Source organism: Acinetobacter septicus, from assembly GCF_019355975.1.
Taxonomy (GTDB): domain Bacteria; phylum Pseudomonadota; class Gammaproteobacteria; order Pseudomonadales; family Moraxellaceae; genus Acinetobacter; species Acinetobacter ursingii.
Genome location: NZ_CP079898.1, coordinates 112,730 through 343,415, shown reverse-complemented (window position 1 = coordinate 343,415; position 230,686 = coordinate 112,730). Strand labels below are relative to the sequence as shown.

Below are 230,686 nucleotides of genomic sequence, written 5' to 3'. Positions count from 1 at the left end.
AGGTAGTTCTGCTTTTTATGCCTGTCGAGTTGGAAATGACGAACTCGGTCAAATTTACCTTGATGGTTTAAATGACGCCGATATTTACACTTCCACAAAATCAAAAACGGATGGCGTAACGGGTACTTGTATGGTACTGATTAGCCCAGATACAGAACGTACCATGCATACTTATTTAGGGATCACCACCGAGCTTTCTGCGGAACAGGTCGATTACGAACCGTTAAAAAAAGCAAAATGGCTTTACATCGAAGGATATCTTTCGACTAGTCCTTCAGCTCGACTAGCTGTCAAACAAGCACGCCAGATTGCACGTGAACATGGAGTCAAAATTGCTTTATCGCTTTCGGATCCTGCGATGGTTCAATATGCCCGCGAAGGTCTCAATGAACTGATTGATGAAGGCGTTGATGTGTTGTTCTGTAATGAACAAGAAGCGCTCATGTATACAGAAACGCATACATTGGATGAAGCTTTTGCCAAATTGAAATTAAAAAATCATACCATTGTCATTACACAAGGCGCCAAAGGTGCTTCGGTATATTCAGCTAACACACATTTTCATTTAGGTGGTCGTCGTGTTACTGCTGTTGATGCCAATGGTGCGGGTGATGCCTTTGCAGGTGCATTCTTATATGCCCTTAATCAACACATGTCTCTTGAAGATGCAACTCAGCTTGCTATTTTGATTTCAAGTGAAGTGGTTGCCCAATATGGCCCGCGTTTAGATATTGAAAACTATGCTAAACTGCTTAAAAATTTCCAGACTGAATGTGCATAAATATGGAAAAAATTTGCATGACCGAGGATATCCCTGAACGTGAAGCGCGTTCTTATGAAACGCCTCAGGGAGAGACTATTTTTATTACGCAACGTGATGGCGGTTTTTTTGCTTATCAAAATATCTGCCCACACCTACAAGTTGAACTTGAATTTCTGGAAAATCAATTTCTAGATCAAGATCAGGAATTTATCGAGTGTTCAACACATGGTGCGCTGTTTAATGTAGAAACGGGTGAATGTATTTCTGGCCCTTGTTTGGGTGAGTTTTTGACGAAAGTTGAAATTCAGATACATTCAGATGGTGGAATTTACTTAACAGAATAATTTCTCAGGTTTTTGCCATGTCAGAATTTTTCTTCAACTACGACTTGCTTCCTTTTCATTTAAGTGTGGTTGCTTTAATTATTCTCAGCATGGCAGAAACTATTGGGATTTATATTGGGATACGTCCCAGTACAATTATTCAGAAAGTTTCTCCAAATTGGCTTGTGTATTCGCCACTGCTTAATGTCAAGTTTTCAAAAGTTCTCATTCTTGTTTTTCTTTTAATCAATTTCAGTTTTGCTGGCTATTTTTTACAACTTGCTTTTTTTGCCAAACAGCACAGCTTTGTTTCGCCCTTCTATCTGATTTTGCCTGCACTGATTATTGCCATCTTCTTTACGGTATTTATGATCCACTGTCTTGATCAAGTCATCAAGCCACAGATCGAACATCACAACACCAGTCTACTTGGGCGACTTGCAACCATCTCAAGCGGCAATGCTCGTCCAGGATTTTCAGCACAAGCCCGAATTCGGGACGAATTTGGTCAGATTCATTATGTACAAGTTGAACCAGAATTTGGAGAATTAGAATTTCGCTCACAAGTGATTTTAATTCGTTTTAAACAGACTCATTACATCGCCAAAAAAATTGCAGTATCAAATCACTTATTTACACCACAACAATAATCATGTATATCTTTTAATCAATAAGAAAAATTGACTTAGGATCATTCAAATATAATGAGTAAATTAAAAATTTAATCTCGATATTTAACTATACCCACATAACTACAATCCGACCATTTTAGTTGGGTATTTAATTTCGCCTGAAATTTAATTATTACTATTTTAGTCGGATTTAAAATATTAAATACAACCGTTTTAGTCTGATTTATTTCAGCCTAAACTAGACTGCTTTAATATGTTTTTTATTATTTTTTAAATCAAAAAATATATTTATAAGTAATTGATATAAAACAAATTAATAATATATTTTTATTTTAATTGTTTTAATTGTTTATTTTTTTGTTTATGTCATTAATAATATGGTTAAACCATCCAGATAGGCTTGTATATATGAGCTTAATGAAAAAAGATTTTAATCAACGTTTAGTCAAAGAAATTACAATCATATTAATAATTAAGATTGTTCTTTTACTGACAATTAAACATATCTGGTTTGACGCCCCTACTATCCCTAAAAATTTTGACAATCAAGTTGCCGAGCGTATCGCTGGCACAAATTCCCAAATCAAGGAGACACGTTGATGATTTCTGAAAGCGTGGTCGATCTTTCGCGGTTCCAGTTCGCTATGACCGCAATGTATCACTTCATTTTTGTCCCTCTGACTTTAGGCCTTGCTTTTCTTCTTGCCATTATGGAAACGACATATGTCATTTCTGGTAAAGAAATTTATAAAGATATGACTAAGTTCTGGGGAAAACTTTTCGGTATCAACTTTGCTTTAGGTGTAACGACTGGTCTGACTATGGAATTCCAGTTTGGTACTAACTGGGCTTACTATTCACACTATGTAGGTGACATTTTTGGTGCGCCACTGGCGATTGAAGGTCTAATGGCTTTCTTTTTAGAATCGACTTTTATTGGTTTGTTCTTCTTCGGCTGGAATCGTTTATCAAAAGTACAGCATCTTGGTGTGACATGGTTAGTTGCTATTGGTTCAAATATGTCCGCATTATGGATTTTGGTCGCAAATGGCTGGATGCAAAACCCTGTCGGTGCTGCATTTAACTATGAAACCATGCGTATGGAACTGACCGATTTCGCAGCACTTATTTTTAACCCTGTCGCTCAGGTTAAATTTGTACATACTGTTTCGGCAGGCTATGTCACTGGTGCGATCTTTGTATTAGCGATTTCTAGTTATTACCTGTTGAAAAAACGTGACTTGCCATTTGCCCGTCGCTCTTTCGCCATTGCTGCTATTTTTGGTTTAGCTTCTACATTATCGGTTATTTTACTAGGTGATGAATCTGGCTATGAATTAGGCGATGTCCAAAAAGCAAAACTTGCCGCTATTGAATCCGAATGGGAAACTCAACCAGCACCAGCCAGTTTTACTCTATTTGGTATCCCAAATCAGCAAGAAATGCGCACTGATTATGCGATTAAAATTCCTTACGCATTAGGTCTAATTGCAACACGTTCAACCGATCAGCAAGTCACTGGTATTACCGACTTGATGAAAGAACATGAACTACGCATTCGTAATGGTATGGTGGCGTATAGCGAGCTTGAGAAACTTCGTGCAGGCGATAAATCTCCAGATTTGCTTAACTCATTTAAAGAAAACCAGAAAGATTTAGGCTACGGTTTATTATTGAAAAAATATACCGAAAATGTCACTGATGCGACTGAAGCCAACATTCAATCTGCTGTAAAAGACAGTATTCCGAACGTTCCTGCTTTATTCTTTACGTTCCGTATCATGGTTGCTTGTGGCTTCCTCATGCTCTTGCTCTTCATCTTGGCGGCATGGTCTGTGGCTAAACGCAATGCTGAAGATAAACCATGGTTACTTAAGTTTGCTTTGTTTGCTTTGCCATTACCGTGGATTGCGGCTCAAACTGGCTGGTATGTAGCAGAAGGTGGTCGTCAACCTTGGACGATCGGTGAAGTATTACCTACTCACCTCTCCGCATCTAGTTTAAGTACTGGAGATGTATGGGGCTCAATCATAGCACTTGCAGCGTTCTACACAGTACTGCTCATTATTGAAATGTATCTAATGATCAAGTTTGCACGCTTAGGTCCAAGCTCACTTCATACTGGTAAATACCATTTTGAAAAACAAGAGAACTCGAATTTGGTCGCTGAGGAGGCTCAATCATGATCGAATATGAACTCCTAAAAATAATTTGGTGGGTCTTGGTCGGGGTACTCCTGATCGGGCTTGCCCTAACTGACGGTTTCGATATGGGTGCCATGATTTTGATGCCTTTCGTCGGTAAAACTGATAATGAACGTCGCGTAGCAATCAATACGATTGCTCCGCACTGGGATGGTAATCAGGTCTGGTTAATTACTGCGGGTGGTGCAATTTTTGCAGCATGGCCAATGGTTTATGCGGTCGCTTTCTCGGGGATGTATTGGGCCTTATTGCTCGTTCTGTTTGGACTTTTTCTAAGACCTGTTGGTTTTGATTATCGATCTAAACTTGAAAATACCAAATGGCGTAACTCTTGGGATTGGGGACTTTGTATTGGTAGTTTTGTTCCAGCACTTGTATTTGGTGTAGCATTCGGCAACATGCTGGTTGGTGTACCTTTTAGTCTGGATGAAACTGTCCGTTCTCACTATGACGGTAATTTCTTTGGCTTACTTAACCCATTCTCTGTGGTATGTGGTCTAGTGAGTGTTGCTATGTTGTGTGCCCACGGTGGAGCTTGGCTCATGCTGCGTACAGATGCTGCGCTACATCGCCGTGCGGCTAAAGCAACTCAAATTATGTCTGTTGTATACCTTATTTGCTTTATTGCTGCTGGTGCTTGGCTTTATTTTGGTAACATTGAAGGTTATACCTTGGTACAACCTTTTGATACCAACGGTGTTGCAAATCCTTTAGCAAAAGAAGTAGTGACCAATGCGAATCACGGTTGGCTAAACAACTATAGCCAATATCCAATCACTATGGTTGCACCTATTGTGGGTATTCTTGGTGGTCTGATTGCTTTATTTGCTTCGAGTAAAAATAAAGCAGGATTAAGCTTTCTTGGGTCTGCTTTAGCGATTGTTGGAACTATTTTAACTGCTGGTTTTGCATTATTTCCGTTCCTTATGCCATCTAGTATCAGCCCTGTTTCAAGTCTTACTATGTGGGATGCTGTTTCAAGTCATAAAACACTAGGTGTCATGACCGTTGCTGCATGTATTTTTGTACCAATCGTATTAAGTTATACCTTCTGGTGCTACTATAAAATGTGGGGTGTCATTACCAATAAAGACATTCAAGCTAATTCACATAGTTTGTACTAAGGTCACGAGGAGAAATATATGTGGTATTTCGCATGGATTCTTGGAATATTGATGGCTTGTTTTGCAGGTGTTCTAAGCGCTCTTTATATTGAGCATCATCAAAATTTAGATGAGGAATAACATTATGGCTGAAGCAGTGACAACAGTAAAAAGAAGTAAAGCGCAGACCATTGCGATGGTAATTTCATTTTTGTTGGCATTGCCACTTGCAGCTGTATTGTTGGTCCATCCTGGCATGATGCTAGATGCAAACGGACACTACAATCACAGTGTTCTTATGCTGGTTATGCTAGGAATTTCAGGCGGCTTTATTCATGGTGTAGGCTACATTCCCCAATTTTGGTTGTGGAAATGGTTATTTAGTCCTTACATCTCATGGCCACTGATGTTGATTGGTTATTATCTATGGTTTGTTAAATAATAGTCACTCAATAAAAAACCTCCGAAATTTCGGAGGTTTTTTTATGCTTAAGATTTATCTTAATTTGACTGCCCTGCTAGCCACGCCATAAATTTTTGGCGTTCTGTTTTTGAAGATTTTTGCCATAACTCAACCAATTGTTGATCGTTGCTTTTAACTGCATTCGAAGCTTGAGGGTTGATCACTGTGGTTGGAACAGCAACGCTTTCTTTAGCCACTACAGTTTGAGTTGCATATACGGGTGCAGGTTGATTTGCTGGTGCAGATTTAGTTTGAGTTAAATCATAAGCTTTGCCAAAAAGCCCTCTGTTAAACCAAGGCTTAGCTTCTGTATTGGCACCTGTTTGCTGAACAAGTAATTGGTGATTTGCATTATAAAGACCAATTGTTGGTTGTTCAGCGTATTTTTTTGCATCTTCAAAATTTGACGGCGCATTAACCAAATCTAGTTGATAAGTTGCTCCATCTTTTAGGGGTGGCGTTTTTAACGTTACTATTCCAGATTTAACAATATCGTGCTCACCATCTAAATGCTGAAAAAATTCCTGATAACGAACACTAATACTGATTTCGCCAGCATCAACTTTGTAATCATTTTCTTTTTTACGCAATAACCCTGAATTCACCTCTTGGTCATTGACCGCCAATATTACGATTTCCTCTGGAGCCGTAATCGTCGCAGCTGCAAAAACAGAGCTACTTAAACATAAACTTAATGCGGCGAGTGTGAATTTTGAAGTCATTGTCGGATTTCTCTACATTTTTTTAAACCATGAGCACTATGCAGCGCAGTTGTGACAATTTTATGACAAATATTTCAAATATATGACTAAGCTATTAAATTTTATAATAATATTTAAATACTTAGTCATCAGGTGTATGCATCAATGCTAAACATAACTTCCAATACATCCTCATAAAAAAGAGCGCGTAAACGCGCTCTTGATGTTTAAAAGAATATTAAAGCTTAGTTAAAGGTTTTAAAACGCTCATCATCGCTCATAAAATCTTTATCGCCCGCTTCTGCTTCAATTGAACCAAAGACCAATTGCGCGCGAAGTTTCCAGTTATGTGGAATACCAAAAGTTGTTGCAACTTCATCATCCACAATTGGATTGTAGTGTTGAAGTGACGCACCGACATTATGTTCTGCCAATGCTGTCCACGCTGCAAATTGTGCAATCGCAGTTGAGTGTTCAGACCAAACTGGGAAGTTATCAGCATACAATGCAAATTGTTCTTGTAAACCTTTAATCACAGCTTGGTCTTCATAGAATAGCGCTGTGCCAAAACCCGCAGAGAAACTATCAAGCTTGCCACTTGTCGCGGCAAAAGCAGCTTCAGGAACAATTTTTCTTAAAGTTTCACGTACAATTTCCCAAAATTTATGATGCGAATCACCAAATAGAATCACTACACGTGAAGATTGTGAGTTGAATGAAGATGGACTGTGTTTTACAGCATCTTTAATGATTTGCTCAATCTCAGCTTGTTCTAATGCAACATTTTTTCCGATTGCATAGATACTGCGACGATTTTTAATTTTATCTAAGAACGATGTCATTTGTTATGTCCTGTGTACATTTGACCTAATCGGTCGTGATCTGGAATGATGATTAGTTTATGCAACTCTTATGGCGTCTTCATTACTAATTTTATTACATACTGTTTTATTTTTAGAACAGTTTCATGCTTTAGCGCGTCATCAAAACAAAAAACTCCACACGAAGTGGAGTTTCAAAGTTTAGATCAGATTATTTATCGGTTTCAAATAATGCTGCCACAAAAGATTTGGCTGAAAATGGACGTAAATCATCAATTTTTTCACCCACACCAATGAAACGAATAGGTACATGAGTACGACTGGCGATATTAAAAAGCACTCCACCTTTCGCTGTACCATCCAGTTTAGTAATGGTAATTCCTGTTAAACCAACTGCCTGATCAAATTCCTGAACCTGATTGATGGCATTTTGTCCTGTGCCCGCATCTACCACCAGCATAATTTCATGCGGTGCAGTCGCATCAATTTTCTGCATTACGCGCTTAACTTTCTTAAGCTCTTCCATCAGGTTACTTTTATTATGCAAACGACCTGCTGTATCGGCAATTAATACATCAATTCCTTTCGCGCGTGCACTTTCAAAAGCATCAAAAATCACCGATGCACTATCTGCACCATGCCCTTGTGCCACTACTGGAATATTATTGCGCTCACCCCAGATTTGTAACTGTTCAGTCGCCGCAGCACGGAAGGTATCTCCTGCTGCTAGCATGACTTTTTTACCTTCGCCTTGTAAACGCTTGGCTAATTTACCAATGGTTGTGGTTTTACCTACACCATTTACGCCCACCATTAAAATCACATAAGGTGTTTTATTTGGGTCGATATGTAAAGGTTTAACTCTTGGTGCAAGCAAAGCCACCAGTTCTTCCTGCAACGCTTTATAAAGTGAATGTGAATAGATCAAATCACCACGCGCAGTACGCTCAGTCAAATTGGTAATAATGGTTTTGGTGGCGTCTACGCCAATGTCAGAAACCAATAATTGCTCTTCAACTTCCTCTAAAAGCTCATCATCGATCTCTTTACCGCCAATCAGGATGTTGACCATACCATCAGCCAAATTACGGCGAGTTTTGGTCAATCCATCTTTCATACGGCTAAAGAAGCCACCTTTAGATTGGGTCTCAGCCGAACTTTGCTCAGTATCTTCAAGATCATAGGTTTCAGATTTAACAGCAGCAGGTAAAGCGGATTCTTGTGTTTTTACAGCATCATCAATAATTGGAACATTGACAGCAGGTAAGTTTGGTAATGTGACATCGTCATCGCCAATGTCAGCATCAATCAAGAATTTATTTTGCATATTCGATTGCTGTTGCATACCGATTCCCTTGAAAAGCAGCGGGTTAAAAAACAAAGAGTTTAGCACAGATTCTCTGTATTGCCTGAGCTTATTCAAACTGCTTTTAAAGTGCAATTAGCCCTGAAAATGATTGGTATTGCAAGGTGTTTTGCGATCATCCAGATAAAGAAACTTCACTAAAACACAACAGGATATTCTTGAGTTTAAACGTTATTTTTTTAAAAATAGATTGAAATATGAGAAATACCTATGGACGGCTTGTGTTCAAATCGTTACGACAATGTCTTAAACTCCCTGTACTTCATTTTTCTTTAATTTTCTTAACGCTGACTACAAGTCATGCAGAAACACAAAGCCAACTTGGACGCACTACTTTTGAAACCACACTCACCAATGGTTTGAAAGTGATTATTCGGGAAGATCATCGTGCCCCGATTGCAATTAGTCAAATTTGGTATGCAGTCGGTAGCAGTGACGAATCAGGCAATATTTTAGGGGTATCTCATGCGCTTGAACATATGATGTTTAAAGGAACAACTAAAGTTCCTGATAATGAGTTTACCCGTTTAAGCCGCATTTATGGTGGTCGAGTCAATGCGGCCACTTCGAGCAATTATACCAATTATTATCAACTTTATCCCAAAGCTTATCTACCTATGGCTTTGGAACTTGAAGCAGATCGGATGACCCATCTGGTATTACGTCAAAGCGATTTTTCAACTGAAATGAATGTGGTCATGGAAGAACGTCGTCAACGTACCGACGATAATCCTCGCGCGCTCGCATTTGAACGTTTTAAATGGCTGGCTTTCCCCACCAGTCATGCACGGCAACCTGTAATTGGTTATATGAAAAATCTGCAAAACATTCAGTTAGAAGACCTTAAACAATGGTACAAAACTTGGTATAGCCCTAATCATGCCACCTTAGTGATTATTGGTGATGTGGATGCAGAGGCAACGCTCAAACAGGTTCAAAAGTATTTCGGACAGATTCCCAAACAGGTTTCAGGCGAGCGTAATGACGTGTTGGAATTTGATCGTGTGGGCTATCGACACATGGAAGTTGAATTGCCTGTCCATGTAGCGAATTTGTATATGGCCTGGAATGTTCGTTCTATCAAGACCGCCAAAAATCCGCAAGATGCCTATGCACTAACAATTATTCAGGCACTTTTGGATGGCAATATTTCTTCACGTTTGCAACAAAAACTGGTACGTGACAAAAAAATTCTTAGCTCGATAAGTATCAATTATGATCCTTATAATCGTGGTGACAGTTTATTTACAATTACCGCCTTGCCTGCGGATGGGATCAGTCTCTCATCTGCTCAAGAAGCCATTCAAAAAGAAATAGATTCCCTTAAAACTGAACTGATTGAACCCGTTGAACTAGAGCGTGTCACCAATAACTTTGTTTCCAATCTGATCTATAGCCAAGACGATATTATTGGTCAGGCACATATGATTGGATTACTTGAAGTTAATGGTTTGAGTTATCGGCTGGTGGATAATTTGCCTGAACATTATCAGACGGTAACACCACAAGATATTCAACGAGTAGCTAATGCTTATTTTGTTAAAAGCAATCTCACCACTTTATACCTAGAACCAGAACAAGAAAAATAAAGGATTAATAATGAACAATACCCTACTCGTGCTCATATTGACATCCCTGCTCTCTAGTCCAGCCTTTGCAGATATTGTGGATCAAAGTGTTGCTGAACAAGATGATCCGTCTCAACTAAAATCCATTTCACAACTGAGTAGTCTCAAAAATATTTCAAAAAGTACTGCTGAACAAGCACCTTATGTGCATGATCTAAAAAATGCCAATCAAGTGCGAACACTATTTGTTGAATCACAAGCATTGCCGATTGTGGATATACAACTCACCTTTAATGCGGGTTCGGCACAAGATGAGCGTATAGGCAAAGGTTTATTTGGTATTGCCAATATGGCTGCCAATCTGATGACTGAAGGAACCGAAAACTATACTGCTGCCCAAATCGCCAATACCTTTGAACAACTCGGTGCACAATTTAGTGTCAAAGCATATCGAGATATGTTTGTCGTGCGTTTACGAGTGATGTCAGATCCCCAAAAAATGCAGTCCGCTATCAACCTCATGCTAGAAGTACTTAATCACGCAACATTTAATCCATCCAGCTTAAATCTTATATATAGCAATACGCAAGTTGGTCAACGCCAGCTGCAAGAAAATCCAAATCGTTTAATTGATATTAAACTTTATCGTACTTTATATGGAACACACCCCTATGCAGAACCAATCACGGGAACTCATGCCAGCATTCGTAAGATTACTCCTGCATTGCTCAAACAGTTTCGCCAAGAGTTACTGGTCGCACAAAATATGAATATCGCAATGACAGGACAACTCACCACACAACAAGCCAGTGATCTCAGCATTAAAATCATTCAATCCTTACCCCAAGGGCATGCTGCTCCACCGCTTGTTCAACCCAAGCTACAGCAGGGCTTTAACATTCAGCACATTCCTTATCAGTCCACACAAAGCTATGTCACGATGGGACATTTGGGTGTAAGTCGAAATGATCCAGATCAGCTAGCTCTAGAACTTGCCAATCAAATGCTAGGTGGTTCAGGATTTAACTCATTGCTCATGAAAGAGCTTCGGGTAAAACGTGGTTATACTTATGGCGCATATAGTACATTTAGCTTTACGCAGACAAGCGGCATTTTTAGTTTAAACTATTCAACTCAACAAGATCAGCTGATGGATAGTATTCGGGTTGCACATCAAACTTTGCTTGATTTTGTCAAACAACCTATCGATAAAAAACAGCTTGAAGAAACACGAAGTGGAATGTTACTGGCTTTTCCAATGACCTATAGCAGCAATGCCAATATTAATGCACAACTTGGCTCCATTGGTTTTTATGGATTACCCTCAGATTATTTATCGAAGTATCCAGAACAGCTCCGTAAATTGACAGCACAAGATGTACAACGGGCAATTAGAACACACATTCACCCTGATAACCTTACAGTCATTATTGCCAGTGAAAAGCTAGATAAAGAACAATTATTAAAAGATCTTCAAAATCATTTAGAACCGATTAAGCCTGTACAGATTGACCCACAGATTATTCATCCTCTAAAGCCATCGCAGGATAGTGCCGAGCCTTTGCATTCTCAAACTGATACGCCCGCATCAATTTAAAATATTTCGCGCGGTTAATCGTCTGTTCATGCAATAACCGACGTGCCATTTTTTGGGTTTCTGGGTTATTGGCCATGTCGGATAAATTTACGACAATTTGATATTGTGGATGAGAAATAGGACGTTGTAATGCAATAAAAGCCAACAGTAACATCGCAATAATCATGATGGCGACGATACTGTTGTAAATGCGATCTAATTTGATTTCATTTACAAATTTTAAAAAATTATATTTTGATATGAGCATACCTTACCTCGAATGAATGTAGTGTATGGCTCATTTCAGTTACACACAAGTCAAAGTGCCTCATTCTCCTAACAAAATAGAAGATTAGGTACTTTGACATCCGAACAAATAATAAAAGTTAGCTGATTAACGCACGAATAACGGCAAAATATAAAATAAAGGCAATAATCGCCAAAACAATCAAAATAGCGAAATAACTCAAACCTGTTTCTGCATCTGCTGGATGCAAATCTTCTTCATCCGCCAAACGCAATAATTCACCATCATAGACGCGATAAAACCATGCCTTGGTTTGCGGATCAAGCTGTTGGGTAAAATCATGCACACGCTTACGCTGTGCCAGACAGTAATCACCTAAATGAATCTCTTGATGAAATATGGCCTCATCAAGTTGTTTGCGATGATATTGTGCCAAAGCCACAATTTGAGACTCATCTGGAGGAACTTCAAAATTAAAACCATCGACCGTTGTTAGCATGTTGTTCTCCTTGTCATGTCATATTTAATTGTTATATTGATTTTACTAAAAAATATTTTTGTTGAATGTTTAATCATGTAAGCTTGTAATTCGGGCAACACGCCCCATTTATTACTTGACTTATCACGCTTATTGTAATATTAGTTTAACAATCAACTGCTAAATTAGTTTTGCGAGGCAAGTAAGCCGAGTTGATGTGATCATAATTACAACTATAAGGAGTTTTTAATATGATTCAACAAATTTCTCATCATGACTTAGAACATGTGTACGCATCTGCGGTCAATACAATTCAATCACAGATGAACTTTCAAGACGCTGTGAAGCAGCTTGAAGATGCAGCACGTGCAGGACACGGTAAAGCAGCGATGTTTCTGGCTGAACTTTACTACCAAGGCTTTCGTGTAGAACGAGATTCATTGAAAGCACAATACTGGCAACGAATGGCCACCATGCAAGCATAATCAAACGTCACCTAGGTGGCGTTTTTTAATGCCGCTGTAAAACTTTATTACGATTTAAAGCAAACGAGTAACTGAAATTAAGTATTTATTTTTTATAATAAACACGAATTTAAATCGCAGCAAAACCATGAAAACCTACACACAGTTAAATCCTGTATCTAAAGACTTGATAATTAAAATTTCTATTTTAAAAACCATGATGTATTGCGGCGCACTTTGGGGTTTATACCATCAAGGCTGGGCAATTAAATCAGATCAAGATGATTTTGTTTTTCCTTTTTGGCTCAATGGTGTGCAAGCACATCGTTACGCTAAAAAACACTGGCCAAATTATGTTCCCAAAAAAATTACGCCCCAAGATTTTCAGGAGTCTTTATTACCTACATTGACCCGTTTAAATGTTACGCCTGCTTTGTTTAATTCGAATCAACGCAAATTTAAATTATCGACACAACAAATGCGACATTTTTTCTTTGCACCCGCATCGAATTTAAAAATTGCATAAAATAATGTGTATTGAGTTTTAATCGGTAAAACTCAATACAAAACGCCAACGCCATTTGGCAAAATATTATTCATTTATACTTTCAAAGGCTTTGCATTTTCTTCAAATCGCGCTAAGTTAATTTAAAATGATAACACTCGCCAGAGGGACATAAAAGATGACAAACGTTGCTCAAGTTATACAAGATAAAGCTGAACAAGCCATTTATACTGTTTCGCCAGACGCAACCGTACTTGAAGCAATTTCGATCATGGCAGAAAAAGGGATTGGAGCTTTAGTTGTCACTCAAGATAATGAAGTCGTTGGAATCTTGTCTGAACGTGATTACACCCGCAAAGTTGCCCTGATGGAACGCTCCTCTTATGATACGACGGTGAGTGAAATTATGACCGCAAAGGTTTTAACTATTTCACGTTCAAATACAGTTGAAGAATGTTTACAACTGATGACAGACCGACATTTACGTCATTTACCTGTGGTTGAAGAGAATAAGTTGGTTGGACTCATCTCCATTGGTGATTTAGTTAAAGCAGCGATGCAAGATCAAAAAAACTTGATTGATCAATTACAGCAGTATATTTCGGGTTAAATAGCCTTAAATAAAGCAGGCATCTTTATCAGATGCCTTTTTTTGAATGCTTAACTGCCCTATTTCCAAACTGACCTGTACTTCGATTTCACCCATTTGCAAATACCGCTTCGCTAAATACGTGCTGTCTGTAATACCTTTGATGAGACATGATTCGATACTCAAATGAAATGCATCACATCAGCTCTCACGCGACCACTACAATTTTTCGCCACTTATACAATTTTCACCGAATTAAATTGTCCCGATGACCTTTATTTGGATTAAGATAGCCCATCGGTATCGTTTCATCTTTTGATTAGGTCTTGTTATGTCACAGGCGAATGCCAATTTTACAAAAAATTCTCCCAATACAGAGAATAAAGTGAATGACTCAGGTCAACTAAAAGAATTTCGCACTCCTCCGCATAACCTTGCCATTGAACAAGCAGTACTAGCAGCGCTGATGACCGTTGCTGAATCATTTGAACAAGTGGGTGATTTACTCAAAGAAAGTGATTTTTATGCAACTCGTCATAAATATATTTTCCGTGCTATTGAGAAACTGGCACAAGAAAACTCACCTTATGATGCAGTATTGGTCAATGACTGGTTGGTGAAGCAAAATTTACTCGATGCCATTGGCGGTGAAGAATACCTGATGCAGCTTATGGCGGACTCCCCGTCGAGTTTTTACAATCTGGAAACTTATGCAGGCAAAATTAAAGAGTTTTCTACACTGCGTAGTATGATTAAAGTCAGTACTGATATTTTGCAAAATGCTTATGACACTAAGGGTCGTGCAGTCAGTGAAATTTTGGATTTGGCTGAAACCAACATTTTTTCATTGGCAGAACAACACAATAACAATAAGAAAGACGCGGGACCAAAATCGATTAGCTCAGTGACTGCTGATGTTATTAGTAAACTCGATGAGCTTTCTAAACTTGATGGCAATATCACAGGTCTAACGACTGGATTCTTAGAACTTGATAATAAAACCTATGGGATGCAGGCAGGAGATCTCATCATTGTTGCCGCACGTCCTTCAATGGGTAAAACCACTTTTGCCATGAACTTAGTCGAAAGTGTTTTATTCAATAGTAATTTGCCTGCACTGGTTTATTCGATGGAAATGCCTGCTGATTCCATCGCAATGCGTTTGATTTCCTCCTATGGCAAAGTGCACCAAGGGCATTTACGTTCAGGCAAACTGGATGGCGATGAATGGTCGAAAGTCACAGGTACGATCTTGCAGCTTCAGGAAAAACATCTCTATATTGATGATTCCTCTGCACTCCCGCCGACGGAAGTACGCTCCCGCGCACGACGTATTGCTAAAATGCATGATGGTAAAATTGGCTGCATCATGGTCGACTATTTGCAATTGATGAAAGTTCCAGGTATGGGTGATAACCGTGTAGGCGAGATTTCAGAAATTTCGCGAAGTTTAAAAGCACTGGCTAAGGAAATGAATTGTCCTGTTATAGCACTGTCTCAGTTAAACCGTAGTCTGGAAAATCGTCCCAACAAACGTCCTGTCATGTCTGACTTACGTGAATCGGGTGCGATCGAGCAGGATGCCGATTTGATCATGTTTATCTATCGGGATGAAGTCTACAATAAAGAATCTAAAGAAGCTGGTACTGCCGAAATTATTATTGGTAAACAGCGTAACGGCCCGATTGGAACAGTCCGTTTGGCTTTTGAAGGTCAATATACCCGCTTTAGTAACCTCTCACCTGAGTATTACAGTCAGTATGATGATGAGGAATAAGGTCTTAATTATTTATCCTCTTTAAAATTTTTCCATGTCGTCCCAAAGGAGAAATCAGGGTGCGCCAAGCAACAGTTTATATTGATAGCGCTGCGCTGCAATATAATTTAAACCGTGTCAAACAACTTGCACCAAACTCAAAAATCGTGAGTATGGTCAAAGCCAATGCTTATGGACATGGAGTCAAAGACTGTTTAGCAGCCTTAAATAACACCGATGCTTTCGGTGTTGCCACTCTGGAAGAAGCACTCGAGCTTCGTGCTCAAGGCTCAAAGCATCCGATTACCCTCATTGAAGGTATTTTCAATGCCAATGAAATGCATGCTGTTTTACAACATCAACTTGAATGTGTCGTACATCAGCAGCAGCAAGTAGAATGGTTATTACAATATAAAGCTGAATATATTCAACAAGGCTTAAAAGTCTGGATCAAACTCAATAGTGGAATGAACCGTTTAGGTTTTAAAATAGATGAAATTATTGATGTCATCACACATTTGAAAACTGAAGGTTTCCATTGTGTACTTGCAATGCATTTTGCCAATGCCGATGTTCCAGAACATCCAATGAATCAGCAACAAATTCAACAACTACTCACCATTAAAGAAAGCTGTGCGCCAATTGAGGTTTCATGCTGCAATTCAGCTGCAATTTTTAACTGGCCAGAACTTCATTTTGATTATGTACGTCCCGGCATCATGCTGTATGGCGCTAGTCCTTTTGCAGACAAAACTGTACATGAGCTGGATTTAAAACCAGTCATGACCTTTACTGCCCGAATCATTGCGCTTAACCATATTCAAGCAGGTGATTCAGTCGGTTATGGCTCATGGTTTACCGCCGACGAAGCAATGGATATTGCCATTGTTTCAATTGGCTATGGGGATGGCTATCCACGCGCTTATATTAAACAAAACTACGTTGCAGTGAATGGACGTCTTACACGAGTAATCGGACGTGTTAGCATGGATATGATCGCGATTGATGTGACGGGATTAAATGTATCGTTAGATCATGAAGTTGAGCTGTGGGGGCAACATCGTTTGGTTGACGACGTTGCCGAAGCGAATGGAACGATTGGTTACGAGTTACTTTGCCGTTTAAGCAACCGACCGATTCGCCGAAAAATTGAAAATTAAATCAGATCAACCCATGTTTAACCATGGGTTTCTGCTTGTACATCTTTTAAAATTTCGAGCAAACGTTCTAGCGAAGTTGGATTAAGTAGATATGGATTAAAAGTGTTGCTCCCGAGCTCAGCAAAAAAACTTTTTACTTCACTACGTTTACGCACATATTTCATCGACCAGTCTTTAAAGTTGGCGTGTTCAGCACTTCTTTCATCAAGAACATGAAAATGTGAATGACGCGGATCTTTCTTTATAGAATCCAGTAACTTCAAAACTTGTTGCTGTTCGCCCTCAAGACATTGAAAAAAATAGTTATCCGCAAAATATAAAACACCTTGTATTTTGTGAATATAATTGAAATGCATCGCAGTTGAAAGAATTTCTCTCAGATCAACCATAAGTTGCTCATGCGATGAGGTGGTTTGACTTGCATAACAAATTTGATAATTCATAATTATATTTCTTTATCTGTTAATAAATTAATTATGCCTGCCGTTTTCAATTATTCCAAATAATCCTCTGAAGGTTTTGGAATTTCATGCAAACCTGCACGCAGTATTTCCGACCATTGTTTACTGATTTTTTGAAAATACTCATCATCTTGAGTAACACGTTTACCTTTTGGCATTTCCAGACTATCAATATGATACACCAATACATCAAGCGGCAATCCCACTGACACATTCGAACGTAAGGTAGAATCGAATGAAAGTAGGCTACAACGCAGTGCTTCATCCAAAGGCATATCATAAGTTAAAGCACGATCTAGTATTGGTTTACCGTACTTGCTTTCACCAATCTGAAAAAAAGGTGTGTCTTTAGTTGCACAAATAAAATTCCCTTGTGGATAGATATTATAAAGTTGATGCTCTCCTTCCCCAATTTGACCACCCACAGTCAAACTACAGTAGTAATTACTTTGTTCAAGCGTATCTTCGGTCACATCTTCAATGACTTTGCGCAAAGTTCGCCCGACCAATTGGGCAACTTCAAACATGGTATTTACAGTGTATAGATTGGGTTGTTCCTGTAATTCAAGCTGATTTCGCAAATGACCGATCACAGCCTGTGTTGTTGCCAGATTACCCGCTGTTTGAATCGCAATAAAGCGCTCTTTTAATTTCCCAAAAGTGTAAAGTTTTCGAAAAACTGAAATCTGATCTACACCCGCATTGGTCCTCGTATCACTAATGAAGACCAAGCCATCTTTAAGCCGTAAAGCACAACAATAAGTCATTTTTTTCATTCCATTCAACAAGCAAGTACCTGCACTGTTGATCGCATTTTTTCCACACCACCTTTTTCACGAATACCCCTTACTGGCGCAACATCAAAATAATCACGACCAATTGCGACGTAAATATGTGAAGAAGGTTCAAACAATTGATTACTCACATCGAAACAATACCATTGTTTATTCAAAAATACTTCAGCCCATGCATGACTTGCTAGATGAGGCGTATTTTTATCATACAAATAGCCTGAAACGTATCGCGCTGGTAAATTTAAAGCCCGACACATGGCAATCATTAAATGTGCATGATCCTGACACACCCCTAGACCTGCGTAAAATGCTTCTTTTGCTGTGGACTGAACTGTGGTTGCATGCGGACAGTAAGGAACTTTCAACAAAATTTGTTCTGCTAAAACAATAAGTTCTTTCAACGAACCCATCGTCACAAATTGGGTGGCAAATTCCAACATATTCGCGTCCCACAACGTAGCATGTGTCGGCTGCAAAAATAGTGACAACGGTAAACTTGCTTGGTGTCCCTCATTTCCACCACAATGTAATTCAACGATCCCTTGCGCCATGATGGTTAAATGTTGATAGTCAAAACGCTGTGAACAAGTCAGCCATAGATTATTAAAAACATCCTTTTTAAGTACCCGTTCACCCGGAACACTAATGTCCCAGTAATGAACGTATTGGTGCTGTGAACTTTGAGGAATCATCTTAATATATTGGATACTGTTGCACGCATTTTCACTATAAGTGTAATGTGTTTGATGATTCACCATAAGTTTCATACAGGCGCCTCAAACATGAGATGAAGTTGATCATGAAAATGATAAAAAGACATCAAATCAGGTTGTTGCTTCAAATCAAGCCATGCTGTTTCAAGAGCCAACCAGCCATAATTTTTTAAAGCTGCAACGGTTTTGTCGAGTTCATCAATTAAATTTTCAGGATTTTGTTTAAAGCGCAAAGTCGCATCTAATTGCTCAATTTTTTGACCCAAACCAAAAAACAGTAAAATATCGGTATCTGTTTCTGCTTCCAAAATCTCATTACACTCTTGGACTACATTACAAATATAACCCGATTGTTCACCTGCATTTCGAATAAGAGCATTAAGTTCAGCATAGGCTTTTGCAGGTAAAACAGCGCGTAATTCATGAATATTGTCACTTGCATAGCTAAATTGTTTCATCAATGAATACGGTTGCTCAGGATCTAGTGCCAATTCATTCAGTGATGCTGCATCATAAGCAGGTAAACAAAAAGCATGACAAAATTCAATTGCAGCCTGATCCTGTGTAAATGGAATCCGATTGCAAAAAAAGTTGATGCGCATCAAATAACGGCCTAACCAGTAAATATGTTGTGCATTTGAACTCAGTAAAATCATAATTTCTTCCTTGTTAAATGAACATTGATCAAGAATGTAGTGCTTCAACAACCCAAGTATCTTTGATGCCACCACCTTGTGATGAGTTCACAACAAGTGAGCCAGCTTTCATGGCCACACGTGTCAAGCCTCCCGGTACAATCTCGGTTCGATAAGGCGATGACAATACAAAAGGACGTAAGTCGATATGCCGCTCTGCGATGCCATCCTGAGTCAAAGTTGGCGCCACAGATAATTCGAGTGTCGGCTGTGCAATATATAAATGCGGATGTTGCAAAACTTTTTTTCTGAACTCCGCGATTTCACTTTTGGTTGCTTGTGGCCCAATCAGCATTCCATATCCACCAGAACCCTGTGCCTCTTTGACGACCAGTTGTTCCAGATTGGCAACTACATAATCCAGTTCATCTTCACGTCGACATTGAAAGGTTGGCACATTTTTCAAAATTGGTGCTTCATTCAGATAAAAATTAATCATATCATCCACATAAGGATAGATTGATTTATCATCCGCAACCCCTGTACCCGGAGCATTTGCAATCACGACATTGTGCTGCAAATAAGCAGACATCAAACCTGCGACACCTAAAGTACTATCAGGTCTAAAAGCAAGTGGATCGAGAAATGCATCATCAACACGGCGATAAATCACATCGACACGTTGACGACCTCGAATAGTTTTGACATAGACGTGATCATTTTCAACAAAAAGATCGCGACTACTGACTAGCGGCACATCCATTTCACGGGCTAAAAAAGCATGCTCGTAATAGGCGCTATTAAAGCGTCCTGGGGTTAACACCACTATAAAAGGCTGATCAACATAAGCATTTTCCTCCAAAATTGCGCGGAGTAATGTTGGATATTGTTCGATTTCTTGTAACGGGTTTGCCGCACATAGCTCTGGCATGAGTTTTTTACTGATTTTTCGACTTTCAATCATATAAGAGACACCTGACGGTGTTCTTAAATTATCTTCGAGAACAAAAAAATCACCTTTTCCATCACGAATGATATCGATCCCGCTGATTTGAGAATAAATTTTTCCTTTTAAATCATGATTTAACATGTGAGGCTGAAAAGCTTCATGTGTCATCACCTGCATTTGAGGAACAATCTGTTCTTTCAAAATATGCTGATCATGATAAATATCATCTAAAAATAAATTTAAAGCTTTGACGCGCTGCTCGCAGCCTTTGGATATTTTCTCCCATTGCTTTTTTTCGATCACTCGCGGAATGAGATCATATGGAATCGTTCGTTGCGTGCCTTCTTCTTCACCATAAACCGTAAAGGTAATCCCTTCATATAAAAAATGTTGCTTTGCCTCAGCATTCAGTTGCTTCAATTGTTCGAGACTATGCACTGACAGCCATTGCTCTATCTTTTTAGAAACTTCACCACTTGAGCTGACATCATCTAGCATTTCGTTAAAAAATTTTGATTTTAACTGCTCAAACAAATTGGTATTTACACTTAACTGGTCAATGAATAAAGACTGGCTGTTGATTACTCCGCTCAATTTATCTTTCATATATTGCTCACCTAGGGCATGCATCTCTTTATCTTCTTCTAACATAATTACCTGCCTTTTTTCTTGTTGACTCATTATCCTATAAAGCAAATACAGTGCCATTTATGCAGATGCTTTCCTTATTTTTGGAAAAAAAGTGAACTGGCTTCAATGAGGTTCTTGTAGAAAGTTGTATCGGGATATAAGCAATATTTCTGTTACATTCTTGCCAAAACGATCAAGTTTTTCTATTGTGTTGCTATTCAAAACATTATTGACCTACTTACGATCGACTATGTCTTTACAAGAAAAAGAAACCTCCAATAGTTTGCACCGACAATGGCAAATTCTATCGCGCCTTTCGACAGGTAAATGGATGGGAACGCGTGAACTACAGGAAATGCTGGAACGTGAAGGGGTTGATATTAGCCTGCGCACTATTCAGCGTGACTTAAACCAGATTGCACAACGCTTTCCCATTGAAAGCAATAAGACCGTACCGCAAGGCTGGCGCTGGCGTTCTGATGCTCCTATTCAAAGTCTGCCGCATATGACCAGTTCTCAAGCGGTGACATTTATGATGGTCGAAGAACATTTAAAACACCTGTTACCCCCCAGTCTGATCGAAGAAATGAATCCATGGTTTGATCTGGCACGTCGCAGCCTGTCGACTCAAAATAATGTTCGCCAATGGATTAATCGTGTTCGAATTGTGCCTGCAAGCCAACCATTAATTCCGCCTTTGGTCGATAAACATGCACAACAAGCCGTTTATGAAGGTTTACTCCAAGATAAACAGATCGAATGTATTTATCGACCACGTAATATTCATGCTGAAGAAAAAACCTATATTTTAAATCCGCTGGCTTTGGTACAAAAAGGTGCGATTATTTATTTAATTTGTACACGGCACGATAAATCCGATGTCCAAACTTTTGCTTTGCACCGTTTTAAATCAGCTTCTGTACTAAATTCGCGCGCTTTACACCCAGTAAATTTTGATATTGATCAATATATTGACTCTGGCGCTTTAGGTTTTCGTGTTGACTACAACAAACCGACTGAAATTGTTGAGTTAAAGCTGACCATGACTGAAAATACGGCACAGAGCTTTTATGAAAGTCAGCTTAGTAAAGACCAAAGCATTACTCCCATCGATGAAAATATTGTAGAAATTCGAGCAACGCTCCCTTTTACCTCTCAATTGGTTTGGTGGCTACGCAGTTTTGGTAAAAAAATTCTGCATATAGAACCAATTGAAGTTCATCATGCGGTCAGAGAAATTGAAAATGAATAAAAAAAAGAGAGCATTGCTCTCTTAGAGTTTTTATAATTTTTGATATTCAAACAATATTACTTTTTCTTGGTGATTAAAATACTGGCACCCACTTTCCCAAGCCCCGACACCAAAGAAAATGGATACCAATTCGTGCTGAGAACCATGATTTAACATAAGCATGCTAAATCATAACCATTATAACGAATCGACTTCATGGTCATGTTGATTACCTCTTTGTTTTGAACGTAAAGCCACTATAAGAAATTTCAGGTCGTATAAGAAATAACAAAATTGACAGAATAAATGCATTTAAATTCTTAAGATTTTTTCATATATCATTTTACACAATATAAAAAGCCCAGTTTTAACTGAGCTTTTTATATTTCAATTATTTTTATTTAACACATGATTTAAGCAATTTTTTTGGTCTGATTATTTTTACGGATGGTAATCATCACCAATTGCACCGCAGCAGGTGTTACACCTGGAATACGATTGGCTTGTGCCAAGGTTTCAGGACGCACGGTTTTCAGCTTTTGCGTGATTTCACGAGACAGGCCAGAAACCACATCATAATCAAAATCTGCTGGAATTTTAGTTTCTTCCAAACGCTTCATTTGAGCCACATCTTCATGTTGACGATTGATATAGCCTTCGTACTTGACAGCTATTTCAATCTGTTCACCCACATGCGGAGATACTTGAGAATCTGTTAATTGAGCAATCTGGGTGAAATTCACATTTGGACGTTTAAGTAAATCAATGGCACTGGATTCTTTACTTAAATCCGCACCCGTCATTTCCACAAACTTTTTACCCATTGGATTGTTTGGTGCAGCCCATAAATGTGCCAAACGTGCTGTTTCAGTTTCAACAGCTTCCATTTTTTCACAGTAAGCTGCCCAACGAGTATCATCGACCAAACCAAGCTCACGACCAACTGGCGTTAAACGCTGATCTGCATTGTCTTCGCGCAGCATTAAACGATATTCTGCACGAGAAGTAAACATTCGGTACGGTTCTTTGGTTCCCAAGGTAATTAAATCGTCAACCAATACGCCCATATAGGCTTGGTCACGTTTTGGTGTCCATTGCTCTTGATCCCATGCACGACGCGCAGCGTTCAGACCTGCAAGCAAGCCTTGTGCGCCCGCCTCTTCGTATCCTGTTGTTCCATTGATCTGACCAGCAAAATACAAATTATTGATGGCTTTCGTTTCAAGGGTAAATTTCAGAGCTTGCGGATTGAAATAATCGTATTCAATCGCATAACCCGGACGCAAAATATGCGCATTTTCCATACCACGAATCGAACGCACCAATTCAAACTGCACATCGAATGGTAAAGAGGTTGAAATGCCGTTTGGATAAAGTTCATGCGTATCCAAACCTTCTGGCTCTAAAAACACCTGATGAGATTCTTTATCAGCAAAACGGTGAATTTTATCTTCGATGGATGGACAATAGCGCGGCCCTACACCCTCAATCACACCTGTATACATTGGAGAACGATCAAGACCGCCACGAATAATCTCGTGCGTTTTTTCATTGGTGTGTGTGATGTAGCAATTCACTTGCTCTGGATGCATTGAAACGTCACCCATAAAAGACATCACGGGTGATGGAAAATCACCCGGTTGCGGAGTCATTACAGAAAAATCAACTGAACGCGCATCGATACGTGGTGGCGTACCTGTCTTTAAACGACCCACTGGTAAATTTAATTCGCGCAAACGATGTGCCAACGCAATAGAGGGTGGATCACCTGCACGACCGCCACTCGACTTTTCGAGTCCAATATGAATGACACCACCCAAGAACGTACCCGTGGTCAATACCACCGTTTTAGTTTCAAAGTGTACGCCCATTTGGGTAATCACACCCTTCACCGTATCGCCTTCAACGACTAAATCATCGGCTGCTTGCTGAAAAATATCCAGATTTGGTTGATTTTCAAGGGTATAACGAATGGCGGCTTTATAACGCACACGGTCGGCTTGAGCACGCGTTGCGCGAACTGCTGCGCCTTTACGCGAATTTAAAATACGAAACTGGATACCACCTTTATCGGCAGCCAATGCCATGGCACCGCCTAAAGCATCGATCTCACGAACCAGATGCGATTTACCAATACCACCAATCGCAGGGTTACAGCTCATTTGCCCCAATGTTTCAATGTTATGCGTCAAAAGCAAGGTCTGTCGTCCCATACGCGCAGCAGCAAGCGCCGCTTCCGTACCTGCGTGACCGCCACCAATAACAATAACATCATAAACTTTAGGGTAATGCATGGCTGAAAAACACCAAGAAAAAAGGACGAAAAATTATATCAAAAAACCCTGTAGCAATATGGTTTTTTTACAAAAATAAAGACACAAAATTTACAGCAATATACAAGATGTGACATTTTATATAAGTATTTCAGCATAAAACGAATTAACTTTTTAAAAACCGACTCTTAGAATAAGACTGTGTCAGTGCTTTATAGTTAAAAACCTAAAATCAACTTTAAAAAAGGTATTGAAATGAAAAACATCATGTTAAAAACAATCGCTGTATCTGCTTTACTTCTTGGTGGTATGACGCTAGCAAATGCTGAAGAAGCAACAGTGAGCAAAGCAGAAACTAATGCACAAGTCAAAGCATGTGCCAAGAAAAAGCAAGGTGACTGGGCAACTTACGGCTACAAAGGCGTTACTTTTAATGGTACTTGTCAGCCGAATGAAAATGGTAAATTGCAATTTAAAGCGCCTGCACCATAATTGTAAAACTGCTTTAATTTAATCTGTAAAACACAGGCTTACTATGCCTGTGTTTTTTTATGGAAAAAATAATAATTCCACTTATAAATGTAATTTATCTGATTGAAATATATTCAATTTTAGTTAGAATCATTATGACATCGGGATATAAAACAACAAAAGGAAATAACATATGGATTCTGGAATAATTACGATTTTTCTACCTATAGCACTTGCAATCATTATGGCTGGACTAGGCTTGGAGTTACGGCCTCAGGATTTTAAGCGTGTTGCAAAACATCCTAAAGCAGTTTTCTTGGCCTTATTTTGTCAATTGGTGATTCTGGTCAGTATCGCATTTGTAATTTGTAAGCTATTAGCCCTTCCTCCCCTTTTGGCCGTTGGTGTGATGCTACTGGCAGCGTCACCGGGCGGGCCTACAGCAAACTTATTTAGCTATCTTTATAAAGGTGATATTGCACTCAATATTACTTTAACAGCGATCAATTCTGTAATTGCAGCATTTACCTTGCCTGTTATTGTCAATCTGTCTATTCAACATTTTATTAATGATGGTCAACAGCTTGGACTTCAGTTTAGCAAAGTCATTCAGGTTTTTCTTATTATCATCGTACCTGTTTGTTTAGGCATGCTTGTTCGCTATTTTTCACCTAATGTTGCGGACAAATTACATAAACCAGTGCGTACCTTTGCAGTGGTATTTTTAATACTGATTATTATTGGTGCTGTGGCAAAAGAACGAAATAGTATATTGGAATACATTATGCAGGTTGGACTGGCAACATCTCTATTTTGTATCGCAAGCTTATTGATCGGCTACTTTATCCCACGAATATTTGGGATCAGTAGTACGCAAGCACGTGCTTGTGCTTTTGAAATTGGTATCCATAATAGTACGCTGGCCATGACCATTGCTCTCACCATACTTGCAAGCACTACTATCGCAATGCCTGCGGCAGTTTATTCAATATTTATGTACATATTTGCTGCTATTTTTGGGACGTTGTTAAATCGTTATGAGCCTCAAAGAGCCGAAACTCACTTAGTTGCAAAAAATGAATAACCTTCTCATCAGATCAATGGGTCGCTCGTTGAAATTATTTCTCGAGTGATCCATTTATCCGTTACAATAGATGTTTCAAATCGAATTTAGGTCTTATTCCCGTGAAGTGGTTACAAATACACATTACTGTTGATCAAGCGCAAGTGGATTTTACAGAAACATTACTTATGTCATTAGGTGCAGTAAGTGTAACGCTAGATGATGCCGAAGATCAGGCATTGCTTGAACCGCTTCCTGGAGAAACTCCGCTTTGGAATAAAGTGATTGTAACTGGGATTTATCAGGAAGATGATCAAGACCCTATCGATGTAGAAAAACTGGAAGCTTTTCTAAAAGAACAACTTCCTGATGCACCTATACGCCATGAACAACTCGAAGATCAAGTCTGGGAACGCGCATGGATGGATTATTATGAACCCATTCAAATCGCAGAAAAGTTCTGGATCGTACCTGAATGGTTAGAAGCTCCAGACAGCAATGCGGTTAACATTAAACTTGATCCGGGTCTGGCTTTTGGTACAGGCAATCACGCTAGTACTTTTCTTTGCCTGCAATGGTTAGGACAAACTGATCTTAAAGATAAAATTGTGATCGATTATGGTTGTGGCTCAGGTATTTTGGGTGTCGCAGCATTGTTGCTTGGGGCAAAAAAAGTCTATGCCACTGACATCGACCCGCAAGCTGTATTAGCTACCAAACAAAATGCTGAACTCAATCATGTATTAGATCGTTTATTTGTCGGTTTACCTGAAGAGTTTAATGCAGAATTTAAATCGCAAAAAGCGGATGTTTTAGTGGCCAATATTTTAGCTGCGCCACTCATGGCACTTGCGCCAGAGTTTGCAACTTTGCTCAAATCTGAGGGAGAGTTCGCACTTGCAGGCGTAATCGAAGAGCAAGTTGCTGATGTTACTGGTGTTTATTCTGAGTTTTTTGATATAGTACATATCGAGAAGCGCGAAGAAAACTGGTGTCGCATATCAGGGAAGCGCCAATAACAAATAAAAGTAGATGACGGTTCCATGAGTGAAAAACAAACCCGCTGCCCCAAATGTTTGACAGTATATAAAGTCTCACTAACTCAGCTCACAGTTGCTCAGGGTATGGTTTGTTGCCCCAAATGTGATTTAAACTTCAATGCACTAACTAATCTCATTCTGGCAGAAGATCATTCTGCCAGCTCGATTCAGTATTCAGCTTTAAATCAATGTGCGATTTCACCCTCTGCTTTGCAATACAATAACTTTAATGTTCTGGATATTTTTGATCGTAGAATTGAAAATTCAAATATTGATCTGCTGACCTATCTCAATAATTTAAACTATTTTCAAAATGAGGAAATCAGCAGTTTCCCCCAACTCAATCTTGCCGAGAGCGAAGGTCTAAGTTTAGACAATAGTCCCAAAAAACGTAAAAAGCATAGCCTGCTATATTATGTAATGTGGAGTTCTATTAACATCGTCTTATTGGGAATCCTGTTCTTCCAAATTTTATGGTTTAACCCAAGAGTGATGCATAATAGCCCTGTACTAGGCGCGGTATTCAATCAATTATGCAGTGTATTTAGTTGTAAGAAACTTGAAGAGAACTACGCACTTTTGACTATTAATAAAGTTAAAGTCGTGAGCATTGAGCAGCATAAAACTCGTTTTTCAGGTGTTTTGGTCAATTATCATGATAAAAGCTTACAGCTTCCTCTACTCAAGCTGACTTTAAAAAATAAACATGAGAATAAGAGTATTATTTTAAAGCCTCAAGATTATTTAGCCGCCAGCCTAAACGGTATTCAGCGTATTCCTAAAAACCTGCCTTATAAGTTCGAATTTAACATTAATCAGCCCAGAAAAAGCTTTGATGATTATACTTTAGAAATAGTCCACCCCTAATCACTAAAAAAAACATAAAAAAAATGAAAAAAAATGCAGTTAATTTGCTCACTTTTTCTTAGACAATGGTATCATACGCGCCACGAAAGCTTGACCCTACAACATCTTCGGATTTATCCACAACAATTACTGTCGTCATCTGTGCTTTATCAAGTGATAGCGCATTGCGTGGCTTTTTTGTTTTTGAATCTGGGCTGTAACAAATATTAAACTATTGTTACGCTTATTTTTCGCACAATATACAGAGTTGTGGCAAGCTGTTGTTTCCATGTTTTAGAGCCTCTGTTTTAGTATCTAAAACAGGGTTCATTATTTAGACCACATTTACATACTGCTTTACCCAAGCGGTAATATGATTTCGGATTAACTCGCATGAATAGCAAATCTCCTATTTTTACTGCACAATCTGATGTTGCTCTTCGCATCCACGTGGATCGCGCAGTTCGCCATTATTTTGCACAATTGCAAGGTGAGCAACCATCACAAGTTTATGACATGGTGCTAGCAGAAATGGAGAAACCTCTTTTATCTGTCGTCTTAGAATATACCCGTGGCAATCAAACTCGTGCTGCGGAGATTCTAGGCCTAAACCGTGGAACTTTACGCAAAAAGTTAAAAGCTCACGGCTTAATGAGTGAATAAATGATAAAATGCTCACGTCCTGTGGGCATTTTTTATGCCTATTTGTTTTAATCTGTAAACTTAAACCGTTGATTTAATCATGACTATTAAACGTGCTTTGATTTCTGTTTCTGACAAAACAGGAATTGTGGAATTTGCTCAAAATCTTGCAGCTTTAGGGGTAGAAATCTTATCTACTGGCGGTACATATAAGTTGCTTAAAGACAACAATATCGCTGTTGTAGAAGTTTCTGAACATACTGGTTTTCCAGAAATGATGGATGGTCGTGTAAAAACCCTACATCCTAAAATTCATGGGGGTATTTTGGCTCGTCGTGGTCTGGACGAAGCGGTCATGCAAGAGCATGATATTGCGCCTATCGATTTGGTTGTAGTTAACCTGTATCCATTTGCAGCAACCGTTGCTAAACCAGACTGCTCTTTGGCAGATGCGATTGAAAATATCGATATCGGTGGCCCAACCATGGTTCGCGCAGCAGCGAAAAACCATGCTTCAGTGGGTATTGTGGTCAATGCATCTGACTACGCTACTGTGATTGCAGAGCTTAAAGATTCTGGTGCATTGTCTTATGCTACGCGTTTTGATCTTGCGGTAAAAGCCTTTGAACACACTGCACAATATGATGGCATGATTGCTTCTTATTTAGGTGCACGTGTAGGTAAAGAAGAGGGCGAAGCCGATTTATTCCCGCGTACCTTTAATACTCAATTGGTTAAAGCTCAAGACTTACGTTATGGCGAAAACCCTCATCAATCTGCTGCATTCTATGTTGATCCTGCTGCTAAAGAAGCATCCGTTTCCACAGCAAAACAGTTACAAGGCAAAGAATTGTCTTATAACAACATTGCTGATACCGATGCAGCACTTGAATGTGTAAAATCATTTGCAAAACCAGCGTGTGTCATCGTCAAACATGCTAACCCGTGTGGGGTTGCTGTGTCATTAGATGGCATCAAAGCAGCTTATGATCTTGCTTATGCAACCGATACCGAATCTGCTTTTGGTGGCATCATTGCCTTTAACCGCGAGTTAGATGTTGAAACTGCACAAGCGATTGTGGATCGTCAATTTGTTGAAGTAATCATTGCACCAAGCATTGCAGATGGCGTACTTGAAGTGACTGGCGCGAAAAAGAATGTTCGCGTGATGGTGTGTGGTGAGCTTCCTGCCATAGATGAACGTGCTCCACAGTTAGACTATAAACGTGTTAATGGTGGTTTATTGGTTCAGGATCAAGATTTGGGTATGATCAAAGCATCTGACCTGAAAGTCGTGACTGAACGTGCACCAACAGAACAAGAAATTGATGACCTGATTTTTGCATGGAAAGTTGCAAAATATGTGAAATCAAATGCGATTGTCTATGCAAAAAATCGTCAAACCATCGGGGTTGGTGCAGGTCAAATGAGCCGTGTAAACTCAGCTCGTATTGCCGCGATTAAAGCAGAACACGCAGGACTTGTGGTTGAAGGTGCAGTAATGGCCTCTGATGCATTCTTCCCTTTCCGTGATGGGATCGATAATGCAGCCAAAGCAGGCATTAAATGTATCATCCAACCAGGTGGTTCGATGCGTGATGAAGAAGTGATTGCAGCAGCCAATGAACATGGTATTGCGATGGTCTTTACTGGTATGCGTCATTTCCGTCATTAATTTGACTGAATTTTAAAGTATAAGAAATTTTTTTGACTTTAAGCTGATCGCCCTCTTCTTATGAAGAGGGTCTTCTACATCAAGAATCGTGTAAAAGTCCAGATCAGTTTATGGATTCATGGAGTATGAACCCAATGAATATTCTTGTTTTAGGTAGTGGTGGTCGCGAACATGCACTTGCTTGGAAAATCGCGCAAGATGCTAAAGTCACCAAAGTTTTTGTTGCACCTGGTAATGCAGGAACTGCAACCGAAAACAAATGTGAAAATGTTCAAATTGATATTTTAAACAATCCAGAAATTATCAACTTTGCAAAAAATAACCATGTTGATCTGATTATTGTTGGCCCTGAAGCACCTTTAGTCAACGGGATCGTCGACGCAGCACGCTTGGCTGACTTAAAAATTTGGGGACCGACTCAATATGCAGCACAACTTGAAGGTTCTAAAGCATTTGCCAAAGACTTTCTGAAAAAGCACAACATTCCAACGGCTTTCTACGAGGTATTTACTGAAGTAGAGCCTGCTAAAGACTATATCAAAAAGCATGGCGCTCCAATTGTCATTAAAGCTGATGGTCTTGCGGCTGGCAAAGGTGTGATTGTTGCGATGAGCAATGAAGAAGCTTTTGCAGCTATTGACGATATGCTGGCTGGCAATAAGTTTGGTGATGCAGGCTCGCGTGTGGTGATCGAACAATTCCTTGCAGGTGAAGAAGCATCATTTATTTGTATGATTGATGGTCAAAACATTTTACCGATGGCGACTTCTCAAGATCACAAACGAATTTTTGAAGGCGATCAAGGCCCAAATACAGGTGGTATGGGAGCTTACTCTCCTGCCCCTGTGGTGACTTCTGAAGTTTTTGATCGTGTCATGACTGAAATCATGCGCCCAACCGTTGAAGGTATGGCACGTGACGGTCACATCTATACTGGTTTCCTTTATGCGGGTTTAATGATTGACGATCAGGGTCAACCTCGTGTGATTGAATTTAACTGCCGTTTTGGCGATCCAGAAACACAACCTATTATGATGCGTTTAAAATCATCTTTGGTTGATCTGGTTGAAGCTGGTATCGCAGGTAAACTCCCTGCTCAAGCCGAATGGGATGAACGCAAATCGATAGGTGTGGTACTTGCTGCTGAAGGTTATCCTGAAACTGTACGTAAAGGCGATGTTATTTCTGGTTTAGGTCAATCTCCTGAAGGTACTAAAATTTTCCATGCAGGGACTAGCGTGAAAGATGATGGTCATGTCGTTACCGCAGGTGGTCGTGTACTTTGCGTAACAGCCTTAGGCGACAGTGTCCTTGAAGCTCAAGTGAATGCTTTAGAAGTGTGTGGTCAAGTGACTTTTGCAGGTATGCAATATCGTAGTGATATTGGTTATCGCGCTATCGCACGTGAAAAAGCAGATAACTAAATAATTCAAACCTCTATTTATTCTTTTTTAGATTAAATAGAGGTTTTTTATTTTTCAAAAATTGATCAAATTGCTAAAAAATCTGAAGTGATAAAGTTATTTTCTACTTTATACTGTAACTTAATAACCATAGCAGAAATTATTAATGATTTACCCTTTTTCTTTTTGACATATAACAAGATATCTTTATACTCACTTTTTTTGATTTAAAAGCAATTTTTGTGCTTAAATTTCAAGCATAGTAGGGTCTGTTGACAATTTACAGATAGTTGCATAGCTAAAATCAACAGCTCCTTATTTTCTACTTAGCTTTCACTCTTACATTGATTTAGCCTGACTAAATCCAGGAACTCAAGCAATGAAAAAACTGTTTAGTGTTTTTTTAAGTATTGCAGTCATTGTTCTCGCAGCTTGTTCAAAACAACCTGAAGACAATAAAGCTTCTGCACCTGCAAATGCTTTGCATAAAATTACGCTTGCCTCTAGTGGTTCAGATACAGATATCTGGCGTTTTATCGCACAACTTCCAGAAACCAAACAAGCAGGTATCGAACTTGATGTAAAAAACTTTACTGATTATGTTTCGATGAATACTGCTGTTGCAAATAAAGAAATTGATGTCAATGCCTTCCAGTCTTATGCTTATCTGGTTGCATTTAATGCGGGAAACAAATCTAAAATTGCTCCATTGGCAACAACTTATTTAGAACCAATGGGAATTTATTCAGATAAAATCAAGAAGATTGAAGACTTCACAAATGGCGAAACTATTGCCGTTCCAAACGATCCTGCCAATGAAGCTCGTGCCTTGTTATTGCTTCAAACTGCGGGCTTGATTAAGTTAAAACCTGAGTTTGATGTCGCTAAAGGCTCTCCTGCTGACATTATTGAAAATCCTAAGAAACTCGTGATTAAAGAAATTCCAATGGCAACTTCTGTTCGCGTAAAAAGCGAAGTCGATGCCATTGTATTGGGTAATGTCTTGGCCATGGAAGGTGGTTTGAATGTGCTTAAAGATTCAATTTTCCATGAACCTGTAGATCAATCTACCAAAATGAATGTCAATGTTCTTGCCGTGGCAGAAGGTCGTCAAAACGATCCTGAGTTATTAAAGCTGAAAGACCTTTATCATTCTGCACCTGTAAAACAATTCATTCAGGAAAAATTTCAGGGCACAAAAGTTGATGTAAATGAACCAATCAGCTACCTGACTGGCGGAAAACAGTAATATAATACCCTCTTCACAAACAGGCACACTGTGTTGCCTGTTTTTCTTTTTTTAGCACTCTAGATCATATGATTGAATTTAAGAATATCTCCAAGTTCTACACTCAAAATGGGCAAACCATTCCAGCACTGGATCAAATTAACCTGACCATTCCTGCTGGTAGTATTTTTGGCATCATTGGCTATAGTGGTGCAGGTAAAAGTACCCTCGTAAGATTGATCAATTTACTTGAACGCCCAAGCGAAGGTCAGGTCATCGTCAATCAAAAAGATATGACCGCTTTGAGTGCTAAAGATTTGCGTACAGAACGCACCCATATTGGTATGATTTTTCAGCATTTCAATTTATTACAAACCAAAACCGTAGCAGAAAATATTGAAATGCCGCTGCTGCTTTTAGGTGTAGATAAAGCCAAACGTCAGGCACGTCTGGAAGAATTGCTGGATTTCATCGACCTAAAACATAAACGTAATGCTTTTCCTGATGAATTATCTGGCGGTCAGAAACAACGCGTTGGTATTGCACGTGCTTTGGCAAATCACCCTAAAATTCTATTATGTGATGAGGCGACCTCAGCACTTGATCCGCAAACCACCAAATCTGTACTCGATTTACTTAAAAAAATTAATGAAGAACAAGGAATTACCATTGTTATCGTCACCCATGAAATGGATGTGATTGAACGTATTTGCGATCAGGTTGCGGTAATGGAAGCAGGTAAAGTGATTGAGCATGGCCCAACCGTGCAAATTTTTAGCCACCCCCAACACCCAACGACCAAAACCTTTATTCAAACCGTGTTTCAGCAACAATTACCACGTAAGATTCTGGATAATTTGCAACATAAAGGAATTGATACCATCTACCGTTTACAGTTTTTAGGCAAATCAGCACATCAACCTGTGATTCAAACGGTCATCCGTGAATTTGATATCGATTTTAATATTTTATTTTCCAATATGACTGAAATTAATGGCACGGTTATTGGCCAGATGTTTGTCCAAATATTAGGCAGTGTCGATGTTGTTGCACAAGCAGTTGACTATATGAAAAAGCATGATGTTCTGATCAGTCAAGCGGAGAATGAATAATGAAAGAATTCATTGTGCATTGGCTCACTGTAATTACACAACCACTCTGGACCAGTCCGCTCGGCATGGATCAATTTGTTGATGCCATGCAAGAAACCATACAAATGGTGCTGTTGTCTTTCCTATTTGGCGGAATTTGGGGCTTAATTCAAGGTGTAGCGTTGGTTGTCACCCGTGACAAAGGCATCTTACCCAATAAAGCCATTTATCATGGTTTGAATCCGATTATTAATGCTTTGCGCTCTCTACCCTTTTTCATTTTAGCGATTGCTGTGATTCCATTGACGAAATGGATTGTCGGATCATCCATTGGTACTTGGGCTGCGATTGTTCCTTTAACGATTTTTATCGGCCCCTACATGGGACGATTGATTGAAAATTCTCTGCTTGAAGTTAATGATGGCATTATCGAATCCGCACAGGCAATGGGCGCAACGCCATGGCAAATCGTATTTAAGTTTATTTTGCCAGAAGCACGTAGCTCACTCATTTTAAATATGACCACTGCAACGATCAGTCTGATTGGTGCAACCGCAATGGCAGGTGCTGTCGGTGCAGGTGGTATTGGTGATCTGGCTTATTCTTATGGTTATCAACGTTTTGATAGTAGCGTGATGCTCTTGACCGTGATTGTCTTGTTGATCTTGGTACAATTGGTACAGTCACTAGGGAATTGGCTTTCCAAACTTCGCTAGTTGAGCCCAAAGCCGCATTAGAGGGAGCTTTATCAGCTCCCTCTTTTATAGCTCAATGATTTTAATGATCTGAGAAATAGGTAACATCCGCTGCAATAAAGGTATTGACGTGTAATGGGACAAGCTCTTCAAGTGGCTGATAACCACCAGCAAGTACAAATAAAATTGGAATGCCTTTTTGTTTTGCCATTCTAAATACAGCTTGATCACGTTGATATAACAATTCAGTCGTGAACCATTTTGAGCCATATTTGTCTTTTTGATGGCAATCCATTCCAGCCTGATACACAATTAAATCGGCCTGAAAGCGTTCAATCATTTCAAAACTTTCATGTAAAGCCTCTAAATATTGTTCAAAATTCCCCTGTTTAGGATGAATATATCGAGTAAAGTTACGACTGTTGGCACGGCACCCAAAACGAATCCCAAAAACTCCAAAGTTAATGAGATTTGGTAATTTTGTTGTAAATTGTGCTGTTCCATCTCCACCATGTTGATCACAGTCCAATATAAAGATCGTCTTCTTTGGATAATATTTAGCGATAAGTGCCAGCCCATTAAAAGTACAATATGCGGCGCCAGCTTCATAACTAGCGTGATGAAAACCCTGTGCAATATTGGCAGCAATTCCCTCTTTCATAGCAAGTTCAGCACCCAATAATTGACCTGCGTTAATTGATAATACTGCATCACGAAGCTGTGGATTCCAGTCACGAAATCCTTGTATCGAAGCTTCTGGTTGTTTACCCGTGATAAATGCTTCGACATAATCAGGACGATGCAACTGTTTAAGTAATTCCACCTCAATCATGCCCGGATCAATGCATTGCGCTAATTGTTTTTGTTCGACTATTTTCGCAACCTCAGTTAATTTTTCCATACTGTTGGTATGAGTATTTGCATAATAACGTGGTGAATAACAGGCTTTGAGCATAGTATCCCTTTTTATGATTAGATTTGCTCAAGAGCAACTTCCATTAATTGGCTCAGTTCAGTACTTTCAGGACGAAATAAACCATTTTGAACCTGTTGTTTAAAATGGTGACTAAATGCTCTCGCCCGATGAGCTGGAGAAATTGCAAGCGTCGTCAATCTTAAAAACCAGAAACCCTCGACTTCATCGATTGGAATAATATTGCCCTTATAATTTTTATTTTTTCGTTTGCTAATACTTGCATGATCATAGCTGACTGAAAAAAGACAACCCACGGGTAAACGCACACCATTCATGATTAACGGCTGCAAACTAATACAGGAGTGATTATCCCCCATATTTAGTTTTTCAATCATGACGGGTTGTTGATGTGCATCGACAAAAATATTAATTTCACCCTGTCGCAATAAACGTCGATGCGCCACTTTTAAAAAATATTTTTCTGCTAAAGGACATGAGCCCACTTTGGGTTTTTCTTGGAGGGTTTTTAGTTCAATAAAAGGATTCATTTCAGCCAGTTTAGGAAGAATAATATCTTCAATCAACCTACAAATCAGAATACTTTCTTCAAGTTGCATCTCTAGATAAAGGCTTCTAAGTTTTGCCTGAAAACTTGCTTCCTGCAATACCGCCTGATGAAAATGTACTGAAACATCATGGGCTTTGAGATCATTTTGCAAATTATGATGTTGATCCAGATCGCGCCATGAATCCAGATCAATGTGATAGCAGGAACTTTGATTTAAAATATATTTCAAAAGTTTCAGATCATAATCTGCAAACAAACGTAAATCCTGAAAGTTTTGATGATCTCTGGGCTGATTCACTATTTCTGCAATCACACGGGTTGCTTGCGTATAACCACAGCCGCGTCGTTCGGTCTGATGGCTATAATGTTCATTTAACATTTCTGTCAGTTTTTCTGAAAGTGGATGCAAATATGTTTTAAATACTTCGACGATTTCATGATCTTGTCTTCCTGACATATCTCCTCTCCATACATGAAACTACTGATTAATCGTTTATTTAAATGCCGTTATTTTGATTGAACAAAAGTGTTGCTTGATTACATATTTGCTCTTTTAAAGGCATCATAAAATGGCTGATCGATAAAATCCACTGTAAAATCATAAGATTAGCTTATTATGTTTAACTACATTATATTATTAGGAAAGAATGATAAATTCATCACTTTCTAAAAGTTAAACATTTATTCTATGCCAAGCTTACTCAAAATATCTGTTATGATGATATTGAACAAGTATAGACTCGCCTTTCAATTTAAACAGTTTAATTGATTTTTAGGATAAAAAAATGCGTTATCAGGTTCACTTTATTGATGTCCAAAATGATTTAAAAAATTACATATGGATGCTTGAAGATACAGAAACGCAAGAAGTTGTTGCTATTGATCCGACTGAATCAAAATTGGTAGAGAATTTTTGTGAACAACATCATTTGAAGTTAACTCAAATCTGGCTCACTCACTGGCATAAAGATCATATCGGTGGCGTACCCGTTCTAATTGCCCAACATTCAATCCCTGTTTTTGGCCCTCGTGAAGAGTTGAGTAAAATTCCATTTATCACTCATGCTTTACAACATGCAGATCAATTTAGATTTAATCAATTAAATGTTGATATTATTGCAACTCCGGGTCATACGCTTGGTCATATCGTCTATTTTATCGATCAAATTGATAGTCTATTTTGCGGTGATACACTTTTTTCACTTGGCTGCGGTCGAGTTTTTGAAGGTACATTTGAACAAATGTATCACTCCTTAAATCGCTTGGCTGCACTACCACCACGAACCCAAGTCTACTGCACCCATGAATATACGCTTGCCAATGCACAATTTGTATTAACAATTGAACCTCATAATCTTGCACTGCAAGAACGTGCTCAACAGGTTCAACAACTCAGAGAAAATGGCCAAATCACCTTACCCAGCAGCATTCAACTAGAATTAGAAACCAATCCTTTCTTACGCACCGACTGTGTTGAAGAGTTCGCTAGAATACGAACGTTAAAAGATCAATTCTAAAGATGAAGGATCAATCGGTCATTGGTTGATGCAACTCTCTCTTTTGTCTTATGACCGATCTTTTTGAAATATGAAATATATTTTTACATCTATTTTTTTTGAATGCTGTACTCATTTAGCTAATTCCTCATCTTTAGCATAAAAAATTAAATGATTAAAAATCAATATATTAATCAAAATAGTTCTAATTTTTTAAGCGTTGTGCTTTGCAAAAAACATAAAAATTGATCTTTTATTTATACAATCTGATGGCAATTTCATGAATTGAAAAATTCTTAAACAGTTTTCCCCTTTAAAAAATTCACAGTTACCCTTATTAATAAAAATAACGATTGTGGTGGTAATGGAGAATATTCAAATGAGAAAAGTGGTCAAAGCTAAAAATTTAATTGCGTTTCGTATCTGGCTAGAAAAACTGGGATATTCCGTAAAAAACTTAGCGGATGACAAAGGTTTTACGTTTAGTTTCAAAAAAGAATATGGTCTTGTTACCTGCGATTTATCTGGTAATAATTTAGCCATTCAACTTGGTGAAGAATTTGAGGATCATTTAAAAGCATAAACTTGATAAGCTATTTTCTCTATGTACTTAATACATATAGGATTGTATAAGAATAGAAATTTAAAAAATGATGAATGACTTTAAATAGCATCATATCTGATGCTATTTTTTATTGTAATTTTTATGATTCAATATTCCTTAAGCTTAAATTTTGCTATACATTTCTTATATTGAGAATTATTCTCATTGCATTAAGTTGTTTTTTACTGTATAAAAAAGACTCAACAATTATAAAAAGGTGGGGTTATGAAAACAGTAGAAGTCGTTTTAGTTTCCTCGACCATTTTCACACTCATGATTATGGTCTACTTATTTGGACAATTAGCTTACAGATAAAATAAGTGATTGATAATAATATAATAATCACTCAAAGGCTTAAACATTATGTTTAAGCCTTTTTAATGTCTACAATTCATGAATATAGGTTTTATAAATAAAAAAAGCTTAATATTCTATGATATTAAGCTTTTATCGAAGCTAAGTTCTTAACTCAAGAGCAAATCAACTCTTGATAATATATGGTGGGGGCGAAGAGACTCGAACTCTTACACCTTGCGGCGCTGGAACCTAAATCCAGTGCGTCTACCAATTTCGCCACGCCCCCAAAACTTGGGATTTTACAACTAAATTCTGGCAGAGGATCAAGGACTCGAACCTTGACGAACGGTTTTGGAGACCGTCATGCTACCATTACACCAATCCTCTAGATCTTATAATGTGAAGATTTTTACTTCTCACTATAATTAAGCAAAGCTTTATCTTGCTTAAAATGGTGGGGGCGAAGAGACTCGAACTCTTACACCTTGCGGCGCTGGAACCTAAATCCAGTGCGTCTACCAATTTCGCCACGCCCCCGATGGCTGTGTATATTATAGAGAAGGTTGGATTGTGACAAGTATTTTTTATAAAAAAACCAATTGGTTGATTAAATAAAAAACAAATCAAAAACTTATGTTTATTATATCGACATTTTTGTTAAGTTAAGTACTTTTAAAGCTTGATTTACATCATGAAATCGTAAGTTTTGCTGCTTGTTTAATAAGCCATTGAGTAAGGGAAAAAAACATTGTTTATTTTCAGGTAGCTCTATGTTGAGTTGTTGGCAATGTAAAATTGCCCAATCTTGATAACTACGTGCAGTGAATCGTTGTGTTGTGAGCCACTCATATAAAATAACGCCTATAGCGTATAAATCACTTTGAATAGTTTTGGGACTACCATGAAATAACTCTGGCGCCATATAATGAGGTGTTGCTGTCATGGTTAAAGCATTTTTAGCATTTATTTGCTGAGACTGCTCAAAATCGATGAGATAGACATGTTCTTGATATTTTGCAAAATGTTCAGTTTTTAAATCACCGTGTATCCAGCCAGAAGCATGCATGTTCGCTAAACTCTTTAGCGCCTTATCAATATATTGCTTAGTTTGCGACAAAGTCATTAAAGAGATCTGATGATCCGTAAAATAAGGATCGGCATGCGGTAGTACCATTCCCCACTTATATAATTCTTCTTGAAAAAAATCATCGATTTCGAGAAATTGTACAGGCAGTACAAAATCATAAGAACCTTGCTTTTGATAAAAGCTGAGCTCATGTTCAAATCCTGCTTTGCTGGTTGCATGAGAATCTTGTAACTGTAGCTTAAGCCAATAGGTTTTTCCTTGAGATTTAAAAGTATAAAGACGACGCCCAAGCGCCATACTTTTAGCTTTGGTCTTTAAACACAATTGATCAAACTGTTCCAGCATTTATTTTTTAACACTTTCTTTAGTCAAATGCTGCGTTTCTTGAAAATACAACATTTCTAAACAATGCTGAATGGTCTTTCCAATACGGGCATGAATTTCTATTGAGGAAATTTTGGGCCATGTGGCTCTCTCACCTTCTTGCTGCAACAGTTTAAATAATTCGGGACGAGGATTTTGCAGCATATAACTATAATTACGCAGGTTAAAGCGACCAATAATATTGACATCGCCATAATAGCGCTGCCCAACGATACCATAACCATGATCCAATAAACGGCGTACTGGTTGTACACGACCTAAGCGTTCACGAGTAAAGTCCATGAAGCCCATTGCCACCACTTTCGCCTGACGACGTAAAATTCTTTGCGGCCAACTGAGTAAATCCTTACGATAACGCGATTGATCACTTTGCATAAATGGCACGACATGGGGATTGACCTGACTGGCAATGGTATAGTTCAGATTATATAAACGCGCCATTTTTTCTTGAGGAAAATCACTACGAACACTTCCATCCACCCATTTTGCATTGGCCATATAAGGAGTATGAACACCATCGTAGCGTTTACTGGTTAAACGGATTGGCGGGAATAAAACAGGAACCGCACAAGATGCCAAGACAGCACTCCAAACCAGTAAATTAGGCGCGGTATATCCATTCATAATCCGTGGATTCTGTGAAGCATCATAAGGTGCCACTGCCACATTGGTATGTAAGCCTGATTTCTTATAGGCTTCTGCAAAAGTTAAATCACCCAGATTTTCAATTAAAAAGTTTTTTAAATACTTAACATCTGCCAATCCCCCATTCCCTTTTGCAATGTCACTTAATTTTCTAAAATGAAAGGCTTCAGTGAAGAACTTCTGCCCTTTCAGAATTTCAGGAATATCGCCAATCGAAGAAGTGCCAAGCATCCCCGCCATAATTGCGCCTGCACTTGATCCTGATAACACTTTTGGCAATAGGTCTTGTTCAACTAACGCTTTACAAACTCCAGAATGAAACAAACCCAGTGTTGCACCGCCAGAAAACATTAAAGCGGGCTGACCATAGGCTTTTTGACAGTTTTCAAAAAAATTAATCTTTTGTTTAAGGGTAAGTGTCTGACAGGTACTAATCGCAATGAATCTCAGACAATGACTGACCTCTTCCACATAATCGACAATTAATTGTTTAGTCCCCAGATAAGTTGCTGTAAAGAGCATCGGATGCCCAATATTTGCAATGTCGTGGGTCAAGCCTTCTTGCAATAAATAAAGTGCATCCAGTACTCTTTGCTGAGTACGATATTTGCATAATAAGTTAAGCCGATAGGAAATAACTTCAGCATTGAAATAGGGCGAACTGTTATCATATTTCCATTCTTGCGCCCCTGTTTCTTCATCCAATTTTAAGGCGACAGTTTTCCACTCATCATAAGATTCGGCATTTTTTAATTGATATTTCAATTTTTTTACACGATGTCGCTGATGTAAATTCATATCCTGTTGAAGTGTTTCAAACATATCAAGTCAAATCCTAATTCTGGATTATTTTATGCACTATGCAAGCTGAACAGCTTAGGGTCAATTGCTAAAATGTTCGACTCTAGGTTATAGAGGTTTACTTTGAAACATCACACAAGAGTCTGTATCATCTTGTGGCAATGACTACAAAGGAATCATAATGGCAAACTTTGAACTCCCAGATCATCTGATTGAAACCCTTTCTTTGGTGTTAAAACAACTTCATCAAACTTTGCCAGAGGTTCATCAAGAGCCTGATTTTAATGCCCCAGCCTTTAAATGGCATCATCATCAGCTCAAACCCATTTATCAACCCAAGCAAATGTATCTGGAAGATTTGCTCGGAATTGATAAACAAAAACAAAAGATTATCCAAAATACATTGCAATTTCTTGAAGGTTTACCTGCCAATGATATTTTACTGACAGGCTCGAGAGGGACAGGGAAATCCTCGATTGTTAGAGCGTTATTAACACAGTATGCAGATCGTGGACTTCGTTTGATTGAAATTGAACGTGATGATCTCTCTGATTTACCACTCATTCAAAAAATCATTCAAGATCGTCCTGAAAAATTTATCGTTTACTGTGACGACTTGGCATTTAATGCAGAAGATGAAAACTATCGTAGCCTAAAGAGTGTTCTGGATGGTTCACTCCAATCAGGTTCAACTAATTTTATTATCTATGCGACCAGTAACCGTCGCCACCTTCTGCCAGAATTTATGCATGAGAATACACCAGTTACCAAAGTAGATGTTCCGCAGTACACCGAATTGCATCCACAAGAAGCCATTGAAGAGAAAATTTCATTATCAGATCGCTTTGGTTTATGGCTTTCATTTTATCCAATGAATCAGGTCTTATATCTTGAAATTGTTGAACATTACATCAAAAAATCAGGGCTAGAGTATAACGATGAAGTTCGTGCCGAAAGCCTAAGATGGTGTCAATTACGTGGACAACGTTCAGGACGTGCTGCTTATCAATTTTCTAAACACTGGATTGGTGCTGAGCAATTACAGCAAAAATTGTCAGACAATTCATAGTAAATTGTGTCCTTAACTGACTTAAAAGTGACTCAATAAGGTCTGTAGCCTGTCGTTTAAAGATTTATACACTGAACAGTATAACTTATAACTAGACAGGCTATTTTTATGAATCTTTTCTCTCTTCCCAAATTATCTCCCCGTGCCGAACTATTGGCAAAAACTCTACATCACCTCACTCCATTAGTAGATCATTCCACAACTTTTTCACGTCAATTTTTCCAACAAGATGCCATGATCCAACCGTATTTTGATCATCCTTTTTATTCATGTACCCGTTATGGATTTAACTTTCCTCATCTTCCTTCGCCATTACAGTATCTAAATATCTCGGCGATTTTAGGTACAACAGGTTTACTTTGCTATGATCAGGATGAGTTACAGCATACTCCTCCGAGGAAAAATGCCACGGTTTTTATGAGTACCGCTTTTGAATCTTCAGCATTGTTGCAACACTATGCTTTAGATGGTGATGAGGTAGTACATACTTCAAATAAAATGTTATTTGGTCGTGAGCTTTTAATTGAAGGTCATTATCCAGAATTTCAGTTAAAAGCACATTTTCAAGGTATCGAACTTCAATTCAAGATTGATGTGAGTCGTCAAAGCTCATGGATGATGAAAACTCCTTTATATGATGATCTAAGTTTAGTGATGCACTATGAAGGATTTTTTCATATTCAAGGTGAACGCTATCCTGTTTCTGGTACAGGAACATTTGAATTTGCAAGAGCAGCGACGCCACATAGTTTGCTCCCTCACCCACTATCTCTAGCAGATAAAGTTCCAGTAAATTTTGTGACTTATCAAATTATCAACTTGGATGACCAGAGCCAACTGATTCTATCTAAAATTGACGTGGCTGCAAAATCGATGAGCTATAAAGCCTATATCAGGCATAAAAGTGGTCTATGCGAAGTCTATGATAATGTTGAGTTTAGTATTGCTGAGTATCAAGACAAACCGACCTTGTCACCTTTTGGGCAATATACTCTTTTACCCAAAAGCTTTGAATGGAAAATATTCAATCAAAACCAAGAACCCTATTTAATGATTAAAGCCAAAATCAGTAGTACGTTTCAGTATGGCGTTGGACTAGGCTATGCCGCGGCTTTTGAGTTTGAAGCCATTGATCATTTATATTCATGTCATCGATATGGTCAGGGTTATTTAGAATATATCGATGTAGTTGAACAAACCGAGATCTGCCCTTATCCCGATGATATTTCAGGATTAACACAACCTCAGCAAAGCATCCCGATCATATAAATAAAGGCTTTCAGGCAAATAGCTTGAAAGCCTTGTGTTTTATCTCTTTAAAAATCCTGAAACGATATTCAGTACATTTTGAATATCTTGATTGGCTTCTTGCGGATTGGTTTGATCGCCCTGTGGGGTCAATGAATTAATAATCTGAGGCAATACAGATGAAATAGCTCCATAAATATCTTGCTTAGGAACTTGTGTTTGTTCAGCAACTTGCTCGACCTGCTGATCATCAAATAATTCCTGCACATTTTGAGGAGCTACATGATTATTACTTTGTTCAGGGTCAACCCAACTTTGCACTTGAGAACCCAAACCTATATTTCTAAGTTTATCCAAAGCGCCCTGTAAACCACCCTGTTGCTGAATCCAAGCCAAAATCAAAGGTACGACTGCAATCAATAATGCCTGTGTTGAACCACCAGAGCTATTACTTGAACTTTGATTGATTGAACCTTGGTTGCTTGAAGCCGGATTATTCGCTCCAACACCAAATTGATTCAGTACCGAACCCAAAATGCCACCGAGTCCAGCGTCCGTATTTTGAGTTTGAGTATTGCCCTGATTTTGAGTCTGTTGGTTTGCACCTAATTGACCCAAAACCGAACCTAAAATACCACCCAGACCGCCTTGAGAAGATTGTTGACCGCCCATTGCCTGTTTGGCTAGCATCTCAACAATATTAGTTAAATCCGTCATCTTATGTTTATCCTGAAAAACATTCCATCTTCAGCATAGACTAGTTTTTAGATAGTTTCCAAAAGACAAATTGTTTATTTTTGCAAGATCAACGACCCTTCTAAATTACCAGCGAAACTTATCCCAGTTGTCAGGATTTGCCCAAAATTTTGAGTTAAACCAGTCAGGTACGTGCTTATAGGTTAAAATATTAAACTGCCACAACGCAAAATCCGCCTCATGTGAAGTCTTATCAATCAATTGCGTGAAACCTAGAGCACGAAGTAATTTTTCATCCTGACGTTGACTCACCACCACGATTCTTTTTGCCATCAAATCACGTAATTTGACTAGCATTTGAGACTTTTGAATTTCTGAAATATCACGCATCAATGCTGTATCAAAAACCACAAAACCCAGATCATAACGCTGACTAAAAGGCAGATTTAAAAACTCATTTACGTTAAAATAGTGCCACTGGATTGCGCTATTCTGGTCAATATTTTGACCTATACAGAGTGCAGTGTGTATGGGCTGTTCACTTGATAAATCGTCTAGCATAGAAGTGATGACATTTAATTCAGCCATAACTGCAACCTTTTTTGATGTGAGTTTAAATCGATGGAACTACAAGGCATTTGTCATAAAATGCACGCAGCGCTTAAAGACTGTAGTGTAACTGATCAGCAAGCAAGCAAGGCAAATGTTGAATACAAATTTATATTAGACCGTTCAGAAATTGACCTCCCTTTCGTTCCGGGTCAAGAAGTTGAGATTGAATGGACAGGAAATATTTATTGTACCTCTTGCGGTGCTAAAACTCCGAAATCCTATTCACAAGGTCATTGCTTTAAATGTTTTAAAACCAAAGCTGAATGTGATCTTTGCATTATGAAGCCAGAAACCTGTCATTATCATCTTGGGACTTGCCGTGAAGATGATTTTGCACATAAGGTTTGCTTTCAGCCACATATTGTTTATCTGGCAAACTCTAGCGCACTTAAAGTTGGGATTACCCGAGTCAGCCATATGCCCACACGTTGGCTAGATCAGGGAGCAACCCAAGCACTGCCGATTTTAAAAGTTGGCTCACGACGCTTATCAGGCCAACTCGAAATTTTATTTGGTACGCAAATCGCAGACAAAACTGACTGGCGCAAACTATTAAAAGGTGAAGCTGAACCCTTAAACCTGCTTGAACAGCGTGATCAAATTATTGAAGAATTTGCGCCAAAAATTCAAAGCATTCGTGAAGAATTTGGGCAAAATCTTGAGTTTAATGAATCTGTTGAATTGCTAGAGAATGAACAGCCACGTGAGTTTGTCTATCCTGTGGAACAATATCCAGAAAAAATTAAATCATTAAACCTAGATAAAACGCCTAAAATTCGTGGTGTTCTGCACGGAATCAAAGGGCAATATTTAATTTTTGATATGGGCGTAATCAATGTACGTAAATACACAGGTTACGAGTTGATTCTACGCGCTTAAAACCTGCCCTTCTCAAGAAAAATGGAGCAATCATTGCTCCATTTTTTATGTTTAATGATCTACTAAGCTTAAAATTGCTTGAACGGGATCTTCAGTATCACCAGAAATGAGTCTTTTATGCATCGAAAGATGTTGCATCACCTGAATCTGAGATTTTTCTATATTCATGAGTGATTCAATTTCCTGTGCCAAGCGTTCAGGCGTGGCTTGTTTTTGAATCAACTCTTCAATGACTTTTTTACCTGCAATGATATTGGGTAAAGAGTAATATGGAATTTTGACCAAAAGCTTGGCAATAAAATAAGTCAACGTATTGAGCTTATAGAAAGTCACCATTGGTCGATGTAACAGCATCGCCTCTAAGGTTGCTGTACCCGAAGCCAAAGCCACAATATCACTGGCACTCATCACCATCCGACCAACGTTTGATTCAGTATCGCTATTTTCAAGAATATGTAATTTTGCAATCAAAGCTGGATCACATTGCGCAACGCTACTTTCTATTTGAGTCTTGCGGGCATCATTAATTGCAGGGATCAAGTATTCAACATTTGGATATTTTGTAGATAAGATCTGGGCTGAACCTAATACTAAAGGTAACAGCCGTTCCACTTCGCCCCGACGACTACCCGGTAGCAAGGCAATATAGGTTTTCTCAGGATCAAGTCCCAAATTTCGCTTTGCATCTTGAACTGAATTATTTAAAGGAAGTTGCTTTGCCAATGGATGCCCCACAAAAGCTGCTGGCACACCGTATTGTTGATAAAAATTCTTTTCAAATGGAAATAGGCATAAAACCAAATCAATGGTTTTCTTGATGCCATGTACTCGTCCTTGTCGCCATGCCCATACCGATGGACTGACATACTGTACCGTTTTGATTGGTAAGTTTTTTTCTTTCATTGTTTTAGAAAGTCTTAAATTAAAATCTGGTGCGTCGATCCCAATAAATACATCTACGGGTTGCGCTGTCCAGAGTTCGACCAATCCATCGCGTACTGCAAATAACTTTTTCAGGTCTTTTAAAACTTCAACGATCCCCATCACCGATAATATTTCCATCGGATAATAGCTTTTAAATCCTTCCGCAATCATTTGCGGGCCACCTATACCTTCAAATTCAGCATCAATGCCCTGCTCACGAAAACTTTGCATCAGTTTTACGCCTAAGGTATCACCTGAAACTTCCCCAACCACAATGCCAATTTTTAGTTTTCGTGTAGACAATTGCAAACGTCCTGCATCAAGTTTATAGCGGGTTCTATACTAACATATAGGTTTTATAATCAAGAAATTCCGCATTTTTTTCTATTTGTGTTCGTGTATTTGTTACATAAGTTTATCTAAAATTACATTTAGAAATATGATGATTATCACAATTAACGATGACAAGAAGATTGTAGAGCATTTAGCTAAATAATAAAATAAATGAGAATTATTCACATTACTTTATCTCATGACCACATCCAACCCACTTTTATTTAAGTTATCATTGATCACTCTAGCGATCTTCCAAGTGCATCTTGCGCATGCAGAAGATACAACTCTACCTGTGATCGAACTTCAGGCGGATGCTTCTGGTAATCAAAGTTCAGAACAGACTAAATCCTACATCATCAAAAAAAGTAGCAGTGCAACCAAGCTTAATATTGATGCTCAGGAAACACCTCAGACCATCAATGTTGTCACTCGTCAGCAAATGAATGACTTTAATTTAAACTCAACGCGTAAAGTTCTTGAAAATACTCCTGGCGTCACAGTTTCGAATCAAGAAACTGAACGTACCACCTACATGTCTCGCGGTTTTGAAATATCAAACATTTTGACTGATGGCGTAGGTTTCCCACTTTCGAATTACAATTATAACAACACCAATCCAGATACTTATTTTTATGATCGAGTCGAAGTAATTAAAGGTGCTGATGCACTTACCAATGCTTTCGGTGATCCAAGTGCCACGATTGATAATATTCGAAAACGCCCGACTAAAGAATTTCAAGCCAATGCTGGAATCAGTTATGGTTCTTGGGATACACAGCGTTATGAAGCAGACGTATCTGGATCTTTAACTAAAGATGGTCGTGTACGCGGTCGAATCATGGGTTTTGAGCAGACTGGCGACTCTTATTTAGATCGGTATTCGTCTGAAAAAAATGGTTTTGCAGGAATCTTAGATGCTGATTTAACTGACACTACTACACTAACAGTAGGTTATAGCGAACAGCAGAATAATCCAAATGCCAACAACTGGGGAGCTTTACCACTTTTAGATAATAATGGTCAGCAAATTTCCTATAGCCGTTCATATAATCCAAATCCAAATTGGACGCATTGGGATCATAAAACCCAAGAAGCATTTGCAGAGCTTAAGCAAAAACTTGGAGAAAAATGGACAGCTAAGCTCACTTATAACTATACGAAAACTGAACATGACAGTAGATTACTTTACTATTACGGAAGCCCAACGGTACAAGGCAGCGATGTATCTTTAACAGCTTGGGGCGGCAAAGAGAGAAACGAGCAGAATTTATTCAATTTTGACTTACAAGGGAGTTATGCACTTTTTGGTCAGGAACATGAAGCTGCTCTAGGTTACAATCACGTAGAAAATAAACAACATGATCAACAATCCAGTGGTTTTATTAACGACTCTAATATCAATAATGATAATTCACTAGGATATTTGCGCCAACTTACAACAAACTGGGCAAGTTGGACTCCTCAATCTGTGACGTGGTCAGATTTTTCAGATGCTGCAAATTACAAACAGAAAATTGATTCATTCTACGCTGCTACACGTTTGCATCTTACAGATGATTTAAAATTATTATTAGGCGGTAATTATGTACAAGCTGAAAGTAATGGTAATAGCTATGGCTCAGACATGTCATATGATAAAGATAAGTTTTCTCCATATGCAGGGATTACTTATAACTTCACTCCTGAATATACGGGCTATGCAAGTTATACCTCTATTTTTAGGCCTCAAACAGGGGTTGATGAAACCACGAACCAAGCATTGAAAGCCGTTGAAGGGAAAAGTTACGAAGTTGGTATGAAGAGCTCTTGGTTGGATAATAAACTAACTGGAACACTCGCTGTCTTTAAAACCGAACAAAATAATTATCCATTAAGAAGTTCCGATGGCAATCCACTCAATCGGAAAGTCTTAACCAGTGATTTAGATTCGCAAGGTGTCGAAGTTGGTTTAGCAGGACAAATTACAGATAACGTGAATTTATCTTTTGGTTATGCGCAGTTCAGCATTAAAGACAAAAAGAATGGTGGAGAAGCTCGTACCTATAATCCATCTCAAACGTTAAATTTACTCGCAACTTATACTGTTCCAGTTTTACCAAAATTAAAAATTGGAGCGGGTTTACGTTGGCAAGATTCAATCAAACTCTATGATGTAAGTTTAGGTGATTCAAATCTGATCAAACAAAATGCCTATGCTTTGGTAGACCTAATGGCTAGTTATGATGTGAATGAGCATATTAGTTTGCAAGCCAATGGAAATAATATTACAGATAAAAAATATCTAAATAGTTTTCCAGATGGGCAAGCTTTTTATGGTGAACCTGCCAACTATACCGTTGCTGTAAAATTTAAATACTAAGTCTATTAAGCCAAGTCTTTAGTACAAGGCTTGGCTTAAGCATTTTAAAAGAAGCAAGCCATTATGAGTAAAACACAGTCACTTTCCATTACTTACCGATTTACAGTGTTCTATCGCTTTGTAATTGCCTTTATTATCGGTTTTGTATGCACTGCTTTTTTTAGTATGGCTTTGGCTTATATTTTTAATATGATGATGCCAAAAGCTGACTCTGTTTATTTAGCTGCTTTTTGCGCTATTTTATTTTATGCCGTTTTTGTCATCATCGCATTTTGCGTTCAATCTTTATTAAAACTGACCATTTATAGTGTTGTGGTGAGTGGCATCTGTATTTTTCTGACATTAGGATTAGGCTAAATCATGCATAAGAGTATTCGACAGTCGATGGCATGGTTACACTCTTGGACAGGATTACTATTAGGGTGGTTACTATTTGCTATTTTTGTAATGGGGACAGCCTCCTATTATCGTCATGAAATTAATTTATGGATGCAACCTAAGCTTGCTCAATATGATGTCAACCAAGAAACTGCGATTAAAACAGCCTATCAATATTTGCAAGAACATGCCGTCGGGGCTAAAACTTGGTATATCGGTGTTGCATCTGAACAGTCTCCTGTCACGAATATTTATTGGCAAAAAGCAGATGGTGGCTATGAAAGTAAAACACTCGATGCCACTACAGGCAAAGAGCTCAGTCTTTCTGCCACGCAAGGTGGCGATTTCTTTTATACCTTTCATTATCAACTTTTTGGTTTTCCCGTCATTATTGGTCGGATCATCGTCTGTATAGCAGCATTTATTATGTTGATTGCGCTGATTTCAGGGATCATTACCCATAAAAAAATCATTACCGATTTCTTTACGCTCAGGACTTTTAAGTCGCAGCGTTCATGGCTAGATTTTCATAATGTTTCATCCGTCATTGCTCTACCATTTTTCTTGATGATTACCTTTACTGGTTTAGCAATTTTCTTTTATATCTATTTACCATTTGGAATGAAAAAACTTTATCCAGAGAACTCTTTTCAATTCTTTAAAGAAATTCGCACCAATGTCATAGAAAATAAACAACCCCCAACAGACATGCAAAATTTACCTCTCGAAGTTCTGCTTGCCAAAGCACAAACTCAATGGGGAAATAAAGAAATCGATTCCATTACGGCGGATAAACCCAATACTAATCAAGCCCAAATTACGATTAGTCAAACTGAAGATCATTCCATTACAGGCAATAAACCACAAATTACCTTTGACGCAACGACAGGAAAACAATTGGCTGCCACACGAAATGATAGTTCGATTGCTACATTAAGTTTTGGGGTATATGGTTTACACATGGCGACTTTTGCCCAACCATTATTACGCCTTGCCTTCTTCTTTTCAGGTATTTTAGGCTGCTTTATGATTGCTTCTGGGTTGTTACTCTGGAGCCTGAAACGTCAAATTCAAAATAAAACACATGCATTTCATTTTGGACATTACTTGGTCGATCGGCTAAATGTTGCTACTTTTGTAGGTTTACCAATTTCTATGCTGGCTTATCTCTATAGTAATCGTTTTATCGAATTACAGCCTGCAATGCCTAACTATGAAATCTATACCTTTTTTATTGTCTGGCTGGCTAGTTTTATCTTGGCAATCTTTACAAAAAAACACTGGCTATGGCGTTCACAACTCAGCATTTTTATCCTTTTGGCTATCGCCCTGCCTTTTTTCAATGTGATTTATTTAATCCAAAACCATCTGATTACAGACTTAAGAAGTTACTGGCTATTTTTAAGAGTCGATATTGTCTTTGTTCTATTTGCTGGTTTGGGATTATTTATTGTGCGAAATATTCATCCGATACAAACCAAATCCCGAGAAAAGCTTGAAAAGAAGTTAGCGCTTGCTAATCCTGAGGTAAATGCCTCATGAGTATTGTATTAGGTGTCTTTTTGATCGTGTTCGGCATGTATATTTTATATGTGCTGAGCAGTAAACAGATTGAAAAAACCAAAAAATCTAAATTACATTTTATGACCCAGCATATCAATATCCTTCGTCTCTTCGCATGCCTTTTATTTTTGATTGCAGGAAGTTTGTTTATTGCGGCTTATGGCACTTCTATTGGCTTTGTCAGTTGGTGGCTGTTTGCTACTCCTTTAGTTTTTGCACTTATATTGTATCTCAATGACTTAAAACCCAAAGCCGATAAGCGCAACCAGTCATCCAGAGTACATAAAATTTAATTTGCCAATCTTAACTTGCTGATTTGTGAAACGCTAAACATGTCTTTAGCGTTTTTTTGCATAAGCAAAGCATTATTATTCACAATCCTTTATCTTAAAAAGTCATAAGATATGCAGGTTTTTTATATTTGGCTGATTTATTCATGTTTGGTCCTCTTGAGTTTATATTAGCAGGCGTACTGGTTGGTTTCTGTGTGGGTATCACTGGCGTAGGTGGCGGTTCGTTAATGACCCCTATCTTAATCAGTCTTTTTAGAATTGAACCTCATATCGCAATTGGTACAGACTTACTCTATGCCGCAATTTCCAAATTTTGCGGTTCTCTGGTACATGCCAAAAAACTCAATATTGTCTGGCCGATTGTCATCTGGCTGGCAGTAGGTAGTATTCCTGCTTCTTTTGCTACCGCATGGGTGCTCGAACATTATTTAAGTCAGTCCTCGCACTATAAAATGGTTTTAACTATGGTGTTGGGCTTCATGCTCACCCTGACTGGTATTTCAATTATTTTTCGCGCCACGATTGAAAAGTTTTTTATGGGTTTGCGTAAGAAAAAAGAACTTCCAGAACAAATCGCACATGACACTATTTCTGAAACTAAACGCATTTATATTATAATCATGGGCATTATTTTGGGTGTGTTTGTCACGTTATCATCGGTCGGTGCTGGTGCTTTTGGTATCATGGCACTGATTATTATGTTTCCTAATCTGCCGATGATTCGAATTATTGGTTCAGATGTGGTACATGCCGTACTGTTAACTTTGGTGGCTGGTTTGAGTCATATGAGTGCGGGTAATGTCGATTTTCACTTACTCATGTGGTTATTAGTAGGTTCAATTCCTGCGATCATAATCGGAACTTTAATTAGCTCACGTTTACCTGAAAAAATTATCCGTAAGGTCTTGGGGGTTACGCTATTTGCACTGGGTGTGAACTTTATTGTTCATCCTGTTAAAGCCAAACCTGTTGAAAAGCCTGCCATCACTCAACCTGTTTCTGCCGAAAAAACCACCACAAAATAAGCTATCTAACGGATTAATCGTTTTTTTTAAATGATTAATCCGTTGTAAATATAGTCAGATACCGCTTATTTCATGGTATATTCGTTAAACAGATAACCCTAAGCAATGATCGAATCAGTGACAGCAATGAATACTCTACAGTCTAATCCAGTCTCTCAGCCAGATATCGACGACGTTAATATTAAAAGCATCCACCCTCTTGTAACACCAGCAGAATTAAAGTCTGAACTGCCATTGACTGAAGATGCGTATCAAACCGTTCTCAAAGGCCGCGAAACCATCCGTAATATTTTAGATGGTACCGACAACCGTGTTTTTGTTGTGATTGGCCCTTGTTCTATTCATGACCCAAAAGCTGCACATGAATATGCTGATCGTTTAAAAGCTTTGAGTGAAAAAGTAAAAGATACACTTTACATCGTGATGCGTGTTTATTTTGAAAAACCACGTACCACAGTAGGATGGAAAGGACTAATTAACGATCCAGATATGAATGACTCTTTTAATATTGAGAAAGGTCTACGTATTGGTCGTCAATTATTACTTGAGTTAAACCAAAAAGGTTTGCCATGCGCAACCGAAGCACTTGATCCTAACTCACCACAGTATTATCAAGATCTTATTTCCTGGTCTGCAATTGGCGCACGTACTACCGAAAGCCAGACGCATCGTGAAATGTCATCGGGCTTATCTTCTCCAGTCGGTTTTAAAAATGGGACAGACGGTGGTTTAACAGTTGCGACCAATGCAATGCAATCGGTTAAGCATGGTCATAGCTTTCTTGGTCTCAATGAAAATGGACAGGTTTCTGTGATTCGTACCAGTGGCAATCCATATGCGCATGTGGTGTTGCGCGGTGGAAATGGTAAACCAAATTATGATGCGGGTTCTGTAGCGGAAGCTGAAACGGCTTTGGCTAAAGCCAAAGTTAGTAACAAAATTATGATTGATGCCAGTCATGCCAACTCAAATAAAGACCCTTACCTGCAACCATTGGTATTACGTAATGTGGTTGAACAAATCAATGACGGAAACAAGTCCATTGTGGGTGTGATGGTAGAGAGCCATTTAAAAGGTGGTCGCCAAGATATTCCTGAAAACTTATGTGATCTTGAATACGGTAAATCTGTAACCGATGGCTGTATTGATTGGGATACTACGGAACAAGTTTTACTCGAAATGCATGAGAAACTTAAAGAGTTGCTTCCAAAACGCTAATTTGAGCAACCATTGAATAAAAAACCCTTAATTATTAAGGGTTTTTTTATATTCATCTGATTCAAGAATGTTTACTGATCAATGATCATATTTTCTGATCAACAATCCAGTAGATTTTATAGGGAATTTAAAGCTAATATGATGATGCGGTTAACATTCAGTTTTGGCTGAAACGAACACCTTATTATATTCTAACGATATATCAGTATTTCTATGACCACTTTAGAACAATCTTTATCCCAAATTCCGAACTTTTCTCCAGTCCATGAACATCTACTGAGTTCAGGACAACCGACAGCCGAGCAGTTACATCATATTAAAGAATATGGCTGTAGCACGGTCATCAATCTTGCATTGAATGATGCCGAACCACACCTTGATCAGGAAGACCGAATCTGTCTGGAACTAGGATTAAACTATATTCATTTACCTATTTTATGGGAAATGCCAGCAGCAGATCAGTGCCTATTGGTTCTGGATTTAATCGACCATTTGGTTACAAACGAGATCGTCTGGATACATTGCGCAAAAAATTATCGTGTCAGTTGCTTAATGGCACTGTACCGCCAATATTTCATGGGAATGGATATCGGCTCTGCACAAGAGCTATTGCATCAAATTTGGGAACCGAATGAAACGTGGACGGGACTGATGCATAGTGTTGCCCTACAACTTCAAGGTCGTATGGCAACTCAAGATTTACAACAATCTTTGATCGATCCAAATCAATTTACTTGATGGGTGATTAAAACGGTGGCCGTTGAGAGGATTCCCTCTTGGCGGCCTGTAAAGCCAAGCTTTTCTGTCGTGGTTGCTTTGATGCTGATTTGAGTAATATCTAGCTCCAACACATCTGCAATACTCTGACGCATTTCCAGATTATACTTTGCAAGTTTTGGACGCTCACACGCTACGGTAATATCTGCATTATTTAAAACATAGCCACGATCTAAAATGAGCTGATAGACATGTTTTAACAAGACACGACTATCTGCACCTTTAAAATCTGGATCAGTATCGGGAAAATGCTGGCCAATATCGCCAAGTGCTAAAGCCCCTAATAATGCATCCGATAAAGCATGTAATACCACATCACCATCGGAATGTGCCTTTAAACCATGGGTATGTGGAATTTTCACGCCTGCTAAAGTCACATGGTCTCCATCTTCAAAAGCATGCACATCCAGACCCTGACCGATGCGAATTGGTAATATCATTTATTTTCCTTTATAAAACAAATCACACAACTTGTATTCTGGCTTTTGGTTTCGCTATAGTACGTCTAGCCACTGAAATGGAAGTATAAGCGATCATGACGTCTCGTACAGATAGATTTCCTTTAAAAAACGTAGTTTGTGCACTCACGATCAGTTTTTGCTTTTCCTCAGCCTATGCAACAGATCAATTTGATTGTGACAATCATAAAGCGTCATTTGTGAGCAAGAAAATCTGCGCTGAAAATTTTCATGAGACACGACATGAGCTCAATAATAAATTTCTAATCGCTTATCTAGTTTCAGATGCGCCTATTAAACTGTTGTACGACACGCATTCACTTTGGTTCAATCGTTTACAACAATGTAAATCTCAACACTGTATTGATCAACAATTTGCACTACGCGATGATGATCTCAACTTTTATACCTCTTTAAATCAAAGTTTAACCCAGCATTTTTTAAAGTTTGAACATGGCAAAATTGCCCAACCAGCAATTCATTTACAAGTTCATCAACTAGGCAAAGACAAAATTAAAATTGAAGGCATGGCGTATCGCAATCCCAATAACAGTAATGATAGCCAGACAATTTCTTTTTTGGCGTATACGACACCAGATAAAAAAGAGCAAATTTTTGATAATGAGCATGATTGTAAATACAATTTTAATTTTCAGAAAAGTATTTTAGTGGTAAAAACTGACCAGAAAGGTTGCGAACGGTTCAGCGGTATCTATCGTCTTTATGATTAAAAATGAGGGTTGATCTCCCCTCATTTTATTTTTAAGCTTTAATTTTATAGCGTCAGGCAGATAATTTCATCGCGATTTCCTGACTAATAATAGCCGCTGTTGCTGCTGAAAGTGTCCAACCCAAATGCCCATGTCCTGTATTATAAAATACTCGTGGATGCTTTCCTTGTTTAATGACAGGCATCATATTCGGCATCATCGGGCGTAAACCTGCCCAAGGAACAGCATGTTCTGTAGATATGTCAAAGTTGGCATTGACCCAATTAATCAAGGGCTGAATACGATCTGCACGAATATCACGGTTATAACCATTAAATTCTGCCGTTCCTGCGACACGGAAACGATCCTCACCTAAGCGTGAAGTCACAATTTTGGCACTTTCATCAAGCAGACTAACCCAAGGCGCATTTTGAATACTTTTTTGATCATTTAAATGTATCGTAATGGAATAGCCTTTCACAGGATAAACATTCACTCGATCACCCAGCATATCTGCCAGTTGATAACTCCCCACGCCTCCACAAATCAAAATTGCATCAGCTTCTAGGCGAATAGGTTGATCTTTAGGTTCAAGCATGTTTTCTGTGCTTGGCTGGCAAGACACAATCACTTTTTGATCCGAAAGTTGCACTTGCTGTACATCTAGCCCAAAGCGATATTTCACGCCGTATTTTTTGGTTTTTTCAGCCAATCCTACAGTAAATTTATGGATATCACCTGTCGCATCGTCTGGCGTGTAATAACCGCCATAGTAATCACCTGAGAGTGTAGGCTCAATTTGCTTAATTTCCTCTGGACTCACCGCATGTCGTGCCAATGTTCCCTTACAAAGCATATCATTGACATTTTTGGCAATGTTGTAATCTGCTTCGCTATGGTAAATATGTAAAATTCCACGCTTTTCCAGATTGAAATCGACTTGTTCCTTTTCAGCAATTTCAAACAGACGTTTACGAGCCAGCAAAGCTAGTCTTACCGTTTCGAGTGTATTGGTTTCATAGTGTTTAATACTGGCTAAAAATTCAAATAACCAGCTATATTTATGAACATCAAAAGACGGATTGAGCAATAATGGTGCATCTTTTTTTGACATCCATTTCATACCCTTCAGCACGGTAGATTTTTGATTCCAAACTTCAGCATTACATGCGGATAATTGACCACCATTGGCAAAAGACGTTTCCATGGCAGGAAATAAATGCCGATCGATCACGGTGACATCATAGCCCAATAAAGCCAACTCATAAGCAGACGTGACACCCGTGATTCCAGAACCAACCACAATTACATGAGACATATACAACTCCTTGAAATGAAACTCATCTCAAAAAATGCCCCATCTGTCTATGTACCTGAGAGCTTCGGTTTTCAATAATTCCTATTAATTATTTTAACCATCCCCTTCGGTGAGTATTTTTAAATACTTCTCTCCAGATTGATGTCGATTATTACAGTCCTTTTGCCTGAGAGTTTCCGGGGTCGTTGCTCCTTCGGCGTGTTCACAGGAACATCTCTCCTGCAATAATTCATATTGTTATAAAAGCAATGTACATGCCAGTTTTTAAAAGTCCAACTTTATTTTGTAGCTCGAATAAAAAAACCTCATCAGCCTAAAACTAATGAGGTTTCTGGGAATCAAATAGGTTGAAAAAGCTTAATCGTCGACCGGATAGGTAATCTTGATCGTCTTGATTCTATTTTCATCCATTTCCAATACTTCAAAACGAATGCCTTCATGATCAATCGTGGTACCAATCTGAATCGGTGAAGCTGCTTTATCCATGATTAAGCCCGAAACGCTGATATATTCACCATCTTCTGGCATGAGTTCGATCATCCCCAGTTCAAGTTCAAGCTGATACAAATCCAAAAGCCCAGTTGCTTGCCATGTACGATCATCGATTTTCACCAATTCTGGCTGTTCATCGGCATCTGGAAATTCACCCGCGATTGCTTCAAATACATCTAGTGGCGAGATCAGGCCTTGTACTGTACCAAACTCATCACTCACTAAAACCAGTGATCCTTTGGAAGCACGTAAGGTATTAATCGCATCAATCACTTTCATACGTTCAAAGATAAAGATTGGACGCTGTCGCTTTAATAAAACTTTGACATGATCTGGATGATCCAGCGCATCAATTAAATCCTTAGCACGAGCAACCGTAATCACTTTATCCAAACTGCCGCGACATACGGGAAACAAACTATGCGGAACAGACAAAATCTGCTGACGGATAAGTTCAGGATCATCATCAATATTGACCCAAGAGATCTGAGAACGAGGAGTCATGATCGATGCCACAGTTCGTTCGGCAAGGGTCAGTACACCGCCAATCATATATCGTTCATCATTTACAAATAATGTTTGCGATTCCGAGTTTTCATCCACAGCCGCAATTCGATCTTTTTCACCCATCATTTTGAAAATGGCATTGGCAGTTCGATAACGTAATGGAATCTTGGACTGATTTTTTTCGACATTGCGCTGTGAAAACTGATTAAAGGCTTCGATCAGAATGGCAACGCCAATACCTGAGTAGATGTAACCTTTTGGAATATGGAAACCCATTCCCTCAGCGATCAAGCTGACACCAATTAAAAGCAAGAAACTCAGACATAAAATGACAACGGTTGGATGTCGATTTACAAAGGCTGTTAAAGGTTTAGATGCGATGAGCATCACAATCACCGCAACAGTCACAGCAGTCATCATGACATAAATATTATCCACCATCCCAATGGCAGTAATAACTGAGTCTAGCGAGAATACAGCATCGAGTACAATAATCTGTGCAACCACTGCCCAGAAACTTGCATAGGCAACTGAAGAATTCGTTTTGATTTCAGGTTTGCCCTCCATCTTTTCATGAAGTTCAGTCACCGCTTTATAAACAAGAAATAAACCACCCAATAGCAGAATTAAATCTCGACCAGAGAATGTCATTCCCGCAACGTCAATCAAAGGTTTTGTGAGTGTAACCAACCATGAAATAACAGAAAGAAGCGCCAAACGCATAATAAGCGCCAACGATAAACCAATAACACGTGCTTTATCACGCTGTTCAGGAGGAAGTTTATCGGCCAAAATAGCGATAAAAACCAGATTATCAATTCCTAGAACAATTTCTAATGCAATCAGGGTCAGCAACCCTACCCAAATACCAGGATCTAATAAAAATTCCATCATTAGATCACCTCAAATACTTGAGAACAAATCAATACAAACAACCTACACGGCGATGGATCCATTCACGGATACCCTTTTCAATTAAGATGGTTTTATTATGCATAACTTTTTCTACTTGTAATTATTTTTTTGTATATTGAGTAAATTTTTTAAGCTTAAATTAAGTTTTATAAAAATATCTCACAAACTTTAATCAAAAAAGTTAATTTATCGAATAATTTTAACAATTGCCGCACACAATCAAATAAAAAAGTGAAACACTCAAATTTATCCAAAATATTGATACTTTACAACTGGATAATGACTGCTATAAATTATCATATTGTGCTTTTGAGCACTGCATTTCCACCGGAATAAATATACAAATTCAAAAAATATTGCCAAACACATCACAAAATATTATGATTATTCTGCTAACACAACGACTTTAGAACAATACGGTATAGCAACAATAATTACACATTCACCAACTTGGGAATTATGAAATGAGTAAAAAATACACGAGGTTTTTACCAACCGCAGAGTCTTATGACTTTAACGAATTTCCATATTACTGGATTACACAAGTCCATGCACGTTATGTCCTAAACATTGATAATGTCCTAAAAAAATACGGTTTGGATAATTCTCGTCGGCGTATTTTATTAGCATTGAATTCAAAACCCAAAGCCAGTGTTTCAGATTTATCTGAGATGATCATTTCAAAAATGTCTACGACCACGAAAATCGTTTACCGCCTAAAAGATGAAGGGCTAGTCAATACCTTTTGTTGCCCTGAAGATGCGCGAATTACTCGCGTTGAACTCACTGAAAAAGGCAAGGAAATGATTTATAAAATTAACGATATTACCAGTGTCGTGCTAGAACAGTCTTTTGATGGCTTGACTCCTCTTCAACTGGAAAAAACCATTGAAAACTTAAAACAGATTTATAAAAATCTGTCACATTAATCAAAAAAGTTTAATTGTGGTGATATTTTCGTAGCAGTTTGACGTGGCACATGCATACATTCAAACTCATCAACAGGAAAACCCTCTATAAAACTTTGTATGTCAGGTGTTTTTAAATCAAGCCATTCATGCAAACGTTCATGAGGAATGACGATTACCGATCGTTTGACATCTCCTGGTTCATGAAATTCTTTCATCATCGGGTGATCTATGGCGTCCATTGTAATCATGGCAGCCGAACGAATAATATCACCATCTAATCGACAAATTTCATAAATTGCTGCAATAAAGAAAGCTTCACCATCTTTACGACGCACACACCAACGTTGTGGTTTCCCATCAATGTATTTAGCTTCATAGAACTCAGTGACAGGGATAACACCAAAGTTACACTTAGCCGCGGCTTCAAAGAAGCTTGAACGCTGTAATAAGGTTTCACTACGCGCATTGTAGGTTTTTTTTGCAGAAGATAAATCAGTCGCCCATTTAGGTACTAAACCAAACATCACATCTCGCCATTCCAAACCCAATTCAGATTTAAATAATAACGGTGTCGTATAAGCAGGATAAACTTCATCCAAATATTCAAAAGGAATTGGAGGTAAATTCAATGCTTGAAGTTGACTATAAGTTAAAGGCTTAAAATTTGCGCACATTTTAATAAATCTTGATTACCCTCTATTTAAATGATGCTGATTTTCTATTTTTCAATAAAAAAGTCCCCGAAGGGACTTTTTTATCAACAAGTGATTAAATTAATCACCTGTATAACCTTTCAATTTTAAACGAGCTGCATGTAGTAAAGGCTCTGTATAACCTGAAGGTTGCTCAGCACCTTTGAAAATCAAGTCAGAAGCTGCTTTAAAGGCAATATCATTAACAAATTTAGGCGCCATTGGCGTGTATTCTGGATCATTAGCATTTTGACCATCCACCACTTTCGCCATACGCTCTAGAACTTCTTCAACTTGCTCTTTGGTCACAATACCGTGACGTAACCAGTTCGCAACGTGTTGTGAAGAAATACGTAATGTCGCGCGGTCTTCCATCAAGCCCACATCATTGATGTCTGGAACTTTAGAACAACCAACACCTAAATCAACCCAACGAACCACATAACCTAAGATACCTTGACAGTTGTTTTCAAGTTCTTTGGTAATTTCATCAGCTGTCCAGTTGGTATTTTCAGCCAACGGTGGAGTAAGCAAATCATCAAGTGGTAAAGCTTGAGTATTGAGTAACTCTTTTTGGCGTTCAGATACATTACATTGATGATAATGAATCGCATGAATCACCGCGCCAGATGGAGACGGAACCCAAGCACAGCTTGCGCCTGCTTCTGGATGCTCAATTTTGGTTTTATACATGTCTAACAGCATATCTGGTTTTGGCCACATACCTTTACCAATTTGCGCTTTTCCACGTAAACCTGTTTGCAACCCAATCATAACATTACGGTTCTCGTAAGCAGGGAACCATTTTTGTCCTTTGATTTCGCCTTTACGAACAAATGCACCCGCTTCCATAAAGGTATGGATTTCGTCACCTGTACGATCCATAAAACCAGTATTAATGAAGATGGTACGATCTTTCGCCTGAGCAATACAGTTTTTCAAGTTTACAGAAGTACGGCGCTCTTCATCCATAATACCGACTTTAAGTGATTTAGCAGGCAAGCCTAATGCTTGTTCTACGCGCTCAAACAATTCAACCGTAAATGCAACTTCTTCTGGACCATGCATTTTTGGCTTAACGATATACATAGAACTTTTACGCGAGTTCTTCAATGTATTGTTGCCACGAATATCTGGAATCGTAAGCAAAGGCGTTACTAAAGCATCCATGATGCCTTCATAGATTTCTTTGCCATCGACTAAAATCGCTGGATTCGTCATCAAATGCCCAACATTACGAAGAAGCATCAATGAACGACCATGCAACGTCGTTGTACCGCCAATCAGATTCTTAATAACACGATCTTCGCTGAGTTTACGTGTAACGGTTTTACCGTTTTTCTCGATAGACTCTGTTAGATCACCTTTCATCAGACCTAACCAGTTACGGTAACCTTCAACTTTTTCTTCTGCATCTACAGCTGCAACTGAATCTTCCAAATCCTGAATAGTGGTAACTGCAGCTTCAAGAACTAAATCTTTGACCCCAGCAGCATCTGTTTTACCAATTGGGCTGTTGGCATCGATTTCAATAATGACATGCAAACCATTGTTGAGTAAGACCACTTCGGTCGGTGCTGCTTCTTCGCCGTTATAACCAACAAATGCTGATTCTTGCTTAAGCTTGGTTTGTGAGCCATCTTTTAAGGTCACTACGAGTGCTTTATTTTCAATCGCATAGTGAGTTGCATCGGCATGTGAGCCTTGTGCTAAAGCGAATGTTTGATCAAGGAAATTTTTAGCAAAAGCAATTACCTTTTCGCCACGCACTGGGTTATAGCCCTTGCCTTTTTCAGCACCATCCGTTTCTGGAATCACATCGAAACCATAAAGTGCATCGTATAAAGAACCCCAGCGTGCATTAGCAGCATTAAGGCTATAACGTGCATTACGTACAGGTACGACCAATTGTGCGCCTGCAAGTAAAGCAATTTCTTCATCTACATTTTCAGTGGTGATCTGGAAATCTTCTACTTCTGGTAATAAGTAGCCAATTTCTGTAAGGAAAGCTTTGTAAGCTTCTAATTCAAATTTGTTATTACGGTGCCACTCGTCAATTTTAGCCTGTAACTCATCACGCTTTGCCAAAAGCGCCGTGTTTTTTGGACTAAGATCAACAACGACTTGCTCAAAGTTCTTCCAGTAAGTTTCACTGTCCAAACCTGAAACTGGTAGAGCTTCATTTTCGATAAAGTCGTAAAGTTCTTTAGCAATCGCTAACTTGCCTTTTTGAATACGTGCCGTCATTGTCTTTCCTGATGTTGCTACTTTTTATAACAAGAGTTTCAAGTATACCGATTTATACTTTGCTGAATAGTAATATCACGCTGCTAAATAACAAGCATTTCAAAAACAAACCATCTTGTTGGTTCTTATTTAGCGAGGTAAAACTTTCATTTCAGCAATTCGCATACCCAATTACAGTGTATAAAATTTTTAAAATGCCGAAATTAGACTTAAGTTCAGATCAGTCTAATCGACTCCTTTTTCATAATGAACCATAGTTATAACAAAAAAATATGGCATTGAAAGCATTGGCTCAAAGAAATTTGTACATTCTTTTATAACGATTTAGATGCAAAGAAAAAGGCGTTCAATTTGAACGCCTTGAGTATCCATTATTTTAAAGCTTAGCTGTTTTCAGCGGCTTGATGAATCTGTCTGTGTTCAGAATGCAAATACTCATCAGATTGCATTTCTAGCAAGCGAGAACGAGTACGTTCAATTTCAAAAGCCAATTTCTCACCTTGATATAAATCAATGATGGAATCCTGAGAAGTCAGAAGCAATTTGACGCCACGATCATAAAACTCATCTACCAGATAAATAAAACGACGCACACCTTCAGATAAACTATCGGTTAAATGCGGTACATTACTCACCAAAACCGTATTATATAAGTTTGCAATTTCAATAAAATCTGCTGGACTGCGCGGTTTGAAGCAAAGCTCCGAAAACTCACACCAAAGTACATCTTCCGTATGACCTAACGTTTCTACAACACGGTGATTAATGGTGATCGGTTCATCCGAATAACCCTGTGTTTGGGTAATAGCTTTAAAACGCTGTGCCATCCAGATTTTAGCATCATCAGAAAGAGGATACTTAAACAGTTGTGCTTGCTTAAGTACACGTAAACGATAATCGACACCTGCATCTACATTTAAAACCACACAATTCTTTTTCACCTGTTCAATTGCAGGTAAGAAACGATCTCGATGAATGCCGTTTTTGTATAAGCCATCTGGGGCAATATTTGAAGTTGCAATGAGGGTAATACCACGTGCAAACAATTTTTGGAACAAATCGCTTAAAATCATGGCATCCGTGACATTGGATACAAAAAATTCATCAAAGCAAATCACCACAGCATCTTTATAGATTTGATCCGCGACCAAATCTAATGGATTACGCTGACCAGACAAACGATTTAGCTCACGATGTACATGCTGCATAAAATGATGAAAATGCATGCGTGTCTTACGGCGAAATGGAACAGAATCATAAAATTGATCCATCAACCATGTTTTACCACGCCCTACACCCCCCCACATATATACGCCTCGTGGCGCAGTTTGGCGACGGAAACGGCGGAATGCTTTTTTTGAAGCTTTATAACGACTAATGAGATCCTGCCAAACTCGTTCTAATTCATGTACAGCCTGTGCCTGAGCTTCATCAGGCATAAATTGTCCTGAAGATAATGCTTGTGCATAACGCTCTGCAGGAGATAAAGGAGTAAACGCTGTACCATGAGGAGAATGAATGTTTGCCATGTCTTTTATTTGCTTTCAGTATTTGTAGAAAAAGTATATCGAAGATTCGATGCGTGAAAATAGAACTTTGGACTATAGCTTTGATGCTATTTTCCATACTGTCTTGGACTTTGTCCAAACCAGCGTTTAAATGCATGATTAAATGCAGCGGGTTCCGAATAACCCAGTAATTCTGCAATGACTTCGATTGAATATTCCTTATATTCCATAAGCTTTAATGCCTTAGTTTTAATTAACTGCTCACGAATTTGCTTATAACTCGTATTCAGTTGTTGCAATTGATGCCGCAGAGTTCGCTCAGGAATCTGAAGAGCAATCGCCGTTTCCGCCATTGTGGGAATTACACCCTGTTGTAATTCGAGATAGTTATGCACACGCTGCACCAGATCGGATTGCTGTGTTGCTTCATCATCTAAACGTTTGATCTCATCCAGACATTTAGCTTCATAGACGCGATGGGTTATGATATCCGCAGATGGGATTTTTACATCTAATACCGCTTGATTCAAACTAAAAACCGCATGATCTGCATTAAAATGCAAATTATTGCCATAATAATGCTGATACTGCGCTAGCATATTTAAATTTTGCGGCTGCGGGAATGGCAAATCCACTCGAATTTCAGGTGCCTCCAATCCCATCATTTTATAAATATCTAAAATAAATTTGTAAGTACCCGATATTTCACACTGGGCTCTTAAGCGCCCCATTTCTGTATTTAAATCGATGGGTACGTAAACTAATGACGCATATCCATCTCGTTCACTCAGACTGAGTTGTCCAAACAAATGCGTGAGACTTTGATATTCAATACCTTTATAAATGGCATGACGAATGCTATCGGCAGTGACCAATAACATTAGTAAAGGTCCATAACCTGCCAGCGCGTAATGTTGTCCAATATATAAGCCTTGTTCAGAAGGAACATCCTGACTGATAATATGCTGGATATCCCATTCCAAACTATCATGAATAATAGAATGTGGATTGAGGGCATCTATCCGAATCCCAATATTTGCCAGACGCGAATCGACATCAATACCAGAATTACGCATTCCTTGTATTAAATACATGAGTCCGAGTATTGATCGCTTCATTCACAGTTCTATTTTTCGATTACTGTAGTGTTGTACTATAAAGCAGCAATAAAATTAATTGCCGAATCTATCAATTTTGATGTCGATCTAATCATGTTTCTGGCTCTGATAATTCATTAAACTGATTATAAATAGATCATTATTTCATTATCGGATCAATATCATGCAAGATTCCTCAATCAATGCAATTCAAAAAACAAAAGTTGCGATTATCGGTGCGGGTTTTGGGGGACTTGCAATGGCAATTCGTCTTCTACAAAACAATATTCATGATTTTGTAATTTTAGAAAAAGCCAAAGATGTCGGTGGAACTTGGCGAGAAAATCAATATCCCGGTGCGGCTTGCGATGTCCAATCACACATGTATTCACTTTCGTTTGCACCCAAAACCAACTGGTCTAAACGTTATGCCGAAGCGGGCGAAATTTTTTCATATATTCAGGATATTACGGAGCAATTTCAACTTAGGGAATATTGTCAATTTGAGTATGAAGTTACCCGTGCAGAATATGATGAAGGGCGTTGTATCTGGACCATCTCATTTAAAGAGCATGACCCATTGGAAGCACAATTTGTGATTTTTGCTTCAGGCCCTTTACATGTTCCACAAATCCCACATATTAAAGGCATTGAAAACTTTCAAGGCAAAGTATTTCACTCATCAGAATGGGATCACCATTACGACCTAACAGGTAAAAATGTTGCTTCTATCGGAACAGGCGGCAGCGCAATTCAATACATTCCTGAAATAGCCAAACAAGTTAAACAACTATATGTATTTCAACGTACAGCAGCGTGGGTGATTCCCAGAGACGAGCGTCAATATTCACATTTAAGCAAATTATTATTTAAAAAATCAAATATTTATCGGCAAGTGCATCGTGCGAGATTATACTGGAGTAATGAATCGAGAGTTATACCTATTGTCCAACCACAAATTATGAAATATGGACAAAAACTTGCAGAAGCTTTTATTCGATTTCAGGTAAAAGATAAAGCACTTGCGAGGAAACTGACCCCAGATTTTGTAATGGGTTGTAAACGTATTTTGATTTCAAATAAATATTTTCCAACTTTCAATCGTAAAAATGTCGAGTTAATAACCGACGGAATTCAAGAAATTACAGAAAATGCCATTGTGACCAAAGATGGTAAGCAAAGACAGATCGACTGCCTAATTTATGGAACAGGTTTTATTACAGATCCACGTATCTATCTGAAACATTTTGAATGTTTCGGGAAAAATCACCAAGAACTCAAACAAGCTTGGAAAAATGGACCAGAAAGTTATTATGGAATAGCGACAGCAGGTTTCCCGAATTTATTTCAGCTTCTCGGTCCAAATACAGTGCTTGGACATAATTCCGTTATTTTTATGATCGAATCTCAAGTGAACTATATTCTTCAACTGATCGAGATGGTGGATAAAACTCAAACACTTGCGGTTGAGGTGAAAGCCGATGTTCAAACTCAATTTAACCTTAAAATTCAAAAGCAATTAAAAGATACCGTCTGGCAGTCTGGCGGATGTGTCAGTTGGTATCAGGCTGCGGATGGTAAAAACTTTGCTTTATGGCCAACCTATACATGGAAATATTGGTTAGAAACCCGAACTGCGAATGCCTCTGACTATGTCTTTCTTGGACAAAATAGAACAAATGATAAAAAACAGGTTGCTGCATAATTTTTTATCATCATAATAAGTAGGTTAAATATAACCTACTTATTTTATGCAATCCCTTATTTTAATTGTGCAAATTTTTATCGCAATTGGCTTAGGCTATTTTATTGCACCTCATTTAAAGCAAAAACTTCGCCAGTTTATATTTAAAACGCTCCCCTACTTTTCTTACTTACTGTTAATCAGTGTTGCTTTTGAATTTGCTCAAGCTTTAACTCATTTAGAGCATCCTGAGCGGATTTTACCGACTGCTCTTTTAATTGCAGCATCGACTTCCATTGCTTCATTTTTTGTGTGTTTGATTGCTTATAAATTATTAGATAAAGACAGTGTACAGGGAACAATTTCTTTGCATTTGTTTTTGAATGCATTGACAAACATCAGTTATGCCTTTATTGCACTTGGTTTTGGAGCCACTTTAGGCTTTGTAGTTCATCATTTTCAGATCAATGTGCTGTTCAATAGTTGGTATTTGCTTTTAGTTTTTATAGGTTTTATCGGTGTTGAACTTGCTTACACCCATTTTGACCGTACTTGGCTCAGCTGGAAAATACTGGTTGTACCTTTGGCTGCGATATTTGGTTCACTGATTGCTGCTTTCTTCTGTTTTATGCTTTTAACTGGCTATAGCTTAAATGAAGTGATCGCTTTATCTCAGGGTTATGGTTGGTATTCGATGTCAGGAATCTTATTTACTAAATTGCACTCAACCGAATTAGGCGGCATTGCTTTACTTACTGATTTATTTAGAGAAATTTTTGCAATTCTATTGATGTATTGCTTAGGTTGGCGCTTTCCTCGCTCTGCAATTTCAAGCGCTGGCGCAACATCAATGGATGTCACGTTAGCAATGGTCAAACAGTCATGCGGCACACATTATGTACCACATGCCATGATGAGCGGGATCATATTAAGTTTACTTGCACCCTTACTCATTAGTTTCTTTTTAATGCTTTAGTTGAGTGACGCCCAAATACTTTTGAGCATCTCATTTGGATTTTCAGCTTTGGTAATCGGACGACCAATCACCAAATGCGTTGCGCCATCCAGCATCGCTTGCTTTGGTGTCACAATCCGTTTCTGATCATCGGCACTTGAACCTTCTGGGCGAATCCCAGGCGTCACCAAAGAAAATTCTGAACCAATTTGCTCTCGTAACATCTTAGCTTCTTGCGCAGAACATACTACGCCATCCAAACCACTGTCTTTGGTCAATTGAGCTAAACGTTTGACTTGTTCAAATGGCTCGATATCTAAACCAATATCACGTAAATCTTCTCTTCCCATTGAAGTGAGAACCGTAACAGCGATCAATTGAGTATGATAGTTCCCTGCTTTTAAACGCTCAACGCAAGTTTCCATCATTTTACGCCCGCCTGAAGCGTGAACATTGACCATCCATACGCCTAAATTAGCCGCGGCACAAACTGCCTGTGCCGTCGTATTCGGAATATCATGAAATTTAAGATCAAGAAACAACTCAAAGCCACGATCCTGTAAAATTCTGACCGTTTGTGGACCATCATGAGTAAATAGCTCTTTACCCACTTTCACCCGACAAAGTGATGGATCGAGCTGATCAGCAATGCTCAAAGCGTCATATTGGCTCTTTGCGTCCAAAGCAACAATAATACTCACAAATTTATTTCCACAGCTTTAAATTCGGCTAATTATAGATGGATTCACGCATTCAACAAAGCAGGAATATGGCTTTTATGAAAAAAGCCAAATCACAAAATTCATCTGATCTATCTTTGTTCAGAGATCAGGATGGCATGTGTATCATCATCAAGTGCTTCAAGTATATGTTCTTGATCGGCAGCCTAACAAATATAATCCTCGTCATTTAAAATCATGGGTTCAGCATTCAACCCAACTTTTGCGTGTCCTTTCATAATAATATGTTCAATACTTCCGATCGGGTACCGATGACTCAAACGTGATTCACTTGGCTGAGTAGTCAGGATATAAATCACATCTTAATTTTGTAGGACAATTCGCTAGTAAACTACCTGATAATGCGAATCTCATATCTAACTGAGGACCCGTAATCCTGATCACAGTTAGAGTGACTGCCACCTTGAGAGCTATAGGTTTCCCATAAAAAAACCCTTTAAGTCATAAAGGGTTTTTCTATTTCAATATCTCATACTTTTATCTATAAATAAGACAATTTATAAAGGAGTTCGATTCTGAGTCTCAGGTTGAACTTCTACCACTGTCTTTTCATGCTTGGTATTCGCCGCAACTTGGGCAGCAGCAACCTGTGCCATTTGAATCTGCTCTTTACGCAGATGTTCAATATCCTTTCTCAGTCGTTTAATTTCCCAACCTTTTTGAATGACTTTAAAGACTAAAACACCCAGTAAAAGTCCAATGACAATTCCAAGTGCCAAAGTAATCAAAAGTAATAAGCCCAAACGCATTGCTGGTATTTGTGTGAACAACAAATCCACAGATAACTCCGTACTATTTTGGAGTACCAGAGCAAGCGAATAACCAAATAAAACAACGAGTAATGCGATCAAGATAATACGCATAAGCACCTCATTTTTATTAATTCTTAATTGTTATTTTGCCACAACTTCGTTTACCGCATCACGAAGTGCTTTTCCAGGTTTAAAGTGCGGAACGGCCTTCGCTGCGACTTCAACTGATTTTCCCGTTTTAGGATTACGCCCTACACGTGGATCACGATGATGCAATGCAAAACTACCAAAACCACGAATTTCAATGCGATTATCTGTTGATAAAGCCTCGATCATTTGATCGATCATGATCTTTACCGCTTCTTCTACTAAAGGTTCTGCCAAGTGAGGATTCTTTAAAGCAATACGCTCAATTAAGTCAGATTTGTTAAGTGCTTCAGTCGTCATTGATGACCTCTTTATTTCTTACTGATTTTCAATGACTTTAATAATAACCTGTTTAAATACAAAACGGTAGCGCAGTACACTAATACTACGCTACCGTTTACAGTAAATCGTATAAAAAGTACGAATTAGTTACACTAACCGTACTTTTATATAAGTTTTACTTCATTTGTGCCTTGATCAAGTCACCAATGGTCTTAGGACCATTTTCTTGAGAAGTCGTTGCAGTACGAAGATTTGCAACAGCTTCTTTCTCTTCAGCTTCGTCTTTCGCTTTGATAGACAAGTTGATAGAGCGAGACTTGCGGTCAACGTTGATGATTTTCGCTTCAACTTCTTGACCAACTTCTAGGAACTTAGTTGCATCTTCAACGCGATCACGGTTGATTTCTGATGCTTTCAAAGTTGCTTCAACTTCGTCAGCCAACTTAACAGTTGCGCCTTTCGCGTCAACCGCAGTTACAGTACCTTTAACCAATGCACCACGTTCATTCGCTGCCAAGAAGTCATTGAATGGATCGCTGTTCAATTGTTTGATACCAAGGCTGATACGGTTGCCTTCAGCGTCTACAGACAAGATAACCGCTTCAACAGTGTCACCTTTCTTGTAACGACGGATTGCATCTTCACCTTGTTCGTTCCAAGAGATATCAGACAAGTGAACTAGACCGTCGATACCGCCAGGTAAACCGATGAAAATACCGAAATCAGTGATTGATTTGATCGTACCAGAAACTTTTTCACCTTTGTCGTGAGCCTTAGCAAACTCTTCCCATGGGTTAGCACGAGTTTGTTTGATACCAAGAGAGATACGACGACGTTCTTCATCAACTTCAAGCACCATAACATCAACTTCATCACCAATCTGAACAACTTTAGATGGGTGGATGTTTTTGTTGGTGTGATCCATTTCAGAAACGTGAACAAGACCTTCAACGCCTTCAGCGATTTCAGCGAAACAACCGTAGTCAGTTAAGTTCGTAACACGAGCTTTAACGATAGAACCTTTAGGATAACGGTTCATGATCGCTAACCATGGATCTTCACCAAGTTGTTTAAGACCTAGAGAAACACGGTTACGCTCACGATCAAATTTAAGGACTTTAACAGTCACTTCTTGACCTACTTCAACCACTTCAGATGGGTGCTTGATACGTTTCCAAGCCATATCTGTAATGTGAAGAAGACCATCGATACCGCCAAGATCAACGAATGCGCCGTAATCAGTAAGGTTCTTAATTGTACCTGTAACAGTTTGACCTTCTTCAAGCTGAGCAAGAAGTGCTTCACGGTCAGCAGAAGATTCAGCTTCCATAACTGCACGACGAGATACCACAACGTTGTTACGTTTAGCATCAAGTTTGATCACTTTGAACTCTAACTCTTTACCTTCAAGGTGAGTTGTGTCACGGATTGGACGAGTATCTACAAGTGAACCTGGTAGGAACGCACGAACTGGACCGATGTCAACAGTGAAACCGCCTTTAACTTTACCAGAAATAACACCAGTAACGATTTCGCCATCTTCAAAGATTTTTTCAAGTTTAGTCCAAGTTTCAGCACGTTTTGCTTTTTCACGTGATAAAACAGTTTGACCCATACCGTTGTCAAGCGCTTCTACAACGACGTCAACAGTATCACCAACTTGAACTTCAAGTTCACGTTGTTCATTTAAAAATTCAGCACGATCAACAACGCCTTCAGATTTAAGGCCAGTGTCAACAGTTACCCAGTCACTATCGATGCTAACAACAACACCTTGGATGACTGCACCCTTTTCAACGTTGAGGTTTAATTCACTTTCTTCAAAGAGGGCTGCAAAAGATTCGGTCATGATATACCTGATAAAGTCAGCGGTCTTGGATCAGACAAGGCCGGTTTAGTTAAGTCTCTACATAGTCCGTAATAAACTGATCAAGCTATGCTTTAACTGATTTAAAAAATCGGTTAGGCTTTTATACGTTGGTCGACGTAATCGGTCATTAACTGAAAAACTTGATCAATAGTCAAATTTGAGCTATCAATCTGATAAGCGTCTTCAGCTGGGCGCAAGGGTGCAACTGCTCGTTGCATATCACGCTGATCACGCGACTGTATATTAGCCAAAATGTCGTTCATTTTAACATCTAGCCCCATCCCCTGCAACTGCTTTACGCGACGCTCTGCGCGCGACTCAGCAGATGCGGTCAGATAAATTTTGGCTTCGGCTTCTGGGAAAATGGAAGTCGCCATATCACGACCATCTGCAACCAGACCTGGGGCCAGAATAAAAGCGCGTTGTCGATCAAATAAGGCTTTGCGAAGTTCGGGAACTGCCGCAACCTGAGATGCAAACTCCCCCACGCGTTCTGTACGAATCGTTTGGGTCACATCCTCACCATCTAAAATAATGGCAGTTCCTTCATCTTTTGTTTCAAATTTAATATTAAGATGGGTCGCAACTTCTACACATTCATCTAAACGTATATCTAACGCATCGAGTAAGTTTTTTTGATGTAATGACAGCCCCAGCAATCGATATAAAGCACCTGAGTCAAGTAAATGAAAACCATAATGTTGAGCAAGTTTTGCAGCAAGTGTGCCTTTACCAGAACCACTTGGTCCATCGATTGTAATAATATGAACTGTCATTAAAATCCCACTAAGCGATCGATTTTGCTAATTTTGAAAAGCCTAGTGTAATCGCTGCTTTAAGTTGTGCAAGAATTAATTTGCTGACAAATGGAATTTTTGCGGTTAATTCAATGGTATAGGTCACTAAAGTTTTGTTGGGCGAAATTTCCTGAAAATCGATTCGACCAATATGATGTTTGATCAATGGATTATCGATTAATTTGTATTCGATACGCTTATTTTCTTCCAACAAAGTGATTTGTTCTTTTAACGGCTTAAATGGCCCAAACCCCATACGACGTACTGACCCTAAACCATCTGGGCGATCAGGATCTGCGGAGTCCTTAACTCTCAACACTTGGATTGGCGCAAAAGCTTGGTTATAGGTTGCATGTTTTGAGAGTAGATCAAATACTTGATCTATCGGCGCATTAAATTCTTTTTTTATGGTGATGGCATTCATCACATCCCTCCAGATAGCAATGACAATTTATATTGTCAAAATACACTATCGAAACATGCAAAAGGAATCAAGAGATGCTGCGTGAATGTTTTTTGTCAGTTCAGCGAATATGAGGTTATTCTGCATCACTTTTTAAAGCGTTAAAATTAAGCAGACGCTCGGAACGCTTTTGCTCTCTTCGCTGCTTAAAAAAAAGGCTCAATTGCTCTGAGCATTGTTGTTGCATACAACCATGCTCAACGATAAATTTATGATTATAATAACCTGAGCCGAGTAATTGGCGCGCACTGACCAACGATCCTGCCTTTGGCTCTGTGGTTGCAAATACTACGCGATGAATACGAGAATGTATTAATGCACCCACACACATCGTGCAAGGCTCTAAAGTCACATACAAGGTTGCATCAGCGGGTAAGCGATAATTTTGAATCGATTCACAAGCCATGCGAATCGCACGAATCTCAGCATGTGCTGTAGGATCATTTAAACAAATCGGTGAATTATAACCTGTACCAATTACCTTATTTTGGCTCACAATCACCGCACCAACAGGTATTTCTCCTTTTGATGCAGCCAATGCAGCCTGCTCAAAAGCAAGCTGCATCCAATACTCATCAGAATAAATTGGCTCAGACATAAGCTAGTTGATAACACCATAATGTTTGAGCAATTGATTCCAGCTTTCAATATTGGTGACAGGTGGATGATCACCCAAAATACCTTTTAAGCTAAAATCTTGAGTATCTTTCCATGCAGGCGATAAATCTTTATCAACCAGACGTGCACGAACACCCTCTACAAAATCAGGATGGCGGATTTTCCAGTCAGAAATTTGCGCTTCAAGCTTAAACACTTCATCCCAAGCATGTACCTGCTTGCCCCATTGCCACAGAAGCCATGTAATTGCTGCCGTACTTGGTGAACCCTTTTGTAAATTTTCACTGGCTTGACGTAACCAGTCACTACGCGCATCATTTAGTCCAATAATCGCCTGATAATCCTGCTCAAAACTGACGCCACGACAAACGCTATGAATGACATCCAGAGAGTTTTGTAATGGCCCTGCTGCCACAGGTCGATGCAAACTATTTAACGTATCATCAATTGCTCTAAAGTCGCCTGCTGGATAATGACTCCAGTCGATATCGATGACTTTTTTCAGTACATTATCACGTTGAGCATCGCAAATATGGGTTGCCCAACCAATGCTGTACGCACCAGCTGCCGTCATGATCGAACCTGTCAGTCCTGTAAATAAACCTATAGGACCACGATCTGCAAGGAAACGACTTGCACCGACATCAGGATACAAACCAATATTAATTTCTGGCATTGCTAAACGTGAATATGGCGTCACCAAACGAAATGGCGCAGCCATAAATAAGCCCAAACCACCGCCCATGACATAACCTTCACCCCACACAATCACAGGTTTGGCATAGTTATGAAGTAAAAGGTCTAGCGCGTATTCCTGCTCAAAAAACTGATTGGCAGTTTCAACTTCATTATTAATCACCAATTGGCGAAGCTTACGGACGTCTCCCCCCGCACAAAATGCTTTTGGCGTTGTAGAATCTAACCAAATGGCTTTCACCTGATCATCCTTGTGGAAATCCTCAAAGACACGCAATAGTGCAGTCGCAATCGACTCATCTAAAGCATGCAAAGACTTCGGGCGATTCAGGCGAACAATGCGCCAGCCGTTTTTTGCCTCTTCGACAATAAGATCTGGGTGATATCGGGTTACATCGGGAGAATTTGTCATGCGTCCAACTGCCAATCTATAGGCTCAATGCCATTTTGTTTCAAATAATTATTCGTCTTGGAAAAGACTTTACAACCAAAAAAACCGCCACGATTTGCTGCCAGTGGCGATGGGTGTGCTGCGGTCAGCACCAGATGTTTGTTTCGATCGATACGTTGTCCTTTACGTTGTGCATAAGCACCCCATAAAATAAAAACCACATGTTCACGCTGTTCATTGAGTACATCGATAACATGATCTGTAAACTCTTCCCAACCACGTTTCTGATGTGAGGTCGGTTGTCCTGCTTCAACAGTCAGTACGCTATTGAGAAGCAAAACGCCTTGATTGGCCCATTTGGTCAAATCCCCATGATTTGACATAGGCACACCCAAATCAGTGTGTAATTCATGAAAAATATTGCGTAAAGAGGGTGGTAAGGTGATGCCACGTTGTACAGAAAAACTTAATCCATTGGCCTGATTCGGTCCATGATAAGGATCTTGTCCCAAAATAACGACTTTCACCTGATCTAAAGGCGTGGTATTCAGGGCATTAAAAATTTGTTTACTCGGCGGATAAACCAGTTTTTGCGCCTGCTTTTCCTGAACCAAGAAATCACGCAAGTTATCCATCAGCGGACTTAGCAAAAAGTCTGCCAGTGAATATTTCCAACTTTGTTCTAACTGAACCTTACCCAGTTTATCCTGCTGTTGCTCAGTTAATTGCATTATTCCATCCTGAAATCAATCGATTACCTTTTATATTCTTTATTGACCTAGATGGTCACTTGTAACTCAACTTTTGGGTTTTGAAATTTAGCGCCTTGTTTTAATTGTTCATACATCTCTGGATCAGACCACTCTAATCTGACTTGCTCTGAAAATTCAATACTTTCCAGACCCAGTTCACCCATTTGTGTATTTTGAATATCTTCCAAAAAGCTTTGTGCATAGCCTGTATCAGTTTCATGCACGATCACAGAATAAACCTCAACATCTCCTTCACCATTTTGGGTTTCCGTTGATTTTAAAACTTGCTGCGCCAAATAAAAGAAGATACGGGAAAACTGTTCTGCCGAAGGTGAAACAGGTAACGCCACCCAACGTGCACTAAATGTTTTACAAGCTTGAATATATTCAGCACTATCATTTTGCCAAAAACAAATCGCATGATCAAAACTATCAAATAGTTCTTTGATGACCCCTTTGAGCAAACCAAAGTCGTATACCATTTGCCCATGATCAAGCTTGGAAGCTTTAAGTATCAACTCAACTTTATAGCTATGACCGTGAATCGAACGTTTACAACGATCCGATGTACAATTTCGCACAATATGAGCATTTTCAAACTTAAATAACTTTCGGATTAACATGCGCCAAATTAAAAATAATGATCAACGGATTCTAATTATAAAGGAAAAAGTCGGAGCTTTACATTAATTTTAACGTTAATAGCAATAGTCAAAAAGTATCAGAACATTTATTTTTAGGTCAATTTTTCAACACTGATGAGCGATCGTACTTTTTAATACTTTTAAAAAGGCGCCAAGCTTCTTGAATAGACAAAAACCTGTTTGTCCTTACGCATCAGGCTACTCCTAAACTGACGTTTACGTTCACTCAACATGACCTCTATATGTGCCTGAAAATAATTGGATTTAACATCGAGTAAAGACATCACCCGTTGTTTATTGTCTGGATCGATATTTTTAAATGCATCTAATGACCAGAGATCATTGACACTATTAAAATATTCCATTTTTGCAAATTTTGCCTTGAGTTGCTCTTCAATCGCGTGTTGATCCAGTTTTTCATCAATACTTGCCAGAACTAGAGCAGATGCCGTATTAATATTGATTTTTGTGGATTGTGTAGTGGGTAAAGCACTAATATAAGGTTTGATCAAATCAAAATTTTTACCCTCAAAACCGCGTACTCTTTTTAATTCTTCAATACTATGAAACTGGGTATTGGGTGCAAGATAAGGTGGCTGTAAGCCTTGATAATACGAACTTTCCGCCCCCATTGCGCCAGTAGGTTGATCATCTGGATCTTGCCAATCAATGACAGCCTGACTTAGTTCTGCTGGTAACCCAACTCTGACTAATAACTTTTCAAACCATTTTTGAACATTTTCATCAGGTGTTCCATCCGCCTTCACCAAATTATTAAGATTGAATTTTCCAGATTCATCCTGCAACTCTCCAGAAATATAACCATCTTCCACAGGAAAAGCAGACATCGGCTTAGCCCATGTCTCCCCTAAATGATCAACTTGCGCACTATCTTGAGCATCTTGCACCAAAAGCTCTGAAAAGAAGGCTTCCGCACTTTTGGCATAAAGCAAGGATTGATCTTGTCGAATCAGATAGGCTGTGTTTTCAGCAGTATTGCTTTGTTTTTTTGCAATTGTTGCGGCCAAAATTGTTGCTAACGCCACCATCACCAGAATTGTAATCAATGCAATACCTTGCTGATTCTTTATGCGGCTTCTCATCATGATGATTAATTCTGTCCAGTCTGATTAGTGGAATTGTGATTGGTATTATTCGTTGAATTATTATTGTTGCTTGGTGCATCATTTTGTTGCTGCTTTAAAACAATAGGTTTAGTATCCAGCAAACTGTAAATCCATTCATATTCAGTTCCCGCAATGGTGATATTAATTTTTAAACCTGCGGGCAAAAGTTTTAAATTTTGAGTCTGGGTAAAATCTAAACTTACATCAGGCCATTGATTCAAGGCTTGAGGATTCAATACATTAATTTGAAACTGTTCCACATTTTTCAATAGGATACTGGATTGAGGCTGTACACTATTGGGTAGATTCAAATCTGAATATTTTAAGCGATAGACTACTTTCTGCGAAGCATCATAGCGATACTCAATCCGCTCATAAGGCGACACCCCCTGCCCTAATGGATCAGTCACACCAGCTTTGCTAAACTGAAGTACGTTATTATTCAGTGATAATGCTGGACGGATTTGCCCATTCATATTTGCCGTAAGTGGAATGATCTGTAGAGTATCTCGCAAAATTTGCTGATATGCGTCTTGTAAAATAAAAAGTTGCTCTTCGTGCTGAGCATTTCGATCTTTAGTCTTGATGAGATAATCAAAAACTTTCCAACCTAATGCAGATAATACTGCAAATATCGCAATCGCGACTAAAAGCTCAACCAACGTAAATCCTGAGGCAGGTTTTAATCGAGCAACGCTCGATCCTGCCGCAAGACGAAAAGCTATGCTTTTAGTGCGAAGATGAGCGCAAGGTGAGAAGCTATGCTTCGAGTGGCGAAGTTTAAATCGAGCAACGCTCGATCTGAGAAGCAACGCTTCGCAAGAAGACTGAGAAGCTGTGCTTTGAGTACGATGATGCGCGCAAAACACAAAGTCATAGGTGAATTGGCAAGGTTGAAATTGCGTAATTATTTTACGTCTCGAAAAAAGGGGTTCATTACAGGCTTGATTATCTTTTTTATTTTTCATTGCGTTTTGACTTGTTGAGGATAATTAAAAAACACAACATTGGTAATGCCAGATTCGACCTTACCTTGTTCAGTATTAAATAAACTGACTTGTATCTCAACGCGCTGCACATTAGGGCTGATCGTAGATTCAGAACGTTTATCAATTTGCCATGTTTCACCCTGAGACGTGATTTGCTTAGACTCAGTTCCAGTCAACCATTGTTTATTAATTTCCATTTGAGCCGCTTCATTCATGGCAACAAACTGACCTTTAGTTCTTAAAATGGCATTTGCAGTGGACTGAGTATATTGCATACCCACCTTTGTCACGGCAACGGCTGCAATTGCAAAAATAGCCAAAGCCACCATGACTTCAAGTAATGTAAATCCTGAGTAAGGATTAACAAAGCGAAGCTTTGTCCGAGCGCAAGATGAGAAGCTATGCTTCGAATGGCGAGGACTAACAAAACATAGTTTTGCCGCTCTGCAAGACGAAAAGCTCTGCTTCGAGTGACAAGATTTAAATCGAGTAACGCTTGATCTAAAAGGCAGCGCTTCGCAAGAATAATAAGAAGCTATGCGTCGAATGCGAGGATGAGCACAAGACCAGAATCCAGAATCGGGTTTATTGGTTTTCATTAATATTACCCAGATGATCAACCTCAATTGGATCACCAACAGGGTTTTGTTCAAAATAAAACTGGATTCGTACTGGTTTTACTTCGCCATTACCAAACCAAATTAATTTGGGAGCTTGTTGATTAATTAAATCCTGTTGAGTTGCATTCTGATAGTTTTGATCAACAGATTCAATATTAAACGCGACTCTTTCAGGCAATACTCTGACAGGAAATTCCGAATAAGGTTGCCATTTTTTATCTTCCTGAATAACTGTTTGAGTACGAAGGTCATGATATTCAGCCAGCTCATAGCTAAATGGGGCGACATCAGTCGCATTATGAGTTAATAGAGCAAAAATACGGGATTGATCAACCGATTCTTTATTGATTTTTTTTAAATCGAGAATAAAAAATTCACGTGCTTGCATTGCTTTACGCTGATCAACCCCACTGATATTTAATAAAATCAGCGAAGCCAAAATCGCGATAATAACAATGACCACCATCAACTCGATCAACGTAAATCCTGAGCGAGGATTAACAAAGCGAAGCTTTGTCCGAGCGCAAGACGAAAAGCTATGCTTGGAGTGGCAAGGTTTAAATCGAGCAACGCTCGATCTGAGAAGCAACGTTTCGCAAGAAGGCTGAGAAGCTATGCTTCGAGTATGAGGATGAGCACAAGACGAAAAGCCTTGCTTCGCGTGTTCGTCCTGATTAGGCATATTGTTCTTGAATAAACTTAGGCATAGCTAAAGCCTGATCAATATAAGCAATGCGCAAAGTATCTCTTGAACCCAAATAACGCTGATAAAAACTTGAATTTAAGATCGCCGCAGCACCATGCGTAAGTGACCAAATCCCAGCCAAATAATCACGGGTCGTCATTGAACTTTGGATTGACTCCAGATAAGTATCTGTCATACCAATAATAATGCGTAAACGTTTTTTACGAATCTGATAAAGCTCTTGAAAAAGTTGCTGTATCCCTTGTCCAGTTGTCGACAAACGCTCTTCAATCTGATGAAACATCACGGTACGTTCAGGATGATGCAAATGATGCAACATAAAAAAAGCTAAATGCTCCTGAAAAGTCTTTTGCGTATCCTGCACCATTTCGTGCAACATCTTTTCATTACGAATGATCAATAAAATATACAGTTCATCTTTACTTTGAAAGTGCTTATAAAGCGTGCCTTTAGCAAGATCAAGCTCCGCTGCCAAAGCATCAAGTGTCATACCTGCTTCGCCATTTTCCAATAGGAGTTGTTCTGCAACCTGAAATATCAATATTTCTCTTGCTCGAAACTGAGCCTGACGATCCATCTTCACGCAATAACTCTCTTACTTTAGCTTTCGTTTAATTCAACTATTTCATATTCAGAAGATTTTCAAAGTTTTGGCGAGTAATAGCTGCCATTTCTTCTAGAGGTTTATCATATACATCACTTAAAGCTTTGGCTACAAATGGCACATATTTTGGTTCATTTGATTTACCACGATAAGGCATAGGTGCCAAATAGGGGCTATCTGTTTCGATTAACACTCGATCAAGTGGGACTTGTTTAGCGACATCTCGTAAATCTTGCGCATTTTTAAAGGAAATAATGCCCGAAAAGGAAATATAGTAACCACAATCTAGCGCCGCTTTTGCCGTTTCCCAATCTTCAGTGAAGCAATGTAAAATACCATGTGTCGAATGTTCAGCACGGATAATATCAATGGTATCTTGCTTGGCAGAACGAGTATGTACCACCACTGGTTTTTTCACAATTTTAGATGCCGCAATATGTCGGGCAAAACATTGCTTTTGTTGTTCTACAAATTCAGTACTGTGATAATAATCAAGCCCCGTTTCGCCTAATGCCCAAACTTTATCAGATTGTGCCAATTCAACCAGAAATTCAGTGGTCGCTCGCGCCATCGTGGCTGCATCTTCACAGGGATGCACACCAACACTATAACCCACATCATCATGGCGTTCGGCGATTTGAGCAAGTTGAAGATGATCGTCCAGATCCACTGAAATACTCATAAACTTGGATACACCTGCTTGACGCGCCTGTGCCAAGGCCTGATCCAAATCTCCATCATAAGCTGTCAAATCCAGCATGGTCAGATGACAATGAGTATCTACAAACACATTTTTTTCCTATTTTTTACATGGTGAAATTAGGACGATCAGATACACTACCCGCCAAAAGCTTTTCTGCTTCATTTTTGTAGTAGATTCCCTTTTCGCCACTGAGTTGAATCGCAAAACCATGCGGTTTAACCCCAGTTTGTTTACGTGAAATCCAGATCACTTTTCCAGTGAGTGGAATCTTTTGCGACTGCTCAGGCAAGGTAGCCAGTACAAATATCTCGTCACCCAGCTTGACAGCTTGCTTGGAAGGAATAAATAAACCACCACCTTGCACAAAACTCATATAACTGGCTTGCAAGGTTACACGATCAGGAATATTTAACTGAATAATTCCGCCCATCATACGTGGTTCCATTCTACTTCCCCTTTATTTAACATTCATTAATTTTATAAAAAGTTGATCCAAAACCAGATTGGTTTGTACATTTTGTTCAACCAATTGCTTGGCATGTTGTATTTCTGCATAGATTTCAAACAATTGCTCAAGCGTATAGGCTGGCACGATTTGATCAAAAGACAGATCAATGTTTTTGATTGATTGATTGAGCTTGACACAAATTACATCACCCAACAAGTACTCCAACATCGCAATAAAATCATTAAAGCTCAGCTCTTTTGACCATTTGGTTGCGAGCATTATGGGTTTATTTTTCTGTATGACCAAATTTGTCCAATCAGCCATAAAGTCAGTACGCTTATTTAACCAATCACTTTCTGCTAACTGTAACGCACTTAAGGGCATAGCGCCCGTAAGATTCAAAAGTAAGTTGATTTGTTCTACCGAAAGTTCAGGCTGTTCATTTTGAATATATTGCAATGCTTGCTCAGGTGAAATTCGATCTAGTGCAAAATGCTGCAAACGACTGCGGATAGTCGCAGGTAATTTTAGATAATGATCTGCCAATAAAATTAAAATGATACGTTCACCCGGCTCTTCGAGTGTTTTTAAGAGCGCATTGGACGAAGCAATATTCAAAGCTTCCGCGGGTTCAATCACAATCACACGCCAGCCATCTACGGTTTGTTGCACAAAAGGCAATAGCTCACGTATTTTCTCAATTTTGATCTTGGCATTTTGTTTTTTATTGTCTTCATCGGTACTGATATGTACATAATTGGGATGTGTATCGGACTTTAACCACTGACAACTTACGCATTCACCACATGCTGCTTGAGCCTGTTTATTAGAACAGAGAATCCAAGCTAAAAAATGCTGGGCAAATTCATGTTTCCCACAACCATTTTTGCCATAAAACAAGAGACCATGACCCACTTCTGGGAATCGGCTGGTGAGCGTCTCCCATACATTTTGTTGCCACGGATAAACAGTTTGCATCAAATCATCCAAAATTATTGAAAGCTTGAAACGGGCATCGCGTTTAAACGCTCTAAATCCACCAAAGTGTCCACACCCGGTGGCAGATTGGCTTCTGCAATCGCAATCGCGATTCGATGACCATTTTCTAGCACACGCAACTGCTCAAGACTTTCAAGTTTTTCTAATGTACCCTGTTCCCAAGTCACATATTCCTGTAACAAACTGACCCGATAAGCATACAACCCCAAATGACGATAAGCATGTGCATGTAGTTGTTGGGTGTGCTGTTGTGCCGCATCACGGTCATAAGGAATCGTTGCACGACTAAAATATAGCGCTTCATTGCCTTTAGACATGACGACTTTCACAATACTGTTACGCTGAAATTCCTCCAACTGGTGAATCGGCTCACATAAGGTCGACATGGAACAATTTGGTTTTTCAACCAATAACTGACTCACCTGTTGTACTAATTTGGCAGGCAGTAAAGGTTCGTCACCTTGCACATTAACAATAATGTCATCACTTGCCCAGCCTTTGATTCGTGCAACTTCACTTAAACGATCTGTACCAGAAGGATGTTCCGTACTGGTCATCACGACATCAATATTTTCTGTACGACAAATATGAGCAATACGTTCATCATCTGTGGCCACGCAGTAATCATCAAAACCTTGAACTTTTTTTGCCTGATCAACAACACGTAAAATCATGGCACGACCATGAATCTCTAAAAGGGGTTTCCCAGGTAAACGTGAGCTAGCAAAACGAGCAGGAATGACGATGTGTTTCATTTAAATTTCCTGAGGCAGAGAAATACCCAACTGATGTAATTGAGCGTCAAGTAATTGGTAACAATCTTGAGAAAGGATTGCCTCTACAGGCACGACCCAAATTTCAGTAGCGAAATCTGGATACTGTTGAAGCAAAGCTAAAATCTTTACTGCATCTTTTTCAGTGGTAATGATGGGGTTGTGATCATCAAACTGTAAATCTTCAATTTCATAATCATAATGATCGGGAAATTCGTGACATTGAAATTCCTGAATGCCAATCGATTCAAGCGTTTTATAAAAACGCTGCGGAAAACCAATACCGACTACTGCATAAAACTGGTCTTGCGGATTAAATAAACTTGCAGCATTTTCAGATGGATTTAACAAATACGGCTGACCTGCTTGAAGATGCATATTTAAGCTCGACTGCGGTTGTACTCCATGTTCAATAACAGTCCCCGTTTCTAAACGTGATTTGGGTTCACGTAAATAACCTTCAGGCAACAGTTTTTCATTGCCCAAGCCGCGATTAAGATCCAGTACAATCCATTCAATTTGTCGATCTAAGGCCCAATGTTGTAAGCCATCATCACTGATAATGAGATCAATCTCATATTGACTTAACAGTAATTCAATTGCTGCTTTACGATCTGCTCCTACAGCCATCGGCACATGTGTAGATTGAACAATTAAACACGGCTCATCGCCCACTTCGTCAGGTTTGGAACTCATATCCACTAAAGCAGGAAAAGGACCTTGACCACCATAACCACGGCTGATCACACCGACTTTAAGCTGTCGCTGCATCAGATATTTGATCAGTTGGATTAATAGAGGCGTTTTACCGCTCCCACCTACCGTAATATTGCCAATCACCATCACAGGTACGGGTGCGGTATATACTGCTTTTACGCCAGTTTGATAAAGCTTGTGATTAAAACTTGAACCTACCCAATATAAACATGACAGTGGACGTAACAAAATTAGCCATTTTGCTTGTTTATTCCACGCATCCTGAATTATTTGGGCAAAAGACATGCAGACTAATCCTCGAAATTACGCTGGTGTAATTGATAGTAAGCGCCTTGTTTAGCCAGTAATTCCGAATGTGTACCTTGCTCCACAATACGACCTTTATCCATCACCACAATTCGATCTGCATTTTCAATCGTTGACAAACGATGTGCAATCACAATGGTGGTACGATCTTGCTGCATCGCCTGATCAAAAGCTTTTTGGATAAAATGCTCAGATTCATTATCCAGTGCACTTGTCGCTTCATCCAAGATCAAAATCGGAGCATCTTTTAGGATCGCTCGGGCAATCGCGATACGCTGACGCTGACCACCCGATAGATTCAATCCCTGAGCGCCAAGAACAGTGTCATAACCTTGTGGTAAGTTCATAATAAAATCATGTGCATAAGCAGCTTTTGCCGCAGCGATAATATCCTCTTCTTTTGCACCTTCAAGCTGTCCATACGCAATATTTTCGCGCACTGTACGATTAAATAACACTACTTGCTGATTCACCATCGCAACCTGACGGCGTAAAGTTGGTAAATCGATATCTTCAATACGAAGATCGTCCAGATAAATTTGACCGCTAGTCGTTTCCTGAAAACGCACCAACAAATTCACCAAAGAAGTTTTACCTGCGCCAGAACGCCCGACCAAAGCAATCGTTTCACCTGATTTGATATTGAGCGTAAAATCCTGAATGGCATGAACATCTGATTTATACACCAGACCCACATGATCAAAACGAATATTACCTTTCAATTCAGGCTTCAAAGTTCCTGTATTTTTTTCTTCAGGTAGATCCAATAATTCAAAAACAGAATAAGCTGCTGCAATACCGCGTTGTATCTTTTCATTAACATCGGTCAGATTTTTTATAGGCTTTGCGAGCAAGCCGGCAGCCGTAATATAGGCCACAAACTCACCCGCAGTCGTATTACCCAAAATTTGTGGACGCAATGCCAACCAGACGATCAAACTCATGGCAAATGCCATTACCAATTGTACCAGTGGCGAGTTCATGTTTTGAACTACCACCATTTTCAAACCACGTTTGAGGTTTTCCTGAGAAGATTTATAAAAGCGCTGTTGTTCTGAGGCCTCGCCATTAAAGGTTTTGACCACTGAATTACCATTGATACTTTCCTGTACCACGTGATTCACATCACCCATGGTATTTTGTACTTGAATCGAAAGTTTACGCATTCTTTTAGATGCTTTACGAACAAGCAAACCAATCAAAGGCATAAAAATTAGAATACACAGAGTCAAACGCCAGTTCGAGTAAAAAAGATAACCCAATAAGCCAATGGTAATAAAACCCTCTTTAACAATGGTCGTCAGCGATTCAGAAGATGCAGCCGTGAGTTGCTCTACGTTATACATGATCTTGGCAGTAATATGCCCTGACGAATTATCCAGATAATATTGTGAAGGCAAACACAACAGTTTTGCATAGACATCCTGACGGATACTAAAGATCAAACTGCGTGAGATGACAGCGGTAAAATAACTGCCCATGAACAAGCCCAGACCACGAAAGAAAACCAACAACACTATAAGTGCTGGAAACCAATCAAGATTTTGTCGACTACCTTCCTGAATTGCATCAATGATATATTTTAATAACTTGGCAACTGACACCTCAGTTGCAGCATTGATCGCAAAACCAACCAATACCAATAATGCAATGCCCCAAAAGGGTTTTAGATAGGATAGTAGACGAAGATAAATCTTAAAATCTTGCTTCACTCAGTAAAACCTCTGGAAGGAACTTTTGTACTAATGTTAATGTTAACAAAACCAAGCTGTCCTGCCACATCCATCACGCGAATCACATCCTGATGCGTCGCTTTGGCATCAGCAGCGATGACAAACATTAAATCACGACGATCATGTGCCGCCTGTTTAATTGCACTACTTAAATCAGAACTACTCTGACTAGAAATAGCTTGACCATTGACCATGTAATGCCCCGAAGAGTCTACCATGACCTCGATTTTTTGATCGTATTGTTTTGGTGGAACCCCTTGTGCATCGGGTAAAGTCAGATTAATTCGACTATTTTGTGCAAAGGTCGTAGAAAGCAACAAAAACACCAAAATAAACAGCAGACAATCAATCATCGGTGTCAGATTGATATGAATATCTTCAACTTGCGGGCGCTTAAATTTCATAATATCCCACCCTAGCCTACACGACGTTGCTCAAATGCATTTGACTGTGAAGGTTTGAAAAAAAGTGCGGCATGAAAAAGAGTCGCTTGTTGTTCAAGCTCCGCGATGTATTCATGTACAAGACGCTGAAAATAACGATACGCCATTAACGCTGGAATTGCGATCAACATCCCCACAGCGGTAGTGATCAACGCTTTAGAAATACCAGGAATCATTAAAGTTGGACTACTACTCGATCCAATATCAATCACTAGAAAGGATTCGATGATTCCAACGACTGTACCCAAAAGACCAAGTAAAGGCGCAACAGCACTCATCGTTCCCAAAAAGTTAATATTACGTTCCAGATACCCAATTTCCTGAGAAGCGGTAACTTCCATTTGTGCTTTAGCAAATTGCTCGCCCATACTCTGGTTTTCAATACCAGCTTTTAAAATTCGTCCCAAAGGACTGGTTTGCAAGGCTTGGTTTTGCTGCAATTGCACAATGACCTGATCAACCGAATGAGAACTTGAAGACATGAGGGCGCTTGGCAAAACTGCTGATCGTTTCAGGCGAATAAAACGTTCGATACTAATCGCTACAGTAAAAATAGAACATAGAATGAGGGGCAGCATCAACCAGCCCCCTGCCTTAACTAATTCCCACATGCTGTACTTCCCCAATGACTACAAAAAATTTAAAAGGTCAGCATAGACTAATCGGTTAAGCAAATATTTAAAATACCATCTAACTCATCAAGTGAATGATAGTGAATGACCAGTTTGCCTTTTCCTTGTTTATTGTGATCGATTTTTACATTTGCACCAAAACGTTCAGATAATTTTTGGGTCAATTGCTCAATATCTGGCGAAATCACAGCCTGAGGCTTGTCTTGTTTTGGCTCATTCCATTCACGAACCAGTTGCTCTGTTTGACGTACTGAAAGACTTTTTTCGATGACAATTTTAGCGACTGCCATTTGATCTTTGGCTTTTAACGCCAAAATCGCCCGAGCATGTCCCATATCCAATTGACCTTCCTGCATCAGATTTTTGATGGCATCATCCAGACTGAGTAAACGCAGTAAATTACTGACCGTGGTACGGGCTTTGCCCACGGTTTCTGCAATTTCTTGATGACTTAAACCAAACTCGTCGTGAAAACGTTGTAAAGCCAATGCTTGATCAATTGGATTGAGATCCTGACGCTGAATGTTTTCAATCAGTGCCAATGCAATCGCTACCTGATCATTCAAGTCACGGACAATCGCAGGAATTTCTTTTAAACCTGCCAATTGTGCTGCGCGCCAACGACGTTCACCCGCAATGATTTCATACGGATATTGTTCATCCTCAATCGGACGAATCACAATCGGCTGCATCACACCATGTTTTTCAATCGATGATGCAAGCTCTTTTAAGTCTTGTTCCTGTATAAAGCGACGTGGTTGGTATTCCCCACGTTTCAGTAGATTGACATCAATCTGTTTGAGCTGACCATGATCAATCGCCTGTGCTTCTATTTGTAACTTTTCTTTTTGAATAGAGCCGAGAAGTGCATCCAGACCACGCCCTTTTGCCAATCCGCGTTTTTTTGTGGTCATGCGTGACTCCCTTTTTTCACTTTACTTTTTTTCAACATTTCAGCAGCCAAATTTAAATAAGCCACTGCACCTTTGGAGCTTTTCTCGAAATAAATAATCGGCAAACCGTGTGCAGGTGCTTCAGCAAGACGAACATTACGCGGAATGACCGTATCATAGAGTTTTTTGCCAAAAAATTGTTCTAATTCAGCAGAAACATCACGAGTCAAAGCATTACGTGCATCGTACATGGTGCGTAGTACACCAATAATTTGTAGCTCAGGATTCAAAGCCTGTTGAATACGATCAATGGTCTGGGTTAAATCGGCTAAACCTTCGAGCGCATAATATTCACATTGCATCGGAATCATAACCCCATCTACAGCAGCAAGTGCGTTAACGGTAATTAGACTCAGACTAGGCGCACAGTCGATGATGATATAATCAAAAGCATCACGAACACTATCTAGCGCTTTTTTTAGAATAAATTCACGCCCTTCCTGATCCGCAATCGCAAGCTCTACACCCGAAAGCTCACGGTTTGAACCCAGCACTTTATAACCTACTTCAGATTTTGTGATTGCAGTTTCGACAGGAACTTCACCGAGCAATACATCGGTGATGGAATACAGCAAATCATTTTTCTGCACACCAGACCCCATAGTGGCATTGCCCTGTGAGTCCATATCCACTAAAAGTACGCGTTTTTTTAATACAGCCAATGAGGCAGCCAGATTCACAGCGGTCGTGGTTTTACCTACGCCGCCTTTTTGATTGGCTATTGCAATAATCTGAGCCATAGTTACCCCAATTTAAGATTGTTTTTGTTCAAGTAAAAGCAAATGACGTTGTTCATCTAAACGCGGCACTTGCAACTCAATCACCTGACACGAAAATTCATGTTGCATTTGCTGCATTTCTTCTAAAGGAACCAAACCTTTCATCGCAGCGATGATACTACTTTGATGCATGTACGGCCGTGCGGCATTGACAAAATCAGTCAGTGAAGCAAATGCACGACTGGTAATTACATCGAATTGCCCCAATTCACCAATCGAATCTTCATTTTCCACACGTGTTTGGACAGCAATCACATTGTTTAATTTTAAATCTGCAATAAACTGTTTTAAAAATCGAATCTTTTTACCATTTGAATCTAGCAATACACAGCAACGTTCTGGCTGACATAATGCAATGATCATACCTGGCATACCGCCACCTGTACCGACATCGAGTAAACGACCTTCAGGTAAATCTTTTAAGATACTTAGACTATCCAATAAATGCTTCACCAACATTTCTTTTGGATCCCGTATCGCCGTGAGATTATAGGCTTTATTCCAGAGCACCAATGCATCTTGATATTTCAACAACAGATTTAAAGCATCATCGCTCAGGTCTAAACCTAAAGCCTGACTGCCCTGTTTTAATTCGTGGAAAAAAGGATGCATATCCGTGGAACATCTCTAAAAAGTTAGTTGCAGTATACCTATTTCTCTACTCAAAAGTAGTGGTCAACGATTAGCGTTTACACAGTTAAATGTATAAACCTGCTTTAATGTGTTGATCTAGCTCATTTAATCGCTCAGGCGTACCCACATCAACCCAAACACCTTGCATTTTTTCAGCACTCACTTGGCCGTTAAGCATGGCTTGTTTCAATAAAGGTGCTAAAGGTCGTTTACCGTGTTCTAAATTTTCAAATAGTTTGGGCGATAAAACAGCCACGCCACTATAAGTTAGAGCCTCACCTATTTGCGCTTGCTCAAAAGTATAAGCTTTGCCATTGGATAGCACAAAATCACCCTGCGGATGTTGCACAGGATTAGGCACAAATACTAAATGCGCTAAATCGTCGATTAATTTGACCTTTAAAAGCGATGCAAAATCCATCGTTGTCCAAACATCACCATTGACCAAAATAAAAGGATCATCACCCAACAATGGCAAGGCATTGATAATGCCACCCGCTGTTTCCAAACCTTCACTCTCATGTGACCATAAGATTTTGACACCTAAAAGCGAGCCATCACCTAAAGCATCTACCAGTTTATCAGCCAGCCATGCCGTATTAATAACGATCTCGGTGACACCAATCTTTTTCAATTTTTCGATATGCCAAACAATCAAAGGTTTTTCAGCGACTTGCAATAAAGGCTTCGGTGTATGCAAAGTCAATGGACGCATACGATTACCCAAGCCCGCAGCAAGAATCATAGCTTTCATTAGGCGGCTACCTCATAACGACCATATTTTTCAATAAACTTAGGCATGACTGTCTGCTGCATAAATTGCATAAAAGCATCCAGTTCTGGATAAGCTTTGCTTTCTTCGAGTAAATACCACATCACACGAGGCAAATCTTTGAGATAACCCGATTTTCCATCTCGCTCAAATAAACGGACGAAAATTCCCAGAATTTTGATATGACGCTGTATCGCCATAAAGTCCGCTTCTTTTTTAAATTGTTCAAAACTGCGATTGATCTTGGCTTCATCGGGTAATAAATCATAAAAAAGCTGGAACCAACGATAAACCCGATCTGCATTCCACTGCACATACGCATCACGCGTAATCGAGATCAGATCATAGGTATCTGCGCCGACCACCGCATCCTGAAAATCAATCACACCCAGTTGTTCTTCGCCTTCAATTTTCATCAAGTTACGACTATGAAAATCCCGATGCACAATCACCTGAGGCTGCGCAAGCGCAGTGTTTGCCAATAAATTAAATGTTTGATCGATAACTGTTTGCTGTTCTGCGCTTGGTATAACTTGAAGTGATGGCAGCATCCAATCTGTCAGCAACTTCATTTCGGTCAGTAACTTTTCATGCGAATAGACTGGGAAATGTCCCTCACCCTGAATCGATTGCAATTGAATCAGTTGCTTAAAGCTTTGTAGATAATAATGATCCACCGTGACATCATTCAGTAGAGTTGATAAGACCACATCACCAAAGTCTTCAAGTAGCAGAAAACCCTGCTCCAGATTTTTAGCAATAATATGTGGCACACGTACACCATGCTGATCAAAAAACTCATCAATCATCACAAATGGAGCACAATCTTCTTTTTCAGGTGGCGCATCCATCAACATAAAGGTATTATTTTGGTTAATGACGCGTGCATAGCGTCTAAAACTCGCATCTCCAGCTAAAAAGTGAACCTGAAAATCTTCAGTATTCAAAGCAGAGGCAATCCATGATTGTATCAATTGTTCACGTTGTGTATTCATTTGCAATAAAATCTAAAACTAGCTGAGATTTTGAAGTCATAAGTGTAGCCACTTATAAACTTTTTCTCTATGATGCGACAATAATTAATTGCGAATTAGCATACTTGGTTAATGAAACAATGAAGCATCAGTTTAAATTTAATCCTTTAGCGACCGCTATTTTGACACTTTTATGTGGTGGCTCCATACAATCAAGTTATGCTGAGTCGGATAATGCGGCTTCTAACGTTGATAATAAACAGCTCAAGGAAAGCATTCAAAAAGCTTATCCTGGTCAGGAATTTTTTGAGCAATATTATGTAGATAAATCTGCACCTGAAGCTCAGGTCAGAGATACAAAATCATTAAGCTCTGCCTTTTGTACAGGTACATGGATCACTCCCATCAGTCCAACCGCTCAAGCCGTAGATCCAGAAAAGGCGACTTCTGTGGTGACTGCCGACTATGGACATTACAATCCCAAAGGCGATTCACAGCTAAGTGGTAATGTCGTAATTGATCAGGAAGGTCGATCTATTCGCGCCGACAAAGTCACCATTGATCAGACTCAAACCTATGCTGACGCTGAAGGTCACGTACAATTAGCACAAGGCGGTCTGCTTTCTCAGAGCGACAAGATCAATTACAATTTAAAGACCCAAACAGGTGATTTAAATAATAGTTTCTACATTTCTGAGGAACGGCATGCGCATGGTCATGCACAGCAGATCAATCGTACATCACCGACGACGATGGTTTTGAATGATGCGACCTACACGACCTGTCCTCCTGAAGAAAAACCAACATGGCAAATTAAAGCCAAAGAAATCAAGTTGGATCAGGACAGTGGTCGGGGCATAACCAAGGGCACAAAACTTTACGTCAAAGATGTACCTGTATTGGCGGTTCCTTATTTTAACTTTCCGATTGATGATCGTAGAACTACTGGGATTTTAAACCCCACCTTTGGTTTCTCCAATGATGGAGGTTTTGAACTTGCCGTTCCTGTTTATCTTAATCTCGCGCCTAACTACGATGCAACTGTGACGCCACGCTACTATGCTGATCGTGGCACGATGCTGGAAGGTCAGTTCAGATATATCACCGAGAACTTTGGTGAGGGTAAAATTTCTGGCGCTTATCTTCCTGAAGATAAAAAATATAATGATCAAGACCGTAAAGATTTAAAATTTTTACATAATTGGGATATCAATGATTATTGGTCAACCAACTTAGAATACAATTACGCATCAGATAAAGACTTTACGGCTGACTTAAACTCAAGTCCTGATTCAAAGACAGATTTAAATTTACGTCGTGCCTGGGTGTTAAATTATAAAAATCAAATTCCTGGCTTAAAAGCTCAATTAAAAGTTGAAGACTTTCAGACTCTAGATAAAACCGTAGCTGATATTGACCGACCTTATGCGCGTCTGCCTCAGTTTTTACTAAACTATGTCACGGGTAATCCTCTAGGATTACAATACGAGTTTAATAACGACACCGCATATTTCAAAAAAGACATTAGTGATACTAACAACTATAGCACTCAGCCAAGTGGTACTCGGATCTATAACCAATTCGCGGCACGTTATAACTTTAGAAACACCTATGCTTTTGCCATTCCTGAAGTCTCGGTTCGTAGCATTAATACATTTTATGATGAAAACACCATCAACGCTTTATATCCTGAAGGTGGAGCAACACCAAACGATAAAAATAAATCGGTGGTTGTACCGCAATTCAGTCTGGATACTGGTTTAACCTTTGAAAAAGATGGAAAATACCTGCAAACCATTACGCCAAGAGCATTTTATGCCTATGCGCCGTATAAAAATCAGACAGATTATCCAAACTTTGACACCACTACAGCTTCGATTAATTATGATCAACTGTTTAACCCATATCGCTTCTATGGACATGACCGTTTAGAAGATAATAACTTTATGTCTTTGGGCGTAAGTTATAGTTTATTTGATCCAGAAGGTTTAGAACGCCTGCGCGCCAGTGTTGGACAAAGCTACTATTTTCAAGATAGACGCGTCACTTTAATCAGTAATGATGAAAGCGACACGGAAAAAAATACAGGGCCTGTGGTGAGTTTATCTAGCCAGCTTTCACAGCACTTTACCATTGGTGCAAATTCGGCATGGATGTCAAACGGTACGAATTCACAACGTGATTTTCAAATGTACTACACAGGTGACAAAGGAAATCTGTATAACTTAGGCTATTTTTATCGTAAAGAAATTCCAGATCGCCAAAATACTTATGATCAGGTGGTTGCATCCTTTATACAACCTATCCATAACAATTGGCGTATTATGGGCCATGTTCAATACGACCTTGATAATAGTGTCGCGCGTGAATATTTACTCGGTGTAAATTACGAATCATGCTGTTGGGGCGTTTCTGTCTATGGACGCTCTTATTACAATGACCTTGATAATCCAAACGATCCAAACGTCAATGTAAAAAAAGCGGTTATGGTCGAACTTACCCTGAAAGGCTTAGGTGGTGTAAATAACAAACTTGCATCTATTATGGAAAATCGAGTTTTAGGCTTTAAAGAAACTAATCAATCTTGGACACAACGTTAATGAAGACAAAGTATTTAAAACAGTTATTTAAAGCAACTGCCCTCGCAGCGGTTGTTTCTTCATCAATGCATAGTTTTGCTGCAACTCCTTCGGATGAAGTGATTGCAATTGTGGACAATAGTGTCATTTTAAAGAGCGATTTAGAACAAGGCGTTGCTGAGGCAGTCCATCAAATGCAAGCGCAAAAAAAAGAAGTTCCACCTGAACAATACTTACAGCTACAAGTTTTAGATCAACTGATTTTACGTGAAGCCCAACTTGAGCAAGTAAAACGTTATGGGATCAAACCTGACGAAAAAGCGCTGAATGAAGCCGTACTTAAAGTTGCAAACCAATCTGGCAGCAAATCTCTTGAAGCTTTCCAGCAAAAGCTGGATGCTATGGCGCCAGGGACTTATGCCTCCTTACGTGATCGTATTGGTGAAGATCTAGCCATCAGTCGCTTACGTCAACAGCAAGTGATGTCACGTATTAAAATTAGCGATCAAGACGTTGCCAACTTTTTAAAATCCCCACAGGGTCAAGCCATGTTAGGCAGTCAGGTTCATGTCTTACATGCACGTATTTCTGGTGCCAAAGCAGATCCGCAACAACTTAATCAGGTCGCTCAAGAAGTTAAAACTGCTTTAAATAGCAGCGATGATATTGCAAGTATTGGCAAGACTTATTCAACCAAAGATATCAAGGTTGAAGGTGCTGATATGGGTTATCGTGACTTAGCCGATATTCCTGCGGAACTGGCAGCGCGTGTAAGTGCCTTACAAACAGGTCAAACCACCGAACTGATTAATGTCCGTGATGGAATTCATGTATTAAAACTACTTGACCGCAAAACCAGTGATCAAAAAGCGATGGTGGAGCAATATAAAACTCGCCATATCTTAATCCAACCTTCTGAAGTGGTCAGCCCTGAAAATGCCAAACAAATGATCACAAGCTTATATAATCGCTTAAAAGCAGGTGAAGATTTTGCAACTTTAGCGGCCACCTTTTCCAATGATCCAGGTTCTGCTCGTGATGGCGGTAGTTTAGGCTGGGTAACTCCTGGGATGATGGTTCCTGAGTTTGATGAAAAAATGAAGAATACGCCTGTGGGTCAAATCAGCGAGCCATTTCAAACTCAGTTCGGTTGGCATATTTTACAGGTACAAGATACCCGTAAACAGGATATGACGCATGAATATCAAGAACGTATGGCGCGTCAAATATTAGGTGAACGCCAGTTTGATACTGAAGTGGATAGTTGGTTACGTGAAGTACGTTCTAATGCCTACGTCGAAATCAAAGATCCAACTCTGGATAAAAAAGCCCTTCAGGAACAAAGTCAGAAAAATAAATCTTAAAACCTGATTTTATAAAAAAGCCAGCAATTGCTGGCTTTTTTATTTTAACTTGTTCAAATTTAATCGTACACATACTTCTTGACATAAAAAAACCCCGATTAAGATCGGGGCTTCTCTAAAATGATCAATTAACGATTATTTTCGTCTTCTTGATTATCTTCAAATTTTGTATCGCCATCAAAGCCTGATGATTGACCACCACCAAAGCCGCCTTGACCACCGAAGCCGCCACCTTGACCACCAAAGCCACCTTGACCACCGAAGCCGCCTTGACCACCGAAGCCGCCTTGACCACCGAAGCCACCACCTTGACCACCGAAGCCGCCTTGACCACCGAAGCCGCCGCCTTGACCACCGCCAAAGCCGCCACCTTGACCACCGCCAAAGCCACCACCTTGACCACCGCCAAAGCCGCCACCTTGACCTGCTGTTGCAGGAGCGCCAGCTGGACGTGGATTACGAGCAGGAACAACTGTAGAAATTGCATGCTTATAAACCATTTGGCTTACTGTGTTTTTTAATAGAACCACGTATTGGTCAAAAGATTCAATATGACCCTGTAGCTTGATACCGTTCACAAGGAAAATAGAAACAGGAATACGTTCTTTACGGAGAGAATTTAAGAACGGATCTTGTAAAGTTTGACCTTTAGACATGTTATAACTCCAAAAAAAATTAAAAATCAGCGCAAAAAACCATCTTTAGTTTTCAATTAAAAATTATAAAAAAGATAGTATGTAAATTTTGCTTTATCCATAAGAGTTTCGCAAGTCTTCTTGAGCTTGCTTTATCGTTAAATAAGTTTTAAAACAGTGTGTTTCTTGCAAAGATCGTAACCAAGTGTATTGACGTTTTGCAAGTTGTCGTGTCGAAAATAATGCTCTATCTTCCATCTCCAGCTTATTTTTGTGACTTTTGTCACTTTTTAGAAGAAAATCGAGTGCTTGCCGATAGCCGACACATCGCATTGAGGGCAAATTGTCATTAATATCGTATTTTTCAATCAAGTATTCCACTTCATTTAAAAAACCAATATCCCACATTTTGCGTAATCTTTGTTCGATTCGCTGATGTAATTCTACTCGATCTGGGAGTAAAGCATAATTATGAAAAATGTAGCGATATGGTAAATTTTTAGGCTGTTCGGCTTGTAATTTTGTGATTGGCTGACCAGTTAAACGAAAAACTTCCAATGCCCGAATAATTCGTTGTTTATCTGAAACTTTGAACTTTTCTCCTGCAAGTGGATCCACCCGCTTTAATTCTTCATAAACAGCTTGCCAACCCTGCTCATTTGCTTTTTGTTCAATTTCCGCTCTAACCTGTGCATCTGCATTAGGTAAATGATCTGAAAGCCCTTCAAGCAATGCTTTGAAATACAACATCGTTCCACCCACCAAAATCGGGGTTTTACCGCGTGCGTGAATGTCATCAATCAAGCGACTCGCATCTTCGACAAACTGGGCAGCAGAATACACCTCTAACGGCGAAATAATATCAATCAGATGATGCGGATAAAGTGCTTGCTCCTCTTGCGTAGGTTTAGCAGTACCAATATCCATATCTCGATAAATAAGTGCTGAATCCACTGAAATAATTTCAAAATGACCACGTTCGTATAACTCACATGCCAGCGCAGTCTTGCCGCTGGCAGTCGGCCCCATCAGATTAATCACAGGCAAGTTTGATGACATTTGAGATTATTCTCCGCGAGCAAAAAGTTTATCAAGTTGATTAAGTGGAAACGCTCGCCATGTTGGACGACCATGATTACATTGACTGGCAAATTCAGTCTGTTCCATCTGACGGAGTAATGCATTCATTTCCGAAAGACTAAGCATACGATGCGCACGTACTGCGCCATGACATGACATGCCCGCCAAAATCTGATCGCGCTTTTGCATCAGTGCCTGAGCCTCATCATTTGGATCCAAATCATGCAACAGTTCAGGAATGAGCTTGTCAAAATCGGCTTTTTGCAAAATCGCAGGCACCCCACGAACAATGACCTGCTCATCGCCGTATTGATCGATTTCAAGCCCCAATCGAAGCAGTTGATTTTTTAAATCCTCAATGCGGGTGGCTTGCATGCGACTAATGGTAATAATTTTTGGAATTAAAAGTTGCTGAGATGTCCAAAACTCTGGTTTATCCCAAGCACTTTTCATTTGTTGCAATAAAATACGTTCATGCGCCGCATGCATATCAACGATAATCAGCCCTTCTGTATTTTGTGCCAAGATATAAATGCCATGTAACTGTGCAATGGCGATCCCTAAAGGAAACTCATCGACTGAAGAGGATGTTGCAGATGCATCATGCTCAGTATCTGAATTTTCCCGAAGCGGCGACAAATACGTTTTCAGGGCATTATTGAGCTGCGTTGAACCGTTATAACGACTTTGGGGTGAATATTGAACGTTCTGCGGACGGCTGGAATTAAAATCAGTCAGTAACTCAGTAGAAAGCTCTGGTGTTGTTTCAGACTGATCTGATACACGTGGCGACGTATCCAAATTTTTATGTAAAGCAAATTGTTCCTGATAACGCGGTTGAATGACCTTATTTAAAGCGGATGTCACCTGCTCATCAGCTTTCATTGCCTGAGCCAAATCAGTACTTGCGGTTTGAAACTGCGCCAAGGTTTCTTTGGCATAATGTCTGACGAACTCGTGCACTTCGCGTTGATTGAGGAAACGAATTTCATGCTTGGTGGGATGCACATTGACATCGATCTGCTCGGGATCAACCTCTAAAAACAGTAAATAACCCGCATATTGATGGCCATGTAAAATACCATCATAAGCCATGCGCAGCGCATGAGAAATGGTTTTATCCTTGACGATACGACCATTCACATAAACATATTGTAAATCAGCCTGTGGTCTGGCATCAGAAGGGTGTCCAAGCCAACCTGACAAACGCATATTGATGCTTTCACTATCGAGCCAATAAGCATTTTGCGTAAATTGTTGACCGAGTAATTGTTGCACTCGTTGGAATCTTAAAGCACCGCTATCTGCTATAGGCAGGTTTAAACGAATCTGATCATTATGCTCAAGGACAAAGCGGATATCAAAATGGGTTAAAGCCAAACGGCGAACAATTTCTTCAATATGTCCAAATTCTGTACCTGGTTTTTTTAAAAATTTACGCCGCGCAGGTACATTAAAAAATAAATCCTGTACACGAATATGGGTACCTTTTTGTGCTGCCACTGCTTGAACCTGTTGATGTTCAAAAGCGGTACCGTTCACTTCTACCTGATAACCAATCCCTTCTTCATTTTGGCTACTCACCAGAGTCAAACGTGATACGGCTGCAATTGAAGCCAATGCTTCTCCACGAAAGCCCAAACTGACAATCGCATGCAAATCTTCAGCAGTTTGAATTTTACTAGTGGCATGTCGCATAACGGCAAGCGGCAGATCATCTGGATGAATGCCATTGCCATTGTCGATGATTTCAATGAGGGTTGCGCCGCCTTGTGCAACACGAATAATCAACTCGGTTGCTCCTGCATCAATCGAGTTTTCCAGAAGCTCTTTGACTACTGATGACGGGCGCTCAATTACTTCTCCCGCAGCAATCTGGTTGGCTAACGCAGGATTTAAAGCATGGATACGACGCAAGCTAATTGAATCACTCATGATTCCAATGTTTCCTTTAATACCTGATAAAGGTTTTCATCATTTAAAGACAATGTAACAAAACGCTGAAGATCATCTTCTGATTTTTCAATATTGATGACAAGATCTGCCTGAGGAATTTCATCTCCACCTTTAGATGGCCATTCAAATAAAAATAAAGCGTTAGGCACTTCGAGATAGTCACGAATCCCCATCAGCTCTAATTCATAAGGATCATTTAAACGATAAAGATCAAAATGGAAAATTTCGTTATTGTTAATTTTATAAGGTTCAACCAGCGTATAAGTTGGACTTTTGACTGCACCTTGATGTCCCATGTGTTGCAATAAATAGCGTGTAAAAGTGGTTTTCCCCGCCCCTAGATCACCAATCAAATAAATCACACCAGATTGCACAAAATTAGCTAAATGCTGCGCAAACTGCTGAGTATCATCTTCACTATTTAATTGTAACGATAAGGAATATTGCATAGCACACACGACATGAATCGAAGAACGGAATATGATAGCATTTTCAGGCTTTAAAAGCTTACGCTAGGCGGACATCTGTTTTATTTTAAAACAAGCCATTTACATCTGTTTATTTTTATCACATTTCATGAACAAAATTGAATTTAAACCGCCGATGATCAATGGCGTGAGTGCCAGTCAAGTCTTCTTACCCCACGATCGAGATCAAACTATTCAGACGGTTTTTCAATATCTCTGCAAACATTTTGCACATATTTTAGAACCAGAATGGCAACAACGTTTTACAGAGGGTTTGATTTATGATTCGACTGGACAAATACTCGCAGTCGATAGTCCATATCAAGCCAATACCCATATTTTTTATTATCGTTTTTTGGCACATGAAATCCATGTTCCGTTTGAGCACCAAATTTTATTTGAAAATGAATATTTATTGATTGTCGATAAACCACATTTTTTAACCATCAGTCCGACAGGACAATATGTACAGGAAACATTACTGGTACGCTTAAAAAATCAGACTGGAATTGAAGAATTAAGTCCAATACATCGGCTTGATCGGGAAACAGCAGGAATCGTTCTATTTAGTAAAAAAGCTGAAGTTAGACACGCGTATCAGGAGCTTTTTGCCAAACGACAAGTCCAAAAAACTTACCATGCAATTGCAGCTTATGAGCCAGAATTATATTTTCCCCAAGCTCTTAATCTCTGTATGGAAAAAGGACAACCTTTTTATACCATGCAGATTAATCCTTACGGTGAACCCAATAGCGAAACCTTGATTGAATGTCTGGAGCATAATAAAACATGGGCAAAATATCAGTTAAAACCCCATACGGGTAAACAGCATCAACTGCGAGTTCATCTCAATTATTTAGGTATTCCGATTCAAAATGATCCTTTTTATCCCACTGTTCAACATAAAGCAGACGATGATTTTTCTGCGCCATTACAACTTTTAGCCAAAAGCATTGAGTTTACCGATCCTATCAATAGTCAGAAAATTTGTATTGAATCAACATTTGATTTGAGTTTGTCATACCAAAGTAATGACAAATGAACGATTTTTTATGTGCAAAATATTGAAATTACAATTTCTTGGTTTACAATGAATTTTTTAAAATTAAAAAATCATTCGGTTATTATTCATGCGAAAAACAGAAGTCTATCAGGTTCGCCTTGACTCACAAGAAAAGAAACAGGCCTTTGCTGTTTTTAAGCAACTGGGGATTACACCTGCTCAAGCAGTTCGTCTTTTTTTCAAGCAAGTGGTTTTGACTAAGTCTATTCCATTTACCATTGAGAACCAGAATATCAATATGGAACAGCTATTAAAGCTGCGTAAAATGAAATCTGCGACGACGCAAAGCAATGGGTCTGCTATAGATACAGAACTTGATGATGATGCATTTTTTGAAGAGTTAAATGCGCTGTTAGGTGAAAGTGATCAACTTTAAATACGCTTTACTATTTATAAATATAAACAAGTTTTAACGTTCTTCTTTAGATTTTTTCGTTATGCTCTCCATGTTTAGGATAATTAATAAAATATATGGAGACATTAGATGATTGTAAGACGCGCGACATTAGAAGATCTAAATCAGCTTGCGGTGTTATTTGATGAATATCGTCAGTTTTACGGTGCTTCATCTAATCTTAAACAATCTTATAATTTTCTAAAACAACGCTTCGAAAATAAAGAAAGTGTCATCTTCATCCATGTTAAAGATGATGTTTTCACTGGTTTTGTCTTGCTTTATCTGGGTTTTTCTTCAGTTGCGTGTTCAAATTATTATATTTTAGACGATGTCTATGTAACCCCCATTTATCGTCGTCAAGGATCCGCCAGACAACTCATCGATACTGCAATATTATTTGCACGACATGAAAGTGCATTAAGAATTAGTCTGGAGACTCAGAAAACCAACGTCGAATCTCAACGGCTTTATGAGTCTATGGGATTTATTCAGGATGATGCTTTTCTTACTTATCACTGTTTTCTTAAATAATTTCACTGTGAATTTGATTGTTGTGCTGCCTGAATTTGCTCTTTATCTAAATAAATCCACTCCCCTAATTCAAGCTCAGGCAAATCCAATTCACCAATTTGCTGACGATGCAGCGCTTGAACTTTATTCCCTACTGCGGCAAGCATACGTTTAACCTGATGATAAACACCCTGATGAATGGTTAAACTGAGTTGGTACTCATTTAATAAATGAACATCTGTTGCAGCAAAAATTCCTTTTTCGTTATGTAATTCAACTCCTTTTTCTAGCGCGATTAATTGTTCCTGAGAAATCGGGGCGAGTGTCGTGACATGATAGACTTTTGGAACATGACGTTTGGGATGAGTGAGCGCATGTAAAAATTGACCATCATCTGTTAGTAATAATAATCCTGTTGGGCTTTGTTGCACAAACCTAGCCTATAAGGTTTATTCAGTCCTATAATTTCAAAATGAATAAACCTACTCTTAAAACTTATCGTACAACCAACTGGTCTTCCTATAATCGCGCTCTCATTAATCGGGGCAACATTTCCATTTGGTTTGATCCAAACACTCAGTGGTATGCACAACCACAAAACAAGCAAGGTCGAAATCAAACTTACTCCGATACGGCTATTCAATGCTGTTTAATGATCAAATCTTTATTTAGACTCTCTTTACGCATGGTCACAGGTTTTGTTCAAAGTCTGATTAAACTTTGTGGATTAAATTGGACCGCACCAGATTACAGTACGCTTTGTCGAAGACAAAAACATATTGATATTGCGATTAACTATCAAAAAAGTAGCGATGGACTGCATCTACTCGTAGACTCTACAGGCATGAAGTTTCTAGGTGAGGGCGAATGGAAACGCAAGAAACATGGAGCTGAATATCGTCGCCAATGGCGTAAACTACATATTGGTATAGATGCCAAAACCCTACAAATACGCGCTATTCAGCTCACAACCAATAATGTCAGTGATTCACAGGTGCTTGGTGATTTACTTAATCAGATTCCACAAGATGAGCAGATTGACTCTGTTTATACCGATGGAGCTTATGACACCAAGCAATGCCGTCAGGTCATTGCAGATCGGCAAGCACATGCGGTGATTCCACCTAGAAAAAATGCGAAACCATGGAAAGATACAAAGAGTAGCTCGCTAGAGCGAAATGAATTACTTCGAACAGTTAAACGTTTAGGCAGGACATTATGGAAAAAATGGTCAGGCTATCATCGCCGCAGTTTGGTGGAAACTAAGATGCATTGCATCAAATTATTAGGAGATAAACTCAGTGCAAGGAGTTTTGATAGCCAAGTGAATGAGATCCATGCACGTGTAGCAGTCCTTAACAGATTTACGGAATTAGGTCGACCACTTACCCAAGTTACGCCTTAAATTTGGCTCAATTAGGGGCGCTTTGCATTTCAAATCTTTGTGCAACAAAGCCATCCTGTTGTATCTTGATCTAAACGCCCAACCGCAGCGAGTCCACGTTCTCTTAAAATCTCTGGGAATAAATTAAAGACGCTTTGATGATGCTGAGGTTGATGTGAACATTCAAAACCTTGAGGTTTATTCAGCGCAATATACACTTTTTCGCGATAAGTATAATCTTGACCATATACTGAAAAGTTTAAACCATTCACATCGACACGACATTTTAGATCTGTTTGCACTTCGCTATGAATGCTTATTGCTCCATTTTTAATCAGTTGCTGACAACGTTTGCGTGAACCAAAACCTTGTGATTGCAACATTTTTTCCAAGAGCATAACAATATCCGAAATAAGCGATGGTATAGTTTAACTGATTTTTAAAATTTAACGCGACAAAATAAGCAGAAATAGCACAACTGCCACAGAAATTTAAAAGTTTAGCTTTGCTTAAATCAACTAGATTTAAGCAACAATACAAATGTAAAGTCTGAATAGCTCGGAAAATTTATTAATCAAATCTAAATCTTTATAAGTCTTATTTACTTGACTCTAAAATTACATTTAAATCAATTTTACAATCATTTAAAGATATTATGATTTTAAATAAATGCGCTTCATATTTAAGTTTATCATTCATATTTTTATTTATATGACTTATATTTTATAAATTTTAAATAAACCGTATTTAAAAAAATAATACATACAAGCAAGATACTTATATGTATTATATACTAATTAATTAATCCACACTTTTTAAAAAATATGTGATAACTCTAAAATCTAACCATTAGGATAGGCAGAGTAAAACTTGAAGTGCGACATAAACCACCTAATTAATTTAAAGGGTTTATGGAGTATATAAAATTGTCATACCATCATCTTAACTTTGAAGATCGTACTGCATTAATGCTTGAGTCAAGAAAAGAAGGCTTTTCAGCCAGAAAATTTGCTGAACTTATTAAAAGACATCCTAGTACGATCTATCGTGAGCTTAAAAGAAATAGCATCAATGACGTTTATCAAGCTCGATATGCTTCTGATAACACCTTCGCTAGACGTAGACGTGGTCACAGAAAACTCAAAATCGATTCAATCCTCTGGAAATTTATTGTTGAAGCGATCCGTTGTTTATGGTCTCCTCAGCAAATAGCAAAGCGTTTAAAGACATTTCCTGATTTGGATCAAACAATGAATGTAAGCCATACAACGATTTATTCAACGATACGCGCATTACCAAAGGGTGAGTTGAAAAAAGACTTATTATCCTGTCTGCGTCATGAAAATAAAAAGCGAAAAGCTAACGGTGAACCTAAAAAAGATTCTATATTACAGGATATTAAAACTATTCATGAGCGCCCAGCCGAAGTTCAAGAAAGAAAAATACCGGGTCATTGGGAAGCTGATTTAATTAAAGGTAAAGACAATAAAAGTTCGATAGCAACACTTATTGAACGAAATACACGGCTCTGTATCTTGGCAACATTACCTGATGCAAAGGCAGAATCAGTGCGCAAGGCTTTAACTGAAGCTCTGAAATATTTACCTGCAGAACTGCGTAAAACGTTGACCTATGACCGTGGACGCGAGATGGCAGAACATAAAATACTTGAAGAAGATTTAGGCATAGATGTATATTTCTGTGACCCACATTCACCCTGGCAAAAAGGCACATGCGAAAATATGAATGGTTTAATTAGGCAATATTTACCTAAAGGGATTGATTTAAATCAGGCAGATCAGCATTATTTAAATCAAGTTGCCATGTCACTGAATACTCGTCCTAGAAAAGCGTTAGATTGGCTTACACCATTAGAGAAATTTGCTCAGCTTGTTGATTATCATAAGACTTTTCAAACTGTCGCACCTCATGTTTGAATTCGCCATATTTTTGATTAATTAATTGGGTTCGGAGAATACCCATTCGTGTTGAAAGATTAGTTAGTATATATAAATCTCTCCTCCGATTCTGTGCTGGCAAAGCATCGACATCATAATTTATTGGCATCACGATTCCTTTAGGTATTGCTGCATTCATTCCATAAATTTTAGATATATCAATAGCTAAAGATTGTTGATCTGCATGAGTAAAAATTGCAACTTTACCCAAACTAATGCTTGCTTTCTTAACAATCATAGCGGCCACTTGATCAATACTTGCCGTAACGACTCCATTTGTATTGATAGTTGGATTACCGACTGAAATGACTTTATCGCTCTCTAGGTGATACTTTGACTTTAAGATAGAAGCCACTTCCCACTGTGCGTAAATTAATACTGGGTTCATTTGATAAAGCATATACACTGCATCGGCAATTTGCTCATTAATAGGTCCAGATTCTGGCATTGTATTACCATTCAATGCTGGGCGATATCCAAAGCTATAAGCTACGATTGTATTAATTGTATTCAAATCGAAAGTAGCAGTATCCCAATTAAATAATGTCTTAAATAGGTTCTGAGTCTGTGTATTTGCCAAAGTAGCATCATTCAATTCAGTCGTTAATTTACCTAACATTTGTCGCTTTAATTCAGCATCTGATGCAGCCAAAGTTGAAACTGTCGCAAAGACAGAGGAACCGATTGTACACAAACCCACAATAGAGGGCGCTAAAGTAAGAAAACGTCGACGTGTTAACATTATAAGATGTCCTAAATAAGGTATTAGCCCTGAGGGTATGCTTGCTTGGTTAATAAAATTGTTTTGGTATAAAGCTGTGCATATATATCGTGAATGAGGTATAGATCACGACTGCGTGTCCAAGGTTGCCCAGACTGCTCATCATAAATCATTGGTAGAGGAATCTCTTGAACCACGGCTGCCTGTATTCCACGTAATTGTGAAGTCAAGATACATCGTTTTGCGTGATCTCTATGGCCTACAATAGCAGCATTACCTAGCGCAGATGCTCCACCAGAAATTTTAATAATTGTATTGGCGACATCGTCAGTACTGAGATAGATAATAGTTCCATCAGACGCGATGATCGGCTCAATAGAAGTTAATACATCTTTCTCTAAATGATATTTAGATGTTAAAAAACGAGCAATTTCCCATTGTGCATAAATTTTGACAGGCTTTAATTTATATATACTATAAATGGTATCCGCAAGTGCTTCATTCATTGGGCCAGGATCAGGCATTGCTGCTTGATTTCCACCATTACTAGAAGTATTTCCACTTTGTTCATTAGGACGATTACCAAAAGCGTAACCAATAATACTATTGATTTGATTCGCTTTAATTTGTGGTAATTCCCAGTTGAAGCAACAGTCAAGTATGATAGGAGAGACAATACTTGCGAGCTTAGCATCACCTAGTTGTAGATTCATTTTAGCTTCAATTTGTGTTAGTAAATTTGAGTCATTTATTGGCTCTTGATTACTTATTTCTTGTTGCTGATCATTATCATTGCAACCACTCAATAAAGTTCCCGCAGCCAGTGCGGTACCTATAGCTAAAAATTTTCTACGATTACTATTGGGAAATTCACTCATTATCTAATCCAAGATATATTTAAGTTTAAAAAAAAGAATTTTAATGATTCAAAATCATGAAATTTTGGGATTTTAATTGTAATTAATGACAATAAAGTTAAAGTTTTGCTTTGATAAAATAATTTTCAATAGTAATAAAAATTAAATATATTTTGATTACTGTCCACTTCTTAATTGAATAATGCGATGGTTTGGATATGAAAAAAATTTTATTGGGCAGTCTTATTTTATCTGCTTGTACAACACAAGCTTTTGCAATGAATATATTATTAGTTAATGATGATGGTCTAACCAGTAATATTAAAGCTCTATACGACGAGTTAAAGACAGAGGGTCATAATGTTTTAGTCTCAGTACCCTGTTCACCACAAAGTGGACGTGGAGGTGCTATCGTAATGTATAGTACAACTGTAATAACATCTGACAATGATAAACAAATTGCAGCAGAAAATGGTTGTCATAATGGTGCAGCTCCAATAGGAGCACCTGCCGCTGGAACTTTTACTAAAGCGGGCTATACCAATGGTGACTGGAACTATGTCCATGGAACGCCTGTAATGGCGACCATTTACGGTTTAGATATTGTTGCTAAAAAGCATTGGGGAAAATTACCAGATCTAGTCCTCTCAGGGCCCAATGAAGGACAAAATGTCGGAAAAGTAGTTATTCATTCTGGAACTATTGGTAATGTTCAATTATCTGCAGGTCGTGGGATTCCATCCATTGCATTAAGTGCAGATACTAATACAGTTGATGATAAATCTTTAAAAAATCCCAATTCTGTGATTGTGGCGAAGCAAACTGTAGTGCTGCTAAAAGAATTACAAAGTAAGGCGGGTAAAGGACCATTATTAGCCAAAGGTATAACTTTAAATGTTAATTTTCCTAAGAATTTAACAACCAATACTCCTTTTGCTTTTTCAAAAATTGGAACTTTTGATTTATACAATTTTAAATTTAATGTAAGTAAAGATAATAGTGGAAACAATCAATATGGTTTAGGCTTTGATGTGACATCTAGTACCCCAGCTTCTACTCAAATGTCCGATGAAAGTGTTGTCATGCAAAGTAAGATTGCCGTTACGGCAATGCAAGTTGCTTATGAGCAGCGACCCGCAGCTCAAGAATGGCTAAAAATACGATTAAAAGGGTTATTTAATAAGTAAAGGGGAATAAATTGATGAAACGTTACTTATTAGCTTTGTTTTTGAGCTTAGGTTTAACTGCTTGTAATGATGATCATAAGGATCAACAAAATACGATAGCTGAGTCGCCTGAATTAGCCCCAAACTTACCAGTAGGCACATACATTATTAGTACAGTCACCAATGAAGATTTACCGCAGGTTGGCAAGTATTATTTAGGACAAGATGGCAACAAGTTATTGGTACTCAATGATGAGCAAGATCGTGCACAAATCGTGATGAGTTACGATGCAAAAAGTAAAACATGGCAAAGTAACCAGAAAGATAAAAATCTTGTTATTAAGCTAGATCATTATGAAAAAATTGTCGATGAAAAACTGGATATTAATCAGTTGATCGGACTCTATAACCTCTCATTTTCCAATGGCACTACGATTCCTATCGAAGTGAAAGCTAACGGACAGATGATCGCTAAAGATCCTAACTGTACCTTTAATGGTGTGATAACTGCTAGCCAACTGGCAAATACTGCAATATATGCATTGACAGATAATAAATGTGATTTACTAAAAAATAACACCCAAGGCTATATTGTTGTTGATGGCGATCTAGAGCCAACAAGTTTTAGAATGCTTTCAAGTAAACTTGAATCACAAGATGTCTGGGCATTTTTAAATTAGTAAATGTAATGAGAAATGGTAACGAGCTTAAGTACGTTATCATTTCTCATATCCAGTATTTACAATAACTTAGCTCAAACGGCAACTACAGATATAATCAATCCCGATATTACTGCAAATATTTTCAATCAACTCATACCTTCAACTATGTGTGGCTAATATTACAGATAATGGCCTTCAGCTATATACATCCCTTATTGCCTGTGATTATCAAATATTAAAAAAGAAAAATGATATTTTTCAACCATTGGTAAAATAAAAAATCGTTATACAATATACCTCTCCCCCAATATACGCTTTTATTACCATGATCATGTCACAGCTTGATGTCAATCTGTTGGTTTTACTCGTTTTACTGGCCTGTGGTATTTTCAGTCAAAATGCGGCAGTCACGATTGCTGCGGGTGTTCTAATCTTCTTTAAGCTTACACCATTAAGTCAATTTTTCCCTTATTTACAACAACATGGATTAAATATTGGCGTTATTATTTTAACCATCGGTGTGCTTACGCCTATCGCCAGCGGCAAATTAAGTGGTGAGACGATTCTTAAATCATTCCTGAGTTACAAATCCATTTTAGCCATTGCAGTTGGTCTATTAGTGGCGTGGCTGGGCGGTCGCGGCGTTAAACTCATGACCAATCAACCAGATGTTGTTGCAGGTTTATTGATTGGTACAGTAGCGGGGGTCGCTGTACTTCGAGGAGTTCCTGTCGGGCCACTGATTGCAGCAGGAATTTTGTCTTTACTGATTAGCTATCAATAATCAATTGATTAAAACCACTTAAGTCTTCAGGCTGTTTCTTTGATCGTTTTGATAAATACATTTGCTGATCTGCATATTCAAGTAATTGTTCAACGCTATCTGCATGGGTTGGATAAATTGCAACCCCTGTGCTGGCTCGAATACTCAAGTTTTTATTTTCAAAGATAAATTCTTGATCACAAACAACATTGATTCGATCAACTACGTTCAAACTTAGTTTTGGATCAGCTAATTGAGTAAGAATAATGGCGAACTCATCTCCTCCAATACGAGCCAGATGGTCTTGAACTCGAATCACCATTTTTAATCTTTGGGCAAATTCTTTTAAAGCAGCATCACCAACCCGATGTCCATACTGATCATTAATTTGTTTCAAACCATCCATATCAATCATTAACAAAGCAAAATAATTCTGAGTAGATTGAGTTGAAGCAAGACATCTTCTGAAATGATCTAAAAACTGACTTCGATTGGAAAGCTCGGTAAGCACATCCTGAGTCGCCATACGATAGAGTTCTTGTGTACCAAATCGTGTTGCATGATACATGGCGGCCGCAATCAGTTCAGACATTAGCTCGAGTAGTCTTAAGTCTCCTTCTGCAAAAGCGGCTACTTTTTTTGAATATATTTTTAAAACGCCTAAAGGTTCTTCACAATGAATAAGTGGAACAACCGCCATTGAACGAAGTCCTACATAACGACAGGCAAATACATCCACTCTTGGATCTGTCTCATTATCTGGACTATATAAGATTTCTTTTTTTTCAATACAAAGCCCCGAAAGAGTATTTTTAACTTTTATGCGATGACCTAGTAGATTTAAATTATGATCAGATACTGAATGAACCACCATTTCATTGGTTTCTAAGAGTTCAATAATTGCTCCATCAGCTTCAATAATGTTCTTTGACTGTTGGGCAACCACGGTCATCACTGAGTCTAAATCTAGCCCCAATTTTACAATTTCAGTCTGCGTCTTGATCACAGAAAGTAATTGTTCGACTGTCGGTTGAAATTTACCTGACATTCTAAGCCCTAACCCGTATTAAAAATGATGACTTTTTGACTATTAAAATAATAAGGAAGTGATGGGAGGGAATTTTACGACTAATTATGAAAAATGCATAGAAAATAAACAGACTTATGCGCTCAAAAAGGGCATTTTTAATCAATCTGCCGAATGACCTACAATTTAAATAATGTCCAAGTGTCTTTATTAGAAAGAATACAAACTTCTTTCATAAATTCCTTTTATTTCTCTCTATTAAAGAAAAATAAAGAAAGTTTAAACAATGATGAAAGAAGTCTTATAATTAGGCTGAATAATAATTTATTCTTTTCTGAGAAAATTTTTCCAACTGTTTCAAAAAACCTTCAAAATAGCTTTTTTCTTTCTCGTCAGTCCGATAACCCGCATATAAAGTACGGCGCAAACCTTGTGGTGCAACACAACTCAAACGACGACTTGTCACCCAGCCTTTTTGTTCATATTCATTCACCACCCAATCAGGCAAAGCTGAAATACCACGCCCACTGGCCACCAGTTGAATGAGCATCTGAGTTAAATCGGTGGTACGGATGGCTTTAGGCTGGATATTTGCAGGAAGAAATAGATGCGCCATAATATCCAGACGATGTTTATCAACAGGATATGTGATCAACGTTTCTTCAGCTAAATTTTGTACCGTGATATTTTCGCTACGCACCAAAGGATGCGTATTGGATAAGACCAAACGTGATTCATATTCAAAAATCGGAAAATATTCAATCCCTTTAAGCGCGATCGGATCTGCGGTAATGAGTAAATCGAATTCACCTGTTTGTAAAAGTTCATGTGGATTGGCTTCAAAACCCGAAGCAAAGTCCAGATCGACATCAGGATACTGTTGACGATATTGATTTAATAATGGCATTAACCAGTCAAAACAACTGTGGCACTCAGACGAAAAAATAATACGTCCTGTCTGCCCATGGACAATACGCGTGATATCACTTTGTGCAATTTGAATTTGTGGTAACACATCATCGGCAAGTTTTAATAAGCGTTGCCCCACATTTGAAAAGGTTACAGGTCGACTACGACGATTGACGACTTCGACCCCATACCAATGATCAAGTTCTTTCAGTTGATGTGAAATTGCTGAAGGGGTTAGACACAAATCATTTGCAGCAGCGACCAGTGAACCATGCTCACGTAAAGCCAGAAGCGTTTTAAGATGGCGAATTTCAAGCATAAAGTCGAATCAAAACAAAAGAGTGAATATTATTCATTATATCATGAAATTTATTAGCTTGTTTCAACCTAAATTTTATTTCATTATTCGTTCACTACATGAATATGACTCAACTTATATGACTTTAAAACACAATCATCTTCTAGTTCCATTTTGACAGATCAAATAATTTGGATGCTAAATTCTTACTAAGATATTGAAAATAAAAATGTTATAAATTTTAAAATAATAAATATAAAAAACTATAATCAAAAACTCCAGACACTCTAGGTCAACGTTGACCTAGAGCTTTTTTTATCAGAACGGTTGATCTATCAAATTCATCATGGAGTTATTGTGCAACATCATTAACTTGAGTTTGTGATTGAGCAACCATTGAAAGTAACTGATGACTTGCAACATTATCGTTTTGATCAAATATCACCTGATAAGAAAGTTTCTTTCCATCAAAATATGATTCCGCAGGCGTTCCAATGACTTCCCACAAACCAATCGAAGCGACATCTGCTAAGCCATGCCAAATCACACGACTGGTTTTATTTGCTTTGGAATAACCTTGTTGGAAAGTATAAATTTCTACACGTTGACCATCTTTATATTCACTTGCAACAGGTGCACCAAACTCAGCAATCACGTGATTACGTGAAATACCTGTATTTAAAACACTTAGATTTTTCTTACTGGGCTGATTACTTGCCATGACTACAGCACAACCACTACTAGTCAAGACAGATACCAGCAACCCCACAGCCATACATTTTTTTAACATCTTCATACTCATTATTCTGATTAACTCCATCACCGCATTAAACCCCGTAATGCAGCATGCAAATATATATTGTATATAACTTTTTTCAATCATTATTTATCGCTGTAAAGATGTTAAAAATCTTTAATCCCGAGTAAATTAGTTAACTATTACAATCTCTTTCCACTATAATTATTTCTTGATTATTCTCCCATTTCTCTCAATTTTTTATGTCAGCTAAATCAAATACATCGATTGCTTCGGGTTCACCCCGACAATATTCATTATTTTGGGTCATTTTAGCATTAGCGATTGGTGGCTTTTGTATCGGAACAACTGAATTTGTTGCAATGGGACTGATTCAGGAAATTGCCAAAGATCTACATATTAGTGTTCCAGATGCAGGTCATTTTATCAGTGCTTATGCACTTGGCGTGGTGATTGGTGCGCCAGTTATTGCTATTTTAGCTGCACGCATTCCACGCAAGTCGTTATTACTGGGTTTGATGTTATTTTACGGCATTGCCAATGCTCTAACCGCTTTGGCTCATACACCTGAAACTGTTTTACTTTCACGTTTTATCGCGGGTTTTCCACACGGCGCTTATTTTGGTGTAGGCGCATTGGTCGCCGCAGAACTGGCTGGTCCTAAAAAACGAGCTTCCGCTGTTGCTCAAATGATGATGGGGTTAACCATTGCGACAGTTTTCGGTGTTCCATTGGCAACATGGCTAGGTCAACAATTTGGTTGGCGTTCAGGCTTTGAATTTTCCTCAATTATTGCTTTTGTTACCTTAGTTGCCATTGCCATTTTTGTACCCCAAATACCAGTACATTCAACAGCCAGTGTTAAAACCGAGTTAGCAGGGCTGAAAAATATCCATATGTGGCTCACGCTTGCTGTGGGTGCAATTGGGTTTGGCGGTATGTTTTCGGTCTATAGTTATGTCTCACCTATTTTGACTGAATATACCCAAGTCAGTATCGATATTGTTCCCATTGCTTTAGCCATCTGGGGCGTTGGTATGGTGATTGGAGGATTATTGGCAGGTTGGCTGGCCGATCGGAATCTAAATAAAACCATTGTAGCCGTGCTTATCAGTTCGGCACTTGCTTTCGTTTTAGCCAGTTTCATGATGAGCCAGCTTTATACTGCGATTTTTGCCTTGTTTTTGATTGGACTCACGGTCATGGGTTTAGGCGGAACTTTACAAATGCGCTTAATGGATGTTGCTGGCGAAGCCCAAGGCTTGGCGGCATCTCTCAACCATTCAGCCTTTAATTTGGCAAATGCGTTAGGCGCTTTTTTAGGTGGTTGGGTCTTGAGTCATCAGATGGGCTGGATCGCACCTATCTGGGTGGGTTTTGTTCTAAGTCTTGGCGGATTAGTGATTTTATTGATCGCCTTTGCTGTAGAAAAATATAAGAAATAAACTCTTTGGCATGAGATCAATTTCAGTGACCTCATGCCTCTGGCAACTTTTCACCGCAATGAGGACAATATTTAAAGGCTTTCTTTTGTTGTTCCTGCTCTTCCAAATCTTTTTCACGGATCAATTGCATAATCACTTCATTGGTTTGCTCTTTGCTTAAGCCTATTCGTTTACGGATTTTTTCGATTTCCTTTGTTTCATTTAGATAGTCTATCTGATTTGAAATCAGTAAATTTCTAAACTCCTGAGCAAGTTTTTGATTACGTAAACTTAATTCATTTGCAAGACCAGTCGCCAAAATACCTGCTGGCAATGCAGCTAAACCAACGCCTAAAATTGTAATCACAGCGCCCAATAATTTGCCAATATTAGTGACTGGAGTCACATCACCATAGCCGACTGTAGTCAGCGTAACAACTGCCCACCACATTGCCTCTGGAATAGAGCTAAATACTCCGGGCTGTGCTTTATTTTCAACCACATAGATACCACCCGCAGCCATAACAATCATGATGAGTAAAATAAATACAACTGCCTGAAATGAACCTTTTTCACGCTCGATAACCGCAAGTAAAATCTGGAGTGAAACGAAATAACGGGTCAACTTTAACAGACGCAGTAATCTTAAAATTCTCAAGAACCGTAAGTCAATTGGTACTATAAAGTTAAGGTATGCGGGTAAAATCGCCAATAAATCAATAATCGCACCGCCACTACTAAACCATTGCAATCGTGTTTTCCATGCAGGTTGATCTGGGTGCTCTTCTGCAACACACCATAAGCGCAATAAATATTCAATCGTAAATAGAGCGATAGAAACTGTTTCAAATAGATCGAAGAGTTTTTTGTGCGCAAAATAAATGGAATCAATCGACTCCAACATAACGGCTAAAACATTGGCAATAATCAAAAATATCAAAAAGAAATTCAGGAGACGACTTAAGTGACTTTCATAATCATGATTCTGTAAATTATTAAAAACAAAACGACGTAAATGACGTAAGGAAAATTTAGTCATCATAAATAAAAACTTATAATTATGCTCAATACTCGGCACAATTTAACATGCTCACAGTATTTGTGTCAGCTTTTAGCTTAATCCTAGTGAGAATGCAGTAACAGACAGGCAACAATTCTTCATTTGGTAATAGAGCAAGACTCTTTCATAATAAAATCATAAACTCAAATGCGTTTGCATGCAGTTTAACAATACTAACTATATAAATTATAACGTTAATCTATTCATAATAAGGCGGTTTTTATGGGCTTTAAACCAATTCCAGCTGCAATATCCTGTGCATTAACACTTATCATCTGGTTTATTATCCCAGTCCCTCAAGGAGTAACACCTGAAGCTTGGCATTTATTGGCCATGTTTGTAGGGGTAATTGCGGCCATTATCGGGAAAGCACTCCCGATTGGAGCAATTGCGATGATTGCCATTACGCTAGTTGCCGTTACGGGCGTCACCAACCCCAAACCCAGTGAAGCCATTAAGGACGCTTTAAGTAGTTTTGCCAATCCTCTTATCTGGCTGATTGGGGTGTCGATCATGATCTCCAAAGGGCTTCAAAAAACAGGGCTTGGAGCACGTTTAGGTTATCTATTTATTGCGGTATGGGGTAAACGAACCATTGGTATCGGTTATAGCATGGTGTTGTCGGAACTCATACTTGCTCCTGTTACGCCAAGCAATACGGCACGTGGCGGTGGAATTATCCATCCAATTGTTCGCGCTATTGCGACCAGTTATGATTCAGACCCCGCCAAAGGCACTGAAGGTCGTATGGGGAAATATCTGGCTTTGGTGAATTATCATGCCAATCCGATTACTTCTGCCATGTTTGTTACTGCAACAGCACCTAATCCACTGGTGGTAGATCTGGTCGCAAAAGCGACCAATACCCAGATTTACCTCAGTTGGACAACATGGGCAATTGCCATGATCCTTCCAGGGATCATGGCGCTTATTGTTATGCCGATTATTATCTATCTCATGTATCCACCTGAAATTAAACGAACGCCAAATTCAGCACAATTTGCAAAAGAACGCCTGAAGGAAATGGGGAAAGTGACCCTACCTGAGCTCATCATGTTAGGTGTTTTTGGCATCATGCTATTACTTTGGGCAGGTATTCCTGCCATGATCTTGGGTGATGCGTGGTCAGTGGATGCGACGACGACCGCATTTATTGGTTTAAGCCTCTTACTTTTAACAGGGGTTTTGACTTGGGAAGATATCCTGACTCAAAAAAGTGCATGGGATACCATCACATGGTTTGCTGCTTTAGTGATGATGGCAACCTACTTAAATAAGTTAGGTCTTATTACATGGTTCTCTGGAGTTCTTGAAGCCCAAATTGCACATCTTGGACTCAACTGGGTACTGGCAAGTTTATTGCTCTTACTGACGTATATGTATGCGCATTATATGTTTGCAAGTACTACAGCACACATTACCGCAATGTTCGCTGCCTTTTACACAGCAGGTATTGCACTTGGTGCTCCCCCAATGTTGTTTGCACTGATTATGGCTGCTGCATCCAGTATTATGATGACACTTACGCACTATGCAACAGGTACTTCACCGATTATCTATGGGTCTGGCTATACCACTTTGGGAGAATGGTGGAAGGCAGGCTTTGTCATGAGTGTGGTCAATATTGTGATTTTTATCGTCATTGGTGGCATCTGGTGGAAATTTCTGGGCTACTGGTAAATTTGCAGCTCTATCACCCATTAAAAAGCCTGTCATGAAAAATCATGACAGGCTTTTTTGCAATATTATGCAGGAATGACCACCAATTTTTTTTGTACAAATTCATTAAAACCCAGTTCAGAAAGTTCATGACCATAACCTGAACGTTTTACGCCACCGAAAGGTAACTCTGGTGCAGTTTGAGTCAAACTATTAATCCAGATCATGCCTGTTTCAACACGTGACGCTAGTTTTTTTGCTCGCTCAATATCTTTAGAGTGGATTGCACCGCCTAGGCCATAATGTGATTGATTGGCAATTTTTACAATCTCATCGTCGTCTTTAGCGACATAAAGTTGAGACACTGGGCCAAAAAACTCTTCATACCAAGCAGGATTACTTTCTTCAATATTTTCTAAAATAGTCGCTTCAAAAAAGTTACCCGCTCCGTCAATAGGTTTACCACCCAATACTAATGTGGCTCCAGCATCAACAGCCTTGACTACCTGTTTATATAAGTTTTCTGCTGCCGAAGCCGATGATAGAGGGCCCAGACTTGTCGACTCATCTAGTGGATCGCCTGTTTTTAAGTTTTTAAATGCTTCGATCATGCCTTGCTTAAATTGCTCTGCAATTTTTTCATGCAAAATAAAACGCTTGGCTGCGGTACAAACTTGACCTGCATTATTGATACGTGCTTGGCAACCGACCTTAATCGCACGCTGCAAATCAGCATCATCCAATACGATAAAAACGTCATTTCCACCCAATTCTAAAGTCGACTTTTTAACATATTTTCCCGCCTGTTCGGCAACACTACTCCCCGCGCCTTCTGAACCTGTCAAAGCAACACCCTGTACACGCGGATCTTTAATAATCTCAGCAACCTGATCCGTTGAAATAAATAAATTGGTCCATACCCCTGCTGGTGCACCTGAATCATGAATAATCTTTTCAAAGGCTTCTGCACATTGCGGAACGATACTGGCATGTTTAGCTAAGACTGGATTACCAATCGCGCAGTTCGGCGCAAATACCCGCATGAGTTGATAAAAAGGAAAATTCCAAGGTTCGACTGCCATAATCACCCCCAGTGGATGATGTTCAACCCACGCTTCACCAATTTCAGTCGGATACTTTTGTGGGCTTAAAAACTTCTCGGCATTTTGTGCATAATAATCTGCGATATTGGCACATAACTCCACTTCACCAAGGCTCTGTTTGATCAACTTACCCATTTCTGTAGACATAAGTTGTGCCAGTTTTTCTTTATTTGCTCTTAACTGACTTGCTACTTTTTTGAGTAGCGCAAGACGTTTTTCCAGATCTTTTTTAGACCAATCTGATTTTAATAGCTTTTCAGCATGATCCAGACTTTCATCAATTTTAGCTTGATCATGAAAGTCATAAGTTTTAAGAATTTGACCGTTAAAAGGATTTACCGACTGATAACTCATGGCTATCTCCAATCATTATGTTTATCTTAAGTGAAATTTGAATGGTTTAAACATTTCAAAATGCGTTGGTCGAGCAACATTATGTGGCGTTATTTTGTTTGCATATCTGTTAATCAGATGAGTCACCAAAACACGGCACTATTTGTACACCCACCCACATTAAAGAGAGTTAAAGACATTGAATAGGCTTTGCAGCAAAACGCCTTCAAAGCCTCACTTATTGATACAAAATCTTGGTTTAGATAGCGTTTGAGTAAGTAAATCCATTCTTTTTGTATGTAGAAAATCATCCATAAGAAATAAAAAAACCTGATTTGATTGATCAAATCAGGTTTCTGAAAATTGCATCAAGTTTAAGTTATATACCACGCCAATCTACACGTGCATTACGTTCAGTTTCATAAATTCGTTGTACATATTGCCCCAAAGGTAAACTGAGCAAATAGTCTTTATATTGACGTAATTCAGGTGAACTGACTTCATTATTTTCCCGCTCCCACGGTGTTCCTGAAAGCTCCAAAATCGGCGCAAGCATTGCACAAACGGCAATATCTGCCAGCCCTAAACGATCCCCGACCAAATAACGTCCAAAATTATCAATAAGGCGTTCATTCAAGACCAATACTAATTCATCCATACGCAGTTTGGATTGGGCAATCTTTTCTTCTTGAAGCTCATAGCTTTTGGTCACTAAAGTTTTCAAAATCGGTTTTGAAAACTTTTCAAATTGACGCAAATAGCCCTGCTCACCCATCATGATTTCAAGCGCTTCATCACCATGCGTCAGTGCATGCCCCAAACTCCAACGACGTACATGAACGCCTAGTTCGTCAGCAATTTTATCGATCTCAATAGCCAGTTCACGTAAATGCGGATCTCGACGTAATAATGAATGTTCTGGGTAGTGATCATCCAGATACAACGCAATTTGAGTTGATTCAGCAATCCATCTTTTATCATCTTTTAAAATCGGAAGTTTATTTTGACCTGTTTTTAACTGGGCAAAAGCACGATGGAAACCAGGAATCAAGTTATGCGCAACATAATCCAATTCCTTATGATCAAGTAACCAGCGAGCTTTTTCACAATAATGGGACAAAGGAAACTGGTATAAAACCCGCATAAAAACTCCAATTTATTTTTTTAGTCAAACAATTTTAAAAAACAACATCTTGTTTTGCTTACTTTAAAAGTAACCCAAAATGAAAACAATGTACTTTTTGTGCCAAACATTGGGCGAAATCGTCTATTGGCACAATCTGCAATCCGATTTGGATACCTATAATTTATATGTTTTTCCGCGCTAGATATCTTTAAAACAAATAAATACGATATAAAAAACCAAAATTCAAATTATCAAAAATGAATATATCATTGATTTATATCAATTTCATGTTATTCAAAAAACAACTTAATTTAGATCAAAAATGATTAAGCACTTTTCTTCATAAACTACGCGCAATACTTCGTTTAACCATTAGGTATATTTTTTCTAAGGTACCCCTATCTATAGTAGGTATCATTATGTCTGAGTTAAATTTCTATCCTACCCGATCGGTTCAAGTCATTCAAAACGATCAACAAGCAATTAATGCAGCTTATCAAGTTGCAGATTTTGCACTGGAAGGTCGTAATCAACGTGATCAAAAGCGGATTTTGCCCTTTGAAGAAATCGATCAATTTAGTCTAAAAGGTTTAGGCGGCATTCGTATTCCTAAGCGTTATGGTGGTGCTTTTGTGTCCAATAAAACACTGGCTCAGGTATTTCGGATTTTAAATAAGGCAGACTCAAGTGTTGGGCAAATTCCTCAAAATCAAATTAGCTTATTGAATTTAATTGATCTGATGGGAACAGAATCACAAAAACAATTTATTTTTAATGAAATTTTGTCGGGTAAACGCCTTGCCAATGGCGGCCCTGAACGTCATACCAAAGATTCAAAAACACTACAGACCACCCTCACACTTAAAAATGGCAAGTATTATCTGGATGGTGAAAAATTTTACTCAACAGGCAGTATTTTTGCGCACTGGCTTGCGATTAAAGCCATTCATCCAGAGGGTCATGTGGTTCTGGTGATTGTAGACCGACACAGTGACGGGATTGAAATCATCAATAACTGGAATGGCTTTGGACAAAGAACCACGGCAAGTGGCACGGTAAAACTGCATCAGGTCATCGTTGATCCAGACTTGATTTTTGATGAACGTATTTTAACTCAGGCACCCACCTATCGTGGCGCGTATTCACAATTATTACAGGTCGCCATTGATGTGGGAATCGCTGAAGCGGCCTTTGCAGATCTGATTTCAGCCGTGAAAAAAGCCCGTCCTATTCTCGATGCACAAGTGGAAAAGGCCAGTCTTGAACCTTATACCCTACAAGAAACGGGCAAGCTGGATATTCTCCTCAATGCTGCAATTTTACTTCTGGATGAAGCAGCTGAGTATCTGGATGAACTGGATCAGCTTAATCAAGTCACCGAACAACAAGCAGCCAAAGCATCGATTTTAGTGGCAGAAGCCAAAGTGTATGCCAATGATGCAGCCTTACAGATTTCAGAAAAATTACTGGAACTGGGTGGTAGTCGTGCCAGCTTGAGCCAATTTAATCTCGATCAACACTGGCGTAATGCACGCGTGCATACCTTGCATGATCCCGTGCGCTGGAAAATACACGCCATTGGCAACTATTACCTGAACGGTACTTTGCCTGCTCGTCATGCATGGATCTAAGGAGATAATAAAATGACCTCTTATCAAGCCATTCATCAAGCGGAAAATGATCTTGTTAATCATCCCAGTACCCAGCATTATTCTGCGCTACGTGTGATTCAAAATGATGCTGAAGCACTTGACGTCGCACAGCAACTTGCCGAGCAATTTAAAACTCAAAGTATCGAACGTGATGCACAGCGTATCTTACCTTTTGCTGAAATTGAGGCTTTTAGTCAGTCTGGACTCTGGGCGATTACAGTCCCTAAACGTTATGGTGGTGCAGAAGTATCTAGCCTCACGGTTGCCAAAATTATTGCGTTATTGAGTGGCGTTGATGGATCAATTGGTCAGATTCCGCAAAACCATTTTTATGCGCTGGAAGTGTTAAGAAATACAGGAACCGAAGCACAAAAACAACGGTTATATCAGGAAGTTCTCGATGGCGCCCGTTTTGGCAATGCATTGGCAGAATTTAAACCAAAAAATGCCAGTTTAAAACAAACAGCGCTGATCCCTGTTAAAGAGGGTTATCTGATTAATGGTGAAAAATTTTACTGCACGGGGAGTTTATTTGCGCATCGTATTCCGACCTTAGTGGTGGATGCCGAAGGTCGTGAATATCTGGCTTTTGTGCAACGTCAAAGTGAAGGACTGAGTTTGATTGATAACTGGACAGGTTTTGGTCAACGCGTCACAGGCAGTGGTAGTGTCAAGTTTCATCAAGTCTTTGTTGCTGCCGAAGATGTCATTCCATTCGATACAGCTTTTCAGCAACCGACACTGGTTGGGCCTTTTGCACAAATTATGCATGCAGCGATTGAAGTGGGGATTGCCCGTGCTGCTTTTGAAGAAACATTGAAACGTGTCCATCTGGCACGTCCGTGGATCGATTCCAATGTTGAAACCGCAGCACAAGATCCGCTGACCATTTATGAAATTGGCCGTGTTGCCACCGATATTCGTGCCAGTGAAGCTTTACTCAAGCAAGCAGCACAGTCGATTGATGCAGTAAAATTACAAACCAATGCTGAAACGATTGCCAAAGCGTCAATTGATGTGGCAAAAGTACGGGCGCATAGTACCGATACTGCACTAAAAGCCTCATCAAAACTGATTGAACTGGCAGGCAGTCGTGGCAGTCAGGCTGGGGATGGTTTAGATCGCTTCTGGCGAAATGCGCGCGTTCATACCTTGCATGATGCCGCGCGCTGGAAATATTACTTTATTGGAAACTATATTTTAAATGGCATTCTGCCTCCACGCAGAGGCACATTGTAATGACAAAAACATCACAAAAGAAAATTCTAATGAATGCCTTTGATATGAACAGTGTCGGTCATATCAATCATGGTTTATGGACGCATCCGCGTGATCAATCGCATCGTTTTAACGAGTTAAGTTATTGGACTGAGCTGGCAAAAACTCTGGAAGCTGGACTATTTGATGGTTTATTTATCGCGGACATTACAGGGGTTTATGATGTCTATCAAAACAATATTGATCTGACTTTACGAGAATCGATTCAACTGCCGAGTCATGATCCTAGTACCTTGGTTTCTGCAATGGCCGCAGTCACTCAGCATTTGGGTTTTGGCATCACGGTTAATTTAAGTTATGAAACACCTTACCAATTTGCACGGCGTTTTGCCTCTCTGGATCATCTGACACAAGGTCGTATTGGCTGGAATATTGTCACGGGCTATCTGGACAGCGCAGAACGTCTCATTGGTCATTCAGGTCTCAAAGATCATGATTTGCGTTATGAACAGGCCGAAGAGTTTTTACAGCTTTGCTATCAATATTGGGAAGGTTCATGGGAAGATGATGCGATTCAAAAAGATAAAATCCGTCGTATTTTCACTGATCCCAGCAAAGTTCACGAAATTCAGCATCAAGGACGTTTTTACCAAAGTCAGGGCGTGTTTCAGGTTGCACCCTCAATACAACGTACCCCTGTTTTATTTCAGGCAGGCGCTTCCCCGCGTGGATTAGCATTTGCGACAGCCCATGCCGAATGTATTTTTATTGGTGGCGATCAACCTAAAAAAATTCGTCAGCAAGTGGATAAAATTCGTGAACTTGCAGTACAGCAAGGCCGCCAAGCCAGTGACATCAAAATTTTTCTGGGCATTACCGTTGTAACTGGGGAAACCGAGCAAATTGCTCAGGAGAAATTGGCAGAATATCGTCAATACGCCAGCCCAGAAGCAGGACTTGCGCATTATGCCAGTTCAGTCGGCATGGATTTATCCAAATTCGCAGATGATGAAATCATCCCCTATCAAAAAAGTAACAGTATCGCGTCTGTGAATGAAAAATTCAAAACTCAGCAAATCACGAAAAATGATCTAAAAAATCAGCATGTTTTGGGTGGACGTTATCCATTGATTGTCGGGAGCGGCAGCCATGTCGCACAGCAACTGATTGACTTGATGGATGACACAGGCATTGACGGTTTTAATTTGACCCGTACTGTCGCGCCAGAATCACATCAGAATTTTATCCGTTTCGTGGTTCCTGAATTACAACAACGCGGACGTTATAAAACGGAATATCAGGCGGGTTCTTTACGACACAAACTGCATCAACAAGGTGATCGTCTTGCTGCATCGCACCCTGCCGATGCCTTCCGATGTCGACCTTTAAAACAAGAAAAATCTTCTCACCTTTCACAACATATTAGCGCTTAAATTTTGGAGTATCAGATGACTCAATCATCTTTCACATCACGTTCATCGAACAAAAAACTGATTATATTCGGGGCAATTTTTGTCATTTTAATTATTGGTTTATTCATCTGGAATAAACAACGCCAAACGCAGAATGAAGAGTTGGTGATTGGCATTAGCCCACCCTTTGCGCATCCCTTACAGGCTGCGGCTAAAGAAGCTGAGAAACAAGGCATTCATGTTAAGCTGGTTGAATTTTCTGACTGGAATACGCCCAATATTACCTTGAATAATGGTGATATTGATGCCAATTTTTTCCAACATCAACCTTTTTTAAACAATGCCATTAAAGAAACAGGCTATAAGCTTAAAGCGTTTGGTGTAGGTGCGGCTTCGCATGTCGGACTGTATTCCAAAAAATATAAAAGTCTGGATGCTTTGCCACAAAATGCGCGTGTGGTCATTCCAAACGATCCTGTCAATCAAGGACGCGCGTTATTGCTGTTACAACAAGCCAAACTGATTCAACTGAAAGACCCAACTAATTATTTATCCAAGTTAAGCGATATCTCATCGAATCCTAAAAACTTACAGTTTATTGAAGTAGAAGGCCCACAAACGGCACGTGCTATTGATGATGTCGATTTAGCCTTTGGCTATCCACATTATTTACGTTTGGCCAAAACCGCTGATCCTGAAAGTGCCTTAGTGCTGGACGATACTACCAATAAACGTTATGCGATTTTATTCGTGGTGCGTGATGATTATCAGGACAAAGGCGATAAATTGAAAAAATTTGTCGAAATTTATCAAACTTCGCCTGCGGTTAAAGCAGCGCTGAATGAAGATTTGGGGCCAAAACTTTGGTTCCCAGGTTGGGTATAACTTACATTCATGGAGTTAAGTCATGGTCAGTTTGGGCGCTCAAGTGAGTTTTGCAGTTCCACATATTCAAATTCGCTCACTCAATAAAACCTATGATACTCAAGGTCAACAGGTTGAAGCATTAAAAGAGATTAATCTGGATATTCCAGAAGGTAAAATTGTTGGGATCATTGGAAAAAGCGGTGCGGGTAAATCCTCTTTATTGCGTACCCTGAATGGACTTGAGCAACCGAGTTCAGGCTCAATCAAGATTCATCAAGATGAACTGACCACACTGGATCACTCACGTTTGATCAAGTTACGTCAACGCATTGGCATGATTTTTCAGCATTTTAATTTAATGTCGGCCAAAACGGTATGGGAAAATGTGGCACTCCCACTCAAAGTTTCTGGCTATGCCAAATCCGACATCAAAAATCGCGTCGATGAAGTTTTAGCTTTGGTAGGGCTCAGCCATAAAGCTGAGCAATACCCTTCTCAGCTTTCAGGTGGACAAAAGCAGCGTGTCGGCATTGCCCGAGCACTGGTTCATCATCCAGAAATTTTACTCTGTGATGAAGCAACCTCAGCGTTAGACCCTGAAAGCACTGCTGTCATTTTGTCTTTACTGAAAAAAATTAATCAGGAACTTGGCATTACCATTGTCTTGATTACTCATGAAATGCAAGTGATACGTGAAATTTGTGATCAAGTGGTGGTGATTGAACAAGGTCAAATCGTCGAATCAGGACAAGTGTGGTCGGTCTTTTCCAATCCTGTACAGCCGATTACTCAAGAACTGTTAAATCTGGAACAACTGGATTTACCATTTCAAGTGCATTCATACCTTCAAGCAGACTCCACCCATACGATTCTTAAACTGAAATATCAAAGCGATGCCCAACATGCGCCTGATCTGACGCAACTTCTAGCGAGCTTTGATACCCCTGTGTATTTGTACCAAAGTCATGTAGATAACATTCAACAACATTTGATTGGATCGTGGGTGGTCGGCATACCACGACTCAATCTTGATCTAAATCATTTAAAACAACAGCTTACATCGCTGATACAACATATCGAGGTGATCGGTTATGCACGACCAACTCATTGATTTATTACTGACAGGAACGCTCGACACCTTGATCATGGTCGGGGTTTCCGCTTTATTGGCATTTCTCATCGGGCTACCACTCGCTGTGATTTTAGTCAGTACCTCAGAAAATGGTATTTATCCTTCTCAGACCATCAATCAACCGATTGGCTGGATCATTAATATTACCCGCTCTATTCCTTTTTTGATCCTGATGGTCGCACTGATTCCCATCACCCGCTGGATTGTCGGAACCAGTTATGGCGTTTGGGCTGCGGTGGTTCCACTGACCCTTGCCGCGATTCCTTTTTTTGCTCGCATTGCAGAAGTCAGTTTACGCGAAGTGGATCAAGGGCTAATCGAAGCTGCACAAGCGATCGGCTGTAATCGTCAGCAGATTATCTGGCATGTGCTATTGCCTGAAGCATTACCGGGCATTGTGGCAGGTTTTACCGTGACCATCGTCACCATGATTAACTCTTCAGCTATCGCAGGTGCGATTGGTGCAGGCGGTCTGGGGGATATTGCTTATCGATATGGCTATCAACGTTTTGATTTAACTGTGATGTTTGCGGTGATTGTAGTGCTGATTGTATTGGTGATGTTGATTCAAGCCACTGGAGATACGCTTTCTCAACAGTTAGACAAACGCAAAATTTAAACTTGTGATGATTTGCACTTAGCCATGACCTGACTTTGTCATGGCTTTCATGTAAAATCAGCGCCAGTTTTTAATTTATATTTTTGTGAGTCCTCTCATGGGTTTTAATTGTGGTATTGTCGGCCTGCCAAACGTTGGTAAATCAACACTTTTTAATGCACTCACCAAGGCTGCGATTGCCGCAGAAAACTTTCCGTTCTGTACCATTGAACCCAATACTGGCATCGTACCAGTACCTGATGCACGTCTTGATAAACTTGCAGCGATTGTAAAACCACAGCGCATTCTACCAACCACGATGGAATTTGTAGATATTGCAGGTCTAGTCGCAGGTGCATCTAAAGGTGAAGGTCTGGGGAATCAGTTTTTAGCCAATATCCGTGAAACCGATGCGATTGCGCATGTGGTACGCTGTTTTGAAGATGAAAATGTCATTCACGTAAATGGTAAAATCGATCCACTCGATGATATTGCTACGATTAATACAGAATTAGCATTAGCAGATCTTGAAACTGTAGCCAAAGCATTATTGCGTCTGACCAAATCTGCAAAAGGCGGCGATAAAGATGCCATTGCAACCAAAGCCGTATTAGAAAAAATCCAGCCTTTACTGGATGAAGGTAAACCTGCTCGTGCGGCGGATTTAAGTGACGATGAACGTAAACTTGTTCGTGGTTTTGGTTTAATGACTTTAAAACCAACCATGTATATTGCCAATGTTGCTGAAGATGGTTTTGAAAACAACCCACACTTGGATGCGGTTAAACAATTGGCGGCAGAAGAAAACGCCATTGTGGTGCCTTTATGCAACCAGATTGAAGCAGAAATTTCGTTGCTTGAAGATGAAGATCGCGCAGAGTTTCTTGAAGCAATGGGCATGCAAGAACCAGGTCTCAATGTCGTAATCCGTGCAGGTTATGCGCTCTTGGGTTTACAAACCTACTTTACCGCAGGTGTACAGGAAGTTCGTGCTTGGACAGTTAAAGTGGGTGCTACAGCGCCACAAGCGGCTGGTGTGATTCACACTGACTTTGAAAAAGGCTTTATTCGCGCAGAATGTGTCGCCTATGATGACTTTGTCCAATACAACGGCGAAGCGGGTGCCAAAGAAGCGGGTAAATGGCGCCTTGAAGGTAAAACCTATGTGGTACAGGATGGTGATGTATTGCACTTCCGTTTTAACGTGTAATCACGACTTGATTTAATCAATTATAAAAAAACCAGCACTGCTGGTTTTTTTATTGCTTATATGAATTTATAAACAATAAATACAATGATAATGATTATCAATATATTTACATAAAAACCAATATCCCCTAAACTAAATCTGATTAAAACACTTTGATTTTACGAATTGATTTAAAAAGGATCATTTTCATGGCGTACACCCTACCCGCGTTACCTTATGCATACGATGCACTTGAACCCAATATCGATGCTAAAACGATGGAAATTCATCATACCAAACATCATCAAACATATATCAATAATATCAATGCCGCGATTGAAGGCACTGCATGGGAAAAACTAGCAGTCGAAGAACTGGTATCAAAGGTCAATGAAGTGCCTGCCGATATCAAAAATGTAGTAATTAACAATGGCGGTGGTCATGCCAACCATTCTTTGTTCTGGACAGTCATGAGTCCTCAAGGAGGTGGAAATCCAACAGGTGCAGTTGCAACAGCCATTGAACAAGAGCTTGGTGGTTTTGATGCATTTAAAGAGACCTTTACCAAAGCAGCGATTAGCCGTTTTGGGAGTGGTTGGGCATGGCTCAGCGTCACCCCTGAGAAAAAACTCGTAGTAGAAAGTAGTGGAAATCAGGATTCTCCACTCATGAATGGCAATACTCCAATTTTAGGTCTGGATGTATGGGAACATGCCTACTATTTGAAATATCAAAACCGTCGTCCTGAATATATTGCTGCATTTTACAATGTGGTGGACTGGAATGAAGTCAATCGTCGTTATCAAGCAGCAATCCAATAAGAGGTTCAGCTATTTTGCATACAGGTTCTTATGACATGTCCTTTCCTGCACTATTGCGTTATACGATCGGTATTTTAATTTTGTGCGGAGGATTCATGGTGTTTTTTCGCCATTTTTTTCAAATTTAAACCCCACATAATTGTATATTTGTCAAAATAGCGACCTAAGCTCTATTGTTTTGTTTACAATAGGGCTTGCTTTTATTTGCTGGCTCAATTGTCGATTAAATGCATCAAACTTAAATCTGAATTAAAAATAAAATCATTACTATAAATCTTAATGTTTTTAAGTAAATACAACACAAAACTACTCTTTTTGCTCAGTATGTGATCTTCTATTTTTTAAGCAGGTACTAATGCCTTATATTCATCAGAACACTATGAAAAAAATTTCTGTCATCATCTTAAGCAGCACCTTAGCATTCATGAGTGCAACTGCATTTGCCTGCCCAAAAGGAACCTCACTACAAGGCGGAACTGGTCCAAATCATAAAGGTGGTAAATGTGTGGCTGTATCAGGTGCTAAAGCGAAACCAACTAAAGCTGAAGCGAAAAAAACCACGCAAACAGTAAAAACTACAGAAGTGAAAACTACCAAACCAGAAAAAGCTAAAGCCGCTTCGACTACCACGACCACCTCAACAACAACCAGTCACCAAAACCATTAATCTGCTTTTTACAAAAAGATGAGTCATAAAAAAGCGAGATTCTTTTGAATCTCGCTTTTTTACATAATCATTTAATTAGCGTTTCGGATCAGTATTACCTAAAGCAGGGTTAGCAATGGCATCCTTACATTGCGATTTATCCCGTTCGTAATCTGCTTGTTTCTGGGTCACGGTAGTACTGTTGTCTTTTGTTTCCCTTGCCCATGTATCAAGCGAGGTTAATGCCTTACGACATAGCGCATATTTACCTTCAGTGACTGAATCTGTCATTTTGACATTAATTCGCCAGTCTGTACTGAGTTGGCGTAGTGGTTTTCTGACTTGCTCATCAATTTGATCCACTTTTTTTGTATATACAATCGGATCTATTTGATTAATCAAATCCCATGCTTTGTGTGCATAGGTGGTTGCATCATTGGTTAGTGTGGGAGCAGCTTTAATTTCAACCTTGTCGGTCTGCTTCTGCTCATTTTGATTACAGCCAGAAAGCATAGCCAAAGTTAAAAATACGGGAGTAAAAATCAAAAATTTGGGTGTTGAAGTGATCATCAACGATTACCTGTCTCAACATTTCGCCACTATGCTAGTGAATTCCAAGACAATACTCAATCTTTATGAATTTGTTTTTTGAAACCTAAGAATTGTTGATGTTACATTGCTATTTTATGAGTTTGACCTAAACGTGATCATTAAATGTCTCAAATTAAAATCTATGCCAACCAAAGTACCATTCAAAAACATCGAATGATCCTATCAAATGCAATTCACCAAGCTTTGGTAATGACTCTTCAATACCCAGAAGATAAACATTTCCATCGATTCATTGCACTAGCTCCAGAAGACTTTATTTATCCTCTGGACAGAAGTGAAGCTTATACCATCATTGAGATTTCAATGTTTTCAGGACGGCAGGCAGAAACCAAAAAACGACTAATTCAACAGATTTTTAGCAACATTCAGGCGCAATGTGGAATCAGTCCACAAAATGTAGAAATTACAATCTTTGAAACCCCTAAAGAAAACTGGGGTATTCGTGGACAAAATGCCGATGAATTACAGCTAAATTATAAAATAAACATCTAATTTTTATTCATATTTAAACTTTTATTCATTTTTCCTTTATTGTCGAACAAAACTATATATTTTTATGTGAATCAAGGCTTAATTCATGATCGAGTTCTGCTATGCTTAATACCCAACTTTTGCACGGATGATTCGCATGAGCGTGACTATTGGTACTCCCCTTCAATCTTCTGCCTTTAAAGTCCTGTTATTGGGTTCAGGAGAACTCGGTAAAGAAGCGGTCATTTCTTTGCAGCGTTTAGGAGTCGAAGTTCATGCCGCAGATCGCTATGATCATGCTCCCGCAATGCAAGTTGCACATTATTCTTATACGCTCAATATGGCGGACGCAAATGAGTTGCATCGACTCATTGAAAAAGTAAAACCAAATCTGATCGTCCCTGAAATTGAAGCGATTGCAACTGAAGTGTTGGTTGAAATTGAAAATAAGGCCATTGCAACGGTTATTCCTTCTGCCAAAGCGGTTAATCTCACCATGAACCGCGAAGGCATTCGTCGTTTGGCGGCCGAAGAGCTAGGTTTGCCAACCTCAGCTTATCGCTTTGCAGATTCACTGGAAAGTTTCCGTGCTGCCTGCGACGATATTGCATATCCGAACTTTGTAAAGCCCGTGATGTCTTCATCGGGTAAAGGTCAGTCGCGCGTTAAAAGCTTTGAAGAAGTCGATGCCGCTTGGGAATATGCTCAAACAGGTGGTCGCGTCAATCAGGGCAAAGTCATTGTTGAATCTCAAATTGATTTTGACTTTGAAATTACCTTACTAACTGTTCGTGCTAAAAATCCAGAAACGGGTGAAATTGAAACGCAGTATTGTGATCCGATTGGGCACCGTCAAGATTCTGGTGATTATGTTGAAAGTTGGCAACCTCAAATCATGACTGAAGCTGCCCTACAAGAATCAAAACGAATCGCGCATAAAGTCACCACTGCGCTTGGCGGATGTGGCATTTTTGGAGTTGAGCTATTTATCAAAGGTGATCAAGTCTGGTTTAGTGAAGTTTCACCACGCCCGCACGATACAGGACTTGTTACCTTGGCATCTCAATTTCAAAGTGAGTTTGAGTTACATGCACGTGCTATTTTAGGGTTACCTGTCAATACTGCACGACATAGCGTAGCAGCCAGTGCCGTGATTTATGCGGGTGTAGATGCCAATAATTTAAGCTTTAGTCATTTAAATACAGCATTAGCCCATCCCGATACTGACTTGCGCCTTTTTGGTAAGCCCGAAGGTTTTAAGCGTCGTCGTATGGGCGTTGCTACCGCACGTGCTGAAGATACCGATCAGGCACGTGAGCTTGCTGCTCAAGCAGCTAGCCTTGTTCAAGTTCAAACAAATTCATAAGTTTAAGGTAGGCCTATTTTTATGATCAATACTTCTCCGCTGCTGAGTTATGTCACCAGTCATCATGACATTCAGGCAATTAATCAATGGCGTAATGACGTTGAACAGCAGCTACAGGAGTTTTATGAAAATGGTCAACCCATACGTGATATTGTTTTAGCGCGTTCTAATTTTATTGATGAAGCGCTGATTTTTCTTTGGAATCATGCAGGACTAAATCAAACTGATTTAGGACTTTTTGCGGTCGGTGGTTATGGCCGTCGTGAAATGTTGCCCTATTCAGATGTGGATATCATGATCTTGTCCGAGCATGATATTGCACCTGAACAAGAAAAACAGATTTCTACTTTTGTGTCCTCTTTATGGGATGTGGGAAATTTTAAACCCGGTATCAGTGTGCGTACTATTCGCAACTGTTTTGAAGAAGCCACCAATGATTTAACGGTTGCCACCACGCTTATCGAAGCACGACTGATTACAGGAAACTCACATTTAGCCAAATGGCCACGTCGCATTGTTTCTCAAACATGGACAGATAAAACCTTTTTTGATGCCAAAATGGAAGAGCAGGAAAAAAGACATGCTCAACATAACAACACCGAAAGTAATCTCGAACCAGATATAAAAAATGCACCTGGTGGCATTCGTGACATGAATCAGATCGGCTGGATTGCCAAGCGGCATTTCCGCGTCAACCGCATTTATGATCTAGTTCATCTTGGCTTTATTTCTGAATTTGAACTGAGTGTACTTGAAGAAGCCGAAAGCTTTTTATGGGAAATTCGCCATCATTTACACCGCTTGACCAAGCGCGATGAAAATCGACTTCTGTTTGATTATCAACGTGATATCGCCGCCAAATTTGGCTATGTACAAGAAGAAGGCAAACCTGCCAATTATGCGATAGAACAGTTCATGAAACGTTACTATCGTACCGCGCAGCAAGTCTCAACACTCAATGAAATGCTACTCGCCTATTTTAATGAGTCAGTGATTACCCCACGTTTGCCTAACTATGAACGTAAGATTGAAGAAATTAATGAAAACTTCAAATTGGTCGATGGCAAACTCGCAGTACAACATCATAAAATTTTTGCTGAACATCCAAGCGCAATTTTAGAACTCTTCTATTTATTAGCCAATCGCCCTGAAATCGAAGGGATTCGTGCAAGAACTTTGCGTTTGTTGATTATGGCGGCAAAACGGATTGATCAGGAATTTCGTGATAATCCTGCGCATCAAGCCTTGTTTATGGCGATTATCCGTTCGCCTTATCGTTTATATGACACGCTCGTCGATATGAAACGCTATGGAATTTTAGGCAACTATATTCCGGCATTTGGTCAAATTATGGGGCTGATGCAGTATGACTTGTTCCATATTTATACCGTCGATGCACATACCTTATTACTGATTCGTAATTTAAATCGCTTTAAAGAACCAGAATTTGCACAGCATTTTCCAGTGGTTAGCTCAGTGTTTCAGCGTTTGGCACGTCGCGATATCGTATATTTGGCTGCGATTTTTCATGATATTGCCAAAGGTCGTGGCGGTGATCATAGTGAATTGGGTGCTGAAGATGCCATTGAGTTTTGTCGTAAACATGGCTTTACCGAACGTGAATGTAAACTGGTCGCGTGGCTGATTCAAAACCATCTACTCATGTCACTCACTGCGCAGAAAAAAGATATTTCTGATCCAGATGTCGTCAAAGAGTTTGCGGAAAAACTAGGTGATATGGAGCATCTGGACTATCTATATAGTCTGACTGTTTCTGATATTAATGCCACCAATCCAAAACTCTGGAATACGTGGCGAGCTTCTCTCATGCGTCAGCTTTATACCTATTCTAGAGACGTGATCCGTTCAGGTTTAGGTCGTCCTGTCGATTATCAAATGTTGATTGAAGACACCAAATTTACTGCGAGTGAAGCGCTGGTAAATGAGTTCTCACTAGATGCCGTTGAAAAAGTCTGGCAAGAACTTGGCGATGAATACTTCCTTAAAGAATCTGCCGATGAAATTGCATGGCACACCCGTGCGATTTTGCAACATGGTGATAACCCTGCACCCTTGGTATTATTCCGTGCACATCGTCAGTCGACACAAGCTCAGGATGCTATTCAGATCTTTATCTATACCCAAGATAAACCCAACCTGTTTGCCACCACTGTTGCAGTGCTAGATCGCATGAATCTGGATGTACAGGATGCACGAATTATCACAGCCACTAAAGCCTTTAGTCTGGATACCTATGTCGTATTAGATCGTTTTGGTACACTGCTGACCGATCCAGAACGCGAGACTACGGTGAAAGAAGCATTGGTGAAAGCGCTTAGCCAGTCCGATAAATATCCGGGCTTGATGCAACGCCGTATTCCGCGCCAACTTCGTCATTTTGATGTAGAAAATACCGTTGATATTACGCTAAACCCTATACTGCAACAAAACATGGTTGAAATATCTACATTGGATCAACCCGGCCTACTAGCACGAGTGGGTGGAGTCTTTATGATGCAAGGGCTCGATATCCATTCAGCCAAGATTGCCACACTCGGCGAACGTGCTGAGGATATTTTCTTTGTGACTAAAAAAGATGGTCAACCCATGAATATTGAAGAAGCCAAACTTTTTGCAGATCAGCTAAAATCTGCGTTAGACGAAGCATCTAATCAAGTCATCAGCCAACATTAATTCACAGTTTTAAATCGGTAAATGTTTCATGAATTCCAGTTTGTCGTTATTACATCCTTATCCTTTTGAAAAGTTAAATGCGCTCTTTAAAGATGTCACACCTGCAGATTTACCGCTCATTCCGCTTTCTATTGGTGAACCCAAACACCCTGCTCCTGAATTTGTAAAACAAGCCATTATTGACAACTTTCAGCATTTATCGACTTATCCCAATAGCAAAGGGCTACCTGAGTTACGTCAGAGTATTGCCAACTGGCTGACTCAGCGTTTTAAGCTCAATAGCATTAGTGCTGAAGATCATATCTTGCCAGTCACAGGTACACGGGAAGGGATTTTCTCTTTTGTACAGGCACTGATTAATCGTGAAGATGCACCTTATGTAGTGATGCCAAATCCTTTCTATCAAATTTATGAAGGTGCAGCTTTGCTTGCAGGTGCAAAACCGTATTTTATCAACTGTACGCCTGAAAATGATTATTTGGGTGACTTTGATGCGGTTCCAGCCGAAGTCTGGGAAAAAACAGCATTATTATTTGTCTGCACACCGGGTAATCCTACGGGCGCTGTATTATCTAAAGAACAATTTAAAAAACTGATTCAACTGTCAGATCAATACAATTTTGTAATTGCCTCTGATGAATGCTATTCAGAACTTTGGTTTGATCAAGCACCAGTTGGTTTATTGGAAGTCTGTGCCGAAATGGGGCGTGATGATTATAAAAATTGTATCGTTTTTCATTCATTGTCCAAACGTTCCAACTTACCGGGAATGCGCTCTGGTTTTGTCGCAGGTGATGCCGAACTGTTAAAACCCTATTTAAAGTTTCGTACCTATCATGGCGCAGCGATGCCTGTACAACATCAATTGGCTTCAATCGAAGCATGGAATGATGAAGCGCATGTCGAAGAAAATCGTCAACAATATCGTGCAAAATTTGATTTGTTTCAATCTGAACTGGGTCATTTATTACCACTAAAAAAGCCTGATGCTGGATTTTACTATTGGTTACAAGTGGATCATGATGAAGCTTTTGCCAAAATGTTGATGGAAAAAGCGCATATTAAAGTGCTACCGGGTCGATATTTATCCCGTGAAACTAATCAAGGAAATCCTGGGGAAAATCATGTACGTATGGCATTGGTCGCGGACTTGGCACAATGTGAACAAGTGGTACAACGTTTAAAGAAAATCTTGTAGATTTTAAAAAATTAAAATAATAAAGCCTCTATATATATTGAGGCTTTATTATTTTGACTGAGTCAAAAATTAATTAAAAATCAAAGCTGGCGCTTAGCATAAATGTTCGTGGCTGACCTGCAACAACATAACCATTATTGGTATTCCCTGTACTATTGATATTGTCATACAGTCCGACCGAACCCCAATAATCTTTATCGAATACATTATTTACAGCAAAGTTAAATGTAGTCGGTGTTTGTCCAAGATGTGTCTTATAGCTTGCACCCAAATCAAGTGTCGTCCAGTCTTTCACTTTTAGATTGTTGTCTAGACTCGCATACGTCGAACCTGTGTAAATCAATTGTGCATTTAAAGAAATATCCTGTGCAACAGGGAGTTTCCAGTCTGCACCTAAATTAGCTTGAAACTTTGGAACACCTACTTCATCATTACCATCATAAGTGACTGAACCTGTATCTTCCTGTTTAGCATGCATCCACGTTACACCACCAAGTACGGTAATATCATCAGTTAATTTGCCATAAGTAGTAAGCTCAATACCACGATGTACATATTCACCACCATCACTAAAGACACCATTAGCATCTTTGATACCACGCTGCTTATTAATATCAAATAAACTCAGTGTTGCTCCAATCACGCCATTTTCATACTTGGCACCCACTTCTTTTTGCTTAGCAACAAATGGTTTTAGTGTCGTAGTGACATTAGCTGTTGTATTACTCAAACCTTTGGCTAAAGACTCAATATAATTACCATAGACTGAAATTTCAGGTGTGATTTTATAGGTTAAACCTAATGCAGGGGTAAATTTACTTTCATCATATGAAGGGTTTTTACCTTTATTATCATATTGATAAGTATCTTGAATAATGGTCTGATAACGACCACCCAACATAACAATTAATTTATCATCAAAGGCTTTTAAATTATCTCCAATAGCAATACTTCTAAGTCTTGTTCTTGTCGTAAGCTTTGGTGAATCCATATCATTACCATGAAATAACGGATTTAGTGCTTCAGGCTGATCATATTGGACTGGCCGATAAATATTGGTAGCTAGCTGATTTGCCCAATCCATAAAATATGCATTACGGGTATTCTGTTGAAAAGCTGACGCAGACAGCACTAAGTTATGTTGAACAGAACCCGTATCCAATTTTCCTCGAATACCGACTTCCCCCGTATTCACCATATCCACACGTGCATTATCAAAACGATAGAAGGTAGAATCACCCGTATTTGCATTGGTAAGTGTCACATTACCCAAGCTATTTTGTTCTTGACCATGACGAAAACCATAAGCTGCATAAGCCGTAATCGCATCGGTTAAATCATATTCAGCGCGGTAACTTCCAAAATAATCTTCTTCGTTGGAATAAGACCATTTTTGTGCATAATTACTTGAACTATCAACAGGTGTCGGAATTGAGGTAATACCACTACCCAAAGTTACACTTGGACGCGTTGCTGTTAAACGATTGTTGCTATATCCCATATCTCCAGATAGACGCAAACGATCGCCACGATAATCTAGCCCGACTGAGACAAGTCCCAAAGATTTTTCTTCATCATCAACTGGAGTATCACCTCCGTGATAGGCGGTGTTTACTCGAACACCAAACTGTTGATTCTCTCCAAAACGGCGTGAAATATCACTTGAAATATAGCCACCATTAAAGTCAGTGCCCACAGTTACACTGTTTAAAGGCTCATTGCCTGCACGTTTAGGTAATAAGTTAATTGCCCCGCCAATCCCCCCATTACTTGGCATCGCTCCATTTAAAAATGAAGAAGCCCCTTTCAGCACTTCAACCCGCTCAAAAAGCTCTGTTGAAATATATTGACGTGGCAAGATTGAGTACAGTCCATTATAGGCGGTATCATCTGAACCTAAATTAAAACCACGGATATAATAGTTTTCCTGAAAATTACCATAACCGCGTCCCACACGAACGCTTGGATCTGCCTTTAAAACGTCACCCACGCTTTTAGCTTGACGCTCCTGAATATATTGATTGGTATAACTGGTCAAGTTAAACGGCGTATCTAAATTTTTTTGATTACCAAAAATGCCCACGCGCCCACCACTAGCCACCTGACCTCCTGCGTAGGCTTCCATAAGCCCTGTTGCAGAAGCATCTGCACTAGCAACTACACGAATAGTTTCCAAAGCAGTTGCGGGTTGACTATCAGACTCTGATTGCTGAGAAACCTGATCATCAGCATGGGTAATGATATAGCCTGATGCACAAGCCATCATCAAGACAAGCGGTTTAAGTTTGATCATCACAATTCCACGAGTACAGTTTATAAAATTGCGATGATACTAAATGAGAATAAAAATAATTTAAATAACTTTTCTCAAATACAGAATGTTTTTATTAATAGAACTTCACAATTCGATTGCAATTTTTCATGTAAAAAACTTCAATGTAATTTATTCATTATCAACATTAGACTTCTTTTCATCATTGTTTAAACCCTCTTTATTTTCTCACATAGAGCTAAATAAAAGAGACTGATGAAAAAGTCTATGAGAAACATCATTTTTTTCTAAAGAATGTCTAAGATGGAATCAACATCAAAAGGCTTGCAAATCCCACAAAACTTAACCCAGAAAGATAGTAAAGCCATTTAGAATGGCTGCGTAAGGCGACCATCCAGCGCTCATGTGATAATAATCTCAGCAAAAATAAATTCCAAATTAAAACTACCATCACCATCCACACTGAAATGGTAATTTTTTGATAAACATTAAATTTTTCAGAAACGAGTAAGGTTAAGCTGCTATAAAAAAGGACATTTTTAGGATTAAGTAAACTGGATTGCAATCCAAGTAATAATTGTCTTAAAGCAGAAAAAGAAGAATATTGAGATGATTCAGTTTGATCAATTTCAATCTTGGCATGCGCATGACGTAAACACAAAAATGACAGATAAAAGAGGTAACATGCACCTCCCCATTTTAAATATTTCAAAGTCGAGTGATCTATTTTTCCAAGTAGGTACCAACTGGAAAAAACCACCCATAAAATTAAAGCATTTCCGAGAGCAATCCCTAAGCAGACCTGCTGTGCTGCCTTTTTATTTCGAGCAAGCAAAGTCGTTAAAATTAAAAAGAAATCTGGCCCAGGTGAGAGTAAAGCAACGAAATGAGTCACCGCAATCGCAAAAAAAAGTTCCATAAACACTATTCGGTCAGATCAAAATCACAGCTTAGGCAAATGCCAAATCGTGTTCTTGTATAAAATTGCGTTTAAAAGCCACTCTGATATTGTTTTGGCGTTACGCCTGTTAAGCTTTTAAACACGCGATGGAAATGACTTTGATCACTAAAGCCCAAATCATAAGCGATATCGACGACTGAACTTCCGCTTTTCAACCTGTCTCGCGCTTGATTAATTCTCATGTTAAGTTGAAAAGCATGCGGTGTTAGACCAAAGTTTCTTTTAAATAAACGAATAATCGCGTAACGACTAATACCACTTTGTGCGGATAATTGCTCAAGTGAAAGAAAATGCTCGTACTGAACAATAAGATCAACTAAATGTTTTAGATGTTGTTGAAGATAAAGTTTTTCCTCTACTTGCTTTAACTGTAATGATGGAAAAATAATCTGCGTAAGTGTTTCAACCAAAGATTGCTCTTTTTCTAAAATGGTTCGTTCTGGATCAAATAAAGTATCATTCAACTGACAAAAACACTGATAAATTTCAGGCTTTTTGATAATTTCTGGCACTAACTCAGGGATCTGGTTGCAAATACGCTCTGTAACGGATTCTTCTAATAATTGCTTAAGCCAATCCAGATCAAGATGCATCATCTGATAACTCCACGCCTGATCTGGCAATGGATTACACGCATGTTCAATATATGCAGGAATACAAACAATTGAACCCGCTTCAATATTCTCTGTCGTATGTAAATAACTACTAAATCGACTCTGACCCTGATCTACTGCACCAATTGAAAAAGTCGCATGGCTATGCGCTTTATAGCAAATACGACTTTGACATGCCTTACGTGTTTCCACATAAGGCATGCGAGGATCATTCCAGAATGCGATATCTGAATGAGACATACTCAATTTCTGTATAAATATTATTGAGCCAATGCTTTTTCAATATCTTCTTCTATACTTTCAGGTTTCGTGGTGGGTGCATAACGATTCAGCACTTTACCATCCTTACTAACAAGGAATTTAGTAAAATTCCACTTAATGCTTTCGCTACCCAAAATCCCTTTGGCTTCACGTGTCAGATAGCGAAAAATGGCATGTGCTTCAGGACCTTTGACATCCACTTTAGCAAACATAGGAAAATCAACTCCATAGTTTCGCTGACAAAAAGCTCCAATTTCATCATTCGAACCAGGATCCTGCCCGCCAAATTGATTACAAGGAAAGCCTAATACTTCAAATCCCTGATCTTTATATTTTTCGTATACTTTTTCTAAGCCCGCAAATTGTGGTGTGAAGCCACATTTACTTGCAGTATTGACAATTAAAAGCACTTTGCCCTCATAGTCAGACATCTGCTTAGTGTCACCCTCTAATAATTCAGCTTCAAACTGATAAAGACTCGTCATGGATAAGTTTCCTCATCATTCTTTTCGTTGGTTTTTAGTTGTAATGAAGCCGAATTTACGCAGTAACGTAGTCCTGTCGGCTGTGGTCCATCTTCAAATACATGTCCTAAATGCGCATCGCAATTATGGCAAATAATTTCTGTACGTGTCATACCGTGGGTTGAGTCTTCCTGTTCATCAATCGCGCCTGCATTGACAGGTCGATAAAAGCTAGGCCAGCCACTACCACTGTCATACTTGGTGTCCGATGTAAAAAGCTCGGTACCACAACAACGACAAACATACGTTCCTTGCTGCTTGGTGTTCCAATATTGCCCGGTAAAAGCAGGTTCAGTGCCTTTTTGTCGCGTAATTCGGTACTCTTCTGGTGATAACTCTCTTTGCCATTCTCGTTCTGTTTTATTGAGTTTTCCCATGACCATTTACCTATTCATCTAACTGTTTAAATAGAATAATTCTATATTTACGTGATTCATTCTAAAATTTCTAGTCTTTACTTCACAAATTACAAAACACTTATAATTCTTATAAAAGCAAAAAGTAAGCAAAACAATAAAACAAAGTGAGCATTTTATTTTCTAATATTGCTTTTTTGTGAGCATAAATATGTTAGGCTTAACGCTATTCTTGCTCAGGATTAAAAAATGTCGCAGAAAAAAAGCGTTATTTTTAAAAATCTACTGCCCGTGATCAAACAATATCAACTGGCAGGATTTACGCATGAAAAGATTGTTGCCTTACTTCGAGATCAACATGACCTTGATCTGGTAACAACCGAAACATTTAAAAGTTATTTATATCGTTATGCAAAAGTGACCCCTACTCCTTCTGAGAGCCCCAAAATGAACACAACACATCAAACGCCACGAGAAATTAAAAAATCGTCTAAGCTTGAGCATGTTTGCTACGACATTCGTGGACCTGTGTTACGAGCGGCCAATGAAATGGAAGAACAAGGCCATAAAATTATTAAACTGAATATTGGTAACCCCGCCCCGTTTGGCTTTGAAGCGCCGCAAGAAATTATTAATGATGTTGCACTAAATTTACCCAATGCCATTGGTTATACTGACTCAAAAGGAATCTTTCCAGCTCGCAAAGCGATTTGCCAGTATTATCAACAAAAAGGCATTCGCGATATGCATGTCAATGACGTGTATGTTGGTAATGGTGTATCTGAGCTCATTGTTATGGCAATGCAAGGTTTGCTTGACGATGGCGACGAAATGCTAGTGCCAATGCCAGATTACCCGCTATGGACAGCAGCCGTAAATTTATCTGGCGGCACAGCAATTCACTATAAATGTGATGAAGAAAATAGTTGGTATCCAGATATTGTGGATATGGAAAGTAAAATCACGCCAAATACGCGTGGGATTGTGGTGATTAATCCCAATAATCCAACAGGTTCGGTATACCCGCGTCATGTCTTAGAGCAAATTGTAGCTTTGGCGAAAAAGCATGATTTGATTTTATTTGCCGATGAAATCTACGACAAAATCATTTATGACGGCATTGAACATGTCGCTTTGGCTGCTTTAGCAGGCGATCAATTGTGTATTTCATTTAATGGACTGTCAAAGTCATATCGTATCGCAGGTTATCGCTCGGGCTGGATGGCCATTACAGGCGATAAATCCCGCGCCAAAGATTATATCGAAGGTCTGGATATGTTGGCATCCATGCGTTTATGTGCCAATCATCAAGCTCAATATGCAATTCAGACTGCGCTTGGCGGTTATCAGTCTATTAATGACTTGATTCGCCCAAGTGGTCGCTTATATGAACAACGTAATATTGCTTGGGAAATGCTCAATGAAATTCCAGGAGTCAGTTGTGTCAAACCTGAAGGTGCGATGTATTGTTTCCCAAAACTTGATCCAAATATGTATCACGTTGAAGATGATGAACAACTAATGCTGGACTTTTTACGTGCAGAGAAAGTTCTTTTGGTGCAAGGAACCGGCTTTAACTGGCCAACGCCTGATCATTTCCGTTTAGTGTTTTTACCTGCGGAAAATGAACTACGCGAAGCCATTACCCGTTTAGGTCGTTTCTTAGCCACAAAGCGTTAATTATGACTACATAATAATTTGCCAATGACTTAGGTGTTTAAAAAAGCATAAATTAAAGCAATGTCTGGCATAGACATTGCTTTTTTAATGGAATTTTAACAACTAGGAAACGGTTAATGATAAGTAAAACTTTTAAATCATGTGGTCTTGCGCTGACTCTGCTCGCTGCATCAGCGTCTTTATATGCAAAAAATAACGTCGTGGTAGTTGCAACAGGTGGAACCATCGCTGGTGCAGGAGCAAGTTCAACTAATAGTGCAACCTATACTGCTGCCAAAGTTCCAGTCGATGCGTTAATCAATGCTGTTCCCCAAGTCAAAGATTTAGCCAATGTCAGTGGCGTGCAAGCCCTGCAAATTGCATCTGAAAGTATTACCGATAAAGAATTGCTTTCTCTTGCTCGTCAGGTCAATGAGTTAGTCAAAAAGCCATCTGTGAATGGAATTGTGATTACCCACGGTACAGACACCTTAGAAGAAACTGCATTTTTCCTAAATTTGGTGATTCATACGGATAAACCGATTGTGGTGGTGGGTTCAATGCGTCCATCAACCGCGCTTTCAGCCGATGGCCCGCTTAACCTTTATAGTGCAGTGGCGCTGGCTGCTTCTGATGAAGCTAAAAATAAAGGCGTCATGGTGCTGATGAATGACTCCATCTTTGCTGCACGAGATGTCACCAAAACCATTAATATTCATACCAACGCATTTGCTAGCCAATGGGGCGTTTTAGGGACGCTAGTAGAAGGTAAACCTTATTGGTTTAGAAGCTCGGTCAAACGTTTTAACAATACGTCTGAATTTAATATTGAAAATATTAAGGGTGATCAGTTGCCATTGGTGCAAATTGTATATGGTTCAGATTCAATGCTGCCTGATGCATACTTGGCCTACGCCAAAGCAGGCGCAAAAGCCATTATTCATGCAGGTACAGGTAACGGTTCGGTGGCAAACTATATTGTTCCAACTTTAAGACAACTCCATGATGAACAAGGCATTCAAATTATCCGTTCATCACGAGTGCCTCAAGGCTTTGTACTACGCAACGCAGAACAACCCGATGATCAATATGGCTGGATTGTCTCACACGATTTAAATCCACAAAAAGCACGTCTTCTTGCAGCGTTAGCTTTGACCAAAACCAATGATGCCAAAGAAATCCAGCGGATGTTCTGGCAGTACTAATCTGCTGTTTTTCAGCTATGATTTGAAAAGAAGCTCAACTTCCCATATTGAGCTTCTTTTTACATTGTATTTCCCATAAAAAGTGATTATGTTTTTATTGGAAAAATAATAGACAACGGCTCAACTCAGAGCATGTTAAACTACTGGCACCTTATATTCATCGACGGACTTGGTCAGGATCGTGTTATGCAGTTTGTTCATCTTGGTATTCATACAGAGTTTTCGATTACCGAATCAATTGTGCGGATACCTGATCTGATCAAAGCTGCGGTCAATGAAAGTATGCCTGCTTTGGCATTAACCGATCTTTCCAATTTACATGCTGCGGTCAAGTTTTATGAGAGTTGTCTCTCTAAAGGGATTAAACCAATTTTGGGCAGCGAAATTCGTCTGAATGATGCTGAACATCGCGTTACCCTGCTTGCCATGACCAATGATGGCTGGCGTAGTCTGACTGAAATTGTGTCACGTGGTTTTATCGAAGGCCAGCAACTTAGTATTCCTTGTGTACAAAAAGAATGGGTTTTACAGCAACATCAAGACATGATTGTGCTATTAGGGCAACATAGTGACGTTGGTAAAATGCTGTGTTCTTCCAATCCACAAAAAGCTGAAGCTTTACTTGAAGCCTGGCAAGAAAAATTTGGTAATCGGGTTTATCTTGCTCTCACCCGTACCGATCGTGCTGGTGAAGAAGATTATATTCAGGAAGCGGTTAAACTCGCTGCAAAATACCATGTCGGAGTCGTGGCTCACAATGACGTTCACTTTATTGAAAGTGATGACTTTGAAGCGCATGAAGCGCGTGTCTGTATCGCCGATGGTTATGTTCTGGCAGATGATCGCCGCCCAAGAAACTATAGTCCAGCACAATATTTTAAAACAGCCGAAGAAATGGCTGAATTATTCTCAGACATTCCGAGCGCTTTAGACAATACCTATTATATTGCTCAGCGTTGTAATGTCAGTTTACAACTGGGTACTTACTTTTTGCCTGATTATCCGATTCCAGAAGGCTTTACCATTGATACCTACTTTGAGCATTTATCCAAAGTCGGTTTAGAAGAACGTCTGGAATTACTCTATCCTGTTGCCGAACGTGATGAAGACTGGAATGAGATTCGTAAACCCTACGATGAACGTATCAAATATGAAGTTGATATTATTCTAAAAATGGGCTTCCCGGGTTACTTTCTGATCGTGATGGACTTCATTCAATGGGCCAAAAATAACGGCGTACCTGTTGGCCCAGGACGGGGTTCGGGTGCGGGCTCATTGGTGGCGTATAGTTTAAAAATTACCGATCTTGACCCCCTACGCTACGATCTACTATTTGAGCGTTTCTTAAACCCAGAACGTGTATCAATGCCCGACTTTGATGTCGATTTTTGTATTGCAGGTCGTGACCGCGTGATTGATTATGTATCGCGTACTTATGGACGTGAAGCCGTGTCCCAGATTGCAACCTTTGGTACGATGGCGGCCAAAGGTGCAATCCGAGACGTAGCGCGGGTTTTGGGTAAATCCTATGGTTTGGCCGATCGTATCTCCAAAATGGTGCCGACCAAACCTTTAGGTGTCGATCTAAAGCAAGCCATTGACATGGAACCGCAGCTCAAGGACATCGTCACCAATCCCTCTAATCCAGATAATGATGATGCCAGTGAAATTTGGGATATGGCACTCAAACTGGAAGGGATTACCCGTAATACAGGTAAACACGCAGGTGGCGTGGTGATTGCGCCGGGTAAAATCACAGATTATTCGGCCGTCATGTGTGAAGCAGATGGAACCAGCCGTGTTGCGCAATTTGATAAAGATGACGTTGAAGCCGCAGGCTTGGTCAAATTCGACTTTTTGGGTTTACGTAACCTGACCGTGATTGAAGACGCGATTCAAAATATTAATAAACGTAGCGATGTCAAAGAGCCGCTGGCGATTGAACGTGTTCCACTTGATGATGTCGATGCCTATAAAGTCTTCGCAGATGCAAATACGACAGCGGTGTTCCAGTTTGAATCCGTCGGTATGAAGCGCATGCTCAAAGAAGCACGCCCAAGTAAATTTGAAGAAATTATTGCCTTTGTATCTTTGTATCGTCCCGGTCCGATGGATCTGATTCCTGACTTTATTCACCGTATGCATGGTGGCGAGTTTGAATATTTGCATCCATTACTCGAAAGTGTACTCGAACCGACTTACGGCATTATGGTGTATCAGGAACAGGTGATGCAGGCGGCACAGTTCTGTGCAGGGTATACACTTGGTGGCGCAGACTTGCTGCGTCGAGCGATGGGGAAAAAGAAACCTGAAGAAATGGTGAAACAACGCCAGATCTTTATCGAAGGTGCTGCCCAAAAAGATATTGATGAAGCCACAGCCAACCATATCTTTGACTATATGGAAAAGTTTGCAGGCTATGGTTTTAACAAATCGCATGCTGCGGCTTATGCTCTCGTCGCCTATCATACTGCGTGGTTAAAAGCACATTATCCTGCTGAATTTATGGCCGCGGTGATGTCATCAGAAATGCAAAACACCGACAACGTGGTGTTTTTGATTGATGACTGCCGTAGTAATGGTCTAGACGTTTTGCCGCCTTCTGTGAATATGTCGATTTATCGCTTCCATGCCAGTGACGAAAAAACCGTGGTCTATGGTTTAGGTGCGATCAAAGGCGTAGGCGAACAAGCCATGCAATCCGTGATCGACTCGCGTGAAAAAGACGGCCCTTATACCGACCTGTTTGATTTTTGCCATCGAATTGATCTGAAAAAAATCAATAAACGTACTCTTGAAGCGTTAATTCGTGCAGGTGCACTAGACTGTTTAGGTATTGAACGCTCCAGTTTAATGGCACAATTGCCTGAAGCCGTACAGGCGGCGGAACAAGCGCGACAAAACCGTGAAACTGGAATTATGGATTTGTTTGGTGAAGTTGAAGAAGTTCAACGTAAACCTGCTAAACCCGTAAAACCATGGTCAGATGAGGTTCGGCTTAAAGGTGAAAAAGATATACTGGGCTTATATTTAACTGGCCATCCAATTGATGTGTATCGTTCAGAGTTAAAAGCGTTTATTCCACTTAAAATTAACGAGTTGACCCCGACGCGTCGGGGTCAAACCACCGTATTTGCAGGACTGGTGCTGGACGTTGCCAACTTTCCGAATCGAATCATGATTACACTGGATGATGGTACTGCCCGAATTGAAGTCAGTTGTAACCATGAACGCTTTCAACGTTTCAAAGATATTGTCCAAGTTGAACAAGTGGTGGTGATTGAGGGTGAAATTTACGAACGAGAAGGCTTTGACCGTCCAATGGCACGTTTAAGCAAAGCGTTTAGCCTGAATGAAATTCGGCAAAAACGCGCCAATCATATTCGGATTCAGCCGACCCAAGATTTAATGAATCCAGCATTGGCACATGATCTACAGCAAATCATTTTACCGTTTTGTAATATTGATCTGTGCCAACACATTCCAGTGCAAATCGCAATCGAGCAAAATTATGCTACAGCGGAATTACATTTAGGACAAAACTGGAAAGTTGCACCACTGGATGAACTACTGGTGAAATTACGTGATTATTTTGGCAAAGAATCGGTGTATATCGAATACCAAGTGAAGTCCAAAGCCGCAAAAGCAGCCGAACCCGTACGAACCGCGCCACTTGCGCCACCGCCAACCGATCTGTCTATGGATGAAGCCATGGATTTGTATCAGGCTGAAGTTTCTCAATATTCTTAAAATTTAGTCTGGATTATTTATGAATACATCTGACAATGCGTCAGTTTCACAATCTTTGTCGCATGTAAAAATTGTCATGGTGAATACCACCTTGCCTGCCAATATTGGTAGCGCACTCAGAGCCATGAAAACCATGGGACTGAGCAAACTGGTTTTGGTCAAACCCAAAACCTATCCTCATCCCGATATTGATGCATTGGCAGCAGGTGCACAGGAATTAATTGATCAGATTGAGATTGTAGACACTCTAGAGGAAGCGATTGAAGACTGTCATCTTGTGTTTGGCACCAGTGCGCGTAGCCGCACCATTCCATGGCCATTGCTGGATGTACGCCCTGCCGCTGAACTGTCCATGCAGGCAGTCTTACAAAAGCAGCAGCAAATAGCAATTGTATTTGGTCGTGAAGATCGTGGCTTAACCAATGAAGAGCTGGCATTGGCCAATTACCATCTGACCATTCCTGTCAATACTGAGTATGGTGTACTGAATGTAGCGCAAGCCATTCAAGTGGTCTGCTATGAAATGCGTATGGCAACTTTACAGCAGCTTGAACATGAGAGCGAATCAGAAAAAAATGCCAATGCTGAGCAAATGCCTGTGACCGCTGACACAGCCATGGATTGGGATGAACCTTTGGTCACACATAAACAAATGGAAGAATTCTATCCACATTTAGAAAAAATGCTGGTGGATATCGAGTTCCTTGATCCCCAAAATCCACGACTGTTACCTTTACGCTTGCGCCGTCTGTTTGGACGTATACAATTAGATCGTATGGAATATCATTTACTTCGTGGCATATTTAGCCGTGTCCAAGCATTGAGTCAGGGCACATGGAAAAAAACATCAATGGATAAAGAGGATCAATCCAATGCTTAAACAGCTCAAAGAAGATATTCAGGCTGTATTTGCGCGTGATCCAGCAGCTCGCAATACCTTAGAAGTCATTACGAACTATCCGGGTATTCATGCCCTGATCATGCACCGTGTCGCGCATAAACTCTGGGAAAAAGACTGTAAAAGTGGCGCGCGCTTATTATCGACTTTTAGCCGTTTCGCAACAGGGATTGAGATTCATCCCGGTGCCAAAATTGGTAAACGCTTTTTTATCGATCATGGTATGGGCGTGGTGATTGGTGAAACGGCTGAAATTGGTGATGATGTCACGCTATATCATGGAGTGACTTTAGGCGGCACGACTTGGAATAAAGGCAAACGTCATCCAACACTTGAAGATGGCGTGATTGTAGGTGCAGGTGCCAAAATTTTGGGGCCGTTTACAGTCGGCAAAGGCGCCAAAGTCGGCTCAAATGCGGTTGTGACCAAAGAAGTCCCAGCAGGCGTCACTGCGGTGGGTAACCCTGCCCGTTTTATCTATAAAGATAAAGTCACAGAGAATGAAGAAGAACAACGTCGTCGCAATTATGCTGAAAGTATTGGTTTTCAGCCTTATGCAACGACCAGTGATCAGACTGATCCTATTTTAGAAGGTATGCGTGTTTTGCTGGATCGAATCCAGAACAACGAAGCACGTATGAATACCTTGTGCCAACGATTATCACTGCTCGACCCGACCTTTAAAAAGCAAAATCAGGAAGAGCAACCATTTAGCGAAGAAGAACTCAAAATCATTGAAGAAGTTCGACGCGAATGTGAAGCTCAAAGCAGTTCGTCTAAAGCTTAAACAATTGGTTTAATACTGTAACACGTCTCTCATTGCATGTTTGTCTGGCTTTTCTTAGACTGGCTCGACAAACATCTTTTTAACTTTAAACAACAAAGAATGGACGTTTATATGATGCTTAAGCCTTTGGCATACACACTACTCGCAGCGTCGCTATTAACTGCATGTAGTCCTGTTGCTGTCAAAAAAAATAATGCACCTGAACCTTTTGTTTTTACCGAACCTGACGTTTCACCTCCATTTTATGCATTAAATCCATTCAATTATGATGCCCCCCCTCCTTTTGAAGTTGCTCTTAAAGAAGCTGCGGCTCAGCCTGTAACCAAAATGGTGGTTAAAGACCCAAACGATCCAAATAAAAGTATTACGCTTGATGTCAATAAACTGATTATTCCAACGGTCAATAGCAACACTCGCTCGATGAAATATGCAGCCCTTGCTGGTGAAAATGAGCTTGATGTCACTGATATAGATGACTTTTTACAATTGGTTGAAGGTAAAGCCCGTCATTATCCACCACGCTTCACCGATCGTCAGGAACGTAAAGGCTACGAAAGCAAATTAAAAGAAGTTTCACATCAATTAGATACGCTAGCAACCAATCCAAATGCATCATTTGACGTGCTTATTCGTGCGTTCAAAGCCAGTGTTTTAGGTCGTAATCTGGATTTAGGCTCTGCCTATACCACTAAATCGCTGACCTACGCTCAACGTTTACTCAAAATTAATCCAGAAGACCCAGAAGCGAATTTCTGGTTTGGTTTTGGTTTATCTGAAGGTGGTGGTCAAAGCGAAGCTATTCCTTATTTAAATAAAGCCATGCAAGGCGGTGTACAAGAAGCTTATTTAGCTTCTGTCAATAACTACATTGCAATGGAACAAAAGAAAAACGCGATCCAAACCCTAAAAAATTACAAAATCAAATATCCAGATGAAGCAGAAGTCGCTGACCGTTTGCTCACTGAGATTGAGAAACAAGGACGATGGAATGTCTGGCAGGTGTTAAATAATCCTGCCATAGCAGCTAAACCTGCATCTTAATATCATCCCTTTCATAATGAGGCTGTTTCTACAGCCTTTTTTGTGAATTATAATTGGGGTGAATTGAAAATTCACACAGATCACGTATGATCAAACTAAGTTTCTATCAGATTCTCTTTATAAACCATGATTAATTTTAGAAAAAAAAATAGCACTTTATTTTTGGTTTCTGCCTTTTCAATTACACTGCTGAGCGGATGTCAGGTTGTTAGTGTCAAACAACAAGCAGTGAATGTCACTATTGCCAATGAACGTAATAGTATTTTGATGCAAGACAAATTAAGTGAAGCGAGCCTAAATGTTCTTTCCATGTCTGGACGTGAAGCCAAAATTTGTATGGATCAACCGACGTCCTGTGTCAATGAACTCAAAATGATCCCTGAAATTGTCGATGAGCAATTTCTCTCAACGGCAAGTGAACTCTATCTAGCCAAAGCCATGCAATTGGATAAATCCTCTGCATGTACCGTGAGCAGCATTACCAAGCATCGTTCAGAAGACCATCAACGACAAACGCAACAAACCTATGATGACTGTCAAACTGAACAACTCAAAATGCTGGATAAAAGTATTCGTTATAGTTATGCATACTTATTTAAGACCAAACGCAAACCGATAGATCGTATTTTTGATAACAGACAAGTTCAAATTCGCGATTTTTATAATCAGGCCATTGCCAAATTAGTGACGATTAGCGCGCAACGTTCAAGTGTGAAAAAAGCAACTGATAGCGTAAAAATTGGTAATAGCATTTACAATATCAATCTGGATCAATATCAACTGTTAAAAAATAAAGAGTTAGATCGATTTATCTCAAGCTATAATTTGAATTTCTCTGGGCTACGTACCATTAACCGTCGAGATGGTTTCGGATCAGAGTTTGTCGCGGTTTTCCCAGCATCAGAGGAAAAATACAATAATAAATATATTCTCGATCCTCTCAATGCATCTTACCAAACAAGCATAAACCCTAATATCCACAAGGCTCGATATCTATCTGCAACCATCGTCGCGCGACCAGTCAAAGCAGAGAGTGTTGATGACATTATTAATTCACCTAACATTACTGTGCAGGTCATGGATCCATATCGTACTGAAAATGTGGATATCGCAGGAAAGAGCTATCCATTGGCTGCCAATTTTTCTGCCCCATACGGTTTATGGCTTGCAGAAAATAATTTAGGCGCTGCTGCATATTTGAGCCTGATTGACCGTGAAGAACGGTTGACCATGCCACATCTTTACATGCTTGAACCCTATAATCCAAACAAAAAAGTGATTGTTCTGGTTCATGGTTTAGCAAGTAGCCCTGAAGCTTGGATTGCATTAACCAATGATATTATGGGAGACAGTATCTTACGTGAACATTATCAGGTATGGCAGGTCTTTTATTCGACCAATATGCCGATATTGGAGAGCCGTTTCCAAATATATGCTCTGCTTAAACAAGCGTTTGGTGCACTCAATCCAAATGATCCAGCCGACAAAGATGCCGTTCTGATTGGACACAGTATGGGTGGTATTATCAGTCGACTTTTGGTGAGTAATGCCGATATTTCTCAATCAGCTTTGTCGATGATGAGTCCATATCAACAAGCCAAGCTCAAAAAGCACCCTATCGTATCAGAACGTTTAAAAATTCAACCAATTACCAATTTTGACCGTGCTGTTTTCATGTCATCGCCGAATCGTGGAACTGATTTCGCAGATTTATGGTTTACTCGTGCAGCTCGTAAAATTATTAAGTTACCTGGTGCTTTCCTCGGTGCAGTGACTGATACCATTACCAATCAAGATATCGATGCGAAAGATATCCTGACTCGTATTGATAAAGGTCTTATTCAAAATGGACCAAGTGATTTAAGTCATAAATCTAAATTCATGGCTTTAACTGAAGATATTAACCCGCCAAAAGGCTTTGTTTTCCATTCGATTATTGGCAACAAAACTAATAGCAAAGATCCAGATGTGATGACTGATGGTATTGTTCCTTATAAGAGCGCGCATCTGGATGGAGCAACATCAGAAGTTATCATTAAAGGTGGACATTCGATTCAAGAAACTCCTGAAGCTGTCCTTGAACTCAGACGTATTCTTCGCCAACATTTGGTAGATCACAATATCAAATAATCAAAAAAAGGCTCTGTTTAAATCGACAGAGCCTTTTTATTCACACTGTGTTAGCGATTAAGCGTGTTGTTTATAGCAATAATCCAGTGCTAACTCATAATATTCAAGCCCTTCTCGAGCTGCCTTAAAGGCTTTTGTTTGTAATTCAGGTTGATGGTCACATAAACGTTTAATCAGTTCCATCGCTTCATAAGGATGCAGATCATCATAATGTGCATGCGCACGTAGCCATGCCAGTGAACGCTTATTAATATTGACTTCAGGATGATCGATATATGCATTAATTCCTTTATAGACCTGAATTGACCAATCTCCTGTCGCCCACTCAATCGCAAGGTTGGTTGCTGCCAGACATTCAGCCAATGAACTGCGATAATTCATATTCCATAAAAAATGATTCACTGCATTCATTTCTACTGGAGGCGTGACACGATCCAACTCATCGACCGTTAGCCCAAAACCAACCGCCCAGTCTCGATACCAATTTAGATGCCTTTCTTCAATTTTAATATTCTGAATAAGCCAATCTCGACTTTCAGTAACACCCGGTTGAGTGAAATCGGTTGCTTTTGATAAAGCCAGTGCCATATAAGAAGGGAAATGTGCGACCAAAGGATAAAAATTCAATAGCGCAAGACGAAAACACGCCAACGACAATTTTCCATTGGCCATGTCGACCGTGGCACCTGTTGAACCTGAACAGATGACTGTTGTGTTAACTCAGAACTAGACATATGCAATATCCCCTGATATGTCTGAAACAAAAAATAGAAACAATAACAAGAATCATTATTAGTTGTTATATTATAGTAAAATTATGGAGACTTTGTGGATATTTTCTCCAAGTCGAAGATAATCAAAGGAAATAAACACTTAGAGTCTAATAAACTTGAATGAAAGAAGACTATCTATTATCTCGATTCGATATTTATAGAGATTAAGTTCCTTTTTCCGTAAGTCTTTATCATGAATTTATCTTAATTTTTTGATTTGTAAGATCTATATTTTTTAATCACGACATAACAATGAAGATCACTCAACTTTACGTGAATAAGTTTCAGGTTACTTCGAATGATTTGAGTTAAATTTAAAAACTATTTTATTCTTTATTTTGTCTTCATGAGCAAATCACGTATTAAACTCGAACTTCCAGCGCAAGCTGATAAATTATTACTACATTCATGTTGTGCACCATGCTCAGGTGAGGTCATGGAAACTTTATTGCATTCTGAAATCGATTATTCCATCTTTTTTTATAATCCAAATATCCATCCTGTTAAGGAATATTTGATTCGCAAGGAAGAAAATATTCGATTTGCCGAAAAGCACAATATTCCTTTTATTGATTGTGATTACGATACAGACAACTGGTTTCAACGTGCCAAAGGAATGGAGAACGAACCTGAAAAAGGTATTCGTTGTACCATGTGTTTTGATATGCGTTTTGAGCGCACGGCACTGTACGCCCATGAACATGATTTTAAAATTTTTAGTAGTTCCTTGGGCATTTCTCGATGGAAAAATATGCAACAAATTAATGACTGTGGGATTCGTGCTGCATCACATTATCCAGACATACAGTATTGGGATTATAACTGGCGTAAAAATGGCGGCGCGACTCGAATGCTGGAAATCAGTAAACGTGAAGAGTTTTATCAACAAGAATATTGCGGTTGCGTCTATTCGCTACGTGATAGCAATCGCTGGCGCATGAGTCAGGGACGTGATCGGATTAAACTTGGCGTGAAGTTTTATTCAGCGACAGATCCTGATTAATTTATTTTTTAATGCCTCATTTCTTAACTCAAGCTTCACGAGATGATGAGAAAAACTGACTCTAACGCTTATTTCATTTCAGTTAGAGCCCAAATCTTAATGATTTATGCTGCATCAATAAGCGCGTGACTCGCCTTGTTCATGTAAAAAATCCTGAATAAGTTTGACCACTTGTTCAGGTTTTTCTGCATGTAACCAATGTCCTACCCCCTCAATGGTTTTAATTTCAGCCAGTGGAAATTGTTCGCGAATATTTTTTTCATATTCTGTTTGAATATATTCAGACTTCGCGCCCTGAATAAATAAACACGGCTTATTCCACGGCTCAATATCATTCCAGCCAGTCAAATTTGGATATTGCTTTTCAAGCGCATCGACATTGAATAACCAATGTCCCTGATTAAAAGATTTGAGTAGAAACATAATCACGCCATCTTGTGGAATGTATGGTTTCATAATCTCTGTCGCTTGCTTACGACTCAACTCATGCGGTTCTGCACGAACAGCATTAATGGCATCCAGAATATCTCGATGACGATGCCCCTGATAAGCCACGGGACTCACATCTAATACAATCAATTTATCGACACGATCAGGATATAATCCTGTGATTTTCATGGAGGTTTTTCCGCCCATTGAATGACCAATTAAGCTGAATTGTTGAATACCAAGCTCATCTAAAGTATCGATCACATCCTGTGCCATAATTTCATAATTCATTTCATCACTGTGCGGTGATAAACCATGATTACGCAAATCAATTTGAATGATTTTGTGATTGGTATTCAAGGCTCGAGCAATAACACCCAAATTCGACAAACTACCAAATAAACCATGTAATAAAACCACTGGTGTGTTACTGGTTGCATGATCTGATTCGACGATATGAGTATTAAGTATCATAAGGATTTACCTGTATTTATTGCTCTATAGCTTAGACTAGCGCGGGTATATATCACGACACAAGTATCAACTACATTTCAATAGCAAAAAGAAAGCTCTCCATTGAGAGCTGTTGTTTTTTAATACAGATTTATGAAGCTAATGCCATTTTTTCAGCGCGCTGCTGAAGTTTTTTGACAGCTTCACGAGCCTGTGCGGCTAATTCACGCATATCCAGATTTGGAATGTGATTGTTTTCTATCACTGTCTTACCGCCAATCAGCATGTGTTTAATTTGCGCCTGACCACCACTGGCGACAGGCCCAATTGCCATATCGTGCAACCCCATATAGCGTGGATCATCCAGTTGATACACCACCAAGTCAGCCTGCTGACCGACTTCAAGCGTACCAATATCAGATAGACCCAAAACCTGTGCCCCACCTTGCGTCCCCCAACGAATGACATCCTCGACGGTCGCCGCATCAGCCCCGCCTTCAAACGTCCCACCATCATATTTTGGTTGGGCAAACATACCTTTACGGGCGCGCTGTAACATCCATGTTGCATGAGTTTCTGACAGCATATCTGCGGCTTCATTGGAGGCAGCACCGTCCACCCCAATTGAGATATTCATTCCCGCTTTTTCTAGAGTTACCAGATCTGCAATTCCACTGCCGAGACGCGCATTACTTTGTGGACAATGCGCAATCCCTGTTTTAGTTTGCCCTAAAAGCTGAATTTCTTCTGGTAAAAGTTTAACCAAGTGTGCAAACCAAACATCTTCACCGACCCAATCATGCTCAGCACAAAATTGAACAGGCGTCATGCCAAATTTGGCCCGCGCCGCATCCAGATAGTCCACCGTTTCAGACAAATGACTATGTAAGCGAATGCCTAAACGTCTTGCAACTTGTGCCGTTTCACGTAATTGTTCTGGTGTAGTCGAATGTAATGCCGTTGTTGGCGCCATGACAATTCTTTTAAAAGCTTGCGGGCGACTGTCATGATATTTACTGACTAAACGTTCAATATCAGCAATCACATTTTCAAATTTTTCTGGACGTAATGCCTGCGGAAGTTCTGCTTCCAACCCGCGGGTTAACGTCCCGCCACCACGACACAGGATAAAACGTAAACCGAGTCGATCGGCTTCATCGAATAAAATTTCCGCGCCATCAAAAGGCATATTTGGCCAATATAAATAATGATGATCTGCGACAGTCCCACAGCCTGATCGCAGCAGTTCAATCAAACCAATACGCGCTGCCAATCGAAAGCTTTCTTCATCAAAAGCCCCACGAAACCGATAGGGTGTAGAAGCCAACCACGGTGTCAAACTTTGATTCAGGCCTTGCGGCTCACCTTTCAAAAGTGACTGAAACAAATGATGATGGGTATTTACCCAAGCAGGATAAATCACGCAATCTCGTGCATCGATTACCGTTTCATTGGCCTGTAAGCTGAGTGATGAGCCAATCTCGGTAGTAACGCCATTTCCAATACGTATACTGTCTGCCTGAATACGCGCTGCTTCACCAGCCAGACCTGTTAAAATTGCGTGTGCATTTTTAATTAGATAATTCATCAGGTCTGCTCACTCTCATGCCATTTGTTTAGAAACATTTGACTTAACATGGACATTGCAACAAATAAAACCAATCCTGTGCAAGTAATCAAGAACAGTGCTGCAAACATTAACGGTAGATCAAGCTGAAATCCTGCCTGTAAAATCTGATACGCCAATCCTGCACTGGTTCCACCTGTTCCAGCAACAAACTCGGATACCACCGCTCCAATTAAAGCCAAACCACTGGAAATCCGTAAACCACCAAAGAAATATGGCAACGCATTTGGTACACGTAAACGCATTAACTCCTGCCAGCGACTGGCTTTATTGATACGAAATAGATTCAACAAACCTGCATTGACACTGCGTAAACCTAAGGTGGTATTGGTTAAAATTGGGAAAATAGCAACCAACATGGCACACACCACTAAAGCCAAAGTCGTGTTTTGAATCCAGATAATCACTAAAGGCGCAATTGCAACAATCGGTGTGACCTGAAATAAAATGGCATAAGGCATAAAACAGGCTTCAATCACACGACTTTGTACAAATAAGAAAGCAATCAAAGTTCCAATCACAACGGCGCAAATAAAAGCCAGTAGTGTCACTTTTAAAGTTACCCACAGACTTCCAAAAAGTAAGCCTGACTGAGACACCAAAGCATGACCAATATCGGAAGGTTTTGGAATCAAATAAACAGGGACATTGAGCTGTTGCAAGCTAATTTGCCAGATCAATAATAAAATAACGCCCAAAGCCAATGGTGCAGCGATACGGCGAAATTTAGGATGACTCATTAACGGTTTAACCATGATGTTCCCCTCCACTGGCTTGCTCTAATACTTCAGATAAATGCGCACATTGCTTCATGAAAATATCTGAGTTTCTAAAATGTTCATCGCGATGATCAGGGCCTTCAATTCGGATATCAGCCACTACTCGACCAGGACGCGCACCCATCACAATGACACGTGACGATAAAAAAACAGCTTCATAAATACTGTGTGTGACAAAAACAATGGTTAAATCACGCTCAGACCACAAAGTCCGAATATCACTGTCCAAACGATGGCGAGTAAACTCATCCAAAGCACCAAAAGGTTCATCCATCAGCAATAAATCAGGTTCAGTGACCAATGCACGAGCCAGTGATGCGCGCATCTGCATACCACCAGACAGTTCTTTCGGATAAGATTCACCGAATTTACCCAGACCAACAGAAGTTAAAGCAGCGGTTACTTTTTGATTGCTGATATTTTTAGACACATGTCGTAAATCCAGTGGCAAACGCACATTATCCTGAATATTTGCCCACGGCATTAAAGTTGCTTCTTGGAACACCATTGCCATTTTGCACTGAGATTGCATATCAGCTTTCCCGTTCCAGCGCACCTGTCCCGCAGATGGCTGCTCAAGATCGGCAAACATTTTGAGTAAGGTACTTTTACCGCAACCCGATGGCCCAAGTAGTGACACAATTTCACCGCGCTGGATATCCAGATCAAAGCGCTGCAAAGCATGTGTTCCATTTGGATACACTTTTTCTACGCCACGCACCATCAACATAGGGCTACTCAGGTTTGCACTAGGTTCTGTCGCAATACTGACCGAAACTGCTGAATTCATATTAGGTTCCCCCTTTGGCATTTTTACAACCTAATTGGTCGGCTTAATTTTTCTTGGCAGTGGGTTTAACAAACTGAGTGGTATAAGCCGCTTTCCAATCCACTTTGGCATCCAATAATTTAGCCTGCACCATAAAATCACGCGTTTTCTTCCAACGCGCATCGGTCATAACACCAATGCCCATCGTTTTGGCATCACCACCATCAATCAGACCAAGCTTCTTCATTTGACCAACAGCAAAGGCTAAAAGTGGATCATCCATATTTGGATTTTCTTTTTTAATAATGGCATTTCCCGCAGCAGGATTTTTCAGATAACTTTTCCAACCTTCCATAGAAGCTTCTACAAAACGGCGCATCACGTCTGGTTTGCTCTGTAAAAGATCGTTACGGGTCACTAAGATTCCGCCATAGGCTGGATAGCCATCATTCGCGAATAAAAAGAATTTACTGGATGGTTCTGCTTTTTTTGCTTGAAAGACTTCTGAAGTTGCATAGGCTTGTTGTACAACATTTTTACCTGCCAAGAACGGCTGCATATTAAAGGTATAAGGACGTGCCTGAGAATTGTCTAATTTATACTTGCCACGTAACCACGGCCACCAGCTTGCTTGTCCGCTGGTCGAAACCAAAACGGTTTTACCTTTTAGATCAGCCAGTGATTTTACATCACTATGCGTAATCACCCCTTGTGGATCAAACTGGAATGGCGCAGCAATGGCTTTGATTGGGAAACCACTTTCGATTCCCTTTAAGACTTGTAAATCATAATTGATAATGACATCGGCGCGTTTAGCCAAGAGCAGGGTCATGTTATTGATTTGAGGGCCACCGACTTTGATGGTGACATCTAAACCATGTTTTTTATAAATCCCTTCTGCTAATGCTTGATAATAGCCACCTTGCTCTGCCTGCGCATACCACGTCGTTTGTAAAATCAATTTATCATTGGCTTGAGCCAAAGAAGTAAAAAGTAATGATGCGGCAACCACAGCCAGACGCGTTTTGCCTAAACAGTTATAAATTTTCATAATAAACCTCTGATGAATAGGTGAAAGCTTTTGCTATTCATTCAAAGGAGGCATTAAGTGTGCTGATCAATTTATTTATGACACACTCTCAAGGCTTTTATTATGATCAATAAAAACCCCGTCCCCCTAAGAGGAACAGCTTGCGCTGTAGAGCAATGTCCCATGCGACTGAACGCACTAACCGCTTATACTCAGTTATAGATTAGCAAGGGCTATGCCAAAATAGGTTCACACTAGTGATATAAATAAATTGATATAGGACTATTCTGAAATTGATATATTTTTAGCAGTCAAAGTATTTTGTTTTATCTATCAAACACTTAATTAATTTAGTATTAAAATATATTTGACTTCATCAATCTGATTTTTATCGATGCATCTACACTTTGTCAGATTGATCATCGAATAAACAACCTATTGTTGCAACTAAAATACTTTTTCGATTCTGCTTAACAAGACAAGATAGATTGAAGTGCATCTTTTTTGTGCAAAATTTCTTTTTCGCTATATAACAACTCAGCCAGTCAAATAGACTCGCAAAACAGGTCAAGCTTGTGCCAATAACTTGCGTGCCTCAATCACTTGCTTTTCACCTGCACCATATTCAAGCTGTTGAATTGGTAAATGTAAACTATAGAAAATCTGCCTCTGTTCACAAAGCTCAACCAATGCCATCATCCAACTCAGTTTCTGTTCATGTTCCTGACATGGAATATGAGCATAATCAATTTCAAACTGATGCTGATCCGATTCATCTTCAAACATTTTGACAAATAAGCCTTGCCCCCGCGCAACTTGTTTCCACGACACCGCCTGAAAAGAATCTCCTTCTCTAAAGTTACGAAGCTCACGGAATTCTTCCAGATCATGCTGATTGAGCTGATGTTGTTGTTTATATTCAAGCTCAAGATTCAAACTTTGTGGTGCGATCCAGATCTCTTGCTCTAAATAAAGATATGTCCATGCCCGAACCAAACCAAATGGATAAGTTGAATATATCTGAATCACAGGAAATTTAAATTGACCTCGTTGCTCAGGTGAAAATACAAGTTCCGCTTCCTGACTTATTTGATCAATAAGAACGGTATGCACTTGATCCTCTACCCGTATTTGAATAAAGCGAGCCGATGCACGTGTTTGCTTAAAGTGTAATTTTAGGATCAAGGAATGACCCAACTGTCCTACCTCTGGATAAATCAGTTCAATCTGTAATTGATGAAGTTGTTTAAAAGTGAGATAAAAACTAATGCATAGCACGGAACTAATTAAAAAACAAAAACCAAGAATAAGATTGTTTGCATAGTTAATTCCTGCAATGAACGTAATCACAATCAAAGTCAGATACAACCATCCTTGTTGATAGATAAAAACCAAAATATCGCGTTGCTTTAGGCTTTTAAAATGATCTATACGAAAACGTTTGGCAAACCATTTCTGAAACCCAGATGGCATGTTTGATTCTCTCACTTATAAGATATCCACGGCATCCAGACATTGACGCGCTTCATGCTCAGTCATATTGATACGATGCGCTGTGACTGCCACAAAAACAGCTTGTATATCGTCTGAAGTGACATAACTTCTTTTCTCAATCAAGGCATAAGCCTGAGCTGCCAACTTTAAAGCCAGAACACCACGTGTAGACAAACCATGTCGATGCTTGCGGGTTTGTTCTGCCAAATCCAGTACGTACTCCAAAACCACATCACTGAGATAAACTTGTTTTACCAGCTCTTGAAGCTCAAGAATTTCGTCTGCACTGAAGATAGGCTGAATCCGAGCAACTAAATCTTGCCTTGAGGCTTGTTGTAATAGTAATTTTTCAGCGTTTCGGGACGGAAAACCAAGTGAAAGACGCATCAAAAAACGATCCAACTGAGACTCAGGCAAGGCGTATGTTCCACTCTGAAACAACGGATTTTGCGTAGCAACCACCCAAAACGGCTTCGGTAGATCATAGCGTATGCTATCTACGGTCACTGAACCTTCTTCCATGGCTTCAAGTAAGGCACTTTGAGTTTTGGGACTACAGCGATTGATTTCATCTGCTAAAAGAATCTGGGTAAAAATCGGTCCCTGTTTAAACTCAAAAATATGTTCTTTTTGATTAAACATATTGATACCAATCACATCACTGGCAAGCATATCATTGGTAAATTGAATCCGCCCAAAATACAGTCCAGCCAATCGCGCTAATGCACTCGCCAGTGTCGTTTTACCCAAACCGGGTAAATCTTCAAATAAAACATGCCCGCCAGCCAACAAACAAGTTAGTGCAAGTTGAGTTTGTTGAGATTTGTCTAAAATGAGTTGATTAATTTCAGCTAAGAATTGCTCAATCTTGGGGCTATATTGCGCAATTTTCTGGTCAATTTCTGAATTTTCCTGTTGGAGTTCAGTTTTTTTGAGTTTTTCCATGCCCCACATCACAAGCTTTCCTAATTAAAAAAAGGTGTATGAATCAACATACACCCTTTTTGTTTTTTTCTAAACAAATGAAACAGATATCAACAAGGACATTTTTTTAGATTGCCACTGGATGGATAACGTGAATCCACGCAGTGACGATAAAATGTCTTGGCATCCATCGGTTCCAGATCTGGATGATGTTTACGCATATGCTCAAGGTAAGTCTCATAATCTGGGACACCCACCATTAAACGAAAACTTTGCTGTAAACGTTTAAATAATGTCGCAATACGTGACCAATTCTTTGGAGAAAGTAATAGATCCTTTTGCGACATAATAGTCATTTTGATGATTTTAACAATCACCGCACGACCATTTTGAGCAACTTTTAGATTCATGATCATTCACCTCGCGTTGAAGCAGGTGCTACCGTTTCAGGATCGGCATACACGGCGGGCGCTTCATGTGTGGTCGGTTCACGACTCGCTAAAGCACGACGAATCACGCCAATCGATGCAATCACCATCACCACTGCCACAATCATAAAGAACGCACAAAGAACGGCATTAATCTGGTTAGATAACACCACCGTTTGCATCTCTGCCATAGTTTTTGCAGGCGCTAACATTTCACCACGACCCATTGCATCTGAAAAACGGTTTGCTTGAGCAAGAAAGCCAATTTTTGGATTTTCATGGAAAATCTTTTGCCAGCCCGCAGTCATACACGTCACGAGTAAGAAAATCGTTGGGACAATTGTCACCCAAACATATTTTTCTTTTTTCATTTTAAATAAAATGACTGTACCCAAAATCAGTGCCATGGCTGCCAACATCTGGTTACCAATACCAAATAAAGGCCACAATGAGTTAATCCCACCTAACGGATCGACCACACCCTGATAGACAAAGAAGCCCCAACCGCCAACTGCAACGGCGGTACCAATCACATTTCCGACAAATGAGCCTGACTTTTTAATCGCAGGAATAACGATCCCGACTGTATCTTGCACCATGAAACGGCAAGCTCGTGTACCCGCATCGACCGCAGTTAAAATAAATAAGGCTTCAAATAAAATCGCAAAATGATACCAGAAAGCCATCATTGAACGATTATTGAAAATCTCAGAGATGATATGCGCCATACCAATCGCAAACGTTGGCGCACCACCTGTACGCGATAAAATCGTGGTTTCACCAACTTCCTGAGCCAATAAAGTCAACATTTCTGGTGTGACTACAAAACCGATATTACGCACCGCTTCTGCGGCACTTTCAACGGTTGTACCCAATACTGCGGCTGGCGCATTAATTGCAAAATAAACACCTGGATCAAGCACAGTCGCACAGATCATGGCCATAATGGCAACAAATGATTCCATGAGCATGCCACCATAACCGATCACACGAATATCTTTTTCATTTTCAATGAGTTTAGGTGTAGTACCACTCGATACCAAGGCATGAAAACCAGAAATAGCACCACAGGCAATCGTAATAAACAGGAACGGGAATAAACTACCCGCAAAAACTGGTCCTGTACCATCAATAAAATGCGTGACTGCTGGCATTTTAAGTTCAGGTAAGGCCACGATAATACCAATGGCAAGACCTGCAATAACGCCTATTTTTAAGAATGTAGATAAGTAGTCACGCGGAGCAAGTAACAACCAAACAGGTAAAACAGAAGCAATAAAACCATAAACGATCAAACACCATGTCAATTGCGTTCCAGTTAAAGTGAAAAATGGCCCCCAATAAGGATCAGCCGCGATATGCCCACCATAAACAATGGCCAACATCATCAGCACAAAGCCAATGATTGAAACTTCCGCGATTTTTCCCGGACGTATATAACGCATATATACGCCCATCAATAGTGCGATCGGAATGGTTGCAGCAATACTAAATACACCCCAAGGACTGTGTGCCAGTGCTTTAACCACCACCAATGCCAATACCGCTAAGATAATGATCATCACCCCTAGCGCACCAAGCATGACCACAACACCTGCAAATGAGCCAAGCTCTAGTTTTGCCATTTCACCCAGTGATTTTCCATCACGTCGAGTCGAAATAAATAAAACTAAAAAGTCCTGAACGGCACCCGCCAAAACCACACCCACCAATAACCAGATGGTTCCTGGCAAATAACCCATTTGCGCTGCCAAGATTGGACCGACTAAAGGCCCTGCACCCGCGATTGCAGCAAAGTGATGTCCAAATAAAACGTATTTATTGGTCGGTACATAGTCCAGACCATCCGCCAACCGATGTGCGGGTGTTAAGCGTCTTGAATTAAGTTCAAAAACACGAGTAGCAATAAATAGACTATAAAACCGATAAGCAATGCTATACACACAGATTGCAGCAAGCACCATCCAGACTGCATTAACATGTTCACCACGACTGACTGCCAGTATCCCGAAAGAAATGGCACCAATAATCGCGACTAGACTCCAGAGTATTTTTGAGGGGAGTGTAGATTTCCTTTGAATTGTATCCATTCATGACCTCATTCTTTATGATTAACCGCCCTAAAATTCAGATCCATCTTGATATAGAGAATTTCCTTGTGACTGTACTCCTCATCTTTTTATTTTCATCTAATACTTTGGCATAAAAAAAGGGATGATTTTGATCATCCCCTGCATAATAGTCTATTTTTAAACCATTATGCACGCTCTAAATATTCGCCTGTGCGAGTATCAACACGAACGCTTTCTTCTTGCTGAACAAATAACGGTACGCGAACCACAGCACCTGTTTCAAGTTTTGCAGGTTTACCGCCACCACCAGAAGTATCACCGCGAACACCTGGATCAGTTTCCACGATTTTTAATACCACAAAGTTTGGTGCATTTACATTTAATGGTACGCCATTAAATAGCATAATGGTGCATTTCTCATTTGAGTCATCTTTTAACCATTTCGCCGCGTCACCCATCGCAACTTTATCAGCTGCAATTTGCTCGAAACTTACAGGATCCATAAAGTTCCAAAGCTCGCCATCATTGTATAAGTAGTCCATTTCTACTTCTACGATATCCGCAGCTTCTAATGAATCACCTGACTTAAATGTTTTTTCTAAAACTTTACCTGTTTTAAGGTTACGAAGTTTTACACGGTTGAATGCCTGACCTTTACCAGGTTTAACATATTCGTTTTCCATGATTGAACATGGGTTACCGTCAAGCATGACTTTAAGGCCTTGCTTGAATTCATTTGTAGAATAACTGGCCATGACTGGCACACTCCAAACTTACTAACTTAAATGTATTAATGCTAGACTAGCATTATTTTTTCCGTGTCGCATGATAAACTATTTGTATCAAGAGCAAAACTGGCAAAAACAACTCAATGATCTAATCATTGATCCATTAGAGCTGTTAAATGTATTACAACTGTCTAAAGAACAGTTGTTATCTGGCGCTATTCTTGCATCAAACGATTTTAAATTGCGTGTACCTCGTGCTTTTGTTGAAAAAATGCAAAAGTCTGATCCTTATGATCCCCTGCTTCTGCAAATTTTGCCACATCATTTAGAGCTCGAAGAACATCCTGAATTTGTTACCGATCCATTAGGCGAAGAAGAAGCCAATCAACTTCCAGGTGTTTTACATAAATATAGCTCCAGATTTTTGCTGACTTTAACGGGTGCTTGTGCAGTACATTGCCGTTACTGTTTCCGCCGACATTTCCCTTACCAGGAAAATTTGCCCAAAAATGAAGATTGGTTAAATATTCAAACTTATATCCAAGATCATCCTTCGATTAATGAGGTGATTTTAAGTGGCGGTGATCCATTAACGTTGTCCAATCGTAAATTACAACTCTGGCTAGAAAGAATTGAATCACTTCCTCAAATAAAAATTTTGCGAATTCATTCACGTGTTCCGATTGTTATTCCCAACCGTGTCGATGAAGAGCTGATTTCCCTATTAAAAAACAGTAGGCTACGCATTATAGTGGTGGTACACTCGAATCATGCTTCAGAGCTAGATGACTACACCTGTAGCAAGCTGGCAGCGTTATCATTTGGGCAAATAACTGTGTTAAATCAAGCAGTTTTACTTAAGGGTGTGAACGATAACGCACAAACCTTGATTCATCTTAGTCATCGTTTGTTTGAAGCTCGGGTTATGCCCTATTACTTACATGTTTTAGATAAAGTAAAGGGTGCTCAACATTTTGATGTTGTATCATCAGAGATTGATTGTATCTATCAGGAAGTCTTAGCGAATTTGCCAGGTTATCTGGTTCCTAAGCTGGTTAGGGAAATCGCGGGCGAAAAGAATAAAACACCGCTATTTGGGGTTTCAACATTTTGAGTTGAATAATAAACTATGATGAATCAAACTTTTACGGATATTTTTGAAACATCTACTGCTTTAAGTCGAGATGAATTAAGCTTTAGTGAAGCTAATGTTAAAGCTGTTTCAGACTGGGTTTCATCATTATCCATTATGCAACTTGGGGATACTTCACGGGCTTTATTTTCTGCGCTGATTGAGCTTTCAGAATTAAATTGCTCTGAAACTTTACGTTTTGATCTATTACAAACCATGCATCCTGTGCTTGAAAATGTTTTGGCAAGCTTTGAAAAACATTTTTTTAATCAAGGACTGATCAACACCGATCGGAACGAACATATTATTGAACTCGCCATTTTATTACGCAAACACTTTGCGGGCATTTATATTGATATTGTAAGACGTAGTACCGAGCAACTCGAACAAAATAAATTTTCTGTTTTTGCATTGCATAAAAAGAAAAATCTACAAACGGCACGAACACTTGCCATATTTTATGGTTTAAAACAGCTCACAGAATTACTATATCAGGAGCACATGCTCTACAGTGAGCCAATGACTGGGCAATGGTTAATTGCTCATCATTTATATGAAGTCGCAATGAAATCTCATGTGCATCTGGCCAATATCAATCAATTGCAAGGCACTCAAAATCAGCTCAATAATATTACCCAAGCCTATGCCCAACTGATTTTACTGGATATTCTAAATACCAATCAGATTCGTCAGGCTGAGATTCAGGCTTTATATCAATGTAGTTATGATTGGGCTAAGAAGATCCAGATTTTCCCAAAAGAAACGACACTATCCAAATATGTGATTGATACTCAAAAAGATCATCCGCCTGTTTATAATAAACATCAAAACTCAGGGTTTAGCCCCTCTATTTATGTCGTCATCCAAGATTTACTTGAACACATTACCGCTACTTTGCATCGTAATGCGGATTATCTGTCTCAAACAGAGAAAATTTATTTGAGTCCTGCGCTAAAATTTCATGTGCAGAACATTTTAGGAACAGTGGCTGAACGTCAACATGAACGATATGAATATTCAGCACAATTACAAATTTGTTTTGGTCTGCTAACTGCCCATTTTTACTTATCTAAAGCTAAAAATTTTAATGAAACGCTTCAGCTTGAGAGTCATTATGGTTTCCAAAATAGCTCAAAAACATCATCTGGCTTAACCCAACAAGAGTCATCAAGCGATGTTCCCAATAACCAGCGTTTAAATCGTGAGGTCAAACTTATTTATCAAACCGAAGTGTTAGATATTAGTGTCAATGGTTATCGAATTAAATGGACTGAAGAAGCCCCTAAAAATTTAAGAACGGGTGAATTTATACTGGTTAAAGAAGATACACATAGCCAATGGCGTGGTGGAGTAATTCGCTGGATTAAACAATCGGCTGAAAAAAGCCTGGAAATTGGTTTAGAAATATTAGCGCAAGATATTTTTCCTTGCGCCGTTCGTGTACAAGCTGACCGTCATCGTCATAATTATTACCCTGCTTTACTCATGCAAAGCCAAAATTTGGATCAGGTTAAAACAACACTAATTTTACCGGGTTCACAAATTTTCAGAGAGCAGCAAGGGGTTCATTTAAGGTTAGAAAAAGAAGAGTTCAAAGTGTATTTGCTCAAAGCGCAACTGGTCACCCAAAGCTTTGTGCAATTTGACTATGAACTCTTGGATGATCAACAGCAAAATAGCCTGAAAAAATTGATGTTTAAACAGGCCAAAGATTCAGATAATCAGGATTTATGGGAAGCGTTAAAGTGAGAAACTCGTTACTTTCTAAAAAGTTAAAATTAAGCAAAACACGTTTACTCATTATTGATGATAACCAGCTTCGTTATAATCAAATTATTGAGCTATTTAACTCCAAAAATCATCAAGTTCAGGCAACACTGCTAGATGATTTAAATAGCTTTGAAAAGCAATTAAATATCGGCTGGGATATAGTCATTTTTGGGCGAGCTTATGACTTAAAAATTGAACAGGTATTGTCCCTCATTCAAGTATCAACGCAGCCCAATTTACCTGTTTTATTGCTGACTCCTGATCAATATAGCGCTAATGATTATCTGAGTTATATACATAAAGGTGTCTATGAAATTATTGATCTCAAAGCACCAGAGCATTTATATATTGCAATTGTTAGAGCATTATCCTACAGCCGTTTGCAACAAAATGAACAACGCTTAATTGAAGAATTAGAGACTGCACAGTCTCACGTTCAATCTATTGTAAAAGAAAGCAACAAGGCGGTTGCGACACTACAAGAAGGTATTCACATCAAAGCGAATGCTGAATACTTGGCACTTTTTGGGTTAAAAAATGAAAATGAGCTAGTCGGTCTTCCTATTCTTGATATTTTACAGCCGACAGATCCTAATCAATTTAAACAAAAATTTAAACGTGTTTCACAAGGAATATTTGACCAAGCCAGCTTTGATATTGTTTGTAGAAATTCTGCAATTACGATTGCAAACCCGCTTAAAATTGAATTTTTACCTTGTGATGAAGATGATGCCGTTCAATTGACTATCGAGTATGAAGACAGTACAGCTAGTTCAATCCAACCCAATAACGCAATAGCATCGCAAGCGAGTCAAACTGAAAAGCTGTCATCCAATATCAATACCTTAAATGCTATCAATCGTCAGTTAACTAAACAACCCGCAGAGGTCAATGCACTTGTTATAGTGACGCTTTCAAGCTGTCCTGATGATGTCTTTAAACATAATCTAGAAACGATTAAAACTTATTTTTCCAATATTTATGGCTTTATTAAAGAACAAGTCAACGTTTCTGTTTTCAGAATTAATCCCGTACTCTACGTGGCTTTATTTCAAGCAGAATCTGACCAAGTTCTTAAGTCTCAATTAATCAGCCTCAAATCATTAGAAAAACCTCAGTTGTTAAGTGTTGATAAATCAACTTTACCACTACATTTACATTTAGGTTTTTCTGTATTAAATCAACCTAGTATCGCAGATGATAAAAACTTTGATGATATTTTAGAGCAAGCATTTCATCAGCCTTTACCTAATATGGAACAAAGTTTGTCTCAACGTGATTTAGGCCAGGTCGCTGTTCTTAAACAAATAGACATCAGTACCGAAAATATTCCCAAAGTTCAACATTCGATACTTCAAACGCTTCAACAAAAACTTGAAACAGGTGATATTCACCTAAAATACCAACAAATTTATGATAAACAAGACAGTAACTTATATACTTATGAAGTAACGAGCGGCTTCATTTATGACAATAGTTGGCAAGATATTAATCACCTTGCGGATTTACGTGATGATCCAGAACTTTCTATTAAAGTTGATCGCTGGATATTAGTCGAAGCCTGCAAACAATTACACAATTTTTTAACACAATATCCAACTGCAAAGCTGATTATTAATTTAAATCGTCATATTCTTTTAAATGACAAACAATTACCTGATTTGATGGGCAAGCTTCTTACCATTGTCGGTGGCCGCGCTAAAGCGCCATTAATATTACAGTTCTCTGAGGAATCCATTAGTCAGAACCTACCTTTGGCTCAACAGCAATTTGCTAAATTAAAGCAAAATGAAGTGGAAATTTCTGTACGTGACTTTGGCATCTCAATGTATAGCGACTCTATTTTAAGTCAGACTAATCTGGATTATTTAAGCCTACATCCTACTTTATGCAAAATGTTGGCTTCAGATAAAGACCTTCCTTCTCTTCAACACAAGATAGAAAACTTTCATCAAATTAAACCTATAGAAATTTTAGCTCAGGGTTTAAATGATATGACTTTGTTTGCAAATGCATGGAACATTGAAGCGCGCTATTTACAAGGTGATTATTTCCAGAAAAAACTAGATCGCCTGACTGATGTACAAGATCAATAGATCTTAGAAAATCATCTAGATCTTTTGACATAATATTTATTTCAAAGTTAAAAAAAGAACCGCAATTGCGGTTCTTTTTATTAAGTTTGAATTACCAATAGAAGTTAACACCAACTTTACCCACTGGAAGCCATTCATATTTATTTTTGTCTTCGATTTTATGTTCTTCAGCTCTTAAATCCGCATTGATATCACTTACACCATTTTCTGGGGATAAGTTATTTGCAGTCAATTGAACTTTTGGATTTCCAGTATAGTAAGCGCCTACTTCACCAAAGACACCCCAGTGTTCATTAAACTTAGGTGCAAAACCCAAACCAACATATGGTGCAATGTCGTTATCATACTTTAACTTACCTGTAACAGAACCTTCCTGACCAGCAGTACCTTGGTAAAAGTTACCATTCACTTTTAAGGTATTAGAACCAGAAACACGGTTAGTTAAGTCATAATCATTGTCAACATAAGCAGCACCAGCAGCAACATACAAACCTTGAGCCCATGGATTAGCGCTTGCACCCCATGGACGAATTTCAGCATTCAAATAGGCTAATTTATTGTCCATATCCATGTCATAAGTTGTTCCATCGATTTTCAAATCATCTGACCATGAAATATCGCCGCCATTATAACCTAAAGCTAAACCGACGTATGGATTGGCTTGCCAAAGGAAAGCACCACCATAACCAGTCGTACCGACTTCAGCACGAACACCCACTGGAAGAAGTTGTTTCTGATCAAATGCATAATGATCATGGACTACAGAATCATCAGCCATAGTAGTACCCGCCACAGCAGCTAAAGCACCAGCAACCGCAAGTAGTTTTAATGTTTTCATTGCTCTCTCCTCAAAAGACTTTTATTCAAATCTAAATTTTTATTGCGTAGATGTATCTTAGGAGAAAGTATGGTTCGGTTTTATACGAGAATTGATCATTTTCTGTTAAGTTTTGATACAAATAAGTTTGGTTCTTGTTTTTAAAGCAGTTATTCGTAAATTTTTTTATCAAGATTTTAAATGGCTTTTTTCAAATCAATCTTTTCTTTCACAACATTATTGACACTAATTAGTGTAAAATTATGCAAATTTTTTTGGAAGGAAGAACATGTCTCAGCTTTCTACAATCATTGAGCAAGCGTTTGAAGATCGTGCGAATTTGAGTGCAACGGATTGTCCAGCAGAAATTCGTGATGCTGTAGAGCAAGCGATTGCGGGTTTAGACAACGGTACATTACGTGTTGCTGAAAAAATCGATGGCGAATGGGTGGTTCATCAATGGCTAAAAAAAGCCGTGTTATTATCTTTCAAATTGAATGATAACAAACCAATCGAATCTTGTGATTTACGTTTCTATGACAAGGTTGATACTAAGCATGCAGGCTGGACTGAAGAACAGTTCAAAGCTGCGGGTGTACGTATTGTACCGCCTGCTGTAGCTCGTCGTGGTAGTTTTCAGGCAAAAAATGTCGTGTTAATGCCTTCTTATGTCAACATTGGTGCTTATGTAGATGAAGGCACTATGGTGGATACATGGGCAACTGTGGGTTCATGTGCGCAAATTGGTAAAAATGTTCACTTGTCTGGTGGTGTAGGGATTGGTGGGGTTTTAGAGCCTTTACAAGCCAACCCAACCATTATCGAAGACAACTGTTTTATCGGTGCCCGTTCTGAAATCGTTGAAGGTGTGATTGTTGAAGAAGGTTCTGTGATTTCAATGGGTGTATTCATTGGTCAATCAACCAAAATCTTTGATCGTGAAACTGGCGAAATTCACTATGGTCGTGTACCAGCAGGTTCTGTGGTTGTTGCGGGTAGTCTTCCATCAAAATGCGGTACTTATAGCCTCTATGCTGCGGTAATCGTGAAAAAAGTGGATGCCAAAACTCGCGCTAAAACCAGTTTGAACGATTTACTTCGCGCTGACTAATTGCATTTATTTGCGGAGCTTAATTGTTCCTCGTCTCTACGTTCAAATCTGATCGTAGAGATTTTTGTTTTCTAAGATGTGGTATTTCTGCAATGACTTCTCTACGCTCAACGACTATTCCGGTATCAGATCCTGCGGCGGGTCTTCGGATTACGGAAATTTTTTATTCCTTGCAAGGAGAAGCCAATACCGCAGGCTTACCCACTGTTTTTATTCGTTTAACGGGCTGTCCACTACGCTGCTCATATTGTGATACGACCTATTCTTTTGAAGGCGGTGAACGTCAGTCACTCGATCAAATTATCGAAACAGCGTTATCATTTAAAACACCTTATATTTGCGTCACAGGTGGAGAACCTCTTGCTCAACCTAATTGTTTGCATTTACTAACCAGATTGTCAGATTTGGGCTGTCAGGTATCTTTGGAAACCAGTGGTGCGCTAGATGTGTCCAAAGTCGATTCTCGTGTATCTAAAGTACTGGATTTAAAAACTCCAACGTCTGGTGAAGAAAAGCGTAATCTGCTCAGTAATTTGGATTATTTAACTCCGCATGACCAAATCAAATTTGTGATTTGTAATCGTGAAGATTATGAATGGTCAAAACAGCAATTAGAGAATTATCAGTTAAATGAGAAAGTCAGCACCGTCTGGTTTTCCCCTGCTTTTGCAGTTGAAAAAGCTTCGGTTAAACTACCCCAGTTAGCGCGTGATATGGCGCAATGGATTCTAGATGACCATCTCCCAGTACGTTTCCAATTGCAATTGCATAAATTGCTCTGGAATGATGAAACGGGACGTTAATCTACTTTTATTTTGTTAGTTATTTTTGGAGAATATCATATGCGCCCTCGTGCCATTGTTTTATTATCAGGCGGCTTAGACTCGACGACTTGCCTAGCTTGGGCACAAGCGCGTTATGAATGTATGGCGCTCAGTTTTATGTATGGACAGCGCTCCACGACTGAACTTGATGCAGCTAAAGCGATTGCTCAAAATGCAGGTGTAGAGCACCGTGTCATTAATATTGATTTGGGTAATTTAGGGGGTTCTGCACTCACCGATCATAATATTGATGTGCCAGATCATGAACAAGAAGGCATTCCCATTACCTATGTGCCAGCTCGCAATACCATCTTTTTATCTTACGCGCTAGCTGCTGCTGAAGTGTTTGGAGCGGAAGCCATTGTCATTGGGGTCAATGCGGTAGACTATTCCGGTTATCCAGATTGCCGACCAGAATATATTGAAGCATTTACAAATATGGCACGTTTGGCTACTAAAGCAGGTGTAGAGGGAAAACCTCTTACATTTGAAACACCTTTGTTACATTTATCCAAAGCGAATATTATACGTTTAGGTATTGAACATTGCGTAGACTATAGTCAAACTGTCTCTTGCTATCAGGCAGATGCTGAAGGTCGTGCATGTGGGAAATGCGATAGCTGTCGTTTACGTAAACAAGGGTTTATGGAAGCTGGCATTGCAGATCCTACACGCTATATACCATAATAATCAGGTAATATTTATGAAATTATTGAACACAAAACTACTTCTTTCTTCACTTATGGCTGCTGCTGCTTTTACTGCAACGGTTTCACATGCTGCTGATGAAAATAAACTGCAACAAGCCTACAAGAGTACAAATGTAAAAGGTGCTTTAATTAATCTGTGTAAAGATGAAACAGGTAAAGGCAATAAATTAACTGCGGCAGAAGTGAGTAAGTATTGTACTTGTGCAGTCGAAGCAGATGGAAAAATGACCAATGCACAAAAATGGGAAGTGCAAAGTGCTATTAATGCCAAGAAAAGCCCAAGTTCTTTAGCTTTTGTACAACAGCAAAATAAAGATCTTCAAGCATGCTTTGGCCCACAGTTGACTGGCAAGTTAAAAGGTTTGACTGACGAAGCGATGAAATCTGCTCAAGGCAAAAAATAAGCAGAACTGATGTGATTTGCTAGCCACTTTATGTGGCTAGTTTTTTATGGAAAATATGGAGAATAATAATGAGCAGTGAAAATATTTCATTACCTAATCAAACTTTCCCCACAACACAGGGTGAAATTAATCTGGCAGATGTCTCTGCTGAATGGTTAATAGTTTACTTTTACCCGAAAGATTCGACACCTGGTTGTACCACTCAAGCCGTTGGGTTTTCATGCCTGAAAGATCAATTTGATGCTCTTGGTGCAACAATTGTTGGTGTATCTCGTGATTCAGTCAAAGCACATCAAAATTTTACTGAAAAACAGGCATTGACGATTGATTTAATTAGCGATAAAGATGAGATTCTTTGCCAGCATTTTGATGTGATTAAAGAAAAAAATATGTATGGTAAAAAAGTCATGGGCATAGAACGTTCAACTTTTATTTTCCATAACAAAAAATTGGTTAAAAGTTATCGTAAAGTCAAAGCCGCAGGACATGCCGAACAAGTTATGGAAGATTTAAAAACTCTTCAGCAAAATAATTAGATTTCGAATGATGTAGCTTATTGATTGCTCATAAGCTACATCTGAATTTTTATGATGAACAATTAACGTTATACTTTCCAATCGACGTTAATCTTGATATTTATTTTTTCACCCATCCCGTCTGGTGCCTTTTTCATACCAAAATCAGCTCGATTGATCGTTGTTGAAGACACCATATTCATTAACTTTTGATTGTTCGTAACAGGTTTTAGTGTGCTATCAAAAATGACAGGTCGGGTAATCCCTCTTATGGTTAATTGCCCTATAATTTGATACTTATTATTTCCCAAAACTCTAAATTGATCACTTTTAAAACTTACCGTCTTAAACTGTGCAGCATAAAACAAATCTTTTCCCAATAATGTACTTTTCATGGCGGGATTGTTCAAACTTAAACTATCCACATCCATTATAAAGCGTGTAGATGCCTGCTGTGGCGCATTTTCATCAAAGTTCAAAGTCGCATGTACAGTATTAAACTTAGCGATGACCATAGACTCACGAGCTGAATCGATATGAAACCCGACATTGCTTGTTGGAGCTAATACCCAATTTGCCGCATGAACTTGGCTCATTGATACCACAATCAACGCACCAATCCATAAACTTTTTGCTAATCGCTGATTTGCAATGACAGTCATCATAAACACCAAGACAGGAAAAGAGACTTTACTTTAATCTCCTAAACCAGATTCGACTTGTCATTTAATACAAACTTATTTTGTAATTGCCGATAGATTGAAGTTTTCTGAAAATTCTCTAAAAACTGAATTGTTCCCTGAGGAAATGCCTGTTTTTGGATTTCACCACGATAATAAGCCTCTCGAATCGGAGTGGCAGACATCGACTCTTTCAAACTTTCCAACTCCACCATGGTCCACTCAGGAAAAAGCTTTAAGTAATACGAAGATTCATCTTTAAAATGCCCAATTAAACCAATTTTTGCATGAAGTGGCGTGATCTGCTTAACCAGTGTTTTGACTTGATTGACCCATTTTTGATCATCATAGACATCAATGACATGTACAAAGTGAATCCGCTCTTGATCTGCCTCGGAAAAATTAGAAAGAATCATTTGCTCCCTTTCTGCTGCCAAAAAAGGATTTTTAATATTACGCTCAGGTTGCGCCGATCCCAAAGCCAATATAACGTTTTGACTTTGTTGGAGGGCTATTTCTACAGTTTGCAAATGTGCAAGATGAAAAGGCTGAAAACGTCCAATAAAAACGAGATAATCAAATATGTACATAAACCAACTTAATTTTTTATGAACTCACCAGTAGTCATTTATAATCAAATTTACGACATAATGGCAAACATAAACCCAAGATTGAAAGCAAGGATAGTACGATGACACTTCGCTGTATTCAACAACCTCATCAACATTTAAATGCAAAACTTGAAAATGGCATACTGACTTTAGCCATTCATCGCCCTGAAGCAAAAAATGCATTATATGGTGAATTGTATTTGTGGATTGCACAGGCACTGGATGAAGCAGATCAATCCAGCCAAGTTCGCGTGGTGATTTTGCGTGGCGCAGATGCAGACTTTTCTGCGGGTAATGACATGAAAGACTTTATGTCATTTATTCAAAAACCTTATCAAGGTAAAGCTGGAGATCAACCTCCTTTTGTTTTGCTTAAATCTGCGGCGAAACTTTCTAAACCGCTGATTGTTGCAGTTAAAGGGGTTGCGATTGGGATTGGTGTCACGATTTTACTGCATGCAGATATTGTCTATGCAGACAACACAGCGCTATTCCAGATTCCATTTGTCAGTCTTGGTCTGTCGCCAGAAGGCGCTGCAAGTCGTTTATTGGTGAAACAAGCAGGTTATCACCGTGCCGCAGAACTTTTATTTACCGCCAAAAAATTTAACGCGGAAGTTGCTGAAAAAGCAGGTTTGGTCAATCAAATCAGTGATGATGTTTACGCATTGGCCGAACAAACTGCCCAGCAATTGGCTGCTTTGCCACTTGCATCCATTCGACAATCCAAAGCTCTCATGAAGCATGATCTTGATGAAATTGTGCAATGTGTTGATGATGAAGCCGAGATTTTCATGCAACGTGTCCGTTCGCCTGAAATGAAAGAAGCGGTTCAAGCCTTTATGGAAAAACGTAAGCCTGATTTTTCCCAATTTGGATAAAATCAATAGACTTCTTTCATAAATCCTTTTATTTCTCCCTATGGGAGAAAAATAAAGAGGGTTTCAACAATTATGAATGAAGTCTAATACTAAAAAATCTGAGATTAAATGTCTGCATTGAAAAACCAATGAATAAGATGCAGCTTAATCTCAGGAATACACTTTTTTACCTAGATAAAATGATTGAATGTTATTCTCATTCATCATCTTCATAACGAAATATTTGAATAGTGATGGCAAATTCAGAAAATCTCCCAAAAAGTTCTCAGCAGGTTTCAGATAAAAAACGTTATTTTGAGCCTGCCCCCCAAGATATTGATGTTGAAAATTTTCGTAAAGTGATCGAGAGTCGTCGTTCCGTACGCAAATTCACGGATAAAGCCATTCCCTCTGAAGTACTCGATGCTTGTTTAGATTTGGCTCTCCTTGCACCAAACTCGTCCAATCTACAACCTTGGACATTTTATGTGGTCCAAAACCCTGCGAAGAAAAAACAGTTAGTTAAAGCTTGTCTGGGACAATTAGCAGCAAAAACGGCTTCCGAACTCATTGTTTGTGTAGCGCGAACAGATCGTGTCGATGAAATGGCAAAAAAGAATATTTCAGAATTTCCATTTCCTGAAGCCCCTGAAATGGTTAAGAAATACTATCGTTTCATTCCGTATAACTATAAAACTGGTTATTTCAATGCACTCGGCAACTTTAAAAAAGTCGCCTTTAAAGTGGCACGAAGCTTAGATAAACAACTTCCTGTTACCGCATTTAACCCTGCCGATGCAAAACTTTGGGCAAGTAAATCCACCGCTTTGGCTTGTGAAAATCTAGTGCTTTCGCTGCGTGCTTATGGTTTTGATAGTTGCATGATGGAAGGTTTTGATGAGCCAATGGTTCGTAAAATACTAAAACTCAATGATCAGCAATTTCCTGTGATGGTCATTGGTGCAGGCGAACGTGCGAGTGATGGTGTATTTTTCCCGCAGTATCGTTTTGACCGTGATTTATTCATTCAAAAAGTTTAATTATTGAATATCTAAAATCTGAATAAATTCAAAAGCAGGCTCTTCATAAGGATGGCTTGCTTTTAATGCTGTTGCAACGGTACTGGCTTTTTCTTCTGAAACAATGGTTTCTACTCGCCATTCTTCAAGCTGTTCTAACTCATCCAATTTGCCTAAAAATGGATTTGCACCGCAGACTGGCTTGAACTGCCCAATTCCTTTCACTTGCCATGCGCAGTGTTGATAGTTGCCGATTCCCCCTGCTCCAGCTGCAAAAATAGCTTGTTTAGTCAATTCAAGATGAGATTCAGGTACGTAATAAATTAGTTTCAGCATGATTTTAATGACATTAGTTTTAAATAATCATTAATCATAAGCTCAAAAATAATGAAAAATCAAAGTGAAATATTCATCACAATATAATTTACAACAATAAATGTAACTTGAAAGATGAGTGTTAAGCCAAACCAGAGCCAACCTTTGTCTTTGCTATAAACTGCTTTCATGTGATTTTCATTTTTCATCATTCGACTTCCCATGTTTTGTTCATTATTAATAAATAACTAGCAAGAATTGAGCCACGGAAAAATTAATCTTAAAACTGTACTTATAAAAATTTTACTTTCTAAATTTACTATGCAAAATTATATTAATAATATATTTATAAATTCTTTGACCTTAAAATATGAGCCATTCCTTTCAATCACAATGGGATACTGTATTTCCTAACAAAGTTCCGATTTCTCAATATCTAGTTCAATACTTTACAAAGTCTTGGTTCAGAATACATAGCTTACCCGAATCAAAAAGATATGCAGATACGACTGAAGAATATGAACTACTGCTAAATCGGCACAATGAAATTATTACAGACTGCTTCGGCGAAAATACTTCTATTTTTATTGTTTCGGGTCACTATTTTAGCCTATCTAATATGAATCAAGCTTATGATCCAATCTTTAATCTTCAATACAAATTTCATTTAGAAAAAGAAATAAATTTAACGCAAACAAATCCTGAAGATTACGATGACGAAGAGGACCTTTTCTTTAGACCATGCTCTATTGAAGTAAATTGGCAACCCAATATTCACAATGACTTATTAACAAGAATTGCTGACGATAAAGTAAAAGCTTTTATGATCTCATTTGAGCAAAATATTATAGTTGCTCCCTATGATGGGGGCATTGATTTTATCATCTTTGAAGATATGAAAAGAAATGCATTAAGAGATAAGTATAAAAACTGGCTTTCACCAAGAGCTGATGGTTTATAATAAAAAACCACCTTTGATCAACTTAATCAAAGGTGGTGATGTTTAATCGCTAACTGTAATTAACCAATAAACTTACGTGCGTTACGGAACATACGTAACCATGCCCCATCTTCATTCCAGTCTTCTGGTTTCCATGAGTGTTGTAAAGCACGGAAATTACGCTCTGGATGTGGCATCATAATCGTAGCTCGGCCATCTTTCGAAGTTACACCCGTAATTGCTTCAGGTGAACCATTTGGATTCAGTGGATAATGTTGCGTCGGTTGACCCAAACTATCTACATAACGCAAGGTCACTTGGTCATTGCTATTTAAGCTCGCCAAGTATTCATTGCTAGCAACCACACGTCCTTCACCATGTGCGACCGCGATTGGCAAAATCGAACCTTGCATGTCTTGGAGTAATACCGACACCGATTTTTCGACACGTACATTGACCGCACGTGCTTCAAAAACTTCTGATACGTTACGATGGAAACGTGGCCAGTTGTCTGCACCTGGAATCAGTGGTGCAAGTTGTGACAACATCTGGCAACCATTACAAATCCCTAAACTAAAGGTACTTTCACGGTTAAAGAAGCTTTCAAACTGATCACGCAATTTTGGATTAAACAATACTGACTTCGCCCAGCCACCACCAGCACCCAGCACGTCGCCATAAGAGAAACCACCACAAGCGACTAAACCTTCAAAATCTTGAAGATCAACACGACCTGCCAATAAATCACTCATGTGTACGTCAACGGTGTTAAAGCCAACCTTATCAAATGCAGCCGCCATCTCAACATGACCGTTGACACCCTGCTCACGCAAAATCACCATATTAGGACGGCGTGTTGCGATAAATGGCGCTTCAACAGGTTCGTTTAGATCGAAAGTTGCTTGTGCAATTAAACCTTTATGGTTTTGATCTGCAATAAGTGCAAATTCCTGATCGGCTGTTTCTACGTTATCACGTAGACGCTGGATCTGATGAGACACTTCTGCCCATGCTTGTTGTAATTCGGCACGCGCTAAAGTTAAACCATTTACACTGAGTTGATCCGTATTATTGACACGTCCAACCAAACTAATCGCATCTTTTAAGTTCGAGCTTTCAATTTCGGCTTGTAACGCATCCCAATCAGCAGCTTTCAATTGTAAAACTGCACCAATTTCTTCTGCAAACAAACTTTCAATTGTTTGTGGTTCTAAAGCTGCACCTAAACGTGATGCAAACATCATTTCAGCCACAGTAGCCAACAAACCACCATCACCAATGTCATGGTAAGCTTGTATCAGACCGCGATTGTTCCAGTCTTGTATCAAATTGAAGAAATCTTTTAAATCTTCAAAACTGTCTACATCTGGTGTAATCGTACCAATGGCTTTATACACTTGGGTCAAAATCGATGCACCGATACGGAATTGACCTTTAGACAAATCAATACGTACCAGTACAGAACCATCAATCTGTCTAAGCTCAGGCGTTAATGTTTTACGCACGTCACTTACTGGTGCAAATGCAGTAATCACTCCAGACATTGGTGAAGTTACAGCTTTCTCAATGCCATCATCACTCCATGTAGTACGCATCGAGAGTGAATCTTTACCGACTGGAATCGCAATACCCAAAGCTGGACACATTTCCATACCAATGGCTTTTACGCCCTCAAACAAGGCTTGATCTTCACCTTTTTGACCTGCTGCTGCCATCCAGTTTGCAGAAAGCTTGATATCACCCAATTGTTCAATATTTGCCGATGCAATATTGGTCAATGCCTCAGCAACGGCTAAACGTGCAGAAGCTGCTGGGTTTAACAATGCAACTGGTGGACGTTCACCCATTGCCATCGCCTCACCTGTATAACCTTGCAAGCTGGTTGTAGTTACCGCAGCATCCGCGACTGGAACCTGCCATGGGCCGACCATTTGATCACGCGCCACCATCCCCGTAATTGAGCGGTCACCGATCGTGATCAGGAATGATTTAGATGCAACGGTTGGATTTTTCAAAACACGGAAAATTGCATCTTTTAGATCAATTTTTGAGGTATCAAACTCGTTGCCTGTACGTTCAACCGTTTCATACGAACGCTGCATACGCGGTGTACCACCGAGCATGACTTGCATTGGAATATCTACCGCATTGTCATGGAATAATGGATCTTCAACAGTCAAATGACGTGCTTCAGTTGCTTCACCCAAGACCGCAAACGGACAACGTTCACGCGCACAGATCTCTTCAAACAAGTCTAACGACTCTGGACGAATCGCAAGTACATAGCGTTCTTGTGCTTCATTCGACCAGATTTCCATTGGGCTCATGCCACGTTCCAGCGATGGAATCTTACGCAGGTTTAAAATCGCACCCAACTCATGATCATTCACTAGTTCAGGCATAGCATTAGATAAACCACCTGCACCCACGTCATGAACAGAGACGATTGGGTTAAAGTCTTCCATGCGCCAACAAGTATCAATCACTTCTTGGCAACGGCGTTCCATCTCAGGGTTTTCACGTTGTACCGAAGCAAAGTCCAAGTTTTCGCCCATGGTTCCGCTATCTACAGAAGACGCAGCACCACCGCCTAAACCGATCAACATGGCTGGGCCACCGAGTACAATCAATAAATCACCCGGTTGAATCGCATCTTTTTCCACATGGTCAGGACGAATATTGCCGTAACCACCAGCAATCATGATCGGTTTATGAAAACCTTTGACTTCGCCATTGACGTTTTGTTCAAAAGTACGGAAATAACCATTTAAGTTAGGACGACCAAATTCGTTATTAAACGCCGCGCCACCCAATGGCCCTTCAATCATAATTTGTAATGGCGATGCCATACGTGAAGGTTTGCCGTAGTTATCTTCCCACGGCTGTTCAAAACCTGGAATATTCAGGTTAGACACCGTAAAGCCTGTTAAACCTGCTTTTGGCTTACCACCGCGTCCTGTTGCCCCTTCATCACGGATTTCACCGCCCGAACCTGTTGCAGCCCCCGCAAAAGGAGAAATCGCAGTTGGATGGTTATGGGTTTCCACCTTCATCAAGATGTGAGCCGCTTGGCTCTTATATTTATATATAAAATGACCTGTTTCATTGTCTTTCTTTGGATAAAAACGCTGAGTGTCATAACCTACAATCACAGAAGCATTGTCTTTATATGCCGACAATACTTCATCTGGTGACTCTTTATAAGTATTTTTGATCATCTGGAACAACGATAATGGTTGTTTTTCACCATCAATTGTCCATTCTGATCCAAAGATTTTGTGACGACAATGTTCAGAGTTTGCTTGTGCAAACATCATCAATTCGATATCGTTTGGATTGCGCCCCAAGTCAGTAAAGGCTTGAGTTAAATAGTCAATTTCTTGTTCAGACAAAGCAAAACCAAATTCATTATTGGCTTTGATCAGTGCTTGTTTCCCTTCACCCAAAATATCAATTGAGTTTAATGGTTTTGGTGCTGTTTCTAAAAATAAACGATGAGCATCTTCGATTTGGCTGAAAACGGTTTCAGTCATACGGTCATGCAAAGCCTGTTTGACTTCATTACTGAGTTCAGAAACACCTTTTAAGGTATATAAAATACCGCGTTCCAAACGATGCACTGGGGTATTACAGTTTTTAAAAATATCTGTCGCTTTAGAAGACCACGGTGAAATCGTTCCAATGCGTGGAGTGACCAAAACTTGAAGTTCATCATTGGCCACTTGGCGCAACTCAAACGATGTACCATCATTTAAAAGTTGCAATGCAGATTGATGCTGCTGCTCGTCGAGCGCTTGATCAAACAGGTAAACCCATTGGCTGTCAAAGGTTTGGACTGAACTGATTGACGATAAACGTGTTAATAGTTGAGCTTTCTTGAATGAAGAATGTGCTGGTGCACCGGCCACGATAAACATGTTGATTTTGGCTCCACGGGCAAGTCTTTTGAACTTTACCGCAATGTGACTTTAGAGAGAGCGCATATTCTACTGTGAAAAGGCAAAATCAGCTAGATGGAGAGCATGGATTTCTCTCAGCTTATTCAACAATTAGCCCATTTTATATCTTTGTTCTTAATCCGATTAAACCATAGCTAAAGCTAAGCTGAATAAAAATAAACCGTTTTAGCACTTTGAAATAGGTTTTTTCAGATGTATCCAAATGTGACATTTACAAACCGATCAGAGCGCACAAATAACAATTTATGCGCTACTCCCCATTGGAGATGAGTTATAAATAAACGATGATGAACACTTTAAAAAACAATCAAAGCTTTAGCTACAAGTCACACCATCGATGCTCACTACTTTTTTCGCATTCATCATCACCACAGAATCAGCAATATTTTCAATAATTCGATTCAGTGATTGTGTGGAGGCCGCCACAATATTATTAATATTTCGACGCTCACCTTGAATAGGCACAGTGAAATGAGTTCGACAACTGATTGAACGATTTTGTAAAGTGGTTGTAGCTTGATTCGTAGCAGATGACTCCATTGCCAGCGGAACATCTGCTTTAATGATCCATGTCACCATGACATTCATATAGTGATCATGCGTACTTGTCAGTGCATGATTTGCAGAATCCTCAATCACATCAAAATTTGAAAAATCAGTCGCAATTCGATACGACACCTGACCAGCGGACATGCCACTATTATATCGATCGACCGCACCCAATTTTTGCTGTAATCCAGCCGACAAACCATCTCTTAATTGGGTACTTAAAGTCGAGGTCCAACGATCATTGTCCAGCACTTTAGATCTGCCTTGATGATCCTGCACCACAATAGATGCCCGATCTAAGCGATCAGGTAATCCAACAGGCATAACTTCAATGACTCTCACCCCCGAATGTGTAATCGGTGTTGCTTTGGCCTGCAAGGTGTAATAGTTGGGTGTTGGTGAGCTTGAGCAGGCGCTCAACATTACTCCTGTCAGGATGACGACACCTAATCTGAAATTATTTTTATTTTTCATTTCGATCTACCTCAGGAGTTTTACCGCGAATCAACGATTCTGGATGTTGTTCAATATAATCTGACATTAATTGTAAAGATGCTGCTGCACGAGTCATTTGCTGCAAAGCTCGGCGAACATCTTGTTGCATTGGCGCATCGCTAGAGAGAATAGATTGGGTCGAACGTAAAGTCCCACGTACATCATTCAAGGTAGATTGTAATTCTGGCGCAACTTTGCCATCTAACTGTTGAACCAGTTGATTGGTTGAGTTAATCGCATTATTCATATTCCCCAGTGTTTTTCGCATATCCTGACCAATTTCTACCAGTGGGAATTTAGTCAATTTATCAGCGATCTGAGAAACCTGAGCCTGTAATCCTTTTAATTCAGATGGCATGGTTGGAACTTCAAAGCGACCACTTGGCAATACTTTTACGGATGCAGGCTTAGCCTTAGGGAACAGATCGAAAGCAATATAATTTTGACCTGTGATTAAATTACCTGTTCGCATTTGTGCTCGCCAACCATTTTGCACAAAACGTTTAAAAATCTCTCCATCAGGATCCATCTCCTGACCATGCGCTAAACGGGATGGATAAACCACGCCTTCAGCACGCATACGTACATGTGTATAATTGTGATCAAACTCAGCATTGATCGCTTTAATTTCTCCGACATCAATCCCCATAAAGTCAATTGGCGCCCCCGCACTTAAACCACGTAACGACTGATCAAAGTACATGACAATATTAATCGCTTTACCATCAGGATCTTTTAAAGCCTCTGTTTTAGAGTCCCATAGATTAAAGTGACTCGAATTCTGAGCAATCGGCGCATCAGAATTATCAGGATATCCAAATGCAATACCACCCGCCACGATACTTGCCAAAGACTGCGTGTCCAGATTAAATCCAGATGCATTTAAACTCACATCAATCCCACTGGCCTGCCAAAAACGCGCATCTTGCGTGACAAATTTGTCGTAAGGTGAACGAATAAAGGTTTGTAGCTCAACATGCTGACCATCTTTAGCCAAATTATACGCAGTAATTTGACCAACATTGATCCGTCGATAATAAATAGGAGATCCAATATCTAACGATCCCAAATCTTTTGCTTTTAAGAAAAATCTTTTACCTGGTACATCCGAGGTCACGACAGGTGGGACTTCCAATCCATTAAATTCTTCTTTTTTTTCCTTTGCTTTTCCGCCATCGACGCCAATATATGAGCCAGAAAATAAAGTATCTATGCCTGAAATACCACTGGTTCCTACTCTAGGGCGCACCACCCAAAATCGCGAATCTTTCGCTGCAAAATTACTGGCATCTTTGCGTAATTCGATTTTGGCAATAACGTGTGAGCGATCATCCGACAGTACAATTTCACGAACCAATCCGATATCTACTTGCCGATATTTAACAGTCGTCTTGCCAGCCACCAATCCTTCAGCCGTTCGAAATGAAACATAAATCGTCGGTCCGATTGCAAGAATAGATTTGATTGCCAAAGACAGCCCAATTAATAAGGCAATAAACGGAATCAACCAAATCAGTGCAGGTCGCCATTTGCCCTTTTTTTTCTGAGGCGGTGGCACACTTTGCTCAGTCTGATGATCCGTTTGAGTGGGATCAGCTTCTGTGGGGTTATTCGTTGTATTATTTTCCGTCATCATGCATGTTCTTTTTAACGAGGCTGAAAAAAATCATTTTTAGATGGCAAATGATTGACCTGATTCACCATGTTGTTTTTTGAAGCGTTGGTTGAGGTATTTAGTCGCTGATGGGATAAATAATAATTATCCCAAATAATACGTGGATCAAAACTCATTGAAGCAAACATGGTCAATACCACCACTGCACCAAAAGCCACGGCACCAGGCCCCGCCAAAATCGTGGCCAATGATTGAATTTGTATCAGCGCGGTTAGTAAAGCAACCACAAATACATCTATCATGGACCAGCGCCCCACAAACTCCACAATACGATATAACACGCTGCAATGTGAAGGTAATATAGTCCATTGCGCAGTAGATTGCATTCGCACGACAAAAACCAGAAAGTATAAAATTAGCAACTTCACCATGGGAATAAAAATACTGGCCGTAAAAATCACGGCTGCCACAAAATAATCACCGCTTTGCCAGAAGTAAATGACCCCACTCATAATGGTATCTTGCTGATGTCCCAATAATGAATCGGTAATGGTCATTGGCAATACATTTGCTGGAATATATAAAATCGTCGCAGCAATTACCAATGCCAAGGTGCGGCTTTGACTATGATCTTTACGAACATGCAATGCGCTCTTACATCGAATGCAATATTGAGTTTGATCCCCGTGGTGACTTTGTGGATTCACCAGACCACAACAATGACATGCCACTAATCCGAGATCGACCGCTCTTGGATTCACTCGATGAATACACGCATCATCATCGGCAACATCGCTTGTTTGATGCACTTGTTCCCCAATGTGTTTGATTTTTTTCATGGTTGGCACCGATCAACTTCATACCAAATATCTTGGACTTTAACTGACGCGATATAGACCAATAACAGGCTCAATATTGCAAATGCCCATAAAGCAATCCCCGGAATCACCACCACCATTCCCACTAATTTCACCAAAGTGACCAGAACACCAATTAAAAAAACTTCGACCATGCCCCATGTTCGAAATACACAGATTATTCTTAACGCAGGGATCAAGTATTTGGGTCTGGTTTTAAAAACACTGACTGATGCAAAGATATAAGCCAGTAACAATAAATCTGTGAGTGGAACAATAAATGTGGTGATTAAAATAAGCACCCCGACAAAAGCTCGATCAATATGAAACATCATCAAGGCTGCCCCCAACAATGTGGTTTGGGAAACATTGCCATTGAGCTCAACACTCACGATGGGAAAACTATTGGCGACGATAAAAATAATTAATGCGGTTATCACCAGCGCCAACAGCGTATTAAATGGTTTAACTTGCCGATAAAGTTCTGCACCACAGCAACTACAATACGCGCGTTCACCCCGTCCCAGTTTCACTTTCTGATAAATTGCATCACACTCTTCACAACAACATAAGTTACGCTGTGACACATCACGAGATGAATTTGAACGACTCTGATCTAACTCAGTCAAAAATGAATCCTGTGATGAAGGTTGACTCATAATGTATCAAGACTCTTTTATTGTTAATTTTTTCGATAATAAGATTGCATTTCAATCAATAAACAACGTACCAACAGATGAGAAATACTTCAAATTTTTCCTAGATCAGAGCAGTCACTGAGCTGTGATAGGATCATTTTTAAATGCTCAAACCTTTCTAAAAAGTCCAGCTCATCATCATTTTATATATCATCCTCAATGTGCAAGCAATCATAGATCTGTTTCAGACTACATTGAATTTTGTTATTTTGAAAAAGCTAAAAAACCTTGGTAATTTAAAATTTGAGTAAATCGTGCCACTTGATTGAATTCGGCCTGTTCGAGCAATTCAAACGTTTGCTCATCCGTTAACGCATAGAAATCATCTGCAAGCCGTTTTAACATGGCAGTCGTTTGAGTTTGTGTCAGTCCATTACTTTCACAGATATTTTTTAAAGCACGTTGTTGGGGTTCTGAAGAAATTTCAGTTAAGTCAAAAGTAATAAATAAACCTTCTGTTTTGAGCCGTTTTTGAATGGCTTGTAAAAATTTCAACTTTTGAGGGAATGCAACAAAATGTGTCACTAAAATAGAAAGCGCTGTATCAAAACTCACGATATTTTCTAATTCATGTACATCACCCAAGTGAAAATCAACACGATGATCAACATTCAAATCTTGGAGAGAGGTTCGCGCTTTATCTAACATAGCGGCTGATAAATCGGTTGCGGTGAAGTGCCAATTAGGGAAAGTTTGTAATAAGTAACCAAGTTCATAACCCGTTCCACAACCTACCACTAAAATATGCGCAGACTCAGGCAAATAAGTTTTTAACAATGCTTGTATTTGTTGATGAACCACTTCATATCCGGGGATCAATTTACGAATATGTTGATCGTAACTCTCTACTACTTGCTGTGAACTAAAGTCTTTTGCCATAATTATTTATCCCTTTTTTAATATCTTGATCAATGCCGTATCAATAGATTTATTTCATCTTTGTTTTTATTTCACAATCGGAGAGAAAATAAAGACGATCTATGTTGTTATGAAAAAATCTAATCGAGTTTAAACATGGTGTCTGGTGATAATCGCTTGACTTAAAAGCTGATAGATTTCTTTTAGATCAGGACGACTAGCCTGTTCGAGTAAATGCTGATGCATTTGCAAAATATTATGATCGTCTCGAAGTGCTGGCCCTGTTTGAACTTGAACAGGGTCATATTGGGTCGCTTTTTTTGCTGTTTCCAAGATTAAAGGATAAAGCAATGAAAAATCGACCTGTTGCTGATCTACAACTTGCTTGGCCATATCGTAGCAATAATTACTAAAATTACAGGCAAACACCGCAGCCAAATGTAAACTTAGACGCTGAGATGATGAATAATGATAAACGTGTTTGCTTAGGCTATTTGCTAATTGATTTAGAATTTCTAGCGCCTGTGGTTGCTTTGCCTCTATAAACAAAGGAGTTTCAGCCCAATCAATTTCACGTTCAAAACTAAAAGTTTGCAGCGGATAAAATACCCCTGCATTGGGATGGACATCTGATAATACTTTGAGGTCGGTGCTTCCTGAAGTATGCACCATTAAAACATCTGGCAACTGTAAATGAATCTCATGAATCACAGATGCAATAGACTGATCACTCACTGCGAGAACAACTAAATCTATTTTTGAACTCAGTAGATGATCATCATCAATCGCTTGTGCTCCAACTTGATTAGCAAGCTTTGTTGCGTGTTCGAGATTACGACTCATGATTTGAACAATTTGATGCTGGGATGAAAATGTTTTGGCCAAATGTGTTGCCACTTTGCCTGAACCCACAAAACTAATCCGCATAACTCAACTCATTGATCGCAATAGGCTTAAGCATGCCAATAAACAAAGGGCGAATCAATCGCCCTTTACCTGTATCAATTTAAAAGATGCAAAATTAGTTAAATACGTTATTTAAATAGACAATACGTTCAATGGTTCGCTGATTAAAACATTTGGTGTATTGCATTTCTGTATTTTGATCGTTCAAAGCCTGATCCCAGTAATCCGATTGTTTTTGATAAGTTTCCTTTTCTTTTTCAGGAATTTCATGGGCAGACTTTTGTGCAAGAACTTTACAATCAATATCACGTTTTTCAAACCAGTCCGTTTGATCTTGTTTAAGTTGTTCTCGCTGTTCCTCAGTCAAATTGTCCCAAGTTTGATTTAAACGTTCTACCTGTTTCTGTTTTTCAGCATCCAGCTCTTTTTTTCGGATATCCATCGCTTGTTTTGCCAGATTATATTGAGCAGCTTCTTTCTGATCATTATCCTGAATCATAGATTGATATTGTTTATTTTTTTCTATATAACTTTCAAATAAAACTGCTTGCTCAGTGATAAAAGCAACGCCCTCTAATATCTCTTTTTGATTTTGAACACTTAAACTTATGCCTTCTTTATCAGTCTTGGTAATGTCATATAATAAATTACCACGCAATTCATCATTCGTTACTGACAACCCTGATTCATTATTATCCAGATAATCTTTTACAGTAGCATAGCCATCTCCTTCACTATTCTCAATATAGGCTTGATAGGCATTTTCTGCACGTTGCATTAACCCTTTTGGAAAATGCACCACCAATTGGCTTTCACAGTTGAGCTCGGTTGCTGTTTTAGGATCTTCTGTCAAAGTTCGAATGGTTTTAATTTCAAATCGAAGTCCTTTATTAATCTTTTCTAACAAAGTACGGTCAGCTTCATAATATCCTGAGGATTGACGCAAACTTTTTTCAAGAGCTTTAATATATTCAGACTTTAAATAATCCTGTATTTGATTAAGATTATCCTGATTAGTACAACTAAAATCTGCAACATCCTGAGCTTGATTCTCAGTTTTCTTATTTTTAAAGTAGTCACAGCCACTAAATAAAATTGCAGTTGATAAAGTTGTTAAAATGATAAATTTTTTCATCGCTTTCCACTAATTGTTTGTCGTTATTTATAGCGGGCATATTTTAATCATCTTTATCACTAAAAATCGAGTTTTTATTCTATTTTTATTTATTCATCCAATAAAAAACTCGGCTATGATTTTACCGAGTTTTTTTAAGATTGTTTAAAATTTAAATCAAGAACGTCTGCACTACTTTTCCAGTCAAAGTCTGATTTAAAAGTGGTGTATTTTTACCACTAGACAGAATACTTTTCTTTTCTAATGTCCACTGTAAATCAGGATCAACTAATACCCAGCCTTTTTCAGCCTGCCAACGCTCTAACATATTAGCCACTTGCGCAGGTGCTATGGTCACTTTTTCTACCCACTCAAGCGGTTCAAACAATCCTTCTTTGACCAATTGAACACCCAAAGCTACATAGGTATCAAAAGCACTAATCCCCGGTAATGTTTCTGCAAATGGCATCATTTTCGCCGAACTACTCAACGGTTCATGATGCGTACAAATGGCATCAATTACACCTGATTTTACTGCTAGACGTAATTGTTGTTTATCTTGTTCAGAACGCAAAGGCGGACGTACATGAGCCAATGAATTAAAACCATCAATTAAGGATTCAGTTAAATGTAACTGATGCATGGCAACATCAGCAGTTACAGGTAAGCCTTTGGCTTTAGCCGCTTCAATCAACTCAATGGATTTTCCAGAAGAAATAAGACCAAAATGTGCACGAACGCCTGTGGCTTCAATCATGATCAGATATTTCGCAATCGCAATAGTTTCTGCAATTGCAGGAATCATTGGCAAACCCTGACGTGAAGCAATAAACCCTTCATGTACGCAGCCATCTTTTGCAATTTGTGCTTCTTCTGGATAAAACACTACGGTTAAGCCCAAACCTGCTGCATATTCCAGTGTACGAATCACCACATCATCATCTTCAAAAGATGCATTGGCATTTGACACGGCGGTACAGCCACCCTTTTTAAGTGCCGCCATATTCGCAGGTTGTTTGCCCATTAAACCTTGGGTCTGCGCGCCAATAATATGTAAATGAAACTGTCCATCTGTCCATGCTTTCTCAATTAAGCCATGAATCAAGGCCCCATTGTCCTGCACGATTGGTTTAGAATCTGGCGGCGTAATCACATGTAAAATACCATTTTCACGTGCAGCCTTACCTTCGGACTTCAAAGTACCATGCTGTTGTTGACCTGGTTCACGTACACGTGCGCACAAATCTACCATCGTTGGCATCAACCATTTGCCCTGTGCATCGATACTTTCATCAATATGCTCAAGTGATTCAACACGTTTACCGTTTTTTAAATAAACAGTTGTAATTAGGTCAATTTTCTCTACAGGATCAAGTAAACGGACATTTTCAAGTTTAATATTGCTCATAATGTTGACCCTTATACCGCGATTGCTTCAATTAAACCCTGTTGCTGTAACTGCCCTTGCATTGTGAGTGCCAGAACTGCCATACGCACCGCAATACCATTGGTCACCTGATGCAAAATCACAGAACGTGGGCCATCGGCAATACTGGAATCAATCTCAACACCACGATTCATTGGCCCCGGATGCATCACAATACAATCAGGTTTCGCCAACGCCAAACGTTCCTGATTCAGTCCATACATACGATAAAATTCTGCTTGAGAAGACAATGCAGGCGAATCAATTCGTTCATTTTGAATACGTAGTGCGATGATCACGTCACAATCTTTAACGCCTTCGTCCATTTTATTAAATAGACGAACATGATCACCATATTCACTGAAACCAACTGGCAATAAAGTATTTGGTGCAATCACGCGAATATCTTGACAGCCCAATGTCTGTAAAGCCGCAATATCAGAACGTGCAACACGAGAATGTTTAATATCACCAATAATCGCAACGCTAAGTTCTTCAAAAGGTTTATGGGTATCACGACGAATGGTTAGCATATCCAGCATGGCTTGCGTTGGATGGGCGTGACGTCCATCCCCTGCATTAATAATGGCTAGATTTGGACAAACATCTTTGGCAATAAAATGTGCCGCACCTGAAGAGGAATGACGTACCACAAAGATATCTGCCGCCATTGCTTCCAAGTTCCAGAGTGTATCTCGTAAGGTTTCCCCTTTAGAGGTACTTGAACGTGCAATATCAATATTCAACACATTGGCAGACAAACGTTTCGCTGCCGCCTCAAAAGTAGTACGGGTACGGGTAGAATTTTCAAAAAATAAATTCATCACGGTACGCCCTTCAAGTAATGGCGTCGTGATCAACTGATTTTGATCATTTATAAAAGATTGCGCGGTATCGAGAATTTTTGTAAGCGTTTCTTTGGAAAGACCTTCGATGGTCAAAAAGTGTTTTAAATTGCCCTGCTGATTGAGCTGAATCTGACTCGGTGTATGCAATGCCGCCAAGTGCATGAGAGATTCCTTAGACGTTAAGTTAAGGCATTATACAGATATTTTTCTCAATCGGGCAGTTGAAGTTTTAGGCAAATGAACAAGTTTTCCCCTTGAAAATACGCTAAAATAACCGATTGCTTTAGCTGCTCTTGGAAAATTGAATGAATTCACCGCAACGTCTTTCTACATATTGGGTTACCTGTGCAGATGGACTGGAAACCTTATTGCAACAAGAATTACAAGGTTTAGGCATCGAGCAGACTGAACGCTTTGCAGGTCGTCTCATTTTCCAAGGGTCGCTTGAACAAGCTTACCGAATTTGTATGTGGTCGCGTCTAGCGTCACGCGTACTCAAACCAATTCATACCTACGAGATCGAATTTAGTCATGATGCCCGTGATGTTGCAGAAGAACTGTACGAAGGGGCTTTAAATTTTGATTGGTCACTGATTTTTGCACCACAAAGCACCTTTGCCATCCGTTTGCATGTCGAACGGGACATCAAAGTGAATACTCAGTTTGCAACGCTTCGTACAAAAGACGGTGTGGTCGATTCCTTTATGGAAGCCGTTGGCCGTCGTCCGAGCATTGATACCAAACAACCCGAAATTACCTTGTTTGTATTGGCAGGTAAAACCGAACACACCTTTTGCTTAGACTTATCAGGTGATTCCTTACATAAGCGCGGCTATCGTCACTATATGACCGAAGCACCAATTAAAGAAAATCTAGCCGCCGCAATTTTACAAAAAGCTAAATTAGAACAATTACAACCCGATTTAATTCTCGACCCGATGTGTGGTTCAGGTACCTTTATTATTGAATCTTTGATGATTTTGACCGATCGTGCACCTGGTCTAGTTCGTCGTTTTGGTTTTAATGGTTGGCATGGACATGATCGTGAACTCTGGCTTGAAATTAAAGCCGAGGCTGCGCAGCGTCATGAGGTCGCTTTGGAAAAACCACTTCCAAAATTTTATGCTTTTGATGCAGACTGGGAAGCCGTAAAAGCAACTCGCCAAAATATTATTGCGGCAGGTTTTGAAAAATTATTAGATCAAATCCAGATTGAAGAACGTCCACTTGCAGACTGGCCATCTTTTGAAAACACCTATAACAAGGCTTTCGTGGTAACCAATCCACCATACGGCGAACGTCTTGGTGATAAAGCCTCAAACCGTGCTTTTTATTTAGGTTTATCTGCTCTATTACAGCAACATTTTCCAAATCAGCATGCTGCCGTGATTGCAGCACAGATTGAGCAAGCTGATGTATTGGCATTGAGCGACCCAGAAACCTTACGCTTAATGAATGGTAAATTGCCAATTTACATTCGTTTTGGTCAAGTTAAACCTATCGCCAATAACCAGCCATTTTTAGCAACTTGGCATGCCGATCCTGTCGAAATTGAAGGCGCGCAAGATTTTGCCAATCGCTTACAAAAGAATATGTCTGCCTTGAAAAAATGGGCTACCAAAGAACAAGTGTTCTGTTTACGCCTTTATGATGCTGATTTGCCTGATTTTAATGTCGCGGTAGATTTATACGGTGATCGCTTACACGTTCAGGAATACGCACCACCGAAAACCATTGATCCTGAAAAAGCCAAGAAACGTTTTAATTTGGCATTGGCTGCTGTTCGTGCTGTAACAGGGTTATCTCGCGAAGCGATATTTATTAAAACTCGTGCGCGTCAAGAAGGTAAAAGCCAATACACTAAACAAAGCACTGCATCTAAGCGTTTTATTGTTCAGGAAGGTCAAGCCAAGATTTTAGTCAACTTAACAGATTATCTGGATACTGGTTTGTTTCTGGATCATAGACAAATGCGTTTGCGCATTGCTAAAGAAGCACGCGGTAAGCACTTCTTAAATCTGTTTAGTTATACTTCGACTGCAAGCTTGCATGCAGCATTGGGTGGCGCAGCCAGCACGACGAGCGTAGATTTATCCAACACTTATTTGAATTGGTCAAAAGAAAATTTTGTTTTAAATGGTCTCACAGTTGACCATGCTGATGAACAACATATGTTCTTTGCCAGTGACTGTTTTGAATGGCTCAAAGAAGGTCATGAACAATATGACTTGATCTTTATTGACCCACCAACATTTTCAAACTCTAAAAAGTTTTATGGCACTTTTGATATTCAACGTGATCATGTGTCATTACTTAAACGAGCCATGAATCGTTTAAGTTCTGAAGGAACATTATATTTTTCCAATAACTATCGTGGTTTTGAACTTGACGAAGAAATCGAAGCCCTGTTTGATGCTGAAGAAATCACCCATGATACGATTGGCCCTGATTTTAAACGAAATCAAAAAATTCACCGTGCTTGGAAAATTCAGCATCTACCGAACTAAACCTATGTTTTGAGAAAATGTAATCCATTTAATAAAGCCTGTTGAAATTTCAACGGGCTTTATTTATTGATGGTAATCGTAACATCACCTTTGGCATTACCAAGCTGTGGTCCACTTAAATTAAGCTTATCCATACGGACTTTTTCTTCATAAGGTGGTAATTCAGGGATTTGTTGTTGCAGATAGATACTGGTTCTCGTCGGTTCTGTAATTTTCTTCTGTTCCTCATATTCAGATAAGACACTGGCATCCAGATTATCCTGAATCAATTGTTTGCTATGCTTTTTTGCAATATTCTGGTTTAGATTTTTTTGCTCAGATACTGGTTTTTTTGCGTCTTGTTCAACTGCCTTTACTACAGGCGGTGTTACACGTTCGAGTGAATCACTTTCATTTCTCAAGACATTTTCATTTAAAGGTGTCGCAGAAATTGTATAGCCTGAGCACCCCAAACTTCCTAGCAAAACAATCATTATATAGAGTGCAGATCCTTGACTTTCCATCACGTGATTCTTCCTTTATTTACTCAGTTCTTCTTATTTAATTTCACGCTAACAAGATTTGATTTAAACCGCAATGCTTAAACAGAAGTTCCCGATAATCTGTCGGTTATCCATCTATCAAGATGTAAAAAAAGAGGATGTATCGACTACATCCTCTTTATAAAGCTTCACATTCAGTCAGAAATTAACTCAGTTTTAATTTATCAAACACGAGATGACCATGATCACCTTTGATAATGATATTATCTCCAGCTTGAAATTCTCCAGCCAGAATTTTTTGAGCAAGTGGATTTTCAACCTGTTGCTGAATTGCACGTTTCAACGGACGCGCACCATAAACAGGATCAAAACCTGCATCAATTAAGATATCAAAAGCAGTATCATCCACGGTCAATCCAATTTCACGATCTGCCAAACGTGAGCGTAAACGATCAAGTTGAATATCGGCAATGCCGCGAATTTGTGATTTTTTCAGAGAGTGGAATACCACCAACTCATCAATACGGTTGATAAATTCTGGACGGAAATGCTGACTTACCGCTGCCATCACTACACTACGCACTTCATCGTCAGTTGCACCTTCCCCTAGCTCACGAACATCTTGCGAACCAAGGTTCGATGTCATCACAATGACCGTATTTTTAAAGTCGATCACGCGACCTTGTGAATCGGTCAAACGACCATCATCCAAGACTTGTAGCAAGATATTAAACACGTCTGGATGCGCTTTTTCGACTTCATCAAACAATACCACGCTATACGGTTTACGACGCACAGCTTCCGTCAATACACCACCTTCTTCATAGCCGACATAGCCTGGAGGTGCACCCACCAAACGACTCACCGAATGTTTCTCCATAAATTCGCTCATATCGATACGAATCATGGCATCGTCACTATCAAACAGGAAATTTGCCAATGCTTTGGTCAACTCTGTTTTACCCACACCTGTTGGCCCAAGGAATAGGAATGAACCGCTTGGGCGGTTTGGATCAGACAATCCTGCACGAGAACGTCGAACCGCATTCGAGACCGCGACGACAGCTTCATCCTGCCCGACAACACGGTTATGTAAAAACTCTTCCATATGCAGAAGTTTTTCACGTTCACCTTGCAGCATTTTCGCCACAGGAATACCCGTTGCAGCACTGACCACCTCAGCAATTTCATTTTCCGTTACTTTGGTACGAATCAGTTTTGGCTCTTCGTTTTCTTCAGCAACTTCAGCTTGTTCCAGACGTTTTTGCAATTCTGGAATGACGCCATATTGCAAACGTGCAGCTTCTGCCAAATCGCCTTCACGTTGTGCTTTATCAAACGCAATACGCGCCTGATCAAGTTCAATCTGTGCCTTTTTATCCCCTTCAACCAAAGTTTTTTCAGCTTTCCAGATCTCTTCCATATCATTGTATTCTTTCTCAATGATTGAAATCTGTTCCTCAAGATGGTTGATTTCAGCTTTACTGCCTGCATCTTCATCACGTTTTACCGCTTCAAGCTGCATTTTCAACTGGATAATACGACGTTCTAAACGATCCAAAGCTTCTGGTTTAGAGTCGATCTCCATTTTAATACGTGATGCCGCTTCATCAATCAAATCAATGGCTTTGTCAGGTAGCTGACGATCTGTGATATAACGGTGCGACATTTTCGCCGCTGCAATAATTGCGGAGTCAAGAATTTGTACACCATGATGTGCGGCATATTTCTCTTTTAATCCACGCAAAATCGCAATGGTATCTTCAACACTTGGTTCATCGACCAAAACTTTTTGGAAACGGCGTTCAAGAGCAGCATCTTTCTCGATGTATTGGCGATACTCATCTAGTGTGGTTGCACCGACGCAACGCAGTTCACCCCGCGCTAAAGCAGGTTTCAGCATATTGCCCGCATCCATCGCGCCATCGGTTTTGCCGGCTCCAACTAGCGTATGCAATTCATCAATAAATAAAATCACATTCCCATCTTGTTTGGCCAGATCATTAAGTACCGCTTTTAAACGCTCTTCAAACTCGCCACGGTATTTTGCACCTGCAAGCAATGAACCTAAATCCAGTGATAAAACCCGTTTATTTTTCAGGCTTTCTGGCACTTCACCATTGACGATACGCTGTGCCAGACCCTCGACAATGGCGGTTTTACCTACCCCTGGCTCACCAATCAACACGGGGTTATTTTTGGTACGACGCGACAAGACCTGAATAGTGCGACGAATTTCATCATCACGCCCAATCACAGGGTCAAGTTTGCCTGCCAAAGCACGTTCGGTTAAATCAATAGTATATTTATTTAATGAGTCACGTTGATCTTCGTGATTATTGCTCATGACTTTATCGTCGCCTCGAATAGATTCAATCACTTTGCGTAATGCATCAGTCGTTACACCTACGCTGTTTAATAAACTTTTGGTACTACCAGTTTCAGTAAGTGCCAGCAGTACCCAATCTGTTGATAAAAACTCATCACCTGCTTTTTGCGCATGACGATCTGCCAGATTCAAAACCTTCACCGCTTCTGGATTTAGATTGACGTCACCTGTTGGATTGGCAATGGTTGGCGCATCCTGAATCGCCTGTTCCAGCTTTTTCTTTAACTCAGGCAATCTTGCACCTGATTGCTGCAACAGGCTTAAATTGGATGGCTCTTCAAGTAAAACCGAAAGAATATGAATGCCATCAATAGAAGTATGGTCTTTACCAGTGGCTAACGATTGCGCATCTGACAGGGCTTGCTGTAAGCGATTGGTAAATTTTTCAAAACGCATTATTGTTATTCCTCATCATCAATTTGTTACTTGCTTAATACATGGGAACGCTTTTATAAATTTCAAATAAGTTTTATAAAATTTCATTATATTTTTCATAAGCTTATATTAATATTAAATAATATATAACTCAGTTATAATATGGGTTCTTTAGGCAAAATTTTCAAGTAAGTCTGTATGCTGTTTTTGTTAATTCTTAGATACATACCCATTTCATCAGCCCAACAAATTCAGTTATTCACAGCAAAGCAGCAGAATTTTTCAAAATAATCTGATAAAAACCTAAGAAATTATTGCTGATATTTTCTTATGCTTAAACAAAGCTGTTTTATGCTAGGCTTATCTTTGCTCTGCTTACAATCTCTCTATGCTGAGTTACCACAAGACTCACGCCGTCCAGGTGGGATCGCAGTTATTCCACTGGGTCAAGAGATTAAAAGTGTTCGCTTTAATCAGCAAAATATTCTGATTAGCAATGAAAATACCCAACGTTATGCCATTCTAGGGATTCCATTAAATACGCCAATCGGCACTTTAACAGTCGATACAAATGCCCAACCGATTCAAATTGAAATAAAGCCTTACGCGTATGCTGAACAACGAATAAAGGTCCAAAATCAGGATTATGTAGATCCGTCAGAGGCGCAACTCGCACGTTATGCTCAAGAAGCCAAACAACAAAATGACATCTATAGTTCGTTTACAGCGAGTTCATGGCAGTCGATGCCTCACTTTATAGCACCTACTTCAGGTAAATTTAGCAATTCTTTTGGACGCAAACGTTTTTTTAATGGTGAAGAACGCGCACCCCATTCGGGGCTGGATATTCCTGCACCGATTGGACAAAAAGTCGTTGCTCCTGCCGACGGCATAGTCGTGCAAACAGGCGATTATTTTTTTAATGGAAAAACTGTACTGATTGATCATGGACAAGGTTTAATCAGTATGTTTTGTCATTTAAGTAAAATAGAGGTGAAGCAAGGTCAGCAGATTCATCAAGGTGAAGTTTTAGGATTAGTCGGAAAAACGGGGCGTGTCACAGGGTCACATCTACACTGGGGAATGAGCTTAAATAATGCGCGAGTGGATCCGCAATTGTTTTTAAAGCCTTAATTCAATCCAAGAACTTCCGAAAATATTTTGGCGCATCTTCATAGCCTTGAGCTAGATAAAACTGATGCGCCAGTTTTCGATGATCGCTTGAATGTAATTCCATCCGATCACAGCCACGCTGTCGTGCAATCTCTTCGGCAAAGGCTAACAATGCCTGACCAATTTTCTGCCCTCGAAATTGTTCATGTACGCAGAGATACGCGACTCGTGCAAAATCTCCTTCTGTCGCGATTTGTGGAATAATACTCAAAGACAAAAAGCCAGCAACCTCAGCCTCAATTTGAGCAACAAAAATATATTGATGAGGATCATGCATAAAGGCCTTGATTTTTTGTGAAATGAAATGGATCGATTGAGCATAACCCAATTGATCCAGTAGAGGTTGTAATGCTTGGGCATCTTCTAGTTTTGCTTCACGTATTTGCACCACAGTCATTCCTTCTTTATCTTTTTATGCTATCTAAAAGAAAAAGCTGACAGTTTGTCAGCCTTAACCTTACAGATTTAATCAAATTATTTTCAAACTAAACTTATTCAGCCTCAATAATTTCAAAATCATGCGTAATATTGACTCCACCATCCGACAGCATTTTACTGGCCGAACAGTATTTTTCTGCGGAAAGCTCAACTGCTTTTGCCACCTGTTTTTCTTTCACTGCTTTTCCAGTCACTACAAAGTGCAAATGGATGTCGGTAAAAACGGCTGGAATGGCATCAGCACGATCTGCCTTTAACTCACATACGACATTGGTCACATCTTGACGTGCTTTCTTTAAAATGGTCACAATATCAAACGAAGCACACCCACCAAGTCCCATTAAAATCAGTTCCATCGGACGTGGGCCACGGTTTTCACCACCATATTCGGCAGAGCCATCCATCACGACTTGATGACCACTTTCAGATTTCGCTTCAAAAGCAACATTCTCTAGCCAATGAACACTTGTTTGCATTGCAACTACCCAAAAAAAATTATAAATTTACATAGTTCTTGTACACTAGCATAAAATGAGTTGATAAGGAATTTCATCTCTTGTGTGTGAATACGCTCATTTAGGTCTTGTGCGATCTTTTTTATATATCCTAATCGGAAAACTTAAGCATGACGTCAAACTTTTCACAACTCAGCACCGATGCTTTGTCTCCAGGTCAACTACCAGAGTCAGTCAAGGCGCTTTTAAAACGTGCTCATATTAATCGCTATCCAAAACGCACGACGATTGTTGACGCAGGTACCGAATCAAAATCGCTTTATTTGATTTTGAAAGGCTCCGTTTCAATTATTTTACGTGAAGATGATGAACGTGAAATCGTAGTTGCTTATTTAAATCCTGGGGACTTTTTTGGGGAAATGGGTCTCTTTGAATCAAATCCACAGCGTACAGCAGAAGTTCGTACACGTGATGTCTGTGAAATTGCCGAAATTTCATATGACAATTTCCACGAACTTAGTAAGCAATATCCAGATTTAAGCTACGCGGTATTTGCCCAATTGGTACGTCGTCTGAAAAATACGACCCGTAAAGTCACAGATTTAGCATTTATTGATGTTTCTGGTCGTATTGCACGCTGTTTGATTGATTTATCTGCTCAGCCAGAAGCCATGATTTTACCAAATGGTCGTCAAATCCGTATTACACGTCAGGAGATTGGCCGTATCGTTGGTTGTTCACGCGAAATGGTCGGTCGTGTTCTTAAAACGCTTGAAGAACAAGGCATGATTGAAACCGATGGTAAAGCGATTCTCATTTTTGATGCATCATTAGAAGAGAAGTCTCTGGATGATACTGATTTTGATGACGAAGAATAGAATTTCGTTTTATCTGATAAGAAAAGCAAACTTTATCGTTTGCTTTTTTTTATGAAAAATATCTAAGATACAAAAACATACATACAACTTAAAGCAAATCATTTAAGTTCAAAAATGTCAATTTTCAATGGAAGTTAAGGATCAGGTTATGCAATATCATGCATTGGGTGATTCAGGCATTCAAGTGCCTGAAATTTGTTTAGGCACCATGACCTTTGGAGAACAGAACTCCCAGCCCGAAGCTTTTGATCAATTAAATTATGCACTGGAAAATGGCTTATATTTCTGGGATACCGCAGAGATGTACTCTGTTCCCCCCAAACCTGAAACCTATGGGGCGACCGAAACTATTATTGGGAACTGGTTTGCACAACACGCTCAACGTGAAAAAGTGTTTCTAGCATCTAAAATTGCAGGGCCTGGTTTCGGTGGCAGCCATATTCGTGAAGGTCATACCCAATTTGGCAAACATATTGAACAAGCACTAGATGGCTCTTTAAAGCGTTTACAGACCGATTATATTGATCTCTATCAATTGCACTGGCCAGAGCGTCATACCAACTTCTTTGGCGGTTTGGGCTATGCAAATGCAGAGGCGGCCGCGCATTATGAAATCGAAGCCATGCAAGACACTTTATTGGCTCTCCAAAAAGAAATTGAGCGTGGGCGCATTCGTCATATTGGCTTATCCAATGAAACGCCTTGGGGAACCATGAAGTTTCTACAACTTGCGGAAAAGCTAGGTGTGAGTAAATTTGTCAGTGTACAAAACCCGTATAGCCTATTAAACCGAACCTACGAAATTGGCATGTCTGAAATTGCCAAATTTGAAGGCGTTGGACTCCTTGCCTATTCGCCATTGGCCTTTGGTTACTTAACTGGCAAATTCCGTCATGGCGCTCGTCCTGCGAACGCTCGTGTGACTTTATTTTCGCGTTTTACCCGCTACAGTAATCCTCAAAGTGAATGGGCAACCGAGCAATATGCTCAATTGGCTGAAAAACATGGTCTCAGCTTGACCCAAATGGCACTGGCTTTTATCAAACAGCAGTTCTTTGTAAGCAGTACGATCATTGGCGCTACCAGTCTGGATCAGTTAAAAGAAAATATTCAAGCTTTCGACATTACGTTGGATGAAGCAGTATTAAAAGGGATTGAAGAGATTCATACACAACAACCTAATCCTGCACCTTAAGCATAAAAATAGGATGCCTGATGGCATCCTATTTTCTGATTCTGACATTGAATAAAATTAACGACGATTATTATAAACTGCCATCGCGGCTGGCAAGTTCTTACGCATATCATTAATTCGCTGTGCATTTGATGGATGTGTTGACAAGAATGATGGTCCTGCGCCTGCACCATCAAGTTTGTTCATTTTTTCCCACAGAGTAATCGCAGCTTGAGGATTATAACCCGCTTTTGCCATTAGCATTAATCCACCAAAATCTGCACGGCTTTCAAGATTACGCGAATAAGGCAAACCCACCCCAACCTGACTTCCCAAATCAAGTGCAGCTGAGCCTAGCTGACCAATGCTATCCCCTGCATAAGCTTTACCGATATTGAGTGCTAAACCAGTCAGAGCTTCAGCGCCAATTTTACTTTTTGAATGTTCTTCCAACGCATGTGTCATTTCATGACCCATCACCGCAGCAATTTCAGCATCCGTAAGGTTCAGTTTATTCACAATACCTGTATAAAACACTACTTTACCACCAGGCGCGACATAAGCATTGACTGTATCTGACTTCAACACTGCCAGTTGCCATTGAAATGGCTGACCCGTTTGATTCATCTGGTTTGCATAAGGAACTAAGCGTTGCATCACCGTATTAATACGACGATATGTGGCGGAAGAAGTATCCAACTGACCCTTTTGTCGCGCTTCAGTTGTCATTTTACTGAAGCCCTGTGCTGCTGTCGCATTCAGGGTTGCAGAGTCTGCACCTGCCATGTCCGCAAAAGTCGCACAACCGCCAAGTGTCATCATCGTAGCGGTTAAAAAACTAAATACTATTTTTTTATTCATTAAAAGCATCTCCTTACAAGACAAAACTATTTAACTTGCTGTTTTGACGTGCATTATAGATAAATGTTTGAAATAAATGAGATGAATATCATTAGATTTATGTAATTCTATCGAAAAATAAATAAAATCCATGAAATTAAACAAATCACATTCACAATAAAATAAAATCTCAATAGTGGCTTAATTTTGTCTTCAAGATTTAAATCGTTTCGCTTAAAAAGCAAATAAGCATTTTGTAATAAAATCACAGGTAAAATAACACAAGCAATAATCACAGTTAAGCCCATAAAAGCTGCCATAAATAGGTTTGGATCATTGGTCTGTAAAGAAATAATCCACATGGCAATCGTGGGCGCACCGCCAATTGCAAATAACAGCGAATAAAAAATCGTTTGTGCAATATGTGGTTGTAGCTTCATGCCGACGTTATTTTCCCATTTTTATAAAAAAAATCAGTTTTATCATAAAAGAAAAGCACCTCGTTAGGTGCTCTCTTTAGTCGTAAGAACGTGTTTACGCAGAAAATGGGTGGCGTAGCACAATTGTTTCAGCACGATCTGGACCCGTTGAAATAATATCAATTGGGCATTCGATTAGTTGTTCAATACGTTTTACATAGGCCAATGCATTTGCAGGAAGTTGATCAACACTGGTCAAACCTACTGTTGAATCTGTCCAGCCTGGCATGGTTTCATAAATCGGTTTTAAACTTTCAAATGAAACTGCATCCGATGAACCAATACAACCAGAATCAGTATTTTCATAACCGACACAAATTTTGACTTCTTCCAAACCATCTAGTACATCAAGTTTAGTCAAGCAAATTCCTGAAAGTGAGTTTACATCGACTGAACGACGTAGAATTTCAGCATCAAACCAACCACAACGACGTTGACGACCCGTTGAAGCGCCAAACTCATGTCCAACAGTACCCAAATGACGACCAATCGCATCACCTGTATCAGTCGCAGCATCATAGTGCAATTCAGTTGGGAACGGACCTGCACCGACACGTGTGGTATATGCTTTTGTGATCCCTAAAACATAGTCCAAATGCAATGGTCCCATACCCGAACCCGAACTTACGCCACCCGCAGTGGTGTTTGAACTGGTCACATATGGATAAGTCCCATGATCGATGTCAAGTAACGAGCCTTGCGCACCTTCAAACATGATGGCTTTACCATCTTTACGATAGTCGTGTAGAACCTGAGTCACATCGATAATTAATGGTGCCAAAACTTCACGCCATTGATTACAAAGTGCCAATACATCTTCAAACTTAACAGCTTCGACACCGTAGAATTGAGTCAATTGGAAGTTATGTAGCTCAAGCATTTCCTGAAGTTTTTCTTCAAGTGCTGCACCACCACGCACCAAGTCTGCAACACGCACAGCACGACGAGCCACTTTATCTTCATACGCTGGACCAATACCACGACCAGTCGTACCAATTTTGGCATTGCCGCGTTTCTTTTCACGCGCCTGATCCAGTGCAATATGGTTTGGCAAAATCAAAGGACAGTTTGGAGAAATACGTAAACGCTCTTTAACTGGAACGCCTTCTTTTTCCAAAATATCCATTTCTTCAATGAGAGCAGCTGGAGAAAGCACCACGCCATTACCAATTAAGCACAGTACGTTATCACGTAAAATACCTGATGGAATGAGGTGTAAAACAGTTTTCTTTCCACCTACGACAAGAGTATGACCTGCATTGTGCCCACCTTGATAGCGAACCACAGCTGCCGCTTGATCTGTGAGCAGGTCGACGATCTTACCTTTACCTTCGTCGCCCCATTGGGTACCAAGTACCACAACATTTTTGCCCATAATAGCCTCATTACATCATGCTGTTAAAATTGAACGTTTATTTGCTGTGCATGTCTGACAAATAAACCCTTAAATCTTTTCGATCTGCCATGTACCGTTTACATGTCGCAACTGATGCGTTGCATAAGGAACTGAGCTTAAGTCATCTTCGCCTAATAACTGAATCACAGCCAAACCCTGTTGGCGAGCGACTGCTATGGCTTCTAACAAACTTTGATCCTGACCATTTGGTGCGACAATCGTTTCAATCTGTTTAAATTGCCCTGCACAAAGCGCGTACAAGTCACAACTAAACCCTGTTGCTGGACGCGCACGACCAAAATGTTCACCAATGCCATCATAACGACCACCCTGTGCCAGTGGTGCAGCACGATTAGGAGCATAAACCGCATACATTAGACCAGTATGGTAGTGATAACTACGAAGTTCGACCACATCGATACCGATTTGTAGTGCTGGCCAGCGTGACTGAATTTGGATCAGTGTGGATTTAAGTGCATTTAACGCGTCTTGGAAGGCAACGTCATTCAGCACTTCATCACTTAAATGGCGCTCAAGTGCATCAAGATCACTGGCATAGCGCCCAAGGGCATAAAAGTCTGATCCAAAAGCTAAATCTTGGGTAAATTCTTCTAACTCTGGAAGTGCTTTGCGTTGATACAGATCAGATAAATCTTGTTCCGTCTGTTTATTTAACCCAGCGCGTTCTACCAAACTGCGGAACAAGCCTACATGTCCCAAATCCAGATGAACACCGTCTAAAGCTTTGGCTTGTTGAATTAAACCCAACATCACATCAATCATTTCAACATCAGCTTCGATGCTGTCATGACCATAAAGCTCCGCCCCCAACTGCAAAGGTGCACGAGAAGAATTAAAATTTTGTGGTTTGGTATGAAGAACTGTACCCGCATAACAGTAGCGCGCTACACCTTCGATAGAACGAACATGAGCGTCAATACGAGCAACTTGAGGGGTCATATCTGCGCGGACACCCAATAAGCGCCCAGAAAGTTGATCTATCACTTTAAAGGTGACTAAATCCAAATCATGATTTGATTCAGATAATAAAGACAACGATTCGATGTATTCGATAAATGGTGTATACACCAACTGATAACCACGAGATGCAAGAAAATCGAGTGTATGTCGACGCAAAGTTTCTACGACTTGCGCTTGTTCTGGTAATACATCTGCTACCCCATCAGGTAACAACCATGTCTCTGAAATCGGCATGTTTCAAACCTAAAATTTGCTCAAGGCGGAATCAATCCGCATAAAAAAATCGGGAACACACCCGATTTCTCCAAGTCTAACACGTTCGTAGTTGCCATGCACCTGAGAATTTTAGGAAAATTAAATTTATAGCTTGGCTTTTGATTTGATGATTATTTCAGGTCATCTTTCTCAGACTCATTGAGGCGCTTAAAATCTTCTGCATGCCCCACATATTGAGTGATCAGAGCAATTAGTTCTGCATTCTGCAACTCTAAAAGTTTCGATTTTTGCACAGTTTGATTGAGCAATTCTCGATCAACCTGAACACTTTTTGCAAGATCCTGCATAATTTCCAAAGTCTTTTTCAAATTACTTTCTAGCATCACCACTTTTTCTTCAAGCTTGCGATTCTGAGTTTCGTCAGTGAGTGAATTTTGCTCTTTGCGAAATTGCAAAACAATTAAAATTAGAACCGCGATCATTAAAATAATAATAAATAGCCAGATAAGCATTGTTTTCCCCTGAATTTCTTGCGTTATTCAAATTATGTTGATTAGCCTTCTTTCATCATTGTTTAAACCTTTTTTTATTTCCCCCCATAGGGAGAAATAAAAGGCACTTATACACTTATAAAAAGAAGTCTATTAAAGATATCTCAAAAGTATCCATGTTGATTTAGATTTAATTTAAATCATAGAAGCTTTAAGTTTTGAAATATAAAAAGCAACACATTCAACTTAGCTTAATGAAATGATTCACACAAATCCAGCAATCGGTTGGCATAGCCCCACTCATTGTCATACCACGCAAAAACTTTTGCTTGGCGACCCACGACCATAGTTTGAGTTAAATCGACAATCAATGAATAAGGTGAATGATTAAAATCACTTGAAACAAGTGCTTCATCTGTCACAGACATAATTTCGGCATAGTCATTTTTTGCCGCTTTTATTAATACTTCATTTAAATGATGCACATTGACTGGATTTTGCGACACAAAACTGAGATCAATTGCAGCGACATTGATCGTTGGCACTCGAATCGAATAACCATCAATTCTACTTTCCATTTTAGGCATCACTCTTTTCAGCGCATTTAAAGCACTTGATGTGGTCGGAATAATGTTTTGTCCCGATGCGCGAGCGCGACGTAAATCACGATGTGCATGATCGAGTACCGACTGATCAGCAGTCACTGCATGAATTTCAGTCATCAGCGCAGTTTCTATCCCAAAGGCATCATCAATAATTTTGACTAAGGGTACCAGCGCTTGCGTGGTACATGAGACACTGGAAATAATACGATCTGTAGCTTTGACTTCTGATTGATTGATTCCGTAGACAATCGCCGCATCCACCTCATCAAAGGGTGCAGCACCAATAATGACCCGTTTTGCTCCTGCCCCTAAATGTCGAATTGCATCGGCGTGTGAACGAAATAATCCAGTGCATTCGAGGACAACATCTATTTCTAAAGTTTTCCACGGTAAATTTTCAGGCGCCTCTTCACGAAACACCTGTAGCTTTAATTCACGACCAAACGCCTGTATATGCAAGAAGATTTTCTCATCTTCGATCTTGATCGCAACTTCACCGTGAAAACGACCATGCGTCGTGTCATATTTAAATAAATGCACCAATGTCTCGACATCAGCGATGTCATTAATCGCCACGATATCAAAATGAAATCGTTTTGGATTTTCAAACCATGCACGTAACACATTTCGGCCAATTCGACCAAACCCATTAATGGCAATACGTTGCATGATTTATCCTTTTATATAAGCGATCAGACTCTATGTTAAAACATTGATTATCACGATGATACAATTGAATCGAGAGTTTAGACGAGTTTGTTATTTTTTAACCAATCAGAAATTATCATTAACGATCATTTGGTTTCCCTATGATTTGTGAATTAAGCTGAATTGCCTTAACAAATATAGGCATTCTGGAAATTTACTGCTTTTTTGATCACATACGCTGACAATTCTCGATCAAACGATTGCATAGAATTGTCATCATTTCTCGGTAAAATCATTGGTTGAACAGGGTTTTTCCGTTATAATTTGGCACTTTTGAAATCTACGCCACGCATTCATCCTTCATCGTTTTTGTTTAAACGATGCACTGTCTGCATATAACCTATTTGAATTTATGGAGTGACTTGGTCGTGAGTACTCGTTTTATGACATCTGCTGAAATTCGTGAAGCTTTTTTGCGTTATTTTGAATCGCAAGGCCACACACGTGTCGCGTCGAGTTCACTTGTACCCGCCAACGATCCAACGTTGCTGTTTACTAATGCCGGCATGAACCAGTTTAAAGATTGCTTTTTAGGTCTGGAAAAACGCGATTATGTGCGCGCTGTTTCATCACAAAAATGTGTGCGTGCAGGCGGTAAACATAACGATCTGGATAATGTCGGTTATACTGCCCGTCACCATACTTTCTTTGAAATGCTCGGTAATTTCTCTTTTGGTGATTACTTCAAAGAAAATGCACTTAAATTTGCATGGGACTTTTTAACCAGCGAACAATGGTTAGGCTTACCGAAAGATAAGCTTTATGTCACGGTTTATCACACCGATGATGAAGCTTATGACATCTGGAACAAAGAAATTGGTTTAGCGCCTGAACGCATTATTCGTATTGGCGATAATAAAGGCGAAAAATACGCATCTGATAACTTCTGGGCAATGGGTGATACTGGACCATGTGGTCCTTGTTCTGAAATTTTCTTTGATCATGGCGATCATATCTGGGGTGGTTTACCCGGTACACCAGAAGAAGATGGCGACCGTTTTATCGAAATCTGGAATAACGTTTTTATGCAGTTTAACCGGACTGCGGATGGCGTATTGCACCCTCTTCCAGCTCCATCGGTCGATACTGGCATGGGCTTGGAGCGTATTAGTGCGGTACTGCAACATGTCAATTCAAACTATGACATTGATTTATTCCAGCATCTGATCAAATCTGCCTGTGAAATTATTGGCGTTCAAGATCAAGCTCAACCTTCCCTTCGTGTTGTGGCGGATCATGCCCGTTCTTGCTGTTTCCTGATTGCTGATGGTGTTAATCCGTCTAATGAAGGTCGTGGCTATGTATTGCGCCGTATCATCCGTCGTGCAGTACGTCATGGTAATAAACTTGGTGCAACAGGTACGTTCTTCTATAAAATGCTTCAGCCTTTAATCGACGTCATGGGTGAAGCTTACCCTGAACTTAAACATGATCAGGCACGCATTGAAGCGACTTTAATTAAAGAAGAAGAACAATTTGCCAAAACCCTTGAGCAAGGCCTAAAACTGCTTGAAGGTGAACTTGCGCAACTTACTGGCAAAGTGATTGCGGGCGAAACGGTATTTAAACTGTATGATACTTATGGCTTCCCAACCGATTTAACCGCTGATATTGCTCGTGAACGCGATCTGGAAATCGATGAAGTCGGTTTTGAACGTGAAATGGAAGCACAGCGTCGCCGTGCACGTGATGCTGGTAAATTTGCAGTCGACTACAACAGCATTGTTAAAGTGGACGGCGAAACACAATTTGATGGCTACAATGCGACCGCAGGTCAAGGTCAAATTATCGCAATCTATAAAGATGGCGAGCAAGTTGATGAAATCGTTGAAGGTGATGAAGCTTTAATCGTTTTAAATCAAACGCCTTTCTACGCAGAAAGCGGTGGCCAGATTGGCGATACTGGTCTATTCAAAAACGAGACAGGGATTTTTGAAGTTCAAGATACCAAAAAATCTGGTGGTGCATTTGTGCATCAGGGTATCGTCACCATGGGTAGCTTAAAAGCCTCTCAACAGGTTGAAGCGACCGTTAAAGCAGACATTCGTGCTGCAACTGCGCGTAACCACTCCGCTACCCACCTTTTACATGCTGCACTTCGTCAAATTTTAGGCACACATGTTCAACAAAAAGGTTCATTGGTTGCCAGCGACATTTTACGTTTTGACTTTGCCAATGACCAACCCGTGACTTTTGAGCAATTGCAACAAGTGGAACAATTGGTGAATCGCGAAGTGATTGCCAATACAGCTGTTGGCGTTGAACTACTCGATATTGAATCTGCCAAAGCCAAAGGCGCCATGATGTTATTTGGTGAAAAGTATGGCGATGAAGTTCGTGTACTTTCCATGGGTTCAGTGATTGACGAGCGTAACTTCTCGATTGAACTTTGCGGTGGTATTCATGTACAGCGTACTGGCGACATTGGCCTATTCAAAATTACGTCTGAAGGCGGTGTTGCGGCGGGTATCCGTCGTATTGAAGCCGTCACAGGTACCAAAGCACTTGAAGTTGTACAAAAAGCCGATAGTGACATTCAACAGATCAACAGCTTATTAAAAGCACAAAAAGATCAAACAGTAGAACGTGTTCAGGCTGCGGTAGAACATACCTCAGCGTTGCAAAAGCAGATTGAACAGCTTAACCAAAAGTTAGCAAACTTTCAGGCGACTGAACTTTTAAGCCAAGTTCAAACCGTTGCGGGTCGTTCTACCCTGATCACCACTGTTCAAAACATGGATGCGAAATCACTTCGTAACCTACACGACAGTGTGAAATCAAAATTAGAGGATGCTGTGATTGTATTGGCAGGTGTCGAAGATGACAAAGTCAGTCTGATTGCATCGGTTGCCAAACAATATACAGCACATCTAAAAGCAGGCGATATCATTAAACATCTTGCGACCGAACTCGGTGGTAAAGGTGGTGGTAAACCTGACTTAGCACAAGGTGGCGCGCCACTAAACGAGAAGTTTGAACAGGTTATGACAGCTCTCCCTGTCTGGCTTGGACAGCACTAAGACTTCACTTTTGTGTAACTGACTCTGAATTAAGCCTCTCAGAGTCATGGCTTATATGGAACAACTATGGCATTAATCGTACAGAAATATGGCGGGACCTCAATGGGGACTCCTGAGCGCATTTTAAATGTTGCTCGTCGTGTGAAGCGTTGGCATGATCACGGCCACAAGGTTGTAGTGGTGGTTTCTGCAATGAGTGGTGAAACCAACCGCTTACTTGCACTTGCCAAAGCCATTACTGAAACACCTGATCCACGTGAATTAGACCAAATGGTGTCTACAGGTGAACAGGTGACGATTTCCATGTTAGCAATGGCACTTAATTCAATTGGTGTAGAAGCTAAATCCTATACAGGTCGTCAGGTTGGGATTAGAACTGACAGCGCGTATAACAAGGCACGTATTGAAGCGATTGATACTGATGTGATGACGGCCGATCTTGATGTCGGTCGTGTATTGGTTGTCGCAGGCTTTCAGGGTGTCGATGATGAAGGTAATACCACGACATTAGGTCGTGGTGGTTCTGACACCACGGGTGTTGCGCTTGCAGCAGCCTTAAAAGCAGATGAATGCCAGATTTATACCGATGTGGATGGTGTTTATACCACGGACCCACGTGTTGCACCAAAAGCCAAAAAAGTGGATCGTATTTCTTTTGAAGAAATGCTGGAAATGGCCTCTTTAGGCTCTAAAGTCCTTCAGATTCGTTCAGTTGAATTTGCAGGTAAATATCAGGTGCCGCTGCGTGTCTTGTCTAGTTTTGACAATGACGACGACGGTGCATTTGATGAAGACTTTAAACAAAACGTAGGTACTTTAATTACCACTGAGGCAGAAGACGATATGGAACAACCGATTATCTCAGGTATCGCATTTAACCGTGATGAAGCTAAGCTGACCATTTTAGGTGTAGCTAATGAGCCAGGTGTTGCTGCTAAAATTTTGGCTCCAATCAGTGCTGCTAATATTGAAGTCGATATGATCATCCAAAATGTCGAAGAAGATGGTACAACTGATTTCACTTTTACTGTCAATCGTGGTGATCTTGCCAAAGCTGAAAAAATTCTGAAAGAAACCGCAGCAAATATTGGCGCGCGTGAAGTTGCAACACGTGATGATATCGTCAAAGTATCAATCGTCGGTGTGGGTATGCGTTCTCATGCGGGTGTTGCAAGTAAAATGTTTATCGCTCTTGCAGACGAGAGTATCAATATTTTGATGATTTCAACTTCAGAAATCAAAATTTCAGTCTTAATTGAAGAAAACTATTTGGAACTTGCAGTTCGTACGCTACATACCGCATTTGGTCTGGATCGTGAACATGGTGAAAGTAGTGCACGTGCATAAACTTTGATCAAACAAATTGTGAAATAGATCACTTTTCAACAATTTGTGTCAAAAAAATAGAGCCACTGTAGTTTTTTCTATAGTGGCTCTGTTTTATTAGCACCTATGTATTTAGAAAAATTAAGCAGCATCATTAAATACAACATCTTTTTTATTGATTCTGTTAATTATTTCTCTAATTCTGAGGTTGTAATTTCGGTTTCTTAAACCACTATCGCAGGTTTAGCGTTTTAGCAAGGAGATAAACATGCTGATTCTGACCCGTCGTGTCGGAGAAACATTAATGATTGGGGATCAAGTCAGTGTAACTGTGCTTGGCGTTAAAGGTAATCAGGTTCGTATTGGTGTGAATGCACCAAAAGAAGTATCTGTGCACCGTGAAGAAATCTACCAACGTATTCAACACGAACGTGCCATGCATGAACACCTTCAACATCTTGATCAAGACTATCAGCCTTCATTTGAAGATGATAATTTCTCTCAAAACAATTTTAATCGTTAAGAATATATTGTTGTTGATGATTAAAGCGGCTTACAAGCCGCTTTAAATATTTCTATGGCCTAGATGATCAAACATCCAGTGCGAGTGCTTTCTTTACAGGTGCATAGCTACGACGATGTTCATCGATCACCCCATGACTGGTGATGGCTTCAAAATGAGCTTTGGTAGGATATCCCTTATGTTTTGCAAAACCAAAGACAGGATATTTCTCATCCAGCGCTTTCATTTGTCGATCTCGCGCAACTTTGGCTAAAATACTGGCCGCACTAATTTCAGCATGGCTTGCATCACCGCCGACAATCGCCTCACAACTGATGCTCATTCCTTTTGGAATTTGATTACCATCCACAATCACTTTATTTGGTTGAATTTTCAGATTATTTACAGCGCGATTCATGGCCAGAAAAGTCGCCTGTAAAATATTGAGTTCATCAATTTCAGTATGCGTTGCTTCCGCAATTGACCAAGCCAACGCTTTTTCCTGTATCTCAACAAACAGTTTTTCACGTTTTTTTTCAGTCAGTTTTTTAGAATCATTTAAGCCTTGAATCGGGTTATTCGGATCTAAAATAACCGCCGCAGCGACTACCGACCCCACTAACGGCCCTCGCCCTGCTTCATCTACACCAGCAATAATCATAATGATTTATTTCGTCAAAGTTTGTTGGAACGTTTCATTTACACAGGCAGTTACCGTTTTCGACACCACTTGACCTACCATTGCGGCTCTTGCATTTGGATCAAAGGTGGCATTTGCTAAATCTGCGGCGGTAACGCTATAAGGTGCTTTTTCACTGACACAGCCACAAATTTCAGTTTGAATATCCTGTTTTTGATCAGCAGTCATCAGTTTAGAAGCAGTTTGCCAAGCAGGAATAGTATTGATTTCATTCATACTTTTGTTATTTACCGCAATTTTCAAGGCAGTCATGCTTAATTGCTCAGTAGTATTTGTCGCTGTATTCATCGAACCATCTGTTGCACAACCTGTTAAAAGCAAGACAAATGCAGTCAAACCGAATAGTGATTTTTTCATCGCTGTTTCCAAAAAAATTTTAGCTATTTTGCCTAAAGCCAGCCTACGATGAAATAACTAATTTGTAGAAAAGCGCTAAATTAAATCAATCATCACTAGCTCAGTATGTATGGCGGTTTTGATCGTTTCATTAAAAAAACGCTTCGTTACAGTAGCCCCATTTTTTCAAGGTGTCTTCTCGTCTATTCTCGCGTGATAATTCGCAATTGTAAAAGGGCATCATTTCATGTCTAACTCTAGCCAGTACTACACCAGAACGGCACAATATTTACACTGGATTATGGCTATTATCTTTATTACGGCGTGGATCATTGGTTTTTATAGTGGTAATTTTTTAAGCTATGAAACTGACGGCAGCTTTAAAGGTGATGTCATTACTCTTCACAAGAATATTGCAACGACCATTATTTTCCTTGTCATGATTCGACTTTTTTGGCGATACACCCATCCTGCACCACAACTTCCAGACAATATGTCCCCTTTAATGAAAAAACTGGCACATGCAGGTCATTTAGCCCTATATTTTATTCTATTGGCATTACCAATTACTGGCTGCTTATTTAGCTGGAGTGCTGGACACCCTGCACCTGTGCTTTACCTGTTTAATATCCCTCAACTGATTGGTGAAAATCCTGAAGTGATGGCGATCGTAAAACCGATGCATATTTATCTTTCATGGTTTGCAGGGCTTCTTGTCGTTGGACACATTTTGGCAGCACTTAAACATCATTTTATTGACAAAGATCATGTGTTGATCAGCATGACCAGACAACCCAAATAATCCCTTAAACAAATTCCATAAAAAACGCATCTCATTCAGATGCGTTTTTTAATTCAATATTCTATTTTTTTATAGCTGTTGGATAGTTGCAATCCATTTCTGCTTTTCAGCAGAATCGATAAAAGAGGCTTCAAATGAATTGATCGCCAATTGTTTTAGCTCATCGTTGGATAAATTCAAAGCAGCATGAACCGCAAGAAAATTATCATTCATATAACCACCAAAATAAGAGGGATCATCTGAATTAATCGTGACATGTACACCTTGTTTGAGTAAACGGTGAATATTGTGTTCAGTCATATCCTCTACGACACAAAGCTTTAAATTACTGAGCGGACAAACCGTTAATGGCATTTTTTCATCAATCAAACGCTGCAATAAAGCTGGATCTTCGTCTGATCGCACGCCATGATCAATACGATTGACCTGAAGCAAATCCAGTGCTTCCCACACATATTCTGGCGGACCTTCTTCACCTGCATGTGCGACAATTAAAAAACCTGCTTCACGTGCTTTAGCAAAAACACGTTCAAACTTGGACGGCGGATGTCCAACCTCACTAGAATCTAATCCAACAGCAATAATGTCATGTTTAAATGGCAATGCTTGTTCGAGCGTTTTAAATGCATCTTCTTCGCTTAAATGACGTAAAAAACACATAATCAGTTGAGAGCTAATGCCTAGTTTGTCTTTTGCATCAGTACAAGCGCGTTTTAACCCGTTCAAGACTGTCGCAAATTCAACTCCACGCTCAGTATGCGTTTGCGGATCAAAAAACATTTCAGTATGCACGACTTTATCTTCAGCACATTTTTCGAAGTATGCCCAAGCCAGATCATAAAAATCCTGCTCATGTACCAAAACATTTGCGCCCGCATAATAGATGTCTAAAAATGACTGTAAATTATGAAAGTTATAAGCTTGTTTGATTTCTTCGACCGACTGATAAGGAATCTGAATATGATTGCGCTGTGCAATTTCAAACATCAATTCAGGCTCAAACGTGCCTTCAATATGCACATGTAATTCGGCTTTGGGTAAAGCACGAATTAACTCAACTTGATTCATAATAACTCCAAAATAACAAAGGGCGCAGAAAACACTCTGCACCCTTTTTTCTTCAATAAAAATTAACCGCCAAATACAGCAAACTTAAATGCCCAAAGTACTGCTACGATCCAAACCATATATGGGACAGTTTTAGCTTTGCCTGTCAGTAATTTAATCAAGGCATAGCTAATAAAGCCCATCGCAATACCGTCTGCAATTGAATAAGCAAATGGCATAAAGACAATGGTTAAAAACGCAGGAACAGCTTCTGTAATATCTTCCCAATCAATATTAGTGATCCCTTGAATCATCAACACCCCAACAAATAAAAGTGCTGGAGCAGTGGCAAAACCTGGGACTGATTGAGCAAGAGGAGCCAAAAACAAACAAGCAAGGAATAAACAAGCGACTACCACCGCAGTCAAACCCGTACGACCACCTGCGGCCACCCCTGATGCAGACTCAATATATGGTGTAGTCGAAGAAGTTCCTAAAGCAGCCCCTGCAACAATCGCAGTCGAATCTGCAAATAAGGCTTTTTTCAAACGCGGTAATTTGCCATCGACCAATAAACCCGCACGATGTGAAACACCAACCAGTGTTCCAGTACTGTCGAACAAATCGACCAAGAAGAAGACAAAAATAACGCCAATCAAACTTGCGGTAAATAGTCCTTCAAAATCCATTTGTAGGAAAGTCGGCGCTAATGATGGAATCTCACCAACGACACCTTTAAATTGATTCAAACCCATGAATGTTGAAATAGCTGTAATGACCAGAATACTGATAATAATCGCACCACGGATTCGAAAGTGATGCATCACTACAATCATCAAAAACCCAAGTAGTGACAATAAAACAGTTGGCTGTTTAATATCACCCAAACCGACTAACGTCGCTGGGTTTGCTACAATAATGCCCGAATTTTTGAGTGCTACTAGCGCAAGGAATAAGCCAATCCCACCCCCGATCGCAAATTTGAGTGACATCGGGATGGCATTCACAATCGCTTCACGAATTTTTAAAAAGCTGATTGCCAGAAAAATAAGACCCGAAATAAAAACTGCGGCTAAGGCAGTTTGCCACGGCACACCCATGCCCAGACAAACTGAGTAGGTAAAATAAGCATTTAACCCCATACCAGGAGCAAGTGCGATTGGATAATTGGCGATTAGCCCCATGACCAAGCAGCCAATTGCGGCAGCCAAGCAGGTTGCGACAAAGACCGCACCATGATCCATTCCAGTTTCAGACAAAATTAGTGGATTGACAATAATGATATAACACATCGTCAAAAAGGTCGTTACACCTGCAAGCACTTCAGTTCTAAAGCTTGTCTTATTTTCGCTTAGTTTAAATAAGCGCTCTAACAAGTCTGCTGAAGGGTTAGGAGTTGACATAACATAGTCCCTACAAAAAGTTTGAGCATACTGTGTTGCTATATGTATATGGTCTTAAAGGAAATATTTATTTGAATACACTTCTAAGACACATTGCGATTGTATAATGGATTAAGCAATCAATATGCCATTTGCTTATTACTAAAAAGCAATTCCCTATTTCCAAATACGCACTATTAGTAACAAAGTATAAGGTTTAATCATCTGACCAAAACACAAAAAAGCCGCATAGATGTATGCAGCTTCACATATAATTGAAGGAATATGATGTTAAAAATATAAATTGATATCTTTAATGCCTTCCCCCGAGAAGATTATATCATATTATTTATATTTTTGTTTTAGCAATCCAATTCGATACATCTATAAAATTTATTTAAAAACATGATCTTAAAATCACAATCTTAAAGCTATTGTATTAGACCTTGACGATGAACACCAGAAAGCGACGAATGTTGATTGTAGTTTGGATTCGCTTCAAGTGTCTTGAGACTATGCTCTGCTTCTGTGATTACTCGACTCACCTGTTCTCTTTTCTTTACTTTAGAATCAAGATAAATACTGTAACCAAGCAGAATCACTAGGCTCGCAAAAATCAAAATAAGTATATTTCTCATAAGCGATATTCTTGTTATCCACATATTTGTGATTTATTTTACCAAAAATAGACAAAAAGCGACACATAAAACATTCTCTTGATACTTTATATGTGATGCATTTTTGAAATTTTTAACCCTTTGTGCATCATGATCTAATCTGGACAATACAGCCTTCAGATCGCTCATTTATTGTTAATCTTTTGATTTAAAATTATTATTCAAATAGTTTAGAACTATTTATGATAACCATCGCGTCAACATCAATCTTATTATTAAACTCCTTGAGACAATTTAAAAACTTTTCATTGTTTCGCTATTCATTGTATTCGTATAATTTTGGTTACTTAAGTATCAAAACTATCATTTTTAGACTTTTAAAAGCACAACAAATGATCTTTAGGTATTAAATTATGAGGACTTAAGCTGGGAAATACAAATATACTCAGCGTATGTCCTGCGATGCCTCAACTAATAAATTATTGTATTATCGTGACAAAATAATGAACGCATCACTATTCTGCCGTTTTAATGATAAATTCTCGACCTGATATCATGATATTTTTAGGATGATTCAGATTGGCATAAAGTGACTTTTTTTGTCAGCAGATACATCTTTTTTATTCTTCACTTTACTTTTTTAAGTTCAAGTTTAGCAATCACATAGTGACTCGTGTGCTCGCTTTGGTTTCTCTGACTAAAGGTGCTACACTAACGACTCGTTTCAAAATCTCTTTCATTTTATGCAAATCACGCCACCTTAGTTGATTGTTTTTTATTTATCAATTCATCACTGTCTAGTGATGTGGTGTCGTCGTGTGTGTAAATATCACATCACTAGCCTTTAATCATATACAAATACTCTTACAGGCTATTTATGTTTCAGCAAATTCGTCAAGAATGGTTCTCCAATATTCGCGGGGATGCTCTTGCAGGCTTAGTCGTTGGACTTGCTCTTATTCCCGAAGCAATTGCATTTTCTATTATCGCAGGTGTAGACCCTCAAGTTGGCTTATATGCCTCATTTTCCATGGCGGTTGTAATTGCTTTTATGGGCGGTCGACCTGCCATGATTTCCGCAGCTACAGGCGCTATGGCATTATTGATGGTTAGCCTAGTCAAAGAACATGGGCTAAACTACCTCCTTGCAGCAACAATTTTAACAGGTATTATTCAAATTATTGCGGGGCAACTTAAACTCGCCAAACTGATGCGCTTTGTCTCCAAATCTGTGGTGGTTGGTTTTGTAAATGCTTTGGCTATTTTAATTTTTATGGCACAACTTCCTGAATTACTACATGTTTCGTATCAGGTTTATGTATTTGTGATTTTAGGGCTCGTCATTATTTATTTATTTCCTTATGTGCCCAAGATTGGCAAATTAATTCCCTCACCCATGGTCTGCATTATTGTCATTACATTCTTGGCGCTATTTTTAAACTCACATGTACGAACCGTAGGTGATATGGGCAATTTGCCCAATAGCCTACCGCATTTCTTTATTCCAGATATTCCGTGGAATCTTGAAACTTTATGGATTATTTTACCCTATTCCTGTGCATTGGCAGCAGTAGGATTATTAGAATCGATGATGACCGCGACTATTGTGGATGAACTGACGGATAGTTCGAGCGATAAACATCGTGAGTGTAAAGGTCAGGGTTTTGCCAATATCGTGACTGGTTTTATGGGTGGTATGGCAGGGTGCGCCATGATTGGACAATCCATGATTAATGTAAAATCTGGCGCGCGCAAACGTCTTTCAACTCTCGTTGCTGGTGTTTTTCTACTGATATTAGTTGTGTTTATCAGTGATTGGTTGCGGGTCATTCCTATGGCAGCATTGGTTGCCGTGATGATTATGGTTTCTATCAGCACTTTTGATTGGGGATCGATTAAAAACTTTAAACATAATCCTAAAAGCAGCAATATTGTCATGATAGCCACAGTCATCGTGGTGGTTGCAACTCATAATTTGGCAATTGGGGTTTTGGTTGGGGTTCTCCTTTCTGCATTATTTTTGGCGCAAAAACTTGAAAATGATGTACATATTGAAACTTCTCGTCATGGCGACACACGCATTTATGATGTACGTGGTCAATTATTCTTTAGCTCTTCGGAACGTTTCTCTCAGGCTTTTGATTCTCAGGAAAATGTTAAACAAGTCGTTATTGATTTAACGCATTCTCACATTTGGGATGTGACAACAGTCGCTTCTCTCGATAGCATTATTGAAAAGTTCCAGAAAAATAATATACAGGTCACTGTAAAAGGCCTAAATGAAGCAAGTTCGATCATGATCGATAAGTACGGTAAACACGCCAGAATTTAAAAACGCTCACTCTAAGAGATAAAAAACCGTGCAATTCATTTGCACGGTTTTTTATTAAAAGCTTATTTGAGATTTAAAACTGAAACTTTAGAACTGATAATTAAGACGAACCAAATAATTTCGTTGCGCACCTGGCATCGCGTTAGAGCGCCAGTATTCTTTATCGGTGAGATTATTCACTGCGAAAGTAATCCCCCAATGCTCATCCTTATAACCCAAAGCTGCGTCTAGGCGTGTCCAGCCCTCAATCTTGTTCAGATTGTTATCTGCGGTATAAAATGATCCCACGTAGGTGCCACCAATTTCAGCATAGACTCTTTCAACGGGTAAATAACGTATAAATAAATTACCTGTATTTTCAGAGATATTGGCAAGACGATTACCTTTTAAGCGGCTGGTTTCTGCTACTGTAGCGCGAGTATCTTTTTTCCATTTGGCATCGGTATAACCATATCCACCGCGTACAAAGACATTCTCTAAGACACGACCAATAAAACTGAATTCAACACCCTTTGATTGTTGTTGCTGTCCGACTTGCCATTCATTAGGTTGATTTGTTGGATCTGGCTGATAGCGAATATTATTCTTGGTAATATCAAAAACCGATAACTGTGTATTTAAACGCTGCTCGAACCAATCGCTTTTAACCCCGACTTCGTATTGTTCATTGTATTGAGGTTTTGCATCATAGACACTGGTATTATTCACATTTGGATCAATACTGATCATGCCTCTCCCACCATAAGGAGCAAAACTTTTACTATATGAGGTATAAAAACTATGCTGATCTGTTGGCTGCCAGACAAAGCCAACATTTGGGCTTAAGCTTTCGCCATCATAGCTTTTCGATACATTTACAGGCTTACTATTTGCAACCTGTGCCTGTGTTTTAAACTCAAATGTATCGTAGCGAATACCGAGCATCATTTTTAAAGTTGGAGTAAGTGTCACTAAATCCTGTAAGAAAAACGCTAGATTTTCAGCATCGTGATGGTTAATGGTCGTGGTTGCTTTATGGGCATTTACAGGCAAATCATCATAATAATCTGAAGGATTATAAGGATTGATATAACCATAATAACTTTGACTACCGCTTGAATAGTTACCAAGCTTTGGATCTCGATCCTCATGTGTCCAATCACTACCAAACATGATTTGATGTTCAAGACGACCTGTATTGAATTTGCCCGTAATATCAAAAGTATTAAGCAATGTTTTATTCATGGTTTCTTGCCATGCATAACTTTGGCGTAAATATCCCTTCCAAGTACACGCTGCACCCGTGATTTGTTTACCATTCAAATCACACCATGTTCCACCAAAGAAATTATCAAAATTTTGATAGGCTTGGCGGTAACTAGCCGCCCAGTGGAATTTCCACTCAGGTGCAAATTCATATTTGAGATCTGTACGAATAGTTTGAAGTTCATCTTCTATATAATCGGTTGGACGCGCAAAACCTGTTTTTAATGAGACATCTTTCGGCAAATTTTCATAACTTGGCCCTCGGTCAGGAGTACGGTCCAATTTATCGTAGGTATATTGTGTCGTCCACAACAAAGTTTGATCATCATTGCGATAGCTAATACTCGGTGAAAGCATTTCTATTTGCGAACCAATTCCTTTACGGAAACTATTGGTATCGGCCTTTTCACCTGTTAATCGGACTGCCCAGTGATCATTTAAAACTCGATTAAGATCTACAGTTGCTCCCACATTGTTATAAGATCCTGTATAAAACCCTAGCGTACTTTTTGAATCAAAATTGGCAAATTTTGTGACCATATTGATCACGCCACCACCCTGACTTCGACCATAGAGAACAGAAGCTGGCCCTTTTAGTATCTCGATTCGTTCAACATTGGCGGTACTACGGCGTAACTGTCCACTTTCACGCACACCATCACGATAAATATCGCCTGCATCTGCTGCAAAACCACGTAAATAAATACCATCACCGCGAGTATCATAACTTGTTGAAACGCCTGGTGTCCCTTGCAGCATAATACTCAGATCATTGGCGCCATATATTTTATATTTTTGCACATCAATGGTATCAATGGTTTGCGGAATATCCTTCTTTTTTAGCCCATTACGAGTGACATTGGCTTCGTCGTAGTCAATATAACTTTTGATAGGATCAAGCTCACTCATCGCTTCGATCTTAATCGTCGGTAATACCGCCTTAGCCGTTTCTAGCATTTCTGAATGTGATGATGCTTCAATATCTTTGGCAAAAACAACTTGGCTTTGCACAATCATCATAGCCAACAAACTCAGTTTAAAAGCCCCGACTTGCTTCATTTTAAAATTTAAATGATTCATTAGAAAAATTACTCAGACTTAAAATATTTAGTAAAATAAAACAAGCGAATACTAATAAAAAATATTCTCATTTGCATTAATATTTTTATACAAATTGATTATTTTAGATACAAATAATTAAGATGATTTTAATAATATTGACTTTAAAGTTGAAAATTCCACTATATTTTTAAGAATTACAAAACAAATATCGCACTAAACCGTGAAGCATCAGCAATAAAACATTCATTACACCCCAAAATTTCCAATAAAAAAGGGATGATCAATATCATCCCTTTTTCTACATTTTTGGCTTAGTTAAGTAACTGAAGGCTTATTTTTCTTCAAGCATTTGACGATCAACTTCTTCAGGGTTATTCAATGCATTCTGAAGTTTTTGCATATCCAATGCACCGACCCATTTCGCAACGACAATCGTTGCCACACTATTACCCGTTAAATTCGTCAAAGCACGTGCTTCAGACATAAAGCGATCAATACCTAAAATCAAGGCAAGTCCCGCAACTGGAATATGCCCTACCGCTGACAAAGTTGCAGCCATGACGATAAATCCAGAACCTGTGACTCCTGCTGCACCTTTCGATGAAATCAATAGCACAATTAGCAACGTAATCTGATGTTGAATATCTAGTTGGGTGTTGGTGGCCTGAGCAATGAAAATTGCAGCCATGGTCAGATAAATCGAAGTACCATCCAAGTTAAATGAATAACCTGTCGGAATAACCAAACCGACCACCGACTTTTCGCAACCTGCGATTTCGAGCTTTTTCAGCATTCGCGGTAACACTGATTCTGACGAAGATGTCCCCAGTACAATCAGTAATTCTTCACGGATGAGGCGTAACATTTTGAAAATACTGAAACCACACACACGGCTGATCGTGCCCAGTACAATAAAAATAAACAACAAACACGTGACATAGAAGCACAAGATAAGTTGTCCAAGTTGTACCAAAGAACCAACACCATATTTACCAATGGTAAAAGCCATTGCACCAAAAGCACCGATCGGCGCAAGCTTCATGATCATATTCACGATGTTAAAAAATACATGTGAAATTTGATCAATCAGTTTCAACACAGGTTTACCTGCATCACCTAATTTATGAAGTGCAAAACCGAATAGGATAGCAAACAGTAAAACTTGTAAAATTTCACCATTGGCAAATGCGCCTACTACCGTTTCAGGAATGATATGCATCAAAAATTCGATGGTAGACTGGGACTGACCAGAAGCAACGTATTTCGCAATCCCTGCTGTATCGAGTGTCGCTGGATCGACATTCATCCCCACACCTGGTTTGGCAATATTAATCACCAAAAGACCTACAATCAGTGCGATGGTTGAAACGATCTCAAAGTAAAGTAATGCAATTCCGCCAGTCTTACCGACAGATTTCATACTCTCCATACCCGCGATACCACTAACCACCGTACAGAAAATGACAGGTGCAATAATCATCTTAATCAGACGAATAAATGCATCCCCCAGAGGTTTGAGTTGCTCTCCTAACCCCGGAATATTTTCTTTGACACCATCTACGATTTGGGTTGTGCTTGGATAAAAATGTCCAACCAAAACACCTGCGATAATGGCAATGATCACTTGAAAATAAAGTGATTTGTAAATCGGTTTTTTAGCCATAACTCTACGTCAACAAATATTTCTAAGCCCTTAGAAATATATCCATAAAAATATCTATAAATAGTATATAGACAGCCCTTTAGTCCACTTGTCTGTATGACGCATGGTGGAAGTTTTCTTAAAAGAAAACTTTCCATAAAGACGAAAAACAATTGGTTTTTCAAAAAAGTCTCATGACTTCAACATTCTGATCGAACCAGAACTTGATCTGTGTAAAAAAACAGGAGATAACAAGTAAATCGTTAATAAAAATTAAACAGTTTTAAAACGTCGAGAGTGTACTGCAATTCCAGTTTCTATCGGTTACAAAATCCTCTTTTTGGATATTTTTTGTGCAAAAATAGTGTAGACATTAGTCTAATACCCTTAAGAATAATTCTTTCATTTTATTTTTATGTCATAGTGATGCTATTCATTTTTCAACGAAATATTGACCGCATATGAACACTAAGAAAAATCTATATAAAGACAGTGAACATCCTTTTGCCCAATATGTACGAATACTCGGCAAAGGAAAAACAGGTTCGCGATCATTAAATTATGAAGAAGCTTATGCTGCTTTTTCCATGATTTTGAAAGGAGAAGTCTTGGATGTTCAGTTGGGTGCTTTTTTGATGTTGCTAAGGGTGAAGGAAGAATCTGTTGAAGAACTCACGGGATTTGTACAAGCCACCAAAGATCAACTGAACTTTCAGCCATTAGATGTCGATCTGGACTGGTCATCTTATGCGGGTAAACGTAAACATTATCCGTGGTTTCTATTATCTGCACTCACTTTAGCAAAGCATGGTTATAACATTGTCATGCATGGTGCTGCGGGTCATACCATTAACCGTGTGTATACTGAACAAGTCCTACAATATTTGGACTATGCAATTTGTCAGTCTGAACAAGATGTTAAGCAACAATTACAGCAACAACATTTTGCTTATTTACCTTTGGACGTAATTTCCCCTGTCCTGAGTGATATGATCGATTTACGGAATGTCATGGGGCTTCGTTCACCTGTTCATACTTTAGCGCGTTTAATTAATCCCTTTAATGCCAAAGCTACCCTGCAAGCGATTTTTCATCCTGCCTACCGTAATTCACACCAACAAGCAGCGTATCAACTAGGCTATAAAAATAGTGCGGTGATTAAAGGCGAAGGTGGTGAATTTGAGCGTAATCCTGATGCAAAAACGCTTATTTGCGGTATTAAAAATGGTGAATTGTATGAATACGAGTTACCTAAATTGACCCCAGAACGTAGCCCAACTGAAGATGAGCTTGATTTAGCCACATTTAAACAAGTGTGGTTGGGTCAGACGAGTCATGAATATGGTGAAATGGCAATTATTGAAACGATGGGTATCGCGCTATATACCATGAATGTGGTTGACGATTATGCTCAAGCGATGCAAAAAGCAAAAGTGCTTTGGAATACTAGATTCGACCAAGCACTTTAAATCCCATGAAAACCGATACGTTTTAAATAAAACGGATCGGTTTAAATTCAGGTTCTGGTAGGTGTGAATCACACTCCTCACCTTCTTCCTTTTTACCTTTATCAATATAACCTGTACGCTCTTTTTCAGGGACATTCTGATGTTCCCACGCAATGACCGCTTGCATACAAATTTGGCGTTGTTCTTGAGTCAGTGCAACACCATTTGGCCATTTGCCAATTTCCACTGCCGTTTTTAAACGCTCCACGATATCTGGATCTAAAACGGCAAGCATTTGTTCAATATTCATGCGTCATCCTGCTGTTGAAATGAGTCAAAATCCTGATTCCAGCCAAGCTTTGTACGGCAAGCCATATAAAAGTCATAACCGGGTGGATGTAATAAGTTTAACTTAAATGGATGCTTTCGGATATGCACTGTATCCCCGACATTCAAGGAAATACTGTTTTGTCCATCAGCACTCACCATCGGGAGAACACGATTTTCGCGAATCGTGAGTTTTATTTCACTGTGTCCACTGACCACGATTGGACGTGAAGATAAAGTATGTGGATGCATCGGGACAAGTGCAATCGCATCCATACCCGGATGCAAAATAGGACCACCACCTGACAGTGCATACGCGGTTGAGCCTGTTGGTGTCGATACAATCAGACCATCACTATGTTGACGATAAACATACTGACCATCAATATTCAGCTCAAAATCAATCATATGTACGGAGCGGCCAGAGTGTAAAACCACATCATTGAGCGCAATCGCATCATAAATAGTTTCACCTTTGGAACGGACTTCCATTTCCAGTAAAAAACGTCGATCTAATTGAAAATGTCCCTGTAATACCTGATCAAGTTTAAAGATCACCTCAGACGGTTTAATGTCGGTTAAAAATCCCAAGCGACCACGGTTGACCCCGATTACAGGGGTATTATGTCGAACCAATGCACGTGCAGCATGCAACAGTGAACCATCACCACCCACCACAATCACGAGATCGACCACTTCACCCAATAAACTACGACTTACGCTTTGCGTGTTATTGTCAGGTACAAGTGCTGCCGTTTCCTGATCAAAAACAGGATGTAATCCCAAATGCAAAAGATGGTCGTGAATCAGACTTAATGTTTCAACGACTGATGATTTATCAGGACGGCCGATTAAACCGATATTACGAAAAGATTTGGCTGAAAGATTTGCAGACTGCATTGGATGCCTATAAGTTAAAGCCAGTATAGGGTTGGTCTGTGAAGCATCATATACATGAGGCTCATCCATCGCAAAATCACGATGAACCCTAAGATCAACATATCATATGCGATTTGTGCGACTAATATAACACAGTAATTCTAAAATCGTCTCGAATCAATCTACCCCATCTATCTCTATAAAAATGTTGATTATCAATCAATAATATCTAAAGAATTTGAAGCTTTAGCAGAAAAAATGAGTTTTTTAGCTTGTTCACAGATTTATCATTGCAAAATGTATAAAAGCTATCGCATGATTAGCACACTTTGTTGGCTTTTATGACAGATTTATGAAGTTTGAACGTGGCATCGGCTTTTTTGCGCTTATTTTTTCAGTGATCATTATTGGCGGTTTTCTTGCATTTAGTATTTATTTAATTCGACTGGATAATATTATTCGCGAGAAATTTGAAGGTAAACGCTGGGACATCCCCGCAAAGGTTTTTGCACGCCCTCTGGAACTTTATACCAATGCACCTGTGACTCAGACTGACTTTAGTCAAGAGCTAGGATTACTTGGCTATAAAAGCACCCAAAATTACACTAAATCTGGGAGTTACGTGGTTCAGGGCAATACCATGTATGTGCATACACGTGGTTTTGACTTTGGTGATAGCACTGAACCTGAACAAGTTTTGCAGGTGTCTTTTGCCAATGATCAAATTTCAGATATTCGCGCCACCAAGCCATCTTCAACAGGCATTGCTAGACTTGAACCGCTCTTGATTGGCGGCATTTATCCGCAGCACAATGAAGATCGTGTCCTGATTAAACTCGACAAAGTGCCAAAAACCTTGATTGAAGCGCTGGTCGCAACAGAAGATCGTAACTTTTATAGTCATCATGGTATTTCTATACGTGGAACTGCACGTGCCTTGGTGAGTAATGTCACAGGTGGTCGACGTCAGGGTGGTTCGACCTTGACACAGCAATTAGTCAAAAACTTCTATTTGAGTCCAGAACGCACACTCAAACGTAAAGCCAATGAAGCGTTTATGGCCATGTTGTTAGAGCTACATTACAGTAAAGATGAAATTCTGGAAGCCTATTTAAACGAAGTCAATCTCGGGCAAAATGGCAGCTATTCTATTAATGGCTATGGTTTGGCTTCACAGTTTTATTTTGGTCTACCGCTACGTGAATTAAACATCGCGCAGCAAGCTTATCTGGTGGGTTTGGTACAAGGACCTTCGTTATATAATCCGTGGCGTAATCCTGAAGCGGCACTTAAACGTCGTAATATCGTGCTAAATAATATGTTAGTGATGGGTTACTTAACTCAGGATCAATATGATAAAGAAAGTGCACGTCCTTTAGGCGTGGTGGCTAAACCAAGTCTTGGGCCAGCGAAATTCCCAGATTTTCTCGACATTGTTCGTCGCCAACTCCGTTCTGAATATCAGGAAAATGACCTAACCAATCAGGGATTACGTATTTTCACAACACTTGATCCAATTGCTCAAACTCGTATTCAAAATGCCTTTAAATCGACTGTAGAACAAATTGCAAATCGTAATCCAGCTCGTCTTAAAGATTTACAAGGTGCTGTATTGGTTCAACATCCAGAAAATGGAGAGTTGATTGCTGCTGTTGGTTCGACTCAGGACTTTACAGGATTTAATCGTACAGTAGATGCTAAACGTCAAGTCGGTTCATTACTTAAACCTGTCATTTATTTAAGTGCAATTGAGTCTGGACGTTATAACTGGGCGAGTCAAATTCAAGATGCGGCGGTCAATATCCCAGTAGGCGGCGATAAGAGCTGGACACCTAAGAACTATAGTGGCGGTGAGCATGGTGTCGTTACATTGCAACAAGCATTGGCACACTCATATAACCTTTCAGCCGTGCGTTTAGGTCAGGAATTTGGTTTATCCACTTTTAGCAATAACCTGAAAAAATTTGGCGTCACATCAGATATTCCAAACTATCCATCTGCATTTTTAGGTGCGGTGAATATGTCGCCTATGGAAATGCTCAGTATCTATGGAAACTTCGCAACAGGCGGTTTTAAATACCCGACTCGTGCGATTCGTTCTGTGGTTGATGCCAATGGTCATGTATTAGAACGTTTTGGCTTAAATGTTCAACAAACCATTGATCCATCTGCTGCCTACATTTTGAATTATGGCCTGCAACAAGTCATGCGTTCAGGTACAGGTAAAGCCGCTTACAATACTTTATCTCCTGATCTGAATCTTGCGGGTAAATCAGGAACGACCAACGATACACGTGACTCATGGTTTGCAGGTTATTCTGGCAATTATCTGGCTGTCGTATGGTTGGGTCTGGATGACAATAAAATCACGGGTTTAACAGGTTCATCAGGTGCATTACCTGTCTGGACCAATGTCATGAAACAATTGCGTCAACAGCCCGTTAACTTACGTCAAACAGATGATGTGCAATGGCAATGGATTGACTCTGCTACAGGTCATTTATCCGCTCAGGGCTGCGAAGGTGCGATGTACATCCCACTCATGCGTAACAATGTCCCGCGTCAGGCAACTGTGTGTGGCTTACCACATTATCAGGTTGAGCCAACTTACAATTCTGATACGGAAAACGGTGATACAAGTGCCCCTGCGAACGATAGCATGGACAACTATATTCGTGACAGCGAAGATCAAATGCAAAATGATCTGTCCAATAATCGCGTCATTTCCAGTGGTAGTTATTCAAACTAATGATCACGGTTGGTAAAAGAGATTTAAAACGTATGTGGAAGCAAGGTTTTTTAGTATTAACAATGGCTGCTTTTGTGGGATGTTCAACATTCCCTTTACATGAAGAACAGAAAAAAGCACCACAAAAGCCTGCTGAACCTACCAAGAAAACGGTAGAAACACCTGATGGGGTTAAAATCACACCCTATGAACAGGAAGAAATCAAACGTAAACCAGTACGTGTTGTCGTTCCTGAACAAAAGGCAAAACAGCAATTTAATGATGGACGATCTCTTCCTGCTTTTAAAAATCTGATACAACAGACTCAGATGGCATATCGTCAGCAAAAATGGGACGATGCTGAACGGTTTGCTCTACAGGCTCAGCGTTTAGCGCCACAAGCGGCAGAAACCTTTATGTATCTGGCTTTAGTCGCCAATCAAAAAAGACAATACAGTTCAGCAGAATCACTGGCACGACGCGGTTTAAGTTATGCTCAATCTGCGCCAATGAAAAAACAACTTTGGCAGGCTATTTTAGTCGCTGGGCAAAAGCAAAATCATGCACAAACCGTACAGCAAGCTCAACAAGCCTTAAATTCACTTTAAGGCTTGTCGTAGATGTTGCAAACATCTGAAATTTTATATTAATTTAAAAATTACGAATACCTGCAATTCCGTAAGCACCATGCTGCTGTGCTTTGACAAAATCATCAGGATGTAACCCTCCCAGTGCAAAAACTAAAATATGAGTGTGTTGTGTCCATTGCGCTAAAGTTTCCCATCCTAAAGCTTTACGCTCTGGATGGGTTTGTGTGTTCTGGATTGGACTGATCAACACCGCATCGCAGCCAATTTGCTCGGCATGTTGTAAGGCAACCAGATCATGACAGGCAGCGATATAACGCTTACTTTGTTGTAAATCCCCTTTTCGCAGTTGCATCAATTGATGTTGCTTAAGATGCAAAGTCTTTATCGAGGGTGTTAAATCGCTGGGCATTTTTTGAAAATGCTCAATATTGATTATCAGTTTTTGTAAATCTTCTGATGAGTATCGATGTAAATCTTCAGCTAAAAACTGATCTGGTTCTACCCTCCAATAAAAAAGTGAATTTGCCTCTGGTCGAAAGTCGGATAATTGATGACTAATTTTTATGTAATGCGGCCAAACTAAACGCCGAATAATCGAATCATTGGCTTTGGGGAAATTGAGCTGCGTGAGTTGCTCACGTGCATACCACGTCCACGGCTGCTGAATCAGCTGCATTAAGTCGTCAGGGACATAGGCATAAAACAGATGAAGATTGACCACAATATCGTCATATTCATGTTGAATACGATCAAACGCATACCATTGTGATAATCCAATACCCACTTCCTCATAAATCTCACGGCGACACGCCTCTTCAGGGCTTTCTCCTGATTCTACCTTGCCACCTGGAAATTCATATTTATTGCCTTGATGTTGCTTTGCTTGGCGCCAGCCTACTAATACTTTTCCGCGATGTAATAACAGCCCAATAGCAATATCGATCACAGGTTTTGACATAGCGTTTAGATCTTCCTCAATTTTACCCAAGTGTAAGCAAATTTTATTTTTTATAAAATATTCATTTTTTGATTGACAGGCCTATTCGATAATGATTATCATTTAAATCGTTAGCTAAAACACCACGGAGCACAACAAATGAACGCACCTTTTAACCTATTTACTCGTAGCAACGAAACAGCTCAATCTTTGCCAATGTTGCATTCAAACAATCTATTTGCCCTAGGTCGTGAAATTCGCATTATGCATGCCGGTGAAGAATACCGCTTACGCTTAACCCGTAACAACCGTTTGATTCTAACCAAATAATTAGAAAAACCGTCTAAAATAATAACACTCGTGGGCAAATAAAATATATAAACAGTATGGCTTGAGCCATACTGTTTTTCTTTGTGAATAGTCTAAATATTACCTACTCAATGCTTTTTAAAACAGCATCTCCCACTTTAAGAAAGATCTAAATCTTCTGCCAAAGTAAACACAAGTTCTACCGTTAAACCACCCTGCTCAACGACATGAAACTCCAATTGTGCGTGGTGCAGCATTACAATCTTTCGCGTGATGGAAAGCCCTAATCCCGAACCGCGTTGCCCTGTTCCCAAACCTCTAAAAAAACGTTGCCCCAAACGTTCAAAAATTTGCTGATCCATTTTCTCGCCATGATTGTGAATGCTTAAACGAATGCGCTGTGGTGGTATATTTTCAAGTTGAATATGGACTTGAGAATCGCTAGGTGAATAACGAATGGCATTATCCAGCAGGTTACGGATACAGGTAAAAACCAGTTCATGATTGGCATTGATATACGTTTGTGTTGCATTAAAATCGCAAATAACTTGAACGCCTTTATCCTCTGCAAACAAAGACAATGCGGCGATAACTTCTATTATAATTTCATCTAGAGATAACCGCGTTTTTGCGAGTTGTTGTTCATGGGCAGGATCCAACCGGGCTAAAAGTAATAAATTTTCCAAAACCTGCGTACTACGATTGACATCATTTTGAATTTGGCTTAAATCCTGTTTAAGCTGTGGAATATCATGATATTTTCGCTGAATCAATTGCAGACGCATTTGTATGGCAGATAAAGGAGAACGTAATTCGTGTGAAGCATCCGCAGTAAATGCCTGTTCGGCCAGTAAGGCTCGATCCAGTCGATGCAGGAGATGATTTAAAGAGTTGATTACAGGTTGAATTTCTGTAGGCATGTGTGCCGTGACAATGGGTTGTAAATCCTGCGCCGATTTGTGTTCTATAGATTGAGATAAATTTCGTAAACTGGCCAGATCACGGCGAATCCCCCAACGCATCAGTCCCCATTGTAATAACCATAAAATGATCAGAATCACCAAGTACCAGATCAAGCTTTGCCATAGTTCATCAAAGCGTGCCGATAAAGGCTGAATCACAATAGATATGAGTCCTGTTTCAGCTTTATCCTGCCGATAAATACGCCAAAGCTGTCCATCTTTCCATCGCAAGGAAAAATCTGTTCCAACGTCTAAATTTAGAGGTATAGCATCATGATCTGCGGATTGGCTGAGCAGTTGATGATTCCAGTACAAGACATATTGCAGATCGAACTCATCACTTAATTCATCCAATTGCTGACCTGAAGGTAAATGCACATCAGAA

At 39.4% G+C, this 230,686-nt stretch carries 217 protein-coding genes, 3 tRNA genes, 4 pseudogenes and 1 riboswitch (2 of these 225 cut by a window edge); of the genes and pseudogenes, 99 read left to right on the top strand and 125 right to left on the bottom strand.

The genetic code is table 11. The features are described from left to right. The 8 genes from I6L31_RS01775 to I6L31_RS01740 form a co-directional block, all read left to right on the top strand. A protein-coding gene (locus I6L31_RS01775; protein ID WP_004997467.1) for an adenosine kinase crosses the window boundary here: on the top strand, window positions 1-781 show its 3' portion. It extends 224 nt beyond the left edge of the window; only the last 781 of its 1,005 coding nucleotides appear in the window; its start codon lies off the left edge, out of view; it ends in the stop codon at window positions 779-781. A gap of 17 nt (window positions 782-798) precedes the next feature. Further along, window positions 799-1,107 (top strand): Rieske (2Fe-2S) protein, encoded by a 309-nt coding sequence (locus I6L31_RS01770; RefSeq protein WP_004989278.1) that lies wholly within the window; start codon window positions 799-801, stop codon window positions 1,105-1,107. 17 nt (window positions 1,108-1,124) lie between these two features. After that, entirely contained in the window at window positions 1,125-1,736 is a 612-nt protein-coding gene (locus I6L31_RS01765) for an OB-fold-containig protein (protein ID WP_004989281.1), read from the top strand. Between the two features lie 390 nt (window positions 1,737-2,126). After that, complete coding sequence (gene cydP, locus I6L31_RS01760; RefSeq protein ID WP_004989285.1) at window positions 2,127-2,318, top strand: cytochrome oxidase putative small subunit CydP; 192 nt, start codon at window positions 2,127-2,129, stop codon at window positions 2,316-2,318. After that, on the top strand, window positions 2,318-3,904 hold the full coding sequence (locus tag I6L31_RS01755) for a cytochrome ubiquinol oxidase subunit I (RefSeq protein ID WP_004989287.1): 1,587 nt from the start codon (window positions 2,318-2,320) through the stop codon (window positions 3,902-3,904). The genes cydP and I6L31_RS01755 overlap by 1 nt, the downstream gene beginning before the upstream one ends. After that, the gene (cydB, locus tag I6L31_RS01750) at window positions 3,901-5,046 is read left to right on the top strand and encodes a cytochrome d ubiquinol oxidase subunit II (RefSeq protein WP_005004082.1); all 1,146 of its coding nucleotides are present in this window, start codon (window positions 3,901-3,903) and stop codon (window positions 5,044-5,046) included. Before I6L31_RS01755 ends, cydB begins: the two co-directional genes overlap by 4 nt. An 18-nt stretch (window positions 5,047-5,064) precedes the next feature. Further along, window positions 5,065-5,166 (top strand): cytochrome bd-I oxidase subunit CydX, encoded by a 102-nt coding sequence (gene cydX / locus I6L31_RS01745; protein ID WP_000270276.1) that lies wholly within the window; start codon window positions 5,065-5,067, stop codon window positions 5,164-5,166. Between the two features lie 4 nt (window positions 5,167-5,170). Further along, on the top strand, window positions 5,171-5,467 hold the full coding sequence (locus tag I6L31_RS01740; RefSeq protein WP_004989293.1) for a cyd operon YbgE family protein: 297 nt from the start codon (window positions 5,171-5,173) through the stop codon (window positions 5,465-5,467). Between the two features lie 59 nt (window positions 5,468-5,526). Here the strand turns inward: I6L31_RS01740 and I6L31_RS01735 are convergent, their stop codons facing one another. The 3 genes from I6L31_RS01735 to ftsY form a co-directional block, all read right to left on the bottom strand. Beyond that, the gene (locus tag I6L31_RS01735; protein ID WP_004997457.1) at window positions 5,527-6,210 is read right to left on the bottom strand and encodes a DUF2057 family protein; all 684 of its coding nucleotides are present in this window, start codon (window positions 6,208-6,210) and stop codon (window positions 5,527-5,529) included. 224 nt (window positions 6,211-6,434) lie between these two features. Next, window positions 6,435-7,031: a nitroreductase family protein gene (locus I6L31_RS01730; RefSeq protein WP_004989296.1), complete on the bottom strand. Its 597-nt coding sequence runs from the start codon at window positions 7,029-7,031 to the stop codon at window positions 6,435-6,437. 190 nt (window positions 7,032-7,221) lie between these two features. Further along, window positions 7,222-8,355: a signal recognition particle-docking protein FtsY gene (gene ftsY, locus I6L31_RS01725; RefSeq protein WP_005004080.1), complete on the bottom strand. Its 1,134-nt coding sequence runs from the start codon at window positions 8,353-8,355 to the stop codon at window positions 7,222-7,224. Window positions 8,356-8,597: 242 nt separating this feature from the next. Here ftsY and I6L31_RS01720 point away from each other — a divergent pair, with 242 nt between their 5' ends. Both I6L31_RS01720 and I6L31_RS01715 read left to right on the top strand, forming a co-directional pair. After that, window positions 8,598-9,965, top strand: coding sequence for a M16 family metallopeptidase (locus tag I6L31_RS01720; protein WP_005004077.1), 1,368 nt, complete (start codon window positions 8,598-8,600; stop codon window positions 9,963-9,965). A gap of 10 nt (window positions 9,966-9,975) precedes the next feature. Next, window positions 9,976-11,541: an insulinase family protein gene (locus I6L31_RS01715; RefSeq protein ID WP_005004076.1), complete on the top strand. Its 1,566-nt coding sequence runs from the start codon at window positions 9,976-9,978 to the stop codon at window positions 11,539-11,541. On the opposite strand, the gene I6L31_RS01710 is transcribed toward I6L31_RS01715, so the two are convergent. Both I6L31_RS01710 and I6L31_RS01705 read right to left on the bottom strand, forming a co-directional pair. Then, window positions 11,465-11,788, bottom strand: a complete 324-nt coding sequence (locus I6L31_RS01710; RefSeq protein ID WP_005004071.1) for a hypothetical protein — start codon at window positions 11,786-11,788, stop codon at window positions 11,465-11,467. The genes I6L31_RS01715 and I6L31_RS01710 overlap by 77 nt on opposite strands. A 118-nt stretch (window positions 11,789-11,906) precedes the next feature. Next, window positions 11,907-12,266 carry a hypothetical protein gene (locus tag I6L31_RS01705; protein WP_004989306.1) on the bottom strand — a complete coding sequence of 120 codons (360 nt, stop codon included), beginning with the start codon at window positions 12,264-12,266 and terminating at the stop codon, window positions 11,907-11,909. 230 nt (window positions 12,267-12,496) lie between these two features. On the opposite strand from I6L31_RS01705, the gene I6L31_RS01700 reads away from it, so the two are divergent. From I6L31_RS01700 to I6L31_RS01690, 3 genes are all read left to right on the top strand, one after another. Then, complete coding sequence (locus I6L31_RS01700; protein WP_004989307.1) at window positions 12,497-12,730, top strand: SEL1-like repeat protein; 234 nt, start codon at window positions 12,497-12,499, stop codon at window positions 12,728-12,730. Between the two features lie 127 nt (window positions 12,731-12,857). Further along, a complete protein-coding gene (locus I6L31_RS01695) occupies window positions 12,858-13,235 on the top strand; it encodes a DUF2750 domain-containing protein (protein WP_004989308.1) in 378 nt (125 codons plus the stop codon). Between the two features lie 157 nt (window positions 13,236-13,392). Continuing rightward, window positions 13,393-13,824, top strand: a complete 432-nt coding sequence (locus tag I6L31_RS01690; protein WP_004989309.1) for a CBS domain-containing protein — start codon at window positions 13,393-13,395, stop codon at window positions 13,822-13,824. A gap of 6 nt (window positions 13,825-13,830) precedes the next feature. Here I6L31_RS01690 and I6L31_RS01685 read toward each other — a convergent pair whose 3' ends face one another. Continuing rightward, window positions 13,831-13,989 carry a hypothetical protein gene (locus I6L31_RS01685; RefSeq protein ID WP_171455404.1) on the bottom strand — a complete coding sequence of 53 codons (159 nt, stop codon included), beginning with the start codon at window positions 13,987-13,989 and terminating at the stop codon, window positions 13,831-13,833. A 145-nt stretch (window positions 13,990-14,134) separates the two neighbouring features. Here I6L31_RS01685 and dnaB point away from each other — a divergent pair, with 145 nt between their 5' ends. Continuing rightward, window positions 14,135-15,580 (top strand): replicative DNA helicase, encoded by a 1,446-nt coding sequence (gene dnaB, locus I6L31_RS01680; RefSeq protein ID WP_004989311.1) that lies wholly within the window; start codon window positions 14,135-14,137, stop codon window positions 15,578-15,580. 59 nt (window positions 15,581-15,639) lie between these two features. Continuing rightward, entirely contained in the window at window positions 15,640-16,719 is a 1,080-nt protein-coding gene (alr, locus tag I6L31_RS01675) for an alanine racemase (protein WP_005004067.1), read from the top strand. Window positions 16,720-16,736: 17 nt separating this feature from the next. Here the strand turns inward: alr and I6L31_RS01670 are convergent, their stop codons facing one another. Genes I6L31_RS01670 through I6L31_RS01650 form a run of 5 tightly spaced genes read right to left on the bottom strand, consistent with a single transcriptional unit; the run spans window position 16,737 to window position 20,877 of the window. Then, window positions 16,737-17,162: a BLUF domain-containing protein gene (locus I6L31_RS01670; protein ID WP_005004065.1), complete on the bottom strand. Its 426-nt coding sequence runs from the start codon at window positions 17,160-17,162 to the stop codon at window positions 16,737-16,739. A 50-nt stretch (window positions 17,163-17,212) separates the two neighbouring features. After that, window positions 17,213-17,947 carry a proteasome-type protease gene (locus I6L31_RS01665; protein WP_004989316.1) on the bottom strand — a complete coding sequence of 245 codons (735 nt, stop codon included), beginning with the start codon at window positions 17,945-17,947 and terminating at the stop codon, window positions 17,213-17,215. A gap of 14 nt (window positions 17,948-17,961) precedes the next feature. Beyond that, the gene (locus tag I6L31_RS01660; protein WP_005004063.1) at window positions 17,962-18,741 is read right to left on the bottom strand and encodes a transglutaminase family protein; all 780 of its coding nucleotides are present in this window, start codon (window positions 18,739-18,741) and stop codon (window positions 17,962-17,964) included. After that, window positions 18,738-19,343, bottom strand: coding sequence for an alpha-E domain-containing protein (locus tag I6L31_RS01655; protein ID WP_005004061.1), 606 nt, complete (start codon window positions 19,341-19,343; stop codon window positions 18,738-18,740). Before I6L31_RS01655 ends, I6L31_RS01660 begins: the two co-directional genes overlap by 4 nt. Before the next feature lie 28 nt (window positions 19,344-19,371). Next, on the bottom strand, window positions 19,372-20,877 hold the full coding sequence (locus I6L31_RS01650; protein WP_370685022.1) for a circularly permuted type 2 ATP-grasp protein: 1,506 nt from the start codon (window positions 20,875-20,877) through the stop codon (window positions 19,372-19,374). Between the two features lie 274 nt (window positions 20,878-21,151). Between I6L31_RS01650 and I6L31_RS01645 the strand changes: the two genes are divergently transcribed. Continuing rightward, a complete protein-coding gene (locus I6L31_RS01645) occupies window positions 21,152-22,153 on the top strand; it encodes a helix-turn-helix transcriptional regulator (RefSeq protein ID WP_005004053.1) in 1,002 nt (333 codons plus the stop codon). Window positions 22,154-22,545: 392 nt separating this feature from the next. On the opposite strand, the gene mnmG is transcribed toward I6L31_RS01645, so the two are convergent. Further along, a complete protein-coding gene (gene mnmG / locus I6L31_RS01640; protein ID WP_005004050.1) occupies window positions 22,546-24,426 on the bottom strand; it encodes a tRNA uridine-5-carboxymethylaminomethyl(34) synthesis enzyme MnmG in 1,881 nt (626 codons plus the stop codon). A 234-nt stretch (window positions 24,427-24,660) separates the two neighbouring features. On the opposite strand from mnmG, the gene I6L31_RS01635 reads away from it, so the two are divergent. The 10 genes from I6L31_RS01635 (at window position 24,661) to I6L31_RS01590 (ending at window position 34,580) form a co-directional block, all read left to right on the top strand. Then, window positions 24,661-24,897 (top strand): hypothetical protein, encoded by a 237-nt coding sequence (locus I6L31_RS01635; protein ID WP_004989326.1) that lies wholly within the window; start codon window positions 24,661-24,663, stop codon window positions 24,895-24,897. Window positions 24,898-25,069: 172 nt separating this feature from the next. Then, window positions 25,070-25,960 (top strand): bile acid:sodium symporter family protein, encoded by an 891-nt coding sequence (locus I6L31_RS01630; protein WP_005004047.1) that lies wholly within the window; start codon window positions 25,070-25,072, stop codon window positions 25,958-25,960. Window positions 25,961-26,061: 101 nt separating this feature from the next. Continuing rightward, a complete protein-coding gene (prmA, locus tag I6L31_RS01625) occupies window positions 26,062-26,958 on the top strand; it encodes a 50S ribosomal protein L11 methyltransferase (RefSeq protein WP_005004045.1) in 897 nt (298 codons plus the stop codon). A 24-nt stretch (window positions 26,959-26,982) separates the two neighbouring features. Beyond that, a complete protein-coding gene (locus tag I6L31_RS01620) occupies window positions 26,983-27,846 on the top strand; it encodes a DUF3426 domain-containing protein (RefSeq protein WP_005004043.1) in 864 nt (287 codons plus the stop codon). Between the two features lie 372 nt (window positions 27,847-28,218). Then, the gene (fis, locus tag I6L31_RS01615) at window positions 28,219-28,488 is read left to right on the top strand and encodes a DNA-binding transcriptional regulator Fis (RefSeq protein WP_001086304.1); all 270 of its coding nucleotides are present in this window, start codon (window positions 28,219-28,221) and stop codon (window positions 28,486-28,488) included. Window positions 28,489-28,567: 79 nt separating this feature from the next. Then, window positions 28,568-30,142 (top strand): bifunctional phosphoribosylaminoimidazolecarboxamide formyltransferase/IMP cyclohydrolase, encoded by a 1,575-nt coding sequence (gene purH, locus I6L31_RS01610; protein ID WP_005004040.1) that lies wholly within the window; start codon window positions 28,568-28,570, stop codon window positions 30,140-30,142. A gap of 134 nt (window positions 30,143-30,276) precedes the next feature. Continuing rightward, window positions 30,277-31,566: a phosphoribosylamine--glycine ligase gene (gene purD, locus I6L31_RS01605; protein ID WP_005004038.1), complete on the top strand. Its 1,290-nt coding sequence runs from the start codon at window positions 30,277-30,279 to the stop codon at window positions 31,564-31,566. 358 nt (window positions 31,567-31,924) lie between these two features. After that, window positions 31,925-32,794, top strand: a complete 870-nt coding sequence (locus I6L31_RS01600) for a MetQ/NlpA family ABC transporter substrate-binding protein (RefSeq protein ID WP_005004037.1) — start codon at window positions 31,925-31,927, stop codon at window positions 32,792-32,794. A gap of 68 nt (window positions 32,795-32,862) precedes the next feature. Next, window positions 32,863-33,885: a methionine ABC transporter ATP-binding protein gene (locus I6L31_RS01595; protein ID WP_005004036.1), complete on the top strand. Its 1,023-nt coding sequence runs from the start codon at window positions 32,863-32,865 to the stop codon at window positions 33,883-33,885. After that, window positions 33,885-34,580 (top strand): methionine ABC transporter permease, encoded by a 696-nt coding sequence (locus I6L31_RS01590; protein WP_005004035.1) that lies wholly within the window; start codon window positions 33,885-33,887, stop codon window positions 34,578-34,580. Before I6L31_RS01595 ends, I6L31_RS01590 begins: the two co-directional genes overlap by 1 nt. A 61-nt stretch (window positions 34,581-34,641) precedes the next feature. Here the strand turns inward: I6L31_RS01590 and I6L31_RS01585 are convergent, their stop codons facing one another. Continuing rightward, window positions 34,642-35,514: an arginase family protein gene (locus tag I6L31_RS01585; RefSeq protein ID WP_005004034.1), complete on the bottom strand. Its 873-nt coding sequence runs from the start codon at window positions 35,512-35,514 to the stop codon at window positions 34,642-34,644. Between the two features lie 17 nt (window positions 35,515-35,531). Next, window positions 35,532-36,500, bottom strand: coding sequence for a hypothetical protein (locus I6L31_RS01580; protein WP_005004033.1), 969 nt, complete (start codon window positions 36,498-36,500; stop codon window positions 35,532-35,534). 328 nt (window positions 36,501-36,828) lie between these two features. Between I6L31_RS01580 and gloB the strand changes: the two genes are divergently transcribed. Both gloB and I6L31_RS01570 read left to right on the top strand, forming a co-directional pair. Beyond that, window positions 36,829-37,560: a hydroxyacylglutathione hydrolase gene (gene gloB, locus I6L31_RS01575; protein ID WP_005004032.1), complete on the top strand. Its 732-nt coding sequence runs from the start codon at window positions 36,829-36,831 to the stop codon at window positions 37,558-37,560. Window positions 37,561-37,918: 358 nt separating this feature from the next. Then, complete coding sequence (locus tag I6L31_RS01570) at window positions 37,919-38,122, top strand: hypothetical protein (RefSeq protein ID WP_005004031.1); 204 nt, start codon at window positions 37,919-37,921, stop codon at window positions 38,120-38,122. 519 nt (window positions 38,123-38,641) lie between these two features. Here I6L31_RS01570 and I6L31_RS01565 read toward each other — a convergent pair. From I6L31_RS01565 to I6L31_RS01545, 5 genes are all read right to left on the bottom strand, one after another. Further along, window positions 38,642-38,726, bottom strand: a tRNA-Leu gene (locus I6L31_RS01565). A gap of 27 nt (window positions 38,727-38,753) precedes the next feature. Continuing rightward, window positions 38,754-38,827: transfer RNA gene (locus I6L31_RS01560), tRNA-Trp, on the bottom strand. 65 nt (window positions 38,828-38,892) lie between these two features. Then, window positions 38,893-38,977: transfer RNA gene (locus tag I6L31_RS01555), tRNA-Leu, on the bottom strand. Between the two features lie 103 nt (window positions 38,978-39,080). Then, the gene (locus I6L31_RS01550) at window positions 39,081-39,872 is read right to left on the bottom strand and encodes a protein kinase domain-containing protein (RefSeq protein ID WP_005004029.1); all 792 of its coding nucleotides are present in this window, start codon (window positions 39,870-39,872) and stop codon (window positions 39,081-39,083) included. Next, window positions 39,873-41,378, bottom strand: coding sequence for a DUF3336 domain-containing protein (locus I6L31_RS01545; RefSeq protein WP_005004025.1), 1,506 nt, complete (start codon window positions 41,376-41,378; stop codon window positions 39,873-39,875). A 160-nt stretch (window positions 41,379-41,538) separates the two neighbouring features. Between I6L31_RS01545 and I6L31_RS01540 the strand changes: the two genes are divergently transcribed. Together I6L31_RS01540 and I6L31_RS01535 are read left to right on the top strand one after the other, a co-directional pair. Then, complete coding sequence (locus I6L31_RS01540; protein WP_005004023.1) at window positions 41,539-42,426, top strand: ATP-binding protein; 888 nt, start codon at window positions 41,539-41,541, stop codon at window positions 42,424-42,426. 108 nt (window positions 42,427-42,534) lie between these two features. Continuing rightward, window positions 42,535-43,695: a DUF6670 family protein gene (locus tag I6L31_RS01535; RefSeq protein ID WP_005004021.1), complete on the top strand. Its 1,161-nt coding sequence runs from the start codon at window positions 42,535-42,537 to the stop codon at window positions 43,693-43,695. A 39-nt stretch (window positions 43,696-43,734) separates the two neighbouring features. Here I6L31_RS01535 and I6L31_RS01530 read toward each other — a convergent pair whose 3' ends face one another. Both I6L31_RS01530 and I6L31_RS01525 read right to left on the bottom strand, forming a co-directional pair. After that, complete coding sequence (locus I6L31_RS01530; protein WP_005004020.1) at window positions 43,735-44,391, bottom strand: YidB family protein; 657 nt, start codon at window positions 44,389-44,391, stop codon at window positions 43,735-43,737. A gap of 105 nt (window positions 44,392-44,496) precedes the next feature. Further along, on the bottom strand, window positions 44,497-44,958 hold the full coding sequence (locus I6L31_RS01525; protein WP_004989364.1) for a DUF6231 family protein: 462 nt from the start codon (window positions 44,956-44,958) through the stop codon (window positions 44,497-44,499). A 33-nt stretch (window positions 44,959-44,991) separates the two neighbouring features. Here I6L31_RS01525 and I6L31_RS01520 point away from each other — a divergent pair, with 33 nt between their 5' ends. After that, window positions 44,992-45,861 (top strand): DUF2797 domain-containing protein, encoded by an 870-nt coding sequence (locus I6L31_RS01520; protein WP_004989367.1) that lies wholly within the window; start codon window positions 44,992-44,994, stop codon window positions 45,859-45,861. 51 nt (window positions 45,862-45,912) lie between these two features. Here the strand turns inward: I6L31_RS01520 and lpxB are convergent, their stop codons facing one another. Beyond that, a complete protein-coding gene (lpxB, locus tag I6L31_RS01515; protein WP_004989370.1) occupies window positions 45,913-47,088 on the bottom strand; it encodes a lipid-A-disaccharide synthase in 1,176 nt (391 codons plus the stop codon). Between the two features lie 229 nt (window positions 47,089-47,317). Here lpxB and I6L31_RS01510 point away from each other — a divergent pair, with 229 nt between their 5' ends. From I6L31_RS01510 to I6L31_RS01480, 7 genes are all read left to right on the top strand, one after another. Further along, window positions 47,318-49,480, top strand: a complete 2,163-nt coding sequence (locus I6L31_RS01510) for a TonB-dependent siderophore receptor (RefSeq protein WP_005004019.1) — start codon at window positions 47,318-47,320, stop codon at window positions 49,478-49,480. Between the two features lie 63 nt (window positions 49,481-49,543). Then, a complete protein-coding gene (locus tag I6L31_RS01505) occupies window positions 49,544-49,837 on the top strand; it encodes a hypothetical protein (protein WP_004989376.1) in 294 nt (97 codons plus the stop codon). Window positions 49,838-49,840: 3 nt separating this feature from the next. Then, entirely contained in the window at window positions 49,841-51,400 is a 1,560-nt protein-coding gene (locus I6L31_RS01500) for a PepSY-associated TM helix domain-containing protein (RefSeq protein ID WP_005004017.1), read from the top strand. Further along, the gene (locus tag I6L31_RS01495; RefSeq protein ID WP_004989378.1) at window positions 51,397-51,714 is read left to right on the top strand and encodes a hypothetical protein; all 318 of its coding nucleotides are present in this window, start codon (window positions 51,397-51,399) and stop codon (window positions 51,712-51,714) included. Before I6L31_RS01500 ends, I6L31_RS01495 begins: the two co-directional genes overlap by 4 nt. Before the next feature lie 143 nt (window positions 51,715-51,857). Continuing rightward, the gene (locus tag I6L31_RS01490; RefSeq protein ID WP_005004015.1) at window positions 51,858-52,739 is read left to right on the top strand and encodes a sulfite exporter TauE/SafE family protein; all 882 of its coding nucleotides are present in this window, start codon (window positions 51,858-51,860) and stop codon (window positions 52,737-52,739) included. A 126-nt stretch (window positions 52,740-52,865) separates the two neighbouring features. Then, window positions 52,866-53,957 (top strand): 3-deoxy-7-phosphoheptulonate synthase, encoded by a 1,092-nt coding sequence (locus tag I6L31_RS01485; RefSeq protein ID WP_034697849.1) that lies wholly within the window; start codon window positions 52,866-52,868, stop codon window positions 53,955-53,957. Between the two features lie 213 nt (window positions 53,958-54,170). After that, window positions 54,171-54,695 (top strand): protein tyrosine phosphatase family protein, encoded by a 525-nt coding sequence (locus I6L31_RS01480; protein ID WP_005004011.1) that lies wholly within the window; start codon window positions 54,171-54,173, stop codon window positions 54,693-54,695. Here the strand turns inward: I6L31_RS01480 and ispF are convergent. Next, window positions 54,683-55,174 (bottom strand): 2-C-methyl-D-erythritol 2,4-cyclodiphosphate synthase, encoded by a 492-nt coding sequence (gene ispF, locus I6L31_RS01475; RefSeq protein WP_004989384.1) that lies wholly within the window; start codon window positions 55,172-55,174, stop codon window positions 54,683-54,685. The genes I6L31_RS01480 and ispF overlap by 13 nt on opposite strands. 95 nt (window positions 55,175-55,269) lie before the next feature. Here ispF and I6L31_RS01470 point away from each other — a divergent pair, with 95 nt between their 5' ends. Continuing rightward, a complete protein-coding gene (locus I6L31_RS01470) occupies window positions 55,270-55,923 on the top strand; it encodes an A1S_1983 family putative colistin resistance protein (RefSeq protein ID WP_005004009.1) in 654 nt (217 codons plus the stop codon). Window positions 55,924-55,975: 52 nt separating this feature from the next. Here I6L31_RS01470 and I6L31_RS01465 read toward each other — a convergent pair whose 3' ends face one another. Together I6L31_RS01465 and I6L31_RS01460 are read right to left on the bottom strand one after the other, a co-directional pair. Then, a complete protein-coding gene (locus I6L31_RS01465; RefSeq protein WP_005004007.1) occupies window positions 55,976-57,220 on the bottom strand; it encodes a D-amino acid dehydrogenase in 1,245 nt (414 codons plus the stop codon). 144 nt (window positions 57,221-57,364) lie between these two features. Then, window positions 57,365-57,452, bottom strand: a riboswitch (glycine riboswitch). Window positions 57,453-57,577: 125 nt separating this feature from the next. After that, window positions 57,578-59,110 carry a TerC family protein gene (locus tag I6L31_RS01460; RefSeq protein ID WP_035272286.1) on the bottom strand — a complete coding sequence of 511 codons (1,533 nt, stop codon included), beginning with the start codon at window positions 59,108-59,110 and terminating at the stop codon, window positions 57,578-57,580. A 488-nt stretch (window positions 59,111-59,598) separates the two neighbouring features. Here I6L31_RS01460 and I6L31_RS01455 point away from each other — a divergent pair, with 488 nt between their 5' ends. Next, a complete protein-coding gene (locus I6L31_RS01455; protein WP_004997357.1) occupies window positions 59,599-60,063 on the top strand; it encodes a MarR family winged helix-turn-helix transcriptional regulator in 465 nt (154 codons plus the stop codon). Here the strand turns inward: I6L31_RS01455 and I6L31_RS01450 are convergent. The 4 genes from I6L31_RS01450 to I6L31_RS01435 all read right to left on the bottom strand — a co-directional run bounded on the left by I6L31_RS01450 (window position 60,060) and on the right by I6L31_RS01435 (window position 65,610). Further along, window positions 60,060-60,719 (bottom strand): SOS response-associated peptidase, encoded by a 660-nt coding sequence (locus I6L31_RS01450; protein ID WP_004989402.1) that lies wholly within the window; start codon window positions 60,717-60,719, stop codon window positions 60,060-60,062. The two genes, I6L31_RS01455 and I6L31_RS01450, sit on opposite strands and share 4 nt — an antisense overlap. 99 nt (window positions 60,720-60,818) lie before the next feature. Beyond that, entirely contained in the window at window positions 60,819-62,984 is a 2,166-nt protein-coding gene (locus tag I6L31_RS01445) for a malate synthase G (protein WP_005004002.1), read from the bottom strand. A gap of 383 nt (window positions 62,985-63,367) precedes the next feature. Next, window positions 63,368-64,513 (bottom strand): cell division protein ZapE, encoded by a 1,146-nt coding sequence (gene zapE, locus I6L31_RS01440; protein WP_004989408.1) that lies wholly within the window; start codon window positions 64,511-64,513, stop codon window positions 63,368-63,370. Window positions 64,514-64,599: 86 nt separating this feature from the next. Further along, window positions 64,600-65,610: a helix-turn-helix transcriptional regulator gene (locus I6L31_RS01435; protein ID WP_034697761.1), complete on the bottom strand. Its 1,011-nt coding sequence runs from the start codon at window positions 65,608-65,610 to the stop codon at window positions 64,600-64,602. Window positions 65,611-65,773: 163 nt separating this feature from the next. Between I6L31_RS01435 and I6L31_RS01430 the strand changes: the two genes are divergently transcribed. Then, window positions 65,774-67,294, top strand: coding sequence for a flavin-containing monooxygenase (locus tag I6L31_RS01430; protein ID WP_005004000.1), 1,521 nt, complete (start codon window positions 65,774-65,776; stop codon window positions 67,292-67,294). A 46-nt stretch (window positions 67,295-67,340) separates the two neighbouring features. Then, on the top strand, window positions 67,341-68,249 hold the full coding sequence (locus tag I6L31_RS01425; protein ID WP_005003998.1) for a lysine exporter LysO family protein: 909 nt from the start codon (window positions 67,341-67,343) through the stop codon (window positions 68,247-68,249). Here I6L31_RS01425 and pyrF read toward each other — a convergent pair. From pyrF to I6L31_RS01285, 29 genes and pseudogenes are all read right to left on the bottom strand, one after another. Continuing rightward, window positions 68,246-68,929, bottom strand: coding sequence for an orotidine-5'-phosphate decarboxylase (gene pyrF / locus I6L31_RS01420; protein WP_004997195.1), 684 nt, complete (start codon window positions 68,927-68,929; stop codon window positions 68,246-68,248). The two genes, I6L31_RS01425 and pyrF, sit on opposite strands and share 4 nt — an antisense overlap. Window positions 68,930-69,039: 110 nt before the next feature. Continuing rightward, window positions 69,040-69,301: pseudogene (locus I6L31_RS18270) on the bottom strand (transcriptional regulator); the annotation flags it as partial. 164 nt (window positions 69,302-69,465) lie between these two features. After that, on the bottom strand, window positions 69,466-69,831 hold the full coding sequence (locus I6L31_RS01415) for a lipopolysaccharide assembly protein LapA domain-containing protein (protein ID WP_004989418.1): 366 nt from the start codon (window positions 69,829-69,831) through the stop codon (window positions 69,466-69,468). A gap of 30 nt (window positions 69,832-69,861) precedes the next feature. After that, the gene (locus I6L31_RS01410) at window positions 69,862-70,167 is read right to left on the bottom strand and encodes an integration host factor subunit beta (protein WP_004989420.1); all 306 of its coding nucleotides are present in this window, start codon (window positions 70,165-70,167) and stop codon (window positions 69,862-69,864) included. Between the two features lie 157 nt (window positions 70,168-70,324). Further along, window positions 70,325-71,998, bottom strand: coding sequence for a 30S ribosomal protein S1 (gene rpsA / locus I6L31_RS01405; protein ID WP_004989421.1), 1,674 nt, complete (start codon window positions 71,996-71,998; stop codon window positions 70,325-70,327). Window positions 71,999-72,111: 113 nt separating this feature from the next. After that, complete coding sequence (gene cmk / locus I6L31_RS01400) at window positions 72,112-72,795, bottom strand: (d)CMP kinase (RefSeq protein WP_004997193.1); 684 nt, start codon at window positions 72,793-72,795, stop codon at window positions 72,112-72,114. 10 nt (window positions 72,796-72,805) lie between these two features. Next, window positions 72,806-73,243, bottom strand: coding sequence for an SRPBCC family protein (locus I6L31_RS01395; RefSeq protein ID WP_035272066.1), 438 nt, complete (start codon window positions 73,241-73,243; stop codon window positions 72,806-72,808). A gap of 112 nt (window positions 73,244-73,355) precedes the next feature. Beyond that, window positions 73,356-73,877, bottom strand: a complete 522-nt coding sequence (gene tadA / locus I6L31_RS01390) for a tRNA adenosine(34) deaminase TadA (protein ID WP_035272063.1) — start codon at window positions 73,875-73,877, stop codon at window positions 73,356-73,358. A gap of 3 nt (window positions 73,878-73,880) precedes the next feature. Beyond that, on the bottom strand, window positions 73,881-75,005 hold the full coding sequence (locus I6L31_RS01385; protein WP_004989425.1) for an enoyl-CoA hydratase/isomerase family protein: 1,125 nt from the start codon (window positions 75,003-75,005) through the stop codon (window positions 73,881-73,883). Continuing rightward, the gene (gene ung, locus I6L31_RS01380; RefSeq protein ID WP_004997171.1) at window positions 75,002-75,715 is read right to left on the bottom strand and encodes a uracil-DNA glycosylase; all 714 of its coding nucleotides are present in this window, start codon (window positions 75,713-75,715) and stop codon (window positions 75,002-75,004) included. Before ung ends, I6L31_RS01385 begins: the two co-directional genes overlap by 4 nt. Before the next feature lie 47 nt (window positions 75,716-75,762). After that, window positions 75,763-76,359, bottom strand: a complete 597-nt coding sequence (locus I6L31_RS01375) for a 6-pyruvoyl trahydropterin synthase family protein (RefSeq protein ID WP_005003992.1) — start codon at window positions 76,357-76,359, stop codon at window positions 75,763-75,765. A 161-nt stretch (window positions 76,360-76,520) separates the two neighbouring features. Continuing rightward, window positions 76,521-77,486 (bottom strand): type II secretion system minor pseudopilin GspK, encoded by a 966-nt coding sequence (gene gspK, locus I6L31_RS01370; protein WP_005003990.1) that lies wholly within the window; start codon window positions 77,484-77,486, stop codon window positions 76,521-76,523. Window positions 77,487-77,491: 5 nt separating this feature from the next. Next, window positions 77,492-78,232 (bottom strand): GspJ family type II secretion system protein, encoded by a 741-nt coding sequence (locus I6L31_RS01365; protein WP_051070641.1) that lies wholly within the window; start codon window positions 78,230-78,232, stop codon window positions 77,492-77,494. Window positions 78,233-78,471: 239 nt separating this feature from the next. Next, a complete protein-coding gene (locus I6L31_RS18265; protein WP_005003985.1) occupies window positions 78,472-78,825 on the bottom strand; it encodes a type II secretion system protein GspI in 354 nt (117 codons plus the stop codon). 256 nt (window positions 78,826-79,081) lie between these two features. Next, window positions 79,082-79,582 carry a type II secretion system protein gene (locus I6L31_RS01355; protein ID WP_051070638.1) on the bottom strand — a complete coding sequence of 167 codons (501 nt, stop codon included), beginning with the start codon at window positions 79,580-79,582 and terminating at the stop codon, window positions 79,082-79,084. 208 nt (window positions 79,583-79,790) lie between these two features. Continuing rightward, window positions 79,791-80,399, bottom strand: a complete 609-nt coding sequence (locus I6L31_RS01350) for a TetR/AcrR family transcriptional regulator (RefSeq protein WP_004989445.1) — start codon at window positions 80,397-80,399, stop codon at window positions 79,791-79,793. 43 nt (window positions 80,400-80,442) lie between these two features. Further along, entirely contained in the window at window positions 80,443-81,216 is a 774-nt protein-coding gene (locus I6L31_RS01345) for a TatD family hydrolase (protein WP_005003977.1), read from the bottom strand. Between the two features lie 16 nt (window positions 81,217-81,232). Next, a complete protein-coding gene (locus I6L31_RS01340) occupies window positions 81,233-81,574 on the bottom strand; it encodes a PilZ domain-containing protein (protein ID WP_005003975.1) in 342 nt (113 codons plus the stop codon). A 12-nt stretch (window positions 81,575-81,586) separates the two neighbouring features. Further along, window positions 81,587-82,555, bottom strand: coding sequence for a DNA polymerase III, delta' subunit (locus I6L31_RS01335; RefSeq protein WP_005003974.1), 969 nt, complete (start codon window positions 82,553-82,555; stop codon window positions 81,587-81,589). 14 nt (window positions 82,556-82,569) lie between these two features. Next, window positions 82,570-83,331, bottom strand: a complete 762-nt coding sequence (gene kdsB / locus I6L31_RS01330) for a 3-deoxy-manno-octulosonate cytidylyltransferase (protein ID WP_005003970.1) — start codon at window positions 83,329-83,331, stop codon at window positions 82,570-82,572. Continuing rightward, window positions 83,332-84,351, bottom strand: a complete 1,020-nt coding sequence (gene lpxK / locus I6L31_RS01325) for a tetraacyldisaccharide 4'-kinase (RefSeq protein WP_005003969.1) — start codon at window positions 84,349-84,351, stop codon at window positions 83,332-83,334. 5 nt (window positions 84,352-84,356) lie between these two features. Beyond that, complete coding sequence (msbA, locus tag I6L31_RS01320; protein WP_005003962.1) at window positions 84,357-86,084, bottom strand: lipid A export permease/ATP-binding protein MsbA; 1,728 nt, start codon at window positions 86,082-86,084, stop codon at window positions 84,357-84,359. Beyond that, entirely contained in the window at window positions 86,081-86,509 is a 429-nt protein-coding gene (locus I6L31_RS01315; RefSeq protein WP_004989460.1) for an ExbD/TolR family protein, read from the bottom strand. The genes msbA and I6L31_RS01315 overlap by 4 nt, the downstream gene beginning before the upstream one ends. Window positions 86,510-86,520: 11 nt before the next feature. Then, window positions 86,521-87,159 carry a MotA/TolQ/ExbB proton channel family protein gene (locus I6L31_RS01310; RefSeq protein ID WP_004989462.1) on the bottom strand — a complete coding sequence of 213 codons (639 nt, stop codon included), beginning with the start codon at window positions 87,157-87,159 and terminating at the stop codon, window positions 86,521-86,523. 47 nt (window positions 87,160-87,206) lie between these two features. Then, the gene (locus I6L31_RS01305) at window positions 87,207-88,094 is read right to left on the bottom strand and encodes a ParB/RepB/Spo0J family partition protein (RefSeq protein ID WP_005003960.1); all 888 of its coding nucleotides are present in this window, start codon (window positions 88,092-88,094) and stop codon (window positions 87,207-87,209) included. Then, window positions 88,091-88,873 carry a ParA family protein gene (locus I6L31_RS01300; protein ID WP_004997149.1) on the bottom strand — a complete coding sequence of 261 codons (783 nt, stop codon included), beginning with the start codon at window positions 88,871-88,873 and terminating at the stop codon, window positions 88,091-88,093. Before I6L31_RS01300 ends, I6L31_RS01305 begins: the two co-directional genes overlap by 4 nt. Window positions 88,874-88,885: 12 nt before the next feature. Beyond that, window positions 88,886-89,524, bottom strand: a complete 639-nt coding sequence (gene rsmG / locus I6L31_RS01295) for a 16S rRNA (guanine(527)-N(7))-methyltransferase RsmG (RefSeq protein WP_005003957.1) — start codon at window positions 89,522-89,524, stop codon at window positions 88,886-88,888. An 85-nt stretch (window positions 89,525-89,609) separates the two neighbouring features. Continuing rightward, the gene (gene murU, locus I6L31_RS01290; RefSeq protein ID WP_005003955.1) at window positions 89,610-90,299 is read right to left on the bottom strand and encodes an N-acetylmuramate alpha-1-phosphate uridylyltransferase MurU; all 690 of its coding nucleotides are present in this window, start codon (window positions 90,297-90,299) and stop codon (window positions 89,610-89,612) included. Further along, complete coding sequence (locus I6L31_RS01285; protein WP_005003953.1) at window positions 90,299-91,312, bottom strand: aminoglycoside phosphotransferase family protein; 1,014 nt, start codon at window positions 91,310-91,312, stop codon at window positions 90,299-90,301. Before I6L31_RS01285 ends, murU begins: the two co-directional genes overlap by 1 nt. 119 nt (window positions 91,313-91,431) lie before the next feature. Here I6L31_RS01285 and I6L31_RS01280 point away from each other — a divergent pair, with 119 nt between their 5' ends. Then, window positions 91,432-93,891: an LPS-assembly protein LptD gene (locus I6L31_RS01280; RefSeq protein ID WP_005003952.1), complete on the top strand. Its 2,460-nt coding sequence runs from the start codon at window positions 91,432-91,434 to the stop codon at window positions 93,889-93,891. Further along, window positions 93,891-95,234, top strand: a complete 1,344-nt coding sequence (locus I6L31_RS01275) for a peptidylprolyl isomerase (protein ID WP_005003951.1) — start codon at window positions 93,891-93,893, stop codon at window positions 95,232-95,234. The genes I6L31_RS01280 and I6L31_RS01275 overlap by 1 nt, the downstream gene beginning before the upstream one ends. 128 nt (window positions 95,235-95,362) lie before the next feature. Here the strand turns inward: I6L31_RS01275 and hfq are convergent, their stop codons facing one another. From hfq to tsaE, 4 genes are all read right to left on the bottom strand, one after another. After that, window positions 95,363-95,890 carry an RNA chaperone Hfq gene (hfq, locus tag I6L31_RS01270; protein ID WP_004989480.1) on the bottom strand — a complete coding sequence of 176 codons (528 nt, stop codon included), beginning with the start codon at window positions 95,888-95,890 and terminating at the stop codon, window positions 95,363-95,365. Between the two features lie 93 nt (window positions 95,891-95,983). Beyond that, window positions 95,984-96,928, bottom strand: coding sequence for a tRNA (adenosine(37)-N6)-dimethylallyltransferase MiaA (miaA, locus tag I6L31_RS01265; RefSeq protein ID WP_005003948.1), 945 nt, complete (start codon window positions 96,926-96,928; stop codon window positions 95,984-95,986). 6 nt (window positions 96,929-96,934) lie between these two features. Then, window positions 96,935-98,884 (bottom strand): DNA mismatch repair endonuclease MutL, encoded by a 1,950-nt coding sequence (mutL, locus tag I6L31_RS01260; RefSeq protein ID WP_005003945.1) that lies wholly within the window; start codon window positions 98,882-98,884, stop codon window positions 96,935-96,937. Further along, window positions 98,881-99,354 (bottom strand): tRNA (adenosine(37)-N6)-threonylcarbamoyltransferase complex ATPase subunit type 1 TsaE, encoded by a 474-nt coding sequence (gene tsaE / locus I6L31_RS01255; RefSeq protein WP_005003944.1) that lies wholly within the window; start codon window positions 99,352-99,354, stop codon window positions 98,881-98,883. The genes mutL and tsaE overlap by 4 nt, the downstream gene beginning before the upstream one ends. A 127-nt stretch (window positions 99,355-99,481) precedes the next feature. Between tsaE and I6L31_RS01250 the strand changes: the two genes are divergently transcribed. The 3 genes from I6L31_RS01250 to I6L31_RS01240 all read left to right on the top strand — a co-directional run bounded on the left by I6L31_RS01250 (window position 99,482) and on the right by I6L31_RS01240 (window position 101,363). Beyond that, window positions 99,482-100,414 (top strand): RluA family pseudouridine synthase, encoded by a 933-nt coding sequence (locus tag I6L31_RS01250; RefSeq protein ID WP_005003941.1) that lies wholly within the window; start codon window positions 99,482-99,484, stop codon window positions 100,412-100,414. Between the two features lie 88 nt (window positions 100,415-100,502). After that, a complete protein-coding gene (locus I6L31_RS01245) occupies window positions 100,503-100,811 on the top strand; it encodes a type II toxin-antitoxin system RelB/DinJ family antitoxin (RefSeq protein ID WP_004989494.1) in 309 nt (102 codons plus the stop codon). Between the two features lie 108 nt (window positions 100,812-100,919). Then, complete coding sequence (locus I6L31_RS01240) at window positions 100,920-101,363, top strand: GNAT family N-acetyltransferase (RefSeq protein WP_004989495.1); 444 nt, start codon at window positions 100,920-100,922, stop codon at window positions 101,361-101,363. Window positions 101,364-101,365: 2 nt separating this feature from the next. On the opposite strand, the pseudogene I6L31_RS01235 reads toward I6L31_RS01240, so the two are convergent. Next, window positions 101,366-101,773, bottom strand: a pseudogene (locus tag I6L31_RS01235) (pseudouridine synthase); the annotation flags it as partial. 41 nt (window positions 101,774-101,814) lie between these two features. On the opposite strand from I6L31_RS01235, the gene I6L31_RS01230 reads away from it, so the two are divergent. After that, window positions 101,815-102,747, top strand: a complete 933-nt coding sequence (locus I6L31_RS01230) for an IS5 family transposase (RefSeq protein WP_005001898.1) — start codon at window positions 101,815-101,817, stop codon at window positions 102,745-102,747. A gap of 38 nt (window positions 102,748-102,785) precedes the next feature. Here I6L31_RS01230 and I6L31_RS01225 read toward each other — a convergent pair. Continuing rightward, a pseudogene (locus tag I6L31_RS01225) lies at window positions 102,786-103,124 on the bottom strand (pseudouridine synthase); the annotation flags it as partial. Between the two features lie 513 nt (window positions 103,125-103,637). On the opposite strand from I6L31_RS01225, the gene I6L31_RS01220 reads away from it, so the two are divergent. Beyond that, window positions 103,638-104,663 (top strand): IS30-like element ISAba125 family transposase, encoded by a 1,026-nt coding sequence (locus I6L31_RS01220; RefSeq protein ID WP_010326927.1) that lies wholly within the window; start codon window positions 103,638-103,640, stop codon window positions 104,661-104,663. Here the strand turns inward: I6L31_RS01220 and I6L31_RS01215 are convergent. Continuing rightward, the gene (locus tag I6L31_RS01215; protein WP_005003936.1) at window positions 104,590-105,426 is read right to left on the bottom strand and encodes a hypothetical protein; all 837 of its coding nucleotides are present in this window, start codon (window positions 105,424-105,426) and stop codon (window positions 104,590-104,592) included. The genes I6L31_RS01220 and I6L31_RS01215 overlap by 74 nt on opposite strands. Window positions 105,427-105,449: 23 nt before the next feature. Then, a complete protein-coding gene (locus tag I6L31_RS01210; RefSeq protein WP_005003935.1) occupies window positions 105,450-106,283 on the bottom strand; it encodes a hypothetical protein in 834 nt (277 codons plus the stop codon). Window positions 106,284-106,480: 197 nt separating this feature from the next. Here I6L31_RS01210 and I6L31_RS01205 point away from each other — a divergent pair, with 197 nt between their 5' ends. From I6L31_RS01205 to I6L31_RS01195, 3 genes are all read left to right on the top strand, one after another. After that, window positions 106,481-107,449, top strand: a complete 969-nt coding sequence (locus I6L31_RS01205) for a 5'/3'-nucleotidase SurE (RefSeq protein ID WP_005003933.1) — start codon at window positions 106,481-106,483, stop codon at window positions 107,447-107,449. A gap of 14 nt (window positions 107,450-107,463) precedes the next feature. Beyond that, on the top strand, window positions 107,464-108,108 hold the full coding sequence (locus I6L31_RS01200) for a hypothetical protein (protein WP_005003931.1): 645 nt from the start codon (window positions 107,464-107,466) through the stop codon (window positions 108,106-108,108). Window positions 108,109-108,418: 310 nt separating this feature from the next. Then, window positions 108,419-108,874, top strand: coding sequence for a DUF441 domain-containing protein (locus I6L31_RS01195; protein ID WP_161798701.1), 456 nt, complete (start codon window positions 108,419-108,421; stop codon window positions 108,872-108,874). Here I6L31_RS01195 and I6L31_RS01190 read toward each other — a convergent pair. From I6L31_RS01190 to I6L31_RS01180, 3 genes are all read right to left on the bottom strand, one after another. Then, complete coding sequence (locus I6L31_RS01190; RefSeq protein ID WP_005003921.1) at window positions 108,861-109,901, bottom strand: sensor domain-containing diguanylate cyclase; 1,041 nt, start codon at window positions 109,899-109,901, stop codon at window positions 108,861-108,863. The two genes, I6L31_RS01195 and I6L31_RS01190, sit on opposite strands and share 14 nt — an antisense overlap. Window positions 109,902-110,187: 286 nt before the next feature. Further along, the gene (locus tag I6L31_RS01185; RefSeq protein ID WP_004989520.1) at window positions 110,188-111,108 is read right to left on the bottom strand and encodes a LysR family transcriptional regulator; all 921 of its coding nucleotides are present in this window, start codon (window positions 111,106-111,108) and stop codon (window positions 110,188-110,190) included. Between the two features lie 331 nt (window positions 111,109-111,439). Beyond that, window positions 111,440-111,877, bottom strand: coding sequence for a hypothetical protein (locus tag I6L31_RS01180; protein ID WP_034697739.1), 438 nt, complete (start codon window positions 111,875-111,877; stop codon window positions 111,440-111,442). A 209-nt stretch (window positions 111,878-112,086) separates the two neighbouring features. Between I6L31_RS01180 and I6L31_RS01175 the strand changes: the two genes are divergently transcribed. Continuing rightward, window positions 112,087-113,289: an MFS transporter gene (locus I6L31_RS01175; protein WP_005003916.1), complete on the top strand. Its 1,203-nt coding sequence runs from the start codon at window positions 112,087-112,089 to the stop codon at window positions 113,287-113,289. A 31-nt stretch (window positions 113,290-113,320) separates the two neighbouring features. Here the strand turns inward: I6L31_RS01175 and I6L31_RS01170 are convergent, their stop codons facing one another. Next, window positions 113,321-114,307, bottom strand: a complete 987-nt coding sequence (locus I6L31_RS01170) for an ion transporter (protein WP_026039907.1) — start codon at window positions 114,305-114,307, stop codon at window positions 113,321-113,323. Between the two features lie 243 nt (window positions 114,308-114,550). Here I6L31_RS01170 and I6L31_RS01165 point away from each other — a divergent pair, with 243 nt between their 5' ends. Beyond that, window positions 114,551-116,008 carry a DASS family sodium-coupled anion symporter gene (locus I6L31_RS01165; RefSeq protein ID WP_005003913.1) on the top strand — a complete coding sequence of 486 codons (1,458 nt, stop codon included), beginning with the start codon at window positions 114,551-114,553 and terminating at the stop codon, window positions 116,006-116,008. Between the two features lie 65 nt (window positions 116,009-116,073). Here I6L31_RS01165 and I6L31_RS01160 read toward each other — a convergent pair whose 3' ends face one another. Together I6L31_RS01160 and I6L31_RS01155 are read right to left on the bottom strand one after the other, a co-directional pair. Then, window positions 116,074-117,444 (bottom strand): NAD-dependent succinate-semialdehyde dehydrogenase, encoded by a 1,371-nt coding sequence (locus tag I6L31_RS01160; RefSeq protein ID WP_005003902.1) that lies wholly within the window; start codon window positions 117,442-117,444, stop codon window positions 116,074-116,076. A 358-nt stretch (window positions 117,445-117,802) separates the two neighbouring features. Next, complete coding sequence (locus I6L31_RS01155; RefSeq protein ID WP_005003899.1) at window positions 117,803-118,567, bottom strand: glutathione S-transferase family protein; 765 nt, start codon at window positions 118,565-118,567, stop codon at window positions 117,803-117,805. 401 nt (window positions 118,568-118,968) lie between these two features. On the opposite strand from I6L31_RS01155, the gene I6L31_RS01150 reads away from it, so the two are divergent. The 9 genes from I6L31_RS01150 to I6L31_RS18485 all read left to right on the top strand — a co-directional run bounded on the left by I6L31_RS01150 (window position 118,969) and on the right by I6L31_RS18485 (window position 128,105). Beyond that, the gene (locus I6L31_RS01150) at window positions 118,969-120,180 is read left to right on the top strand and encodes an SfnB family sulfur acquisition oxidoreductase (RefSeq protein ID WP_005003898.1); all 1,212 of its coding nucleotides are present in this window, start codon (window positions 118,969-118,971) and stop codon (window positions 120,178-120,180) included. 12 nt (window positions 120,181-120,192) lie between these two features. Then, window positions 120,193-121,440 (top strand): SfnB family sulfur acquisition oxidoreductase, encoded by a 1,248-nt coding sequence (locus I6L31_RS01145; RefSeq protein ID WP_005003897.1) that lies wholly within the window; start codon window positions 120,193-120,195, stop codon window positions 121,438-121,440. Next, complete coding sequence (locus I6L31_RS01140) at window positions 121,440-122,852, top strand: LLM class flavin-dependent oxidoreductase (protein ID WP_005003895.1); 1,413 nt, start codon at window positions 121,440-121,442, stop codon at window positions 122,850-122,852. Before I6L31_RS01145 ends, I6L31_RS01140 begins: the two co-directional genes overlap by 1 nt. A gap of 15 nt (window positions 122,853-122,867) precedes the next feature. Then, window positions 122,868-123,716 carry a MetQ/NlpA family ABC transporter substrate-binding protein gene (locus I6L31_RS01135; protein WP_004989549.1) on the top strand — a complete coding sequence of 283 codons (849 nt, stop codon included), beginning with the start codon at window positions 122,868-122,870 and terminating at the stop codon, window positions 123,714-123,716. 22 nt (window positions 123,717-123,738) lie between these two features. After that, window positions 123,739-124,809: a methionine ABC transporter ATP-binding protein gene (locus I6L31_RS01130; protein WP_004989553.1), complete on the top strand. Its 1,071-nt coding sequence runs from the start codon at window positions 123,739-123,741 to the stop codon at window positions 124,807-124,809. Then, on the top strand, window positions 124,790-125,449 hold the full coding sequence (locus I6L31_RS01125; protein ID WP_005003894.1) for a methionine ABC transporter permease: 660 nt from the start codon (window positions 124,790-124,792) through the stop codon (window positions 125,447-125,449). The genes I6L31_RS01130 and I6L31_RS01125 overlap by 20 nt, the downstream gene beginning before the upstream one ends. A gap of 97 nt (window positions 125,450-125,546) precedes the next feature. Then, complete coding sequence (gene ychF / locus I6L31_RS01120) at window positions 125,547-126,638, top strand: redox-regulated ATPase YchF (protein WP_004989558.1); 1,092 nt, start codon at window positions 125,547-125,549, stop codon at window positions 126,636-126,638. 188 nt (window positions 126,639-126,826) lie between these two features. Continuing rightward, the gene (locus I6L31_RS01115) at window positions 126,827-127,438 is read left to right on the top strand and encodes a superoxide dismutase (protein WP_005003891.1); all 612 of its coding nucleotides are present in this window, start codon (window positions 126,827-126,829) and stop codon (window positions 127,436-127,438) included. A gap of 379 nt (window positions 127,439-127,817) precedes the next feature. Continuing rightward, window positions 127,818-128,105, top strand: coding sequence for a hypothetical protein (locus I6L31_RS18485; RefSeq protein WP_010588705.1), 288 nt, complete (start codon window positions 127,818-127,820; stop codon window positions 128,103-128,105). A 75-nt stretch (window positions 128,106-128,180) separates the two neighbouring features. Here I6L31_RS18485 and I6L31_RS01105 read toward each other — a convergent pair whose 3' ends face one another. Next, window positions 128,181-128,597, bottom strand: a complete 417-nt coding sequence (locus tag I6L31_RS01105; protein WP_228128619.1) for a hypothetical protein — start codon at window positions 128,595-128,597, stop codon at window positions 128,181-128,183. Between the two features lie 201 nt (window positions 128,598-128,798). Here I6L31_RS01105 and I6L31_RS01100 point away from each other — a divergent pair, with 201 nt between their 5' ends. From I6L31_RS01100 to dapC, 4 genes are all read left to right on the top strand, one after another. Next, window positions 128,799-129,188: a tautomerase family protein gene (locus tag I6L31_RS01100; RefSeq protein WP_005003885.1), complete on the top strand. Its 390-nt coding sequence runs from the start codon at window positions 128,799-128,801 to the stop codon at window positions 129,186-129,188. A 127-nt stretch (window positions 129,189-129,315) separates the two neighbouring features. Further along, entirely contained in the window at window positions 129,316-130,533 is a 1,218-nt protein-coding gene (gene purT, locus I6L31_RS01095; protein WP_171064974.1) for a formate-dependent phosphoribosylglycinamide formyltransferase, read from the top strand. A gap of 21 nt (window positions 130,534-130,554) precedes the next feature. Continuing rightward, a complete protein-coding gene (gene glnD, locus I6L31_RS01090; RefSeq protein ID WP_005003882.1) occupies window positions 130,555-133,227 on the top strand; it encodes a [protein-PII] uridylyltransferase in 2,673 nt (890 codons plus the stop codon). 28 nt (window positions 133,228-133,255) lie between these two features. After that, the gene (gene dapC / locus I6L31_RS01085; protein ID WP_005003881.1) at window positions 133,256-134,425 is read left to right on the top strand and encodes a succinyldiaminopimelate transaminase; all 1,170 of its coding nucleotides are present in this window, start codon (window positions 133,256-133,258) and stop codon (window positions 134,423-134,425) included. A 73-nt stretch (window positions 134,426-134,498) separates the two neighbouring features. Here the strand turns inward: dapC and I6L31_RS01080 are convergent, their stop codons facing one another. The 5 genes from I6L31_RS01080 to msrB all read right to left on the bottom strand — a co-directional run bounded on the left by I6L31_RS01080 (window position 134,499) and on the right by msrB (window position 139,434). Continuing rightward, complete coding sequence (locus I6L31_RS01080; protein ID WP_005003879.1) at window positions 134,499-136,718, bottom strand: TonB-dependent receptor; 2,220 nt, start codon at window positions 136,716-136,718, stop codon at window positions 134,499-134,501. 277 nt (window positions 136,719-136,995) lie between these two features. After that, a complete protein-coding gene (locus tag I6L31_RS01075) occupies window positions 136,996-137,616 on the bottom strand; it encodes a LysE family translocator (protein ID WP_005003877.1) in 621 nt (206 codons plus the stop codon). A 71-nt stretch (window positions 137,617-137,687) separates the two neighbouring features. After that, a complete protein-coding gene (locus I6L31_RS01070; RefSeq protein WP_005003874.1) occupies window positions 137,688-138,512 on the bottom strand; it encodes an AraC family transcriptional regulator in 825 nt (274 codons plus the stop codon). A 20-nt stretch (window positions 138,513-138,532) separates the two neighbouring features. Next, entirely contained in the window at window positions 138,533-139,018 is a 486-nt protein-coding gene (locus tag I6L31_RS01065; RefSeq protein ID WP_004997057.1) for a glutathione peroxidase, read from the bottom strand. Next, window positions 139,015-139,434 (bottom strand): peptide-methionine (R)-S-oxide reductase MsrB, encoded by a 420-nt coding sequence (msrB, locus tag I6L31_RS01060; RefSeq protein ID WP_004989584.1) that lies wholly within the window; start codon window positions 139,432-139,434, stop codon window positions 139,015-139,017. Before msrB ends, I6L31_RS01065 begins: the two co-directional genes overlap by 4 nt. A 228-nt stretch (window positions 139,435-139,662) precedes the next feature. Between msrB and I6L31_RS01055 the strand changes: the two genes are divergently transcribed. From I6L31_RS01055 to I6L31_RS01025, 7 genes are all read left to right on the top strand, one after another. Continuing rightward, entirely contained in the window at window positions 139,663-141,093 is a 1,431-nt protein-coding gene (locus I6L31_RS01055) for a pyridoxal phosphate-dependent aminotransferase (protein WP_004997056.1), read from the top strand. Window positions 141,094-141,209: 116 nt separating this feature from the next. Then, window positions 141,210-142,277, top strand: coding sequence for an asparaginase (locus tag I6L31_RS01050; RefSeq protein WP_005003872.1), 1,068 nt, complete (start codon window positions 141,210-141,212; stop codon window positions 142,275-142,277). Between the two features lie 186 nt (window positions 142,278-142,463). Next, on the top strand, window positions 142,464-146,027 hold the full coding sequence (gene dnaE, locus I6L31_RS01045; protein ID WP_004989591.1) for a DNA polymerase III subunit alpha: 3,564 nt from the start codon (window positions 142,464-142,466) through the stop codon (window positions 146,025-146,027). A 19-nt stretch (window positions 146,028-146,046) separates the two neighbouring features. Beyond that, window positions 146,047-146,907 carry an RNA methyltransferase gene (locus I6L31_RS01040; protein WP_004989593.1) on the top strand — a complete coding sequence of 287 codons (861 nt, stop codon included), beginning with the start codon at window positions 146,047-146,049 and terminating at the stop codon, window positions 146,905-146,907. Continuing rightward, a complete protein-coding gene (gene cysE, locus I6L31_RS01035; protein ID WP_004989595.1) occupies window positions 146,900-147,712 on the top strand; it encodes a serine O-acetyltransferase in 813 nt (270 codons plus the stop codon). Before I6L31_RS01040 ends, cysE begins: the two co-directional genes overlap by 8 nt. A gap of 111 nt (window positions 147,713-147,823) precedes the next feature. After that, window positions 147,824-148,753, top strand: a complete 930-nt coding sequence (locus I6L31_RS01030) for an ABUW_2363 family tetratricopeptide repeat lipoprotein (protein ID WP_004989597.1) — start codon at window positions 147,824-147,826, stop codon at window positions 148,751-148,753. Between the two features lie 126 nt (window positions 148,754-148,879). Continuing rightward, entirely contained in the window at window positions 148,880-150,883 is a 2,004-nt protein-coding gene (locus I6L31_RS01025; protein WP_004989598.1) for a lipase family alpha/beta hydrolase, read from the top strand. Between the two features lie 57 nt (window positions 150,884-150,940). Here the strand turns inward: I6L31_RS01025 and I6L31_RS01020 are convergent. Continuing rightward, window positions 150,941-151,558, bottom strand: a pseudogene (locus I6L31_RS01020) (TenA family transcriptional regulator); the annotation flags it as partial. A 444-nt stretch (window positions 151,559-152,002) separates the two neighbouring features. On the opposite strand from I6L31_RS01020, the gene I6L31_RS01015 reads away from it, so the two are divergent. Next, window positions 152,003-152,659, top strand: a complete 657-nt coding sequence (locus I6L31_RS01015; protein WP_005003867.1) for an epoxyqueuosine reductase QueH — start codon at window positions 152,003-152,005, stop codon at window positions 152,657-152,659. Window positions 152,660-152,773: 114 nt separating this feature from the next. Here I6L31_RS01015 and I6L31_RS01010 read toward each other — a convergent pair whose 3' ends face one another. From I6L31_RS01010 to efp, 10 genes are all read right to left on the bottom strand, one after another. Continuing rightward, on the bottom strand, window positions 152,774-153,562 hold the full coding sequence (locus I6L31_RS01010) for an alpha/beta fold hydrolase (RefSeq protein WP_004989601.1): 789 nt from the start codon (window positions 153,560-153,562) through the stop codon (window positions 152,774-152,776). Between the two features lie 130 nt (window positions 153,563-153,692). Beyond that, window positions 153,693-155,129 carry an amidohydrolase family protein gene (locus I6L31_RS01005; protein ID WP_004989602.1) on the bottom strand — a complete coding sequence of 479 codons (1,437 nt, stop codon included), beginning with the start codon at window positions 155,127-155,129 and terminating at the stop codon, window positions 153,693-153,695. Continuing rightward, window positions 155,129-155,923, bottom strand: a complete 795-nt coding sequence (locus I6L31_RS01000; RefSeq protein ID WP_004989603.1) for an ABC transporter permease — start codon at window positions 155,921-155,923, stop codon at window positions 155,129-155,131. Before I6L31_RS01000 ends, I6L31_RS01005 begins: the two co-directional genes overlap by 1 nt. After that, window positions 155,916-156,737 (bottom strand): ABC transporter ATP-binding protein, encoded by an 822-nt coding sequence (locus tag I6L31_RS00995; RefSeq protein ID WP_010588771.1) that lies wholly within the window; start codon window positions 156,735-156,737, stop codon window positions 155,916-155,918. Before I6L31_RS00995 ends, I6L31_RS01000 begins: the two co-directional genes overlap by 8 nt. 43 nt (window positions 156,738-156,780) lie before the next feature. After that, window positions 156,781-157,767: an ABC transporter substrate-binding protein gene (locus I6L31_RS00990; RefSeq protein ID WP_004989605.1), complete on the bottom strand. Its 987-nt coding sequence runs from the start codon at window positions 157,765-157,767 to the stop codon at window positions 156,781-156,783. Between the two features lie 546 nt (window positions 157,768-158,313). Beyond that, a complete protein-coding gene (locus I6L31_RS00985) occupies window positions 158,314-159,219 on the bottom strand; it encodes a DUF58 domain-containing protein (RefSeq protein ID WP_005003864.1) in 906 nt (301 codons plus the stop codon). A 15-nt stretch (window positions 159,220-159,234) separates the two neighbouring features. Further along, a complete protein-coding gene (locus I6L31_RS00980) occupies window positions 159,235-160,194 on the bottom strand; it encodes an AAA family ATPase (RefSeq protein ID WP_005003863.1) in 960 nt (319 codons plus the stop codon). Between the two features lie 80 nt (window positions 160,195-160,274). Next, window positions 160,275-160,577 (bottom strand): YbdD/YjiX family protein, encoded by a 303-nt coding sequence (locus tag I6L31_RS00975; RefSeq protein ID WP_171064989.1) that lies wholly within the window; start codon window positions 160,575-160,577, stop codon window positions 160,275-160,277. Next, window positions 160,577-162,682: a carbon starvation CstA family protein gene (locus I6L31_RS00970; RefSeq protein WP_005003858.1), complete on the bottom strand. Its 2,106-nt coding sequence runs from the start codon at window positions 162,680-162,682 to the stop codon at window positions 160,577-160,579. The genes I6L31_RS00975 and I6L31_RS00970 overlap by 1 nt, the downstream gene beginning before the upstream one ends. A gap of 167 nt (window positions 162,683-162,849) precedes the next feature. Next, window positions 162,850-163,419: an elongation factor P gene (gene efp / locus I6L31_RS00965; protein ID WP_004989617.1), complete on the bottom strand. Its 570-nt coding sequence runs from the start codon at window positions 163,417-163,419 to the stop codon at window positions 162,850-162,852. A gap of 70 nt (window positions 163,420-163,489) precedes the next feature. On the opposite strand from efp, the gene epmB reads away from it, so the two are divergent. The 3 genes from epmB to I6L31_RS00950 are packed head-to-tail and all read left to right on the top strand — an operon-like array spanning window position 163,490 to window position 168,390. Then, the gene (gene epmB / locus I6L31_RS00960; protein WP_005003856.1) at window positions 163,490-164,506 is read left to right on the top strand and encodes an EF-P beta-lysylation protein EpmB; all 1,017 of its coding nucleotides are present in this window, start codon (window positions 163,490-163,492) and stop codon (window positions 164,504-164,506) included. A 15-nt stretch (window positions 164,507-164,521) separates the two neighbouring features. After that, complete coding sequence (locus I6L31_RS00955; protein WP_005003855.1) at window positions 164,522-166,273, top strand: hypothetical protein; 1,752 nt, start codon at window positions 164,522-164,524, stop codon at window positions 166,271-166,273. Further along, a complete protein-coding gene (locus tag I6L31_RS00950) occupies window positions 166,255-168,390 on the top strand; it encodes an EAL domain-containing protein (protein ID WP_035272045.1) in 2,136 nt (711 codons plus the stop codon). The genes I6L31_RS00955 and I6L31_RS00950 overlap by 19 nt, the downstream gene beginning before the upstream one ends. Before the next feature lie 91 nt (window positions 168,391-168,481). On the opposite strand, the gene carO is transcribed toward I6L31_RS00950, so the two are convergent. Next, on the bottom strand, window positions 168,482-169,228 hold the full coding sequence (gene carO, locus I6L31_RS00945; RefSeq protein ID WP_005003849.1) for an ornithine uptake porin CarO: 747 nt from the start codon (window positions 169,226-169,228) through the stop codon (window positions 168,482-168,484). 268 nt (window positions 169,229-169,496) lie between these two features. On the opposite strand from carO, the gene dapD reads away from it, so the two are divergent. The 5 genes from dapD to I6L31_RS00920 all read left to right on the top strand — a co-directional run bounded on the left by dapD (window position 169,497) and on the right by I6L31_RS00920 (window position 172,792). Further along, the gene (gene dapD, locus I6L31_RS00940) at window positions 169,497-170,318 is read left to right on the top strand and encodes a 2,3,4,5-tetrahydropyridine-2,6-dicarboxylate N-succinyltransferase (RefSeq protein ID WP_005003846.1); all 822 of its coding nucleotides are present in this window, start codon (window positions 169,497-169,499) and stop codon (window positions 170,316-170,318) included. A 92-nt stretch (window positions 170,319-170,410) separates the two neighbouring features. Then, window positions 170,411-171,121 carry a 7-carboxy-7-deazaguanine synthase QueE gene (gene queE / locus I6L31_RS00935; RefSeq protein ID WP_010588773.1) on the top strand — a complete coding sequence of 237 codons (711 nt, stop codon included), beginning with the start codon at window positions 170,411-170,413 and terminating at the stop codon, window positions 171,119-171,121. Window positions 171,122-171,160: 39 nt separating this feature from the next. Then, on the top strand, window positions 171,161-171,829 hold the full coding sequence (gene queC, locus I6L31_RS00930; RefSeq protein ID WP_005003844.1) for a 7-cyano-7-deazaguanine synthase QueC: 669 nt from the start codon (window positions 171,161-171,163) through the stop codon (window positions 171,827-171,829). A gap of 16 nt (window positions 171,830-171,845) precedes the next feature. Beyond that, window positions 171,846-172,256: a hypothetical protein gene (locus tag I6L31_RS00925; protein WP_005003838.1), complete on the top strand. Its 411-nt coding sequence runs from the start codon at window positions 171,846-171,848 to the stop codon at window positions 172,254-172,256. Window positions 172,257-172,324: 68 nt separating this feature from the next. Next, the gene (locus tag I6L31_RS00920; RefSeq protein WP_005003835.1) at window positions 172,325-172,792 is read left to right on the top strand and encodes a peroxiredoxin; all 468 of its coding nucleotides are present in this window, start codon (window positions 172,325-172,327) and stop codon (window positions 172,790-172,792) included. A 68-nt stretch (window positions 172,793-172,860) separates the two neighbouring features. Here the strand turns inward: I6L31_RS00920 and I6L31_RS00915 are convergent, their stop codons facing one another. Together I6L31_RS00915 and I6L31_RS00910 are read right to left on the bottom strand one after the other, a co-directional pair. Next, complete coding sequence (locus tag I6L31_RS00915; RefSeq protein ID WP_005003833.1) at window positions 172,861-173,436, bottom strand: YceI family protein; 576 nt, start codon at window positions 173,434-173,436, stop codon at window positions 172,861-172,863. Window positions 173,437-173,474: 38 nt separating this feature from the next. After that, window positions 173,475-174,041, bottom strand: a complete 567-nt coding sequence (locus I6L31_RS00910) for a nicotinate-nicotinamide nucleotide adenylyltransferase (RefSeq protein ID WP_005003829.1) — start codon at window positions 174,039-174,041, stop codon at window positions 173,475-173,477. 101 nt (window positions 174,042-174,142) lie between these two features. Between I6L31_RS00910 and I6L31_RS00905 the strand changes: the two genes are divergently transcribed. Both I6L31_RS00905 and I6L31_RS00900 read left to right on the top strand, forming a co-directional pair. Further along, window positions 174,143-174,943, top strand: a complete 801-nt coding sequence (locus I6L31_RS00905; RefSeq protein WP_005003825.1) for an enoyl-CoA hydratase-related protein — start codon at window positions 174,143-174,145, stop codon at window positions 174,941-174,943. 233 nt (window positions 174,944-175,176) lie between these two features. Then, window positions 175,177-175,962, top strand: coding sequence for a nitroreductase family protein (locus tag I6L31_RS00900; protein ID WP_005003822.1), 786 nt, complete (start codon window positions 175,177-175,179; stop codon window positions 175,960-175,962). On the opposite strand, the gene I6L31_RS00895 is transcribed toward I6L31_RS00900, so the two are convergent. Then, on the bottom strand, window positions 175,963-176,277 hold the full coding sequence (locus I6L31_RS00895) for a hypothetical protein (protein ID WP_005003819.1): 315 nt from the start codon (window positions 176,275-176,277) through the stop codon (window positions 175,963-175,965). A gap of 59 nt (window positions 176,278-176,336) precedes the next feature. After that, on the bottom strand, window positions 176,337-176,468 hold the full coding sequence (locus I6L31_RS18425) for a KGW motif small protein (protein WP_005003818.1): 132 nt from the start codon (window positions 176,466-176,468) through the stop codon (window positions 176,337-176,339). Between the two features lie 158 nt (window positions 176,469-176,626). Between I6L31_RS18425 and I6L31_RS00890 the strand changes: the two genes are divergently transcribed. Continuing rightward, window positions 176,627-177,217: a DUF3885 domain-containing protein gene (locus I6L31_RS00890; protein ID WP_005003816.1), complete on the top strand. Its 591-nt coding sequence runs from the start codon at window positions 176,627-176,629 to the stop codon at window positions 177,215-177,217. A 59-nt stretch (window positions 177,218-177,276) separates the two neighbouring features. Here the strand turns inward: I6L31_RS00890 and purL are convergent, their stop codons facing one another. From purL to I6L31_RS00840, 10 genes are all read right to left on the bottom strand, one after another. Then, window positions 177,277-181,113 (bottom strand): phosphoribosylformylglycinamidine synthase, encoded by a 3,837-nt coding sequence (purL, locus tag I6L31_RS00885; RefSeq protein WP_005003815.1) that lies wholly within the window; start codon window positions 181,111-181,113, stop codon window positions 177,277-177,279. Between the two features lie 357 nt (window positions 181,114-181,470). Then, window positions 181,471-182,178, bottom strand: a complete 708-nt coding sequence (locus I6L31_RS00880; RefSeq protein WP_005003812.1) for a PqiC family protein — start codon at window positions 182,176-182,178, stop codon at window positions 181,471-181,473. After that, entirely contained in the window at window positions 182,168-183,832 is a 1,665-nt protein-coding gene (locus I6L31_RS00875) for a PqiB family protein (protein ID WP_005003810.1), read from the bottom strand. Before I6L31_RS00875 ends, I6L31_RS00880 begins: the two co-directional genes overlap by 11 nt. Before the next feature lie 14 nt (window positions 183,833-183,846). Then, complete coding sequence (locus I6L31_RS00870; protein ID WP_005003807.1) at window positions 183,847-184,653, bottom strand: paraquat-inducible protein A; 807 nt, start codon at window positions 184,651-184,653, stop codon at window positions 183,847-183,849. Beyond that, complete coding sequence (locus I6L31_RS00865) at window positions 184,650-185,330, bottom strand: paraquat-inducible protein A (protein WP_005003805.1); 681 nt, start codon at window positions 185,328-185,330, stop codon at window positions 184,650-184,652. The genes I6L31_RS00870 and I6L31_RS00865 overlap by 4 nt, the downstream gene beginning before the upstream one ends. A gap of 243 nt (window positions 185,331-185,573) precedes the next feature. After that, on the bottom strand, window positions 185,574-186,248 hold the full coding sequence (locus I6L31_RS00860; RefSeq protein ID WP_005003803.1) for a class I SAM-dependent methyltransferase: 675 nt from the start codon (window positions 186,246-186,248) through the stop codon (window positions 185,574-185,576). A 129-nt stretch (window positions 186,249-186,377) separates the two neighbouring features. Then, the gene (locus I6L31_RS00855) at window positions 186,378-187,154 is read right to left on the bottom strand and encodes a Rossmann-like and DUF2520 domain-containing protein (RefSeq protein WP_005003801.1); all 777 of its coding nucleotides are present in this window, start codon (window positions 187,152-187,154) and stop codon (window positions 186,378-186,380) included. Window positions 187,155-187,248: 94 nt separating this feature from the next. Then, window positions 187,249-188,268, bottom strand: coding sequence for a hypothetical protein (locus I6L31_RS00850; RefSeq protein WP_005003799.1), 1,020 nt, complete (start codon window positions 188,266-188,268; stop codon window positions 187,249-187,251). 151 nt (window positions 188,269-188,419) lie between these two features. Then, on the bottom strand, window positions 188,420-189,655 hold the full coding sequence (locus I6L31_RS00845) for a dihydroorotase (RefSeq protein ID WP_005003797.1): 1,236 nt from the start codon (window positions 189,653-189,655) through the stop codon (window positions 188,420-188,422). An 11-nt stretch (window positions 189,656-189,666) separates the two neighbouring features. Further along, window positions 189,667-190,683, bottom strand: coding sequence for an aspartate carbamoyltransferase catalytic subunit (locus I6L31_RS00840; protein ID WP_005003795.1), 1,017 nt, complete (start codon window positions 190,681-190,683; stop codon window positions 189,667-189,669). Window positions 190,684-190,826: 143 nt separating this feature from the next. Between I6L31_RS00840 and rlmKL the strand changes: the two genes are divergently transcribed. Beyond that, a complete protein-coding gene (gene rlmKL, locus I6L31_RS00835; protein WP_005003793.1) occupies window positions 190,827-193,028 on the top strand; it encodes a bifunctional 23S rRNA (guanine(2069)-N(7))-methyltransferase RlmK/23S rRNA (guanine(2445)-N(2))-methyltransferase RlmL in 2,202 nt (733 codons plus the stop codon). Between the two features lie 59 nt (window positions 193,029-193,087). On the opposite strand, the gene I6L31_RS00830 is transcribed toward rlmKL, so the two are convergent. Both I6L31_RS00830 and clpB read right to left on the bottom strand, forming a co-directional pair. Next, on the bottom strand, window positions 193,088-193,531 hold the full coding sequence (locus I6L31_RS00830) for a hypothetical protein (protein WP_005003791.1): 444 nt from the start codon (window positions 193,529-193,531) through the stop codon (window positions 193,088-193,090). A gap of 184 nt (window positions 193,532-193,715) precedes the next feature. After that, window positions 193,716-196,295 (bottom strand): ATP-dependent chaperone ClpB, encoded by a 2,580-nt coding sequence (clpB, locus tag I6L31_RS00825; protein WP_005003789.1) that lies wholly within the window; start codon window positions 196,293-196,295, stop codon window positions 193,716-193,718. A 309-nt stretch (window positions 196,296-196,604) separates the two neighbouring features. Here clpB and I6L31_RS00820 point away from each other — a divergent pair, with 309 nt between their 5' ends. Then, entirely contained in the window at window positions 196,605-197,408 is an 804-nt protein-coding gene (locus I6L31_RS00820; RefSeq protein ID WP_005003787.1) for a M23 family metallopeptidase, read from the top strand. Between the two features lies 1 nt (window position 197,409). Here I6L31_RS00820 and I6L31_RS00815 read toward each other — a convergent pair whose 3' ends face one another. Next, window positions 197,410-197,844, bottom strand: a complete 435-nt coding sequence (locus I6L31_RS00815; protein ID WP_228128604.1) for a GNAT family N-acetyltransferase — start codon at window positions 197,842-197,844, stop codon at window positions 197,410-197,412. Between the two features lie 94 nt (window positions 197,845-197,938). Next, window positions 197,939-198,361, bottom strand: coding sequence for an OsmC family protein (locus tag I6L31_RS00810; protein WP_004989689.1), 423 nt, complete (start codon window positions 198,359-198,361; stop codon window positions 197,939-197,941). Between the two features lie 149 nt (window positions 198,362-198,510). On the opposite strand from I6L31_RS00810, the gene crp reads away from it, so the two are divergent. Together crp and I6L31_RS00800 are read left to right on the top strand one after the other, a co-directional pair. After that, window positions 198,511-199,218, top strand: a complete 708-nt coding sequence (gene crp / locus I6L31_RS00805) for a cAMP-activated global transcriptional regulator CRP (RefSeq protein WP_004989690.1) — start codon at window positions 198,511-198,513, stop codon at window positions 199,216-199,218. A 148-nt stretch (window positions 199,219-199,366) separates the two neighbouring features. Beyond that, window positions 199,367-200,413, top strand: a complete 1,047-nt coding sequence (locus tag I6L31_RS00800) for an NADP(H)-dependent aldo-keto reductase (RefSeq protein ID WP_005003783.1) — start codon at window positions 199,367-199,369, stop codon at window positions 200,411-200,413. A 57-nt stretch (window positions 200,414-200,470) separates the two neighbouring features. Here the strand turns inward: I6L31_RS00800 and I6L31_RS00795 are convergent, their stop codons facing one another. The 6 genes from I6L31_RS00795 to I6L31_RS00770 all read right to left on the bottom strand — a co-directional run bounded on the left by I6L31_RS00795 (window position 200,471) and on the right by I6L31_RS00770 (window position 206,069). Continuing rightward, a complete protein-coding gene (locus I6L31_RS00795; protein WP_005003781.1) occupies window positions 200,471-201,253 on the bottom strand; it encodes a M48 family metallopeptidase in 783 nt (260 codons plus the stop codon). 107 nt (window positions 201,254-201,360) lie between these two features. Beyond that, window positions 201,361-201,672, bottom strand: a complete 312-nt coding sequence (locus tag I6L31_RS00790; protein WP_005003779.1) for a hypothetical protein — start codon at window positions 201,670-201,672, stop codon at window positions 201,361-201,363. Between the two features lie 94 nt (window positions 201,673-201,766). Next, the gene (locus I6L31_RS00785) at window positions 201,767-203,086 is read right to left on the bottom strand and encodes an adenylosuccinate synthase (protein ID WP_004989707.1); all 1,320 of its coding nucleotides are present in this window, start codon (window positions 203,084-203,086) and stop codon (window positions 201,767-201,769) included. Between the two features lie 69 nt (window positions 203,087-203,155). Beyond that, window positions 203,156-204,322 carry an ATP phosphoribosyltransferase regulatory subunit gene (locus I6L31_RS00780; RefSeq protein WP_005003777.1) on the bottom strand — a complete coding sequence of 389 codons (1,167 nt, stop codon included), beginning with the start codon at window positions 204,320-204,322 and terminating at the stop codon, window positions 203,156-203,158. Between the two features lie 152 nt (window positions 204,323-204,474). Further along, entirely contained in the window at window positions 204,475-204,816 is a 342-nt protein-coding gene (locus I6L31_RS00775; RefSeq protein ID WP_004989711.1) for a hypothetical protein, read from the bottom strand. A gap of 230 nt (window positions 204,817-205,046) precedes the next feature. After that, complete coding sequence (locus I6L31_RS00770) at window positions 205,047-206,069, bottom strand: type I glyceraldehyde-3-phosphate dehydrogenase (protein WP_005003773.1); 1,023 nt, start codon at window positions 206,067-206,069, stop codon at window positions 205,047-205,049. A 422-nt stretch (window positions 206,070-206,491) separates the two neighbouring features. Here I6L31_RS00770 and alaS point away from each other — a divergent pair, with 422 nt between their 5' ends. The 3 genes from alaS (at window position 206,492) to csrA (ending at window position 210,977) form a co-directional block, all read left to right on the top strand. After that, on the top strand, window positions 206,492-209,128 hold the full coding sequence (gene alaS, locus I6L31_RS00765; RefSeq protein WP_005003770.1) for an alanine--tRNA ligase: 2,637 nt from the start codon (window positions 206,492-206,494) through the stop codon (window positions 209,126-209,128). Window positions 209,129-209,194: 66 nt separating this feature from the next. Continuing rightward, on the top strand, window positions 209,195-210,475 hold the full coding sequence (locus tag I6L31_RS00760) for an aspartate kinase (protein WP_004998416.1): 1,281 nt from the start codon (window positions 209,195-209,197) through the stop codon (window positions 210,473-210,475). Between the two features lie 247 nt (window positions 210,476-210,722). Beyond that, complete coding sequence (csrA, locus tag I6L31_RS00755; RefSeq protein WP_004989721.1) at window positions 210,723-210,977, top strand: carbon storage regulator CsrA; 255 nt, start codon at window positions 210,723-210,725, stop codon at window positions 210,975-210,977. A gap of 67 nt (window positions 210,978-211,044) precedes the next feature. On the opposite strand, the gene rnhB is transcribed toward csrA, so the two are convergent. Next, complete coding sequence (gene rnhB / locus I6L31_RS00750) at window positions 211,045-211,617, bottom strand: ribonuclease HII (RefSeq protein WP_005003767.1); 573 nt, start codon at window positions 211,615-211,617, stop codon at window positions 211,045-211,047. 6 nt (window positions 211,618-211,623) lie between these two features. Next, the gene (locus I6L31_RS00745; protein WP_005003765.1) at window positions 211,624-212,013 is read right to left on the bottom strand and encodes a hypothetical protein; all 390 of its coding nucleotides are present in this window, start codon (window positions 212,011-212,013) and stop codon (window positions 211,624-211,626) included. A gap of 226 nt (window positions 212,014-212,239) precedes the next feature. Between I6L31_RS00745 and I6L31_RS00740 the strand changes: the two genes are divergently transcribed. Then, window positions 212,240-212,794, top strand: a complete 555-nt coding sequence (locus tag I6L31_RS00740; protein ID WP_005003763.1) for a cytochrome b — start codon at window positions 212,240-212,242, stop codon at window positions 212,792-212,794. A 69-nt stretch (window positions 212,795-212,863) separates the two neighbouring features. Here I6L31_RS00740 and I6L31_RS00735 read toward each other — a convergent pair whose 3' ends face one another. From I6L31_RS00735 to I6L31_RS00725, 3 genes are all read right to left on the bottom strand, one after another. Next, on the bottom strand, window positions 212,864-213,862 hold the full coding sequence (locus I6L31_RS00735; RefSeq protein WP_005003761.1) for an adenosine deaminase: 999 nt from the start codon (window positions 213,860-213,862) through the stop codon (window positions 212,864-212,866). Window positions 213,863-213,924: 62 nt separating this feature from the next. Then, window positions 213,925-215,244 (bottom strand): NCS2 family permease, encoded by a 1,320-nt coding sequence (locus I6L31_RS00730; protein WP_004989736.1) that lies wholly within the window; start codon window positions 215,242-215,244, stop codon window positions 213,925-213,927. A gap of 410 nt (window positions 215,245-215,654) precedes the next feature. Continuing rightward, on the bottom strand, window positions 215,655-215,861 hold the full coding sequence (locus tag I6L31_RS00725) for a hypothetical protein (protein ID WP_010588781.1): 207 nt from the start codon (window positions 215,859-215,861) through the stop codon (window positions 215,655-215,657). 856 nt (window positions 215,862-216,717) lie between these two features. On the opposite strand from I6L31_RS00725, the gene I6L31_RS00720 reads away from it, so the two are divergent. Beyond that, complete coding sequence (locus I6L31_RS00720) at window positions 216,718-218,172, top strand: SulP family inorganic anion transporter (RefSeq protein ID WP_005003758.1); 1,455 nt, start codon at window positions 216,718-216,720, stop codon at window positions 218,170-218,172. 87 nt (window positions 218,173-218,259) lie between these two features. Here the strand turns inward: I6L31_RS00720 and I6L31_RS00715 are convergent, their stop codons facing one another. Together I6L31_RS00715 and I6L31_RS00710 are read right to left on the bottom strand one after the other, a co-directional pair. Further along, complete coding sequence (locus I6L31_RS00715; protein ID WP_005003756.1) at window positions 218,260-220,497, bottom strand: TonB-dependent receptor; 2,238 nt, start codon at window positions 220,495-220,497, stop codon at window positions 218,260-218,262. 313 nt (window positions 220,498-220,810) lie between these two features. Next, window positions 220,811-222,142 carry a dicarboxylate/amino acid:cation symporter gene (locus I6L31_RS00710; RefSeq protein WP_005003748.1) on the bottom strand — a complete coding sequence of 444 codons (1,332 nt, stop codon included), beginning with the start codon at window positions 222,140-222,142 and terminating at the stop codon, window positions 220,811-220,813. 440 nt (window positions 222,143-222,582) lie between these two features. Between I6L31_RS00710 and I6L31_RS00705 the strand changes: the two genes are divergently transcribed. Beyond that, a complete protein-coding gene (locus tag I6L31_RS00705; RefSeq protein ID WP_005003746.1) occupies window positions 222,583-223,590 on the top strand; it encodes a glycosyl transferase family protein in 1,008 nt (335 codons plus the stop codon). Window positions 223,591-223,612: 22 nt separating this feature from the next. Here the strand turns inward: I6L31_RS00705 and I6L31_RS00700 are convergent, their stop codons facing one another. After that, window positions 223,613-223,879 carry a YeaC family protein gene (locus tag I6L31_RS00700; RefSeq protein ID WP_005003745.1) on the bottom strand — a complete coding sequence of 89 codons (267 nt, stop codon included), beginning with the start codon at window positions 223,877-223,879 and terminating at the stop codon, window positions 223,613-223,615. Further along, window positions 223,876-224,796 carry an NAD(+) kinase gene (locus tag I6L31_RS00695; RefSeq protein ID WP_004989753.1) on the bottom strand — a complete coding sequence of 307 codons (921 nt, stop codon included), beginning with the start codon at window positions 224,794-224,796 and terminating at the stop codon, window positions 223,876-223,878. Before I6L31_RS00695 ends, I6L31_RS00700 begins: the two co-directional genes overlap by 4 nt. Window positions 224,797-225,127: 331 nt before the next feature. Here I6L31_RS00695 and mrcB point away from each other — a divergent pair, with 331 nt between their 5' ends. Both mrcB and I6L31_RS00685 read left to right on the top strand, forming a co-directional pair. Beyond that, a complete protein-coding gene (mrcB, locus tag I6L31_RS00690; protein WP_004989756.1) occupies window positions 225,128-227,524 on the top strand; it encodes a penicillin-binding protein 1B in 2,397 nt (798 codons plus the stop codon). A gap of 32 nt (window positions 227,525-227,556) precedes the next feature. Further along, on the top strand, window positions 227,557-228,111 hold the full coding sequence (locus tag I6L31_RS00685) for a tetratricopeptide repeat protein (RefSeq protein ID WP_035272275.1): 555 nt from the start codon (window positions 227,557-227,559) through the stop codon (window positions 228,109-228,111). Between the two features lie 43 nt (window positions 228,112-228,154). Here the strand turns inward: I6L31_RS00685 and I6L31_RS00680 are convergent, their stop codons facing one another. Continuing rightward, window positions 228,155-229,051, bottom strand: a complete 897-nt coding sequence (locus I6L31_RS00680) for an NUDIX domain-containing protein (protein WP_005003743.1) — start codon at window positions 229,049-229,051, stop codon at window positions 228,155-228,157. A 138-nt stretch (window positions 229,052-229,189) separates the two neighbouring features. Between I6L31_RS00680 and hemP the strand changes: the two genes are divergently transcribed. After that, window positions 229,190-229,360, top strand: coding sequence for a hemin uptake protein HemP (gene hemP, locus I6L31_RS00675; protein WP_004989761.1), 171 nt, complete (start codon window positions 229,190-229,192; stop codon window positions 229,358-229,360). Between the two features lie 137 nt (window positions 229,361-229,497). Here hemP and I6L31_RS00670 read toward each other — a convergent pair whose 3' ends face one another. Next, on the bottom strand, window positions 229,498-230,686 hold the 3' portion of the coding sequence (locus tag I6L31_RS00670; protein WP_005003742.1) for an ATP-binding protein. It continues 170 nt past the right edge of the window; the window shows 1,189 of its 1,359 coding nt (coding positions 171-1,359); the start codon falls outside the window, past its right edge; its stop codon occupies window positions 229,498-229,500.

What these genes read in the sequence shown, in the direction of transcription:
- I6L31_RS01050 (WP_005003872.1), top strand. Translation starts at nt 141,210, where the DNA reads ATGATAAGTAAAACTTTTAAATCATGTGGTCTTGCGCTGACTCTGCTC.
- queC (WP_005003844.1), top strand. Translation starts at nt 171,161, where the DNA reads ATGCGCCCTCGTGCCATTGTTTTATTATCAGGCGGCTTAGACTCGACG.
- I6L31_RS00700 (WP_005003745.1), bottom strand. Translation starts at nt 223,879, where the DNA reads ATGAATATTGAACAAATGCTTGCCGTTTTAGATCCAGATATCGTGGAG.
- mutL (WP_005003945.1), bottom strand. Translation starts at nt 98,884, where the DNA reads ATGAGTGATTCAATTAGCTTGCGTCGTATCCATGCTTTAAATCCTGCG.
- I6L31_RS01570 (WP_005004031.1), top strand. Translation starts at nt 37,919, where the DNA reads ATGAGAAAAGTGGTCAAAGCTAAAAATTTAATTGCGTTTCGTATCTGG.
- I6L31_RS01460 (WP_035272286.1), bottom strand. Translation starts at nt 59,110, where the DNA reads ATGGAATTTTTATTAGATCCTGGTATTTGGGTAGGGTTGCTGACCCTG.
- I6L31_RS01070 (WP_005003874.1), bottom strand. Translation starts at nt 138,512, where the DNA reads ATGTCTCATTCAGATATCGCATTCTGGAATGATCCTCGCATGCCTTAT.
- cydX (WP_000270276.1), top strand. Translation starts at nt 5,065, where the DNA reads ATGTGGTATTTCGCATGGATTCTTGGAATATTGATGGCTTGTTTTGCA.
- I6L31_RS01695 (WP_004989308.1), top strand. Translation starts at nt 12,858, where the DNA reads ATGAAAACCTACACACAGTTAAATCCTGTATCTAAAGACTTGATAATT.
- ychF (WP_004989558.1), top strand. Translation starts at nt 125,547, where the DNA reads ATGGGTTTTAATTGTGGTATTGTCGGCCTGCCAAACGTTGGTAAATCA.
- I6L31_RS01180 (WP_034697739.1), bottom strand. Translation starts at nt 111,877, where the DNA reads ATGTTAAAAAAATGTATGGCTGTGGGGTTGCTGGTATCTGTCTTGACT.
- I6L31_RS01245 (WP_004989494.1), top strand. Translation starts at nt 100,503, where the DNA reads ATGCGAAAAACAGAAGTCTATCAGGTTCGCCTTGACTCACAAGAAAAG.
- I6L31_RS00890 (WP_005003816.1), top strand. Translation starts at nt 176,627, where the DNA reads ATGAGCCATTCCTTTCAATCACAATGGGATACTGTATTTCCTAACAAA.
- I6L31_RS01740 (WP_004989293.1), top strand. Translation starts at nt 5,171, where the DNA reads ATGGCTGAAGCAGTGACAACAGTAAAAAGAAGTAAAGCGCAGACCATT.
- I6L31_RS01465 (WP_005004007.1), bottom strand. Translation starts at nt 57,220, where the DNA reads ATGTCTCATGTAATTGTGGTTGGTTCTGGAATCACGGGTGTCACGTCT.
- I6L31_RS01415 (WP_004989418.1), bottom strand. Translation starts at nt 69,831, where the DNA reads ATGCGTATTATCTTGATCGCATTACTCGTTGTTTTATTTGGTTATTCG.
- I6L31_RS01305 (WP_005003960.1), bottom strand. Translation starts at nt 88,094, where the DNA reads ATGACCACAAAAAAACGCGGATTGGCAAAAGGGCGTGGTCTGGATGCA.
- I6L31_RS01535 (WP_005004021.1), top strand. Translation starts at nt 42,535, where the DNA reads ATGAATCTTTTCTCTCTTCCCAAATTATCTCCCCGTGCCGAACTATTG.
- I6L31_RS01065 (WP_004997057.1), bottom strand. Translation starts at nt 139,018, where the DNA reads ATGACGAGTCTTTATCAGTTTGAAGCTGAATTATTAGAGGGTGACACT.
- I6L31_RS01690 (WP_004989309.1), top strand. Translation starts at nt 13,393, where the DNA reads ATGACAAACGTTGCTCAAGTTATACAAGATAAAGCTGAACAAGCCATT.
- alaS (WP_005003770.1), top strand. Translation starts at nt 206,492, where the DNA reads ATGACATCTGCTGAAATTCGTGAAGCTTTTTTGCGTTATTTTGAATCG.
- lpxK (WP_005003969.1), bottom strand. Translation starts at nt 84,351, where the DNA reads ATGTCTTTTGCCCAAATAATTCAGGATGCGTGGAATAAACAAGCAAAA.
- gloB (WP_005004032.1), top strand. Translation starts at nt 36,829, where the DNA reads ATGCGTTATCAGGTTCACTTTATTGATGTCCAAAATGATTTAAAAAAT.
- I6L31_RS01385 (WP_004989425.1), bottom strand. Translation starts at nt 75,005, where the DNA reads ATGACAAATTCTCCCGATGTAACCCGATATCACCCAGATCTTATTGTC.
- I6L31_RS00905 (WP_005003825.1), top strand. Translation starts at nt 174,143, where the DNA reads ATGACACTTCGCTGTATTCAACAACCTCATCAACATTTAAATGCAAAA.
- I6L31_RS01005 (WP_004989602.1), bottom strand. Translation starts at nt 155,129, where the DNA reads ATGAATTATCTAATTAAAAATGCACACGCAATTTTAACAGGTCTGGCT.
- I6L31_RS00705 (WP_005003746.1), top strand. Translation starts at nt 222,583, where the DNA reads ATGAACACTAAGAAAAATCTATATAAAGACAGTGAACATCCTTTTGCC.
- I6L31_RS00865 (WP_005003805.1), bottom strand. Translation starts at nt 185,330, where the DNA reads ATGAGTCAACCTTCATCACAGGATTCATTTTTGACTGAGTTAGATCAG.
- I6L31_RS00860 (WP_005003803.1), bottom strand. Translation starts at nt 186,248, where the DNA reads ATGGCAAAAGACTTTAGTTCACAGCAAGTAGTAGAGAGTTACGATCAA.
- I6L31_RS01660 (WP_005004063.1), bottom strand. Translation starts at nt 18,741, where the DNA reads ATGAAACTTATGGTGAATCATCAAACACATTACACTTATAGTGAAAAT.
- ung (WP_004997171.1), bottom strand. Translation starts at nt 75,715, where the DNA reads ATGCAATTAACTGAGCAACAGCAGGATAAACTGGGTAAGGTTCAGTTA.
- I6L31_RS01600 (WP_005004037.1), top strand. Translation starts at nt 31,925, where the DNA reads ATGAAAAAACTGTTTAGTGTTTTTTTAAGTATTGCAGTCATTGTTCTC.
- I6L31_RS00920 (WP_005003835.1), top strand. Translation starts at nt 172,325, where the DNA reads ATGAGCAGTGAAAATATTTCATTACCTAATCAAACTTTCCCCACAACA.
- I6L31_RS01220 (WP_010326927.1), top strand. Translation starts at nt 103,638, where the DNA reads ATGGAGTATATAAAATTGTCATACCATCATCTTAACTTTGAAGATCGT.
- I6L31_RS01755 (WP_004989287.1), top strand. Translation starts at nt 2,318, where the DNA reads ATGATTTCTGAAAGCGTGGTCGATCTTTCGCGGTTCCAGTTCGCTATG.
- I6L31_RS01155 (WP_005003899.1), bottom strand. Translation starts at nt 118,567, where the DNA reads ATGCGGGTTTTATACCAGTTTCCTTTGTCCCATTATTGTGAAAAAGCT.
- I6L31_RS01650 (WP_370685022.1), bottom strand. Translation starts at nt 20,877, where the DNA reads ATGAAAGATAAATTGAGCGGAGTAATCAACAGCCAGTCTTTATTCATT.
- dapD (WP_005003846.1), top strand. Translation starts at nt 169,497, where the DNA reads ATGTCTCAGCTTTCTACAATCATTGAGCAAGCGTTTGAAGATCGTGCG.
- I6L31_RS00855 (WP_005003801.1), bottom strand. Translation starts at nt 187,154, where the DNA reads ATGCGGATTAGTTTTGTGGGTTCAGGCAAAGTGGCAACACATTTGGCC.
- I6L31_RS00910 (WP_005003829.1), bottom strand. Translation starts at nt 174,041, where the DNA reads ATGTACATATTTGATTATCTCGTTTTTATTGGACGTTTTCAGCCTTTT.
- I6L31_RS01175 (WP_005003916.1), top strand. Translation starts at nt 112,087, where the DNA reads ATGTCAGCTAAATCAAATACATCGATTGCTTCGGGTTCACCCCGACAA.
- I6L31_RS01025 (WP_004989598.1), top strand. Translation starts at nt 148,880, where the DNA reads ATGATTAATTTTAGAAAAAAAAATAGCACTTTATTTTTGGTTTCTGCC.
- cydB (WP_005004082.1), top strand. Translation starts at nt 3,901, where the DNA reads ATGATCGAATATGAACTCCTAAAAATAATTTGGTGGGTCTTGGTCGGG.
- I6L31_RS01125 (WP_005003894.1), top strand. Translation starts at nt 124,790, where the DNA reads ATGCACGACCAACTCATTGATTTATTACTGACAGGAACGCTCGACACC.
- I6L31_RS01480 (WP_005004011.1), top strand. Translation starts at nt 54,171, where the DNA reads ATGACCACTTTAGAACAATCTTTATCCCAAATTCCGAACTTTTCTCCA.
- I6L31_RS00680 (WP_005003743.1), bottom strand. Translation starts at nt 229,051, where the DNA reads ATGTCAAAACCTGTGATCGATATTGCTATTGGGCTGTTATTACATCGC.
- I6L31_RS01250 (WP_005003941.1), top strand. Translation starts at nt 99,482, where the DNA reads ATGAACAAAATTGAATTTAAACCGCCGATGATCAATGGCGTGAGTGCC.
- I6L31_RS01000 (WP_004989603.1), bottom strand. Translation starts at nt 155,923, where the DNA reads ATGGTTAAACCGTTAATGAGTCATCCTAAATTTCGCCGTATCGCTGCA.
- I6L31_RS01435 (WP_034697761.1), bottom strand. Translation starts at nt 65,610, where the DNA reads ATGAAGCGATCAATACTCGGACTCATGTATTTAATACAAGGAATGCGT.
- tadA (WP_035272063.1), bottom strand. Translation starts at nt 73,877, where the DNA reads ATGTCTGAGCCAATTTATTCTGATGAGTATTGGATGCAGCTTGCTTTT.
- I6L31_RS01445 (WP_005004002.1), bottom strand. Translation starts at nt 62,984, where the DNA reads ATGACGGCACGTATTCAAAAAGGCAAGTTAGCGATTGCTAAAGAACTT.
- I6L31_RS01510 (WP_005004019.1), top strand. Translation starts at nt 47,318, where the DNA reads ATGACCACATCCAACCCACTTTTATTTAAGTTATCATTGATCACTCTA.
- kdsB (WP_005003970.1), bottom strand. Translation starts at nt 83,331, where the DNA reads ATGAAACACATCGTCATTCCTGCTCGTTTTGCTAGCTCACGTTTACCT.
- I6L31_RS01130 (WP_004989553.1), top strand. Translation starts at nt 123,739, where the DNA reads ATGGTCAGTTTGGGCGCTCAAGTGAGTTTTGCAGTTCCACATATTCAA.
- I6L31_RS00810 (WP_004989689.1), bottom strand. Translation starts at nt 198,361, where the DNA reads ATGCAAACAAGTGTTCATTGGCTAGAGAATGTTGCTTTTGAAGCGAAA.
- I6L31_RS00895 (WP_005003819.1), bottom strand. Translation starts at nt 176,277, where the DNA reads ATGCTGAAACTAATTTATTACGTACCTGAATCTCATCTTGAATTGACT.
- I6L31_RS00790 (WP_005003779.1), bottom strand. Translation starts at nt 201,672, where the DNA reads ATGAAGCTACAACCACATATTGCACAAACGATTTTTTATTCGCTGTTA.
- I6L31_RS01355 (WP_051070638.1), bottom strand. Translation starts at nt 79,582, where the DNA reads ATGGTGGTCATTGTTATTATCGCGATTTTGGCTTCGCTGATTTTATTA.
- I6L31_RS01715 (WP_005004076.1), top strand. Translation starts at nt 9,976, where the DNA reads ATGAACAATACCCTACTCGTGCTCATATTGACATCCCTGCTCTCTAGT.
- I6L31_RS00845 (WP_005003797.1), bottom strand. Translation starts at nt 189,655, where the DNA reads ATGAGCAATATTAAACTTGAAAATGTCCGTTTACTTGATCCTGTAGAG.
- I6L31_RS01190 (WP_005003921.1), bottom strand. Translation starts at nt 109,901, where the DNA reads ATGTCAGGTAAATTTCAACCGACAGTCGAACAATTACTTTCTGTGATC.
- I6L31_RS01185 (WP_004989520.1), bottom strand. Translation starts at nt 111,108, where the DNA reads ATGCTTGAAATTCGCCATCTTAAAACGCTTCTGGCTTTACGTGAGCAT.
- I6L31_RS18485 (WP_010588705.1), top strand. Translation starts at nt 127,818, where the DNA reads ATGAAAAAAATTTCTGTCATCATCTTAAGCAGCACCTTAGCATTCATG.
- I6L31_RS00995 (WP_010588771.1), bottom strand. Translation starts at nt 156,737, where the DNA reads ATGAATTCAGCAGTTTCGGTCAGTATTGCGACAGAACCTAGTGCAAAC.
- I6L31_RS01115 (WP_005003891.1), top strand. Translation starts at nt 126,827, where the DNA reads ATGGCGTACACCCTACCCGCGTTACCTTATGCATACGATGCACTTGAA.
- purH (WP_005004040.1), top strand. Translation starts at nt 28,568, where the DNA reads ATGACTATTAAACGTGCTTTGATTTCTGTTTCTGACAAAACAGGAATT.
- crp (WP_004989690.1), top strand. Translation starts at nt 198,511, where the DNA reads ATGACGTCAAACTTTTCACAACTCAGCACCGATGCTTTGTCTCCAGGT.
- purT (WP_171064974.1), top strand. Translation starts at nt 129,316, where the DNA reads ATGATTCGCATGAGCGTGACTATTGGTACTCCCCTTCAATCTTCTGCC.
- I6L31_RS01215 (WP_005003936.1), bottom strand. Translation starts at nt 105,426, where the DNA reads ATGTTAACACGTCGACGTTTTCTTACTTTAGCGCCCTCTATTGTGGGT.
- I6L31_RS01455 (WP_004997357.1), top strand. Translation starts at nt 59,599, where the DNA reads ATGAGTAAAAAATACACGAGGTTTTTACCAACCGCAGAGTCTTATGAC.
- I6L31_RS01620 (WP_005004043.1), top strand. Translation starts at nt 26,983, where the DNA reads ATGAGTGAAAAACAAACCCGCTGCCCCAAATGTTTGACAGTATATAAA.
- rsmG (WP_005003957.1), bottom strand. Translation starts at nt 89,524, where the DNA reads ATGCATCCTTTTTTCCACGAATTAAAACAGGGCAGTCAGGCTTTAGGT.
- I6L31_RS00950 (WP_035272045.1), top strand. Translation starts at nt 166,255, where the DNA reads ATGGGAAGCGTTAAAGTGAGAAACTCGTTACTTTCTAAAAAGTTAAAA.
- I6L31_RS01450 (WP_004989402.1), bottom strand. Translation starts at nt 60,719, where the DNA reads ATGTGCGCAAATTTTAAGCCTTTAACTTATAGTCAACTTCAAGCATTG.
- I6L31_RS01140 (WP_005003895.1), top strand. Translation starts at nt 121,440, where the DNA reads ATGACAAAAACATCACAAAAGAAAATTCTAATGAATGCCTTTGATATG.
- I6L31_RS01520 (WP_004989367.1), top strand. Translation starts at nt 44,992, where the DNA reads ATGGAACTACAAGGCATTTGTCATAAAATGCACGCAGCGCTTAAAGAC.
- I6L31_RS01205 (WP_005003933.1), top strand. Translation starts at nt 106,481, where the DNA reads ATGAAAAAAATTTTATTGGGCAGTCTTATTTTATCTGCTTGTACAACA.
- I6L31_RS01030 (WP_004989597.1), top strand. Translation starts at nt 147,824, where the DNA reads ATGATGCTTAAGCCTTTGGCATACACACTACTCGCAGCGTCGCTATTA.
- I6L31_RS01580 (WP_005004033.1), bottom strand. Translation starts at nt 36,500, where the DNA reads ATGTCAGGAAGACAAGATCATGAAATCGTCGAAGTATTTAAAACATAT.
- I6L31_RS00830 (WP_005003791.1), bottom strand. Translation starts at nt 193,531, where the DNA reads ATGGAAAGTCAAGGATCTGCACTCTATATAATGATTGTTTTGCTAGGA.
- rpsA (WP_004989421.1), bottom strand. Translation starts at nt 71,998, where the DNA reads ATGACCGAATCTTTTGCAGCCCTCTTTGAAGAAAGTGAATTAAACCTC.
- I6L31_RS00760 (WP_004998416.1), top strand. Translation starts at nt 209,195, where the DNA reads ATGGCATTAATCGTACAGAAATATGGCGGGACCTCAATGGGGACTCCT.
- I6L31_RS00740 (WP_005003763.1), top strand. Translation starts at nt 212,240, where the DNA reads ATGTCTAACTCTAGCCAGTACTACACCAGAACGGCACAATATTTACAC.
- I6L31_RS00745 (WP_005003765.1), bottom strand. Translation starts at nt 212,013, where the DNA reads ATGAAAAAATCACTATTCGGTTTGACTGCATTTGTCTTGCTTTTAACA.
- hemP (WP_004989761.1), top strand. Translation starts at nt 229,190, where the DNA reads ATGAACGCACCTTTTAACCTATTTACTCGTAGCAACGAAACAGCTCAA.
- I6L31_RS01425 (WP_005003998.1), top strand. Translation starts at nt 67,341, where the DNA reads ATGCAATCCCTTATTTTAATTGTGCAAATTTTTATCGCAATTGGCTTA.
- I6L31_RS01170 (WP_026039907.1), bottom strand. Translation starts at nt 114,307, where the DNA reads ATGACTAAATTTTCCTTACGTCATTTACGTCGTTTTGTTTTTAATAAT.
- I6L31_RS00710 (WP_005003748.1), bottom strand. Translation starts at nt 222,142, where the DNA reads ATGGCTAAAAAACCGATTTACAAATCACTTTATTTTCAAGTGATCATT.
- I6L31_RS01100 (WP_005003885.1), top strand. Translation starts at nt 128,799, where the DNA reads ATGTCTCAAATTAAAATCTATGCCAACCAAAGTACCATTCAAAAACAT.
- I6L31_RS01770 (WP_004989278.1), top strand. Translation starts at nt 799, where the DNA reads ATGACCGAGGATATCCCTGAACGTGAAGCGCGTTCTTATGAAACGCCT.
- ftsY (WP_005004080.1), bottom strand. Translation starts at nt 8,355, where the DNA reads ATGCAACAGCAATCGAATATGCAAAATAAATTCTTGATTGATGCTGAC.
- carO (WP_005003849.1), bottom strand. Translation starts at nt 169,228, where the DNA reads ATGAAAACATTAAAACTACTTGCGGTTGCTGGTGCTTTAGCTGCTGTG.
- I6L31_RS01280 (WP_005003952.1), top strand. Translation starts at nt 91,432, where the DNA reads ATGAAGCATCAGTTTAAATTTAATCCTTTAGCGACCGCTATTTTGACA.
- gspK (WP_005003990.1), bottom strand. Translation starts at nt 77,486, where the DNA reads ATGATGAGAAGCCGCATAAAGAATCAGCAAGGTATTGCATTGATTACA.
- epmB (WP_005003856.1), top strand. Translation starts at nt 163,490, where the DNA reads ATGATAAACTATTTGTATCAAGAGCAAAACTGGCAAAAACAACTCAAT.
- purD (WP_005004038.1), top strand. Translation starts at nt 30,277, where the DNA reads ATGAATATTCTTGTTTTAGGTAGTGGTGGTCGCGAACATGCACTTGCT.
- I6L31_RS00785 (WP_004989707.1), bottom strand. Translation starts at nt 203,086, where the DNA reads ATGGGCAAAAATGTTGTGGTACTTGGTACCCAATGGGGCGACGAAGGT.
- I6L31_RS01540 (WP_005004023.1), top strand. Translation starts at nt 41,539, where the DNA reads ATGGCAAACTTTGAACTCCCAGATCATCTGATTGAAACCCTTTCTTTG.
- clpB (WP_005003789.1), bottom strand. Translation starts at nt 196,295, where the DNA reads ATGCGTTTTGAAAAATTTACCAATCGCTTACAGCAAGCCCTGTCAGAT.
- I6L31_RS00780 (WP_005003777.1), bottom strand. Translation starts at nt 204,322, where the DNA reads ATGCCGATTTCAGAGACATGGTTGTTACCTGATGGGGTAGCAGATGTA.
- I6L31_RS01700 (WP_004989307.1), top strand. Translation starts at nt 12,497, where the DNA reads ATGATTCAACAAATTTCTCATCATGACTTAGAACATGTGTACGCATCT.
- I6L31_RS00795 (WP_005003781.1), bottom strand. Translation starts at nt 201,253, where the DNA reads ATGAATAAAAAAATAGTATTTAGTTTTTTAACCGCTACGATGATGACA.
- I6L31_RS00880 (WP_005003812.1), bottom strand. Translation starts at nt 182,178, where the DNA reads ATGAAAAATAAAAATAATTTCAGATTAGGTGTCGTCATCCTGACAGGA.
- purL (WP_005003815.1), bottom strand. Translation starts at nt 181,113, where the DNA reads ATGTTTATCGTGGCCGGTGCACCAGCACATTCTTCATTCAAGAAAGCT.
- cysE (WP_004989595.1), top strand. Translation starts at nt 146,900, where the DNA reads ATGCTTAAACAGCTCAAAGAAGATATTCAGGCTGTATTTGCGCGTGAT.
- mrcB (WP_004989756.1), top strand. Translation starts at nt 225,128, where the DNA reads ATGAAGTTTGAACGTGGCATCGGCTTTTTTGCGCTTATTTTTTCAGTG.
- I6L31_RS01150 (WP_005003898.1), top strand. Translation starts at nt 118,969, where the DNA reads ATGTCTGAGTTAAATTTCTATCCTACCCGATCGGTTCAAGTCATTCAA.
- mnmG (WP_005004050.1), bottom strand. Translation starts at nt 24,426, where the DNA reads ATGCATTACCCTAAAGTTTATGATGTTATTGTTATTGGTGGCGGTCAC.
- I6L31_RS00695 (WP_004989753.1), bottom strand. Translation starts at nt 224,796, where the DNA reads ATGCAGTCTGCAAATCTTTCAGCCAAATCTTTTCGTAATATCGGTTTA.
- I6L31_RS00735 (WP_005003761.1), bottom strand. Translation starts at nt 213,862, where the DNA reads ATGAATCAAGTTGAGTTAATTCGTGCTTTACCCAAAGCCGAATTACAT.
- I6L31_RS01200 (WP_005003931.1), top strand. Translation starts at nt 107,464, where the DNA reads ATGAAACGTTACTTATTAGCTTTGTTTTTGAGCTTAGGTTTAACTGCT.
- queE (WP_010588773.1), top strand. Translation starts at nt 170,411, where the DNA reads ATGACTTCTCTACGCTCAACGACTATTCCGGTATCAGATCCTGCGGCG.
- I6L31_RS01655 (WP_005004061.1), bottom strand. Translation starts at nt 19,343, where the DNA reads ATGATTTTACTGAGTTCAAATGCACAACATATTTACTGGTTAGGCCGT.
- I6L31_RS01730 (WP_004989296.1), bottom strand. Translation starts at nt 7,031, where the DNA reads ATGACATCGTTCTTAGATAAAATTAAAAATCGTCGCAGTATCTATGCA.
- I6L31_RS00730 (WP_004989736.1), bottom strand. Translation starts at nt 215,244, where the DNA reads ATGTCAACTCCTAACCCTTCAGCAGACTTGTTAGAGCGCTTATTTAAA.
- I6L31_RS00915 (WP_005003833.1), bottom strand. Translation starts at nt 173,436, where the DNA reads ATGATGACTGTCATTGCAAATCAGCGATTAGCAAAAAGTTTATGGATT.
- cydP (WP_004989285.1), top strand. Translation starts at nt 2,127, where the DNA reads ATGAGCTTAATGAAAAAAGATTTTAATCAACGTTTAGTCAAAGAAATT.
- I6L31_RS00925 (WP_005003838.1), top strand. Translation starts at nt 171,846, where the DNA reads ATGAAATTATTGAACACAAAACTACTTCTTTCTTCACTTATGGCTGCT.
- I6L31_RS01010 (WP_004989601.1), bottom strand. Translation starts at nt 153,562, where the DNA reads ATGATACTTAATACTCATATCGTCGAATCAGATCATGCAACCAGTAAC.
- I6L31_RS01735 (WP_004997457.1), bottom strand. Translation starts at nt 6,210, where the DNA reads ATGACTTCAAAATTCACACTCGCCGCATTAAGTTTATGTTTAAGTAGC.
- I6L31_RS01590 (WP_005004035.1), top strand. Translation starts at nt 33,885, where the DNA reads ATGAAAGAATTCATTGTGCATTGGCTCACTGTAATTACACAACCACTC.
- I6L31_RS01595 (WP_005004036.1), top strand. Translation starts at nt 32,863, where the DNA reads ATGATTGAATTTAAGAATATCTCCAAGTTCTACACTCAAAATGGGCAA.
- I6L31_RS01635 (WP_004989326.1), top strand. Translation starts at nt 24,661, where the DNA reads ATGAAAAACATCATGTTAAAAACAATCGCTGTATCTGCTTTACTTCTT.
- I6L31_RS01495 (WP_004989378.1), top strand. Translation starts at nt 51,397, where the DNA reads ATGAGTATTGTATTAGGTGTCTTTTTGATCGTGTTCGGCATGTATATT.
- glnD (WP_005003882.1), top strand. Translation starts at nt 130,555, where the DNA reads ATGATCAATACTTCTCCGCTGCTGAGTTATGTCACCAGTCATCATGAC.
- I6L31_RS00990 (WP_004989605.1), bottom strand. Translation starts at nt 157,767, where the DNA reads ATGAAAATTTATAACTGTTTAGGCAAAACGCGTCTGGCTGTGGTTGCC.
- I6L31_RS01165 (WP_005003913.1), top strand. Translation starts at nt 114,551, where the DNA reads ATGGGCTTTAAACCAATTCCAGCTGCAATATCCTGTGCATTAACACTT.
- I6L31_RS00955 (WP_005003855.1), top strand. Translation starts at nt 164,522, where the DNA reads ATGATGAATCAAACTTTTACGGATATTTTTGAAACATCTACTGCTTTA.
- I6L31_RS01055 (WP_004997056.1), top strand. Translation starts at nt 139,663, where the DNA reads ATGTCGCAGAAAAAAAGCGTTATTTTTAAAAATCTACTGCCCGTGATC.
- I6L31_RS18425 (WP_005003818.1), bottom strand. Translation starts at nt 176,468, where the DNA reads ATGATGAAAAATGAAAATCACATGAAAGCAGTTTATAGCAAAGACAAA.
- I6L31_RS00775 (WP_004989711.1), bottom strand. Translation starts at nt 204,816, where the DNA reads ATGCTTATCTGGCTATTTATTATTATTTTAATGATCGCGGTTCTAATT.
- msrB (WP_004989584.1), bottom strand. Translation starts at nt 139,434, where the DNA reads ATGGGAAAACTCAATAAAACAGAACGAGAATGGCAAAGAGAGTTATCA.
- I6L31_RS01315 (WP_004989460.1), bottom strand. Translation starts at nt 86,509, where the DNA reads ATGAAATTTAAGCGCCCGCAAGTTGAAGATATTCATATCAATCTGACA.
- I6L31_RS01240 (WP_004989495.1), top strand. Translation starts at nt 100,920, where the DNA reads ATGATTGTAAGACGCGCGACATTAGAAGATCTAAATCAGCTTGCGGTG.
- I6L31_RS01545 (WP_005004025.1), bottom strand. Translation starts at nt 41,378, where the DNA reads ATGTTTGAAACACTTCAACAGGATATGAATTTACATCAGCGACATCGT.
- dapC (WP_005003881.1), top strand. Translation starts at nt 133,256, where the DNA reads ATGAATTCCAGTTTGTCGTTATTACATCCTTATCCTTTTGAAAAGTTA.
- I6L31_RS00900 (WP_005003822.1), top strand. Translation starts at nt 175,177, where the DNA reads ATGGCAAATTCAGAAAATCTCCCAAAAAGTTCTCAGCAGGTTTCAGAT.
- I6L31_RS01340 (WP_005003975.1), bottom strand. Translation starts at nt 81,574, where the DNA reads ATGGAACCACGTATGATGGGCGGAATTATTCAGTTAAATATTCCTGAT.
- I6L31_RS18265 (WP_005003985.1), bottom strand. Translation starts at nt 78,825, where the DNA reads ATGGTGGCTTTGGCTATTTTTGCAATTGCAGCCGTTGCCGTGACAAAG.
- I6L31_RS01080 (WP_005003879.1), bottom strand. Translation starts at nt 136,718, where the DNA reads ATGATCAAACTTAAACCGCTTGTCTTGATGATGGCTTGTGCATCAGGC.
- cmk (WP_004997193.1), bottom strand. Translation starts at nt 72,795, where the DNA reads ATGACAGTTCATATTATTACAATCGATGGACCAAGTGGTTCTGGTAAA.
- I6L31_RS01505 (WP_004989376.1), top strand. Translation starts at nt 49,544, where the DNA reads ATGAGTAAAACACAGTCACTTTCCATTACTTACCGATTTACAGTGTTC.
- I6L31_RS00770 (WP_005003773.1), bottom strand. Translation starts at nt 206,069, where the DNA reads ATGCAACGTATTGCCATTAATGGGTTTGGTCGAATTGGCCGAAATGTG.
- I6L31_RS01335 (WP_005003974.1), bottom strand. Translation starts at nt 82,555, where the DNA reads ATGCAAACTGTTTATCCGTGGCAACAAAATGTATGGGAGACGCTCACC.
- I6L31_RS01145 (WP_005003897.1), top strand. Translation starts at nt 120,193, where the DNA reads ATGACCTCTTATCAAGCCATTCATCAAGCGGAAAATGATCTTGTTAAT.
- I6L31_RS00720 (WP_005003758.1), top strand. Translation starts at nt 216,718, where the DNA reads ATGTTTCAGCAAATTCGTCAAGAATGGTTCTCCAATATTCGCGGGGAT.
- I6L31_RS01705 (WP_004989306.1), bottom strand. Translation starts at nt 12,266, where the DNA reads ATGCTAACAACGGTCGATGGTTTTAATTTTGAAGTTCCTCCAGATGAG.
- murU (WP_005003955.1), bottom strand. Translation starts at nt 90,299, where the DNA reads ATGAAAGCTATGATTCTTGCTGCGGGCTTGGGTAATCGTATGCGTCCA.
- I6L31_RS01375 (WP_005003992.1), bottom strand. Translation starts at nt 76,359, where the DNA reads ATGTTAATCCGAAAGTTATTTAAGTTTGAAAATGCTCATATTGTGCGA.
- fis (WP_001086304.1), top strand. Translation starts at nt 28,219, where the DNA reads ATGAATAGCAAATCTCCTATTTTTACTGCACAATCTGATGTTGCTCTT.
- I6L31_RS01105 (WP_228128619.1), bottom strand. Translation starts at nt 128,597, where the DNA reads ATGCTTTCTGGCTGTAATCAAAATGAGCAGAAGCAGACCGACAAGGTT.
- I6L31_RS01310 (WP_004989462.1), bottom strand. Translation starts at nt 87,159, where the DNA reads ATGTGGGAATTAGTTAAGGCAGGGGGCTGGTTGATGCTGCCCCTCATT.
- I6L31_RS00980 (WP_005003863.1), bottom strand. Translation starts at nt 160,194, where the DNA reads ATGTGGGGCATGGAAAAACTCAAAAAAACTGAACTCCAACAGGAAAAT.
- I6L31_RS00850 (WP_005003799.1), bottom strand. Translation starts at nt 188,268, where the DNA reads ATGAAAAAATTTATCATTTTAACAACTTTATCAACTGCAATTTTATTT.
- I6L31_RS00715 (WP_005003756.1), bottom strand. Translation starts at nt 220,497, where the DNA reads ATGAATCATTTAAATTTTAAAATGAAGCAAGTCGGGGCTTTTAAACTG.
- I6L31_RS01075 (WP_005003877.1), bottom strand. Translation starts at nt 137,616, where the DNA reads ATGGAACTTTTTTTTGCGATTGCGGTGACTCATTTCGTTGCTTTACTC.
- I6L31_RS01160 (WP_005003902.1), bottom strand. Translation starts at nt 117,444, where the DNA reads ATGAGTTATCAGTCGGTAAATCCTTTTAACGGTCAAATTCTTAAAACT.
- efp (WP_004989617.1), bottom strand. Translation starts at nt 163,419, where the DNA reads ATGGCCAGTTATTCTACAAATGAATTCAAGCAAGGCCTTAAAGTCATG.
- I6L31_RS01040 (WP_004989593.1), top strand. Translation starts at nt 146,047, where the DNA reads ATGAATACATCTGACAATGCGTCAGTTTCACAATCTTTGTCGCATGTA.
- I6L31_RS01630 (WP_005004047.1), top strand. Translation starts at nt 25,070, where the DNA reads ATGGATTCTGGAATAATTACGATTTTTCTACCTATAGCACTTGCAATC.
- I6L31_RS01530 (WP_005004020.1), bottom strand. Translation starts at nt 44,391, where the DNA reads ATGACGGATTTAACTAATATTGTTGAGATGCTAGCCAAACAGGCAATG.
- I6L31_RS01765 (WP_004989281.1), top strand. Translation starts at nt 1,125, where the DNA reads ATGTCAGAATTTTTCTTCAACTACGACTTGCTTCCTTTTCATTTAAGT.
- hfq (WP_004989480.1), bottom strand. Translation starts at nt 95,890, where the DNA reads ATGTCTAAAGGTCAAACTTTACAAGATCCGTTCTTAAATTCTCTCCGT.
- I6L31_RS01665 (WP_004989316.1), bottom strand. Translation starts at nt 17,947, where the DNA reads ATGACTTATTGTTGTGCTTTACGGCTTAAAGATGGCTTGGTCTTCATT.
- ispF (WP_004989384.1), bottom strand. Translation starts at nt 55,174, where the DNA reads ATGATATTACCAATTCGCATCGGTCAGGGTCTGGATGTGCATGCTTTT.
- tsaE (WP_005003944.1), bottom strand. Translation starts at nt 99,354, where the DNA reads ATGCAATATTCCTTATCGTTACAATTAAATAGTGAAGATGATACTCAG.
- I6L31_RS01585 (WP_005004034.1), bottom strand. Translation starts at nt 35,514, where the DNA reads ATGCTCAAAGCCTGTTATTCACCACGTTATTATGCAAATACTCATACC.
- I6L31_RS00870 (WP_005003807.1), bottom strand. Translation starts at nt 184,653, where the DNA reads ATGAAAAAAATCAAACACATTGGGGAACAAGTGCATCAAACAAGCGAT.
- I6L31_RS01410 (WP_004989420.1), bottom strand. Translation starts at nt 70,167, where the DNA reads ATGACGACTGAAGCACTTAACAAATCTGACTTAATTGAGCGTATTGCT.
- I6L31_RS01550 (WP_005004029.1), bottom strand. Translation starts at nt 39,872, where the DNA reads ATGCTGGAACAGTTTGATCAATTGTGTTTAAAGACCAAAGCTAAAAGT.
- I6L31_RS01210 (WP_005003935.1), bottom strand. Translation starts at nt 106,283, where the DNA reads ATGAGTGAATTTCCCAATAGTAATCGTAGAAAATTTTTAGCTATAGGT.
- I6L31_RS00815 (WP_228128604.1), bottom strand. Translation starts at nt 197,844, where the DNA reads ATGACTGTGGTGCAAATACGTGAAGCAAAACTAGAAGATGCCCAAGCA.
- I6L31_RS00970 (WP_005003858.1), bottom strand. Translation starts at nt 162,682, where the DNA reads ATGGATACAATTCAAAGGAAATCTACACTCCCCTCAAAAATACTCTGG.
- I6L31_RS00800 (WP_005003783.1), top strand. Translation starts at nt 199,367, where the DNA reads ATGCAATATCATGCATTGGGTGATTCAGGCATTCAAGTGCCTGAAATT.
- csrA (WP_004989721.1), top strand. Translation starts at nt 210,723, where the DNA reads ATGCTGATTCTGACCCGTCGTGTCGGAGAAACATTAATGATTGGGGAT.
- I6L31_RS01525 (WP_004989364.1), bottom strand. Translation starts at nt 44,958, where the DNA reads ATGGCTGAATTAAATGTCATCACTTCTATGCTAGACGATTTATCAAGT.
- I6L31_RS00725 (WP_010588781.1), bottom strand. Translation starts at nt 215,861, where the DNA reads ATGAGAAATATACTTATTTTGATTTTTGCGAGCCTAGTGATTCTGCTT.
- I6L31_RS01430 (WP_005004000.1), top strand. Translation starts at nt 65,774, where the DNA reads ATGCAAGATTCCTCAATCAATGCAATTCAAAAAACAAAAGTTGCGATT.
- I6L31_RS01300 (WP_004997149.1), bottom strand. Translation starts at nt 88,873, where the DNA reads ATGGCTCAGATTATTGCAATAGCCAATCAAAAAGGCGGCGTAGGTAAA.
- I6L31_RS01015 (WP_005003867.1), top strand. Translation starts at nt 152,003, where the DNA reads ATGAGCAAATCACGTATTAAACTCGAACTTCCAGCGCAAGCTGATAAA.
- I6L31_RS01490 (WP_005004015.1), top strand. Translation starts at nt 51,858, where the DNA reads ATGTTTGGTCCTCTTGAGTTTATATTAGCAGGCGTACTGGTTGGTTTC.
- I6L31_RS01485 (WP_034697849.1), top strand. Translation starts at nt 52,866, where the DNA reads ATGAATACTCTACAGTCTAATCCAGTCTCTCAGCCAGATATCGACGAC.
- I6L31_RS01230 (WP_005001898.1), top strand. Translation starts at nt 101,815, where the DNA reads ATGAATAAACCTACTCTTAAAACTTATCGTACAACCAACTGGTCTTCC.
- dnaB (WP_004989311.1), top strand. Translation starts at nt 14,135, where the DNA reads ATGTCACAGGCGAATGCCAATTTTACAAAAAATTCTCCCAATACAGAG.
- I6L31_RS00820 (WP_005003787.1), top strand. Translation starts at nt 196,605, where the DNA reads ATGCTTAAACAAAGCTGTTTTATGCTAGGCTTATCTTTGCTCTGCTTA.
- dnaE (WP_004989591.1), top strand. Translation starts at nt 142,464, where the DNA reads ATGCAGTTTGTTCATCTTGGTATTCATACAGAGTTTTCGATTACCGAA.
- I6L31_RS01645 (WP_005004053.1), top strand. Translation starts at nt 21,152, where the DNA reads ATGTCTTTACAAGAAAAAGAAACCTCCAATAGTTTGCACCGACAATGG.
- zapE (WP_004989408.1), bottom strand. Translation starts at nt 64,513, where the DNA reads ATGGCAAACATTCATTCTCCTCATGGTACAGCGTTTACTCCTTTATCT.
- I6L31_RS00840 (WP_005003795.1), bottom strand. Translation starts at nt 190,683, where the DNA reads ATGCACTTGGCGGCATTGCATACACCGAGTCAGATTCAGCTCAATCAG.
- I6L31_RS01710 (WP_005004071.1), bottom strand. Translation starts at nt 11,788, where the DNA reads ATGCTCATATCAAAATATAATTTTTTAAAATTTGTAAATGAAATCAAA.
- miaA (WP_005003948.1), bottom strand. Translation starts at nt 96,928, where the DNA reads ATGTCATCAAACTTGCCTGTGATTAATCTGATGGGGCCGACTGCCAGC.
- I6L31_RS01285 (WP_005003953.1), bottom strand. Translation starts at nt 91,312, where the DNA reads ATGAATACACAACGTGAACAATTGATACAATCATGGATTGCCTCTGCT.
- I6L31_RS01275 (WP_005003951.1), top strand. Translation starts at nt 93,891, where the DNA reads ATGAAGACAAAGTATTTAAAACAGTTATTTAAAGCAACTGCCCTCGCA.
- I6L31_RS00875 (WP_005003810.1), bottom strand. Translation starts at nt 183,832, where the DNA reads ATGACGGAAAATAATACAACGAATAACCCCACAGAAGCTGATCCCACT.
- I6L31_RS00685 (WP_035272275.1), top strand. Translation starts at nt 227,557, where the DNA reads ATGTGGAAGCAAGGTTTTTTAGTATTAACAATGGCTGCTTTTGTGGGA.
- I6L31_RS01500 (WP_005004017.1), top strand. Translation starts at nt 49,841, where the DNA reads ATGCATAAGAGTATTCGACAGTCGATGGCATGGTTACACTCTTGGACA.
- rnhB (WP_005003767.1), bottom strand. Translation starts at nt 211,617, where the DNA reads ATGATTATTGCTGGTGTAGATGAAGCAGGGCGAGGGCCGTTAGTGGGG.
- I6L31_RS01135 (WP_004989549.1), top strand. Translation starts at nt 122,868, where the DNA reads ATGACTCAATCATCTTTCACATCACGTTCATCGAACAAAAAACTGATT.
- rlmKL (WP_005003793.1), top strand. Translation starts at nt 190,827, where the DNA reads ATGAATTCACCGCAACGTCTTTCTACATATTGGGTTACCTGTGCAGAT.
- I6L31_RS01470 (WP_005004009.1), top strand. Translation starts at nt 55,270, where the DNA reads ATGACGTCTCGTACAGATAGATTTCCTTTAAAAAACGTAGTTTGTGCA.
- I6L31_RS01670 (WP_005004065.1), bottom strand. Translation starts at nt 17,162, where the DNA reads ATGAATTATCAAATTTGTTATGCAAGTCAAACCACCTCATCGCATGAG.
- I6L31_RS00985 (WP_005003864.1), bottom strand. Translation starts at nt 159,219, where the DNA reads ATGCCATCTGGGTTTCAGAAATGGTTTGCCAAACGTTTTCGTATAGAT.
- I6L31_RS01350 (WP_004989445.1), bottom strand. Translation starts at nt 80,399, where the DNA reads ATGGATCGTCAGGCTCAGTTTCGAGCAAGAGAAATATTGATATTTCAG.